Annotated in this window: 199 protein-coding genes and 1 pseudogene (2 of these 200 only partly in view); 112 read left to right on the top strand and 88 right to left on the bottom strand. The window is 67.7% G+C overall.

The features are described from left to right. The 9 genes and pseudogenes from atoS to ACWPN8_RS19570 form a co-directional block, all read left to right on the top strand. Positions 1–1,113 carry the 3' portion of a two-component system sensor histidine kinase AtoS gene (atoS, locus tag ACWPN8_RS19610; protein ID WP_492241941.1) on the top strand. It extends 738 nt beyond the left edge of the window, so only the last 1,113 of its 1,851 coding nucleotides appear in the window; its start codon lies beyond the left edge, outside the window; its stop codon occupies positions 1,111–1,113. Further along, positions 1,110–2,525 carry an acetoacetate metabolism transcriptional regulator AtoC gene (gene atoC, locus ACWPN8_RS19605; RefSeq protein WP_492241940.1) on the top strand — a complete coding sequence of 472 codons (1,416 nt, stop codon included), beginning with the start codon at positions 1,110–1,112 and terminating at the stop codon, positions 2,523–2,525. Before atoS ends, atoC begins: the two co-directional genes overlap by 4 nt. A gap of 388 nt (positions 2,526–2,913) precedes the next feature. Then, a complete protein-coding gene (locus tag ACWPN8_RS19600) occupies positions 2,914–3,576 on the top strand; it encodes a CoA transferase subunit A (RefSeq protein ID WP_492241939.1) in 663 nt (220 codons plus the stop codon). After that, positions 3,530–3,901: pseudogene (locus tag ACWPN8_RS19595) on the top strand (CoA-transferase); the annotation flags it as partial. The gene ACWPN8_RS19600 and the pseudogene ACWPN8_RS19595, both read left to right, overlap by 47 nt. Positions 3,902–3,992: 91 nt before the next feature. Continuing rightward, positions 3,993–4,226, top strand: a complete 234-nt coding sequence (locus ACWPN8_RS19590; RefSeq protein ID WP_492241938.1) for a hypothetical protein — start codon at positions 3,993–3,995, stop codon at positions 4,224–4,226. Positions 4,227–4,357: 131 nt separating this feature from the next. Further along, a complete protein-coding gene (locus ACWPN8_RS19585; protein WP_109447678.1) occupies positions 4,358–5,731 on the top strand; it encodes a TIGR00366 family protein in 1,374 nt (457 codons plus the stop codon). A gap of 85 nt (positions 5,732–5,816) precedes the next feature. Further along, positions 5,817–6,992, top strand: a complete 1,176-nt coding sequence (locus ACWPN8_RS19580) for an acetyl-CoA C-acetyltransferase (protein WP_492241937.1) — start codon at positions 5,817–5,819, stop codon at positions 6,990–6,992. 83 nt (positions 6,993–7,075) lie between these two features. Next, positions 7,076–7,291 (top strand): hypothetical protein, encoded by a 216-nt coding sequence (locus ACWPN8_RS19575; RefSeq protein ID WP_492241936.1) that lies wholly within the window; start codon positions 7,076–7,078, stop codon positions 7,289–7,291. Between the two features lie 84 nt (positions 7,292–7,375). Then, positions 7,376–9,067 carry a methyl-accepting chemotaxis protein gene (locus ACWPN8_RS19570; RefSeq protein WP_492241935.1) on the top strand — a complete coding sequence of 564 codons (1,692 nt, stop codon included), beginning with the start codon at positions 7,376–7,378 and terminating at the stop codon, positions 9,065–9,067. Positions 9,068–9,150: 83 nt separating this feature from the next. Here the strand turns inward: ACWPN8_RS19570 and ACWPN8_RS19565 are convergent, their stop codons facing one another. From ACWPN8_RS19565 to ACWPN8_RS19545, 5 genes are read right to left on the bottom strand one after another with little or no spacing between them, the layout of a single operon-like run. Beyond that, complete coding sequence (locus tag ACWPN8_RS19565) at positions 9,151–10,128, bottom strand: phosphatidate cytidylyltransferase (protein WP_492241934.1); 978 nt, start codon at positions 10,126–10,128, stop codon at positions 9,151–9,153. Further along, on the bottom strand, positions 10,125–10,811 hold the full coding sequence (locus ACWPN8_RS19560; protein ID WP_492241933.1) for a lysophospholipid acyltransferase family protein: 687 nt from the start codon (positions 10,809–10,811) through the stop codon (positions 10,125–10,127). Before ACWPN8_RS19560 ends, ACWPN8_RS19565 begins: the two co-directional genes overlap by 4 nt. Beyond that, entirely contained in the window at positions 10,808–11,497 is a 690-nt protein-coding gene (locus ACWPN8_RS19555) for a CDP-alcohol phosphatidyltransferase family protein (protein WP_492241932.1), read from the bottom strand. The genes ACWPN8_RS19560 and ACWPN8_RS19555 overlap by 4 nt, the downstream gene beginning before the upstream one ends. Beyond that, positions 11,494–14,907, bottom strand: coding sequence for an acyl-[ACP]--phospholipid O-acyltransferase (locus ACWPN8_RS19550; RefSeq protein ID WP_492241931.1), 3,414 nt, complete (start codon positions 14,905–14,907; stop codon positions 11,494–11,496). Before ACWPN8_RS19550 ends, ACWPN8_RS19555 begins: the two co-directional genes overlap by 4 nt. Next, entirely contained in the window at positions 14,904–15,476 is a 573-nt protein-coding gene (locus ACWPN8_RS19545) for a TetR/AcrR family transcriptional regulator (RefSeq protein WP_492241930.1), read from the bottom strand. Before ACWPN8_RS19545 ends, ACWPN8_RS19550 begins: the two co-directional genes overlap by 4 nt. Before the next feature lie 217 nt (positions 15,477–15,693). Between ACWPN8_RS19545 and ACWPN8_RS19540 the strand changes: the two genes are divergently transcribed. The 3 genes from ACWPN8_RS19540 to ACWPN8_RS19530 are packed head-to-tail and all read left to right on the top strand — an operon-like array spanning position 15,694 to position 17,924. After that, positions 15,694–16,107 (top strand): DUF350 domain-containing protein, encoded by a 414-nt coding sequence (locus ACWPN8_RS19540; RefSeq protein WP_109447691.1) that lies wholly within the window; start codon positions 15,694–15,696, stop codon positions 16,105–16,107. 19 nt (positions 16,108–16,126) lie between these two features. Next, on the top strand, positions 16,127–16,711 hold the full coding sequence (locus tag ACWPN8_RS19535; protein WP_492241929.1) for a DUF1190 domain-containing protein: 585 nt from the start codon (positions 16,127–16,129) through the stop codon (positions 16,709–16,711). A gap of 4 nt (positions 16,712–16,715) precedes the next feature. Beyond that, positions 16,716–17,924 carry a glutathionylspermidine synthase family protein gene (locus ACWPN8_RS19530; protein WP_492241928.1) on the top strand — a complete coding sequence of 403 codons (1,209 nt, stop codon included), beginning with the start codon at positions 16,716–16,718 and terminating at the stop codon, positions 17,922–17,924. A 12-nt stretch (positions 17,925–17,936) separates the two neighbouring features. Here ACWPN8_RS19530 and ACWPN8_RS19525 read toward each other — a convergent pair whose 3' ends face one another. From ACWPN8_RS19525 to ACWPN8_RS19470, 12 genes are all read right to left on the bottom strand, one after another. Beyond that, positions 17,937–18,701 carry an isochorismatase family protein gene (locus ACWPN8_RS19525; protein ID WP_492241927.1) on the bottom strand — a complete coding sequence of 255 codons (765 nt, stop codon included), beginning with the start codon at positions 18,699–18,701 and terminating at the stop codon, positions 17,937–17,939. Between the two features lie 17 nt (positions 18,702–18,718). Beyond that, positions 18,719–20,035: a nicotinate phosphoribosyltransferase gene (locus ACWPN8_RS19520; RefSeq protein ID WP_109447699.1), complete on the bottom strand. Its 1,317-nt coding sequence runs from the start codon at positions 20,033–20,035 to the stop codon at positions 18,719–18,721. Positions 20,036–20,065: 30 nt separating this feature from the next. Continuing rightward, on the bottom strand, positions 20,066–21,790 hold the full coding sequence (locus ACWPN8_RS19515) for an NAD+ synthase (protein WP_492241926.1): 1,725 nt from the start codon (positions 21,788–21,790) through the stop codon (positions 20,066–20,068). A gap of 97 nt (positions 21,791–21,887) precedes the next feature. Next, the gene (locus ACWPN8_RS19510; RefSeq protein WP_492241925.1) at positions 21,888–23,021 is read right to left on the bottom strand and encodes a bifunctional nicotinamide-nucleotide adenylyltransferase/Nudix hydroxylase; all 1,134 of its coding nucleotides are present in this window, start codon (positions 23,019–23,021) and stop codon (positions 21,888–21,890) included. Positions 23,022–23,163: 142 nt separating this feature from the next. Next, positions 23,164–23,505: a hypothetical protein gene (locus ACWPN8_RS19505; protein WP_492241924.1), complete on the bottom strand. Its 342-nt coding sequence runs from the start codon at positions 23,503–23,505 to the stop codon at positions 23,164–23,166. A gap of 56 nt (positions 23,506–23,561) precedes the next feature. After that, positions 23,562–24,737: an alpha-hydroxy acid oxidase gene (locus ACWPN8_RS19500; RefSeq protein WP_492241923.1), complete on the bottom strand. Its 1,176-nt coding sequence runs from the start codon at positions 24,735–24,737 to the stop codon at positions 23,562–23,564. A 33-nt stretch (positions 24,738–24,770) separates the two neighbouring features. Next, positions 24,771–25,685: an IclR family transcriptional regulator gene (locus ACWPN8_RS19495; RefSeq protein WP_492241922.1), complete on the bottom strand. Its 915-nt coding sequence runs from the start codon at positions 25,683–25,685 to the stop codon at positions 24,771–24,773. A 131-nt stretch (positions 25,686–25,816) separates the two neighbouring features. Continuing rightward, complete coding sequence (locus ACWPN8_RS19490; RefSeq protein WP_109452862.1) at positions 25,817–26,749, bottom strand: dihydrodipicolinate synthase family protein; 933 nt, start codon at positions 26,747–26,749, stop codon at positions 25,817–25,819. 49 nt (positions 26,750–26,798) lie between these two features. After that, complete coding sequence (locus ACWPN8_RS19485; RefSeq protein ID WP_247873058.1) at positions 26,799–28,571, bottom strand: ABC transporter permease subunit; 1,773 nt, start codon at positions 28,569–28,571, stop codon at positions 26,799–26,801. 16 nt (positions 28,572–28,587) lie between these two features. After that, complete coding sequence (locus ACWPN8_RS19480; RefSeq protein ID WP_492241921.1) at positions 28,588–29,703, bottom strand: ABC transporter ATP-binding protein; 1,116 nt, start codon at positions 29,701–29,703, stop codon at positions 28,588–28,590. Between the two features lie 94 nt (positions 29,704–29,797). Further along, positions 29,798–30,880: an ABC transporter substrate-binding protein gene (locus tag ACWPN8_RS19475; RefSeq protein WP_109447711.1), complete on the bottom strand. Its 1,083-nt coding sequence runs from the start codon at positions 30,878–30,880 to the stop codon at positions 29,798–29,800. Positions 30,881–30,933: 53 nt separating this feature from the next. Next, positions 30,934–32,355, bottom strand: a complete 1,422-nt coding sequence (locus tag ACWPN8_RS19470) for an FAD-binding oxidoreductase (protein WP_492241920.1) — start codon at positions 32,353–32,355, stop codon at positions 30,934–30,936. Between the two features lie 311 nt (positions 32,356–32,666). On the opposite strand from ACWPN8_RS19470, the gene ACWPN8_RS19465 reads away from it, so the two are divergent. Then, positions 32,667–33,584, top strand: coding sequence for an exonuclease domain-containing protein (locus tag ACWPN8_RS19465; RefSeq protein WP_492241919.1), 918 nt, complete (start codon positions 32,667–32,669; stop codon positions 33,582–33,584). A 255-nt stretch (positions 33,585–33,839) separates the two neighbouring features. On the opposite strand, the gene ACWPN8_RS19460 is transcribed toward ACWPN8_RS19465, so the two are convergent. From ACWPN8_RS19460 to ACWPN8_RS19450, 3 genes are all read right to left on the bottom strand, one after another. Continuing rightward, positions 33,840–34,706 (bottom strand): IS3 family transposase, encoded by an 867-nt coding sequence (locus ACWPN8_RS19460; RefSeq protein WP_174475372.1) that lies wholly within the window; start codon positions 34,704–34,706, stop codon positions 33,840–33,842. Then, entirely contained in the window at positions 34,703–35,131 is a 429-nt protein-coding gene (locus ACWPN8_RS19455; RefSeq protein WP_174475373.1) for a helix-turn-helix domain-containing protein, read from the bottom strand. The genes ACWPN8_RS19460 and ACWPN8_RS19455 overlap by 4 nt, the downstream gene beginning before the upstream one ends. Before the next feature lie 136 nt (positions 35,132–35,267). Beyond that, entirely contained in the window at positions 35,268–36,971 is a 1,704-nt protein-coding gene (locus ACWPN8_RS19450; protein WP_492241918.1) for a methyl-accepting chemotaxis protein, read from the bottom strand. A gap of 329 nt (positions 36,972–37,300) precedes the next feature. On the opposite strand from ACWPN8_RS19450, the gene ACWPN8_RS19445 reads away from it, so the two are divergent. Continuing rightward, positions 37,301–38,707, top strand: coding sequence for a sigma-54-dependent transcriptional regulator (locus tag ACWPN8_RS19445; protein WP_492241917.1), 1,407 nt, complete (start codon positions 37,301–37,303; stop codon positions 38,705–38,707). Beyond that, positions 38,695–40,794 (top strand): cache domain-containing protein, encoded by a 2,100-nt coding sequence (locus ACWPN8_RS19440; protein WP_492241916.1) that lies wholly within the window; start codon positions 38,695–38,697, stop codon positions 40,792–40,794. Before ACWPN8_RS19445 ends, ACWPN8_RS19440 begins: the two co-directional genes overlap by 13 nt. A gap of 9 nt (positions 40,795–40,803) precedes the next feature. Here ACWPN8_RS19440 and ACWPN8_RS19435 read toward each other — a convergent pair whose 3' ends face one another. Further along, positions 40,804–41,718, bottom strand: coding sequence for a formate dehydrogenase accessory protein FdhE (locus ACWPN8_RS19435; protein WP_492241915.1), 915 nt, complete (start codon positions 41,716–41,718; stop codon positions 40,804–40,806). Positions 41,719–41,971: 253 nt separating this feature from the next. Here ACWPN8_RS19435 and fdnG point away from each other — a divergent pair, with 253 nt between their 5' ends. Genes fdnG through fdhD (ACWPN8_RS19415) form a run of 4 tightly spaced genes read left to right on the top strand, consistent with a single transcriptional unit; the run spans position 41,972 to position 47,474 of the window. After that, positions 41,972–45,034, top strand: coding sequence for a formate dehydrogenase-N subunit alpha (fdnG, locus tag ACWPN8_RS19430; RefSeq protein ID WP_492241914.1), 3,063 nt, complete (start codon positions 41,972–41,974; stop codon positions 45,032–45,034). 4 nt (positions 45,035–45,038) lie between these two features. Further along, a complete protein-coding gene (gene fdxH, locus ACWPN8_RS19425; RefSeq protein ID WP_492241913.1) occupies positions 45,039–45,950 on the top strand; it encodes a formate dehydrogenase subunit beta in 912 nt (303 codons plus the stop codon). Then, positions 45,947–46,621 carry a formate dehydrogenase subunit gamma gene (locus ACWPN8_RS19420; protein WP_492241912.1) on the top strand — a complete coding sequence of 225 codons (675 nt, stop codon included), beginning with the start codon at positions 45,947–45,949 and terminating at the stop codon, positions 46,619–46,621. Before fdxH ends, ACWPN8_RS19420 begins: the two co-directional genes overlap by 4 nt. Positions 46,622–46,637: 16 nt before the next feature. Further along, positions 46,638–47,474, top strand: a complete 837-nt coding sequence (gene fdhD / locus ACWPN8_RS19415; RefSeq protein ID WP_492241911.1) for a formate dehydrogenase accessory sulfurtransferase FdhD — start codon at positions 46,638–46,640, stop codon at positions 47,472–47,474. Positions 47,475–47,594: 120 nt separating this feature from the next. Here fdhD (ACWPN8_RS19415) and ACWPN8_RS19410 read toward each other — a convergent pair whose 3' ends face one another. Genes ACWPN8_RS19410 through hypA form a run of 3 tightly spaced genes read right to left on the bottom strand, consistent with a single transcriptional unit; the run spans position 47,595 to position 48,861 of the window. After that, the gene (locus ACWPN8_RS19410; RefSeq protein ID WP_492241910.1) at positions 47,595–48,173 is read right to left on the bottom strand and encodes a HupE/UreJ family protein; all 579 of its coding nucleotides are present in this window, start codon (positions 48,171–48,173) and stop codon (positions 47,595–47,597) included. A 42-nt stretch (positions 48,174–48,215) separates the two neighbouring features. Next, positions 48,216–48,497, bottom strand: coding sequence for a HypC/HybG/HupF family hydrogenase formation chaperone (locus ACWPN8_RS19405; protein WP_492241909.1), 282 nt, complete (start codon positions 48,495–48,497; stop codon positions 48,216–48,218). A gap of 22 nt (positions 48,498–48,519) precedes the next feature. Next, the gene (gene hypA, locus ACWPN8_RS19400; RefSeq protein ID WP_492241908.1) at positions 48,520–48,861 is read right to left on the bottom strand and encodes a hydrogenase maturation nickel metallochaperone HypA; all 342 of its coding nucleotides are present in this window, start codon (positions 48,859–48,861) and stop codon (positions 48,520–48,522) included. Positions 48,862–49,351: 490 nt separating this feature from the next. Here hypA and fdhD (ACWPN8_RS19395) point away from each other — a divergent pair, with 490 nt between their 5' ends. Next, positions 49,352–50,125 carry a formate dehydrogenase accessory sulfurtransferase FdhD gene (gene fdhD, locus ACWPN8_RS19395; protein ID WP_247873060.1) on the top strand — a complete coding sequence of 258 codons (774 nt, stop codon included), beginning with the start codon at positions 49,352–49,354 and terminating at the stop codon, positions 50,123–50,125. A 72-nt stretch (positions 50,126–50,197) separates the two neighbouring features. Here the strand turns inward: fdhD (ACWPN8_RS19395) and ACWPN8_RS19390 are convergent, their stop codons facing one another. The 12 genes from ACWPN8_RS19390 to ACWPN8_RS19335 are packed head-to-tail and all read right to left on the bottom strand — an operon-like array spanning position 50,198 to position 62,564. Continuing rightward, positions 50,198–51,106 carry a formate/nitrite transporter family protein gene (locus ACWPN8_RS19390; RefSeq protein ID WP_109447738.1) on the bottom strand — a complete coding sequence of 303 codons (909 nt, stop codon included), beginning with the start codon at positions 51,104–51,106 and terminating at the stop codon, positions 50,198–50,200. 43 nt (positions 51,107–51,149) lie between these two features. After that, complete coding sequence (gene hycI, locus ACWPN8_RS19385; protein WP_109447740.1) at positions 51,150–51,608, bottom strand: hydrogenase maturation peptidase HycI; 459 nt, start codon at positions 51,606–51,608, stop codon at positions 51,150–51,152. Next, the gene (locus tag ACWPN8_RS19380) at positions 51,605–52,072 is read right to left on the bottom strand and encodes a formate hydrogenlyase maturation HycH family protein (protein ID WP_109447742.1); all 468 of its coding nucleotides are present in this window, start codon (positions 52,070–52,072) and stop codon (positions 51,605–51,607) included. Before ACWPN8_RS19380 ends, hycI begins: the two co-directional genes overlap by 4 nt. Further along, positions 52,069–52,848 carry an NADH-quinone oxidoreductase subunit B family protein gene (locus ACWPN8_RS19375; protein ID WP_492242101.1) on the bottom strand — a complete coding sequence of 260 codons (780 nt, stop codon included), beginning with the start codon at positions 52,846–52,848 and terminating at the stop codon, positions 52,069–52,071. Before ACWPN8_RS19375 ends, ACWPN8_RS19380 begins: the two co-directional genes overlap by 4 nt. A 35-nt stretch (positions 52,849–52,883) precedes the next feature. Next, positions 52,884–53,474, bottom strand: a complete 591-nt coding sequence (locus tag ACWPN8_RS19370) for a formate hydrogenlyase complex iron-sulfur subunit (RefSeq protein WP_492241907.1) — start codon at positions 53,472–53,474, stop codon at positions 52,884–52,886. Positions 53,475–53,486: 12 nt separating this feature from the next. Continuing rightward, positions 53,487–55,202 (bottom strand): hydrogenase large subunit, encoded by a 1,716-nt coding sequence (locus tag ACWPN8_RS19365; RefSeq protein WP_492241906.1) that lies wholly within the window; start codon positions 55,200–55,202, stop codon positions 53,487–53,489. Beyond that, a complete protein-coding gene (locus tag ACWPN8_RS19360) occupies positions 55,199–56,839 on the bottom strand; it encodes a hydrogenase 4 subunit F (RefSeq protein WP_492241905.1) in 1,641 nt (546 codons plus the stop codon). The genes ACWPN8_RS19365 and ACWPN8_RS19360 overlap by 4 nt, the downstream gene beginning before the upstream one ends. 5 nt (positions 56,840–56,844) lie before the next feature. After that, positions 56,845–57,498: a hydrogenase 4 membrane subunit gene (hyfE, locus tag ACWPN8_RS19355; protein WP_492241904.1), complete on the bottom strand. Its 654-nt coding sequence runs from the start codon at positions 57,496–57,498 to the stop codon at positions 56,845–56,847. Positions 57,499–57,512: 14 nt separating this feature from the next. Beyond that, positions 57,513–58,976, bottom strand: coding sequence for a hydrogenase 4 subunit D (locus tag ACWPN8_RS19350; RefSeq protein ID WP_492241903.1), 1,464 nt, complete (start codon positions 58,974–58,976; stop codon positions 57,513–57,515). 19 nt (positions 58,977–58,995) lie between these two features. Next, on the bottom strand, positions 58,996–59,934 hold the full coding sequence (locus tag ACWPN8_RS19345) for a respiratory chain complex I subunit 1 family protein (protein ID WP_492241902.1): 939 nt from the start codon (positions 59,932–59,934) through the stop codon (positions 58,996–58,998). 12 nt (positions 59,935–59,946) lie between these two features. Next, a complete protein-coding gene (hyfB, locus tag ACWPN8_RS19340; protein ID WP_492241901.1) occupies positions 59,947–61,974 on the bottom strand; it encodes a hydrogenase 4 subunit B in 2,028 nt (675 codons plus the stop codon). After that, on the bottom strand, positions 61,971–62,564 hold the full coding sequence (locus tag ACWPN8_RS19335) for a 4Fe-4S dicluster domain-containing protein (protein ID WP_492241900.1): 594 nt from the start codon (positions 62,562–62,564) through the stop codon (positions 61,971–61,973). The genes hyfB and ACWPN8_RS19335 overlap by 4 nt, the downstream gene beginning before the upstream one ends. A gap of 564 nt (positions 62,565–63,128) precedes the next feature. Here ACWPN8_RS19335 and ACWPN8_RS19330 point away from each other — a divergent pair. The 14 genes from ACWPN8_RS19330 (at position 63,129) to ACWPN8_RS19265 (ending at position 78,327) form a co-directional block, all read left to right on the top strand. Further along, positions 63,129–63,674, top strand: a complete 546-nt coding sequence (locus ACWPN8_RS19330; protein ID WP_492241899.1) for a 4Fe-4S dicluster domain-containing protein — start codon at positions 63,129–63,131, stop codon at positions 63,672–63,674. Between the two features lie 69 nt (positions 63,675–63,743). Next, positions 63,744–65,915 (top strand): formate dehydrogenase subunit alpha, encoded by a 2,172-nt coding sequence (gene fdhF, locus ACWPN8_RS19325; RefSeq protein ID WP_492241898.1) that lies wholly within the window; start codon positions 63,744–63,746, stop codon positions 65,913–65,915. 76 nt (positions 65,916–65,991) lie between these two features. Beyond that, the gene (locus ACWPN8_RS19320; RefSeq protein ID WP_109447759.1) at positions 65,992–66,234 is read left to right on the top strand and encodes a hydrogenase maturation nickel metallochaperone HypA/HybF; all 243 of its coding nucleotides are present in this window, start codon (positions 65,992–65,994) and stop codon (positions 66,232–66,234) included. 155 nt (positions 66,235–66,389) lie between these two features. Continuing rightward, a complete protein-coding gene (locus ACWPN8_RS19315; RefSeq protein WP_492241897.1) occupies positions 66,390–67,289 on the top strand; it encodes a LysR family transcriptional regulator in 900 nt (299 codons plus the stop codon). Between the two features lie 173 nt (positions 67,290–67,462). Continuing rightward, entirely contained in the window at positions 67,463–68,074 is a 612-nt protein-coding gene (locus ACWPN8_RS19310) for a glutathione S-transferase family protein (protein WP_492241896.1), read from the top strand. An 81-nt stretch (positions 68,075–68,155) separates the two neighbouring features. Then, positions 68,156–70,240 (top strand): 2Fe-2S iron-sulfur cluster-binding protein, encoded by a 2,085-nt coding sequence (locus ACWPN8_RS19305; protein ID WP_492241895.1) that lies wholly within the window; start codon positions 68,156–68,158, stop codon positions 70,238–70,240. 95 nt (positions 70,241–70,335) lie between these two features. Next, complete coding sequence (locus ACWPN8_RS19300) at positions 70,336–70,800, top strand: nuclear transport factor 2 family protein (protein WP_492241894.1); 465 nt, start codon at positions 70,336–70,338, stop codon at positions 70,798–70,800. A gap of 388 nt (positions 70,801–71,188) precedes the next feature. Further along, on the top strand, positions 71,189–73,120 hold the full coding sequence (locus ACWPN8_RS19295; RefSeq protein WP_492241893.1) for a bifunctional sugar phosphate isomerase/epimerase/4-hydroxyphenylpyruvate dioxygenase family protein: 1,932 nt from the start codon (positions 71,189–71,191) through the stop codon (positions 73,118–73,120). A 40-nt stretch (positions 73,121–73,160) separates the two neighbouring features. Then, positions 73,161–73,610: a type II 3-dehydroquinate dehydratase gene (aroQ, locus tag ACWPN8_RS19290; protein ID WP_109447771.1), complete on the top strand. Its 450-nt coding sequence runs from the start codon at positions 73,161–73,163 to the stop codon at positions 73,608–73,610. Next, positions 73,607–74,509 (top strand): shikimate dehydrogenase, encoded by a 903-nt coding sequence (locus ACWPN8_RS19285; RefSeq protein ID WP_109447773.1) that lies wholly within the window; start codon positions 73,607–73,609, stop codon positions 74,507–74,509. Before aroQ ends, ACWPN8_RS19285 begins: the two co-directional genes overlap by 4 nt. 55 nt (positions 74,510–74,564) lie before the next feature. Continuing rightward, positions 74,565–75,179 (top strand): TRAP transporter small permease, encoded by a 615-nt coding sequence (locus tag ACWPN8_RS19280; RefSeq protein ID WP_492241892.1) that lies wholly within the window; start codon positions 74,565–74,567, stop codon positions 75,177–75,179. Positions 75,180–75,191: 12 nt separating this feature from the next. Next, positions 75,192–76,472: a TRAP transporter large permease subunit gene (locus tag ACWPN8_RS19275; protein ID WP_109447777.1), complete on the top strand. Its 1,281-nt coding sequence runs from the start codon at positions 75,192–75,194 to the stop codon at positions 76,470–76,472. A 35-nt stretch (positions 76,473–76,507) separates the two neighbouring features. Beyond that, positions 76,508–77,527, top strand: a complete 1,020-nt coding sequence (locus tag ACWPN8_RS19270) for a TRAP transporter substrate-binding protein (protein ID WP_492241891.1) — start codon at positions 76,508–76,510, stop codon at positions 77,525–77,527. Positions 77,528–77,649: 122 nt separating this feature from the next. Next, the gene (locus ACWPN8_RS19265) at positions 77,650–78,327 is read left to right on the top strand and encodes a TetR/AcrR family transcriptional regulator (RefSeq protein WP_109452868.1); all 678 of its coding nucleotides are present in this window, start codon (positions 77,650–77,652) and stop codon (positions 78,325–78,327) included. Positions 78,328–78,358: 31 nt separating this feature from the next. Here the strand turns inward: ACWPN8_RS19265 and ACWPN8_RS19260 are convergent, their stop codons facing one another. Next, the gene (locus tag ACWPN8_RS19260; RefSeq protein ID WP_492241890.1) at positions 78,359–79,297 is read right to left on the bottom strand and encodes a LysR family transcriptional regulator; all 939 of its coding nucleotides are present in this window, start codon (positions 79,295–79,297) and stop codon (positions 78,359–78,361) included. 93 nt (positions 79,298–79,390) lie between these two features. Between ACWPN8_RS19260 and ACWPN8_RS19255 the strand changes: the two genes are divergently transcribed. The 6 genes from ACWPN8_RS19255 to ACWPN8_RS19230 all read left to right on the top strand — a co-directional run bounded on the left by ACWPN8_RS19255 (position 79,391) and on the right by ACWPN8_RS19230 (position 84,763). Then, positions 79,391–79,858: an ester cyclase gene (locus ACWPN8_RS19255; protein WP_492241889.1), complete on the top strand. Its 468-nt coding sequence runs from the start codon at positions 79,391–79,393 to the stop codon at positions 79,856–79,858. Positions 79,859–80,154: 296 nt separating this feature from the next. Then, a complete protein-coding gene (locus ACWPN8_RS19250; protein ID WP_109447785.1) occupies positions 80,155–81,351 on the top strand; it encodes an ABC transporter substrate-binding protein in 1,197 nt (398 codons plus the stop codon). 32 nt (positions 81,352–81,383) lie between these two features. Beyond that, positions 81,384–82,316: a branched-chain amino acid ABC transporter permease gene (locus tag ACWPN8_RS19245; protein WP_492241888.1), complete on the top strand. Its 933-nt coding sequence runs from the start codon at positions 81,384–81,386 to the stop codon at positions 82,314–82,316. Beyond that, positions 82,313–83,302, top strand: coding sequence for a branched-chain amino acid ABC transporter permease (locus tag ACWPN8_RS19240; protein ID WP_492241887.1), 990 nt, complete (start codon positions 82,313–82,315; stop codon positions 83,300–83,302). The genes ACWPN8_RS19245 and ACWPN8_RS19240 overlap by 4 nt, the downstream gene beginning before the upstream one ends. Then, complete coding sequence (locus tag ACWPN8_RS19235) at positions 83,295–84,050, top strand: ABC transporter ATP-binding protein (protein ID WP_492241886.1); 756 nt, start codon at positions 83,295–83,297, stop codon at positions 84,048–84,050. Before ACWPN8_RS19240 ends, ACWPN8_RS19235 begins: the two co-directional genes overlap by 8 nt. After that, positions 84,050–84,763, top strand: a complete 714-nt coding sequence (locus tag ACWPN8_RS19230) for an ABC transporter ATP-binding protein (protein ID WP_492242100.1) — start codon at positions 84,050–84,052, stop codon at positions 84,761–84,763. The genes ACWPN8_RS19235 and ACWPN8_RS19230 overlap by 1 nt, the downstream gene beginning before the upstream one ends. A gap of 69 nt (positions 84,764–84,832) precedes the next feature. Here the strand turns inward: ACWPN8_RS19230 and ACWPN8_RS19225 are convergent, their stop codons facing one another. Next, positions 84,833–85,561 (bottom strand): GntR family transcriptional regulator, encoded by a 729-nt coding sequence (locus ACWPN8_RS19225; protein ID WP_492241885.1) that lies wholly within the window; start codon positions 85,559–85,561, stop codon positions 84,833–84,835. Between the two features lie 125 nt (positions 85,562–85,686). Between ACWPN8_RS19225 and ACWPN8_RS19220 the strand changes: the two genes are divergently transcribed. Genes ACWPN8_RS19220 through ACWPN8_RS19190 form a run of 7 tightly spaced genes read left to right on the top strand, consistent with a single transcriptional unit; the run spans position 85,687 to position 94,370 of the window. Continuing rightward, positions 85,687–87,060 (top strand): M20 family metallopeptidase, encoded by a 1,374-nt coding sequence (locus ACWPN8_RS19220; protein ID WP_492241884.1) that lies wholly within the window; start codon positions 85,687–85,689, stop codon positions 87,058–87,060. Continuing rightward, positions 87,057–88,631, top strand: coding sequence for an ABC transporter substrate-binding protein (locus ACWPN8_RS19215; RefSeq protein WP_492241883.1), 1,575 nt, complete (start codon positions 87,057–87,059; stop codon positions 88,629–88,631). The genes ACWPN8_RS19220 and ACWPN8_RS19215 overlap by 4 nt, the downstream gene beginning before the upstream one ends. 4 nt (positions 88,632–88,635) lie before the next feature. Next, the gene (locus tag ACWPN8_RS19210; RefSeq protein WP_492241882.1) at positions 88,636–89,583 is read left to right on the top strand and encodes an ABC transporter permease; all 948 of its coding nucleotides are present in this window, start codon (positions 88,636–88,638) and stop codon (positions 89,581–89,583) included. Then, on the top strand, positions 89,576–90,406 hold the full coding sequence (locus tag ACWPN8_RS19205) for an ABC transporter permease (protein ID WP_492241881.1): 831 nt from the start codon (positions 89,576–89,578) through the stop codon (positions 90,404–90,406). The genes ACWPN8_RS19210 and ACWPN8_RS19205 overlap by 8 nt, the downstream gene beginning before the upstream one ends. Next, positions 90,403–91,989: an ATP-binding cassette domain-containing protein gene (locus ACWPN8_RS19200; protein WP_492241880.1), complete on the top strand. Its 1,587-nt coding sequence runs from the start codon at positions 90,403–90,405 to the stop codon at positions 91,987–91,989. The genes ACWPN8_RS19205 and ACWPN8_RS19200 overlap by 4 nt, the downstream gene beginning before the upstream one ends. Before the next feature lie 18 nt (positions 91,990–92,007). After that, positions 92,008–93,234, top strand: coding sequence for a M20 family metallopeptidase (locus ACWPN8_RS19195; protein WP_492241879.1), 1,227 nt, complete (start codon positions 92,008–92,010; stop codon positions 93,232–93,234). Then, positions 93,231–94,370, top strand: a complete 1,140-nt coding sequence (locus ACWPN8_RS19190; RefSeq protein WP_492241878.1) for a M24 family metallopeptidase — start codon at positions 93,231–93,233, stop codon at positions 94,368–94,370. Before ACWPN8_RS19195 ends, ACWPN8_RS19190 begins: the two co-directional genes overlap by 4 nt. Positions 94,371–94,444: 74 nt before the next feature. Here the strand turns inward: ACWPN8_RS19190 and ACWPN8_RS19185 are convergent, their stop codons facing one another. Both ACWPN8_RS19185 and ACWPN8_RS19180 read right to left on the bottom strand, forming a co-directional pair. Next, positions 94,445–95,938, bottom strand: a complete 1,494-nt coding sequence (locus ACWPN8_RS19185; RefSeq protein ID WP_199237617.1) for a M20/M25/M40 family metallo-hydrolase — start codon at positions 95,936–95,938, stop codon at positions 94,445–94,447. A gap of 214 nt (positions 95,939–96,152) precedes the next feature. Further along, positions 96,153–96,878, bottom strand: coding sequence for an SDR family oxidoreductase (locus tag ACWPN8_RS19180; RefSeq protein ID WP_109447813.1), 726 nt, complete (start codon positions 96,876–96,878; stop codon positions 96,153–96,155). Positions 96,879–97,025: 147 nt separating this feature from the next. Between ACWPN8_RS19180 and ACWPN8_RS19175 the strand changes: the two genes are divergently transcribed. After that, entirely contained in the window at positions 97,026–97,934 is a 909-nt protein-coding gene (locus ACWPN8_RS19175) for a LysR family transcriptional regulator (protein ID WP_492241877.1), read from the top strand. 8 nt (positions 97,935–97,942) lie between these two features. Here the strand turns inward: ACWPN8_RS19175 and ACWPN8_RS19170 are convergent, their stop codons facing one another. Beyond that, complete coding sequence (locus ACWPN8_RS19170; protein ID WP_492241876.1) at positions 97,943–98,848, bottom strand: LysR family transcriptional regulator; 906 nt, start codon at positions 98,846–98,848, stop codon at positions 97,943–97,945. A 105-nt stretch (positions 98,849–98,953) separates the two neighbouring features. Between ACWPN8_RS19170 and ACWPN8_RS19165 the strand changes: the two genes are divergently transcribed. Both ACWPN8_RS19165 and ACWPN8_RS19160 read left to right on the top strand, forming a co-directional pair. Next, on the top strand, positions 98,954–99,820 hold the full coding sequence (locus ACWPN8_RS19165) for an SDR family oxidoreductase (protein ID WP_492241875.1): 867 nt from the start codon (positions 98,954–98,956) through the stop codon (positions 99,818–99,820). A 67-nt stretch (positions 99,821–99,887) separates the two neighbouring features. Then, the gene (locus ACWPN8_RS19160) at positions 99,888–100,829 is read left to right on the top strand and encodes an HAD family hydrolase (protein ID WP_492241874.1); all 942 of its coding nucleotides are present in this window, start codon (positions 99,888–99,890) and stop codon (positions 100,827–100,829) included. A 72-nt stretch (positions 100,830–100,901) separates the two neighbouring features. Here ACWPN8_RS19160 and dctA read toward each other — a convergent pair whose 3' ends face one another. Together dctA and ACWPN8_RS19150 are read right to left on the bottom strand one after the other, a co-directional pair. Then, a complete protein-coding gene (gene dctA, locus ACWPN8_RS19155) occupies positions 100,902–102,281 on the bottom strand; it encodes a C4-dicarboxylate transporter DctA (protein WP_109447823.1) in 1,380 nt (459 codons plus the stop codon). A gap of 29 nt (positions 102,282–102,310) precedes the next feature. Next, positions 102,311–103,447 (bottom strand): 4-oxalomesaconate tautomerase, encoded by a 1,137-nt coding sequence (locus tag ACWPN8_RS19150; protein ID WP_492241873.1) that lies wholly within the window; start codon positions 103,445–103,447, stop codon positions 102,311–102,313. A gap of 142 nt (positions 103,448–103,589) precedes the next feature. On the opposite strand from ACWPN8_RS19150, the gene ACWPN8_RS19145 reads away from it, so the two are divergent. Continuing rightward, positions 103,590–104,480 (top strand): LysR family transcriptional regulator, encoded by an 891-nt coding sequence (locus tag ACWPN8_RS19145; RefSeq protein WP_109452870.1) that lies wholly within the window; start codon positions 103,590–103,592, stop codon positions 104,478–104,480. Positions 104,481–104,494: 14 nt separating this feature from the next. Here the strand turns inward: ACWPN8_RS19145 and ACWPN8_RS19140 are convergent, their stop codons facing one another. From ACWPN8_RS19140 to ACWPN8_RS19110, 7 genes are all read right to left on the bottom strand, one after another. Continuing rightward, positions 104,495–104,875, bottom strand: coding sequence for a ribbon-helix-helix domain-containing protein (locus tag ACWPN8_RS19140; protein ID WP_492241872.1), 381 nt, complete (start codon positions 104,873–104,875; stop codon positions 104,495–104,497). A 63-nt stretch (positions 104,876–104,938) separates the two neighbouring features. After that, positions 104,939–107,020, bottom strand: a complete 2,082-nt coding sequence (locus tag ACWPN8_RS19135) for a sigma-54-dependent Fis family transcriptional regulator (RefSeq protein ID WP_492241871.1) — start codon at positions 107,018–107,020, stop codon at positions 104,939–104,941. 227 nt (positions 107,021–107,247) lie between these two features. After that, complete coding sequence (locus ACWPN8_RS19130) at positions 107,248–108,888, bottom strand: molecular chaperone GroEL (RefSeq protein ID WP_492241870.1); 1,641 nt, start codon at positions 108,886–108,888, stop codon at positions 107,248–107,250. A gap of 88 nt (positions 108,889–108,976) precedes the next feature. Then, on the bottom strand, positions 108,977–109,333 hold the full coding sequence (locus ACWPN8_RS19125) for an MmoB/DmpM family protein (RefSeq protein ID WP_085086548.1): 357 nt from the start codon (positions 109,331–109,333) through the stop codon (positions 108,977–108,979). A 34-nt stretch (positions 109,334–109,367) separates the two neighbouring features. Beyond that, the gene (locus ACWPN8_RS19120) at positions 109,368–110,507 is read right to left on the bottom strand and encodes an aromatic/alkene monooxygenase hydroxylase subunit beta (protein WP_492241869.1); all 1,140 of its coding nucleotides are present in this window, start codon (positions 110,505–110,507) and stop codon (positions 109,368–109,370) included. A 46-nt stretch (positions 110,508–110,553) separates the two neighbouring features. Then, positions 110,554–111,612, bottom strand: coding sequence for an NADH:ubiquinone reductase (Na(+)-transporting) subunit F (locus ACWPN8_RS19115; RefSeq protein WP_492241868.1), 1,059 nt, complete (start codon positions 111,610–111,612; stop codon positions 110,554–110,556). Positions 111,613–111,729: 117 nt separating this feature from the next. Continuing rightward, entirely contained in the window at positions 111,730–113,394 is a 1,665-nt protein-coding gene (locus ACWPN8_RS19110) for an aromatic/alkene/methane monooxygenase hydroxylase/oxygenase subunit alpha (RefSeq protein ID WP_492241867.1), read from the bottom strand. Positions 113,395–113,903: 509 nt separating this feature from the next. On the opposite strand from ACWPN8_RS19110, the gene ACWPN8_RS19105 reads away from it, so the two are divergent. The 4 genes from ACWPN8_RS19105 to ACWPN8_RS19090 are packed head-to-tail and all read left to right on the top strand — an operon-like array spanning position 113,904 to position 116,956. Further along, a complete protein-coding gene (locus ACWPN8_RS19105) occupies positions 113,904–114,296 on the top strand; it encodes a c-type cytochrome (protein WP_492241866.1) in 393 nt (130 codons plus the stop codon). Positions 114,297–114,328: 32 nt separating this feature from the next. Continuing rightward, positions 114,329–114,724 carry a VOC family protein gene (locus ACWPN8_RS19100; RefSeq protein WP_492241865.1) on the top strand — a complete coding sequence of 132 codons (396 nt, stop codon included), beginning with the start codon at positions 114,329–114,331 and terminating at the stop codon, positions 114,722–114,724. A gap of 51 nt (positions 114,725–114,775) precedes the next feature. Beyond that, a complete protein-coding gene (locus ACWPN8_RS19095) occupies positions 114,776–115,330 on the top strand; it encodes a twin-arginine translocation signal domain-containing protein (protein ID WP_492241864.1) in 555 nt (184 codons plus the stop codon). Positions 115,331–115,384: 54 nt separating this feature from the next. Next, the gene (locus tag ACWPN8_RS19090; RefSeq protein WP_492241863.1) at positions 115,385–116,956 is read left to right on the top strand and encodes a GMC family oxidoreductase; all 1,572 of its coding nucleotides are present in this window, start codon (positions 115,385–115,387) and stop codon (positions 116,954–116,956) included. A gap of 72 nt (positions 116,957–117,028) precedes the next feature. On the opposite strand, the gene ACWPN8_RS19085 is transcribed toward ACWPN8_RS19090, so the two are convergent. Beyond that, on the bottom strand, positions 117,029–117,655 hold the full coding sequence (locus tag ACWPN8_RS19085) for an SH3 domain-containing protein (protein WP_109447847.1): 627 nt from the start codon (positions 117,653–117,655) through the stop codon (positions 117,029–117,031). A gap of 181 nt (positions 117,656–117,836) precedes the next feature. Here ACWPN8_RS19085 and ACWPN8_RS19080 point away from each other — a divergent pair, with 181 nt between their 5' ends. Together ACWPN8_RS19080 and ACWPN8_RS19075 are read left to right on the top strand one after the other, a co-directional pair. Further along, on the top strand, positions 117,837–118,817 hold the full coding sequence (locus ACWPN8_RS19080) for a PDR/VanB family oxidoreductase (RefSeq protein ID WP_492241862.1): 981 nt from the start codon (positions 117,837–117,839) through the stop codon (positions 118,815–118,817). Positions 118,818–118,851: 34 nt separating this feature from the next. Beyond that, positions 118,852–119,277, top strand: coding sequence for a PAS domain-containing protein (locus ACWPN8_RS19075; RefSeq protein WP_492241861.1), 426 nt, complete (start codon positions 118,852–118,854; stop codon positions 119,275–119,277). Between the two features lie 22 nt (positions 119,278–119,299). Here ACWPN8_RS19075 and ACWPN8_RS19070 read toward each other — a convergent pair whose 3' ends face one another. Together ACWPN8_RS19070 and ACWPN8_RS19065 are read right to left on the bottom strand one after the other, a co-directional pair. Next, positions 119,300–120,817: an AMP-binding protein gene (locus ACWPN8_RS19070; RefSeq protein ID WP_492241859.1), complete on the bottom strand. Its 1,518-nt coding sequence runs from the start codon at positions 120,815–120,817 to the stop codon at positions 119,300–119,302. A 25-nt stretch (positions 120,818–120,842) separates the two neighbouring features. Beyond that, positions 120,843–121,700 (bottom strand): helix-turn-helix transcriptional regulator, encoded by an 858-nt coding sequence (locus ACWPN8_RS19065; protein ID WP_492241857.1) that lies wholly within the window; start codon positions 121,698–121,700, stop codon positions 120,843–120,845. A gap of 103 nt (positions 121,701–121,803) precedes the next feature. Between ACWPN8_RS19065 and ACWPN8_RS19060 the strand changes: the two genes are divergently transcribed. Then, entirely contained in the window at positions 121,804–122,691 is an 888-nt protein-coding gene (locus tag ACWPN8_RS19060) for an SDR family oxidoreductase (protein ID WP_492241856.1), read from the top strand. A 12-nt stretch (positions 122,692–122,703) separates the two neighbouring features. On the opposite strand, the gene ACWPN8_RS19055 is transcribed toward ACWPN8_RS19060, so the two are convergent. After that, positions 122,704–123,480 carry an AraC family transcriptional regulator gene (locus tag ACWPN8_RS19055; RefSeq protein ID WP_492241854.1) on the bottom strand — a complete coding sequence of 259 codons (777 nt, stop codon included), beginning with the start codon at positions 123,478–123,480 and terminating at the stop codon, positions 122,704–122,706. Between the two features lie 154 nt (positions 123,481–123,634). Here ACWPN8_RS19055 and ACWPN8_RS19050 point away from each other — a divergent pair, with 154 nt between their 5' ends. Further along, positions 123,635–124,831 (top strand): MFS transporter, encoded by a 1,197-nt coding sequence (locus ACWPN8_RS19050; RefSeq protein WP_492241852.1) that lies wholly within the window; start codon positions 123,635–123,637, stop codon positions 124,829–124,831. A gap of 62 nt (positions 124,832–124,893) precedes the next feature. Here the strand turns inward: ACWPN8_RS19050 and ACWPN8_RS19045 are convergent, their stop codons facing one another. Next, the gene (locus ACWPN8_RS19045) at positions 124,894–125,775 is read right to left on the bottom strand and encodes an aldo/keto reductase family oxidoreductase (protein ID WP_492241850.1); all 882 of its coding nucleotides are present in this window, start codon (positions 125,773–125,775) and stop codon (positions 124,894–124,896) included. A gap of 92 nt (positions 125,776–125,867) precedes the next feature. On the opposite strand from ACWPN8_RS19045, the gene ACWPN8_RS19040 reads away from it, so the two are divergent. After that, the gene (locus ACWPN8_RS19040; protein WP_492241848.1) at positions 125,868–126,773 is read left to right on the top strand and encodes a LysR family transcriptional regulator; all 906 of its coding nucleotides are present in this window, start codon (positions 125,868–125,870) and stop codon (positions 126,771–126,773) included. A 7-nt stretch (positions 126,774–126,780) separates the two neighbouring features. On the opposite strand, the gene ACWPN8_RS19035 is transcribed toward ACWPN8_RS19040, so the two are convergent. The 6 genes from ACWPN8_RS19035 to ACWPN8_RS19010 form a co-directional block, all read right to left on the bottom strand. Beyond that, positions 126,781–128,412 (bottom strand): ATP-binding protein, encoded by a 1,632-nt coding sequence (locus tag ACWPN8_RS19035; RefSeq protein WP_492241847.1) that lies wholly within the window; start codon positions 128,410–128,412, stop codon positions 126,781–126,783. 9 nt (positions 128,413–128,421) lie between these two features. Next, positions 128,422–129,915 (bottom strand): ATPase domain-containing protein, encoded by a 1,494-nt coding sequence (locus ACWPN8_RS19030; protein WP_492241846.1) that lies wholly within the window; start codon positions 129,913–129,915, stop codon positions 128,422–128,424. A gap of 92 nt (positions 129,916–130,007) precedes the next feature. Continuing rightward, positions 130,008–132,650: a hybrid sensor histidine kinase/response regulator gene (locus tag ACWPN8_RS19025; protein WP_492241845.1), complete on the bottom strand. Its 2,643-nt coding sequence runs from the start codon at positions 132,648–132,650 to the stop codon at positions 130,008–130,010. A 138-nt stretch (positions 132,651–132,788) separates the two neighbouring features. Next, the gene (locus ACWPN8_RS19020) at positions 132,789–133,163 is read right to left on the bottom strand and encodes a response regulator transcription factor (protein WP_492241844.1); all 375 of its coding nucleotides are present in this window, start codon (positions 133,161–133,163) and stop codon (positions 132,789–132,791) included. A 171-nt stretch (positions 133,164–133,334) separates the two neighbouring features. Beyond that, positions 133,335–133,994, bottom strand: coding sequence for a response regulator transcription factor (locus ACWPN8_RS19015; RefSeq protein ID WP_492241843.1), 660 nt, complete (start codon positions 133,992–133,994; stop codon positions 133,335–133,337). A 5-nt stretch (positions 133,995–133,999) separates the two neighbouring features. After that, positions 134,000–135,655 (bottom strand): sensor histidine kinase, encoded by a 1,656-nt coding sequence (locus ACWPN8_RS19010; RefSeq protein ID WP_492241842.1) that lies wholly within the window; start codon positions 135,653–135,655, stop codon positions 134,000–134,002. A 214-nt stretch (positions 135,656–135,869) separates the two neighbouring features. On the opposite strand from ACWPN8_RS19010, the gene ACWPN8_RS19005 reads away from it, so the two are divergent. The 8 genes from ACWPN8_RS19005 to ACWPN8_RS18970 all read left to right on the top strand — a co-directional run bounded on the left by ACWPN8_RS19005 (position 135,870) and on the right by ACWPN8_RS18970 (position 145,217). Further along, positions 135,870–137,240 carry an FAD-containing oxidoreductase gene (locus tag ACWPN8_RS19005; protein ID WP_492241841.1) on the top strand — a complete coding sequence of 457 codons (1,371 nt, stop codon included), beginning with the start codon at positions 135,870–135,872 and terminating at the stop codon, positions 137,238–137,240. Between the two features lie 131 nt (positions 137,241–137,371). Continuing rightward, positions 137,372–138,661, top strand: coding sequence for a c-type cytochrome (locus ACWPN8_RS19000; protein ID WP_492241840.1), 1,290 nt, complete (start codon positions 137,372–137,374; stop codon positions 138,659–138,661). Beyond that, positions 138,658–139,149, top strand: a complete 492-nt coding sequence (locus ACWPN8_RS18995) for a (2Fe-2S)-binding protein (protein ID WP_109447881.1) — start codon at positions 138,658–138,660, stop codon at positions 139,147–139,149. Before ACWPN8_RS19000 ends, ACWPN8_RS18995 begins: the two co-directional genes overlap by 4 nt. Further along, a complete protein-coding gene (locus ACWPN8_RS18990; protein ID WP_492241839.1) occupies positions 139,146–141,416 on the top strand; it encodes a xanthine dehydrogenase family protein molybdopterin-binding subunit in 2,271 nt (756 codons plus the stop codon). Before ACWPN8_RS18995 ends, ACWPN8_RS18990 begins: the two co-directional genes overlap by 4 nt. 40 nt (positions 141,417–141,456) lie before the next feature. Next, positions 141,457–142,572: an FAD binding domain-containing protein gene (locus ACWPN8_RS18985; protein WP_109447883.1), complete on the top strand. Its 1,116-nt coding sequence runs from the start codon at positions 141,457–141,459 to the stop codon at positions 142,570–142,572. Positions 142,573–142,698: 126 nt separating this feature from the next. Next, positions 142,699–143,247 carry a helix-turn-helix domain-containing protein gene (locus ACWPN8_RS18980; RefSeq protein WP_492241838.1) on the top strand — a complete coding sequence of 183 codons (549 nt, stop codon included), beginning with the start codon at positions 142,699–142,701 and terminating at the stop codon, positions 143,245–143,247. A 43-nt stretch (positions 143,248–143,290) separates the two neighbouring features. Further along, the gene (locus tag ACWPN8_RS18975; RefSeq protein WP_492241837.1) at positions 143,291–143,893 is read left to right on the top strand and encodes a TetR/AcrR family transcriptional regulator; all 603 of its coding nucleotides are present in this window, start codon (positions 143,291–143,293) and stop codon (positions 143,891–143,893) included. Positions 143,894–143,978: 85 nt separating this feature from the next. After that, positions 143,979–145,217, top strand: a complete 1,239-nt coding sequence (locus ACWPN8_RS18970; protein WP_492241836.1) for a YbfB/YjiJ family MFS transporter — start codon at positions 143,979–143,981, stop codon at positions 145,215–145,217. Here the strand turns inward: ACWPN8_RS18970 and ACWPN8_RS18965 are convergent. Beyond that, the gene (locus ACWPN8_RS18965) at positions 145,181–146,116 is read right to left on the bottom strand and encodes a LysR family transcriptional regulator (RefSeq protein WP_492241835.1); all 936 of its coding nucleotides are present in this window, start codon (positions 146,114–146,116) and stop codon (positions 145,181–145,183) included. The genes ACWPN8_RS18970 and ACWPN8_RS18965 overlap by 37 nt on opposite strands. Positions 146,117–146,205: 89 nt before the next feature. On the opposite strand from ACWPN8_RS18965, the gene ACWPN8_RS18960 reads away from it, so the two are divergent. Continuing rightward, a complete protein-coding gene (locus ACWPN8_RS18960; protein ID WP_492241834.1) occupies positions 146,206–147,225 on the top strand; it encodes an NADP-dependent oxidoreductase in 1,020 nt (339 codons plus the stop codon). Positions 147,226–147,477: 252 nt separating this feature from the next. Next, positions 147,478–147,870 (top strand): GNAT family N-acetyltransferase, encoded by a 393-nt coding sequence (locus ACWPN8_RS18955; RefSeq protein ID WP_492241833.1) that lies wholly within the window; start codon positions 147,478–147,480, stop codon positions 147,868–147,870. Between the two features lie 13 nt (positions 147,871–147,883). Here ACWPN8_RS18955 and otnI read toward each other — a convergent pair whose 3' ends face one another. Then, positions 147,884–148,666, bottom strand: coding sequence for a 2-oxo-tetronate isomerase (gene otnI / locus ACWPN8_RS18950; RefSeq protein WP_492241832.1), 783 nt, complete (start codon positions 148,664–148,666; stop codon positions 147,884–147,886). A 231-nt stretch (positions 148,667–148,897) separates the two neighbouring features. Here otnI and ACWPN8_RS18945 point away from each other — a divergent pair, with 231 nt between their 5' ends. From ACWPN8_RS18945 to ACWPN8_RS18925, 5 genes are all read left to right on the top strand, one after another. Continuing rightward, complete coding sequence (locus ACWPN8_RS18945; RefSeq protein ID WP_492241831.1) at positions 148,898–149,587, top strand: MOSC domain-containing protein; 690 nt, start codon at positions 148,898–148,900, stop codon at positions 149,585–149,587. Positions 149,588–149,792: 205 nt separating this feature from the next. Next, on the top strand, positions 149,793–151,208 hold the full coding sequence (aspA, locus tag ACWPN8_RS18940; protein WP_492241830.1) for an aspartate ammonia-lyase: 1,416 nt from the start codon (positions 149,793–149,795) through the stop codon (positions 151,206–151,208). A 103-nt stretch (positions 151,209–151,311) separates the two neighbouring features. After that, positions 151,312–152,589, top strand: coding sequence for a dicarboxylate/amino acid:cation symporter (locus tag ACWPN8_RS18935; protein ID WP_492241829.1), 1,278 nt, complete (start codon positions 151,312–151,314; stop codon positions 152,587–152,589). A 111-nt stretch (positions 152,590–152,700) separates the two neighbouring features. Further along, positions 152,701–154,551: a sensor histidine kinase gene (locus ACWPN8_RS18930; protein ID WP_492241827.1), complete on the top strand. Its 1,851-nt coding sequence runs from the start codon at positions 152,701–152,703 to the stop codon at positions 154,549–154,551. Further along, entirely contained in the window at positions 154,524–155,864 is a 1,341-nt protein-coding gene (locus tag ACWPN8_RS18925) for a sigma-54-dependent transcriptional regulator (RefSeq protein ID WP_492241826.1), read from the top strand. The genes ACWPN8_RS18930 and ACWPN8_RS18925 overlap by 28 nt, the downstream gene beginning before the upstream one ends. Positions 155,865–155,907: 43 nt before the next feature. On the opposite strand, the gene ACWPN8_RS18920 is transcribed toward ACWPN8_RS18925, so the two are convergent. From ACWPN8_RS18920 to ACWPN8_RS18905, 4 genes are all read right to left on the bottom strand, one after another. Further along, positions 155,908–156,477, bottom strand: coding sequence for an ATPase (locus ACWPN8_RS18920; protein WP_492241824.1), 570 nt, complete (start codon positions 156,475–156,477; stop codon positions 155,908–155,910). Then, positions 156,474–156,716: a hypothetical protein gene (locus ACWPN8_RS18915; RefSeq protein ID WP_492241823.1), complete on the bottom strand. Its 243-nt coding sequence runs from the start codon at positions 156,714–156,716 to the stop codon at positions 156,474–156,476. The genes ACWPN8_RS18920 and ACWPN8_RS18915 overlap by 4 nt, the downstream gene beginning before the upstream one ends. A 120-nt stretch (positions 156,717–156,836) precedes the next feature. Continuing rightward, positions 156,837–157,781, bottom strand: a complete 945-nt coding sequence (locus ACWPN8_RS18910; protein ID WP_492241822.1) for a hypothetical protein — start codon at positions 157,779–157,781, stop codon at positions 156,837–156,839. Between the two features lie 367 nt (positions 157,782–158,148). After that, on the bottom strand, positions 158,149–159,540 hold the full coding sequence (locus ACWPN8_RS18905) for an amidase (protein WP_492241820.1): 1,392 nt from the start codon (positions 159,538–159,540) through the stop codon (positions 158,149–158,151). Positions 159,541–159,805: 265 nt separating this feature from the next. Between ACWPN8_RS18905 and ACWPN8_RS18900 the strand changes: the two genes are divergently transcribed. Continuing rightward, positions 159,806–161,353, top strand: a complete 1,548-nt coding sequence (locus ACWPN8_RS18900) for an FAD/NAD(P)-binding protein (RefSeq protein ID WP_492241819.1) — start codon at positions 159,806–159,808, stop codon at positions 161,351–161,353. A gap of 13 nt (positions 161,354–161,366) precedes the next feature. Here ACWPN8_RS18900 and ACWPN8_RS18895 read toward each other — a convergent pair whose 3' ends face one another. The 5 genes from ACWPN8_RS18895 to ACWPN8_RS18875 all read right to left on the bottom strand — a co-directional run bounded on the left by ACWPN8_RS18895 (position 161,367) and on the right by ACWPN8_RS18875 (position 166,409). After that, positions 161,367–162,071 (bottom strand): aspartate/glutamate racemase family protein, encoded by a 705-nt coding sequence (locus ACWPN8_RS18895; protein ID WP_492241817.1) that lies wholly within the window; start codon positions 162,069–162,071, stop codon positions 161,367–161,369. A gap of 13 nt (positions 162,072–162,084) precedes the next feature. Continuing rightward, positions 162,085–162,912 (bottom strand): ABC transporter permease, encoded by an 828-nt coding sequence (locus ACWPN8_RS18890; protein ID WP_492241815.1) that lies wholly within the window; start codon positions 162,910–162,912, stop codon positions 162,085–162,087. A gap of 3 nt (positions 162,913–162,915) precedes the next feature. After that, positions 162,916–163,833 (bottom strand): ABC transporter permease, encoded by a 918-nt coding sequence (locus ACWPN8_RS18885; protein WP_109447918.1) that lies wholly within the window; start codon positions 163,831–163,833, stop codon positions 162,916–162,918. 197 nt (positions 163,834–164,030) lie between these two features. Further along, positions 164,031–165,344, bottom strand: a complete 1,314-nt coding sequence (locus ACWPN8_RS18880; RefSeq protein ID WP_109447920.1) for an ABC transporter substrate-binding protein — start codon at positions 165,342–165,344, stop codon at positions 164,031–164,033. A 60-nt stretch (positions 165,345–165,404) separates the two neighbouring features. After that, entirely contained in the window at positions 165,405–166,409 is a 1,005-nt protein-coding gene (locus ACWPN8_RS18875; RefSeq protein ID WP_492241814.1) for an ABC transporter ATP-binding protein, read from the bottom strand. A 291-nt stretch (positions 166,410–166,700) separates the two neighbouring features. Here ACWPN8_RS18875 and ACWPN8_RS18870 point away from each other — a divergent pair, with 291 nt between their 5' ends. Next, positions 166,701–167,456 carry a GntR family transcriptional regulator gene (locus ACWPN8_RS18870; protein WP_109447924.1) on the top strand — a complete coding sequence of 252 codons (756 nt, stop codon included), beginning with the start codon at positions 166,701–166,703 and terminating at the stop codon, positions 167,454–167,456. Between the two features lie 93 nt (positions 167,457–167,549). Here the strand turns inward: ACWPN8_RS18870 and nagE are convergent, their stop codons facing one another. After that, complete coding sequence (nagE, locus tag ACWPN8_RS18865) at positions 167,550–169,025, bottom strand: N-acetylglucosamine-specific PTS transporter subunit IIBC (RefSeq protein ID WP_492241812.1); 1,476 nt, start codon at positions 169,023–169,025, stop codon at positions 167,550–167,552. Positions 169,026–169,083: 58 nt separating this feature from the next. Continuing rightward, positions 169,084–169,992, bottom strand: a complete 909-nt coding sequence (locus ACWPN8_RS18860) for an N-acetylmuramic acid 6-phosphate etherase (RefSeq protein WP_492241811.1) — start codon at positions 169,990–169,992, stop codon at positions 169,084–169,086. A gap of 207 nt (positions 169,993–170,199) precedes the next feature. On the opposite strand from ACWPN8_RS18860, the gene ACWPN8_RS18855 reads away from it, so the two are divergent. Both ACWPN8_RS18855 and ACWPN8_RS18850 read left to right on the top strand, forming a co-directional pair. Beyond that, positions 170,200–170,958 carry a GntR family transcriptional regulator gene (locus ACWPN8_RS18855; protein WP_492241809.1) on the top strand — a complete coding sequence of 253 codons (759 nt, stop codon included), beginning with the start codon at positions 170,200–170,202 and terminating at the stop codon, positions 170,956–170,958. A 50-nt stretch (positions 170,959–171,008) separates the two neighbouring features. Further along, a complete protein-coding gene (locus tag ACWPN8_RS18850; protein ID WP_492241808.1) occupies positions 171,009–171,677 on the top strand; it encodes an HAD-IA family hydrolase in 669 nt (222 codons plus the stop codon). 83 nt (positions 171,678–171,760) lie between these two features. On the opposite strand, the gene ACWPN8_RS18845 is transcribed toward ACWPN8_RS18850, so the two are convergent. The 4 genes from ACWPN8_RS18845 to ptsG all read right to left on the bottom strand — a co-directional run bounded on the left by ACWPN8_RS18845 (position 171,761) and on the right by ptsG (position 176,880). Beyond that, positions 171,761–172,641 (bottom strand): IS5 family transposase gene (locus ACWPN8_RS18845; RefSeq protein ID WP_492241211.1). Its coding sequence is split into 2 segments (ribosomal slippage): positions 171,761–172,264 and positions 172,267–172,641, totalling 879 coding nucleotides; the frame shifts between segments, so codons are not numbered across the junction. A gap of 53 nt (positions 172,642–172,694) precedes the next feature. Next, a complete protein-coding gene (gene nagA, locus ACWPN8_RS18840) occupies positions 172,695–173,855 on the bottom strand; it encodes an N-acetylglucosamine-6-phosphate deacetylase (protein WP_492241807.1) in 1,161 nt (386 codons plus the stop codon). Next, positions 173,855–174,916, bottom strand: a complete 1,062-nt coding sequence (locus ACWPN8_RS18835) for an SIS domain-containing protein (protein ID WP_492241804.1) — start codon at positions 174,914–174,916, stop codon at positions 173,855–173,857. Before ACWPN8_RS18835 ends, nagA begins: the two co-directional genes overlap by 1 nt. A 179-nt stretch (positions 174,917–175,095) precedes the next feature. After that, a complete protein-coding gene (gene ptsG, locus ACWPN8_RS18830; RefSeq protein WP_492241803.1) occupies positions 175,096–176,880 on the bottom strand; it encodes a PTS glucose transporter subunit IIBC in 1,785 nt (594 codons plus the stop codon). Positions 176,881–177,210: 330 nt separating this feature from the next. Between ptsG and ACWPN8_RS18825 the strand changes: the two genes are divergently transcribed. Then, entirely contained in the window at positions 177,211–178,122 is a 912-nt protein-coding gene (locus ACWPN8_RS18825) for a glucose PTS transporter subunit IIA (protein WP_492241801.1), read from the top strand. Further along, entirely contained in the window at positions 178,113–179,795 is a 1,683-nt protein-coding gene (gene ptsP / locus ACWPN8_RS18820; protein WP_492241799.1) for a phosphoenolpyruvate--protein phosphotransferase, read from the top strand. Before ACWPN8_RS18825 ends, ptsP begins: the two co-directional genes overlap by 10 nt. Positions 179,796–179,867: 72 nt before the next feature. Here the strand turns inward: ptsP and ACWPN8_RS18815 are convergent, their stop codons facing one another. Continuing rightward, positions 179,868–180,569 carry a hypothetical protein gene (locus ACWPN8_RS18815; RefSeq protein ID WP_492241798.1) on the bottom strand — a complete coding sequence of 234 codons (702 nt, stop codon included), beginning with the start codon at positions 180,567–180,569 and terminating at the stop codon, positions 179,868–179,870. 362 nt (positions 180,570–180,931) lie between these two features. On the opposite strand from ACWPN8_RS18815, the gene ACWPN8_RS18810 reads away from it, so the two are divergent. The 3 genes from ACWPN8_RS18810 to ACWPN8_RS18800 all read left to right on the top strand — a co-directional run bounded on the left by ACWPN8_RS18810 (position 180,932) and on the right by ACWPN8_RS18800 (position 185,710). Then, complete coding sequence (locus tag ACWPN8_RS18810) at positions 180,932–181,840, top strand: DUF6502 family protein (protein ID WP_492241796.1); 909 nt, start codon at positions 180,932–180,934, stop codon at positions 181,838–181,840. Beyond that, on the top strand, positions 181,837–183,228 hold the full coding sequence (locus ACWPN8_RS18805) for a DUF5666 domain-containing protein (RefSeq protein WP_492241794.1): 1,392 nt from the start codon (positions 181,837–181,839) through the stop codon (positions 183,226–183,228). The genes ACWPN8_RS18810 and ACWPN8_RS18805 overlap by 4 nt, the downstream gene beginning before the upstream one ends. A gap of 379 nt (positions 183,229–183,607) precedes the next feature. Next, the gene (locus tag ACWPN8_RS18800) at positions 183,608–185,710 is read left to right on the top strand and encodes a methyl-accepting chemotaxis protein (RefSeq protein WP_492241793.1); all 2,103 of its coding nucleotides are present in this window, start codon (positions 183,608–183,610) and stop codon (positions 185,708–185,710) included. On the opposite strand, the gene ACWPN8_RS18795 is transcribed toward ACWPN8_RS18800, so the two are convergent. Next, complete coding sequence (locus tag ACWPN8_RS18795) at positions 185,688–186,917, bottom strand: ROK family protein (RefSeq protein WP_109447941.1); 1,230 nt, start codon at positions 186,915–186,917, stop codon at positions 185,688–185,690. The two genes, ACWPN8_RS18800 and ACWPN8_RS18795, sit on opposite strands and share 23 nt — an antisense overlap. A 238-nt stretch (positions 186,918–187,155) precedes the next feature. Here ACWPN8_RS18795 and ACWPN8_RS18790 point away from each other — a divergent pair, with 238 nt between their 5' ends. The 11 genes from ACWPN8_RS18790 to ACWPN8_RS18740 all read left to right on the top strand — a co-directional run bounded on the left by ACWPN8_RS18790 (position 187,156) and on the right by ACWPN8_RS18740 (position 199,584). Beyond that, entirely contained in the window at positions 187,156–188,658 is a 1,503-nt protein-coding gene (locus ACWPN8_RS18790; RefSeq protein ID WP_492241791.1) for a sugar ABC transporter ATP-binding protein, read from the top strand. Further along, a complete protein-coding gene (locus ACWPN8_RS18785; protein WP_109447944.1) occupies positions 188,618–189,643 on the top strand; it encodes an ABC transporter permease in 1,026 nt (341 codons plus the stop codon). Before ACWPN8_RS18790 ends, ACWPN8_RS18785 begins: the two co-directional genes overlap by 41 nt. Positions 189,644–189,668: 25 nt before the next feature. Next, positions 189,669–190,661 carry a substrate-binding domain-containing protein gene (locus ACWPN8_RS18780; protein WP_109447946.1) on the top strand — a complete coding sequence of 331 codons (993 nt, stop codon included), beginning with the start codon at positions 189,669–189,671 and terminating at the stop codon, positions 190,659–190,661. Positions 190,662–190,762: 101 nt separating this feature from the next. Next, complete coding sequence (locus tag ACWPN8_RS18775) at positions 190,763–191,830, top strand: sugar phosphate isomerase/epimerase family protein (RefSeq protein ID WP_492241789.1); 1,068 nt, start codon at positions 190,763–190,765, stop codon at positions 191,828–191,830. After that, entirely contained in the window at positions 191,827–192,999 is a 1,173-nt protein-coding gene (locus ACWPN8_RS18770) for a Gfo/Idh/MocA family protein (RefSeq protein ID WP_492241787.1), read from the top strand. The genes ACWPN8_RS18775 and ACWPN8_RS18770 overlap by 4 nt, the downstream gene beginning before the upstream one ends. 209 nt (positions 193,000–193,208) lie before the next feature. Next, positions 193,209–194,204, top strand: a complete 996-nt coding sequence (locus ACWPN8_RS18765) for an alpha/beta fold hydrolase (RefSeq protein WP_492241785.1) — start codon at positions 193,209–193,211, stop codon at positions 194,202–194,204. 157 nt (positions 194,205–194,361) lie between these two features. After that, positions 194,362–195,048 (top strand): hydrolase, encoded by a 687-nt coding sequence (locus ACWPN8_RS18760; RefSeq protein ID WP_109447953.1) that lies wholly within the window; start codon positions 194,362–194,364, stop codon positions 195,046–195,048. 80 nt (positions 195,049–195,128) lie between these two features. Then, positions 195,129–195,395: a XapX domain-containing protein gene (locus ACWPN8_RS18755; RefSeq protein ID WP_109447955.1), complete on the top strand. Its 267-nt coding sequence runs from the start codon at positions 195,129–195,131 to the stop codon at positions 195,393–195,395. Next, a complete protein-coding gene (locus ACWPN8_RS18750; protein ID WP_492241784.1) occupies positions 195,392–197,401 on the top strand; it encodes an amidohydrolase in 2,010 nt (669 codons plus the stop codon). Before ACWPN8_RS18755 ends, ACWPN8_RS18750 begins: the two co-directional genes overlap by 4 nt. A gap of 75 nt (positions 197,402–197,476) precedes the next feature. Beyond that, complete coding sequence (locus tag ACWPN8_RS18745; RefSeq protein WP_492241783.1) at positions 197,477–197,923, top strand: DoxX family protein; 447 nt, start codon at positions 197,477–197,479, stop codon at positions 197,921–197,923. Positions 197,924–197,979: 56 nt separating this feature from the next. Then, positions 197,980–199,584, top strand: coding sequence for a Na+/H+ antiporter (locus ACWPN8_RS18740; RefSeq protein ID WP_492241782.1), 1,605 nt, complete (start codon positions 197,980–197,982; stop codon positions 199,582–199,584). Between the two features lie 7 nt (positions 199,585–199,591). On the opposite strand, the gene ocd is transcribed toward ACWPN8_RS18740, so the two are convergent. Then, positions 199,592–200,656 carry an ornithine cyclodeaminase gene (ocd, locus tag ACWPN8_RS18735; RefSeq protein WP_492241781.1) on the bottom strand — a complete coding sequence of 355 codons (1,065 nt, stop codon included), beginning with the start codon at positions 200,654–200,656 and terminating at the stop codon, positions 199,592–199,594. A gap of 19 nt (positions 200,657–200,675) precedes the next feature. Next, complete coding sequence (gene rocF, locus ACWPN8_RS18730; RefSeq protein ID WP_492241780.1) at positions 200,676–201,626, bottom strand: arginase; 951 nt, start codon at positions 201,624–201,626, stop codon at positions 200,676–200,678. 138 nt (positions 201,627–201,764) lie between these two features. Between rocF and ACWPN8_RS18725 the strand changes: the two genes are divergently transcribed. From ACWPN8_RS18725 to ACWPN8_RS18700, 6 genes are all read left to right on the top strand, one after another. Beyond that, positions 201,765–202,208, top strand: coding sequence for an Lrp/AsnC family transcriptional regulator (locus ACWPN8_RS18725; RefSeq protein WP_098736358.1), 444 nt, complete (start codon positions 201,765–201,767; stop codon positions 202,206–202,208). Between the two features lie 138 nt (positions 202,209–202,346). Further along, positions 202,347–203,204: an ABC transporter ATP-binding protein gene (locus tag ACWPN8_RS18720; protein WP_492241779.1), complete on the top strand. Its 858-nt coding sequence runs from the start codon at positions 202,347–202,349 to the stop codon at positions 203,202–203,204. Between the two features lie 169 nt (positions 203,205–203,373). Next, entirely contained in the window at positions 203,374–204,213 is an 840-nt protein-coding gene (locus tag ACWPN8_RS18715) for a transporter substrate-binding domain-containing protein (protein ID WP_492241778.1), read from the top strand. A gap of 5 nt (positions 204,214–204,218) precedes the next feature. After that, positions 204,219–204,923 (top strand): ABC transporter permease, encoded by a 705-nt coding sequence (locus tag ACWPN8_RS18710; RefSeq protein ID WP_492241777.1) that lies wholly within the window; start codon positions 204,219–204,221, stop codon positions 204,921–204,923. A 2-nt stretch (positions 204,924–204,925) separates the two neighbouring features. Further along, positions 204,926–205,615: an ABC transporter permease gene (locus tag ACWPN8_RS18705; RefSeq protein ID WP_492241776.1), complete on the top strand. Its 690-nt coding sequence runs from the start codon at positions 204,926–204,928 to the stop codon at positions 205,613–205,615. A 57-nt stretch (positions 205,616–205,672) separates the two neighbouring features. Then, the gene (locus ACWPN8_RS18700; RefSeq protein ID WP_492241775.1) at positions 205,673–206,455 is read left to right on the top strand and encodes an alpha/beta fold hydrolase; all 783 of its coding nucleotides are present in this window, start codon (positions 205,673–205,675) and stop codon (positions 206,453–206,455) included. Here the strand turns inward: ACWPN8_RS18700 and ACWPN8_RS18695 are convergent. The 4 genes from ACWPN8_RS18695 to ACWPN8_RS18680 all read right to left on the bottom strand — a co-directional run bounded on the left by ACWPN8_RS18695 (position 206,442) and on the right by ACWPN8_RS18680 (position 211,087). Continuing rightward, the gene (locus ACWPN8_RS18695) at positions 206,442–208,184 is read right to left on the bottom strand and encodes an ATP-binding protein (RefSeq protein WP_492241774.1); all 1,743 of its coding nucleotides are present in this window, start codon (positions 208,182–208,184) and stop codon (positions 206,442–206,444) included. The two genes, ACWPN8_RS18700 and ACWPN8_RS18695, sit on opposite strands and share 14 nt — an antisense overlap. A gap of 19 nt (positions 208,185–208,203) precedes the next feature. Further along, positions 208,204–208,734 carry a YfiR family protein gene (locus ACWPN8_RS18690; RefSeq protein ID WP_109447975.1) on the bottom strand — a complete coding sequence of 177 codons (531 nt, stop codon included), beginning with the start codon at positions 208,732–208,734 and terminating at the stop codon, positions 208,204–208,206. A gap of 2 nt (positions 208,735–208,736) precedes the next feature. Continuing rightward, positions 208,737–210,680, bottom strand: coding sequence for a TOL_0244 family TonB-dependent receptor (locus tag ACWPN8_RS18685; protein ID WP_492241773.1), 1,944 nt, complete (start codon positions 210,678–210,680; stop codon positions 208,737–208,739). A gap of 89 nt (positions 210,681–210,769) precedes the next feature. Then, positions 210,770–211,087, bottom strand: coding sequence for a DUF1289 domain-containing protein (locus ACWPN8_RS18680; RefSeq protein WP_109447979.1), 318 nt, complete (start codon positions 211,085–211,087; stop codon positions 210,770–210,772). Between the two features lie 359 nt (positions 211,088–211,446). On the opposite strand from ACWPN8_RS18680, the gene ccoG reads away from it, so the two are divergent. Both ccoG and ACWPN8_RS18670 read left to right on the top strand, forming a co-directional pair. Continuing rightward, on the top strand, positions 211,447–212,928 hold the full coding sequence (gene ccoG, locus ACWPN8_RS18675) for a cytochrome c oxidase accessory protein CcoG (RefSeq protein ID WP_492241772.1): 1,482 nt from the start codon (positions 211,447–211,449) through the stop codon (positions 212,926–212,928). 131 nt (positions 212,929–213,059) lie between these two features. Next, on the top strand, positions 213,060–214,556 hold the full coding sequence (locus tag ACWPN8_RS18670; protein WP_492241771.1) for an aminotransferase-like domain-containing protein: 1,497 nt from the start codon (positions 213,060–213,062) through the stop codon (positions 214,554–214,556). 4 nt (positions 214,557–214,560) lie between these two features. Here ACWPN8_RS18670 and ACWPN8_RS18665 read toward each other — a convergent pair whose 3' ends face one another. Continuing rightward, entirely contained in the window at positions 214,561–215,766 is a 1,206-nt protein-coding gene (locus ACWPN8_RS18665; RefSeq protein ID WP_492241770.1) for an ROK family transcriptional regulator, read from the bottom strand. 450 nt (positions 215,767–216,216) lie between these two features. Between ACWPN8_RS18665 and ACWPN8_RS18660 the strand changes: the two genes are divergently transcribed. The 7 genes from ACWPN8_RS18660 (at position 216,217) to ACWPN8_RS18630 (ending at position 223,738) form a co-directional block, all read left to right on the top strand. Then, positions 216,217–217,527, top strand: a complete 1,311-nt coding sequence (locus ACWPN8_RS18660; RefSeq protein ID WP_109447985.1) for an ABC transporter substrate-binding protein — start codon at positions 216,217–216,219, stop codon at positions 217,525–217,527. Between the two features lie 128 nt (positions 217,528–217,655). Beyond that, positions 217,656–218,528 (top strand): carbohydrate ABC transporter permease, encoded by an 873-nt coding sequence (locus ACWPN8_RS18655; protein WP_109447987.1) that lies wholly within the window; start codon positions 217,656–217,658, stop codon positions 218,526–218,528. 2 nt (positions 218,529–218,530) lie between these two features. Next, the gene (locus tag ACWPN8_RS18650) at positions 218,531–219,361 is read left to right on the top strand and encodes a carbohydrate ABC transporter permease (RefSeq protein WP_492241769.1); all 831 of its coding nucleotides are present in this window, start codon (positions 218,531–218,533) and stop codon (positions 219,359–219,361) included. Between the two features lie 107 nt (positions 219,362–219,468). Further along, a complete protein-coding gene (locus tag ACWPN8_RS18645; RefSeq protein WP_492241768.1) occupies positions 219,469–220,404 on the top strand; it encodes an ABC transporter ATP-binding protein in 936 nt (311 codons plus the stop codon). A gap of 14 nt (positions 220,405–220,418) precedes the next feature. Further along, entirely contained in the window at positions 220,419–221,192 is a 774-nt protein-coding gene (locus ACWPN8_RS18640) for an L-iditol 2-dehydrogenase (protein ID WP_492241767.1), read from the top strand. Between the two features lie 81 nt (positions 221,193–221,273). Then, positions 221,274–222,749, top strand: coding sequence for a mannitol dehydrogenase family protein (locus ACWPN8_RS18635; protein WP_492241766.1), 1,476 nt, complete (start codon positions 221,274–221,276; stop codon positions 222,747–222,749). Positions 222,750–222,763: 14 nt separating this feature from the next. Next, the gene (locus tag ACWPN8_RS18630; protein WP_492241765.1) at positions 222,764–223,738 is read left to right on the top strand and encodes a PfkB family carbohydrate kinase; all 975 of its coding nucleotides are present in this window, start codon (positions 222,764–222,766) and stop codon (positions 223,736–223,738) included. Between the two features lie 111 nt (positions 223,739–223,849). Here ACWPN8_RS18630 and rpoH read toward each other — a convergent pair whose 3' ends face one another. Next, complete coding sequence (gene rpoH / locus ACWPN8_RS18625) at positions 223,850–224,815, bottom strand: RNA polymerase sigma factor RpoH (RefSeq protein ID WP_109447995.1); 966 nt, start codon at positions 224,813–224,815, stop codon at positions 223,850–223,852. 721 nt (positions 224,816–225,536) lie between these two features. On the opposite strand from rpoH, the gene ACWPN8_RS18620 reads away from it, so the two are divergent. Together ACWPN8_RS18620 and ACWPN8_RS18615 are read left to right on the top strand one after the other, a co-directional pair. Beyond that, a complete protein-coding gene (locus ACWPN8_RS18620; protein ID WP_492241764.1) occupies positions 225,537–226,790 on the top strand; it encodes a polysaccharide pyruvyl transferase family protein in 1,254 nt (417 codons plus the stop codon). 8 nt (positions 226,791–226,798) lie between these two features. After that, positions 226,799–227,721, top strand: partial view of a hypothetical protein gene (locus tag ACWPN8_RS18615; protein ID WP_492241763.1) — the 5' portion only. It continues 223 nt past the right edge of the window; 923 of the gene's 1,146 nt are visible here — the first part of the coding sequence; its start codon is at positions 226,799–226,801; the stop codon falls past the right edge of the window.

Below are 227,721 nucleotides of genomic sequence, written 5' to 3'. Positions count from 1 at the left end.
CCGCCGCCGGGCGAGGTCGGCGCCATCGCGGTCGAGGTCAACGCCATGGCCCGCGCCCTGCTGGACGCCAAGTCCCTGACCGAAAACATCCTGCACAGCATTGCCGACGGCGTGATCGCCGTGGATCGGGCCGGGCAGGTGACGGCGCTCAACCCGGCCGCCGAGGCGATGATCGGGGTGAATGCGGCCGAAGTGATCGGCAGACCCTACGAGTCCCTGTTCAAGCCGGATGGCCGTTTCGCCAGCCCGCTGCTCGACACGCTGAAGACCGGCCGGCAGCATGTCGGCGTGGCGCTGGATTTTCCGGGGACCAGACAGACGCTTCATCTCACGGTATCGAGCAGCGTGCTGCGCGACAGCCATGGCGAGGCCATCGGCGCGGTGGTGGTGCTGAAGGATTTGACCGAGCAGCAGCGGCTGCGCACCCAGATCATGCGGGCCGACCGGCTGGCGGCGTTGGGCGAGCTGGTCGCCGGCCTCGCCCATGAGGTGCGCAACCCGCTGACCTCGATCCGCGGCTTCATGCAGTTCCTCGAAAGCTCCGACGATGTCGCCGAGTGGCAGCGCTATGCCCCCCTGATCGTCCGGCAGGTCGACAGCCTGAACCGCCTTGTCACCGAACTGCTGGAGTTCGGCCGGCCGCGCCCGCCGGCCTTCCTGCCGGTGCAGTTGAACGATCTGATCCGCGAGGTGTCTTTGCTGGCGGGGCGCAGGTCGAACGCCCGCATCGCCCTGCATCCCGCCCCCAACCTGCCCCTGGTCGAAGCCGATGGCGAGGCGTTGAAGCAGGTCATGCTCAACCTGATCATCAATGCGGTGCAGGCGACCTCGGAAACCGGAGGCATCGCCATCGCCACCGCCATGGCGGCGGATGGCCGCGAGGCCGTCATCACGGTGAGCGACGACGGCGAGGGAATCGCGCCGGAGAACCTCGACAAGGTGTTCGATCCCTTCTTTTCGACCAAGCCGCAGGGGACCGGGCTTGGCTTGGCGATGGCGCACCGGATCGTCGATGCGCATCATGGAACCATCGCCATCGCCAGCGTGCCGGGTGCCGGCACGACGGTGACCCTGCGGATTCCCATCCTTCACAACCGGACGGTTGACGCATGACGACCCAGTTCCCTGCCATGCAGACCATTTCGGCGCCGGCCGTCCTGGTGGTGGACGACGACGAGGCGATCCGCGAAATGCTCGCCGCGGTGCTGACGCGCGATGGGCTGGCGGTAACCACCGCCGCCGACGGGGTGGAGGCGGTCGCCGCCTTCGCCGCGCAGCGCCATGCCGTGGTGCTGATGGATGTCCGCATGCCGCGGATGACCGGGTTGCAGGCGTTGGCGGAAATCCGCAAGCTCGACCGCTCCACCGCGGTGATCCTGATGACCGCCTATGCCGAGGTCGGCGCGGCGGTCCAGGCGATCAAGGACGGCGCCTTCGACTATGTCATCAAGCCCTTCGACATCGCGGAGATCCTGCTGCAGGTCGGGCGGGCGTTGCAGATGCGCCGGATGCGCGACGACATCGCCACCCTGCACCGAGAACTGTCCAGCAGCTATCGCACCGACCGCATCCTGACCGCCAGCCCGCGCATGAGCGAGCTTCTCCAGACCATCGCCAAGGTCGCCAAGAGCAACGCGACCGTGCTGGTGACCGGCGAGAGTGGAACCGGCAAGGAGCTGGTGGCGGCGGCCATCCACTACAACAGCCCGCGCAATGCCGGCCCCTTCGTCAAGGTCAACTGCGCCGCGGTGCCGGAGGGGCTGCTGGAAAGCGAGTTCTTCGGCCATGAGAAGGGCGCCTTCACCGGAGCGCAGGCGCGCCGCCGCGGCCGTTTCGAGCAGGCCGAGCACGGCACCCTGTTCCTCGACGAGATCGGCGACATCTCCTCCAGCCTTCAGGTGAAGCTGCTGCGCGTGCTTCAGGAGCGCGAGTTCGAGCGGGTTGGCGGCACCGAGCTGGTGCGCACGGATGTGCGCGTCATCGTCGCCACCAACCGGAACCTGGAGGACATGGTCCGCCAGGGGTTGTTCCGGCAGGACCTCTATTTCCGGCTGAATGTCGTGACCCTCAGGACCGTGCCGCTGCGCGAGCGGCCGGAGGATGTCCGCCTGCTCGCCAGCCATTTCCTGCAACGCTTCGCCGCCGAGAACCGGATCGAGGTCAGCGGCATCGACGAGCAGGCGATGGAGCGCCTGCTGGCCTACCGCTGGCCGGGCAACATCCGCGAACTGTCCAACGCGATGGAGCGCGCGGTGGTGATGAGCACCGGTGCCATGATCGTCACCGAGGATCTGCCGGAGCAGATCGCCGGACAGGCCGGGGACAGCGAACCGGCAACCGATACCGACAGCACTGCCGCCCCGTCCGCCGCCGGCAGCCTGCGCGAGCAGGTCAGCCGCTTCGAGGCACGGGTGGTGGCCGAGGCCCTGGCCCGCAACGACGGCAACCGGATGAGGACGGCCCAGCAGTTGGGGATCAGCCGCCGCTCCCTGCTCTACAAACTTCAGGAATATGGCATTTCCTGAACGGCCGGTCTGAAGGGGCTGCTGCGCAAGAATTTGCGCAGCACGCACAAAGTTGCGCACCGGATCGGGCGGCCGGGCCGGCTTTCTCCCGGTTCCGACCGGCGGCGGGCGCCGAACTCCAAGGCGGATGCTGGATTTTTCCGCCATCCGGCCTGGAGCCGGCCGTTGGCACATCCATTGCTATTGTATGGATATATCGGCCGGCTCAGACGGTCCACGGCACTGGCCTGGATGTCGCGGGTCTCCCGATCGCAGCGCTATGAAACAAGAATGAGCGCGCGGTCCACCTTTCAAGGCTCCCGTCAGGGATCCCGGGGCGGGCTCCGCGCCCGCGGGGCTGCCGGCGGAAATCGATCCGCCGCACCCCGACGTCCAAGGGAGACGTCGAATGAGTAAAGTGCGAAAGCTGGAAGAGGCCGTCGCCATGATTCCCGATGGCGCGGTTTTGATGATCGGCGGGTTCATGGGGGTCGGAACGCCGCCCCACCTGATCGATGAACTGCTCCGCCAGGGCAAGCGCGACCTGACGGTCATCGCCAACGACACCGCCCGCCCCACCGTGGGGGTCGGCCGGCTGGTCACGGCGAAGGCGGTACGCAAGGTGATTGCCAGCCACATCGGCACCAATTCCGAAACCCAGCGCCAGATGATCGCCGGCGAGACGATGGTCGATCTGGTGCCGCAGGGCACGCTGGCCGAGCGGGTGCGCGCCGGCGGCTTTGGCCTCGGCGGCGTGCTGACCCCGACCGGCGTCGGCACGGTGGTCGAGGAGGGCAAGCAGCGCATCGAGCTGGACGGCACCGTCTATCTGCTGGAGACGGCGCTGAAGGCCGATTTCGCCCTGATCGCCGCCAAGCGGGCCGATTATCTGGGAAATCTCGAATACGCGCTGACGGCGCGCAACTTCAACCCGCTGATGGCGATGGCGGCCGAAACGGTGATCGTCGAGGCGGAGGACATCGTGCCGGTGGGCGTCATTCCGCCCGACAGCGTCGTCACCCCGAATGTGCTGGTCGACTGCCTGGTCGCCAAGGAGCGTCGCCATGGATGAGAAAACCCTGATCGCCAAGCGCGTCGCGCTGGAACTGCGGCCGGGCAACCTGGTGAATCTCGGCATCGGCCTGCCGACCATGGTCGCCGCCCATCTTCCGACCGGCGTCAACGTCTTCTTCCAGTCGGAGAACGGCATCGTCGGCATGGCCCCGGTGCCCGAACCGGGGGCGGAGAACGAGGATCTGAGCGATGCCGGCGGGAGTCCCATCGGTGCCGTTCCGGGGGCCGCGTCCTTCGACAGCGCGATGTCCTTCGGCCTGATCCGCGGCGGGCATCTCGACGTGACCGTGCTGGGCGGCCTCCAGATCGACGAGGAGGGCCGGCTCGCCAACTGGATGGTGCCCGGCAAGATGGTGCCCGGCATGGGCGGTGCGATGGATCTCGGTCTCCGGCGCCAAGCGGGTGATCGTCGCCATGCAGCACAGCGCCAAGGGCACGCCCAAGATCGTCAAGCGCTGCGAACTGCCGCTGACCTCGGTGCGGCGGGTCGACCTGATCGTCACGGAACTGGCGGTGATCGAGCCGACGGACAAGGGGCTGGTGCTGCGCGAGGTGGCACCCGGCGTCACGGTGGCCGACGTGCTGGCCCAGACCGGGGCCGAGTTGATCGTCCCGTCCGCGGTGCCGACCATGCCGGTCGGCGCCTGACCGCCGTTCCTCACGCATCGGCCCATTTTGATCGCGGTCCATTTTGATCGTTGGGGGGAACCGTCCTCCCCGCGCCGTCCGGCCGTGCAGCCGACGGCGCGGGAACGGCCCCCTCGTGCCGGAGACCCGCCATGAGCGTCACCACAGCCCCCCCGCCGGCGCCGGAGACCAGCGCCCGCTTCAACCCGATCACGCCGATTTCCCGTGCCCTGACCTGGCTGGTCAGCCGCTATCTGCCCGACCCGCTGATCTTCGCCATCATCCTGACCGTGCTGACCTTCGGCTTCGCCTGGTGGCTGACGCCGAGCGGGCCGGTCGATCTGGTGCGCATGTGGGGCAACGGCTTCTGGAACCTGCTGGCCTTCTCGATGCAGATGGCGCTGGTTCTGGTCACCGGCCATGCGCTCGCCAGTTCGGAGCCGGTGCGCAACGTCATGGGCCGGGTGGCCTCCATCGCCAGGACGCCGGCCCAGGGCGTCATGCTGGTCTGCTTCGCCGCCGCGGTGACCAACGTCGTCAACTGGGGCTTCGGCCTCGTCGTCGGCGCCATGTTCGCCCGCGAGGTGGCCCGCCGTGTGCCGAAATCGGACTACCGGCTGCTGATCGCGTCCGCCTATATCGGCTTCATGACGTGGCATGGCGGCTTCTCCGCCTCGGTTCCGCTGGTCGCCGCGACCAAGGGCAACCCGATGGAGAAGACCGTCGGTCTGATCCCGATCTCCGACACCATCTTCACCACCTACAATGTCGGCATCACGCTGGCGCTGATCGTCGTCCTGCCGCTGATCTGCTGGATGATGCACCCGAAGCCGCATGAGGTGGTCGCGGTCGATCCCGCCCTGCTGAAGCCGGAACCCTCGACCAAGCGCGTTCTCGGCCCCGATGCCAGCCCGGCCGAAAAGCTGGAGGAGAGCCGCGTCCTCGGCTTCGTCGTCGCCGCACTCGGCATCGGCTACCTGTTCCTGCACTTCCAGGCCAAGGGCTTCGACCTTAACATCAACACGGTCAACCTGATCATGCTGGTGGCCGGCCTGATCCTGCACGGCACGCCGATGGCCTATGCCCGCGCCGTCGCCAACGCCGCCCGCGGCACCGCCGGCATCATGGTGCAGTTCCCCTTCTACGCCGGCATCCAGATCATGATGGAGCATTCCGGCCTGGGCGGTCTGATCACCAACCTGTTCGTCGACATCGCCAACAAGGAGACCTTCCCGGTCCTCGCCTTCCTGTCGTCGGGCCTGATCAACTTCGCCGTCCCGTCGGGCGGCGGCCACTGGGTGGTCCAGGGTCCCTTCATCATGCCGGCCGCCCAGCAGCTCGGTGTCGATCTCGGCAAGGCGGCGATGGCCATCGCCTATGGCGAGGAGTGGATGAACATGGCGCAGCCCTTCTGGGCGCTGCCGGCGCTCGCCATCGCCGGGCTGGGGGTGCGCGACATCATGGGCTACTGCGCGACGGCGCTGGTCATAACGCTGCCCATCTTCCTGATCGGCCTCTACTTCTGACCGTTTGCAACCGACCGGCCGCCGCGCTCCACCGGATGGGCGCGGCGGCCTTCCTGCAAGACACACTGTTCCGGAGGAGTCCTCCATGACCGAGATCGTCATCGCCAGCGCGGTCCGCACCGCCATCGGCAGCTTCAACGGCGCGCTGGCGTCCGTCCCCGCCCATGAACTGGGCGCCGCCGCCATCCGCGAGGCGCTGTCGCGCGCCCACACCGACGCCGCCGAGGTGTCGGAGGTGGTGCTGGGCCAGGTGCTGACCGCCGGCCAGGGCCAGAACCCCGCCCGTCAGGCCGCGGTCAAGGCCGGCATCCCGGTCGAGAAGACCGCCTTCGGCATCAATCAGGTCTGCGGCTCCGGCCTGCGCGCGGTGGCGCTCGGCTGGCAGGCGATCCGCTGCGGCGACGCCGAGGTGATGGTGGTCGGCGGCCAGGAGAACATGAGCCTGTCGCCCCACCTCATGCATCTGCGCAACGGCACCAAGATGGGCACCGCCGAGATGCTCGACAGCATGATCCGCGACGGGCTGTGGGAGGCCTTCCACAACTACCACATGGGCACCACCGCCGAGAATGTCGCCCGCGCCTGGGACCTGAGCCGCGAACGGCAGGACCGGTTCGCGCTGGCCTCGCAGCAGAAGGCGGAGGCCGCGCAGAAGGCCGGCCACTTCCGGGACGAGATCGTGCCGGTCACCATCAAGGGCCGCAAGGGAGACACCATCGTCGACAGCGACGAGTATCCCAAGCACGGCACCACGCTGGAGGCGCTGGCCAAGCTGCGCCCGGCCTTTGCCAAGGACGGCACCGTGACCGCCGGCAACGCCTCCGGCCTCAATGACGGAGCCGCCGCGCTGGTGCTGATGACGGCGGAGAACGCCGCCCGGCGCGGGCTGACTCCGCTGGCCCGCATCGCCTCCTGGGCGACGGCCGGCGTCGATCCGGCGATCATGGGCACCGGGCCGATCCCGGCCTCGAAGCTGGCCTTGCAGAAGGCCGGCTGGTCGGTGGACGACCTCGACCTGATCGAGGCGAACGAGGCTTTTGCGGCGCAGGCGCTGGCAGTCAATGCCGGGATGGGCTGGGACGAGGCCAAGGTGAACGTCAACGGCGGCGCCATCGCGCTCGGTCATCCCATCGGCGCGTCGGGCGCCCGCATCCTGGTCAGCCTGCTGCATGAGATGGGCCGGCGCGATGCCCGCAAGGGCCTCGCCACCCTGTGCATCGGCGGCGGCATGGGCGTTGCCCTCTGCGTCGAGCGCGCTTGATCCCCTCACGAAACGCGGAGCCGCCGATACCGACACAGGGCGGCGGCTCCGCGACCATTTGTACCCTTTTGAAGGATGGTAGTATGGCAGAGATTATCGAGGTGTCCGTCACCCTCCACATCGCGGTCGCCGACGCCTCTGACGGGCGGGCCCTCGCCCTGCGGGCGGCGGAGCATTTCAGCCATGTCAGTCATGCCCAGATCGCCGCGTTCAACGAGGTGAACCGGGTCCATTCCGCAGACCATGGCACCGTCAAAGCGGTCACCAGCATCGTCGCCGGTGCGGGCCGCGGCTCGTAACGTCGGTCCGGCCACCGGGAACGGCCTCTGGGAACGGCCCCTGGGAGCGGACCGGGGGCAGGCCGGAAAGAGGGAAACAGAATCATGCGTTTGTCGGAGCTGCCGTTGCGGTGGCGAATCGGATTCCTCGCGTCGCTGTCGATCATCGCCGCCGGGCTGGTGGCGGCGGTCGGCGGCCATTTCGTCAACCGTGCGCTGGTCGAGCAGCGGATGAACAGCGTCCGCTTCATCGCCGAGAGCGGCGGCAGCATCGCCGCCCGCTTCCACAAGCTGGCGCAGGACGGCGCGATGAGCGAGGAGGATGCGAAGGATCGCGCCAAAACGGCCATCGGCGCGATGCGCTACGCCGACGGGGAGTATCTGTGGATCTGGACCTCGCAGATCGTCAACGTCATGCATGCCAACCCGGCGCTGATCGGCAAGAGCGGTGCCGAGATCCGCGACCGCAACGGCGTCTACGTCATCCGCGAGGCGGTGCGCGGCGCGTTGACGCCGGTGCCGGAGTTCGTGACCTACGAATGGCCACGCCCCAACGACCCCAAGGGGCCGACCTATGAGAAGCTGGCCTATTCGGTCCATTTCGAACCATGGGACTGGGTGATCGGCACCGGCGTCTACACCGACGACCTGCGCTCCGCCTTCGTCGGCATGATGACCGTGTTCGGGCTGGTGGTCGCCGGGCTGTCGGCACTCGCCCTTCTGCTGGGCTGGGCGGTCGCCCGCAGCGTGACGCGCCCGCTGTCGCGCGTGCATGGCGTCATGCTGCGGCTTGCCGACCATGATCTGGACGCCGAGGTGCCGGAGCGCGGGCGGCGGGACGAGATCGGCGGCATGGCGCGCACGCTGGAGGTCTTCAAGGAGAACATCCTGCGCAACCGCCAGATGGAGCAGGAGCGCCGCAGCGCCGCCGCACAGGCGGATGCCGAAAAGCGGGCGGCGGTGGTCGATCTGGCGAACCGGTTTGAAAGCCGGGTCGGCCGCATCGTCGAGCAGCTCGGTCAGTCCGCCAGCGGTTTCCAGCAGACCGCCTCGCACCTGTCCGGCGCGGTTCGCAAGGCCGAGCAGGACTGCACGTCGGTGGCCTCGGCGTCGGAGCAGGCGTCGGTCAATGTGCAGGCCGTCGCGTCCGCCGCCGAGGAAATGTCGACGGCAATCCGCGGCCTGTCGGGACGGGTGGTGCAGGCGGCCCAGCGGTCCAAGGTGACCGCCGAGCGGGCGGAGCAGGCGCGCGGCCATCTGGATGCGCTGTCCACCGCCATCGAGCAGGTCGATCAGGTCGTCGCCTCGATCAACGCCGTGGCTTCCCAGACCAATCTGCTGGCGCTGAACGCGACCATCGAGGCGGCCCGCGCCGGCGAGGCGGGCAAGGGCTTCGCCGTGGTCGCCAGCGAGGTCAAGAATCTGGCGAGCCAGACCCATGCGATGACCGAGCAGATCGGCCAGCAGATCGGCACCGTGAAGGCGGCGTCGGACCGGACCGTGGAGGCGATGCGCGGCATCATCGGCCAGGTGGAGCAGATCGACCAATCCGCCGCCGAGATGGCCGCCTCGGTCGAGCAGCAGAGTGCGGCGACCGACGAGATCAGCCGCAATGCCCAGCAGGCCGCCCTCGGCACCAACGAGGTCTCGCACAGCGTGGTCGACATCCAGAAGGCCGAGCGGGAGAGCGGGGTGGCCGCCGGTCAGGTCAAGCAGTCCGCCGACACGCTGGCGACCGACGCGGCCCTGCTGAAGCGGGAACTCGACACGTTCCTGGCGGAAATCCGCGCCGCCTGAAACCCATTGGGTCCGTGATTGCATGAACGCCCCGGTTCGCAGGAGCCGGGGCGTTCGTGCGTCTGGACTGCGGACGCAGCAGGTCAGGTGAACCAGTAGCGCGTGAGATGGAAGAACAGCGGCGCCGAGAACACGACGGAATCGAGACGGTCGAGGACGCCGCCATGCCCCTCGATCATCGTGCCCCAATCCTTGACGCCGAGGTCGCGCTTCATCGCCGACAGGACGAAGCCGCCGAAGAATCCGGCGGTGACGATGACCAGCGACATCCCCGCCGCCTGGAGCGGTGTGAAAGGCGTGATGACGTGGAGCCCGGTGCCGATGGCAACGGCGGTCAGCCCGCCGCCGACCAGCCCCTCCACCGTCTTGGACGGGCTGATGCCGGGCGACAGCCGCGTCTTGCCCCACAGCTTGCCGAAGACATATTGGAAGACGTCGCTCAGCTGCGCCACCGTCATCAGATACAGCAGCAGCAGGGCGGGGGGCAGGCTGTAGCCGGGGATGTCGAGCCACAGCAGGGCCGGCGCATGGCTGGTGCAATAGACCGCCAGCATCAGGCCCCATTGCGCCTTGGCGGTGCGGGTCAGGAAGTCGGTGGTGTCGGCGCCCAGAACCGACAGCGACGGCAGCGCCATGAACACATAGACCGGGATGAAGATCGAGAACAGCCCGTACCAACCGATCCCGACCAGCCAGTATTGCAGCGGCACCACCACGAAGAAGGACAGGAACAGCCCGGCATGGTCGCCGCGCCGGGTCGGTGTCAGCGTGATGAACTCGCGCAGCGCCAGATAGGAGAGCAGGGCGAACAGCACCAGCGTCACCACGCTGCCCAGCAGCATCGCCGCGGCGAACAGCGCCACCATCACCCACCAGGAGCGGATGCGGGCGTTCAGGTTGCGCACCGTGTCGCGCCCGGCCGGCGTCTTCACCCGATAGGCCAGGACGGCGCCGATCAGGGTGGCGACGGTCAGCAGGCCGAGGGTGGCGCCCGACAGCCAGAGGAACAGCGGCTCGGTGGTCGTGAAGACAGTCATCACTGAGTTGATCACGCTGCTCATCGGGTGGTCCGTTGGTCGGAAGATTGGGAAGCGGGCTGGGAGGTGGCTTGCGCGTTGGACTGGGAGGCGGGCCGGGACAGCGACACCAGCGCGTCGCGCGCGCGTCCCAGGAATGCCGCCTTGTCCTCGCCCTCGACCCCTTGCAGCGGCGCGCCGAAGCGCATGGTGCAGATCAGCGGCACCAGCAGCGGCATGCCTTTCGGCATCACGCGGTGCAGGTTCTCGATGAAGACGGGGACCAGCTCCGCCGTCGGCACCCGTTGGGAGAGGTGGTAAAGCCCGCTCTTGAACGGCGCTACGGTGCCGTCGCCGCGCGTGCCTTCGGGGAAGAGGATCAGCGACTGCCCGCTTTCCAGCACCGCCGCCATGGCGTCCATCACCTCCGCCGTCGCCTTGCCGGTGCGGTCGACCAGCAGCGCGTTCAGGCAGCCCACCGCCACCGCGCGCCGCAGGGCCGACCCCCCCCAATAGTCGAGTGCGGCCACCGGATGGGTACGCGCCCGCAAATTCGCCGGCAGGGCCGCCATGACGGCCAGCGTGTCGAGATGGCTGGTGTGGTTGGCGAAATAGATGCGCGGGACATCGGCGGGAGCGCTGCCTTCCCAGCTTGCGCGGGCGCCGACCAGCAGGCGGGTCAGCCCGAGCAGACCGTGGCGGAGCGCCGGTTGGAACAGGGGGATCATGACCGGACCTCCGGCTTGAGGGCTTCCAGATGCTGGGAATTCAGGCGGCGGGCGATGCCGAGCGTGCGCGTCGCGACGGTCAGCAGGCTGCCGGCCATGATGATCCAGGCCGCCGCGAGCAGGCTGTAGCGCGTGCCCCACAGCGCATGCTCGACCGCCTGTGCGATCAGGGCGACGGTGAGGGCGGCCATGCGGCGCTGCTTGGCCATCACCCCGCCGAAATCCTGCGCCAGCCCGAGCGCGCCGCCAAAGGTGCGGACATAGGCGGTCATCATCGCGGCCAGCGCGGCGGCCCAGCCAAGCCAGGGCAGGCCGGCGGCATAGCCCAGCGGCACCAGCAAGGCGGTGTCGGCGACGCGGTCGGGGATTTCGTTGTAGAGCGCGCCGACCGGCGATCCCTTGCCGCCCTCCACCGCGACCATGCCGTCGAGCAGATTGCAGACGAGGCGCAGTTGGACGCACAGCGCAGCGCCGACCCAGGCCAGCACGCCGCCCTGGAGCAGAAGGGCGCCGCCGATTGCCGCCCACACCGCCGACAGCAGCGAGATCTGGTTGGGTGTCACCGGCGTCGTGGTCAGCCACGCCGCCAGCCGTTGCGCCCAGCGGGCCGAACGGGTGGCGATGGGGCGGCGGTCTGCGGCCGGCTTGGCGGCGGCATTGGCGGCGGTTGCACTGTTCTCCATCATGCAGGCTCCTTGGCTGCGGCCTCCGCGGCGAACCGCGTCACGGCGGGATAATCGGTCTTGCCGGTACCCAGCAGCGGGACGGCGTCGATGTGCAGGATGTCGCGCGGAATGGCGATCTCGGGGGCTCCCCTGGTCCGTGCGGCGGCGACCAGCGCATCGCGGGTCAGCGCGGTGCCGGTGGTCGCCAGCACGATCCGCTCGCCGCGCTTGGCATCGGGCAGGGCGACGGCGGCATGGGTGGCGTCCGGATCGGCGAGGCCCGCCAACTCTTCGACGAGGCCGAGCGGGATCATCTCGCCCGCCACCTTGGCGAAGCGCTTGACCCGGCCGACGATGCGGATGAAGCCGTCGGCGTCGATCTCGACGATGTCGCCGGTGTCGTGCCAGCCATCGGCCGGCGGCTGGATCACGCCGGGACTGTCGGCGTGCAGGTAGCCCTTCATCACGTTCGGACCGCGCACCCGCAGCCGCCCGCCGGCATCGACGCCGGGCACCGGCACCAGGTCTGTCTCGATGCCGGGCAGGGCCTGTCCGACGCTGCCGGGACGGAAGCGGGCCGGGGTGTTGACGGCGATCACCGGTGCTGTTTCGGTGGTGCCGTAGCCCTCCAGCAGATGGACGCGCAGCCGCTCGGTGTAGACGCGCCGCGTCTCGTCCTGGAGCCGCTCTGCCCCGGCGAAGACGAGGCGCAGCGAGCGGTAGTCGTAGGGGTCGGCCGACCGCGCCCAGGCGTTCAGGAAAAAGTCGGTGCCGAACAGGACGGTGGCGTTGGTCTGGTAGACCAGTTCCGGGATCAGCCGGACATGGCGCGGATTGGGGTAGAGCACCGTCTTCACCCCGTTCAGGATCGGCAGCAGCATGCCGCCGGTCAGGCCGAAGGAGTGGAAGACGGGCAGGCAGTTGAACACCACGTCCTGCCGGTTGAAATCCACCACCGACGCCACCTGCGCCATGTTGGCGAGCAGATTGCCATGGCTGAGCGCCACGCCCTTCGGCGGTCCCTCCGACCCCGAGGTGAAGAGGATGGCGGCGATGTCGTCGCTGGTCCCCTGCGGCGGCAGCAGCCGTTCCGGTGCCAGCAGAGCCGCCAGGGCGCGCAGCTTGTCGCCCAGCCGCAGCCCGCGCTTGACCTCTTCCAGATGGATGATGGCGTGGTCGGCGGCCAGCGCCTCGACCAGCGCGCCGAGGCGGGCCTTCTCGATGAACTGGGCGGAGGTGACGATCCGGCGCACCCCGGCGGCGCGGCAGGCGGCCTTCACCGCATCCGGACCGGCGGTGAAATTCAGCATGGCGGCCGGCCGGCCATGGGCGGCGAGGCCGAAGAACACCGCCGCCGTCGGCGAGGCGGTCGGCAGCAGCACGCCCACCGGCTCGTCCGATTCCGTGCCGCGCGTCAGGATGCGGCCGAGCACCAGGGCGCGGGCCGCCAGCGCGCGGTAGGACAGGGTGGAGAAATCGCCGTCCTGCACGGCCTCTTCCCGCGCCCCGGCCTTGGCCCGGGCGTCGAGCAGGGCCAGCATCAGCGTTTCCTGCCGCGGGCGGGCGGCGAAGACGCTCTCCGTCATCACCCGCGACAGCCAGGATTTCAGGGCGGCGCGGCGCTTCTTGCCGACCAGACCACCCATATTGGGGGTCGTCACTGGCGGCAGCACGGTGATGGTGATGCGCGGGAACAGGCCGAGCCGCAGCCGACCCTTCATCCGCGACAGGACCGAGCGCTGGGCGCCCTCGATGCTGACCGGCACCACCGGGCAGCGCGCCTTGTCGGCCAGCATGCCGGGGCCGCCGTTGATCTTCATCAGCGACCCGGTGACGGTGATCCGCCCCTCCGGGAAGACGCAGACCTTGTCGCCGTCGGCAAGGGCGCGGGCCAGAATTCGGGTGCCGAGCGGGTTGGTCGGATCGATGGTGACATGGTCGGCGATTGCCAGGAACGGCTTGACCAGCGGGTGCTTTGCGATGTGGGTGTCGACCGCGAAGCGCATGCCCGGCAGGAAAGCCGCGAGCAGAGCCCCGTCCAGGAAGGACTGGTGGTTCGGCGTCACCACGGCGGCGCCGTCGAGACCGGTCAGATGCTCCGCCCCGCGAACCTCGACACGGAAGGCCAGCCGGAACAGGCCGCGGAAGACGGCGCGCATCAGCGCCTGCGCATCGACGGCGAGCGCCATCACGACGGCGACCGCCATGCTGGCGCCGCCCACCGACGCGACCGTCAGCGGCGAGGCGCCCAGCGCCAGCATCCCGGCGGCGACCGCCGAGCCGGCCACCATGTAGAGCGCGTTGATCACATAGGCGGCGGCGATGACGCGGGCACGGGCGCCCGGTGCCGCCCGGTGCTGGATCAGCGCATAGAGCGGAACGGCGAAGGCGCCCCCGGCGGCGGCGATGACGAAGAGGTCGGCCAGCAGCGGCAACGCCCAGGGCTGGGCCAGCAGGGCCAGCGGCGACAGCGGTTCCACAGCCGGGGCGGCCGGGGTCAGCAGAGGCAGGATGGCGCCGGCCAGGGCGGCGACCAGACCGGCCAGCGCGGCGCGGCCGGCATCGGCGGTGGACGGCGTGCGGTGGCTGAGGCCGGCGAACACCGAGCCGGCGGCCACGCCGATGGCGAACACCGCCAGCAGCAGGGTGGCGCCGCCGCTGTCGGTCCCCAGCGTCTCGCGGGCGATGGACGGGAACTGCGCCATCACCACTGCACCGACGCCCCAGAACACCGAGATGCCATGGATCGCCCGCATCGACGCCCGGTCGCCGGCGACCGAGCGCAGCACCCGCACCGTCACCGCCAGCGGATTGAGCCCGACCGGCACCGCCGGGTCGGCATTGCCGGCGCGCGGGATGAACAGCGACGCCGCCAGACCCAGCACCGCCGAGGCGCCGAGCATGCCCGGCACCGCCCAGGGATGGAGCAGGGCCAGCGAGCCGCCGGCGATGGTGCCCAGCAGGATGGCGACGAAGGTTCCGGCCTCGACCAGACCATTGGCGGCGGTCAGTTCCGACGGGTCGAGCAGGTCGGGCAGCAGGCCGTACTTGACCGGCCCGAACAGCGTCGAATGGGCGCCCATGCCGACCAGCGCGATGATCAGCACCGGCAGGTCGGCGGCGACGATGCCCAATGATGCCACCGCCATCAGCCCGATCTCCGCCAGCTTGACGATGCGGGCGATCAGCGTGCGGTCGTAACGGTCTGCCAGCTGGCCGGCGGTGGCGGACAGCAGCAGGAAGGGCAGGGTGAAGGCGCCCGCCGCCAGGGTGGAGATCATCGCGCCGCTGAGCGCGCCCTCGCCGGACACGCCATAGACCGCCAGCACCGCGATGGCGCCGCGCAGGACATTGTCGCCGAAGGCGCCGAGGAACTGGGCAAGGAACAGCGGCAGGAAGCGCCGCGATGCGAGAAGGGCGGAGGCGTTCATCGTCCGGCTCCAATCCTGGAAATTCCGTTGAGGATCGCGTCGGCGATCGGGTCGGCGAGGCTGGAGAGCGATGCCCTCTGCCGGCCGTAAACCTGCGACTGCACGTTCAGCACGATGGCACCGATGACGATGTGGGACAGCGCATCGCGGTCGGCCGGCACAATGCTGCCCTCGGCGATCCCGTCGGCGACGATGCCGCAGATCACGTCGACCGGCGTCTCCTGGCCCTGCGGCACCAGCGGCAGCGATTCATGCTGCGACAACAGAAGGAAGCGGGTGCGGTCGGGGGCCGCCTCGGCCAGATGGAAGGCGTGACGGATGACCCGCCGCAGCCGCTCCGGCGCCGGGCCCTGGCCCGCCGCCTCGCGCAGGCTCTGCGACATGGCCGTGTATTCCGCCGCGAACAGGTCTGCCGCCAGCTCCTCCTTGCTCGGCCAGTGGCGGTAGAGCGCTCCCTCCGATACCTCGGCGGACCGAGCGATGTCGCGGACCGTCGTCGCCTTCACCCCCTTCTGGGCGAACAGCGCGATGGCGGCATCGCGGACCTTGTGGCGAACGTCGGTGGACATGACGCCTCCATGTGAATGAATGTTCACTCACAAGGTGACGAGGCCACCTCACGGGCGCAACGGCAAAAAAGTATAGGGCGCGGCGGTCCCGGCTCAGCTCATGGATATACCACCTATGAGCTGCCATGGTTCGCCTCCCGCCATCCCGATCCGTCCTTGTCGAACGCCCACGAACGATGCAACGCTAGGGGGTAGCGATGCAACGTTGGATGATAGTATGACGCCGGTTCTCCAGTCTCTGACAACCCTTCCGTCATATTTGCTCTTCGCCGTCGTGATGCTGGGGTTCCTGCTGCTGTTCATCCTGGCCTACACCGCCGTCACCCCGTATCGCGATCTGGCACTGGTTCGTCAGGGGAACACGACCGCCGCCCTGACCCTGGGCGGTGCCATGATCGGCTTCGCCCTGCCGCTGATGAGCGTCGCCTCGCACACCACCAACATCGTCGATCTGGCGGTGTGGGGCGTGATCGCGCTGGTGTCGCAGCTGTTGGTCTATGTCATCGGCTCTCGCGTGCTGCTGCCGGATTTCCGCGCCGGTGTCGAAGCCGACCGCACCGCCTACGGCATCCTGCTCGCCAGCCTGTCCATAGCGGTCGGGCTGCTGAATTACGGCTCGCTGACCTATTGATCCGAGGAAAGGCTTTCCGATGAAGCGCTCGCGCACCGTCGCGGCCCTGTTGCTGGGCGGCATCAGCCCGCTCCTGTTCGCCTGTGGCGAGGACGGCCCCGAAGAGGCGACCGTCTATCCCTCCGTCGAAGCCTGCACCGCCGAGAAGCCGGCGAGCGACTGCGCCGAGGCCTTCACCGCCGCCCGCCAGGAGCATCTGGCCGGCGCCCCCCGTTTCGCCAGCCGGGAGGCCTGCGAGGCGGAGATGGGTGACGGCGCCTGCACTCCGGCCAATGAAGGCATGGGAAGCGGCACCGGGAACATCTTCGTTCCGGCGCTGGTCGGCTTCATGATCGGCCGCAGCCTGACCGGCGGCTACGCCCAGCCGGTCTATTTCGACCGCCAGGGCTATGCCCGTAGCGGCAACACCCGGATCGCCGAGACACCGCTGCCGCCGCAACGCCGGGACGAAATCCGTCAGGGCAGCGGGGGCGTGTCCTCCAGTTCCGGCTCCTACTACCGGCCGGGCTCGGGCAATTCGGGAAAGTCCTTCACGGTCACCACCAGCGGGCGCAGCGCCGGCTTCGGCTCGACCGGGTCGTCGCGCGGCTTCTCGGGGAGCTGAGGCGATGGAACGTGTCCGGACGGCCCCCCGCCCGCAGTGGCAGGCCAAGCTCGACGAGATCGGCTTCCCCTTCCATACCGACGCCGACGGCACGGCCTATTGGGACGAAAGCGCCCACTGGCGCTTCTCCCTTGCCGAAATCGAGACGCTGGAGGAAGCCGCCGAGGAGGTCTACCGCCTGTGCGAGGAGGCCGTCGGCCATGTCGTGACGCGCGGCCTGTACGAGGCGGTCGGACTTCCGCGCTGGGCGGCTCCCGCCATCGAGGCGAGCTGGAAAGAGCGCGACGGGCGGGACATGGCGCTCTACGCCCGTTTCGACTTCGCCTGGGACGGCAAGGGCGGGCCGCCGAAGGCGCTGGAGTTGAATGCGGAAACGCCGACCTCGCTCTACGAGACCGCCGTCGCCCAATGGTGCTGGCTTCAGGACGTCCATCCCGACGCCGACCAGTTCAACAGCCTGGAGGAGGCCCTGGTCGAGCGTTGGCAGGCGCGGATGCAGGCCTTCCCCGCGCTGGCATCGCAGGCCGAGGCGGTGCATTTCGCCTGCCTGATGCCGCATCCGGAGGACGAGGCGACCATCGCCTATCTCCAGACCCTGGCCCTGCGCGCCGGCATGACCACCAAGGCGATGCCGATCCAGGCGATCCGCTACGACGACGCCTCCGGCTGCTTCCTGGACGATGCCGGCCTGCCGATCCGGCAGCTGATGAAGCTCTATCCGTGGGACTGGATGATCCGGGAGGAGACCGGCCGCGAACTGGTGACCGCCGCCGCGCAAGGGCGGATCCGGATGATCGAGCCGGCCTGGAAGATGGTGATGGCGTCGAAGGGGCTGTTCGCCCTGCTGTGGGAGCTGAACCCCGGCCACCCCAACCTGTTGCAGACCTCGCTCGACCGCACCGGCTTTCCGGCGGGGGCTAAGGTGGTGGCGAAGCCGCTGCTCGGCCGCGAGGGCAGCAATGTCAGCATCGCCACCCTCGACGCCGCCGGCTTGCCCATCGGTCAGCCCATCGCCCAGACCGAAGGACCCTATGGCGAGGAAGGCTGGGTGTACCAGTCCTTCACGCCGCTGGCGGAGGCTGACGGCAACCATGCCGTCTTCGGCGTCTGGATGGCCGGTGGCAAGCCCTGCGGCCTGGGCATCCGCGAGGACCGCGCGCTGATCACCGGCAACACCAGCCGCTTCGTCCCGCACATGATCGCACCGCCCTGAGGACGTCTGAGGTCACGCGCCGCGGAAGACAAGCTCGTCGGCGATGATGGCACCGCTCGCCTGCATCAGGTACAGCCCGATGTGGTGGGTGACCGCCTGCGGGTGGGCCGCGGTGTCGGGCAGGCCGAGGCTGCGTGCGGTGTCGAGCGGCAAATCGTAGGTGGAGCAGCCCGGCTCATACACGACGATCTCGCGCAGCGGCCCGGTCATTCCGTGGTTGCGCGCCGACAACAGGGCCTGGACGGCCTGAAGCACACAGATGTCGGTGCAGATGCCGTCCACCACCAGCGTCTCGATGCCGTTGGCGGCGATCCAGTCGAACAGCCGGTTCTGGCCCGTCACGAGGTCGGTCGTGCCGACCACGCCGTTGATGCAGTCCTTGCGCATCAGCGTGACTCCGGGGGTGCCGTCCAGCCAGGACAGTTCCTCGACCAGATTCTCCTCGCCGGTGCCGGCCTCGCAATGGGGCGGGTAGGGGTATTCGGGCTTGCCCGGCTCATGGTTGTCGAGGAAGACCGCGATGGGATGGCCGGCCGACAGGAACAGCCGGTTCGTGCGGTCTATCTCGGCGATCATCCGGCTGACCTGGGCATTGGCGACCGGCGGCGCCAGATTGCCGCCGCCGATGGCGGCGAACCCGTTCACCGGATCGACGTCGAGCTTCCCAACCCGCTTGCCGGCCAGCGAGACGCTGGCGCTGCGCACCGGCAGGGCGGCGGCGACGGCTTCCAGAGCGGCGGCGGGGCCGATGGCGAAATTTGTGATGGTCTCGGTCATGGCGTCTCTCCTGCGGATCAGACCAGCACCGGGACGTTGGCGACGCCCTCGGTACCGAAGATGGCGCGGTAACGGGCAACCTCGGAAGCCGGCCCGGTGGCCTTCTCGTAATTGTCGCTGAGCTTGACCGCCCCCTTCCAGGCGCCGTCCACCTCGACCGCGGTCACCTTGCAGACCAGGCTCAGCGGGTCGAGCCCCTGGCCGTTGCGCGGGTGGCAGTTCCGGAAGTCGGAGGTCAGCAGCGTGCCCCAGCCATAGCCGTCACGGATGCGGCCGCCGAAGGTTTGGTGGAGGGTCACGATGTCCTCGACGTCCAGCCCGTCGCTGAACAGGACGCGCTTCTCGCGCGGATCGCGGCCGTGGCGTTCCAGCCACGCGATGTACTCCTCGCCCGCCGCCACCGGCTCTTTGCTGTCCACCCGCATGCCGGTCCAGTCCGCCACCCAGTCCGGCGCGTCCCGCAGGAACTGGGTCGAGCCGAAGGTGTCGGGCAGGAACACCAGCATCGAGCCGCCATAGGTCTCCTGCCACAGCCGCAGCACGTCATATTGCGCCACGCGCAGCTCGCCGTCGGTCCGCGCCAGTGCCGCGACCGTCGTCGGCAGCTCGTGCGCGTTGGTGCCGATGGCTTCCAGATCGTGCTTCATGGCGAGATGGGTGTTGGAGGTGCCGATGAAGCGCGGACCGAGTTCCGCTGCCATCGTCTCCACCACATACTCCTGCCAGAGGAAGCTGTGCCGCCGCCGCGTGCCGAAATCCGACAGGCTGAGATCCTCCAGCGGGCGCAGCCGCTCGATCTTGTCCCACAGGCGGACCTTGGCGCGGGCGTAGAGGATGTCGAGTTCGGTCTCGGTCATGCTGGCGAGTGCTGCCCGCGTCTTCAACTCGTTGATGACGCTGAGGGCGTAGATCTCCCACATCGTCGTCATCGCCCACGACCCTTCAAAGTCCAGGCGCCACTGGCCGTCCTCTTCCGACAGCCGGTAGTCGGGTAGCGCAAAATCCTCGGCGAGCCAGGCGACGAACTCCGGCCGGAAGATCCCGCGCTGGCCATAGAAGGTGTTGCCCTGGAGCCAGACCGCTTCCGAACGCTTCAGGCGCAGCGTGCGCACATTGTCCAGCTGGCGGCGCAGTTCGGCCTCGTCGATGATCCGGGCCAGCTTCACCGAGCGGGTGCGGTTGATCAGGCTGAAGCGGACCTTCACGTCGCGGAAATGCCGCCAGATGAATTGCAGCATCGCCAGCTTGTACCAGTCGGTGTCGAGCAGCGACCGGACGATGAAGTCGGTGGCGAAATTGTGATTGTGGGCGCGGCTGCTGAAATTGACGAGCATGGCTGAAACCTCCTGTTCTCGCTGACCGGGTCACAGCCCGTAATGGTTGGTGACCGGCAGGCGCCAGCCCGGCCCGTAGGTCCGTTCGGTGACGACGACGCCCGGAGGGCTCTGGTCGCGCTTGTACTGCGCCCGCGCCGTCATGCGGGCGATGCGCTCGGCATAGGCGGTGGAGATCGGCTGGCCGACGGCAGCACTCGCCAGTTCGGCGGCACGGTCCGCCCCGTTCAGCCCCTCGACCATGGTGGCGAGCACCGCGTCGAGATGTTCGTAGGCGCCCAGCGCCTGCTCGTCCGTCTGCCCCTCGCGCAGTTCGGCACTCGGCGGCTTGGCGATGATACGGTCCGGCATCACGGCCCCCTGCGGGCCGAGCAGCCCTTCGGGGCGGTGCGTGTTGCGCCAGCGCGCCAGCCTGAAGACCACCGTCTTGTAGACGTCCTTCAGCACCGAATAGCCGCCGCACATGTCGCCATAGAGGGTCGCATAGCCCACGCTCATCTCGCTCTTGTTGCCGGTGCTCAGCACCATCAGCCCGAGCCGGTTGGACAGGGCCATCAGGGTCATACCGCGCGCCCGCGCCTGGACATTCTCGAAGGTGGTGTCGTCCGCCGGCACCGGATGGCCCTCGAAGACCGGGGCGAGCATGCCGTCGAAGGCGTCCATCGCCGGCGCTATCGGCACGGTCAGCAGGCGGGTGCCGAGCAGGGCTGCGGCCCGTTCGGCATCCCCCATGCTCTCCGCCGAAGTGTAGGGCGACGGCATGCGGACCGGCAGCACGCGCCCGGCGCCCAGCGCGTCCACCGCGACCGCGGCCGACAGGGCGCTGTCGATGCCGCCCGACATGCCGAGCACCACGCCGGGAAAGCCGTTCTTGTCCACATAGTCGCGCAGGCCCAGCACCAGCGCCCGATACATCGCCTCGGTCTCGTCGGGATAGCCGTTCGGCAGCATGCCGAACACGTCACCGCGCCGCAGGTCGATGCCGCCGTCCTCGCCGCGCTCCAGCGTGATGTCGAACTCGCACTCCCGGAAACCGGCCTGGGCGATCACCAGCCCGGCCCGGTCCATCGCATAGCTTCCGCCGTCGAACACCAGGCTGTCCTGTCCCCCGACCTGATTGACGTAGAGGACCGGCAGGCCGGTGGTCTTGACCGTGCGCCGGCCGATGGCGAGCCGGACCGCCTGCTTTCCGGTCCTGAAATGCGAGCCGTTCGGCACGATCAGGATCTCGGCCCCTTCGGCCGCCAGCGCCTGGGCGACCTTGCCGTGCCAGAAATCCTCGCAGATGGCGATGCCCAGGCGGAAGCCGCGGAAATCGACGGGCGCGGGCAGCGGGCCGGGGGCGAAGACCCGCTTCTCGTCATAGACCTCGTCGTTCGGCAGCGTGTGCTTGAGCACGATCTTCATCGACCCGTCGGTCTCGATGAGAAAGGCGGCGTTGTAGGGCAGGGCGCCGCCGTCGAGCGGTCCGCCGACCAGCACCGCCGGCCCGCCGTCGCCCCGCATCTCACCGGCCAGCGCATCGAGCGCCGCGCGGAAATCGCGCTGGAAGCCGGGACGCAGCACCAGATCCTGAAGCGGATAGCCGCTGCCGAAGCACTCGCTGAACACCAGCAGGTCGGCCTTGCCGCGATACTGCGCGCGATGGCGGCGGACGATGTCGAAATTGCCCTGCAACGCGCCAACAGTGGGGTTGGCCTGGACGCAGACGATGCGCAAGGTGGAAGAGGTGTTGGTGGAAGAGGTGTTGGACATGGCAAAGCTCCTTTGCCGAATGCCGCCGGTCTGTCCGGCGGGCTTGATCGTCATGGTGTGATGCGACCCTGACCATGGGAGCGGACTCCGGTCCGGTTCAGCTGTTGGACTGGGCGATCAGGGTCTGGATGATGTGGTAGTGATCCTCGAACATCCGTTCGGGATCGATGTCGGCAATCGGCATCCAGCGGGCCGATCTGGCGTCGTCGCCGCCGCGCACCTTGGGGAATCCCTCGTCGGTCGGCTTGAGCTGGATGAGGAAGGCCTGCGTCACCGTGCGCCCGCGCGTCGAGCGGTAGGGGTGATCGAAGATCTGGCTGGCGCGGATGCCGCCCTCCAGGAAGCCCACCGGAATCTTGAGCTTCGTCTCCTCCCGCAACTCCCGGATCATGGCGTCCCTGATCCGCTCATGCTGCCCGACGAAGCCCCCGGGCAGCGCCAGCAGGCCGCGCCCCGGCAATCCGCGGCGTTCGACCAGCAGGACATGGCCCGACAGCACCACCACCGCATCGGCGGTCAGGAATGTGGGAGGGTGGGGGGCGTTGGCCCAGCCCGCCTTGTATTTGGCGATGTAGGCGCTTTCCTCGGCCAGCCGCTTGTAATCGTCGGTGCCCGCGAACTCGGCCAGGAAGGCGGCGACAGTGGCGGGCAGGGCCTCTTTCCACTCCTCCAGCGCCGCCGTCGGGTCGGCGAAATAGGCATCGCGGATCGGCGTCGCCGAAATCCCCCGGACATTCGCACACTCCACGGCGCCCCATTGCGGGAACATGCGCAGATAATAGCTGCTGTGGTCCTTCGCATGACCGATCAGCCCGATTTTTGGGGGTGAGCCGTCGGCAGGCCGGTGGTGTTGCACCGCGACGCCATGCACCGCGGCCTGGACGTCGCGGATCCATTCCAGGTCGTTGTAGCGGTCGATGAGGGGAAGCACCGTGATTCGCCCGCACTCTTCCGGCGAGAAGGCGCCCTCGATGCAGGCGCGTACCTCTTCGAAGCGGAAGGGATTGCGGTGGCTGCGCGCCTGACGCGACGATCCGACCAGAACGATCAGATGCCGCCCCAGCGACAGGGCCCGCTTCATGACGGTGAGATGGCCGATATGGAAGGGGCGGAAGCGGCCGACGAAGACCAGGAAGTCGAAGCCTGAGGCGCTCTGCGCGCCGGGGGCCGCGGTCTTCTGCGGCAAGGACAGGGTGCCGGACTCGCGTCCGGTCGGAGAGACGATGGTCATGCTCAGCAAGCTCCTTGCTGAAAGAGTGCCGCAGTCTATCTGCGGCACACAAACGATACGGGCTCGGCGGACATTTCTCAAGGCCCCCAGATATGCTCTTTGGGAGCAATACGGTTGGCCGAGCCGCATGGCTGCCCGAAATCTATCGCTCGCCTGTGCCGCCCACCTCGCGGAACCAGTCGGCATAGGGTGTCGTACGGACCATGTGCCGGTTCAGGTCCGGCGCACCATCGGACCACCAGACGGGTCCGCGCTCGCCGAGCGCGCGCTTGGCCTGATCGACGGCAGCATGCGCCGCCGCTTCTCCATCGCTGTCCCCGGCCCGTCTCGCGGTCGCCACGGCCCGGCGGGCCCGCATCAGATCGGCAACCAGGCCGGCGCGGGCCTCGTCCGACAAAGCCGGGTTGGCCGTGCGCCACAGACGTCCGCGCACGACGATGTAGCGGCCATCGGGGGTGGTGAGCGGGCTGGGCTTGGTGGACAATGGAACCTCCGACGCGTCTGCCACCTGAACGGCACAGGCGTCGAAACGGACCGCGCTCACACCGGTTCGGCAACCTTGCCGGCCGTCAGGCTTCGCAGGCCGGCGAGATCGGCCACGGTCCGGCAGCCGAGCAGGGCCATGGTCCGGTCGAGCTCGTCCCGCAGGATCGACAGCGCGTGCTCCGCCCCCGCCTGCCCGCCGGCGGCAAGACCGAACAGCGGCGCCCGGCCGAGCAGAACGGCGGCGGCCCCGGCGGCCAGCAGCTTTGCGGCGTCGCTGCCGCGCCGCACCCCGCTGTCGGCCAGAACCGTCAGCCGGTCGCCGACCGCGTCCACGATCCGCGGCAGAACGGTGAGCGGCGACGGCGCGCAATCGAGGTTGCGGCCGCCATGGTTGGACACCACGATGGCCTCGACCCCGGCCGCCGCGGCGCGCAGCGCATCCTCCGGCGCCAGCAGACCCTTCAGGATGATCCGGCCCTGCCAGCGGCGGCGCAGCTCCGCCACATCGTCCCAGTTGACCCGGTCGCACAGCCGGATCGGGTCGTGCGCCGCGGCGTCGGTGATGCGGGTGCGGAACTGCTCCGGATAATGGGCGTATCCGGGCCAGCCGCCGTTGGCCAGCAGGCGGAGCAGCACCCCGCCCGCCCAAGCCGGATGACGCGCCACGTCCAGGGCGCCGCGCAGCGACGGCTCGACCGGAACACTGAATCCGTTGTGTCGGTTATACTCGCGCTTGGGCGAAACCGCGGTGTCCACCGTCAGGATCAGCGTGTCCACCCCGCAGGCGGCGACGCGGTCGAGCAGGGCGTGGGTCAGGCTGCGGTCGCGCCAGACATAGAGCTGGAACCACAGCTCGGCCCCGGACTCCGCGATGGCCTCGATGCTGGTGATCGACTGGGTCGAGACGCCGAAGGGAATGCCGGCGGCGCGGGCGGCGCGGGCCAGCAGCACCTCGCCGTCATAGCGGACCAGACCGGCGGCGGCGGTGGGTGCCACGACGAAGGGCATCGGGCGGTCGCGGCCGAACAGCGTCACGCCGGTGTGGCGCGCACTGCAATCGACCAGCACCCGCGGCGTCAGTTCGGCCTGGGCGAAGCTGTCGCGCAGCCGGCGCAGGGAGGTCTCGTCCTCGGTGCCGCGGTCGATATATTCGAACAGGCCGCGCGGCAGGAACCGGCGGGCGCGCAGCCGCAACTCGTCGATGTTCAGGCATGCCTGATGGGCCGCCATGGGATCAACCGCCTCCCGCGGTGTTGAGGGCGGCTATCGGGAATAGCCGCCGAATTTGTGGACGGAAATGGAAGCCGCCGCCACCTGGACATGGCGGGCAAGCTCCTGCTCGACCTGCTCCGGCGTCCAGCGCGTGGCCGGGACCGAAATGCTGAGGCCGGCCACGGCGCGGCCATGCTCGTCGGTGATGGCGGCGCCGACCGAGATGTCGCCCATCACCGTTTCGTTGATCAGCAGGGCATAGCCCTTCTCCCCCGCTTCGCGCACGCGGGCGCGCAGCCGGTCGGGATCGCAGACGGTGTAGGGGGTCAGCGGGCGCAGATCGGTGCGGGCGAGGATCTCCTCCCGCTCCTCCTCCGACAGACGCGACAGGATGGCGGTGCCGGATGCGGTGTAATAGGCGGGCAGCCGGCTGCCGACCATGAATTCGATGTTGACCAGATGCTTGCCGGGGAAGCGGGCGACGAAGACAATCTCGGCGCCGTCCAGCTCCTGCAGGTTGGTGGTCTCGCCGACGCTGCGGCTGATGTCGAGAAGATAGGGGAAGGCCTTCTCGATCAGCTCGTTGGCGCGCAGGTAGTTGTAGGAGAACTGCAGCAGCTTCGGCGTCAGCGCATAGTTGCGCGTGCCGTGGACGCGGCGAAGATATCCCAGGACCTCCAGCGTGTAGACCAGCCGCTGCGCGGCGCTGCGGTCCAGGTTGGCGGCCCTGGCGATCTCCGACAGCGGCATTTGCCGGTGCGGCCCGTCGAAGGCGTGGAGGATCTGGAAGGTCTTCTCGGTCGAGCCGACGAACAGCGAGGAGTCGCGCGGATCGGCCTTCCTGGCCTCCGGTTCCACCATCATTCCGGCCGCCGTCATTCCGGCCGCCGTCATTCCAGCCGAAGTCCCGCCCGGCTCGGTCATGGCCTCTTCCGCCTTCGGCTTCCGTCCTGCTGTCCGCGTCATCGCCAATTCCCCAAGACAGTCTCCATCCCGCCGGACCCCGGCCCTGTGCTTTCGCGCCAGGGTCCGCCATCTCCACGCTAACGCATAGCATCCGGCGAACCGAATGCCACGCGCCGCGCGGTTGCCTCCCATCACACCGGCTGGGCGGCCGGCATTCCCTCGTAAGTGACCAGCAGGCGGGACAGCTCGCGCCGCAGCGACTGCTTCAGCGGCTCGCCGGGCTCGCGCAGCGGTGCCAGCATCGCCGGGGCGTTAACGCCGATCAGATCCATCACCGCCTTCATCGGGCCGGGGTTGGTCTCGGCGAAGGCGAGGTTCATCATCGGGATCAGGGTGCGGTGGATTTCCAGCGCCTTGTCCAGCTTGCCCGTCGAGGCGAGGTCATGGATCAGGCGCCACGCCCGCGGCAGCAGGTTGGCCGTCACCACGATGCCGCCACGGGCACCCGCCGCGACATGCAGCGGGAACAGCGTGTCCTCGCCGCTCAGCACCGCGAAGGAGGAGTCCACCCCCGCCACCGTGCGCAGGAAATGGTACATGTCGGTGTTGCAGGCCTTCATGCCGACGATCCGCTCGTGCCGCGACAGCTCGTGCAGGATCTCCGGATCGATGGCGATGCGGGTGCGGTAGGGGATCTCGTAGATCAGGATCGGCACCGGCGATTCGTCGGCGTAGCGCAGGAAATAGTCGCGGATGCCGGCCTGCGTCGGGTTGGTGTAGTAGGGGGTCAGCACCAGCAGACCGTCCACCCCGGCGGCGGCGAAATCGCGGCCGGCCGACAGCGCGTCGTAATAGCCGGTGTCGAGCACCCCGGCGATCACCGGCCCGCGCTTCTCGCCAGCACCCGCCATCGCCTCGACCGACAGCTCGGCGAAGCGGATGCGCTGGTCCTTCGCCAGGGCGCCATACTCGCCGGTGCCGCCGAGCGGGACCAGCCCGTCGATCCCCTGGCGGAACAGCCAGGAGAACAGCGCCTTGGAGGCGGCCACGTCGATGGTGCCGTCGGCAGTGACCGGCGTCGGGGTGGCGGGCAGGATGCCGCGAATCTTCGTGGCGTTGAGCATGTCTTGTCCTTGGAAGAAGCTGGTGGTGAAGGCGGTTGGGGAGCCGGCCTCAGCCGGCGAGGCTGCGGCGGCGCAGACGGTCCGCGACATAGATCAAGGCGGCGACGAACAGCAGCAGTCCGGTCGACACCGCCGCGATGACGGGGGAGACCTGCAGCGTCACCTCGTCCCAGAACTGCTTGGGCAGCGTGGCGCTCAGCCCGCCCGAGGAGAACAGGGAGATGGTCAGCTCGTCGAAGGAGGTGGCGAAGGCGAACAGGAAGGACGACAGCATGCCGGCCCCCAGGATCGGGAAGGTGACGTGCCGCAGCGCCGCCACCGGCCGGGCGCCCAGGCTCTGCGCCGCGAGGTCGAGCCGGGTGTCGTAGTTGCGCAGCACCGCCATCATGGTCATGACCACATAGGGCACGGCGACGACGGTGTGGCCGATGACCAGACCCAGGATCGTGCCGACCAGACCCATCTGGGCGAAGACATAGAACATGCCGACGGCGATGATCATGCGCGGCACGACGATGGGCGACAGGATGAAGGCCAGCATGGCGCCCTTGCCCCGCATCTGGCTGCGCACCATCAGGAAGGCGGCGGGAACGCCGATCGCCATCGACAGCAGGCCGGTGCCGAACGCCACCACGATGGAGCGCCACAGCGCCTGCATCCAGATCGGCGAGTCCAGCAGCTGTTGGTACCATTGCAGCGTGAAGCCCGACGGCGGCCAGGCGAGCCCGCCCTTGCCGAAGGACAGCGGGATCATCAGGAAGGCGGGCAGGCTGATCAGCACCAGCAGCAGCCAGACGAAGGCGGTCAGCGCCACCGGCCGCTCGGACCGGCCGCGGAGCGGATGGCGGCGCGGCACCAGGCCGATCAGCGCATCGCTGGCGGAGCCCAGCGCGGCCAGCACGCGTCCGCCCAGCCGCCGCATGGCGGTGTCGCGGTTGCGCACCGCGGCACTCTCGCCGGTCAGCGACGCGAAGCCGAAGACGCGGTCGTACAGCACGAACACCACCAGCACGACCGTCAGCAGCAGGACCGAGATGGCGCCGGCCAGACCCCAGTTCAGCGTCTGCTGAACCTGATCGATGATCAGCTGGGTGATCATCGTCTCCTTCCGGCCGCCCAGCAGGGCGGGCACGATGAAGAAGCCGATGGCCGACACGAAGACCATGATCGCCGCGGCGGCCACGCCCGGAAGCGACAGCGGGAAATAGACGGTCCAGAAGGCGGTGCCGGGCTTTGCTCCCAGCGTGCCGGCGGCGCGCGGCAGGGTGCGGTCGATGTTCTCCATCACCGCCAGCATGGTCATCACCGCCAGCGGCAGCATGGCGTGCACCATGCCGACCAGCACGGCGCCGAAGCCATAGAGCAGGTCGGCCGGGGTGTCGATGATGCCCAGCGACATCAGCGTGCTGTTGACGACGCCGTTGCGGCCGAGGATGACGACCCAGGCGAAGGCGCGCACCAGGAAGCTGGTCCAGAAGGACAGCAGGACCCAGAAGATCAGCCGGCTCTTCGCCGGCCCCTTGGCGATGGAGATCAGGTAGGCGACCGGATAGGCCGCGACCACCGCGACCACCGTCGTCGCCAGCGAGATCTTCAGCGTGATCCACAGGACGGTGATGTAGAGGCTGGAGGCGAACAGCTGGGCATAGGGCGCCAGCGTGAAGCCCTGCCCGTTGTAGACGCTGAGCGCCAGCAGCTGCCCGACCGGGAAGACCAGGAAGGCGACAAGCAGCAGCACGAGCGGGGCGCCCATCAGCACCGGCTTGCGCCAGGCGGGCGGGGGCGAGTGGCGTTTGGCGCCGGGGGCGTGGGTCATGGTCATGGACTGTCCGGCCATCTCACGCCGTCCCGGCCGCGCGGGCGCTGTCGGCGATCACCACGGCATCGCGGCCGCTCCAGGACAGCGTCAGCACGTCGTCGATGCGGACCGCGTCGTCCTCGTTGCGGGTGGGGAAGGCGGCGACCAGCGGCGGCAGCTTGCCGTCCAGCGGCTCCATATAGACCTTGGTCAGGCTGCCGGTGACCATCACCTCCGACACGCGGCCCTGAATCCCGTCGGGAACGCTCCCGCCCTTGCGGGCGACCGTCAGGTTCTGCGGACGCACCATGACGCGCACCTCGCTGCCCGGCGGCAGGTCGTTGCCGTTGGCGAGCGCCCGGCCGGACACGCCCTGCGTGCCGAGCCCGATCTCGACCTCGTCGCCGCTGCGGCTGCGGAGCGCCGCGGGCAGGATGTTGGATTCGCCCAGGAAATCGGCGACGAACAGCGAGCGCGGCCGGAAATACAGGTCGGCCGGCGTTCCCAGCTGCTCGATCCGCCCGGCATTCATCAGGCAGATGCGGTCGGACATCGTCATCGCCTCTTCCTGATCGTGGGTGACGTAGACGACCGTCGTTCCCAGCTCGCGGTGCAGGCGCTTGATCTCCAGCTGCATGTGCTCGCGCAGCTTCTTGTCGAGCGCGCCCAGCGGCTCGTCCATCAGGATGATCGACGGCTTGTAGACCATGCAGCGGGCGAGCGCGACGCGCTGCTGCTGGCCGCCCGACAGCTCGCGCGGATAGCGGCCTGCGATGTGCGGCAGATGCACCATCTCCAGCGCCTCGAGCGCGCGCCGCTTGGCCTCGGTCGCCCCGACCTTCCGCATCTTCAGCGGAAAGGCGATGTTCTCCTCGATGGTCATGTGCGGGAACAGCGCGTAGTTCTGGAACACCACGCCGATGTCGCGCTCATAGGGCGGGGCGTAGGTGACGTCCTGCGAGCCGATGCGCACGCTTCCCTCGTCGGGCGGCACCAGCCCGGCCAGAAGGCTGAGCAGCGTCGTCTTGCCGGAGCCCGACGGACCGAGCAGCGTCAGGAATTCGCCGTCGGCGACGACGAGATCCGTGGGAGCCAGCGCCACGAAGTCGCCGTAGCGCTTGGCAAGACCCTGGACGGAAAGGCTGGAAGAAGACATGCGCGCCTCCTCGCGAAGGGGTGGGGCCGAAGGGGAATGGGGGCGGAAAGGGCGGGCAGGGGACACCGCACCGGCATCCCCCGCCCGCGTTTCCTCAGCTCAGCAGCCAGGCGTTGTAGCGCTCGAGACCCTTCTGCTGGTTCTTCAGCCAGTAGTCGGCGTTGATCTGCACGCCGCGCTCGATGTTGGCCGGGAAGGTCGGGCAGTCGGGAGCGATCTTGGCGTCGATGTACTTGAAGGCGTCCGGCTGGGTCACGCCGGCCGGGAAATACTTCACCAGTTCGGCCTGCCGCTTGGGGTCGGAGGCGAACTTGATGAACTGGCGGCAGGCGTCGGCGTTCGGGGTGCCGGCCAGGATCGACCAGCTGTCGAGGCCCCAGATGTTCTGGTCCCAGACGATGCCGACCGGTGCGCCGGCGGCGATGGCGGCCTGCGGACGCGACACCCAGGTCGGCACCATGTCCACTTCACCCGACAGCAGCATCTGCTCGACCTGCGCGCCGCTGGTCCAGAACACCGAGATGTCCTTCTTGATGCGGTCCAGCGCCTTGAAGGCGCGGTCGAGGTCGCAGGGATAGACCTCGGCGGTCGGCACGCCGTCGGCCATCAGCGCCTGCTCGATGGTGTCGAACGGATGCTTGCGCAGGGCACGGCGGCCGGGGAAGTTGGCGACGTCGTAGAAGTCCTTCCACGAGGCCGGCGCCTTGCGGCCCTTGAAGGCTTCGGTGCGGTAGGCCAGAACCGTGGTGTAGACGTTGGTGCCGACGCCATATTCCGACATGTACTGCTTGGGGATCGAGGCGACCGCCGGGTCGGCCTCAAGCCCATGCTTCTCCAGCAGCGGCTTGTCGCCGCCGGTCAGCATCAGGATGGCCGGCTGGCTGATCTTCGCCATGTCCCAGGTGTAGGACTTGGCTTCCACCATCGAGCGGATCTGCGCGGTCGGCTCGGCATTGGCCTGGACGCCGACCACTTCGATGCCGGTCGCGGCGGTGAAGGGTTTATAGAAGATTTCGCCATAGGCCTTGGTGTAGATGCCGCCGTCGTCGCGCACGACGATCCGCTTGTTCTGCGCGCGGGCCGGGCTCCAGATCGCCGGCATGGCAAGCGCGGCCGTGCCGGCGGCGCCGGCTTTCAGCAGGGTGCGGCGGGACCAGCCGGATTGGCGGATGCTCATGTCGGAACTCCTCGTGGTGAGCCGGAACGGCGGAAGTGGGAACGGAAAGGGCCTCAGCCCGGCGGCAGCAGGCGGCCGGGATTGAAGAGATTCTGCGGATCCAGCGCCTGCTTCACCGCGCGCATCAGCGCCAGTTCGGCGGCAGGCTTGTAGCGCGCCATCTCGCCCAGCTGGACGCGGCCGACGCCGTGCTCGGCGCTGAAGGTGCCGTTCAGCCGGGCGGCCTCGTCGTTCACCGCATGGCGGATGGCGGCGGCCAGAGCCTCGCGGTCGGCAACCGCGTTCCAGGCATCGAAGGTGAAGAAGGGGATGAAGTGGACGTTGCCGTCGCCGAGATGGGCGACGACGATCGACGGCAGGCCCGGCACCAGCGCCCGCACCGCGGCATTGGCGGCGTCGATGAAGGCGGGCACCGCCGACAGCGGCACTGCGCAGTCGGTGGTCAGGCCGACGCCGGCCTTCTTGTTGGCCTCCGACACGCTGTGGCGCACCTCCCACATGGCGTGGCGCTGGGCGTCGCTGGCGGCCAGAGCCGCGTCGGTCAGCAGCCCGTCGCCGAAGGCGTCCTCCAGGATCAGCTGAAGCTCCATGTCCAGCGCGTCGCCGTCGCTGTTGTCCGACAGCTCGATCAGCACATGCCAGTCGGCCGAAGTCTCAAGCGGGCTGCGGCGGCCCGGAACCTGCTCCACCACCAGATCGAGCTGGAGGCGGTTGATCATCTCGAAGGCCGACAGCCGGGCGCCGCAGCGCTGCTGCACGCGGGTCAGCAGGGTCAGCGCATCGGCGGGATCGGCCATGCCCACCCAGGCGACGGCATGGCGCGTCGGCAGCGGATGCAGCTTCAGCGTCGCCGCCGTGACGATGCCCAGCGTGCCTTCCGACCCGATGAACAGATGCTTCAGGTCGTAGCCGGTGTTGTTCTTGCGCAGGCCGTACAGGCCCGACCAGATCGTGCCGTCGGCCAGCACCACCTCCAGCCCCAGCACATTGTCGCGCGTGTTGCCGTAGCGCAGGACCGAAGTGCCGCCGGCGTTGGTCGCGATGGTCCCGCCGATCTGGCAGGAGCCCTCGGCGCCCAGGCTGACCGGATAGAGCCGGCCCGCCGCCGCCGCCGCTTCCTGCACGGTGGCGAGCACGCAGCCGGCCTCGACCTCCATGGTGCTGTTGACCGGGTCGATGCTGCGCACCGCGCGCATGCGCGCCAGATTGAGGATGACCGGGGCAGGGCCGCTTTCCCACGGGGTGGCGCCGCCGCACAGGCTGGTGTTGCCGCCCTGCGGCAGCAGCGGAATCCCGTGCCGCGCGCAGCAGCGCACCACCGCTGCGACCTGTTCGGCATTCGCCGGCCTGACGAGGCAGAGGGCCGGCCCACGGTAGCGCCCGCGCCAGTCTTCCGTCGCCGCGTCCAGGTCGGATTTGGATGTCAGAACGGCGTCGGCGCCGATGAGGCCCGACAGCTCAGCGATCACGTCCACACGCGATCTCCTTGATCTGCATAGTGTTTGCTTGTAATCGCTATTCGATTACAACAACTGGAATATGATAGCGCGTGATTGGTGAGCCAACAATCCACTTTTTGCATAGAGACCGAATTTTTGGATAGACGACGAAATTTCCGGGATGGAAGCGAATGCCGGTTCGGCCCTGGCATCACCGGACCGTCGTCCGTGCGGCGGCGCGCACACTCGACCTGCGGTGGCGACCCTGCCATTATCCTGTGATTGCGTGGTGCAACGGGGCGGTCCAGCCCCCAGGGCGAGAGTTGATGAGCCTTTCAAGCGATACAATGCCTGTCAGTCCGTCGACGGGGGCGAAGCCCGGCCGGAGCCGGTCGTCCACCCGCCGTTTCGTCGTCATCGACTGCGAGACCACCGGACTGTCGACGGCCGGCGGCGACCGCATGGTCAGCTTCGCCGCCATCGAACTGGCGGATGCGGTTCCGACCGGCCGCAGCCTCAGCCTCATCTTCAATCCGGGTCGCAAGTCGAACCCGCATGCGCTGAGGGTGCACGGGCTGCCGGACCATCTGCTTCGCCACCAGGATCCGTTCCACAGCGTCGCCCGGGACATTCTCGGCTTCCTGCAAGGCGCGGTCCTGGTCGGCCACAATGTCGGCTTCGACATCGAGTTCCTGCGGCATGAGTTCCGGCTCTGCGGCATTCCCTGGATGGCTGGACAATCGGTCTGCACCATGCAGCATGCCAGGGCGCAGGTGGCCGGGCGTGCATCGCTCGATGCGGTGGCGACGCTGTTCGGCATCGATGTCGGGATACGGGCGCGCTTCCACGGTGCCTTCGTCGATGCCGAGATCACCAGCCGTCTGTTCCAGAAGATGATCCTCGGCAGTGCGGAGATGCTGGCAGTTCCCCATCTGGCGCCGACCAACCAGATCGATCCGCCGCCGCTGGTCCGGCAGCCCGCGGTTCCCATCACCCATGGCATCGCCGGCTATGCCTTCGCGGTCACCGGCGACCTGACCGGCCTGTCGCGCGAGGGGGTGATGGCCCGCATCCAGGCACTGGGCGGACACTGGCATCACAGCGTCCGCAAGGACACCGACTATCTCGTCGTCGGCCATGCCCCTGGCGCCACCAAGCTCGACACCGCCGCCGCCCGGCGCGCCAAGTACGGCAAGCCCGACACCATCGACGAGGCGCAGTTCTTCGCCATGGTCGCGGCGTCCGGCGCAGCCAAGCGCGCCTGACGCCCGCCCGGCGTTTTTTCATCCCGTGCTTAGCGTCGGCCGGCGAAGGTGATAGGACTGGGTGCACCCCAGTGTTTCAACCGCCGGAGGAACGGCATGGAGCGGTGGCTGCGGTCCACCCGATCCATTTCCGAAACAATCGAGTACGCGCGCCGCAACCGGCCCTGTAGCGGTCGCATAGGCGGGGGATGGAACAGTGGAACAGGGTGGACCGCCCCCCGAAGTTGAGACGCTTGTTAAATTGTTGCGGATTGGTCAGGCCACCAGGGCCGGGCGGCCGCCCGGCCCTGGTGGCGGGAAATTTTCCTCGAACTCGACCGGTGGGCTGTAGGCAAGGGCCGAGTGAAGGCGCTGGCGATTGTACACCTCGTCGATGAAGCGGTCGATGCAGGCCCTTGCCTGGGCGATGTCGGCATAACTGCGGCCATCAACCTCTTCGGTCTTGAGTGTTTTCATGAAGCTCTCCGCCATGGCATTGTCGTAAGGGCAGCCGACCCGGCTCATGCTTGGCTGGACGCCATGAGCCTCCAGGCGCCCGATGTAGGCCCGGCACGCATACTGGACGCCTCGGTCGGAGTGGTGAACCATCGGTCCTGCTCCACGTACGGCCAAGGCACCGTCGAGCGCCTCCAGCGCCAGTTCCGCCCGCAGATGATCGCCCAGTGCCCAGCCGATCACCCGGCGCGACCAAGCGTCCAGCACCACCGCCAAGTAGGCGAACGCCCCGCCCAACCGGACATAGGTGATGTCAGCCACCCACAGTTGGTTCGGTCCGCTCAACGCCAGGCGGCGCGCCACATTGGGCCAGACCGGAAAGTCATGACGGCTGTCCGTCGTCGCCGGGACGAACGATGCCCGACGCAGACACAGCAGGTTGTCCTCCCGCATCAGCCGCAGCACCCGCTTGTGGTTCACCAGCCGCCCCTCCCGGCGCAACAGCGCCGTGATCCGCCGGTAACCGTAATGCCGGTGTACCAGGGCAAGGCGCTGGACGGCGTCGCGCAGGTCCGTCTCCTCAGCCGACGGCGCCCGCTCCTGCCAATGCCGGTAAAAACCGGCCCGGCTCACCCCCGCCAACCGGCACATCCGGTCCACCGAAACTCTGCCTTGCCGCTGCGTCATCGCCTGGATGGCGGCATAGACGCCGTCTCGCCAGCCGCGCTCTTCGGCCGGCGTGATGCCTCGATACGCTGCAAGGCTTCGCTGAAAAAATCCAAATCAAGCTGCTGGCGCGCAACCGTCCGCTCAAGCTCCGATACCCACGCACGCACATCAGGCGCAAGCTGATCCAATGCTGCCTCCGCAGGCGCGCTCGGCGCCGGGCCCGCTGAAGGGCCTCCCTCTGCAGATCGAGACCGCCGATAGCCGCGTCGGCGGCCAGGACGACGCTCCAATCCAGCCTCACCCGCACGACCAAAAGCATCGCGCCAGCGGTAAATCTGCGCACGGAATACGCCAGCCTCTCGCTCAAGATCCGTTATCCGCTCGCCAGCTTCAAGCCGTCGAACCAGCGAAACCTTGAACTCCAAACTTCGCTTCTCTCCCATCGGTCCTCTCCATCAGAGAACCGGAACACTTTAACACTGTCTCAGTTTCAGGGGGCACTCCAGGGCACTCCAAGGGCCGGAAAACCGTTCCATGGCGTTCCATCCGTTCCATCCCCCTCCCATGAGGCTGGCCGTGTCACGCCGCGCGGACCTCTCCGATGAAGGCCTGGATCCGCTCGCGCAGCCGTTCGGAATCGTGCGACAGGCTGTCGGCGGCGCCCAGCACCTCGGAGGCCGCCTGTCCGACCTGCCCGGCGGAGCTGCTGACCTCGGCGATGTTGCCGGTCACCAGCTGGGTTCCCTGGGCCGCCTGCTGAATGTTGCGACCGATTTCCTGGGTGGCGGCGGTCTGCTGCTCCACCGCCGCGGCGATGGCGCCGGCGATGGAATCGACGTCGTTGATGGTGCGGCCGATGGTCTGGATCGCCGTCACCGTGCCGTCCGTCACCGTCTGGATCTCGGCGATCTGGCTGCCGATCTCCTCGGTCGCCTGGGCGGTCTGGGTGGCGAGCGCCTTCACCTCCTGCGCCACGACGGCAAAGCCCTTGCCGGCCTCTCCCGCCCGCGCCGCCTCGATGGTGGCGTTCAGCGCCAGCAGGTTGGTCTGGCTGGCGATGTTCTGGATCAGGCTGACGACATCGCCGATCCGCTGGGCGGCCTCGACCAGCCGGCTGACCAGCGCGTTGGTCCGCTCGCCTTCCTGCACGGCGTTGCGGGCGATGGCGGCGGCGGCGTTGACCTGCCGGCCGATCTCGCCGATGGAGCTTCCCAGCTGTTCCGACGCCGCGGCCACGGTGGCGACGTTGGCGGAGGACTGCGCCGTGGTGGCGGCGACGGTCGCCGCCTGTTCCGTCGTCTGCGAGGCGATGGCGGTCATGGTCTCGGCATTGCCGCGCAGATGGCGGGCGGCCGTCGCCACCGCCTGCACCACGTCCTGCACATCGGCGTCGAAGCGGTCGGCCAGCGCCCGCATGCCGGCCTGCCGGTCGCGTTCCGCCTGCAGCTTCTGCGCCTCGCGCTCCTCCTGCAGGCTGCGCATGGCAAGGCCGTTGCTCTTGAACACCAGCAGCGCGCGGGCGAGCAGCCCGACCTCGTCCTTGCGGCCGGCGCCCTGGATGTCGACGGCGAGATTGCCGTCGGCGATGGCCGTCATGTCGGCGACCAGCCGGTGCAGCGGCCGGACGACGAAGACCACGATGATGGAGCCGAACAGGCCGAAGGCGACCAGCAGCCCGACGCCGGTGACACCGTACAGCCGGGTCATGACGCTGGAGGACAGCGCCAGCGCCCGGTCCTCGGCGCGCTTGGTCTCCTCCAGGCTGTGCTCCACCCGCTCCGACAGCGCCAGGTTCAGCTTCTGCCGGACCGGGCGGCCGACGTCGATCGACACGCGGATCGCGCTGTCGGTGTCATAGGCCCGCGCCAGCTCGACCGCCTTCTGCGACACCCGCTCATATTCGCCGACGATGGATTTGATCCCGGAGATCGCCTCGCGGTCGGCCGGGGCGTCATAGGCTGCGGCCAGCCGGTCGATGGCGGTCAGCGCCTTGCCGATGTTGTCCTTGTAGGCCGCGAAGGCGGCATCGATGCGCTCGCGCGTGCCGGCGACCAGCGCGTTGGATTCCGCGTCCATCGCATCGCCCATGGCCGATTGGATCGCCAGCGCCGCCGACAGCCGCCCGGCGACCACATCGGTCACCCGGCTGGTCGAGGCGGTCAGGTCGACCAGTGCCGATCTGGCGGTCCAGACCACGCTGCCCATGACGGCAAGCAGCAGGACCGCCGGGATGAGCAGCTTGTGAACCAGTTTCCGATCGGAAAACCAGGCGTGCAGGGCCATGGGATGTCTCTTTCCAAGGGCTATGGAGTGGATCGGGGGCGTTCTGCCCAAGGCAACCGGTGGCAACGGGAGCAGGAAGACCCCAGCCCTAATAATTGCTATGCGATTGCATTGACTGAAATATGATAGACAATAGTTTGTGTCTAAACAAACGGTTTTTCTTGCCAACCGTGTGCCGCAGACAGGACTGCTGCAATCAAAGCGGTAGTGATTTGTTAACCCAACCGGGAGGCGGCAGCGGCAGATTGCCGCGTGTCACTGGAAACAGTGTGGGCATCCGTTATGATCGCGCGGCCATATCCCTGCCCGACTCCTCGCTGAAGCCCAGAATGCCAACCGACACACCGCTGTCCGACGACGCAGCCCTCCCGCCCGCGGTCGTGGCGGAGGAGCCGGCGACCGCGCCGTCCGTGCTGATCGTCGACGATGAGGAAGGCATCCGCAATTTCCTGTCGCGCAGCCTGGAGCGGCGCGGCTGGCGCGTCACCACGACGGGCAGCGCCGAGGACGCGGCGCTTCATCTGGAGCGGCACTGTATCGACCTGATCATCCTCGACATCGCCCTGCCGGGGCAGTCGGGCCTTGACTGGCTGAAGGAATTGCAGGCGGCCGGTTTCGGCGGCGACGTGATCCTGATCACTGCCTTCGCCGACATCGACACCGCCATCGAGGCGCTGCGGGCCGGGGCGGCCGATCTGATCCTGAAGCCGTTCCGGGTCGAACAGATCGTCAGCGCCATCGCCCGCTGCATGGAGCGCACCCGGCTCCAGCGCGAGAACTTCGTCCTGCGGCGTCAACTGGCCAAGCGGCGCGGCACCACCGACGAGATTGTCGGCCGCTCGGCCCCCATCCTGCGCCTGCGGGCGCTCATCGAACGGGTGGCCCCTTCGCCGTCCACCGTGCTGATCGAAGGGGAGTCCGGCGTCGGCAAGGAGCTGGTGGCGCGTGCCCTGCACACCCGCTCGCACCGGGCAGAGCGGCCCTTCGTGGCGCTGAACTGCGCCGCCGTGTCGGCCGATCTGGTGGAGGCGGAGCTGTTCGGCCATCTGCGCGGCGCCTTCACCGGGGCCAAGGAGGCGCGCAAAGGGCTGTTCTACTACGCCCATGGCGGCACGCTGTTCCTGGACGAGATCGGGGAGCTGCCGCTGGCGCTGCAATCGAAGCTGCTGCGCGTACTGGAGGAGCGCCGCATCCGTCCGGTCGGCGGCGAACAGGAGCTTCCGGTGGATGTCCGCGTGGTGGCCGCGACCAACCGCGATCTGAAGGCGGAGGTTGCCGCTGGCCGGTTCCGGGCGGACCTGTTCTATCGGCTTGCCGTGATGACCCTGCGCGTCCCGCCGCTGCGGGAGCGCGGCGACGATGTGGTCGAGCTGGCGCGCCGCTTCATGGGGGTGCTGTCGCTGCGCCTGGGGGTTCCACCGCTGGACATCGACCCGCCGCTCGAAGCGGCGCTGATCGCGCATGGCTGGCCGGGCAATGTGCGAGAACTGCGCAACCTCATGGAACGCGCCCTGCTGTTCGGCGAGTTTCCGCTGGAAGACCTGGGACTGTCGGTCTGTGTCGCCCAGGAGGGGGCCGGCGCCGATGCGGCCGGCGGGCAGACGCTGGCCGAGGTCGAAAAGCGCCACATCCTCGCCGTGCTGGCCGATTGCGGCGGGAACCGGGCGCGCGCCGCCGCCCTGTTGGGGGTGTCGCGCAAGACGCTCGACCGGAAGTGGACCGAATGGGGCGTCTGAGCAGCCTGCGCGCCGCGCTGGACGAGCGTCTCACTCCCCTCACCGGATCGGTCCGCCACAAGCTGCTGGCGCTGGTCCTGGCGCCGCTGCTGCTGGGCATGCCGGCCCTGCTGCTGATCGTCTGGTACTGGGGCACCCAGGGCTACAACCAGCTGCTGATCAACAAGGTCAGCGCCGATCTCGGCACCGCCCGGCAGGTGTTCGACCGCATGCAGGGCACGGTCGGCGACGGGCTGGCGGCGCTCGCCGCCTCCCACCGCTTGGCGCTTGCGCTCGACGGTCAGGACGGCGGCAGGCTGGAGGCGCTGCTGGACGAGACCGCGCACCGGCAAGGGCTGGACTTCCTGCTGCTGCTCGATCCGCAGGGCCGGGTGCGGGCCGGCGCCGGCTCGGAAGGCGCCGACCGGGCCGGCTGGACCGTGGTGCGCTCGGCCTTGCGGGGCGACGGCACCCATGGGCTCGACGTGCTGGAGCCGGAGCATCTGGCCGCCATCGACCCGTCCCTGGCGGCCCGCACCCTCATTCCGCTGGTGCCCACCCGCAACGCCGCCTCGACCGCCCGCAGCGTGGAGGACCGTGCGCTGACCATCCACGCCGCCGTGCCGATTTTCGGGCTCGACGGCGGGCTGCTCGGCGTGCTGGAGGGCGGCATGCTGCTCAACGGCAGCCAAGCCATCGTCGACCGCATCAACACCGTCGTCTATCAGGAGGCGTCGCTGCCGCTGGGCAGCCAGGGCACCGCCACCCTGTTCCTCGACGACACCCGCATCGCCACCAATGTACGCCTGTTCGAGGGGGAGCGTGCGCTCGGCACGCGGGCGTCGGCGGCGGTCTACCGCCGGGTGATGGGCGAGGGCAGGGTGTGGCTGGGCTCCGCCTTCGTGGTCGACGACACCTATGTCTCAGGCTACGAGCCGCTGCTCGACACCGGGGGTCGGCGCATCGGCATGCTTTATGTCGGCTTCCTGGAAGCGCCGTTGCAGGACGCGCTGTACCGTGCCATGACCGGGCTGGTGCTGGCGTTCCTGGCGGTTTCCGCGCTCGGAACCCTGGCCGACCTGCGCTTTGCCCAGGCGATTTTCCGGCCGCTCGAACGGATGAACCGGGTCATCGCCACCATCGAGGCAGGCGACGAGACGGCGCGCGCCGGGCCGAACCGCAGCCGGGACGAACTCGGGCGGCTGTCGCGGGCCTTCGACCAGCTTCTGGACTCGCTGGCGGCCCGCCGGCTGGAGTTGCAGCGGTCAGCCGAAGATCTCGACCGCAAGGTCGCCGAGCGCACTGCCGAGCTGGAAAGCGCCAATGCCACGCTCCGGCAGGCCAGCCGCCAGCTGGTGCTGAGCGAGAAGCTGGCCGCCATCGGCCAGTTGACCGCCGGGGTCGCCCACGAGATCAACAACCCCGTCGCAGTGATCCAGGGCAACCTCGACCTGCTGGGCGAGGTGCTGGGCGATGCCGCCGCACCGGTGAAGGACGAGATCCGCCTGATCGACGAGCAGACCAGGCGCATCCAGACCATCATCGCCAAGCTGCTCCAGTTCGCCCGGCCGGGCGACTATGCCGGACAGGCGGAACCGGTCGACGTCAATGCGGTGGTCCTCGACTGCCTGCTGCTGACCCGCCACACCATGGGGCGCCGCCGCATCGCGGTGGAAACCAGCCTGACGGCGACGGTCCCGGTCGAGATCAGCCGGGGCGAGTTGCAGCAGGTGCTGGTCAACCTGATGGTCAACGCCGTCCAGGCGATGCCGGACGGCGGCACGCTGACCATCGAGACCGCCGACACGCGTTTCCCGGAGGAGGGCGAAGCGGGCGTCGTCCTGTCGGTCCATGACACCGGGCACGGCATCGCGCCCGACTGCCTCGGGCGCGTCTTCGATCCCTTCTTCACCACAAAGAAGTCCGAGGGGACGGGACTGGGCCTGTCGATCAGCTTCGCCATCGTCCAGCGCCAGGGCGGCCACATCGCCGTGGAAAGCCAGCCCGGCCTCCGCACCACCTTCACCGTGGCCCTGCGCCGGAAGGCCCGCTTCCCCGGCCGGCCCGGCGAACCGGCATCCCCATCGGTCCTGTTCGGCGACGAGTGAACCGGTCGCTCATTCCCCCTGGGCAAGGAAGGGGTTGCCGCCGATCCGCTGGAATCCCTCGTCGCCGACCAGGATGTCGAGGGCGAAGGAGGCGAGGTCGTCCGCCACCGGGTCGAGGCCGGGTGCCTTCTCCATCAGGAACAGCTTCAGATAGCCGTTGCAGGACTCGCAGGTTTCGGCCCGCGCCGGATCGTTGGACCCGCTGCCGGACTCCTCCCCCGCCTCGATGAGCCGCAGGTCGATCCGGTTGCCTTCGCCGCAGGCGACGCAGGCGCTGCGGACATGGTGCCATGCCGTATGGCAGAGGCCGCAATGGAGATAGCGCAGCCCGCCGATCTCGCTCCCGGTGTGGATCACGCCGGCAACCGGTGCGCTTCCGCAAACCGGGCAATGGCCGGCCACCGCCGAGGCGGAGATCGCATTGGCCTCCAATCCGCCGGCGTGGCGGGTCCAGGCGACCTGAAGGGCGGCGACGATGAAGGGTGCGCCGCCGATGTCCTCCCGGTTCGCCCCGCCGGTCAGCAGCCGCGCGGCCGAGGCGTTCAACGCCTCCCCGTCGCCCCACGGCAGATCCTCCAGCGCGTTCTCCGCCGTCGCCGGAAGCGTGCCGCGCAGCAGGCTGCGCAGCTGTTCGAGGTCGGGAAGCCATCCTGTCTCCGGCGAGGCCGCGCTTGGGATCACGGCCAGCTCATGCTGGGCGTCGCTCAACTGCGCCATGAAGGCCAGCCAGGAGGACAGACGGTGACCGGGGGCGAGGCTGCGAAGACGCCCGGCCCGGCGTTGAAACAGTAGGGCGGCATTCGGCAGGCGCACGGGGGACGGCGACCGGCCGGGCTCCAGTCCGGCGGCGGCCATGGCTTCGGCCATCGCTCCGCTGACGGGAGTGGATCCTTCGGTAGCAGCGGCGTGGCGGTGCTGGGACATGGGGGGCCGTTTCTCAAAAGGTTGCGCCTGCCGTCCGCTGCAATTTCCGTACAAGTCGGTTGAGCCGCCTTTCCACAACGGAAAGCACCAATCGGCCCACCTCTTATGTGGACATTCTGTCCCTCCGATCCGGACAGAATGTCCATAAACCTGCTGAAGCCATGACGGAAAACCACAGGGATTGAGGGCTTTTCCGGACTGGCACGGAACCTGCCTTGGGCGCGCCCAGAACAGCGCCAATCCGGGAGGAACCATGCAGCTCAGTCGTCGGCAATTCATGAAGGGAACGGCGGGGGGAATTGCGGCCTCCAGCGTGGCCGCGCTGGGGTTCCTGCCGTCCACCGCGCTGGCCGAGGTGCGGCAGTTCAAGCTGACCCGCGCCAAGGAGATCCGCAACACCTGTCCCTACTGTTCGGTCGGCTGCGGCCTGCTGATGTACAGCCTGGGTGACGGCGCCAAGAACGCGAAGGCGGAGATCGTCCATATCGAGGGCGATCCCGACCATCCGGTCAGCCGCGGCTCGCTCTGTCCGAAGGGCGCCGGCCTGCTGGACTTCATCCACAGCCCGAACCGCCTCAAATACCCGGAGGTGCGCGAGGCCGGCAGCAGCGAGTGGAAGCGCATCTCCTGGCATGAGGCGATCGGGCGCATCGCCCGCCACATGAAAGACGACCGCGACGCCAACATCGTCGTCAGGAACGACCATGGCGTGACAGTGAACCGCTGGGTGTCGACGGCGATGCTCACGGCCTCAGCCTCGTCGAACGAGACCGGCATCCTGACGCAGAAGTTCATGCGCTCGCTCGGCATCGTTGGCACCGACGCGCAGGCCCGCGTCTGCCATGGCCCGACCGTGTCGGCACTGGCCTCCACCTTCGGGCGCGGGGCGATGACCAACACCTGGGTCGACATCTCCAACGCCGACTTCATCCTGGTGATGGGCGGCAACCCGGCCGAGGCGCACCCCGTCGGCTTCAAATGGGCCATCGAGGCGAAGAAGAGGGGCGCCCGGATCGTCGTGGTCGATCCGCGCTTCAACCGCTCCGCCGCCGTGGCCGACGAGTATGTCCCGATCCGCGCTGGCTCCGACATCGTGTTCCTGGGCGGCGTCATCAACTGGCTGATCGCCAACGACAAAATCCAGTGGGAATACGTGAAGGCGTTCACCAACGCCTCCTACATCGTCGACGAGGGCTTCGGCTTCGAGGACGGCCTGTTCTCCGGCTTCGATCCGGCCAAGGGCCAGTACGACCGCAAGAGCTGGAACTACGAGTTCGACGAGGCGGGCAACGCCCGCACCGACCCGACGCTCCAGCATCCGCGCTGCGTGTGGAACCTGATGAAGGCCCATTACGCGCGCTACACGCCCGAGGTCGTAGCCGACTTGACCGGCAGCCCGAAGGACGGCTTCCTGACGGTCTGCCGCTATCTGGGCGAAACCTCGGCGCGGAACAAGGTCGGCACGATCCTCTATGCGCTCGGCTGGACCCAGCACACGGTCGGCGCCCAGAACATCCGCACCATGGCGATGATCCAGCTGCTGCTGGGCAACATCGGCATGCCCGGCGGCGGCGTGAACGCGCTGCGCGGCCACTCCAACATCCAGGGCCTGTCCGACCTCGGCCTGCTGTCCACCAGCCTGCCCGGTTATCTGACGCTGCCGAACGAGAAGGCACACCCGACGCTCGCCGACTACCTCGCCAGGACGACGCCCAAGGCGCAGCAGCCCGGCCAGCTCAATTTCTGGAGCAACACGCCGAAATTCTTCGTCAGCCTGATGAAATGGTTCTGGGGCGACAACGCCACCCGGGACAATGACTGGGGCTACGACTGGATCCCCAAGTGGGACAAGATGTACGACGTGCTGCAGGTCATGGACCTGATGCACAACGGCAAGGTCAACGGGCTGATCGTCCAGGGCTTCAACCCGCTAACCTCCTTCCCCGACGCGCGCAAGACCGCCGCCTGCTTCTCGAAGCTGAAATACATGGTGGTGATAGACCCGATCGCCACGGAGACGGCGTCCTTCTGGCGCAATCACGGCGAGATCAACGACGTCGACACCGCGGCCATCAAGACCGAGGTGTTCCGCCTGCCGTCGACCTGCTTCGCCGAGGAGGACGGCGCCATCGTCAATTCGGCGCGCTGGCTGCAATGGCACTACAAGGGCGCCAACCCGCCGGGCGAGGCCAAGACCGACCAGGAGATCATCGCCGAACTGTTCGTCGCGCTGCGCGACCTCTACCGCCGGGATGGCGGCAAGGCGCCGGAACCGATCCTCAATCTCTCCTGGCCCTACCGGAACCCGCTGGAACCGACGCCGGAGGAGTTGGCAAAGGAACTGAACGGCCGGGCGCTGGCCGACATCCCCGACCCGAAGGATCCGACGAAGGTCCTGGCCCGCAAGGGCGAGCAACTTCCAGGCTTCGCGCTTATGCAGGATGACGGCTCGACGATGTCGGCCTGCTGGATCTTCGCCGGCTGCTGGACCCAGGCGGGCAACCAGATGGCGCGGCGCGACAACTCCGATTCCGGTCTCGGCAACACGCCGGGCTGGGCATGGGCTTGGCCGGCCAACCGCCGCATCATCTACAACCGCGCCTCCTGCGACCCGTCGGGCAAGCCCTGGGACCCGAAGCGCACGCTGATCGCCTGGACCGGCGAGCGCTGGGCTGGTGCCGACGTGCCGGACTTCAAGATCGACGCGGCACCCTCCAGCGGCATGAACCCCTTCATCATGAATCCGGAGGGCGTCGGCCGCCTGTTCGCCACCGACAAGCTGGTGGACGGCCCGTTCCCCGAGCATTACGAGCCGATGGAAAGCCCGCTCGGCACCAACCCGCTCCATCCGAAGGTGGTCACCAGCCCGGCGGTGCGCATCTTCCCCGCCGACAAGGCGCGGCTCGGCACCCATGACCAGTTCCCCTATGTCGGCACCACCTACCGCCTGACCGAGCATTTCCAGTTCTGGACCAAGAGCGTGGCGCTGAACGCCATCGCCCAGCCCGAACAGTTCGTCGAGATCGGCGAGACGCTGGCCGCCGAGAAGGGCATCCGCACCGGCGACACCGTGAAGGTCAGCTCCCGGCGCGGCTTCATCAAGGCGAAGGCGGTGGTGACCAAGCGCGTCAAGGCGCTGACGGTCAGCGGCAAGACGATCCATCAGGTCGGCATCCCGCTGCACTGGGGATGGGAGACGGTGGCGCGCAAGGGCTACCTGTCCAACACCCTGCCGCCTGCCGTCGGCGACTGCAACACCCAGACGCCGGAATACAAGGCGTTCCTCGTGAACGTCGAGAAGATCGTGGGAGCGTAACGCCATGACCTCGTCATCCCTGGACATCCAGCGCCGCTCGGCCAGCCCGACGGCGGCGGCCGAGGCCCGGAACCCGGCCGAGATCGCCCAGCTCATCGACGTGTCGGTCTGCATCGGCTGCAAGGCCTGTCAGGTCGCCTGTTCCGAATGGAACGAACTGCGCGCCGATGTCGGCACCTGCGTCGGCGTCTACGACAACCCGACCGACCTGTCGTCGCAGGCCTGGACCGTCATGCGCTTCGCCGAGGTGGAGGAGAACGGCAAGCTGGAATGGCTGATACGCAAGGACGGCTGCATGCATTGCGCCGAACCCGGCTGCCTCAAGGCCTGCCCGTCGCCGGGCGCCATCGTCCAGCACAAGAACGGCATCGTCGACTACAACCAGGATCACTGCATCGGCTGCGGCTATTGCGTGTCCGGCTGCCCGTTCAACGTGCCGCGCCTCAGCCCGAAGGACGGCAAGGCGTACAAGTGCAACATGTGCTCCGACCGCGTCGCGGTCGGGCTGGAGCCGGCCTGCGTCAAGACCTGTCCGACCGGCGCCATCCAGTTCGGCTCGAAGGAGGACATGAAGGAGGTCGCGGCCACCCGCATCGCCGATCTCCAGAGCCGCGGTTTCCAACATGCCGGCCTCTATGACCCGCCGGGCGTCGGCGGCACGCACACGATGTATGTGCTGCACCATGCCGACAAGCCGGAACAGTATTCCGGCCTGCCCAACGATCCGTCGATCAGCACGGCGGTCGGCCTGTGGAAGGGTGCCCTGAAACCGCTGGCGACGGTCGGCATCGCCGCCGCCGGCCTGTTCGGCTTCTTCCACTATATCACGGTCGGTCCCAACCGGGCCGATGACGACGCCCACCAGGACGCCAACGACGACGCGAAGGTAGACACCCGCGAGGAGGACCGGTCATGACGGAAAAGGCTGAAAATCTGGCCGCGCAAAATCCGGCGGCGCAAAATTCGGTGAAGGAAAAGCTGATCCAGCGCTACAGCGCCGCCGAGCGGATCAATCACTGGGTCGTCGCGGTCTGCTTCGTGCTGCTGGCGATCTCCGGTCTTGCCTTCTTCTACCCGGCCTTCTTCTGGCTGACCGGCGTGTTCGGCACGCCGGAACTGGCGCGCATCGTCCATCCCTTCGTCGGGGTGGTCATGTTCGTCGCCTTCGCCCGGCAGTTCTTCCGCTACTGGCACCACAACCTGCTGAACCGCGAGGACATCCGGTGGATGGTCGCGGTGAGGGAGGTCATGAAGGGCAACGAGGTCGGCGACATCGGCCGCTACAATGGCGGCCAGAAGGCGATGTTCTGGGTGATGGTCCTGTGCATGGCAGCATTGCTGGGTTCGGGCGTGATCGCGTGGCGGCCTTATTTCGCCGCCTCCTTCCCGATCCCGGTCATCCGCATCGCCCTGCTGGTCCATGCGACGAGTGCCGTGGTGCTGATCTCCTCGATCATCGTGCATGTCTATGCAGCGCTTTGGGTTCAGGGCACGATCCGCGCGATAGTCGAAGGCGTTGTTACCCATGGCTGGGCCAAGAAGCACCATCCGCGCTGGTATCGCGAGACCACCGGCAGGAAGGTCTGAGCCCGAGGAGACTGACATGCCGCTCGACATGCTGACCGATCCTTCGGACGGAGCCGCCTTTCCAACCGTCCACCGCACCGCCGTCCTGCGGCTGGAGCGGGGGCGGGCCGAGGCCTGCGACGACCTTGTGATCGAGGAGGTTCCGGTCGCGCTGGTCTATAACCGCATTTCCCATGCGGTGATGCTGGCCTCTCCGGAGAATCTGGACGATCTGGGGCTGGGCTTCAGCCTGTCGGAGGGCATTCTGGCCGGTCCGGACGAGCTGTTCGACATCGCCGTCAGGGAAGGCTGCGATGGGCTGGAGGTTCACATGGACATCCCGCTGGAACGCTTCATGGCCCTGAAGGACCGCCGCCGCAGCATGACCGCGCGCACCGGCTGCGGCCTGTGCGGGGTGGAGAAGCTGGAGGCGGTGGCAAGGGTCAAGGACAGGGTGGTTCGCGGCAAACCCGTGCCGGTCGTCGCGGTGAGCCGTGCGCTTGCCGACTTTGCCGAGCACCAGCGTCTGCACCGCCTGACTGGCGCGGTCCATGGCGTCGCCTGGGTTGATCGGGTGGGTACCATCACGGCGATCCGTGAGGACGTCGGCCGGCACAATGCGCTCGACAAGCTGATCGGCTGGATGGCCCGCACGGGAATCGATGCCACCGACGGCTTCATCCTGACCTCCAGCCGGGCCAGCTTCGAAATGGTCCAGAAGGCGGCGGTTGCCGGCATCGGCTGCCTCGTCGCCATCTCCGCTCCGACCGCGCTTGCGGTGCGGCTGGCGGAGGGGTGCGGTTTGACGTTGGCAGGCTTCGCGCGTGACGAGCGCATCGTGGTCTACAGCCATCCCGGCCATTTCATCGTTTGAAGGCCAGGGATCTCGATTGCCCGTTCTTGCAATCGGCAAAACCGAACGCCCCGGTTCGATGGAACCGGGGCGTTCGCATGTTCGGTTTGGTCAGAAAAAGCCGGGACGCGGCCGATGCCGTCAGCAGCGACCCGACGACGTCGGCGACTCCTGCTGCCGCAGCGTCCGCGATGTGAGCAGCCTGCGCGGGATATGGCGAGCCAGCCCAAGGGCGATGCCGGTGCCGTGCAGCGTCGCGGTGGACAGAACGAAGCCCAGTCCGTAGAGGAGCGGCTCTGCGGTCTGCGGCATCTCGGTGCCGTGGGCATGGCCATGCAGGACGGCGAAGGCGCCGACCAGGATCGCGGCGGCGGCGACCGGCACCCGCCTGTTCAGCAGCACCAGCAGCCCGAGCACCGCCACGGAAGCGGCGATCCCGGCCTCCACCGCCGGCAGTTCGATCCCGGCCATCCCGAGCGCGGCACCACCGGACAGCATGGCGATGAAGGCAGCCGGCAGCATCCAGATGGCTCGGCCACCGTTCTGCGCCGCCCAGATACCGACCGCCACCATGGTCAGCAGATGATCGATGCCGGTCAGCGGGTGGAGCACCCCCTGAAGGAACATCGCTTCGCCGGCATGGCCGGTGTGGGCAGCGGCCGGCAGAGCCAGCGTCGCCGCCAGAACGCCGGCGAGGCCGGCGGAAAGCAACCTGTTCATCGAACGATCTCCTAAGGGGTTCGGCCGGCCACGTCGCCCGTGTCAGGCGAGCAGGGAGGCCTTCAGGTGCCCTCTCCCGGCCTCTGCCTCGTCGACCTGGCGAAGCAGGTCGAGGGTGACCCGCGCGTCGGCTTCGTCGACGCGGGAAAGCGCGAAGCCGAGATGGACCAGGACCCATTGGCCGATCTGACCTGTCATGTCGTCGCCCGGTTCGGCGATGCAGGAGAGATTGACTTCCCGCTTTTCGCCCAGGATGTCGGCGACGGCGAGCATCCGTCCGGCATCCGCGATGGCGATGATTCTGGCCGGTACTCCCAGGCACATGGTCGGGCTCCTTCTCGTGCCGTCATGCCACTTCCAATTCGACCAGCGTCAGGTCGTCGCCGCCGCGGGGGGACAGGCGCAGGCCGCCGCAGATCGGGCAGGGGGAGAGACGCGTCGGAACCTCTCTCTCGCTGGAGCAGTCTTCACACCAGACCAAACCGGGCGGCTGTTGAATGTCCACCGTCGCTCCCTCGGCCAACGTATCGCGCCTGACCACATCGAAGGCGAAGCGAAGGGCCTCCGGATCGACGCAGGCGAACCGCCCCACCGCCAACCGGATCCGCGTGACCCGCTGGAAGGCGTGGCGCTGCGATTCCTCCCGCAGCAAGTCGATCAGGCGTTCGCACAATGAGAGTTCATGCATCGTCCTTCTCCACGATGGGAGCCGGAAGTCCCGAGCGGCAAAAAAGCATCGGTTCAAGAGACCTGCAAGGCATATCACCGACACTTGACCGCTGCAAATTATAAATAGGGAAAACACGAGTTTTCTTAAATCAAGACTGATCAATAACAAATTTCTATGGTGCGATAATCAATATTTATTCAAAGATGATCAGCGAATATTGACGGTGAGCCGGAATGCCGCATGTCGTTCTGCGGCGGCTTGGCGCAGAATCGGGCAGCGGGTGCTTGGCTGACCTCGCCGCCGGATTCGATGCTCCAGGACCGGCCGCGCCAATGGTAGACCGTAACGGACCGTCCAGCCGGTGCCCACACCCCATCTCCCACAAACTCGCCACAGCCAGGGTTCGGGCCATATCATGGAACATGCAACCGCCTGTAGCGCCCCGCAGCCCGCCGCACTTTCCCTGGCTCACCCGCTTTCCCATCGCGGAGTCCGGCATGTGCAGGCGATGATCCGCACGGAGTCCGGCTTCGACCGACGGGAAGAGAAGATCGTCGACGAGGTGCCGGTCGGGCTGGTCTATGCCGACGATCTCTTCGCCGTCATGCTGGCGACGCCCACCGACCTGGAGGATTTCGCCACCGGCTTTTCCCTCAGCGAGGGGATCGTCGGCAGCGCCGGCGAATTGGCCGTCACCGCCATCGATGAGCTGACGGACGGTGTCCGCATCCGCATGCAGTTGCCGGTGGAGCGGCTGGCTGCCCTGCTCAAACGCAAGCGCAACCTGATGGGTGGGTCCGGCTGCGGCCGTTGCGGCACCGACAGTTTCGCCGAAACCCTGAGACCGCTTGATCCGGTCCGCTCCGCCGCCCGCATCGAACCGGACGCGATCATCCGTGCCATGGCGGCATTGCCGTCGGGGCAGAGCCTGAACCGGGAGACTGGGGCCGTCCATGCCGCCGGCTTTGCCCGCCCCGATGGCGAGCTGGTGGCGGTGCGCGAGGATGTCGGCCGGCACAACGCGCTCGACAAGCTGATCGGCGCGCTCGCCCGCGCCCGGATCGACACGACCGGCGGCTTCATCGTGGTGTCGAGCCGCTGCTCCTTCGAGATGGTTCACAAGACCGCCGCCGCCGGCATTCCGCTGATCGCCGCCATCTCCGCCCCGACCTCGCTGTGCGTGGGCTTCGCCGAAACGGTTGGGGTGGGCGTCGTCGCCTTCGTGCGGCAAGGCCGCCTCACCGTCTACGCCGTCCCGTCACGGGTCGCGATGCCTGTCTGATCGGGGGGCGGAAAAGCCCGCGGGCCGGTTCATCGCCGGCCCGCGGGCTTTTCATTTGCATGCGCGGTCTTTTCAGCGTGTCGCCGCCGGCTGCCCCATCGACGGCAGCGGCTTTTGCGACGGCAGCGGGGTCAGGCCACCGAGGCCCTTGCGGTAGATCAGCCAATAAATGCCGCCGACGAACACCGATCCGCCGACGATGTTGCCCAGCGTAGCGAACAGCAGGTTGTGCAGGATGCCGCCCGCCGTGATCGCCGACATGTCCAGCCCGGCCGGCACATGGCCCGTCACCTTCAGCAGATAGGCCAGCGGCAGGAAATAGAGGTTGGCGATGCAGTGTTCGAACCCGGCGGCGACGAAGGCGGCGACCGGCAGGGTCAGCGCCACGATCTTGTCCGTCACCGTCCGGCCGGCATAGGCGAGCCAGACGGCGAGGCAGACCAGCAGGTTGCACAGGATGCCCTTGAAGAAGATCGTCACAGCGTCGGGCGCGATCTTGCCGATGGCGAGCTTCAGAACGGCGGCGCCGACCGCACCGTTGTTCATCTCGGTGTGGTGCGACAGATAGATCAGGAAGACGAGGCCCATCGCCCCGACCGCGTTGCCGATCCAGATGGTCGCCCAGTTGCGCAACACCTGCGCCGTGCTGATCTGGCCGTTGGCCCGCGCCATCACGATCAGGCAGTTGCCGGTGAACAGCTCCGCCCCGCCGACCATGACGATGGCGAGGCCGAGCGAGAAGACCAGCCCGCCCAATATCCGCTGGACGGCGAAGCTCAGCGCCGGATCGGCCAGCACGATGACGAAGAACATGCCGCCCAACCCGATGCCGCCGCCGGCGACGACCGCCAGCATGAAGCTGGGCAGGAAAGGCATCGTCGCCTTCTTCACCCCCAGCTTTTCGACCTTGTCCTGGATCTCGGCGGGCGAATAGGCGTCCATGCCGAGGACCGGCGTGTCTTTCGATGCAGGATCCGCCATGGCGAAATTCCTCCACTTGTCTTGAGTTGCCTTGAGGTCCGGATCAGCCCACCGTCTCGTAGCCCTCGAATCCCTCGCCGCGGACCAGCCGGTCGTGTACGGCCTCCACGGAATTGCGGATGGTGGGTGTGACAGGCGCGAAGAAGCTAGTGTCCTGCGGCTGGATGCCGAGGAACAGGATTTCCGGCACGGTTTCCCGCAGGCTGTCGATCAGGAAGTTCAGCGGGATGGCGTGGGTGGTGACCATGAACTGCTCAGCGACGCTGTCCTGCCCGATCAGGCGGACTTCGCCGGGCGGCAGTTCCATGTCGGCGGCATCGACGATCAGCACCCGCTGCGGCGCCAGCTTGCGGATGTGGTGGGTGTGGTTCTCCGGGACATCCTCGCCGTCCACCACGGTCCAGCCGGGGGCCGGCTGCTCGTCGAGCAACTGCGCCAGCAGCGGGCCGGCGCCGTCGTCGCCGCGCAGGACATTCCCAACCGTGAATACGACATCGGTCATGACAGCCGTCTCCCCATCAGATAGATCGCGGGCTCACGCCGGATGGCGTCCAGCGCGGTGCGCAGCCGGTCGAGCCAGGCCGCCACGTCGGGCGGGGCGGTGGGCAGCACCGCTTCGACGGCCGCCATCAGCAGCCGGACGTGGGTGCTGTCCACCGTGATCTCGCCAAAGCGCAGCAGGCCCGACAGCTTGCGGTGCGCCTCCTCATTGTCCTTCAGCGCGTCGAGAACGCGGTCGAACACCGCGGTGGTGCAGCGGAAGGCCGGCTTGAAGCAGTCGAACACGCCGATGTGATGCCCGATGGCCAGCGAATAATAGACCACCTGCCGGGCAGCCTCCGGGATGTCCTCCTTGCGTTCCAGCACCTTGGCGTTCAGTTGGTAGAAGACGACCTCCGGCGCCACGCCCCGGCCGGCGCGCAGGCCGGGAATGGAGCCGGGATCGGCTTGTGCGGGCGTGTTCATGGCGCTTCTCCCCGGGGCGCTTCTCCCCGAATGGCCCGCTGCACCACGTCGGCCAGCCGGGCGATGATCTCGGCGCGGCGCGGATCGCGTTCCTCGCCGATGGCCTCCAGCATCCGCTCGGACAGGCTGAAGGATCCCGGCGTGTGCGCGTGCCCCTCCAGCAGGGCCATGAACTCCTCGGCGATGTCGCGGCCCTGGCGGTAGCCGGCCATCCGCCGTGCCTCGCGTTCCAGCCGGACCCGCAAGGCATAGGGGATGTCGGGATGGGGCAGGGCGGCGGTCTCGCCGGCGGCCTCGACATGGGTCTCGGTCTTCAGCTTCTGCTCCAGCAGACCGAGCGCCACGGCAAAGCCGTGGATGGTGGCGGCCGGCGTCGGCGGACAGCCGGGGATGTAGACATCCACCGGCACGATGTTGTCGGTGCCGCCCCAGACGCAGTAGAGATCATGGAAGATGCCGCCGGTGCAGCCGCAGGCGCCGTAGGACACCACGATCTTCGGATCGGGCGCCGCCTCGTAGGCGCGCAGCGCCGGCATCCGCATGGAGCGGGTGACGGCGCCGGTGAACAGCAGGATGTCGGCATGGCGGGGCGAGGCCACCACCTTGATGCCGAAACGCTCGGCGTCGAACACCGGGGTGATGGACGAGAAGATCTCGATCTCGCAGCCATTGCAGCCGCCGCAATCGACGCGATAGACGTAAGCCGAGCGCTGGATGTTCTTCAGCAGCGCCTTCTTCATCGTGGCGATCTGCTCGCTGGTGGAGACCGGCGACATCTCCGCCACCAGGGTCTTGGGGTCTACGGGGACGTTCATGGCGTGGTCTCCAGTTCCTTGGCCGGCTTTCCGGTTTTCGAGAGGCCGGCTTCCATCTGGCGGGCGATTCCCATGCCGGCGATGTGGTGGACATCCTGGGCGCGCTTGCAGGCCGGGCAGGTCGCGGCGGTCAGGCGCAGCCGGTCCGCCTCCTCCGCACTGCGGGCCGACTGGCTCAGCAGGCGGGCGACGTAATCGACCTCCTTGGCCGGGGCGAAGGGCTTGCCGCAGCAGGCGCAGTCGGCCAGCGTGAAGACGGCCTTGCGCGTCAGGTCGGCCTTGCTGCCGACCGCCAGTTCGAAATCGTCGGACAGGCGGATGGCGCTGGTCGGGCAGGATTCCTCGCAGCGGCCGCAGAAGACGCAGCGCCCGTAATTGATCGACCAGGTGCGGCTGCCGGCGGCGGTGTCGGTCTCCATCTGGATGGCATTGGCCGGACAGGCGACGGTGCAGGCCGCGCAGGCGATGCAGTCCTCCGCCTTGTGTTCCGGCTTGCCGCGGAAGTCCTTGCAGACCGGCATCGGGGCGAAGGGGTATTTGACCGTCGCCTCGCCCGTGCGGAAGATTTCCTTGAGTAGCTTGAGCATATCCGCCCCCCGTCACTTCAGCGGTGAATCCGTGCGTTCGCGGCAGTAGCGCTCCATCTCCTTGTAGGCGATGGTCTTGGAGCGCTTCTTGCGCACGTCCACCACGGTCACGCGGTCGGTGCAGGAATAGCAGGGGTCGATGCTGCCCACGATCAGCGGGGCGTCCGACACCGTATTGCCGCGCAGCATGTAGCGCAGCACCGGCCAGTTGTTGTAGGTCGAGGCGCGGCAGCGCCAGCGGTAGAGCTTCTGGTTGTCGCCGGTCATCGACCAGTGGATGTCCTCGCCGCGCGGCGCCTCGGTGAAGCCCAGCGCGAACTTGTGCGGGACATAGGTGAAATCCTCATTCAGCACCGGGCCGGAGGGCGCCTTGTCCAGCAGCTGTTCAATGATCCACAGGCTGTCGAAGAACTCGGCCACCCGCACCAGCGTGCGGGACAGCACGTCGCAGCCCTGTTCGACATGGACCGGCATGTCGAGCAGCTTGTAGCCGGCGAAGGCATGGTCGGCGCGGGTGTCGCGGCGGTGGCCGCTGCCGCGCACCACCGGCCCGACCGGGCTGTAGTCGCGGGCGATCTGCGGGTCGAGCCGGCCGACGCCCTTGACGCGGCCGCTGACGTTGGCGGTGGACAGCAACACGTCGACCAGCCGGGTCACGTCGTCGCGCAGCTCGGCGACCAGTTCGCGGGTCTTTGCCTGCTGGTCGCCCAGGATGTCGCGGCGCACGCCGCCGATCAGGTTCAGAGCGTAGGTCTTGCGCGCGCCGGTCAGCAGTTCGGCCAGCGTCATCGCCTTCTCGCGCACGCGGAAGAACTGCATGAAGCCGGTGTCGAAGCCGATGAAATGGCAGACGAGGCCGAGGTTGAGCAGATGGCTGTGCATCCGCTCCGTCTCCAGCAGGATGGAGCGGATGGCCTGGGCCCGCGGCGGCACCTTGATGCCCAGCGCATTCTCCACCGAACTGGCATAGGCGACGCTGTGGGCGTAGCCGCAGATGCCGCAGACGCGGTCGGCCAGGAAGGTGACGTCATTGTAGCCCATCCGCGTCTCGGCCACCTTCTCCATGCCGCGGTGGACGTAGAACATGCGGTAATCGGCGTCGATGATGTCCTCGCCGTCGACGAACAGGCGGAAATGGCCGGGCTCGTCCGACGTGATGTGCAGCGGCCCCAGCGGGACGACGCGGGTCTCCTGCTTGGCCTCGTTGATGAACTGGTAGGTCTCGTCGTCGCTGGTCGGCGCCGGGCGCAGCCGGTAGTCCATCGAATCCTTGCGCAGCGGATACAGCTCGTCCGGCCAGTCGTCGGGCAGGACGAGGCGGCGTTCGTCCGGCAGCCCGACCGGGCGCAGGCCGAACATGTCGCGCACCTCGCGCTCGCCCCAGACGCAGGCGGGCACCCGCGGGGTGACGGACGGGTATTCCAGCGTGTCGGCCGGCACCTCGCAGCGCACCACCACATGGCACTTGTCGCCGCCCTCCATGGACAGGACATAGTAGACGGCGTAGCCGCCGTTCAGCGGCCGTTCGTCGTTGCCGACGACCACCGACAGCCAGCCATTGTGGTCGTAATAGAGGCTGGCGACGACGTCGGGCAGCGAGACGGGCTTGACCGTGATGGTGACCTGGGACTCGGTCTGCCAGGATTCATCGAGGATCGCATGGGGCAGGCTCTCGCGCAGGGAGGCGATATAGCCGCTCCCGACCCGTTCCGGAGTGAGGATGTTCATTTTGAGATCTCCGTCTGCGAGAGGCTGCCGGTCACCAGCTGTCCGCCGGCGCGGGCCGTGTCGTATGTCTGCCCGTCGTATTTTTGCCAGGGGGCGGCCACCACCGGGCGGCTGTCGCCGTTCATCACCACTGCGGTCGCCTGCTGCACCAGAGTGGACAGCGGCTGCGGCACGGCGAAGCCCAGCGTCAGCACCAGCACCGCCAGCACGCCCAACGGGGCGAGCGCCTTCCAGCCGACATCACCCTTGGCCATCGTCTCCGGGCTCTTGCCCAGCACGCTGTCGGCGACGATCTTCACCAGACCGGCGATGGTGATGCACAGGAACAGCGCGCACAGCGCCATGATCCAGCCATAGCCTTCGTTCAGCCCGGCCATGAAGACCATGAATTCGCTGACGAAGATGTTGAAGGGCGGGAAGCCGGCCAGTGCCAGGGCGCAGCCCATCATCAACAGGCCGGTGGCGGGCGCCACCCGCAGCACGCCCTTCACCGCCCGCAGGTCGCGGGTGCCGTATTTCATCAGGACGTTGCCGGCGCTGCAGAAGAACAGGGCCTTGGTGACGCTGTGGTTGATCGCGTGCAGCAGGGCGGCGGCGATGCCGAGCGGCCCGCCGACGCCGAGCGCCACCACGATCAGTCCGACATTCTCGATGCTGGAATAGGCCAGCTTGCGCTTCAGATCCTGCTGCACGAAGAACAGCAGCGACGACACACCGACCGACAGCAGGCCCAGCGTCAGCAGCAGCATCTGCGGGAAGCCGGTGCCGACCGTGCCGACGGTGATGACGTAGAAACGGATGACGATCAGCAGCGCGCATTTCAGCAGCACGCCCGACAGCAGGCCGGACACCGGACTCGGCGCCTCGGAGTGGGCGTCGGGCAGCCAGGCATGCATCGGGAAGATGCCGGCCTTGGTGCCGAAGCCGATCAGGGCGAAAACGAAGGCCAGCTTGACCAGCATCGGGTCCAGCTCGGCGGCATGGCCGACCAGGGCCGTCCACAGCACCGCCTGGTGCGGGTCGGCCAGCACGTCGGCGGCGTTGGAGAAGACCAGCACCGTGCCGTAGAGGCCGAAGGCGACGCCGACCGTGCAGATGATGACGTATTTCCAGGCGGCCTCCAGCGAGGATTTCTGCCCGTAGAGCCCAACCAGGAAGGCGGATCCAAGCGTCGTCGCCTCGATGGCCGCCCACATCATGATGATGTTGTTGGCGGTGACCGCCAGCAGCATGGTGAACAGGAACAGGCTGAAGAAGCCGTAGTAGATGCGGACCTTGCCGGCGCCGATGGCGCCGGACTCCAGATCGTGGCGGATGTAGGCGATCGAATAGAGGCCGGTCATCAGCCCGACCACGCCGATCAGCATCATGAAGACGGCGCCGAGCGCGTCGACGAACAGCCAGTCGCCGAAGGCGGAGATGGCGCCGCTCGACAGCACCTGGATCAGCGCCGCGATGCTCAGCAGGAAGACATAGCCGATGGAGCCCAGATGGATGCGCTCCAGCAGCGTCACGCTGCCCTTGTCGGTCGCGAAGGCTTCTGGCAGAGAGTCCCGGAACCAGGGCAGGGTCAGCAGGAACAGCGCCACCGCCAGCGGACCGATCAGCAGAAGTGGGGGAAGGATCGAGGGTACCATGGCGGTCATCCCTTCAGGCTCGTGAGCTGGCGCGCGTCGAGCGTGTGCAGCGTGTCGAAGATCCGCGATCCCAGCGCCGCCATCACCACCACCGCGAAGATGGCGTCGGTGGCGATGCCGATCTCCACCAGCTCCGGCGCGTTGGGGGCCAGCAGGGCCAGGGTCAGGTGCGACCCGTTCTCCATCAGGCAATAGCCGAACACCTGTTTCAGGATGTTCCGCTGCGCCACGATGCAGGCGAGGCCGATGAAGAACAGGGCGAGCGACACCGCCAGCGCCGGCTTGATGGCGTCGGCCGCCGGCAGCGTCACCTTGGACGCCACGACGAAGCAGAGGATGAGGGCGACCGCAGCGCCGACGATGGACAGCGCCGTCGGCATCACCGCACCGGTGCCGATGGCGGGATCGCTCAGCCGGCGGAAGGCGCGATACATGATGGCCGGGACCAGGATCACCTTGGTCAGCAGCGCGGTGAAGGACCAGAGATACAGCTCGCCTGATCCGGTGGCCCCCGCCAGCGCCACGAACAGCATCACCAGGATGAAGCTCTGCAGTGCGTAGAAGCGGGCGGAGTTGGCCGGATTGCTGGCGAGCGTGACCAGAAGGGAGCTGACGATCAGCAGGCCCGACAGGCCGTTGACGATGAGAAATCCGTTCATGACCGTTCCCTCCCTCAACCGAGCCACGAGGCGGCGATGGAGCTTGAGACCACCGTCATCGCCACCAGGGCCACCAGCACGAACTTCATGCCGGCCGGTAGCGGCGCCGCCGCGGCCATGGTGGTGGACGGCTTGCCGGGCACCGAATGGCCCAGCCATTTCAGGAACCAGGCAAAGGAGCCGACCGATTCCGCCAGTGCTATAACGACCAGCAGCATCAGCGCCCAGTGATGGGCCCCGACCTCGAACCCGCCGGCGAAGATGGCGAACTTGCTGAAGAAGCCGTTGAAGGGCGGCACGCCGGTGATCGCGAGCGCGGCGCAGACGAAGGCGACGCCCAGCAGCGGCGATTTGGTGACGATGCCGCGCAGCGACGGCAGCAGCCGGGTGCCGGCGGTGTAGCTCAGCGCGCCAGCGACCAGGAAGAACAGCGTCTTGGCGAAGGCGTGGTTGAAGATGTGGGCGATGGCGCCCTTGAAGGCGAGGTCGGAGCCGAAGACCGACAGAGACAGCGCCAGCAGGATGTAGGCCAGCTGCGTGATGGTCGAATAGGCCAGCAGGCGCTTCAGGTCGACCTGCGGCAGATACATGAAGAAGCCGTAGACCAGCGTCAGCACCGCCATGATCGAGCCGACCCAGCCGACGATCTCCGGCGCGCCGCCGGCCGACATCAGCCCGCGGGCGAAGATGTAGACGCCGACCTTCACCATCGAGGCCGCGTGCAGGTAGGCGCTGACCGGGGTCGGGGCCTCCATGGCGTCGGGCAGCCACATGTGGAAGGGCAGCTGGGCCGACTTGCCCCAGGCGGCGACCAGGATCGCCAGCAGCACGACCGCCTTCATTCCCGGCGACAGGTCGGTGATGGCGGTCAGCGAGAAGGTGCCGGTCGACAGGAACAGCAACGCCGCCGCGACATAGAGGCCGAGCGAGGCGACATGGGTGACCAGCAGCGCCTTCGCCGCCGAGCGCAACGCCTTGGGCAATTCGTAATAGCCGATCAATGCCCAGGAGCAGGCGCCGGTCAGCTCGAAGAAGGCGAGCTGGCCGACCACTGTGGAGCTGAACACCAACCCGGTCATGGCGCCGATGAACACCAGCAGGAAGGCGTAGAAGCGCCGCCGGCCGATGTCGGGATGCTCGCGGTTGCCGGCATTCAGATAGGCGGCGGAATAGATCGCCACCAGGAGGCCGATGGAGATCACCGCCAGCGCGATCAGCACGCTGACGCTGTCCACCACCAGCCCGAGGATCGAGACCGATCCGAAGGAGATCAGCTCGAAGGTGCCGCCGACCTTGCCGTCGCCGAGCAGCGACATCGCGAGGATGGCGATCACCGCGACGGTGGCCGCGGCGAAGCCCTGGCACAGCCATTTGGCCGATGCCCGTTCCGATGCCGCGATGGCCGCCGCACCGCCGAAGGGGACGAGGATGGCGGCCAGCGCCAACAGTCCGAGCGGTTCCGTGGGAAGTGTTATCATGATGCTGCCCCTCGCCGGCTCACAGGCCGACCAGATAGAAGACGAAGGCGAGCGAGGCGGCGCCGACCCCGACCCAACTGTGCTGGGGGGTCAGGCGGAAGCGGACGCGCGCGACGCTGTTCTCGACCACGCCGACGGCGGCGAAGATCAGGACCAGCTTGATGGCGAAGGCGACCAGCCCGAACAGCAGCCCGAAGACCGTCATTTCGGGCGCGCTGCCGAAGGGCAGGAAGACGCCGACGAACCAGGCGACGACGACCGTCTGCTTCAGCGCCATCGCCCATTTGATCAGTGCCAGCGAGGGGCCGGAATATTCGGTCAGCGGGCCTTCCTGAAGTTCCTGTTCGGCCTCCGCCATGTCGTAGGGCAGCTTGCCCAGTTCGATGTAGATGGCGTAGGCGAAGGACAGGGCGGCGATCACCGTCGCGGTCGCCGACCGCACATGGCCGTCGGCGATGGCACTGCCGATGGCGCCGAGGTTGGTCGAGCCGGCCAGCAGCGCCGCCACGAACAGCGACAGCAGCATCACCGGTTCCACCAGCACGCCCATGGTCAGCTCGCGGCTGCCGCCGATGCCGGAGAAGGAGCTGCCGCTGTCGATGCCGGACAGCGAGAAGAAGAAGCGGGCGAGCGCGAACAGATAGATGACCGTGATCAGGTCGCCGATTGGCGCCACCGGCGTGAAGCGGGTCAGCATCGGGATGCCCGTGGCGATGACCAGCACCGTTGTCAGCATCACCGCCGGCATCGATCGGAAGGCGAAGCCGCTGTTCGGCGGGGTCAAATCCTGGCGGGTCAGCAGCTTGGCGATGTCGCGATAGTCCTGCAGCAGGCCCGGCCCGTGTCGGGTGTGCAGTTTTGCCCGGACCATGCGCGACAGGCCGGAAAACAGCGGGGCCACGGCGAGCAGGAGGAGCGCCTGGAGCAGTCCCAGGATCAGGTGTGAGAAGGTCAGCATGGCGTCCTCCCGTCAGACGGCCAGCGCCAGCAGCGCGATCAGCGCCGCGACGATGTAGAGGCAGTAGATGCGGAAATCGCCGGCCTGGATGATCTGCAGCCACTTGCCGCTGGCATCGACCGCACCGGCGATCGGGGCGATGACGCTGCGGTCGGCCAGCGGTTCGGTGCGCCGCGCCAGCGTGACCACCCGCTCGAAGCCGTGGGCGACGCCGGTCCAGCGTCCGGCAATCGCTTGGCGCATGCTGTAGAGCGGGGCGAAGAACATGCGGATCGGCTGGGCGAAGCCGCCGGCGCTGGCGGACATGTGCTGGTCCGGCAGATAGCCGGCCGCCCAGGGGGCCGCCACCTTGCGGTCGCCGCCACGCTTGGCGGCGAAGGCCGCTTTCAGCGCGATGGGCAGGAAGGCCATGGCGATCAGCAGGATGGCGATCAGCGGGGTGGAGAGCGTCGCCTGCTGGGCATCGCCCGGCAGCAGGGTGGCGCCGACCGCCAGCGTGACCGGAGCGGTGCCGATGGTCGCCGCCGCGATGCGGCCCATCACCGGCGCCACCAGCGGAGCCAGCAGGCCGAGCGCGACGCAGGCGACGGCCAGAACCGCCATGCCGGCGACCATCGCGGCCGGCGCCTCGCGCGCCTCCTCGGCATGGTGGCTGCGCGGTGCGCCTGCGAACATGATGCCGTAGGCCTTGACGAAGCACATCACCGCCAGCGCGCCGGTCAGCGCCAGCATGACGGCGGCGATGGGGGCGGCGAACTTCACCAGCGGGGTGCCGTCCAGCGCCGCGGCGAACAGCGCCTGGTAGGTGTACCATTCAGACACGAAGCCGTTCAGCGGCGGGATCGCCGAGATGGCCAGCGCACCGACCAGGAAGGACAGGGCGGTCCAGGGCATGTTGCGGGCCAGCCCGCCCATCTCCTCCATGTCCTTGGTGTGCATGCGGAAGATGGTGGAGCCGGCGCCGAGGAACAGCAGGCCCTTGAACACCGCGTGGTTCAGCAGGTGATAGAGGCCGGCCATCAGGCCCAGCACCGCCAGCACCGGCTGGTGCAGCGCCATGCCGATCATGCCGGTGCCCACACCCAGCAGGATGATGCCGATATTCTCGACCGAGTGGTAGGCGAGCAGCTTCTTGATGTCGTGCTCGGCGAGCGCATAGACGACGCCCAGCACCGACGACACCGCGCCGAAGGCCAGCACCAGCAGACCCCAGCCCAGCATCGCCGGCCCGGCGCTGGCGCCCAGCAGGTCGATGCCGACCTTGACGATGCCGAAGACGCCGATCTTGATCATCACGCCCGACATCAGCGCCGAGGCGTGCGACGGGGCGGCCGGATGGGCGCGCGGCAGCCAGATGTGCAGCGGGATCATGCCGGCCTTGGCGCCGAAGCCGATGAAGGCCAGCAGGAAGACGACGCTGTCCAGCGGGGCCGGCAGCGGATGGGCGCGGAAGGCGGCGAAATCGAAGCTGCCGGCCTGGTTCGCGATCAGGAAGAAGGCGGCCATGATCAGCACCGAGCCGCCATGGGCGACCAGGAAATAGAGGAAGCCGGCGCCCACCGCCTCGTCGTCCTGGTCGAAGATGACCAGGAAATAGGAGGCCAGCGACATCATCTCGAAGAAGATGAGGAACCAGAAGCCGTTGTCGGCCGCCACCACCAGCATCATCGAGGCGATGAAGGCGTTCATGAAGAAGCCCATCGCCCCGACGCCGCGCCCGGCATATTCGCGCACATAGGCGAAGCCGTAGATCCAGGCGACCAGCGACAGCAGCGAGATGACCGCAATCATCAGCCCAGCCAGCGGGTCGAGCCGCAGGACGAAATGGGCGAAGGGGTAGGGGCCGGCGGCGTCGAGCACGGCCGGCTGGCCGGCACCGATGGCCGTCAGCCCGGCGCCGAGCCCGGCCAGTGCCGCGGCGATGCCGACGCCGCTGCCGCCAAGACGGATGTCCCCCTCCCGATGCTTCAGGAGGAGGCAGAGGATGGCGCCGCCGCAGGACAGCAGCAGCGACATGATGAGAAGGGAGAGTGGAATCATGGGTCCAGCCCCTCCAGTGAGGCGAGCGGCGTTTCAGGACTGACCGGTGCCGCCGCGGCCAGCGTGCGCTTGACGGCGGCAGCCTGGCGGGTGGTATCGGCGTCTGCCGCGTAAAGGGCGGCGGTCGGGCACACGCGCACGCAGGCCGGGCCATCGCCGGAGAAGGCGCAAAGGTCGCATTTCACCGCCACGCTGCGCACGCCGATGTCCCAGGCCAGCAGCGGATCGAGTGCCGCCGAGTGGCTGGGCGTCGCCACGGCGATGCCGGCGACCCCGGCGATCCCGGTGCCGCTGGGCGTGATGGCGCCGAACGGGCAGGCCAGCGCGCACATCTTGCAGCCGATGCAGGCCTGCTCATCCAGCAGGATGCTGTCGGCGGCATGGGTGATGGCGTTGACCGGACAGACGCGGGCACAGGGAGCGTCCTCGCACTGGTGGCAGAGGACGGGGCCAGTGTCGTCGCCGATCCGCATGACGGTCAGCCGGGGATGCGCCTGCAGCCCCTGTTTCTTGTGTGCCTCGGTGCAGGCCGCCATGCAGGTGTTGCACCCGATGCATTTTCTCGGTTCCGCGATAACGAAGCGATTCATGTCCAAACCTCCGGCTTCCCGGGCGGGTGCGTCGAATCGGTCGATCAGGAGTTCCTTGGCAAAGCCCGGCAACAGGGAAAGCCCGATAAGAAAAGCTGATCGCCCAATAAGAAGACAGTATTGGCTCGCGCACGCCCCCACGCCGCCTGTTGTCACGGACGGTGTGGCGGAAGGAGAGCCAGCTGTTGCGAATCTTTGTCAAAATGGAGACCGCTTGTGCGGTCACTGTTGACTTGCTCACGCTATTCCTGTGGCTGACGTGATGTCAACTAGACACATAAAAAAAGTGGGTATAAGGTGCGCGACACAAAGACCGGGGGTCTGTGGGTGTTTTGTTTGGCAAAAGACATCCGGTGAACTCTGATAAAAAAGACAGGATACTCGATAGGATCGGCTTATCGGCATCGATTACTTTTAAATATCGGGCGATAAGCGATTTCAATCGGACGTGAAGCCACCGGTGCCCGCAGCGGCCAACCGGCGCGTAACGCCAGGGAACAGTGTAGCGATGCCGGGGCGGCTCCGTCCGACGGCCCCCTCCGGCTGCCAACAAGGACGACGGGAATGAACAAATTCGTCACTGCCAACCCGAGCAAGTGCATCGGTTGCCGCACATGCGAGATCGCCTGCGCGCTTGCCCATTCCGAAGGAGCCGGCGTCGAAGGACTGGCGCCGGAAAGCTTCAAGCCGCGCATCCGCATGGTGAAGACGGCCGACGTCAGCACCGCGGTGATGTGCCACCATTGCGAGGACGCGCCCTGCGTCAACGCCTGCCCGAACAACGCCATCGTCTACCGCCAGCACAGCGTGCAGGTGGAGCAGGAGCGCTGCCTGGGCTGCAAGAACTGCGTGCTGGCCTGTCCGTTCGGCGTCATGGACGTGGTGACGGTGCCGGCGGTCCGGCAATTCGCCGGCATGACGCTCAGCCTGGGCGTCAAGGCGCAGGCGCACAAATGCGACCTTTGCATCGAGCGTGGCGACGCCGGACCGGCCTGCGTGTCGGTCTGCCCCACCAGCGCCCTAACCCTGATGGACCGGGAGGCGATGGACGAGACCCTGCGCCGCCGCCGCGAGCGTGCTGCGCTGGAAGCCGCCGAAGTCGCGGCCTGATCCACGGTCACCACCCCATCACTGCGGCCGGCACACAGCCGGCACAATCGAGCGAACACCGAGGTCGAAATGGAAAAGCATATGGCGGTCTGCCCCTACTGCGGTACGGGCTGCAAACTGAATCTGCTGGTCGAGGGCGGGAAGGTCGTCGGTGCCGAACCCCTCAACGGCGTCACCAACGAAGGGGAACTCTGCCTCAAGGGCTATTTCGGCTACGACTTCATCAACGACACCAAGCTGCTGACGCCGCGCCTGCGCAACCCGATGCTGCGCCGCTCGCGCGATGCCGCGTTTGAGGCGGTATCGTGGGACGAGGCGATCCAGTACGCTGCGAAGAAGCTGGGCGAGATCAAGGCCAAATACGGCCCCGATTCGATCATGACCACCGGCTCGTCGCGCGGCACCGGCAACGAGACCAACTATGTGATGCAGAAATTCACCCGCGCGGTCCTCGGCACCAACAATGTCGACAATTGCGCGCGCGTCTGCCACGGCCCGTCGGTCGCCGGATTGCAGGTGACGCTGGGCAACGGCGCCATGAGCAACTCGATCCCCGAGATCGAGCACACCAAATGCGTCCTGGTCTTCGGCTACAACGTTGCCGACAGCCATCCGGTGATCGCCAAGCGCATCATCAAGGCGAAGGAGCGCGGCGCCAAGATCATCGTCTGCGATCCGCGCAAGATCGAGACGGCGCGTCTGGCCGATCTGTGGCTGCCGCTGAACAACGGCTCGAACATGGCGCTGGTCAATGCCTTCGCCAATGTCCTGATCAATGAAGGGCTCTACAACAAGGAATATGTCGCCAGCCACACGGAAGGCTTCGACGAATACAAGAAGATCGTCGACAAATACACCCCCGAATATGCCGCGGCCATCACCGGCCTGCCGGCGGAGGACATCCGCGAGGCGATGCGCATCTACGCCGCCGCCCCCTCCGCCACCATCCTGTGGGGCATGGGCGTCACCCAGTGGGGCCAGGGCGTCGACGTGGTGAAGGGGCTGTCGGGGCTGGCGCTGCTTACCGGCAATCTCGGCCGTCCGAATGTCGGCGTCGGCCCGGTGCGCGGCCAGAACAACGTCCAGGGCAGCTGCGACATGGGCGTGCTGCCGACCGAGTTCCCCGGCTACCAGAAGGTTACCGACCCGGAGATCCGCGCCAAGTTCGCCAAGGCCTGGGGTGTCGACTCGCTGCCCGGCGAGATCGGCTACCGCCTGACCGACGTGCCGCATCTGGCGGAGACCGGCAAGCTGAAGGCGATGTATGTGATGGGCGAGGATCCGGCCCAGACCGAGCCGGACCTGACCCAGGTGCGCAAGGGCTTCGAGGCGATGGAGTTCGTCATCGTCCAGGACATCTTCATGACGAAGACGGCGATGTTCGCCGACCTGATCCTGCCGGCGACCTCCTGGGGCGAGCATGAGGGCGTGTTCAGCGCCGCCGACCGCAGCTTCCAGCGTTTCACCAAGGCGGTGGACGCCAAGGGCGACGTCAAGCACGACTGGGAGATCATCAGCCTGCTCGCCACCGCGATGGGCTATCCCATGCATTACAACAACACCAAGGAGATCTGGGACGAGCTGCGCGAGTTGTGCCCGATCTTCTATGGCGTCACCTACGAGAAGATGGAGGGGCTGGGGGCGGTTCCCTGGCCGTGCCGCGACCTCGACTCGGCCGGCTCAAAGTATCTCTATGAGGGCAACGTCTTCCAGCGGCCGGGCGGCAAGGGCCTGCTGTTCGCCACTGAATGGCGCCCGCCGCAGGACCAGTTGACCGAGGAGTTCCCGCTGATCCTCTGCACGGTGCGCGAGGTCGGCCATTACTCCTGCCGGTCGATGACTGGCAACTGCGCCGCCCTGCAGACGCTGGCCGACGAGCCGGGCTATGTCACCATCAACCCGAAGGACGCCAAGGCCCTGGGCATCCGTGACCAGGAGCTGGTCTGGGTGTCGTCGCGCCGCGGCAAGGTCATCACCCGCGCCAGCGTCACCGACCGCACCAACAAGGGGGCCGTCTACATGACCTACCAGTGGTGGATCGGCGCCTGCAACGAGCTGACCATCCACGCCGTCGATCCCATCGCCAAGACGCCGGAATACAAATACGCCGCCGTCCGGGTCGAGGCGATTGCCGATCAGATCTGGGCGGAGAATTACGTCCAGCAGGAATACGCGAAGCTGAAGGGCGGCCTCAGCAATGCGGTGACCGGTGCGGCGAAGAAGGCACCTGCCTACGCGTAAAGCTGGCGGGATTGCACACAACTCTCTTCTCCCCCAGGGGGAGGAGAGAGTTGTCCTGTTCTGAAGGACTCCTCCCATGCATGAGATCGCTCTGTGCCAATCGCTGCTTGAACAGGCGATGAGGGCGCGCGAGGCCAACCCCTTCGACCGGGTGGTGCGCGTCACCGTGTCGGTCGGTTGCGCCAGCCGGGTGCAGCCCGATGCCTTGCGCCATGCCTTCGACCTGCTCAGCCGCGACACCTTCCTGGAGGGGGCCGATCTGCGGATCGACCGTCCGCCGGGCGAGGCGTTCCGGCTCGTCGAGATGGAGGTGTCGTGAGGATAAAGCTTCGTGAGCCTACGATGCGTCGCATTGCCGCTGCGGCAGCCCGCGCGGAGACGCGGACACGTGATCGGTATCAATGATGTTGCTCGGGTCGTGATCGATACGTTCCCGATCCACGCTGCGCAAGACGTGGTGGGAGGAGACCCGGCATGCAGGAAAAACTCGAATTTCTGATCGCGCTGGCGACCGAAAAGCATTTCGGCCGCGCGGCACAGGTCTGCGGGGTGTCGCAGCCCAATCTGTCCGCCGCGATCAAGCAGCTGGAATCGACCATGGGCGTGCCGCTGGTCGACCGCGGCGCACGCTTCATCGGCTTCACCCCGGAAGGGGAACGGGTGCTGGAGTGGGCCCGGCGCATCGTCGGCGACTACAAGGCGATGCGCGCTGATGTCGAGACGATGAAGCAGGGGCTGACCGGCACGCTGCGGTTGGTGGTGGTGCCGACGGCGCTGCCGATGGTCCAGCGGCTGACCGCCACCGTCTGGTCGATGCATCCCGGCATCAAGATCACCATCGCTTCCCACAGCTCCACCGAGATCCTGTCCAGACTGGAAAATCTGGAGGCGGAAGCCGGGATCACCTATCTCGACAACGAACCGCTCGGCAATGTCGACGAGGTGCCACTCTATCACGAGCGCTACCATTTGATCACCTCGGCGGACAGCCGGTTCGGCACGCGCGACAGCGTGACCTGGGAAGAGGCGGCGACACTGCCCCTCTGCCTGTTGAACACCACCATGCAGAACCGGCGGATCATCGACCGCGCCTTCGCCGAGGCGGGAGTGCATGCCGAACCGATGCTCGAATCCAATTCCATCGTCGTGCTGACCAACCATCTCTGCACCGGCGTGTGGTCGACGATCATGCCGCGGATCATGGCGGATTCGCTGCTGCTTCCCCCATCGATCCGCGCCATCCCCATCGTGGCGCCGGAACTGTCGACCCTGATCGGCCTTGTGGTGTGCAGGCGCGATCCGCAGCCGCCGCTGACTGCGGCGCTGATCGCCGACGCACGCCGTCTCGCTCCCGAACTGGCGAATGCCGCCTGACGGCATCGCTCCGCCCGTGAAAGAACGCTCGCGGCAGCGGGTCGAGCCGGCGATTATTTCATTTCAGGCAAGAATGAACTGCGTAAGCCGGGCATTCTCTCAGCGGCGATGATCCAGCACTCTGGTGATGCGGAACGGGAATGCCCCCGTCCGGCAGATCACCGGAGCTGGACATGAAGCTGTATCATCATCCCCTGTCGGGCCACTCGCATCGCGCACGTCTGCTCGTCTCGCTTCTCGGCCTGCCGCATGAGCTGGTGGAGGTCGACCTCAAGGCCGGTGCGCACAAGAGCCCCGATTTCCTGACGCTCAACCCCTTCGGCCAGGTGCCGGTCCTGGACGATGCGGGCGTCATCGTCGCCGATTCAAATGCGATCCTGGTCTATCTCGCCAAGAAGGCAGGGCGGGGCGACTGGCTGCCGGAAGATGCCGCCGGTGCGGCGGCGGTTCAGCGCTGGCTTTCCGTAGCGGCCGGAGAGGTGGCCTACGGTCCGGCGGCGGCCCGGCTCATCACGGTGTTCGGGGCGACGTTCAACGCCGACGAGGTCATCGGCCGGGCGCATACCCTGCTGGGCCGGCTCGAAAGCCACCTGGGCGCGCAGGATTGGCTGGTCGGCGATCACCCGACGATTGCGGATGTCGCGATCTACAGCTACGTCGCCCGGGCGCCGGAAGGCAACGTCGATCTCTCCGGCTACCCCTCCGTCACGGCGTTCCTCGGCCGCATCGAGCAATTGCCGGGCTTCGTTCCCTTCGCACAGACGCCGGTCGGGTTGGCCGCCTGATCCATCGGGAGAGCCAGGAACACCAGGCCTATCCCGCTTCCGGACACATCGTCCGACCGCCCCCACCATGGGACACCGACCATGACCGCGACACTGAAGACACTGCCGCCCTGGCATGAGGGTGAGACGTTCATCCAGCGGAAGCTGGGGGTGGCCGAACGGATGGAGGCCGTCGGTCAGCGCGTGATCCGCGACCACATGCCCGACCAGCATCGCGACTTCTATGCCCAACTACCCTTCATCGTGCTGGGCAGCGTCGACCCGGCGGGCGATGCGTGGGCCACGCTTCTCGTCGGCAAGCCGGGCTTCCTGTCGTCGCCGACGCCGACGAGGCTCGACATCGCCGCCCATGCCGATCCCGGCGACCCGGCGGGGGAGGGCATGCGGGACGGCGATCCCGTCGGCCTTCTGGGCATCGAGATGCACACCCGGCGCCGCAACCGCATGAACGGATTCGTCACCGCCATCGGTTCCGGATTTCGGGTCGATGTCGACCAGAGTTTCGGGAACTGCCCGCGCTACATCCAGCTTCGCGATGTCGATTATGCACGGGATCCGGCGGAACCGTTCACCGGCGTGGTAGAGGTCCTGCCGCAGTTGGACGAACAGGCGCGGGCCATGATCGTGGAGGCCGATGCCTTTTTCGTCGCCACCTATGCGGACCGGGCCGAGCGCCGTCAGGTCGACGTGTCCCATCGCGGCGGCAAGGCGGGTTTCGTCCGTGCCGCGGAAGACGGCACCCTCACGGTGCCCGACTTCAACGGCAACCTCTTCTTCTCGACCCTCGGGAACATCGTTCTCAACGGCAAGGCCGGGCTCGTCTTCGTCGATTACGGCAGCGGCGACATGCTGCAAATGACCGGCGATGCCGAGGTGATCCTGGAATCGCCCGAGATTGCAGCCTTCCAGGGGGCCGAGCGGCTGTGGACCTTCAAGCCGCGCCGTATCCTACGCCGGGCCGGGGCACTAGCTCTGCGCTGGTCGTTCCGCAAGGAGGGCTGGTCGCCCAGTTCGCTGATGACGGGGGATTGGGTGCAGGCGGCGGCCCGCATGCAGGCCGGCGAGTTGGCGACACGCTGGCGCCCCTACCGGGTGACGAAGATCGTCGATGAAACCCCGGCGATCCGCTCTTTCCACCTGCAACCGGCCGACGGAGCCGGCCTTCTTCCCCATGCCGCCGGTCAGCATCTGCCGATCCGCGTGACGGTTCCAGGGTCGGACAAGCCGGTCATCCGCACCTACACCCTGTCAGCCGCACCGTCGGATGGCCTCTACCGGATCAGCGTCAAGCGGGAAGGGCTGGTGTCGCGCCACCTGCACGACCGCATCCGCGCCGGCGACCTCATCGAGGCGCGCGCACCCGACGGCGCCTTCACCATCGACCCTTACGGGACAAGGCCGGCGGTCCTGCTGGCCGGCGGCATCGGAATCACGCCGCTGCTGGCGATGCTGCGCCACATCGTCTACGAGGGGCTGCGCAAGCAGCGGATGCGGTCGACCATCCTCATCCAGGCTGCCCGTTCGATGTCCGAGCGTCCTTTCGAGCGGGAGATCGCCGAACTGGTGAACACGGCGCAGCTTGCGGCAGGGCAGGGTGCCGTCAGATGGATCCGCGTGCTCAGCGAGCCCGGCACGGCCAGGGAAGGCGTCGACTATGAGGCGGCCGGCCGCATCGACATGGCCCTGCTGACCCGCTTCCTGCCGTTCGACGACTATGATTTCTACCTGTGCGGCCCGCCGGCATTCACGCAGGCGCTCTACGACGGGTTGCGGAACCGAAACATCGCCGACGGGCGGATCCACGCTGAGGCATTCGGGCCGTCGTCCTTGCAACGCACGGCGGAAGTCGGAACCGCATCCCCGCCGGCCCGTCCCCTGCCGTCGAGCAAGCCGGTGCCTGTGGCCTTCATGACCTCGCTGAAGGAGGATCGCTGGATGCCGTCATCCGGCACGTTGCTGGAGTTGGCGGAAGCGCGCGGACTGGAGCCCGAATACAGTTGCCGGGAAGGCACCTGCGGAACCTGCCGGACCAAGCTGCTGAAGGGTGCCGTGACCTATATCCGCGAACCGGATGCCAGCGTCGCCCCCGACGAGGTCCTGATTTGCAGCGCCGTGCCTGCCGAAACCGGCCCCGATGAGGAAAACAGCATCCAACTCGCCCTGTGAGCCTGTCACCGGCCACGCCTGACACCGGTCGCGTCCCGCCGTTTTCTTCCTTCCACCTTTTCCCGTGTCGTTTCATCTTCAAGAAGGAGCATGCCATGTCCCGTCCGCCGCTTCCCCCCTTCACCGCTGTGTCCGCCGTCGAGAAGGTCCGGCTGGCCGAGGATGGCTGGAACAGCCGAGATCCGGCCAAGGTCACTCTCGCCTATAGCGAGGACAGCCGCTGGCGCAATCGCGCCGAATTCGCGACCGGTCACGCCGAGATCCAAGCCGTTCTCACGCGCAAATGGAACAAGGAGCTTGAATACCGGCTGATCAAGGAACTCTGGGCCTTCGCCGGAAACCGCATCGCGGTGCGTTACGCCTACGAATACCGCGACGACAGCGGCCAATGGTATCGCGCCTACGGCAACGAGAATTGGGAATTTGCCGAGGACGGGCTGATGCGCGCCCGGCATGCCAGCATCAACGAACATCCCATCGCCGAGGCCGACCGCAAGTTCCACTGGCCGCTCGGCCGCCGGCCCGACGACCATCCCGGTCTCAGCCACTTCGGCTTCTGACGCCGGGCTTTCCGACCCGGAAACCCGATAGGGAAAGGCAACTGCTCCCAGACGCGACGAGGCCGTTCACAGCGACGGCCTCGTCGCCATTTGTTATTGCCAGCGTTGCAAATCCGACGGAAGACTGACAGTTCTATGTTGCGAGGGACTGACAGTTTCACATTGCCCCTACAGAATCAAAACACATAAGTTCCCTTATGGAAATTGAATCGCCTTTCATGCGACGTCGCATGGCTACAGGCGGTGGATACCGGACTGTCGAGCAGGTACAAACCAGCGATGTTGTTCGATATGCCGATCATTGGCAATCAAAGCGTCTTGCGCCAAAATGTACGAACTGGTACGTTTGTTGATATCTACGAACCATGCCGCTGCCGAAGGGGCTCCCATGCCGTCCAGCGCCTTTACCTTCAAAAAGTCGATCGCCACCGTTTCGCTGAGCGGCACCCTGCCGGAAAAGCTCGAGGCGGCGGCGGCCATCGGATTTGACGGGGTCGAGATTTTCGAGAACGACCTGCTAACATTCGACGGGTCGCCGGCCGATGTCCGCCGCATTGCCGAAGGCTTGGGACTGGAAATCACCATCTTCCAACCATTCCGCGATTTCGAGGCGATGCCGGATCCGATCCGTGCCCGCAACCTCGACCGTGCGGAACGCAAGTTCGACGTGATGCAGGAGTTGGGCACCGACCTCGTGCTGGTCTGCTCCAACGTCCAGCCCGCCGCCATCGACGATCCGGCCCGCGCCGCCGCCGATCTCGCCGAAATGGCGGAGCGGGCGCAGCGCCGGGGCTTACGTGTCGGTTACGAGGCGCTGGCCTGGGGCCGGCATGTCAACCGCTGGCGCCAGGCCTGGGACATCGTGCAGCGCGCCGACCATCCGGCGCTGGGGCTGATCGTCGACAGCTTCCACACGCTGGCCCTGAACGACGACCCGTCCGGCATCGCCAACCTGCCGGGCGACCGCATCTTCTTCGTGCAGCTGGCCGACGCCCCGGCGCTGTCGATGGACGTGCTGTCCTGGAGCCGCCATTTCCGCAATTTCCCCGGTCAGGGCCAGTTGCCGGTCCGGCGCTTTCTCGATTCGGTGCTGGCATCGGGCTATCGCGGCCCGCTGTCGCTGGAGATCTTCAACGACGAGTTCCGCGCCGCCCCGGCCCGCCTGACCGCTCTCGACGGGCTGCGGTCGCTCATCCATGTGGAGGCCGAAGCCGGCTTCGGTCCCGGCCTGCCGGCGCCGCCGGTCTGCCATGGCGTGGAGTTCCTCGAATTCGCCGTCGATGCGGCGTCCCGCGACCGGCTGTCCGCCCTGCTCGGCAGCCTGGGGTTCCGGCATGCAGGACGCCACCGCTCCAAGGATGTCGACCTCTATCGCCAGGGCGGTGTCAATCTGGTGCTGAACAGCGAGGAGGACTCTGCGGCATCGGAGCATTTCCAGATGCATGGCCCATCGGTCTGCGCCATGGCCTTCACGGTGGATGACGCCGCTCGCACCATTGCCCGTGCCGAGGCGTTGCGCTGTGTGTTGTGGCGCGAGCGGGTCGGCGACGGCGAACGCAAGATCCCGGCGCTGCGGGCCCCCGACGGCACACTGATCTATCTGGTCGACGGCAAGGAAGCCCGCCGCAGCATCTGGGAGGACGACTTCCACCTGTTCGCGGAAGAGCCGGCTGGACAGGAGTCCAATCCACCGCGTCCATATGGCTCCCCCCTGCTCGGCATCGACCACATCGCGCAGGCCCTGCCCTTCGGGCGGATGGACAGCTTCGTCCTGTTCTACCGCACGGTCTTCGGCTTCGTGCCGGAAAGCCTATGGGAATTGCCCGATCCCTATGGCCTGATCCGCAGCCGGGCGCTGGTCAGCCTCGATGCCGAGCCCGGCCGGGGCGTGCGGCTGCCGCTGAACATTTCGGAAAGCCGGCGGACCGCCACCGGCCGCTTCGTCAGCGCCACGTCGGGCGCCGGTGTCCATCACATCGCCTTCGCCACCGCCGATGCCGAGGCGCTGGTGACGAACCGTCTTGCAGCCGGCGCCCCCTTCCTGCCGATCCCCGCCAACTATTACGACGATCTGGCGGTCAAGCACCCGCTGGACGATGCGACGCTGGCGACGCTGAAGGACCGCGAGCTGCTGTACGACCGCGACGAACAGGGCGAGTTCCTGCACGCCTACACCGACAGCTTCGATGATCGCTTCTTCTTCGAGGTGGTGGAACGGCGTGGCGGCTACCGGCAGTTCGGTGCGGTGAACGCCGCCGTGCGCATGGCGGTGCAGGCCCAACTGCGCGAAGGCGCCCGGCCCGAACTCTATCTCGACTGAAAATGAACGAAACAGTGCGTTTGTTTGGAGACGCCCAATCATGAGCCGCCCGATCCTCGTCCTCAACGGACCGAATCTCAATCTGCTGGGCAAGCGCGAGCCACACATCTATGGCCATGAGACATTGGCCGATGTCGAGGCCGACTGCCGCCGCACCGGTGAGGCGCTGGGCCTTGCCGTCGATTTCCGGCAATCCAACGCCGAACACGTGCTGATCGACTGGATCCACGACGCGCGGGAGACGATGGCCGGGCTGGTCATCAACCCGGCCGGCCTGAGCCACACCTCGGTGTCGCTGATGGATGCGCTGTCGGCCTGCGCCTTCCCCATCCTGGAAGTCCACATCTCCAACATCCACCGGCGCGAGGAATTCCGTCATTTCTCCTACGTGTCGCGCGTCGCCGCCGGGGTGATCTGCGGCTTCGGCACCCAGGGCTACACGCTGGCCCTCCAGCGCATGGCTCGGCTGCTGGAAAGTGCCGCGAAATGAACGCCTTGTCCCGGCCGGCCCCCGCCGTCGGCGATTCCGTCCTCGTCGGCCTGATCGGCGCCGGCATCCAGGCCTCACGCACCCCGGCGATGCACGAGCGGGAGGCCGACGCGCTCGGCCTGCGCTGCATCTACCGGCTGATCGACCTCGACCGCCTCGGCCTCAGACCCGATGCCCTGCCGGAACTGCTGTCGGGCGCCGAACGCATGGGCTACACCGGGCTGAACGTCACCTACCCGTGCAAGCAGGCGATCATTCCGCTGCTGGACGAGCTTTCGGACGATGCTCGCGCCATCGGGGCGGTCAACACTGTCGTGCTGAAGGACGGCCGGCGGGTCGGCCACAACACCGACTGTTCGGGCTTCGCCGAGGGCTTCCGCCGTGGGCTGGCTGGCGCGCCGATGGACCGGGTGGTGCTTCTCGGCGCCGGCGGGGCCGGAGCGGCGGTCGCCCACGCCGCCTTCCATCTCGGGACCGGCCGGCTGGACATCTTCGACGCCGACCCGGCGCGGGCGGCGGCGCTGGCCGACCAGATCGACGCGCGCTTCGGCGACGGACGGGCCATGGCGATCCCCGACCGGGAGAGCCTGCGCGCCGCCGTGGCGGCGGCGGACGGGCTGATCCATGCCACGCCCACCGGCATGGCGAAGTTCCCCGGCCTGCCGCTTCCGGCAGAGATGCTGCACCCGCGGCTTTGGGTGGCGGAGATCGTTTATTTCCCGCTGGAAACCGAGCTGCTGCGCGCCGCGCGGTCCATCGGCTGCCGGACTTTAGATGGCGGCGGCATGGCGGTGTTCCAGGCGGTGGACGCCTTCCGGCTGTTCACTGGGGTTTCCCCCGATGCCGAACGCATCCGCGCCCATTTCGCGTCGATGGACGCCGGCCGATCCGCCGCCTGATACTGGCCCCAATCGATACAATAAGCCGGCGGGGCGCCGGCACCGGGAGGACCGCATGAGACAGCTGGTCGAGGCCTATTTTACCCTCATCAAGATTCTGATGGCGCTGTGCATGGCCGGCATGGTGGTGCTGGTGTTCGGCAATGTCGTGCTGCGCTATGCCTTCAACAGCGGCATCACGGTGTCGGAAGAGATGTCGCGCCTGTTCTTCGTCTGGATGTGCTTCCTCGGCGCCATCCTGGGCCTGCGCGAGCGGGCGCATCTCGGTGTCGATACGCTGGTGGCCCGCCTGCCGCGGACCGGCAAGATGGTCTGCGCGGTGCTCAGCTGCGGCCTGATGCTGTGGGTCACTTGGCTGGTGCTTCAGGGAAGCTGGACCCAGACCCTCATCAATTGGAGCGCGCAGGCACCGGCCACCGGCCTGTCGATGGGGCTGCTCTACGGCATCGGCGTGGTGTTCGGACTGTCGACCGGCGCCATCCTGCTGCATGAGATGTACCTGCTGCTGACCGGAAAAATCTCCGACGACGATCTCGTGATGGTCTCCGAATCGGAGGATCTGCCGGAGGCCACCGCCCACGGAGCCCACACCGGCGGCCACCGGACGCACCAGAGCACCAACCGGGCGGAGGCATTGCCGCTGCCTCCCCGCACCGTCTCCAGCCGCTGAGGGCGCCGGACCATGACCATCACCATTTTCCTCGGCTCCCTGCTGGGCGCCATGGCCATCGGGATGCCCATCGCCTATGCGCTGCTGCTGTGCGGCGTGGCGCTGATGATCCACCTCGACCTGTTCGACGCGCAGATCGTGGCGCAGAACCTGATCAACGGCGCCGACAGCTTTCCCCTGATGGCCGTGCCCTTCTTCATGCTGGCCGGCGAGATCATGAACACCGGCGGTCTCGCCAAGCGCATCGTCAACCTCGCCATGGCGATGGTCGGCCACATCCGCGGCGGGCTCGGCTATGTCGCCATCCTGGCGGCGACGGTGATGGCCAGCCTGTCCGGCTCCGCGGTGGCCGATGCCGCGGCGCTGGCGACCCTGCTGGTGCCGATGATGGTGGCAGCCGGCCATGACCGCAACCAGTCCGCCGGCCTGGTCTCGGCCAGTGCCATCATCGCGCCGATCATCCCGCCCTCCATCGGCTTCGTCATCTACGGCGTGGCCGGCAACGTCTCGGTCACCAAGCTGTTCCTGGCTGGCATCTTCCCCGGCATCCTGCTGGCCATCGGCCTGTGCGGCGCCTGGTGGTACGTGTCGCGCAAGGAGAACCTGTCGCCGCCGCCGCGCCGCTCCATGCGCGAGGTGCTGGCGATCCTGCGCGAGGGCGTGTGGGCGCTGATGCTGCCGGTGATCATCATCGTCGGGCTGAAGTTCGGCGTCTTCACTCCGACCGAGGCCGCCGTGGTCGCCGCCGTCTATTCGCTGTTCGTCGCCGTCTGCGTCTATCGCGAGATGTCGATCGCCGACATCTACCCTGCCCTGCTGGGAGCGGCGAAGACGACCAGCGTCGTCATGTTCCTGGTCGCAGCGGCGCTGGTGTCGTCCTGGCTGATCACCGTCGCCAACCTGCCGGGGATGGTGACCGATCTGCTGGAGCCGCTGATGGACAACCAGACCCTGCTGCTGCTGGCGATGATGGCGCTGGTGGTGGCGATCGGCACCGCGATGGACATGACGCCGACCATCCTGATCCTGACGCCGATCCTGGTTCCGGTGTGCAAGCAGGCCGGCATCGATCCCGTCTATTTCGGCGTGCTGTTCATCATCAACAACGCCATCGGCTTGATCACCCCGCCCGTCGGCACCGTGCTGAACGTGGTCTGCGGCGTGTCGAAAGTCAGCATGGAGGGTGTCATCAAAGGCGTCTGGCCCTTCATGCTCGTCCAGTTGGTCGTCCTTTTCCTGCTGACCCTGTTCCCGTCGCTGGTGATGGTTCCGGCGGCATGGCTCAGCCACTGATCCCATTCCGTAAGAAAAAACCCGGAGGAAACCCAATGAAGACGCACATGAAATCCCTGCTCGCCGGCCTGCTGCTGCCCGGCCTGCTGTTCGCGGGTGCCGCCGCCGCCGCGGACTACAAGGACCGTTCGGTCAAATTCGCCTTCCAGAACGTCAAGGAGCATCCGCAGGGCCAGGGTGCGCAGAAATTCGCCGACATCGTCGAGGCGAAGAGCGGCGGCAAGATCAAGGTCAAGTTGTTCCCCGGCGGCACGCTCGGCGGCGACGTGCAGACCGTGTCGGCTTTGCAGGGCGGCATCGTCGAGATGTCGGTGATGAATGCCGGCATCCTGGTGTCCCAGGCCAAGGAATTCGCGCTGGTCGACCTGCCCTTCCTGTTCAACAGTGCGACCGAGGCCGACGCCCTGCTGGACGGTCCGGTGGGCGAGCAACTGATGGCGAAGCTGCCGGAAAAGGGCTTGGTCGGGCTCGGATTCTGGGACCTCGGATTCCGCAACCTGACCAACAACCGCCGGCCGGTGAAGACTGCCGCCGACATCGCCGGCCTGAAAATCCGCGTCATCCAGACGCCGATCTACATCGACATCTTCAAGGCGCTGGGCGCCAACCCGGTGCCGCTGGCCTTCCCCGAACTCTACAGCGCGCTTGAGACCGGCACCGTCGACGGACAGGAAAATCCGGCCAAGACCATCGAACTGACCAAGTTCAACGAAGTCCAGAAATACATGACGATCACGCGGCACATCTACAACCCGCAGTCGCTGATCATCTCCAAGAAGTTCTGGGACACGCTTAACTCCGATGAAAAGGCCCTGTTCCAGAGCGCTGCCGCCGAAGCCACCGTCTTCCAGCGCAAGCTGTCGCGCGAGCAGGAGGCCGATGCGCTGTCGTCGCTGAAGGCGAAGGGCATGACCATCGATGAACTGCCGGCCGACGAACTCGCCAAGATTCGCGAGAAGGTCAAGCCGGTGGTCGACAAGTACAAGGCCGAGATCGGTGATGCACTGGTCACCCAGGCCTATGCCACCATCGAAAAGAAGCGCGCCTCGAACTGACCGGAGAGTTCAAGGTGGAGCGTCTCCGCACGCTCCACCACTCCGCCATTGAGCTTTCTATCATGTTCGTCCATTACCTCCGTTGAAGGCGCTTTCTGCGCCGCATGAAAATGGAACAGGGCATGACGGCGGACGACGCGACCGGAACAACTCCAAAAGCCAAGCCGAGCCGCAAGAACGATCCGGAAGGCACCCGCCAGGACATCCTTGAGGTGGCAACGGAGGAGTTCGCCTCGCTCGGCTTCAGCGGCGGCCGGGTCGACGCCATCGCCGCACGCACCCGCACCACCAAGCGCATGATCTATTATTACTTCGGCGGCAAGGAGGAACTGTATCTTGCCGTGCTGGAGAAGGTCTATGGCGACATCCGCGCCATCGAGAACCGGCTGAACCTCCAGAATCTGGACCCGGAAGCGGCGATCCGCGCCTTGATCGATTTCACCTTCGACTATCAGGAGCAGCACGAGGACTTCATCCGGCTGGTCAGCATCGAGAACATCCACCGCGCCGAACACATGAAGAAGTCAAAGGCCATCGCCAATTTGAACATCACGGTCATCGACACGCTGGCCCGCATTCTGGAGCGCGGCCGGGCGGTGGGTGTGTTCAAGGCCGACATCCAGCCCATCGATCTGCATCTGATGATCAGCGCCTTCTGTTTCTTCCGGGTGTCGAACCGCCACACCTTCAACCTGATCTTCCATCAGAATCTCGCCGCCACCGACACGCGCACCCGGCACAAGCGCATGATCGCAGATGCCATCGTCAGCCTGCTCAAGACGGAAGCGGCAGGCTCCTGAACCGGCCTCGCCGAACAGGCTCACCGCCCGATCAGATAGCCGTCTCGGCAGGGGGACGAAGTCCGGCGCGGTGCGGAACCGACGCCAGCAGGTCGCGGAACCAGCGCTGTGCCGGGTGAACGTCGTTGCGGCGGTGCCAGGACAGGGCGAAGAGAATCGGCGGAAGGTCGAGCGGGGCCGGCATGATGCAAAGCCGCTCCGCATGTCCCGAGGCGGCGACCACGCCTTCCATCAGGGTGGCGATCAGGTCCGTTTGCGCCACCAGGGCCGGAGCGGCATAGAGTTGCGGCAGCGTCAGGGCCAGCCGGCGCTTCAATCCCTGCTTTGCCAGGGCTGCATCGACCACCCCGTAACTCTCATTCTCCGGCGACACCAGAAGGTGCGACTGCGCCAGGAAACCGTTCAGTTCGAGCGGCGGGCGTACAGTCGGGTGCCCCCTGCGGACGACGCAGACGAAACGCTCCTCGAACAGGATGCGGCTGAGAATCCTGCCGCTGGAGGTCGGCGGCACGCCGACCGTCAGATCGACCTCGCCGGCGTCCAGCATGCCGATGGCATCGTCCCGTGCGATGAAGTTGCGGATGCGCAGGGTGACGCCCGGCGCCTGTTCGCGCAGGATTTCCAGCAGGGCCGGCAGCAGGGCAAAGGTCGGGTGATCCGACAGGCCCAGGGTAAAGCTGGCGGTGGAGGTCGACGGGTCGAAGCTCTGCGTGAACGCCAGTGCCTGCTGGAGTTCGGTCAGGGCCCGGCCGATCGGTTGAGCCAGGTCGAGCGCCAGCGGGGTCGGTTGCAGCCCATGCGGCCCGCGGACGAACAACTCGTCCTTCAGCAGCCCACGCAGGCGGGCCAGCGCGGCGCTCATGGCCGGTTGGGTCCGGCCGATGCGGGCCCCGGCCCGTGTGACGCTGCGCTCCGCCATCAAAGCATCGAAGGCGACGAGCAGGTTCAGGTCGATGCCATGCAAATCCATGGTATGGATGTTTTCATATATTGAGGATCGATTTCAAGCATGTCGGGTCATCGGGTAGCGTCCCCTCATCGCATCCCCGAAAGGACAAGCCCCATGGCACCGCAGGACGACACCGTGACCGGAACCGGGCTCACGCCGCAGGAACTCCGCGCCGTCGAGACGCTCTACCGCGCCTTCAGCGACGGCAACCCGGACCTTCTCGACGAGGCGGTGACCGAGGATTGGCAGGACATTCCCCTCAATCCCGGCCAGCAGCCGGGCCGCGAGGGAATGAAGCCGCTGATTCGCGGATTTCTCGCAGCGTTCCCGGACGCCAAAATCGAGGTTCTGGACATCATCGGTGCACCCGGCCGTGCTGCCGTGCGGGCGGTGATGACCGGAACGCACAGCGGCGACTGGTTCGGGATTGCCCCGACCGGGCGGTCCTTCCGGGTTGCGATCCACGAATTCCACCGAATCGCCGACGGCAGGCTGACCCACACCTGGCATCTCGAGGACTGGTTCGGCTGGATGAACCAGATCGGAGCCCGCCCCGTTCTTGGGGAGGAGGCCGGACAATAGCCTTCTGAGCCGGCATCCCTTCTGCCGGCGACAGTTGGAACGGGTTTCTCCCGCGTTCTTTTCAGTGTCGGCATGACGGCGCGCTGGCCAGGGCGAAGCATTTGCCCCCCGTAACCGGGCCATCGCCGCCATCGGGCGTCCTTCCAGACAGTCCGGTCCGGTTCGGAAGAACCGGATTTCGGATCTGGACAGTTCGCTTCCCACCACGGACAACCGGCGCACCGCACAGACACGGATGCCAAAAGCCGGACTGCGAGGGTATGCTTCCGACACATCAGGAACAGGGAAATCCATCAATGAATCGTCGCAGCTTTCTCACCACGACCGCATCAGCCGCAACCGTCGCCGCCGCCGGGGGATTCGCGTTCGCACCGTCCATCGCGCGGGCGCAGAATCAGGCGGTGAAGGTGGCTTTCGTCGGCACGCTGTCCGGTCCGGGGGCGGCGCTGGGGACGCATCTGCGCGACGGCTGGCTGGCGGGGGTGACGCGGCTGAACAACCAGCTCGGCGGCCGGGCGGTCGAGACGCTGGTGATCGACGACGAGCTGAAACCCGACGTGGCGGTGTCCAAGGTCCGCGCCGCGCTGGAGCGCGACAAGGTCGATTTCGTCGTCGGAGTCGTGTTCAGCAACATGCTGCAGGCCATCGTCCGCCCGGTGACGGAGAGCAACACCTTCCTGATCACCGCCAACGCCGGTCCCTCCACCCTCGCCGGCAAGGGATGCAGCCCCTTCCTGTTCAGCAGCGCCTACCAGAACGACCAGCCGCACGCGACCATGGGGCAGGCGGCACAGGACCTGGGCTACAAGCGCGTGTTCATCCTGGTGCCGAACTATCAGGCCGGCAAGGACGCGGTGGCCGGCTTCCGCAGCCGCTACAAGGGCGAGGTGGTCGACGAGGTCTATGTGCCGCTGAGCCAGCTCGACTTCTCGACCGAGGTCACCAAGATCGCCGCCGCCAAGCCGGACGCCATCTTCACCTTCATGCCGGGCGCGCTGGGCGTCAATCTGGTGCGGCAGTACCGTCAGGCCGGGCTCGCCAACATCCCCTTCCTGTCCACCTTCACCGTCGACGAATCGACCCTGCCGGCCCAGGGCGAGTCGGCTCTCGATTTCTACACCGCCGCCACCTGGGCGCCCAACTTCGACAACCCGCACAGCCGCCGCTTCGTGCAGGAGTTCGAAGCGGCCTACGGCTATGTTCCGTCGAACTTCGCCGCCCACGCCTATGACGCCGCCCACATGCTGGACGCGGCGATCCGCCGGACCAAGGGCGACGTCGCCGACAAGGCGGCGCTGCGCACGGCGCTGGAGGCCGGCGACTTCCCGTCGGTGCGGGGCGCGCTGCGGCTGGGGCCCAACCATTTCCCGATCCAGGATTTCTGGCTGTGCAAGGTCGCCAAGCGCGCCGACGGCAAGTTCCAGACGGAAACCGTGCGCAAGGTGCTGAGCGCCGACGCCGACGGCTACGCCGCCTCCTGCAAGATGGGGTGATGGGCGGGACGGGCTGACGGGGGGCTTTCGCGATGTCCATGCTTCTGGTGCAGGCCCTCAACGGCCTGCAATTCGGGGTGCTATTGTTCCTGGTGGCGGCCGGGCTCAGTCTGGTGTTCGGCGTCATGGATCTGATCAATCTGGCCCATGGCGTCCAATACATGCTGGGTGCCTATGTCGCCGCCACGCTGGGGGTGTGGACCGGCAGCTTCTGGCTGGGGGCGCTGCTGGCTTTGCCGGTGGCGCTGCTGGTCGGGCTGGCGCTGGAATGGCTGGTGTTCCGCCATCTCTACCGCCGCGACCATCTCGCCCAAGTGCTCGCCACCTTCGGGGTGATCCTGACGGTGGAGGAGGCGACGCGGGCGCTGTGGGGCAGCGCGCCGCAGACGGTGCTGGAGCCGTCCGGGCTGACCGGCGGCCCGATGGGCGGGGTGGAGATCGTGCCCGGGCTGCTCTACCCAACCTACCGGCTGGTCATCATCGGCATCGGCATCGTGGTGCCGCTGCTGCTGTGGTTCCTGGTGGAGCGGACGCGCGCCGGCATGCTGGTGCGGGCGGGGGCGACCCACCCCGCCATGGTGTCGGCGCTGGGGGTGGACATCCGCCGCCTGTTCACCGTCGTCTTCGCCTTCGGGGCGATGCTGGCGGGCTTCGCCGGGGCGCTGGCCAGCCCAATCTTCCCGGTGGCGCCGGGCATGGGCGACACCGTGCTGATATTGTGCTTCGTGGTGATCGTCATCGGCGGCGTCGGTTCCATCCGCGGCGCCTTCATCGCCGCCTTGCTGGTCGGACTGCTCGACAGCATCGGACGGGCAATGCTGCCCGACCTGCTGCGGCTGCTGCTCGACCCGTCTGCGGCCCGGCAGACCGGGGCGGCGCTGGCCTCCATGCTGGTCTACATCGTCATGGCCGCCATCCTGTTCTTCCGTCCGGCCGGGCTTTTTCCGGGAGGACGCGCGGCATGACCGCCCCGTTCCGCAAAACCTTCCGCAAACATGGTCTGGCCCTGGTCACGCTGCTTGCCCTGGCGGCGGCCCCCTTTTTCGGCTTCGGCGACGGCTTTGCGCTCAGCCTGCTGGCACGCGCGATGATCCTGGGCATGGCGGCTGTCAGCCTGTCGCTGCTGGTCGGCGGCGCCGGGCTGGTCAGCCTGGGACATGCCGCGACGATGGGGATCGGCGCCTATGCCGTGGTCGCCTTCGATGCCGCCGGGGTCAGCGAGGGGCTGATCGTCTTCCCCACCGCCATCGCCGCGGCGGCCGTCTATGCGCTCGTGACGGGAGCGGTGTCGCTGCGCACCAGCGGCGTTCATTTCATCATGATCACGCTGGCCTTCGGCCAGATGGCCTTTTTCACCACCTCCTCCTTCTCCAGCCTGGGCGGCGACGACGGCTACACGCTCTATGCCCGCACCGAGTGGCTGGGAAGCCGGATCATGGACAGCCGGCTGACCTTCCATTTCCTGTGCCTGGGCCTGCTGGCCTTGGTGTGGGTAGGCGGCACCCTGCTGCTGGGCAGCCGGTTCGGCCGGGTGCTGCGGGCGGCGCGGGAGAATCCTCAGCGGGCGCTGGCGGTGGGTTTCCAGCCCTACCCCTACCGTCTGGTCGCTTATGTGATGGCAGGGGCGGTCGGCGGTCTGGCCGGCGCCCTGCTGGCCAACGCGACGGAGTTCGTGTCCCCTGCCCTGCTGTCCTGGACCCGGTCGGGGGAGTTGCTGTTCATGGTCATCCTCGGCGGTGTCGGCCAGCTCGGCGGCGCGATCCTGGGGGCGCTCGCCATCGTGCTACTGGAAGAAACGCTGTCGCACCTGCTGGTCTATTGGCGGCTGGTGTTCGGGCCGCTGCTGGTGCTGTCGGTGCTGTTCCTGCCGGACGGGCTGGTCGACGCGCCGCTGCGCCTGCGCGCCGCCTTCCGGTTCGCTTCGCCCAAGCGGAGGAGTGCCGATGCCTGATCCGTTGCTGGAACTGCACGGCCTGAGCAAGAATTTCGGCGCGCTGACCGTGACCTCCGACGTGTCGCTGACTGTCCTGCCGGGGGAAATCCATGCGATCATCGGCCCCAACGGGGCGGGCAAGACCACGCTGATCCACCAGATCAGCGGCACGCTGCGCCCGGACCGCGGAACCATCCGCTTCGCCGGCCAGGACGTGACCGCCCTGCCGTTCGAGCGCCGCGCCCGGCTGGGGCTGGCCCGCAGCTTCCAGATCACCAACATCGTGCCGGGCTTCACCGCGCTGGAGAACGTCGCGCTGGCGGTGCAGGCGCGCAGCGGCTCCTCCTTCCGCTTCCTGCGCCCGGTCGCGACCGAGAAGGCGCTGAACGAAGAGGCACGCGCGGCGCTGGACACAGTCGGGCTGGGACGGGTCGCCGACCGCACCGCCGCCGCCCTGTCGCATGGCGAGAAGCGGCAGCTCGAACTCGCCATCGCCATCGCGATGAACCCGCGCCTGCTGCTGCTCGACGAGCCGCTGGCCGGGGCGGGGCCGGAGGAGACCGAGCGGCTGATCGGTATCCTGCGCGAACTGCGCAGCCGCTACGGCATCCTGCTGGTCGAGCATGACATGCAGGCAGTGTTCGCCCTGGCCGACCGCATCTCCGTCCTGGTCTATGGCCGCGTCATCGTCACCGGCACAGTGGACGAGATCCGCGGCCACCCGGAAGTCCGCACCGCCTATCTTGGAGAGGACGCGCTGGCGTGATGCTGAAAATCGACAATCTCACGGCGGGCTACGGCCAGAGCCAAGTGCTGTTCGGCGTGTCGCTGTCCATCGAGGCCGGGCAGGTGCTGGCGCTGATGGGCCGCAACGGCATGGGCAAGACGACCACCATCTCCGCCGTGATGGGGCTGATCCCGCCCTGGGGCGGCACTGTCAGCTTCGACGGCCAGGGCATCGGCCGCATGCCGCCGCACCGGGTAGCGCGGCTTGGCGTCGGGCTGGTGCCGGAAGGCCGCCAGATCTTCCCGACCCTGACGGTGGAGGAGAACCTGGTCGCCACCGCCGCCGCCCGTGGGAATGGCCCAGGCGCCGGGGCTGCGCGCTGGACGCTGGAGGCGGTGTGGGAGCTGTTCCCCCGCCTGCGTGAGCGCCGCCGCAACCTGGGCAACCGGCTGTCGGGCGGCGAGCAGCAGATGCTGGCGATCGGCCGGGCGCTGATGACCAACCCGCGCCTGCTGATCCTGGACGAGGCCACCGAGGGGCTGGCACCGGTGATCCGCGCCGAAATCTGGGCGGTGCTGGAGACGCTGAAGCGCGAGGGCCAGTCGATCCTGCTGGTGGACAAGAATTTGTCGGCGGTTCTGCGCCTCGCCGACGCCTGCGCGGTGATCGAGAAGGGCCGCACGGTGTGGAGCGGCAGCAGCGCGGATCTGGGTCGGGCGGCCGACATTCAGGAAACATACCTGCACATCTGAAGCGTCGGACGCTCCCGCACCGCGGGATATCGGTCAACCGCTGTCGACGGTGCCATGCCCTCTCGTCCGTCAGCGCACTTCATTCACGTAGCGGTGCTCGTCCGTCAGCGTCCTGTGGTGGCTGATGATGGTCAGGGTTCCGGTCTGGTCGAACGCCTCCTCGTCGATGACCAGAAGCGGCGTCGGGTCGGGGACGCAGAGGTCGGCGCGATCCTCGGCCGTGGCGAGCCCGGCCGAGACCCGCTCGCGCACGGCGGAAATGCGGATGCCGTGGACGTCGAGCAGGTGGAGGTAGAGCCGCTGCGGCACCAGTGACGATTCCAGCGGGAAATCGGGCACCCGGCGGGCCACCAGCGCGATGTGCGAGCGCATCACCGCCCGCCCCTCCACCCGGCGCAGCCGCGCGATGCGGATCAGCGGTTCGCCCGGTGCCTCGCCCAGCAGGGCGGCCTCGTCTGCGGTGGCCGGGCTATGCCCGACCTCGGTCACCACCGCCTCGGACGACAGCAGTTGGCCGTCCCCGCCATGCAGGCGGTAATATTGGAAGAAGAAGCGCAGGCTGTGCTGCGGCGTGCGCCCGGTGACCACCGTCCCGGTCTTGCGCCTGCGCATCAGCATGCCATCCGCGGTCAGGTCGGCCAGCGCACGGCGCATCGTTCCCACCGCAACCCCATAATCGGCGGCCAGCGCGACCTCGCCCGGCAGCACCATGCCGGGCGGCCATTCGCCCAGCAGAATGGCTTCCGCCATGCGGCGCTTGACGTGCTCGTAGAGCGGGATCGGCAGGTCACCCGCCATGTTTGCCGTCTTTTTGTTCACGACCGCCTCGAAAATAGCCAGAAATTTCTCGAATCTTGACGATTGACAAAGATTTGTGCGCCGGTCACATTTCTTTATAGAATATAGAAAACAGCGAGCCTGTCATGGACAATCGGCACGGAAGCGGCCAGACCACCGGCGACGATGGCCTCGATGCAGCAATGGCCTGGATCGTGCGGTCGGCGGAACCCGCCGTGGCCGATCTCGCCCGTATGATCGCTGTCGACACGTCCTTTCCCCCCGGTGCCGGCTACGACGCCTTCGCCGACCTGATGGATGAGCTGATCGCCCCGCTGGGCTTCCGCTCCAGCCGGGTCGTCGTCCCCGACGCCCTTTGGCGGGTGCCCGGCGGGCCGGCGTCCGGCCGGCGCACCAATCTCATCGGCGAACGGGAAACGGGCAAGCCGGTTCTCGGGCTGTATTTCCATGTCGACACCGTGCCCGCCGCCGCCGGCTGGGACAAGGACCCGCTTCGCCTGACCCGCGAGGGCGACCGGCTGTACGGGCTGGGCGCCGCCGACATGAAGGGCACCATCGCCGCCGTGCTGCTGGCGTTGCGCGCCGCCAAGGCCTGCGGCCTGCCGCTCGCCTACGACCCGATGCTGCTGTTCTGCACCGACGAGGAGGGCGGGCTCTATCCCGGCGTGCGCTACCTTGCCGAACAAGGACTGCTGAAGGGCCATGTCCTGAATTTCAACGGCAGCGCGGCACCGCGCATCTGGTCGGGCTGCTTCGGCCTGTTCAATTTGCAGATCCGGCTCCACGGCCACACCGTCCATGCCGGCGAGGGCAACAAGTCCGGCTGCGGCGCCAACGCCATCGAGGCGGCGTTGCCGCTACTCCAGGCGCTGACCGACCTCAAGCCGGTGGTGGCACAGCGGACCTCGGCCCTGCCGCCGCCTCCGACCGCCTCCGGTCCGCTGGCCGCCCGGCTCGACATCGCCGCCGCCCATGGCGGTATCTGCGGCGGGCAGGTCCCTTCCCTGTTCGAGATCCTGGTCTGCCGCCGCTATGCGCCGGAAGAGGATTACGAGGAGGCGCGGGCGGAGATCGAAACGGCCGTCGCCCGTGCGATGGCAGCGAGCCCCGGCATCGCGGTGGACATCCAGCTGGTCGGCCATCTCGCCCCGACCGGCGATCCGACCGGCCCGCACTGGTCGCGCTGGCAGGCGGCGCTGTCGGCCGGCTTCGGCTACCGCCCGGACGAGTTCCGCGCCTGGGGGGCCGCCAGCTGCTCCGACTTCGGCTGGGTCCAGCGCACCGGCATGCGGGAGGTGCTGCTGACCGGGCTGGGCCGGCCCGAGAGCAACGTCCATTCCCCCGACGAACACACCACCGTCGCCGACATCGTGGCCTTGGCGCAGAGCGTGCTGGCCTATCTGGCCGCCGGCTTCGCTCCCGACCTGATCCCCGAAACGACTGATCCGAACGCCGTGCCGACCCCAGGCCGCGGCCCGCAGAAGGAGTCCGACCGATGAGTTCCGTGACCCGCCGCCTCTTCCTCTCCGGAACCGCCGCCAGCCTCGGCGCCCTGCCCGCCTTCAGCCTGTCAGGTGCTTCACCGGCATTCGCGCAGCAGAGCGCCGCGCGCCGCGGCGGCGTGCTGCGCATTTCGGTCGATCAGGCCGCCAGCGTCATCCACCCGCTGCGCACCCGCGTGAATCCGGAATATCTGGTGGCCGAGCTGCTCTATTCCGGCCTGACGCGGCTCGCCGCCGGCATGAAGGTGGAGCCGGACCTCGCCGAATCCTGGTCGCCGGATCAAACGCTGACCGAATGGACCTTCGTCCTGCGGCCGGGCCTGACCTTCCATGACGGCTCGCCCTGCACCGCCGCCGACGTGGTCGCCACCTTCACCGCCATCCTCGATCCCAAGACCGCCTCGCCGGGCCGCACCAATGTCGGCCCGATCAAGGAGGTGACGGCCAAGGACGAGCGGACGGTGCTGTTCCGCCTGACCTCGCCCTATGCCGACCTGCCGGTTGCGCTGGCCTACACCAACGCCCGCATCGTCCCGGCCAAGGTGATCGAGACCGACCTCGACAGCCTGTCACGCAGCGCCGTCGGAACCGGCCCGTTCAAGCTGGTCTCCTTCGAACCCGACCGCAAGATCGTGGTGGAGCGCAACCCGGCCTATTACGACCCGGCGCGCCCCTATCTCGACCGGGTCGAGGTGCTGGTCTATCCCGACCGCACCGCTGAAGCCTCGGCGCTGATCTCCGGCGACATCGATCTGATGCTGGGCACCGCCCCCGGCGAATACCAGCGGCTGGAGAAGGCCTCCGGCGTCAAGGCGCTGCGGGTGCCGTCAGGCCAGTTCCTGAACGTCAACATGGGCTGCGACCAGAAGCCCTTCTCCGACCCGCGCATCCGCAAAGCGCTTGCGCTCGCCATTGACCGCGAGGCGATGGTCGGCTTCGTTGCCGGCGGCTACGGCACGCCCGGCAACGACACGCCGATCAGCCCGGCCTACCGCTTCTATCGTGAGCAGCCGCTGCGCAAGGCCGACCTCGCCCAGGCGAAGAAGCTGCTGGCCGAGGCCGGCTATCCCAACGGCGTCGACCTGACAATGATCGCGTCGGACAAGCCGGGCACCCGCACCGAACTGGCGGTCGCCATCCGCGAGATGGCGAAGCCCGCCGGCTTCCGCATCCAGGTACAGACCATGCCGCACGCCACCTACCTGGATCAGGTGTGGAAGAAGGGCAATTTCTACGTCGGCTTCTACAACATGCAGGCGACCGCCGACGCTGTCTTCTCGCTGCTCTACACGTCCGACGCCGCCTGGAACGAGACGCGCTGGAACAACAAGGCGTTCGACGCCCTGGTCGCCGAGGCGCGGACCAAGACCGACGAGGCCGAGCGCGCCGCCCTCTACGCCAAGGCGCAGCAGCTGATGCATGACGAGGTGCCGTCGGTCATCCCGGTCTTCTTCGACCTGCTGGCGGCGCGGCGCGATTATGTCGAGGGCTACGACCTCCACCCGCGCGGCTCGGTGTTCCGCCTCGACTTCGTCTCGCTCGGGGCGGCTGCGCCCAAGCGGAGTTGAGGCCGTGAGCGCATCCTGGCTCCTGCGGCGGCTGGCGCTGATCCTCTACACGGTGTTCATTGTGTCGGTGCTGGTCTTCGGCATCACCCAGGCGTTGCCGGCCGACGCCGCCGTCACCCTGCTGGGCGAGAACGCCACCGCCGAGGCGCTGAACGCGATCCGCGAGCGCCTCGGCCTCGGCGACCCGATCTGGTGGCAGTATCTGCGCTGGGTCGGCCATGCCGCGACCGGCGATTTCGGCCTGTCGATGCGCACCGGCCAGCCGGTGGGGCCGGAGATGCTGACGGCGCTCGGCCGCTCGCTTCTGCTGGCCGTCGCCGCCATCCTGGTCATGCTGGTGATCGCCTTGCCGCTGGGCATGCTGGCGGCGGTGCGCCAGGGCAAGGCGGCCGACATGGCGACCGGGCTGATCTCCTATCTCGGGGTCTCCTTCCCGGAGTTCGTCACCGCGACGCTGCTCGCCATGCTGCTGGCCGACACCCTGCAATGGTTGCCGGCCACCGGCTACGTCTCCCCGCTGGAGGATTTCAGCGGGGCGGTCCGGCATCTGGCCCTGCCGGTGCTGACCGCCTCGCTGATCCTCGTGGCGCATGTCGCCCGCATGGTGCGGTCGGAAACGCTCGACGTGCTGCACAGCGATTATATCCGCGCCGCCCGGCTGAAAGGGCTGCCGGAACGCACGGTGCTGGTCCGCCACGCCTTGCGCAACGCGCTGCTGCCGGTGGTCACCATCGTGGCGCTGGATGTCGGCTATCTGCTGGGCGGCATCATCGTCATCGAGGAGATCTTCGCCATTCCCGGCATCGGCCGGCAGCTGATGGTGGCGGTCACCGCCCGCGACCTGCCGTCGATCCAGGCCGGCGCCCTCATCATGTCGGCGACCTACGCCGTCGCCAATACGCTGGCCGACGTCGCCTACGCCGTCCTCGACAAGAGGATCCGCTATGACTGACCTGCTGCGCCGCCTGATGCGCACGCCGCAAGGCGCCATCGGCCTGATTTTGCTGGCGGTGCTGGCCGCCGCCTGCCTGTTCGGCCCCTGGCTGGCCCCCCACGACCCGGAGAAGATGGACTTCCTCGGCCGCTTCCGTCCGCTCGGCGCCCAGAACTGGTTCGGCGCCGACCAGTTCGGCCGCGACGTGCTGAGCCGCCTGCTGGTCGGCGCCCGCTCCACCCTGCCGATGGCGCTGGCCGCCACCCTGCTCGGCACCGTCGCAGGCGCCGTGGTCGGCACCGCGTCCGCCTATCTCGGCGGGCGCTGGGACGAGGCGATCATGCGCACCATCGACGCGGTGATGGCGGTGCCCGGCCTGCTGCTCGCCCTGCTGCTGGTCAGCACGCTCGGCAACGGCGCCGGCAACGCGATGATCGCCATCGCCGTCACCTTCGCCCCCGGCATGGCCCGCGTCACCCGCGCGGTGGCGCTGACCGTGCGCGGCCAGGACTATGTCAAGTCGGCCACCGTGCGCGGCGAAAGCGCGTTCTGGATCATCTTCCGCGAGATGCTGCCCAACGTGATGGCCCCGGTGGTGATCGAGGCGACGATCCGCGTCTCCTTCGCGGTGATGCTGTTCGCCACCCTCAGTTTCCTCGGCCTCGGCGCCCAGCCGCCGGCTTCCGAATGGGGCCTGATGGTGGCGGAGGCGCGCCAGTACGTTCATCAGGCGCCCTGGATCCTCATAGCGCCGTCGCTGGCCATCGCGATGACCGCCATCGCCTTCAACCTGCTCGGCGACGGGCTGCGCGACGCCATGAACCCGCGGGACGAACGATGACCGCAGTCCTCTCATTGCGCGACTACACGCTGGATTATCTCACCGGCAGCCGTCCCTTGCGGGTCCTGCAGGACATCAGCCTCGACATCGCACCCGGCGAGGTGCTGGGGCTGGTCGGTGAATCCGGTTCGGGCAAAAGCACACTGGCCTGGGCGATCATGCGGCACCTGCCGAAGAACGCCCGCGAGCTGTCGGGCAGCATCCGGCTCGGCGACACCGACCTGCGCGGTCTGCCGCCGCGCGAGCTGACCCGCATCCGCGGCCGGCGCATCGGCATGGTGTTCCAGGATCCGTCGACCGCGCTGAACCCGACGCTGACCGTCGGCCGGCAGGTGACGGAGACGCTGGTCAACAACCGCGGCCTGACCCGGCGCGCCGCCTGGGATTTGGCGCTGGAACTGCTGGGCCATGTCGAGCTGCGCGACCCCGAGGCGCTGATGCGGCGCTATCCGCACGAGATTTCGGGCGGCGAGAAGCAGCGCATCCTCATCGCCACCGCCTTCGGCTGCCGGCCGGAGCTGATCGTCTTCGACGAGCCGACCACGGCGCTCGACGTCATCACCGGCGCCCGCATCCTCGACCTCTTCGCCCGGCTGCGCGCCGAGACGGGGGTCGCGGCGCTCTACATTTCGCACGACCTCGCGCTGGTCTCGCGTGTCGCCGACCGGGTGGCGGTGATGAAGAAGGGCCGGCTGGTGGAAGAGGCGCCGGCCGCCTCGATTTTCGCCCGCCCCGCCCACGAGGAAACCCGCAAGCTGGTGGCGGCGGTGCCGCGCCCGGAGAACCGGCTGGTCCACGACCGGCCGGGGGAGCGCGTCCTGCTCGCCGCCGAGGCGGTCTCGGTCCGCTATGCCCGGCCGCGCCTGTTCCGTCCGCCCCCGCCACCGGCGACCCAAGCGGTCGGCTTCGACATCAAGGCCGGCGAGATCCTGGGCATCGTCGGCGAATCCGGGTCCGGCAAATCCTCCATCGCACGGGCGCTGACCGGGCTGGCCGACTTCTCCGGCGGCATCCGCTTCGACGGCCGGCCGATCGGCTCGGCCCGCGACATGGACGGCGCCTATCGCCGCGCGGTGCAGATCGTTTTCCAACATCCCGACGGCTCGCTGAACCCGCGCCAGACGGTGGGCGAGATCCTGTCGCGGCCGTTGAAGCTGTTCGGCAGCCGCTCGACCGACCTGAATGCGGAGATCGGCCGGCTGCTGGAACAGGTGCGGCTGCCGGCCGCCTACGCCGCGCGCTGGCCGCACCAGCTCTCCGGCGGCGAGAAGCAGCGCGTCGCCATCGCCCGCGCCTTCGCGGCCAAGCCCTCGCTGGTCATCTGCGACGAGATCACCGCCCCGCTCGACGTGTCGGTCCAGGCCTCGATCATCGAGCTGCTGCTGGCGCTGCGGGCCGAGACCGGGGCCGCGTATCTCTTCATCACCCACGACATCAACCTGATCCGCCAGATCGCCCACCGCATCGCCGTGATGCGCCGGGGCGAGTTGATCGACCTGCTGCCCATCGACACGGTCGACGCCGACCATGTCCACCCCTACACGCGCGACCTGATGGCCGCCTCGCCGACCCCCGTCGGCTGACCCTTTAGGATCCCTCCCATGGACACCGCAGAGATTCTCGCCCGCCTGGACACCGATGCCGCCCTCGCCTTCCTGGCCCGAATGGTCCAGCACAAGAGCTACAGCCAGACCGAGGGCGAGCGCGAACTGGCCCGCTTCATGGCCGCCTCCATGTCGGGCCTGGGGCTGGAGGCGGAACTGACGCCGGTGCCCGGCGGGCGGGTCAACGCCGTCGGCCGCTGGCGCGGTACCGGCGGCGGCAAGAGCCTGCTGTTCAACGGCCACATCGACACCAACCCGGTGACCGAGGGCTGGACCGTCGATCCCTGGGGCGGAAAGATCGACGACAAGTTCATCTACGGCATCGGCTGCTCCAACATGAAGGCGGGCGACGCCGCCTATTTCTGCGCGGTGAAGACCCTGATGGACGCCGGGGTGAAGCTGCGCGGCGACGTCATCCTGACCTATGTGGTGGGCGAGCTTCAGGGCGGCGTCGGCACGCTCGCGCTGATGGAGCAGGGGCTGCGCGCCGACTGCTTCATCAACAGCGAGCCGACCGACCTTCAGGCGATGACGATGCACGCGGCGGCGCTGAGCTTCGTCATCGAACTGGTCGGCGACACCCGCCACCTGTCCAAGCGCGAGGAGGCGGTCGACGCCGTCGTCGCCGCCTGCGACCTGATCCCGCGGCTGAACGCCCTGGCCCTGTCCGGCGCCAAGTCGCCGGAGCACGCGACGATCAACCGTGTCCATGTCGGCGTCGTCCACGGCGCGCTGGGCAAGGAACTGCACGAGTGGCGCTCGCCCCAGGTTGCCGACTTCGTGCGGATCAAGGGCTCGGCCCGCTACGCCACCGGCCAGAGCGAGGACGGGGCGCTGGCCGACCTGCGGCGCGAACTGGACGCGCTGGAGGCGCGCTTCCCCGGCCTGAAGGCCAGCGTCTTCTCCGAGGACCGCGGCGGCACCCCGACCATGCCAACCTTCGAGGTGGCGAAGGACAGCGCCATCGTCCAGGCGGTGAACCGCGCCTATCGTGCGGTGCGCGGCACCGACCAGCCGACCGGCGCCATCACCCCGCCCGGCTTCTACGGCACCGACGCCGGCCATCTCCAGCATTCCGGCGGCATGGAGGGCGTCGTCTGCGGTCCCGGCGGCCGCTACAACACCATGCCGGACGAGCGCGTCGACATCGACGACTATCTCGACATGATCCGCGTCTACATGCTGACCATCCTGGAGATCTGCGGCGTGGAGGATTGCGGATGAGCGGCGCAGCGGCCGAGCGCTTTGCGCCGCGGATGGCCCGGCTGCGCGAGGCCATGGCGGCCGGGGGCTGCGACGCCTTCCTGGCCGACCATGCCGAGCTGATCGCCTGGATCTGCGGCTACACCGTGTCGGAAACGCTCTACCGCGCCGTCATCGTGCCGATGGAGGGCGCCCCCTGCTTCGTCCTGCGCTCCATCGATGCCGGCCCCTGCCGGTCCGGGGTGTGGTTCGACAAGGTGGCGACCTTCGACGACCACGAGGATCCGCATGGCGCGGTGGCGAAAGCGCTCGCGGCGCGCGGCTTCTCCGGCGCGAGGATCGGCGTCGATCCGGTCTCCTACGGCCACACCGCCGCCACTGCGCAACGCCTTGCCGGGTTGCTCCCCGATGCCCGGTTCGTTCCGCTGCCCGGAGTGAGCGACCGTGTGCGCGCCTGCAAGTTCGTCGACGAGATCGACGCCATCGCAGCGGCGGCGGCCATCGCCGACCAATGCATGCTGGGGTTGGAAGGCCATGTCCCTCCCGGCCAGACGGTGCGGGAAGTGGCGGCCGCGGCTGCGGCGGCACAGCTCCGGCTCGGCGCCGACGACGGCGGACCGGGGCCGATTCTGGTGTCGGGCGGCCATGGAACCGGCGGCCACGTCGATTTCCTGCACGGCAGCGGCCTCGACCGGACGCTGATGCCAGGCGACATCCTGCATGTCGAACTGACGCCGCGGGTCGGCAACTACGGCGCCCGGCTGATGCGGCCGGTCTTCGTCGGCGACCCGCCGGCCGGGGCGCGGGAGACCTTCCAACAACTGGCGGAGATTCAGGACCGGCAGATCGCCGCCATGCGTCCGGGAGCGGCGGCCCGCGATGTCGATTCCCTGCTGCGGACGGCGGTGCTGGATGCCGGGCTGCGAAGCGACTACGGCAACGTGACCGGCTACGCCATGGGCCTCTATGCCCGCACGCCGCGGCCGAGCGACTTCTCGCAGTCCTTCCACCCCGGAGCCGACTTCCGTCTGGAGCCGGGGCAGGTGTTCCACATGTATGCGTCGGCGCAGGGCGTTGCCCTGAGCGAGACCGTTCTCGTGACCGACGCCGGGCCACGCCTGCTGACGACATGCCCGCGTCGGCCCATGAAAGGCTGAGCCCGCCACAGTGTCGAGCACATTCGGTCAGGCGGTGCGCCGCGCCAGGGAGCCCGGACGCACCGCTTCGGGGATCAGAACGGCTGCTGGAGCAGTCCGATCAGGCCCTTCACGCCCGATACGAAATTCCCGACGCGCAGGTTTTCGTCGTAGCTGTGCTGGTTGTTGTCGGCATTCACCAGCGGGACGATGACGAAGGGCACCTTCAGCGCCTCGACCGCCGCGCCGGTGGGCACGGTGCCGCCCATCATGCGGATGCGCACCGGCTCTTCGCCATAGGTCGCCTTGAAGGAGCGGTACAGCCAGTCGCCGACCGGAGCCTGCATGTCGGTCCGCGCCGCAGAACTGGAGGCCGATACCTCCTCCGAAGCCAGGGAGGCCAGCTTGTCGTACTTGGCCCGGTCCTCGTCCGTCGGATTGCCCTGGACCAGATGATAGCCCTGCGCCTCGATATGCGTCTTCAGCATGCCGATCAGCTGTTCAGGCGGCGTTTCCGGAACCGTGCGCAGGTCGAGTTCGGCGACGGCGCTTTCCGGAATGATCGTCCGCGCCTTGGCGCCGACATCGCCCGCCGCCATGCCGCGGACGTTGAGCGACGGGTATTGCAGCGCCTCCTGATAGTTCTTGCCGACCTTCTCCGCCTGCGCGATGCCCAACCGCTTGCGCAGCGCCGCTTCGTCATCGGGGACGGCGGCCATGATCTTTTCCGCCGCCGCATCGATCTTCACGGAGTCGTAATAGCCGGGAATGGTGACCCGGCCGGTCTCGTCCTTCATGGATGCCAGCAACTGCGCCAGCCGCATCGCCGGGTTGGCGGAATAATTGCCGAAATGGCCGCTGTGCAGGCCCTGCTTGGCGCCGAAGACCGTCAGCGTCGCCTGGGCGACGCCGCGGTTTCCGAACACCAGCGTCGGCTTGTTGGTCTGGTGCATCGGGCCGTCCAGCACCAGCAGCGCGTCATTCTTCAGCAGCTCGGCGTTCTGCCGGATGACCTCGCCCAGCGACGGCGACCCCTTCTCCTCTTCGGAATCGAGGATGATCTTGACGTTGACGCTGGGTTTCTGGCCGGCTTCCTTCAGCGCGTCGAACGCCGTCAGCAGCATCATGATCGGACCCTTGTCGTCCGACGACGACCGCGCGAACAGCCGCCAGTCCGGATCGACCTGATCGCCGTACAGCTTCTCCAGCGGGATCGTCTCCCACTCGCCCTTGTCGGTCTTCTGCTTCAGCGTGGCGTCCCAGGGGCTGTTCTGCTTCCACTGCTGCGGAGTGACCGACTGGCCGTCCAGATGGGCATAGAACAGGATGGTCTTCTTGGCAGGGTCGGCGCCGGGCAGTTCGGCAAACAGCATCGGCTTGCCGTTGTTCTCCAGCGCACGCGCCTGGAAGCCGCGCTTCCGGAAGGCCTGCTCCAGCCATGCGACGTTCTTCTGAATGTCAGCCGGAACAACTGCATCGTTGGGAATGGCGAGAAGCTCGACAAATTCCTTGTAATTCGCAGATGCATGCTTCGCGGCGAGCGTATCCGTGGATGGCGACGCGGCGCTCGCCTGCATCGGCAAGAACATGCACGCGCCGATGAGAAGCGCTTTTTTAAGAGAAAATTTCTCTCTGCCCGACATTTATTCCCCCTTGCGTGTTCATGACGCAATTTTTACGAAGGATTTGCGGGCATCGTCAAGTTTATCTACCGTTTACACAGGGCTGCCCTGTGCATGACGCGCGGCAGGCGGCCGGGGCGAACAGCCCCGGCAACTCCCGACGGATCGGCGAGTTCTGCCCTCAACCGCGGGCGACGGGGCGGACGGTGATCTCGTTGACACCGACATCCCGCGGCTGCTCGATGGCGAAGAGGACGGCGCGGCCGATGGCGTCCGGTTCGATTGCGTTTCGGCGGTATTCGACCATCGCGCGGGCAGCCGTCTCGTCGGTGATGGTGTCGGCGAGTTCGGAGCGCGTCACACCGGGATAGATGCAGGTCGTGCGGATCGTCTCGCTTTCCTGCCGCAATCCGTCGGTGATGGCCCGTACCGCGAATTTGGTCGCGCTATAGACGGCGGAGGTCGGCACCACCTCGAAACTGCCGACCGAACCGATGTTGACGACATGCCCGCCACCCTGCGCCTCCATGACCGGGAGGACGGCGGCGATGCCATGGAGGACGCCACGGATGTTGACATCGATCATCCGGTCCCATTCCTCAACCTTCAGGGAGGCGAGCGGGGAAAGCGGCATCACGCCGGCATTGTTGACGAGGACGTCGATCCGGCCGAAGCGGTCCCTGGCTTCGGCAACGAAGCCTTCCATGCTGGCTCGGTCGGCCACGTCGAGGGCGCGGGCGGCGGCCTTGCCGCCCTTCGCCTGAATTTCCCGGACAAGCGCGTCGAGACGCCCGGTCCGCCGCGCCCCCAGCATCAGGGTGGCACCGGCCCCGGCGAGAATGCGCGCGGTGGCCTCGCCGATGCCGCTGGACGCACCGGTGACGAGAACGACTTGGTCGATGGTCATGACGATTTCCTGTGTCTCGGTGGTTGCGACGGCTGCCAGCGGCGGTCATTACGCCGTTCAGTCGCCGTCCGTGACCAGAAGTTGGCATTGTACCGCTGTCGAGATAACTTGCCTGTTGCTGGACGCTGCGGTTAGAACAGCTAACCAATGCAGATCGACCTGAATCTCCTGACCCTGTTCGCCGCGGTGGCGGAGACCGGCAATTTCCGCGCGGCGGCCGACCGCCTCGGGGTGACGCGCTCGGCCGTGAGCCAGGGCGTCCAGCGCCTGGAGGCGGCGCTGGGACAGGCGCTGTTCCTGCGCACCACCCGCAGCGTGCGGCTGACCGAAGCCGGGGAACGCTTCCTGGCGCAGATCTCAACCCCGCTGGCCGAAATCGCGAGCGCCATCGATGCGGCGTCTGGCTCGGCGTCGGAACCCCGCGGTCTGCTGCGGATCGCCGCCACCTCGATTGCCGAGCGCTTCCTGTCCGGGCCGCTGATCGCCTCCTTCAGCGAGGCCTATCCTGGCATCTCCCTCGACGTGACGGTGACCGATCTGGAGTTCGATATCGTCGCTGCCGGCTTCGATGCGGGTGTGCGTCTCGGCGAGGTCATCGAGCGCGACATGATCGCGGTGCCGCTGACGGGCGACCAGCGCCAGATCGCGGTGGCGACACCGGGCTATCTCGCCCGTCATGGGACGCCGGAGCACCCACGCGACCTCGTCAGCCACCGCTGCATCGGTTGGCGACCGCAGCCGGACACGGCCCCCTACCGGTGGGAGTTCGAGAAGGACGGACACGCGTTCGACGTGTCGGTCGAGCCGCAGATCACCACCAACGACATGCTGCTGATGCTTCGCACGGCGCTCGCCGGCGCCGGCATCACCTTCGGGATCGAGGAGACGTTCCAGCCCTATCTCGAACGCGGTGAGCTGGTCACGATCCTCGACGACTGGCTGCCGCCCTTCGCCGGCTTCTTCCTGTATTTTCCAAGCCGGCGGACGGTGACGCCCAAGCTCCGCGCCCTGATCGATCATGTGCGCCGCCACCGCGAGGGAGCGCAGTCCGGGTAACCGTCCCGTCACCCCTCGACATAGGCCGCAAGTTCTTCCGGGGTTCCCTGCGGAAACGCCGACTTCAGATGCTCCAGGAAGGCTGAGACGCGCGCGTTGAGCAGCCGCCGCGTCGGGTAGAGCACCCACAACTCCGTCTCGGAGCCGACCACATCGCCCCATTTCACCAGCCTGCCGGCGGCCAGATCGGGAGCGGCGAGCGACAGCGGCAGACGGGCGGCCCCTACGCCCATGCGAACCGCATCGCGGACCATGATGAAGGACGATAGGCTGAGCATCGGCTCGACCGCGATGGTCGACGGACCGTCCGGTGTCGCAATCTCCCACAATGCGGGCCTTCCTCCGACTTGTCCCGGCGATCCACGGGTGACGACGGGAACGGTGTCGTTGCCGGCGGGGAACGACAGGTCCGGGCTTGCCACCACGACGAGGCGATCCCGCAGGAAAACGCGTCCGACAAGGCCCGCGTCCGGGTCCGGATTGACACGGATGACCAGATCATAGGCTTCCTCGACCATGTCGACAGCCCGGTCTTCCGTGACGATCTCAAGCCGAACCTCCGGGTACTTGCGCAGGAATCCGGCCGCCAGCTTGCCGATGGCGGTCTGCGAGAACAGCAGCGGCGCGCTGATCCGCAACCGTCCGCGGGGGCTGTGGCCGCCGGATGCAATCGCCTTCGCCGTCTCGTCGAGTTCGGTCAGCAATGCGCCGGTCCGCTCGAACAGCGCTTGGCCCTCCGCCGTCAGCTTGAGTGTCCGGGAACCGCGCTCGAACAGGCGAAGGTCCAGGCTCGCTTCCAACTCCGCGACGCGCCGCGACAAGGTCGCCTTTGGCCGGCCGGCCGCGCGCGCCGCCTTGCCGAACCCGCCGTGGCGGGCGACCAGATTGAAATCGGCCAAAGCAAGCAGGTCCATCCGTTCCACCAGTGAGACGATCTGTCCAAATTCGCCGCCTATCGGACCCTGCATGGATCGGTAAAGTCAAGGGCGTCAACCGAACCCCAAAGCGGAGTGAACCCCATGACCATCCTCGTTACCGGAGCCACCGGCCGTGTCGGCCGCCATGTCGTCGACCAGCTGGTCAAGCGCGGCGCCGAGGTGCGCGTGCTGACCCGCGACCCGTCGAAGGCCGCTTTCCCCGCCGGCGTGAAAATCGCCCAGGGCGACATGCTGGACATCGATGCGCTGCGCGCCGCCTTCCGCGGCGTCCGCACCCTGTTCCTGTTGAACGCCGTCACCGGCGACGAGTTCACCCAGGCGATCGTCACCTTGAACATCGCGCGGGAGGCCGGCGTCGAACGGGTCGTCTATCAGTCGGTGTTCGAGGCCGACCGTGCGGTGAACGTGCCGCATTTCGCCGTGAAGTTCGGCGCCGAGCGCATGCTCGACCAAATGGGCTTCAGCGCCACCATCCTGCGCCCGTCCTACTTCATCGACAACGAGCTGATGATCAAGGACGTGATCACCAACCACGACGTCTACCCGATGCCGATCGGCAGCAAGGGCGTGGCGATGGTCGACGCACGGGACATTGCCGAGGTTGCGGCCATCGAACTGATCCGTCGTGACCGGGCGCCGGGGAAACTGCCGGTGGACATCATCAACCTCGTCGGCCCCGACACGCTGACGGGTCCGCAGGTCGCCGCGATCTGGTCCGATCTGCTGGGCCGCACCGTGGTCTATGGCGGCGACGATCCCAGCGGGTTCGAGCAGACCATGGCCTCCTTCATGCCGAAATGGACCGCCTATGAGATGCGCCTGATGGCCGAGCGCTATGTCAGCGACGGCATGATCCCCGAAGCCGGCGACGTCGAACGGCTGACCGGGCTGCTGGGCCGCCCGCTGCACAGCTACCGCAGCTTCGCCGCCGCGCTCGTCGCGGCCTGAAACCTCACGATCCTTGGGTTGGTTGCAAAGTTCGACGGAGGTGCCTGCGGCAGCGGAGGCTTTTTACGTGTCTCCGTTTGCCGTCGAGGTTCGCAACGAAGCGGCACAAATGGCGCCTCACCCTGGACTTGCCGGTAAATTGACAGGCTTTGCCATAGCTCCCATAGTGCCAGCCGATCGAGATCAGGAGCCATCCATGGCGACGGTTGACCTCGCATCGTCGAGCGAAATGATGCGCAAGATCGCTGCCGGCCTGTTGGCGATGGCGCAAGGTGCGCCCGATCCTTGTCCGGCTTCCCATGACCGGCATCGCTTCTCAACAATCGAGATCAGGAGACAGTACGGTATGGACGGCAGGCTGCAGGAACGGTGGGACGCGATCATCTTCGATTTCGACGGCGTGCTGTGCGATTCCAACGACCTGAAGGGCGAGACCTTCGCCACACTGTATGCCCATGAGGGCCCGGAGGTTCAGGACGCCATCCGCGCCTATCACCGGGACAACGGTGGCATGCCGCGGCGGGAAAAGCTGGCGCGCTTCGAGCGCGACATCCTCGGCCGCGCCGTGGACGAGGAGCGGTTGGACCGGATGGTCGCCGGTTTTGCCGCAGCGGTGGAGGAGGCGGTGATCGCCTGCGCCGAAATTCCCGGCGCGACGGACTTCCTGGCCACCCATGCCGGCCGGCCCGCCCTTTTCATCATTTCCGCGACGCCGCATGAGGAAATGCTGCGCATCGCCGAGCGACGGGGCATGACCGACCGGTTCGTGTCCGTCCATGGCAGCCCGCCAAGCAAGGCGGAAACGGCAGCCATGCTGATCGCCCGCCACGGCCTGCGTCCCGACCGCGTTGCCTTCGTCGGCGATGCCGTTCAGGACTATGCGGCGGCAACGGCCCTCAACCTGCATTTCGTCGGGGTGCGCGATGCCGACGGCCGCCACCCCTTCCCCTACGGAACGCTGACCATAGCCGATCTGCGTGAATTGCCCACGGCCCTTGCTCGGCTTTGAAACCGCTCGATGGGTGCGGAGGGCCGGTCTGGACCGGTCCTCCGCACCCATCGTCAGGCCACTGTCGAGCGTTCAGTGAGACGGATGGGCGGGGGCGCGGGCGGCCAGCGGCATGACCGGGATGTCGCCCATCCCCTCCAGGACGCGCTCGGTGCCGGCACCGCTCTGGTTCAGTTCGCGGTGCAGAACCTCACGGTCGCAGGCGTCCTCCCAGATCGAGACCACGATGCTGACGACGCAGTTGCTGATGATGCTGGTCAGGGCGCGGGCTTCGGACATGAAGCGGTCGATGCCGACCAGCAGCGCGACACCGGCAACCGGCAGGTCCGGCATCACCGTCAGCGTGGCGACCAGGGCGACGAAGCCGCTGCCGGTGACGCCGGCGGCACCCTTCGAGGTCAGCAGCATGACGCCGAGCATGGCGACGATCTGGCCGGCCGACAGGTGGATGTCGCAGGCCTGGGCGATGAACAGCGAGGCGAGGGTCAGGTAGATCGCCGTGCCGTCGAGGTTGAAGGAATAGCCCATCGGCAGAACCAGGCCGGAAACACCCTTCTTGCAGCCCAGCGCTTCAAGCTTCTGCAAGACCCGCGGCAGGACCGGCTCGGAGGACGAGGTGCCGAGAACGATCAGCAGCTCCTCGCGGAAGTAGCGCAGGACCTTCCACAGGCTGAAACCATGCAGCCGGGCCAGCGTGCCGATGATCGCCACCAGGAAGACGCCGCAGGCGACATAGAAGGTCAGGATCAGCAGGCCGAGCGAGCCGATGCTGTCGATGCCGTATTTGCCCACGGTGAAGGCCATCGCGCCGAACGCACCGATGGGGGCCAGCTTCATTATGAAGCCGAAGGCGGCGAACAGCACGTGGGAGAAGGATTCGATGCCCTGCACCACCGGTTCGCCGGCCTTGCCGACCCGCGTCAGGCCGAAACCGACCAGCACGGAGATGAGCAGCACCGGCAGCACCTCGCCCTCGGCGAAGGCGCCGAAGAAGGAATGCGGGATGATGTGCAGCAGGAAGTCGGTGAAGCCGACCGGGGCGGCCTGCTTGGCGTAGCGTGCGGCCACCGCGGGGTCGAGCGACGACGGCGACACATGCATGCCGACGCCGGGCTCGATGATCATGACCGCGGCCAGCCCGATGAGCAGCGCCGCCGCCGTCAGCGCGTAGAACAGCGCCATCGACTTGACCAGCGTCTTGCCGATCTCGCGGGTGTCGTTCAGGCTGGTGATGCCGCTGACGATGGTGCAGAAGACCACCGGCGCGATCATCATCTTGACCAGCTTGACGAACCCGTCGCCCAGCGGCTTCAAGCCCGCCCCGAAATCGGGCCAGAAGTGGCCGGCCAGGATGCCCAGGGTCAGGCCGACGACGACCTGGAAATAGAGCGCCTTGTAGATGGCCTTGGGCTTGCTCGGCGTCAGGGTATCGGTCCCCGTTTGTGGACGCATGGCGTTTCCTCCTCTCTGATGCTGTGGCGTCAGGCCGCCAGGGCGGTCCGCGACGGGGTCGAAGGGCGGGCGAACACGGTTCCCTCGAACAGGCGCCGCGCGGTGCGCAGGATGCTGGCGGTCGGTGCGGATTGGCCGTCACCGGTCTCAAGGCGGCCCGCCTCGAGACGGCCCACCTCAAGACGGACAGTCAGCCGGCCTGCCGGATGTTCGAAGGTGATGTCGCCGGGCATGATGAACCGTCCCACCAAAGCGGCGGCCACGGTTTCCGGAATGGTGCAGGCGGTGGCGGTGGCGACGGCGCCGGTGATGGCCATCGCCCGATGGCAATCATGCGGCATGAAATACCGGACGGTCAGCGTGCCGCCGCGGGTCGGTGGGGCCAGCAGGACCGGCTTAGGGATCACCATGCCGGCCGCGTTGGGAAAACCCATGCGGCGGCCGGCCTCGACGCGCAGCGCCTCCAGCCGGGACATGAACTCCCGGTCGGACCGGAAGCTGTCCACCGGCTCGTACCCCGTCTTGCCGAGGTCGGCGGCGCGGATCAGCATCACCGGGATGGCGGCATCGACGCAGGACACCGGGATGCCGTCGATCAGGTCGACCGGCGATCCGGTGGGCAGCAGCCGGCCGGTGTTGGCGCCTGCGGCGTCGAGAAAAGCGAGATGGATGGGGGCCGCGGTGCCGGGCACGCCGTCGATGACGGCCTCGCCCTCATAGGCCACTTGGCCGCCGGGGGTCTGGATGCGGGCCTCGATCAGCTTGCCGGTGTTGACGTTGTGGATGCGCACCACCGTGACGCCGTTCGCCGCCGGGACAAGCCCGGACTCGATGGCGAAGGGGCCGACCGCGGCCAGCATGTTGCCGCAGTTGGGCGAGGTGTCGACCACCCCCTCCTGCACCCGCACCTGAGCGAACAGGTAATCCACATCCGCTCCGGCCCTGGTGGCTGGACCGACGATGGCGACCTTGCTGGTCAGCGGATTGCCGCCGCCGATGCCGTCGATCCCCAGATCGTTCCCCGCCCCCATCACCGAGAGCAGGAGGGCATCGCGCTCCGCCGGAAGGGCAGGAAGGTCGGACGCCAGAAAGAAGGGGCCGCGAGAGGTCCCGCCGCGCATCATCACGCAGGGAATGCCGATCTGGCGGTTCATCGTATTTGTCATGGCGCTTGGTTTCTCTTGGGTTCGCCGGTGGGCGAAGAAAGCCGATGCGCCGATATTCTGACTGCGAACGATATTTGTGAAATGCATTGATTCGCACTATTATTCCATTTCACGCATCAATGCGATGCCGATGGAGCCGGGCATGAATTTTGAGCTGGTCGATCTGAAGGCGTTCGTGGCGGTGGCGGAACTGGGAAGCTTCAACCGCGCCGCCGAGCTTCTGAACCTGTCGCAGCCGGCACTCAGCCGCCGCATCCAGAAGCTGGAGGACACGCTGGGCGTGGCGTTGTTCGAGCGCTCGACCCGCCATGTCGCGCTGACGATGGTGGGGCGCGATTTCATGCCCAAGGTCCGCCGCTTCCTCGATGAATTCGAGACGTCGTTGCTGGGGATCAGCGATCTCGGCGCACGGAGCGGCGGCCAGATCACCATCGCCTCCGTCCCGACGGCGGTGTTCTATTTCCTCCCCAACGCGATCAGCCGCTTCAGCATCGCGTTCCCGCGGATCCGCATCCGCATCCTTGATCTCGGCGCCAACGAAGGGCTGGAGGCGGTGGCGCGCGGCGAGGCCGATTTCGGCATCAACTTCATCGGCACCTCGCACCCTGACATCGAATTCACGCCACTGGCCGAGGACCCCTTCGTCGTCGCCTGCCGGCACGATCATCCGCTGGCGGCCCATACGGTGGTGAACTGGGACGAGCTGGCCGCCCACCGCGTCATCACCGTGGGCCGGACCAGCGGCAACCGGGCGCTGATCGACAATGCCCTGGCGCAGCACGGCCTGAAGCTCAACTGGTCCTACGAGATCACGCATCTCGCAAGTTCGCTCGGCCTGGTGGAGGCCGGGCTCGGCGTCGCCGTGCTGCCAAAGCTCGCCACGCCGTCCTCCGGCCATCCCATCATCCTGACTCTCCCTTTGGGCCATCCGAAGATCTCCCGGACGATCGGCGTGGTCCGGCGGCATGGCGCCATCCTCTCACCGATGGCGGCACGCTTTCTCGAAGTCCTGCTCGGCTCCTGGCGGCTGTGACCGGCAGTCCGCCGTCACGCCCTGTCCTGCTGCCGCCCGTCCCGCCGCAGCGAAACCACCGACGCGCCGTCGGCGGCGGACGAGGTCTCCGCAACCTCCAGCAGGCTGCCGGACTGTCCGGGCAGCCGCATCTGCGGCTTCATGGTCAGGTAGCGCACGCAGCTGACCCGCAGGAAGGAGGCGAGGTTCTGAACGGCCCCGTGGGCCTCCAGAACCTCATCGTACAGCGACAGGATCAGCCTGTTCGTCGTCGTCCCCTGCTCCGCGGCGATGTCGGCAAGGACGTTCCAGAACAGGTTCTCCAACCGGATGCTGGTGACCATGCCATGGATGCGCACCGACCGTGACCGTGCCTCGTACAGGATCGGATCGGCGTTGACGAAGATCTGGCACATGCGCCCATCCTTCCTTGAATGCGGTATCAAACCCGGCTGCGGTTACTTTTGACGGAGCGGCTTTTACGCCTTGCCGGCGGATATGCGCCGAATGCCGTGCTGGCTCATTTTCCGATACAGCGTGCTGCGCGAGATGCCGAGGACTGCCGCCGCATCGGACAGGTTCCCGCCGGTTGCCGCAATCACATCCTTGATTGTCCTCTGTTCGGTCTCCGTCAGCGCCATTGCCGTTGGAGGCGACACGACGGCGGCAGGCGCCACGATGGGCGGGGTCGGAGAGCCCAGCAATGGCCAACCGTCGGCAACCATGCAACCGCAGGCATCGCGCAGTTCGTCCGGCAGGTCGTCGATGCCGATGCTGCCGCTGGTGGACAGCAGGACAGCCCGTTCAACCGCATTGCGCAGCTCCCGGACATTGCCCGGCCAGTCGTAGCGTTGCAGGAGATCCAGCGCCGCCGCGGTGAAGCGGACGGGTGCCCGGCCATGCCGCTCCGCCAGCAAGCCGTTGAAGTGGGAGATCAGGCGGGGAACATCGCCATGGCGGTCGCGCAGGGGCGGCACGCGCAGGGCGGTCACGGCGAGGCGATGGTACAGGTCGCGGCGGAAGCGGCCGGCGGCGACTTCCTGCCGGAGGTTCCGGTTAGTCATGGCGAGCAGCCGCACCGACACCCGGCGCGGCACGTTGTCGCCGATGCGGTACAGCACGCCCTCCTCCAGAACCCGCAACAGGTAAGGCTGAAGGTCGAGCGGCAATTCGCCGATCTCGTCGAGGCACAGCGTGCCGCCGTCGGCCAGTTCAAAGCGGCCGATGCGCCCCTCCGCCGCCGCACCGGTGAAGGCGCCGCGCACATAGCCGAACAGCTCGCTGCCCAGCATCTCGCGCGAGACGGCACCGCAGTTGAACGGCACGAAGGGACCGCCGGCCGCAGCGCTGTGGCCGTGGATGGCGCGGGCGAACAGTTCCTTGCCGACGCCGGTCTCGCCCTCGATCAGGATGGGGACCGGCAGCGGCGCCAGACGCTCCCCCTGCCCGATCACCATGCGCAGGCTGCCGCTGTCACCGACGATGTCGGCGAAGCGCGACCGGCTGTGGTCGGATTCGTCCGGCACCGCACGGCGTCCGGCGGACGGTCGGCCCGATACCGCAGTGGGGATGACCAGCAGCGTTCCCCGCCGCTCCCCATCCAGAATCAGCGGCCGGACCCAGTCGGCCGGAACCGGCAACCGCTCCCCTGCCCCACCCCCGGGTCCACCTCCGACCCCAGCTATCGGCAGCTTCGTCCCTCGGTTCAACTGCGGCAGTTCCGACCCGAAACTGGCCTTCAACAGATGCGCCGCCTTGCGGCTGGCATAGAGCAGGCGCCCACGGGCATCGAGTGCGATCAGCCCTTCGCCAACATATTTCTGGCTGTCCTCCAGGCAGGCCTCCAGCAGTCGCACATGTTCGGCCTCCGTCTGGCGGGCGAGATTCCATTCCACCTGCCGGGCAGCGACCACGGCCAAGGCAAGCGCCTGCCCGCTGAAGCTCTGCTTCAGGCCGGAGATGTCGAGCAGGCCGACGACCGATCCGTCGACCGGATCGTGGATCGGCGCCCCGGCACAGCTCCATCCCTTGATGCCGGCGCAATAATGCTCCGCAGCCTGGACCAGCACCGGCTGCTTGGACGCCAATGCCGTGCCAATGCCGTTGGTGCCGGCACAGGTCTCGCCCCACTGGCCCCCGCAGGCCAGACTGATGTCGCGCGCCACGCTCAAGGTGGCACGGTCGCCGGCCGCCTCCAGCACGACGCCGTTGGCATCTGTGATCAGCAGAACGGTACGGGTGCCGGCCAGCAGATCAGACGCCTCCGCCAGGGTCGAGGCCGCTGCCTGGAGCAGATCGCGGTTGTCGCGTCGCAGAGCCTCGATATGATCGCGACCAATCACCGGGGCGGCATCCGCCCGCGCATCGACCAGGAAGCTTTGACATCGTGCCCAGGATCGGATGACCACGTCGCGCACCGGCAGATTGTCCCGGCGCGAGCCGGAAACGAAATCCTCCCATGCCTTCATCGTGGCCGTTTCGCCATCCACCAGAGCGTGAAGCGCTGGTGCCGGCAAGGCGGCGGCCAGACGGCCGGCACCGGCCTGTTCGTTGGCCAACATAGTCCCCTCCCTGCTTCCCGGCGTCTTTTGCGGATGGTTTCCGATGCGCCGATTGTCTTTGGACAAGGGATGCGGAGGCTCGCCCGGATATGCTCCGCATCAAGAATTGTTTGTATGAGAAACCATAAGCCGAACCGAAGCGGGAGCGGTAGTAGTGGATTACTCTATTGCTTTTTTCCTGCCTTTCTCTCCGAAGGGGGAGGTGGGGTGCTACGGCCGAAAAAGGATCAGGTTCGCCCGTACCGTTCCATTCCGCCGCCGCGGGCCGGTCCGGCGGTGGGATCGACATCGTCGGGGATGTCGGCGATCAGCGTGTGGGTGGTCAGCACCAGCTTGGCGACCGACACCGCGTTCAGCAATGCAAGCGTGGTGACCTTGACCGGATCGATGATCCCCGCGGCGAACAGGTCGCCGAACCGGCCGCTGCGGGCATCGAAGCCGGACCCGTCGGGAAGCGCGGCGACGCGCGCGGCAACGCCGTCCCCGTCCAACCCGCCATTCTCCGCGATGCAGATCAAAGGTTGCAGCATCGCCCGCCGCACCAGCCGCACCCCGGCCCTCTCGCCCTCCCCCACATCCTCGGCCAGCCGGTCGAGCAGCGGGGCGACGCGGGCGAGCGCGGTGCCGCCGCCGGGCACCACCCCTTCGGCCAGTGCTGCGCGGGCGGCAGCCAGCGAATCCTCCAGAAGCTGGGCGGTGCGCTTCTGCTCCACCGGGGTGGCCCCGCCGACCTCTATCAGGGCGGTGCCGTGCGTCAGCTTCGCCAGCCGCTGGGACAGCTTGTCCCGCTCGATGTTGGGCGGCGCCTCCTCCCACTGGCGCTGCACCAGGGCGCGGCGGGCGGCCAGCGCATCGGGATTGCCATGGCCGCGCAGGATGGTTGTCCGGCCGGCCGACACCTCGATGCGGTCGGCGCCCCCCAGATCCTCCGCCGCCACGCTGTCGAGGCGTCCGCCCAGGTCGCGGGCGATCACCCGCCCGCCGGTCAGGATCGCGATGTCCTCCATCGTCGCCTGACGCCAGTGGCCGAATTCCGGGGGATTGATCGCCACCACCGTGGCGCGCCCGTCGCGGCGCAGCGCCATCAGCGCCGCCACCACCTCCGGCGCCACGCTGTCGGCCATGACCAGCAGCGGGCGGTGCCCGGCGGCGATGCGGTCGACCAGACGCAGGATCGGTTCCGGATCGATGATCTTGTGGTCGGTCATCAGGATGTAGGGCCGTTCCAGCACCGCGCTCTGGCCGGTCGGTTCGGTCGCCATGTGGTGGGACAGGAACCCGCGGTCCAGCACCATGCCTTCCAGCACATGCAACGCCGTCGGCGCGCCCGGCTGGCCGTATTCGATGTCGATCACTCCCTCCGCCCCGACCCGGCGCAGCGCGTCCGCCACCAGACGGCCGAGTGCCGGATCGGTCGCCGCAACCGTCGCCACCTGCTCCAACTGGGCATGGCTTTCCAGCGGCCGGGCGATGTGGCGGAGCCGGTCGACGACGAAGCCGCAGGCGCGCTCCATCCCCTCCACCAACTCCACCGACCCATGGCCGTCAGCAAGCACGGCGACACCGTCCTGGATCAGCGCATCGGCCAGCACGGTGGCTGTGGTGGTGCCGTCGCCGGCCACGTCGTTGGTTTGTTTCGAGACCTCCCGCACCACCTGGGCGCCCATATTCTCGAAGCGGCAGGGCAGCTCGATCTCGGCGGCGATGCTGACACCGTCGCGCGAAATCATCGGCGTGCCGATGGGGCGGTCGATGATCGCGTTCGTCCCCTTCGGCCCCAGCGTGCCGCGCACCGCCAGCGCCAGCTTGCCCACCCCACGGGCAAGCGCGGCCCGCGCCTCGGCACGGTGCAGCATCATCTTCGGCATGGCGACTTTCCCTCCCATTATTGATTTTGCGGATTTGAAAAAAGAGGCGGAGCCCGCCGGACCTGAAGCAGGCCCCGCCTTCCCGAGATCACTCGTAAGCCAGCGCGTCGTCCATGTTGCCGAAGAGGACGACGGTGTCCTCGTCGATCATGACCATGCGGCCATAGTGGGTGGAGGTGGAGATCTCGAAGATGTGCGGGGTCATCTCGCGGCCCAGCGCCTCGCCGATCTCGCTCATCTTGAACTCGATCTTGCCTTCGCCGTCGATGCGGATCATCGCCGGCAGATAGGTGACGGTGATGCCGGGCTTGCTCTCCATCACCTCGGCGATGCAGCGCGCCTCGACGCTGTCGTTCATCGTCACGCCGCACTGGTGCGAGATGGTGCCGTCCTGGGTGATGTCCTTCAGCGGCTTGAAAAGCTGCTGCACGGTGGTGACACTCATGGTTTTCGTCCTTTTGGCGGAGATGCGGGAAGGGTCACTCGGCAGCAGCGCCGTTGACCGCGGCGGTGACCGCCGCCGAAGCGGCGGCCTGCCCAACCTCGACCGGCGGCAGAGCCGGCAGGTCTGCGTCGATGCCGATCTCCCGCCCGATGGCGGCGACGCGCCCGCGCGCCCGTTCGAACGCTTCCACGAAGTTGGCAGCCTTGACCCGCGGCAGCGACCACAGCGGCTGCAACTGCAGGGCCGCCTTCACCGCCAGTCCGCCATGGTGGCTGAACCAGCTTTGCAGCATGGTCCGGTTGTCCTCGCCATGGACCGGATCGCGCAGCAGCAGGGCGAACAGTTCCACCGCGTTGGCGAGGTTCCGTTCATAGTCGGCCTCGGCCGCCGAAATGACCGACGGAGTGGAGAAGTCGTTCTGGGCTGCGGCCACCTGCATGACGAAGCCGCTGCGGAACAGCTCGCCGACCAGCGGTTCGAAGACGAGGTTGACGGCGAAATACTGCTCCAGGAAGTCGGTGGCGGCGCGGATATGCTCCACCGCCTCGCGGCAGGGCTGCCAGATCGGATCGTCCAGCCAGTGCGCCTTGCCGGCATCAAGGTCGAAATTCCCGATGTCGCTGCCGACCTCGGCCAGATAGAGCGTCAGATCCTGGGCGAAGCGCAGCTTGTAGGAGGCGTTGGTCAGGATGGCGTTGTTGACCATCTGGGTGTAGCCGTAGCGCTGCGCCCGCATCAGCGCGGTGCCCAGGCCATATTCGGCATGCTTGAAGGCGCCGACATGGTTCTGGAGCACGGCGACCCAAGCCTTGTCGAAGCGCTGGGGCGCCCCGGCGCGGCGCGCATTCTCCACCACATTCTGGATCATGCCGACGATGGTCGACTGGCGCTGGTAATGGGTGCGTTCCCATTCCTGGTCGGGCGCACGGTAACCGTGCCAGTCCGTGCATTTCAGCGCGGTCCAGTCCTTGGAATAGGTGGGCGTGCCGTCGCCGAAGGAGATGATCCAGTTCTGGAGAAGATAGCGCTCCGGATCGGGCTGGACGTCGACCGTCACGTCCTCGTAATGGGTGGCCTTGCGGCCCTTCGGCTCGAAGTAGTTGTAGCGGCGACTGTCGGAGCCCGGAAAGACCTTGGCCCCGGCGGCTGCGGATGTGGTTTCCTGCATGGTCATCGTCGTTCCTCCCGTGTTTGCATAAGCCCCCCCTCAGCGGCCCGCCTCAGCGGGTCGCGGGAGTGAATTTGTCGAAATAGACGCGCGCGGAATCGACGCCGGCGATCTGCAGGACCGGCAGCACCGCGTCGATCATCGGCGGCGGCCCGCAGGAGAAGACGTCGGCCTCCTCCACCTCATCCATCCCAGACAGATGCCGGCGCAGCACCTCGTGGATGAAGCCGGTCTCGCCGGTCCAGCCGTCGCCCTCCTCGGCATGCGACAGGGCGGGGATGAAGGCGAAGTCCGGCAGGCTGCGGGCGAACTCCTCGAACAGGTCGAGGTGGAACAGGTCCTTGCGGCTGCGGGCGCCGTAGAAGAGCCGCACCGGCCGTGTCTCGCCGCTGGCGGCCTGATCGCGCAGGATCGACAGCAGCGGCGCCATGCCCGACCCGCCGCCGACCAGGATCATCGGCCCCTCCCGCCCCTCACGGCGGAAGCAGCTGCCATAGGGACCGCGGACGCTCACCCGGTCGCCGACCGACAGGCCGCCGTCCAACTGCCGGGAGAAGGCGCCGTCCGGGTATTTCTTGATGATGAACTCCAGCCGGTTGCCGTCTGCCGGCGGATTGCCCATCGAGAAGGATCGGGTCAGGCCGATGCCGGGCAGCGTGATGTCGACATACTGGCCGGCCCAGAACTTCATCGGCTGGTCGAGGTCCAACGCGATGGCGACGATGTCGTGGGTCAGCGGCTCCACCGCGGCCAGCCGGGCGTTGAAGTCCTTCACCGGGATGGAGCGGGACAGCAGATCCTCGTCATAGTTCAGCAGTTCCACCGCCACGTCGCTGTAGGCCAGCGAGCGGCAGAGCAGGATGTGGTTGCTCTCGCGCTCCGGATCGGAGAGCGCGAAGGTGGAGTATTTCAGCATCTCGACGTCGCCGTCGATCAGCAGGCATTTGCAGGCGGAGCATTGCCCCTCCTTGCAGCCATGCATCAGCGAGACGCCCTGGCGGAAGGCAGCGTCGAGGATGGTTTCCCCTTCCGCCACCTCCATTTCGATGCCGACCGGCTCCAACCGGACGGTGTGGACGGCCGGGCTGTTCTTTAGCGCTTGTGCGGTCATGGTCTGTCGATCTCCGCGGCGATGTCCGCCTGTAAAGTCCGCAGGGGATCCCGTTCCCCCTCTCCAGCCGGAAAGGGGGCCGGAAAGGGGGGCGGGCCCAAGTGAAGGGGCGGGAGATCAGACCCGGCGGATCTTGAAGCCCTTGCGGTATTCCTCGACATGCGCCTGACGCTGTTGCGGCGTCATTTCGCGGAGCGCCAGCAGCGGGCTGCGGATGGTGTGGCCACGCACATGGTCCAGCGTCCACATGTCCTTCTCCTCGAAGGACAGATGCGGCTGGGCGACCAGCGTCTTCCCGTCGGGACGGACGAAGCCCATGTCCTGGATGGCGTCGGCGAGGTCCCAGCCGTCATAGACCTCCTCCCACTGGCGCCGGCCGGAGAAGCGGCCCATCGCCGGTGTCGGGCGGCCCTGGTATTCGGCGGCGAAGGCTTCCTTGTGGGTCCAGCGGTCGACCTCGGAGGCGTAGGTGAACAGCTCGCCGTCGACCTCGTCGATCGTGAAGTCCTCGCGGATCACGCAGGGCACCAGGCTCGACCAGCAGCGGTGCGGATAGACATAGCCGGTGTCGGCAAAGGTGATCGGCACGCTGCCGGGCTTGCTCAGCTTGGCGTAGTTTTCCCACCAGACGCCGAACTCGTCGTACCAGCCCGGATACTTGCTCTCGAACCATTCGAAGTCGCGCTCGGTCATCGCCTCGATGCGCCAGAAATTGGCCCACCAGCCGGCAGAGAAGAACTGGGCGATCTTGTGGACGTAGTTTTTCTTGACGATGCTGTCGAAGGCTTCGTGAACGTCGTCATGGTGGATCTTAATGCCGTACTTCTCCAGCGGCAGCAGGTAGGTGCGGTAATAGTCCTCGAAGATCCAGCGGTGCCACAGCTCGGCGTAGGATTCCTTGTTCTTGTCCCGATGCTTGGTGCCGTATTCGATGATCGTGCCGATGGCGGCGTCGACGATCATGTGGTTCTGCCAGAAGGAATAGCGGATGTCGCGTTCCAGCAGCAGGTGGTTGTCCGGCTCCTTCAGCACCGACATCAGCATGGAATGGCCGTTGCCGATGTGGCGGGACTCATCGCTCTGCACCGACAGGAAGACGGTGGGCAGGGCATAGTCGCCGTTGCGCGCCGCCTCCGACGGCATGGCGACGAACAGAGTGTTGGTGAAGGCGGTCTCCGCCACGACCTGGAGGTAGATGTTCGACGCGGTGATGGCGTCGCCGGTCAGGAAGGCCTCACCGAATTGCCGGCCGATGGTGGTGGCGTAGCATTTGCCGAACGCCTTCTCGGTGATGTCGAACCCGGCCGGGTCGATGTAGTTCTCCATGTACCATTTCTTGAGGTTCATCTGGATCGTCGAGTGCCGGAACTCGTCGATCATCTGCATGGTGAAGCCGGTGCGCAGATCGTCGCCCGGCGCCAGCTGGCCCAGCGTCGCCATCGACCGCGCCGCCGAGATTTCCGGGAAGGGGATGATCGCCAGGAACAGCTTCATCCACTCGATCCAGCGCGGCTCGACATTGCGGAACATGTCGCCGCGCAGCGCCGCGTCGAGCGCGCCATAGACGCGGTTGTCCTTCTCCTCCTGCATCGGGAAGTAGGAGCGCAGAACCTGCTTCATCGGGTCGCGCGGTGCCTTGGAGATCTTGTAGTCGGTCGGGAAGCTCATCGCCTCCTTGACGTAGGACGGCGTCCAGCCGAGATCGGCGACGCGGCGGGCCGCCTCGGTGATGCCGATGCCTTTCTGGCTGGTGATCTTGTTCAGCGTCAATCCATCCGGCATGTCGTCTCTCCCCATGATTTTGATGATGTTGATCCGGGCCTGAAGGATCGCGTCGGCCGCTTATGCCGGATGACGGGACACCGGCAGTTCAAGGGCGGGATCGGCCGGACCGGGACCGCACAACGGCGCGGCGAAGATGGTCCGCAGCTTCAGGCTTTTTGCGACCGCCGAAGCGGGGCGGCTGCAACGCCACCCCCTAAAAGCAATCGACGTGCCAAAATGCCGGAGCCAGTCGGATGAGTGATTTTAAAGAATGTTCGTGTAGCACACCGTCTCATAATGGGACGATATGTCGCACCGCCGGTGTCCCAAAATGAAACAGTTGGGACAGCCATCCCCCACGACACCGCACAAAACCTGCCCTTCCCCTTATCGAATGCGGCTTTGCGTAGGGTGGCACGCCCCTTGCTGAATTCACATCCACGGTGCCGCGCCGGCTGGACCGACGTGACGGCGCCCAAAGGCTCAAGCCGGAATTTCGGGAGGATTTTCAGACGATGAGGCATGCGATGCACGCGAGGATGTCGCCGCACCGCTGGGTGATGTTGCTGCTCCTTCTGTCCATACCCTTCTCGCCCTTCACGCGGAAATCCGCGGCGGCGGATGGCGAAACGCTGTTCCGCCAGCAATGCGGAACCTGCCATTCGGTGAAGAAGGACGACGGGCCCCGCGCCGGGCCGCCGCTGTACGGCGTCATCGGCCGCAAGGCCGGCAGCGTGACCGGCTTCGACTATTCCGATGCGCTGCGCGGTGCCGGCTTCGCCTGGGACGCCGGCCATCTGGAGAACTGGCTGGCCAACTCCAACCAGTTCGTTCCCGGCAGCTACATGAACTACCACCAGGACGACGACGCCATTCGCAAGAGCATCGTCCAGTTCCTGGAAACCAACGCCAAACGGTAACGCCCTCCCTCAACGACCTCATGGGAAGCACCATGGCCAAGATCATCCACATGATGGTGCGCGTCCTCGACGAACAGCGGTCGCTGGACTTCTACGCCAAGGCTTTCGGGCTGGAACCGGCCGAACGGCTGGGCTTCGACGGTTTCACGCTGATCTACCTGCGCAACGCCGAAAACGACATGGAACTGGAGCTGACCGTCAACCATGACCGGACGGCGCCCTACACCCACGGCGACGGCTACGGCCACATGGCGGTGGTGGTGGACGATCTGGAGCGCGAGCACGCCCGGATGACGGCCCTGGGCTTCCCGGTGACCCCGGTGAAGGAGTTCGCCCCCGGCGGCACCCTGCTGGCCCGCTTCTTCTTCGTCACCGATCCGGATGGCTACAAGACCGAGGTGCTGCAACGCCACGGCCGCTACCGGTAAGTCCAAACCTCGACCCAACAATAACCGAACCATGGGAAGGAGACGTCGATCATGCGCGTTCTCGACAAACGGACACGGTTCAACCGACGGAATTTTCTGAAGACCTCCGCCGCGTCGGTGGCGGCGGCCGGTGCGGTTTCCGGCGGCATGGTGTCGATCACGGCGATGCCGGCCTGGGCCGAAGGGCTGACCGCCATCAAGCCCGACGCCGCCAAGACCCTGCTGGTGATGGTGCGCGACCTCTATCCGCACGACCGTCTGGGCGACGCCTATTACGAGACGGCGCTGGCCTCGATGGACCAGGCGGCGGCGAAGGACGCCACCCTGGCAGGCCAGCTCAACGAAGGGGCAGTGGCGCTGGATGCCGCCGCGCGCAAGCTGCGCAACGCTCCCTACGCCGCGATCAAGGCCGAGGCGGACCGCGTCGCGGTGCTGAAATCGATCGAGACCACGCCCTTCTTCCGCAAGGTGCGCGGCGACATGGTGGTCGCCCTCTACAACCAGCCGGAGGTGTGGGCGAAGCTCGGCTACGAAGGGGCGTCGGCCGAGTATGGCGGCTACATCCATCGCGGCTTCGACGATTTGGACTGGATCAAGGACGCCTGACGGCGCCGTCCGTCTGCCGCACCGAATGCCCGAAAAAATGGGGAGGACCGAGACATGGTTGCGAAATTCGCGATGGATGACGACAGCGTCGTGGTGGTGATCGGATCGGGGGCCGGCGGCGGCACCCTGGCAAACGAGCTGGCCCAGAAGGGCGTCAAGGTCGTCTGCCTGGAGGCTGGTGCCCGCCACGAAATCCAGGATTTCGTGAACGACGAATGGAAAAGCTTCTCGCAGATCTCCTGGCTGGACAAGCGCACCACCTCGGGAAGCTGGCGGGTGGCGAAAGACTTCCCCAACCTGCCGGCCTGGATCGTCAAGGCAGTCGGCGGCTCCACCGTCCATTGGGCCGGCGCCTCGCTCCGCTTCCAGGAGCACGAGTTCAAGACGCGCACGACCTACGGCGCGGTGGAGGGCGCCAACCTGCTCGACTGGCCGGTGACGCTGGCGGAGATGGAGCCCTATTACGACAAGGCCGAGTTCAAGATGGGGACGACCGGCACCAACGGCATCCCGCGCCTGCCCGGCAACAACAATTACAAGGTGCTGGCGGCCGGCGCCAAGAAGCTGGGCTACAGCGAATTCCACACCGGCAACATGTCGATCAACAGCAAGCCGCGCGACGGCCGCGGCGCCTGCCAGCAGATCGGCTTCTGTTTCCAGGGCTGCAAGTCGGGGGCGAAATGGTCGACCCTCTATACCGAGATCCCCAAGGGCGAGGCCACCGGCAATCTGGAGGTCCGGCCGAACGCCCAGGTGCTGAAGATCGAGCATGACGCGAAGGGCAAGGTCAACGCCGTGCTCTATGCCGATGCCGCCGGCGCCATGCACCGCCAGAAGGCCCGCATCGTCGCGGTCGCCGGCAACTCGATCGAAAGCCCGCGCCTGCTGTTGAACTCGGCGTCGACGATGTTTCCGGACGGGCTGGCGAACTCGTCGGGTCAGGTCGGGCGCAACTACATGCGTCACATGACCGGGTCGGTCTATGGGTTGTTCGACCGGCCGGTGCACATGTACCGCGGTACCACCATGGCCGGCATCATCCGCGACGAATCCCGCTTCGACCCGCGGCGCGGCTTCGTCGGCGGCTACGAGATGGAAACGCTGTCGCTCGGCGTGCCCTTCATGGCGGCCTTCCTCGATCCGGGGGCCTGGGGCCGCGACTTCAGCTCGGCGCTGGACGCCTACGACCATATCGCCGGCATGTGGCTGGTGGGCGAGGACATGCCGCGCGAGACCAACCGCGTCACCCTGCACGCGACGGAGAAGGACAAGTTCGGCCTGCCGATTCCCAACGTCAATTTCGACGACCATCCCAACGACATCGCCATGCGCACCCATGCCTATGGCCGCGGGTCGGCCGTCTATGACGCGGTGGGCGCGGTCAGGACCATCCACACCCCGCCCTACCCGTCCACCCACAATCTCGGCACCAACCGGATGAGCGCCAATGCCCGCGACGGCGTCGTCAACAAATGGGGACAGGCGCACGACGTGAAGAACCTGTTCGTGTCGGACGGCAGCCAGTTCACCAGCGGCGCCTCGGAGAACCCGACCCTGACCATCGTCGCGCTGGCGATCCGGCAGGCCGATTACATCGCCGACCAGATGAGCAAGCGGGAAATCTGACGATCCGCAAGGACCGCAAGGCCCCGGTGTGAACGCGCGTGAACGCGCCGGGGGCTTGCGGTCCTTCTCCTATCAGCGCGCCGGATTGAAGGCCGGTCCGGTAAGTTCCGGCCCCTTCGCAGCGTCGGCGATGGTGATGGCGGCCGGTCCCTGCGCGCCCAGCGTGACGGTCACCGGCTTGCCGTTGTTGTAGTTCTTCCACATCTGGTAGAGCGCCAGCGCTGCGAACATTTTGGCGTCACGGCCGGTGTTGTACAGCCATTCCTGGGTCGGCACGACCCGCAGCGTGCCATTGGCGCCCTGTTCCACCTTGTCGGCGAAGCGGTAGCCGAGTTGCTCGCCGATGCCGGCGACCAGACCGTCGAAGCCGGGCGAAAGCTTGCCGAACCCGGCCTGCGCCGGAGCACTTTCGCCGCTGCCCAGCGAGCTGGCGCTCTGCCGCTTGACGAGGTCGGAGAACAGCCAGCCCTCCTCCCCGGTGCGCAGCACGCGGACACCCATCCAGTTGCCCTCCCGCCGCAGTTCGACCACGTCCTCGCCGCGCATGATCGTAGAGCGCACCGCCGCGTCGTCGGACGGACCGGCACGCAGATTGACCTTCTCGCCCGTCACCGCATGGATGTCGCCCGACGCCGCCAGCGCAGGCGTTCCTGCCAATCCAAGCGCTGCAACCAGGACCATGATCGTCGACCGTGACATGACAGTTCCTCCCGTTGGGGGTGCCCGCGCACCGTTTCGCGAACAACGCATGGCGACCGCCGGATGATCCGCCGAACCGGGATTCCACATTTTCCCTTGACCTGAAGTTAGCTTGAGGTTTTAGGCTGCCTGCATTGGATCTGGCATACCAGACTCACCGATGACACTCGCAGGCAGGATTATGAGCAGCACGCAGCCTGAAACGCCGCAGCCCTCAGCCAAGGCACCCTGGACGTTGCGCGTGCACCGCCTCGAGCGGATCGCACCGCAGGTCCGGCTGGTCGAACTGCGCGATCCGGATGGGCGGGGGCTGCCGCCGGCTGAGCCCGGCGCCCATATCGACCTCCATCTGCCGGACGGGGCGGTGCGCTCCTATTCGCTGTGCGGCGATCCGGCGGACCGCCAAGCCTACCGCATCGCCGTCCTGAACGTGCCGGGCGGGCGGGGATCGGGCTTCGTGCATGGCGAACTGGCTCTTGGAGCCGATCTGGCCATCTCCCCGCCCCGCAACAATTTCCGCTTCGACGACGCAGCGCGCTACCTGTTCATCGCCGGCGGCATCGGCATCACACCGCTGTTGCCGATGATCCGCAGGGCGGCGGAGCGGGGCGCCGATTGGGTCCTGCACTATTGCGTGCGCAGTGCCGCGGCGGCGCCCTTCCTCGAAGATCTCCGCGCCCTGCCGCATGGCCGCGTCGACCTGCATGCCGCCGACGACGGCCGACGGCTTGCGGTCGACGCATTGATGGCGTCCACCCCTGTCGATGTCCCGGTCTATTGCTGCGGTCCGCAGCGGTTGATGGAAGCGGTGGCAGCCGCCGCCCGGCCGGACCAGGATGTCCGCTTGGAATGGTTCACGCCGCGTCCGGAGCCGGCCCGTCAGGACATGGTGGACGCCAGCTTCGACGTGGTCTGCGCGCGGTCCGGCGTCACCGTCACGGTTCCGGCGGGAACCAGCATCCTGGATGCGCTCTACGCCGCCGGGGTCGAGGTCGACTCCTCCTGCGAACAGGGCATCTGCGGCACCTGCGAGACGACGGTGCTGGAGGGCGAGCCCGACCATCGCGACAGCGTCCTGTCCGATGCGGAACGCGCTGCCGGCAAGACGATGATGCTGTGCGTCTCCCGGGCCCGGAGCGCAAAATTGGTTCTGGATGTCTGACGCTTCATTATGAAACGACCATTGGGAGAGTTCGATGACCGAGGAAGAGCTGCGCCAACTTGGGCTTGCGCTTTTGAACAGCCCGGCGGAGGCCATCGTCTATTCCGACCGGGAGGGTCTCATCCGGTTCTGGAATGCGGGGGCGGAACGCGTGTTCGGCTTCACCGCCGAAGAGGCGCTGGGCCAGTCGCTGGACATCATCATCCCCGAACGGCAGCGCCAGCGCCATTGGGAAGGCTATGACGAGGTGATGAAGACGGGGGTGAGCCGCTATGGCAGCGGCGACCTGCTGTCGGTTCCGGCATTGCGCAAGGACGGCGGCCGCATCTCCGTTGAGTTCACCATCGTGCCCTTGAAGGACGCGGACGGCGCCATGCTCGGGATGGCCTCCGTCATGCGCGACGTGTCCGCCCGCTTCGAGGAGTTGAAGACCCTTCGCCGTCAGGCGGCGGGACGCTGATACCTCCCTTTCCCGTCTGGCCCTACCCACCGGCCAGACGGGCGCGCAGTTCGCGCTTCACTACCTTACCATAGTTGTTCTTCGGCAGCTCGTCGACCAACAGGTAACGCTTGGGCCGCTTGAACCGGGCGATGCTGGCGTTGCAATGCTCATCGAGGCCGCCGGGGGAGATTTCGCGCCCCGGCTCGGCGACGATGAAGGCGACGACGATCTCGCCCCATTCCGGATCGGGCTGCCCGGTGACACAGACCTCGGCGACGTCGGGGTGGCGCAGCAGCACCTCCTCCACCTCGCGCGGATAGATGTTGCTGCCGCCGCTGATGATGACGTCCTTCGACCGGTCGCGCAGCGTCAGATAGCCGTGCCCGTCGAAGGACCCCATGTCGCCGGTGAACAGCCAGCCGTCGCGCAATGCCTCGGCCGTCGCCTTGGCATTGTTCCAGTATCCGGCCATCACCACGTCGCCGCGGCAGACGATCTCTCCCACCTCGCCGATGGGCAGCGGCCGGCCGTCGCCGTCCACCACCGCAACCTCGACGCCGCTGCGGGCGAAACCGACCGAACCCAGCACCGCATCGTCGTCGCTTGCATGGTCGCGACGCCGCAGCGACGCGATGGTCATCGGCGCCTCGCCCTGGCCGTAGATCTGGACGAAGACCGGCCCGAAAACCGCCAGCGAGCGGCGCAGTTCCTCCACATACATCGGACCGCCGCCATAGACGATGGAGCGCAGGTTGGCCGGCCGCCGGCCGTCGCGTTCCGCCTCCAGACGCAGCCTCTGCACCATCGTCGGGGCTAGGAAGGCGCCGCAGCCGGGGTGACGGTCGCAGAGTTCGAGGAATTCCGCCGGTTCGAAGGCGGAGGAGGCCGGGACCACCTGTCGGGCACCGCGGGCGACATAGGCCGCCATATAGAGGCCGGAGCCGTGCGACATCGGCGCCGCATGCAGCAGGCTGCTATCCTCGTCCACCGCCTCGACGTCCGCCAGATGGGCGACGGTCATGGCCAGCAGATTGCGGTGGGACAGCATCGCCCCCTTCGACCGCCCGGTGGTGCCGCTGGTGTAGAACAGCCAGCCCAGCGCCTGCGGATCGGGATCGACCGGCCCGGCCCATTCGTCCCCTGCCGTCAGCGCCGCATAGCCCTCGCCGCCGATGACGATCCGGCGGCAGGACGCCGCAGGCGACCCGTCCAGCGCCTGCTCCAGCCCGCCGGCCAGCTTGGGCGAGACGAAGACGATGGACGCGCCGGAATCCTCCAGGATCTGCACCAGTTCGCGTGGATGCAGCTTGGCGTTCACCGGCGTCGCCGCCATGCCGGCTGCCCAGATGGCGAAGAACAGCTCGACATACTCGGGCACATTTTCCGTCGCGATGGCGATGCGGTCGCCCGGCCGACCGGACGCGCGCAGGCCGGCGGCGATGCGCAGTGAGCGGGAGCGGAGTTCGGCAAAGCTGTGAAGCTGCTCGGTGCCGCGGAACACCGCTCCATGGCCGGGGAAACGGGCCGCCGCCTGATCGAGAAGGGAAAAGAGATTCACCGCTGCCGTTCCTTCCTGCCACCGCTCATCCGCCAGACGCCACCGCGGTCCTTCGACCGGCCAGGGCGCGGATGCGTTCTTTAACCTGTTCGTCCAGCGGATTGTAGACCAGAAGACCGAGATCGGGGCGTCCATCGACGGCGAAGGCCGAATATTCCATCTCGACGCTGCCGAGCTCCGGGTGCTGGAGCCGTTTAACCCCCTCGCTCGGCGCGTAGACGTCATTCTCATTCCAGAATCGGGCGAAGTCGGCGCTCGTCCGGCACAGCTCGTCGACGAAATCGGCGATCTCCTTGACTGCCCCGGCCCGTGCCGCATCGACGCGGAAGGCGCCGACCAGATGCCGCGCCATACCCTCCCAGTCCTTCTGCTTGGCCCGGATCGCCGGATTGCCGAACACCAGCCGCAGGATGTTCCGCTGATCGGGCGGAAGCGTTCCGTAATCGGTCAACACCACCGCGGCGGCACGATTCCAGGCCAGCACGTCCCAGGTCGCGGTCTTGATGAAGGCCGGACAGGCGTCGAAGGACTCCAGCAGCCGTTGCAGGCGCGGACTGACGCCCTGCGCCGGCCTGTAGCGCATCTCCGGCGGCCGGCCGAGCGCCAGGATGAACAGATGCTCCCGCTCCAGGTCGGTCAGCATCAGGCTGCCGGCGATCCGGTCCAGCACGTCGGCCGACGGCGCCCCGCCCCGCCCCTGCTCCAGCCACGTGTACCAAGTCGGGCTGATGTTGGCGCGCTGCGCCACCTCCTCCCGGCGCAGGCCCGGCGTGCGGCGGCGTCCCGAGAATCCGAAGGCCGCCGGGTCCAGCCGTGTCCGGCGGTCGCGCAGGAAGGCGGCGAGCGTGGCGGCCGGACTGGTCTGTCTGGTGTCGGTCTGCATTGGCTGATCCTGGTAGCCGCTATACTAGGAAAACGTCACTACTTTAACAGGATATCATGTCGGGACAGAGTGGAGGCGACGGAATTGGAAAGGTGATTGTCCCATGCGTATTTTCCTCACCGGCGCCACCGGTTTCATCGGTCGGGCCGTGCTGTCCGACCTGCTCCAGGCCGGACACCAAGTCATCGGCATGACCCGATCCGGGGACGGCGCCCGCGCGCTGGAGTCCGCCGGTGCCGAGCCGCACCTGGGCACGCTGGAGGATCTGGCGAGCATCCGCGGCGGTGCCGAGAAGGCCGACGCCGTGATCCACACCGCCTTCGACCATGACTTCTCGCGCTTCGCCGAGAATTGCGCAAAGGACGGCCGGGTGATCGGTGCCTTGGGCGCGGCGCTGAAGGGCTCGAACCGCCCGCTGCTGATCACCTCAGGGGTCGGCATGGGGGGTGCCGGCCATGGCCGGCTTGCCCGCGAAGATGTCTTCGACGACGCCCACCCCAACCCGCGCATCGCGTCGGAGCGGGCCGGAAACGAGCTGCTGGACGCCGGCGTCAACGTCGCGGTAATGCGGCTGCCGCAGGTCCACAACACGGAGAAGCAGGGGCTGATCACCCCGCTGATCGAAATCTTCCGCGCGAAGGGCGTCGCCGCCTATATCGGCGAGGGGCAGAACCGCTGGTCCGCCGGTCATCTGGGCGATGTCGCCCGCCTCTATCGTCTGGCCATCGAGAAGGCGGAAGCCGGCGCCCGCTACCATGCGGTCGGTGAGGAGGGCGTCGCGACCCGCAAGATTGTCGAAACGCTGGCCCGTGGCCTGAAGATTCCGGCGGTTTCCATCCCACAGGACAAGGCCGCCGAGCATTTCGGCTGGATGGCGATCTTCGCGGGCATCGACATGGCGGCGTCCAGCGCCCTGACCCAGGCGGCGCTCGGCTGGCGTCCGGCAGGTCCCGATCTCATCGCCGATCTGGAGGCAATGCGCTATTCCTGACCGGACAGGAGATCATTCGGCACCCTTCAGATATGCGCGCGGCGAAGAGCCGAGCACGCGCTTGAACATCGCGGTGAAGGCGGCGGGGTTGTCATAGCCGAGGTCGATGGCGACCGCGGTGACGGCTTCGCCCGCCACCAGCCGCGGCAGGGCGGCGGCGAGGCAGGCCTGCTGGCGCCACTCCAGAAAGCTCAGCCCGGTCTCGCGCCGGAACAGCCGTGTGAAGGCGCGCCGGCTGACACCCAGCTCGTCGCACCAATGCTCGATCGTCTCATGCACCGCCGGCTGTCGGAGAAACCGTCGGCAGCGCTCGGCCAACGCCGGACTGGTCGGAAACGGGACGGTCAGCGGCTGGGCCGGCAGATGCAGCATCTCGTAGCGGATCAGCGCCATCACCGCGCCGTCGTGGCTGTCCGGATCGTAAACGGCCGGCACATCCACGGCGCGGGCGATCAGGCTGCGGATGAAGGGGGACAGCCCGACGACCTGACAGCGGTCCGGCATTCCACCGGTCAGGTCCGGGTCCAGATAGAGGCTTTGGGTGGTCACCGCCCCGATCATGCGCACCTCATGCAGGACGCCGGGCGGAATCCACAGGCCGAAATCGGGCGGCACCACCCAGCGGCCCTGCGGCGTCGACATGATCAGCACCCCGGTGATACCGGAGATCAGCTGTCCTCGCCGGTGACAGTGCAGCGGCAGAGTACCGCCGTCCGGATAGTCGTGGGTGGTGGCGAGCAGCGGCCGCTCGACGGCATCGATCTCGTCGACACGGACATTTCTCACCATGGCCCAGACTCGTAAAAAACTGGCCTGACCGCGGTGGCGGGCCTTCTCGACCGACCGTAGGCTTACGGTGCAGTCAACGCAACAGTGCCGGGCCAACCGAACCGCCGATACGCGGTCCGGACGCCCCAAGGCAGAGAGAAGAGGGCATGCCCCCGTGACCGACACCACCATGAGCCGGCCCAGCGCCGGTTCGACGGCCTTTTCCATCCTGGCCGCGATCAGCGCCTGCCATCTGCTCAACGACATGATCCAGTCGCTGCTGCCGGCGGTCTATCCGATCCTGAAGGACGAGTTCGGCCTCAGCTTCGCCCAGCTCGGCCTGCTGACCTTCGTCTATCAGCTGACGGCATCGCTCCTTCAGCCGCTGGTCGGACTTTTCACCGACCGCAAGCCGATGCCCTATTCGCTGGTCTTCGGCATGGGCTCCACGCTGCTCGGGCTTCTCATCCTGGCCTGGGCGCCAAGCTTTCCGGCCCTGCTGGCCGGCGGGATGTTGCTCGGTTTCGGCTCGTCCGTCTTCCATCCGGAGGCGTCGCGCATCGCCCGTCAGGCGTCCGGCGGCGCCCATGGGCTGGCCCAGTCGCTGTTCCAGGTCGGCGGCAACCTCGGTTCGGCACTCGGCCCGTTGCTGGCGGCCTTCATCATCCTGCCCCACGGTCAGGGCAGCCTCAGCTGGTTCGCCTTCGCCGCCCTGGCCGGCATGGTGGTGATGGTGCGGCTGGGAAGCTGGCAGCGCCGGAACGCCAAACCGCGCAAGGCCGGCGGCCCGGCGGCTGCGCGCCATGCCGATCTGCCGGCGGGTCAGGTCGCCCGCGCGGTCGCCATCCTGATCGCGCTGATCGTGTCGAAATACGTCTATCTCGCCAGCATCACCAGCTATTACATCTTTTACCTGATCGACCGTTTCGGCCTGTCCACCGGCGACGCGCAGCTCTGCCTGTTCGTCTTCCTGGCCGCGGTCGCGGCGGGCACGGTGATCGGCGGCCCGGTGGGCGACCGCATCGGCCGCAAGACGGTGATCTGGGTCTCGATCCTCGGCATCCTGCCCTTCACCCTGGCCCTGCCCTATGTCGGGCTGACGACGACGGTGGTTCTCAGCGCCGTGATCGGATTGGCCCTGGCTTCGGCCTTCCCGGCCATCGTGGTCTATGCGCAGGAGCTGCTGCCCGGCCGGGTCGGCATGGTGTCGGGCCTGTTCTTCGGGCTGGCCTTCGGCGTCGCCGGCATCGGCGCGGCCGGGTTGGGCGTCGTCGCGGACTGGAAGGGCATCGGCTTCGTCTACACCGCCTGCTCCTTCCTGCCGCTGCTGGGCCTGCTGACAATCTTCCTGCCGAATGTGGAACGCCGTTAACCGGCACCGGGAGGCGGCACCGGGACGAGGGGAGCGCGAGCTCCCCTTTTCTGTCTCGACCCTCAGGCGTCTTTCCCCAGTTGATCCAGCGCCTCCAGGGTATCGGCGGACAGCACCAGGTTCGCCGCCGCCAGATTCTCCTGCAGATGCTTGACCGACGAGGTTCCCGGGATCGGCAGGATGTTTGGCGCCCGGTTCAGCAGCCAGGCGAGCGCCACCTGCATCGGCGTCGCCCCGAGCCGGTTGGCGACATCGGACAACAGGCCGGACTGGATCGGCGAGAAGCCGCCGAGCGGAAAGAACGGCACATAGGCGATCCCCTTGGCGGCGAGATCGTCGATCAGCGCATCATCCGCCCGATGCACCAGATTGTAGTGGTTCTGCACGCAGACGATCTCGCAGACGCGGCGACCTTCCTCGACCTGCCGCGCCGTGGCGTTGCTGAGCCCGATGTGGCGGATCAGCCCCCGCTGCTGGAGGTCTGCAAGGACGCTCAGCTCCCGCTCGACCGATCCTTCCGCCGGGGCATGACCATGGTCGCCCCACAGCCGCATGTTGACGACGTCGAGCACGTCAAGGCCGAGATTGCGTAGATTGTCGTGCACCGCCTGCCTCAGCTCTTCCGGCGAGGATGCCTGAAGCCAGGAGGCATCCTCGCCGCGCCGGGCGCCGACTTTGGTCACGATCAGCAGATCGTACGGATAAGGCGCCAACGCCTCACGGATCAGCTGGTTGGTGACATGCGGACCGTAGAAGTCGCTGGTGTCGATGTGAGTGACGCCGGCCTCGACGGCATGGCGTAGCACGGCGATGGCCGCGTCACGGTCCTTCGGCGGACCGAAGACGCCGGGACCGGCCAACTGCATCGCGCCATAGCCGAGCCGGCGGACGGTCTTGCCGCCCAGGGTGAAGTTGCCGGATTCGGTCTGATTGGTATCGGACATGAGGATCTCCTTGATGGCTTCAGCAATCTAGCCCCCATCCGCAAGTCCGATTAGTCTGCACAATCGGGACAACCCGTGCGGAATTCCGAACAATGCAGCATGATCTTGGGGACCTGAACGCCTTCGTCGCGGTGGCCCGCGCCCGGGGTTTCCGCGAAGCGGCGAAGGCGGGCAACGTCAGCGCCTCGTCCCTCAGCGAAGCTGTGCGGCGGCTTGAAGGGCAGCTCGGCGTCAGGCTGTTCAACCGGACCACCCGCAGCGTGGTCCCGACGGAAGCCGGCGAACGACTGCTGGCCCGGCTGGAGCCCGCCCTGCGCGAGGTCGATGCAGCCCTCGACGTGGTGAACGGCTTCCGCGACCGGGTGGCGGGCACCCTCAGGCTCAATGTGCCGGTCAGCGCGGCAAGGCTGGTCCTGCCGTCGATCCTGCCGGCCTTCCATGCCGCCTATCCCGAGATCCGGGTGGAGGTGATGGGCGAGGACAGCTTCGTCGATGTCCTGGCTGCCGGATGCGACGCCGGCATCCGCTACGACGAGCGGCTGGAACAGGATATGATTGCCGTCCCCATCGGTCCCCGCCGGCAGCGCTTCGCGACCGCTGCCTCCCCCGCCTACCTCGATGCACGCGGACGGCCGGAGCATCCGCGCGACCTGATGACCCACAGCTGCGTGCGCGGACGCTTTGCCAGCGGAGCCATGCCGCTTTGGGAGTTCGAACGCGACGGCGAAACGATCCGCCTCGATCCGACCGGACCGCTGGTGGTGGGGTCGGGCGGCATCATGGACCTCGCCATCGATGCGGCCGTCGCGGGTGTCGGGGTCTTTCAACTGTTCGAGCAGTGGCTGCGGCCGCATCTAGACAGCGGCGCGCTTGAACCCGTCCTGGAATCCTGGTGGCCGTCCTTTTCCGGACCGTTCCTCTATTACCCCGGCCGGCGTCTGGTGCCGGCCCCGCTTCGGGCCTTCCTGGATTTCATCAGGACCGTCCCAATCGCCTGACAAGCCGTCATTCCGCCAGCATGGCCGCCAGTTGCTCGGCGATCTGGTTCGGCGAGAAGGGCTTGCGCAGCAGGCGTACGGCCTCGCCCAAATCCGGCGTGTCCGCATAGCCGGTGACGATCAGCGCAGGCAATCCGGGGCGCAGGGTTCGCACAGTGCGCACCACCTCGGCCCCGTTCATGCCGGGCATGGCAAAGTCGGTGATCAGCGCATCGACCTCTGCACCGTCATGCAGCAGGGCCAGGGCAGTTTCCCCGCTGTCCGCCTCAATGACCTGATGGCCCTGGCTTTCCAGCAGCGCCATCGTCCCCATCCGCACGATGGCGTCGTCCTCCACCAGCAGGACGGTGCGGCCTTGACCGCGTTCGACTTCGACAGCCAGGCGCGCCGGCCGGTCGGCGACGGCCGCCACGCTTGGCAGGTAAAGGGTGATCGCGGTTCCGCTGCCGGGGGTGCTGTCGATGTGGACGCCGCCGCCGGATTGGGTCGCCATGCCCTGGACCATCGACAGTCCCAGCCCCGATCCCTTGTCGAGCGGCTTGGTGGTGAAGAAGGGTTCGAAGACATGGGGCAACACCGACGGGTCGATGCCGGTGCCGGTATCCGTGACCCGGATCGCCACGTAGGTTCCGGGCCGCAACTCCACCGAACCGGCCAAGGGGGTGTCCGTATCTCCATCGCCGACCCTAACGACGAACGCGGTCAGCGACAGCCGCCCGCCGCCCGGCATGGCGTCACGGGCGTTGATCGCAAGATTCAGGATGGCGGATTCAAGCTGTGCCCGGTCGATCAGCGCCGCCGGAAGTCCGGGCGGCACCTGGATCGTGACGCTGATCTGTCCGCCCAGGGAGCGTTCCAGAAGGGAACTCATCCCGGTGAGCAGCTCTCCCAGATCAGTGGGTTCCGGCATCAGCGTCTGGCGCCGTGCGAAGGACAGCAGCGACTGAGTCAGCCGCGCGCCGCGCTCGATGGAGCGGTTGGCCGCCTCAAACAGCTCGCGCGGGGTGCCGTCGGGCACCGTGGGAGCCAGGACGGCAAGGCAGCTGACGATGCCCTGGAGCAGATTGTTGAAGTCATGCGCCACGCCGCCGGTCAGCTGCCCGAGCGCCTCCATCTTCTGCGCCTGATGAAGCTGGTTCTCAGCCCGCCTGCGGTCGGCCATTTCAGCCTGCAAAGCCTCTGTCCGCTCGGCAACCCGCTCCTCCAATCGGCTGGATGCCTGGGTGATCTCCCGAAGGTGGCTGCGGGTCCGGTACTGGCGTTCCCTGCTGCGCAGCGCCGCCTGGGCCGCGCTCTGCAACGCCTCGCGGTGCAGCGGCCGGTCCAGCAGCGTAACGTTGCCGAGCGACTGGAAGAATGCCTGCCTTCCCCGCCCGGCCTGCCGGCTGCGCCGCGAGGTCAGGATCACGATGGGCAGGTCCGACCAGCGCGGCTGTGCCTCCAACCAAGCGGTCAGCGGTTCGATGTCGGTCAGCACCCCCTCGGAGAGCATCAGCGCTCCAACATCGTCGCCAAGGCTGCGGCAAAGCTCCGGCAAATCGGCAAAGGGATGCGTCGCCAGACCGATCTCCGCCAGGACCGAACCGATCACTTCGGCATCCCGCCCTTCAGGGGCCAGGACAAGGATGGACCCGCGCATCGGCATCGATCACCCGGCTTCGCCCTGACCACTGAGGAGTGTCTCCACCGAACCGTCATATTCCGGTACGCCCGTCAGCACGCCCCGGAAGTCCATCAGCTGCGGCCCGACCTGCATCCCGTCCGGGAACAGCCGGAATTCGCGGATCGACAGCTCGTGGACGCCGGTGCGCTTCTTCACCACCGAAATCGCCTTGCGCACTTCACCCTCGGCCTCGAAGAAGCGGAGAAGAACCACCGTGTCGCTCATGAAGGACAGATCGACCGGATTCTGCACATCGCCGATGATGCCCTGCTGAGCCAGGATCAGGATGGTGACCACACCCTTGTTGCTCAGGTAGGTCAGCAGCTCGTGCATCTGAAGCGTCAGCGCCTTCTCCTCCGGCATGGTGCTGAGGTAGGAATTCAGGCTGTCGATCACCACGATGCGGGCGTTGCGGTCTTCGACCTCGCGGCGGACCTGCCAGACGAACTGGCCGGGCGACAGGCGGGACGGGTTGGCGCGCTGCCAGCCGACGCGCTCCTGCTGCACCGCTTCTTTGATGTCGATGCCCAGAGCGATGCTGCGCAGCCCCAGGGTCTTGAAATTCTCATCGAATGAGAAGTAAGCGGCATGTTCGCCGCGCTTGACCGCGGCGGCGACGTATTGCAGCGCAATGGACGATTTGCCGACCCCCGATGGTCCCACCAGCATCGTGGTGGTGCCGAGCGTCAGGCCGCCCCCCATCAGCTCGTCCAGGGCCGGCAGGCCGCTCTCCATGGTGGTCTGCTCGAAGTCGCTGCTGTGCTCTTCGGCGATCAGGCTGGGGAAGACCAGGACATTGGTCTTCGTGATGGCGAAGTCATGCCATCCGCTCTGATAGTCCGCCCCCCGCATCTTGGCGATGCGCAGCCGCCGCCGAGCCGCGCCATAGGTGCGTTCGCTCTGCTCCAGCACGATCACGCTGTGAACCAGGCTGTGCAGATCGCTTGCGCCGTCCTGATGGGTCAGGTCATCGAGGATCAGGGTGGTGCAGCGGCGTCCTTGCAGAAATTGCTTCAGAGCCAGAATCTGCCGGCGGTAGCCGAGCTGGTCCTGGGCGAGCAGCCGCAGTTCCGACACCGTGTCGATCACCAGCACTTCCGGATTTTCCCGCTCGATCCGCTCGATGATCAGACGCACGGTCTCGCCAAGCTCCACCTCCGACGGGTAGAGCACGCTCTGCTGGCGATCCAGCTGCGCTTCGATGGGCACAATGTCGAAGACCGCAAAGCCGTCGAGCGACCAGCCATGGCTGGCGGCAGTCGCTTCCAGCTCCTTGACGCTCTCCGATAAAGTGATGTACAGCCCCTTCTTGCCGTCGTCGCGCGTCTGGATCAGAAGCTGCAGGGCAATGGTGGTCTTGCCTGTGCCGGGTGCACCCTCCAGAAGATGTATTCGACCGCGCGGCAGCCCGCCGCGCAAAACCAAATCGAATTCGGGAATTCCGGTCTGCACTTTCTCGATCGGGAGGGGCTTGGGCACCAACAGCTCCTTAAGGTCCATGTCATCAGACAAACACGGTGCAGCGGAAATGTTCCGCCGGAGCTTGGGCGCGGCTTAAAAATTGGTGTGGATCACAGGGTGGCCGAAGGCGGCCCGGCGGTATCGGCGGTATCGGCGACCGGGATGCGGGCTTCCCCTTCCACCATTGCCAGACGGCGGCCGAGTGCCGCGGCGAGGCTGCGGGGGGTGACCGGCTTGTGCAGCAGGTCGAAGCCGTGGGTGAGCGCGTCGTTCTGCGGCTCCGTGCCGATCTCCCCGGTGACGATCAGGCCGGGGATGTCCGCATCGTGCATGTCCCAGATGCGGAGGATCGCCTCCGTTCCGATGCGCTTGTCGCGCAGGCGGTAATCGACGACGAGGATGTCGGGCCGGCGCCCATCCAGCGTCAGGCGTTCCACTGCGACGTCGGTCGAATCCGCGGTGATCACGTCGAATTTCCAGGCGCGCAGCAGGCTTTCCATCCCGGCCAGCACGATGGGGTCGTCGTCCACCACCACCGCCAGCCGCCGCTCCTCCCGCTCCGGCGGTGCCGGCGCCATTTCCACAGGGGCCGCCTCCCCGGATGGCGCAACGGAGGCGCAAGCCTCCGCCGCCAGCGGCACCGCAATGCTGAACAGCGAGCCCTGGCCCGGATGCGAGAGTACCGTGACGGGATGGTCCAGCAGGTCGGACAGGCGGCGGACGATGGCGAGCCCAAGACCGAGGCCCTGGTTGCGGTCGCGCTCGGGGTTGTCGACCTGATAAAGTTCCTCGAACACCCGGTCGATCTGGTCGGCCGGGATGCCGCGGCCGGTGTCGTGGACACCGATCAGCAGACGGTCGGCCGCCACGCTGCAGTCTACCGAAATCCCGCCGCTGTCGGTGTAGCGGATCGCGTTCTCCACCAGATTGCGCAGCATGCGGCCGAGCAGGACCCGGTCGCTGCGGATGGCGGCATGGCAGGGGTGAACCCGCCAGTCCAGGCCCTTTTCCTGCGCGACCGGGGCATAGGCGTCGTCCAGGCTCCTCAGCAGGTCCGAGACAGGGAATTCCTCCAACTGCGGCGCCACGATGCCGGCGTCGAGGCGGGAGATGTCGAGCAGACCGTCCAGCAGACCTTTGAGGATCTCCAGCCCGTGCTGGAGCCGCCCGAGTGCATCGAGACCGGGGCCCTCGCCCAGATGCGGGCGGAGCACCTCGGCGAACAGCAGGATCGACTGCATCGGCTGGCGCAGATCGTGGCTGGCGGCGGCCAGGAAGCGGCTTTTGGACCGTCCGGCCTCTTCCGCCGTTTCGCGGGCGCGATGGATGTCGTGGATGTCGACGGCCCCGCCGAACCACGCGACGATCCGTCCGCCATGGTGGATCGGGTGGGTCCGGCTGAGGTGCCATCTGTAGGCTCCGTCTGCCCGGCGCAGGCGCAGTTCATACGCGTGCGCCGCACCGGCGGGGATGGCCGCTCTCCGGACCGCCTGGATACGCTCGACGTCTTCCGGATGCAGATCCCCCATCCGGTTCTCTTCATTCGTCATTCGGCCGGTGTAGGCCCGGAACGCCGCATTGACGTATTCCAACGTGCCGTTGGGCCGGTTCACCCACATCATGTGCGGGGCGTTCTCCACCAGCGCGCGCGACCGCTCCTCGCTGGCCCGCAGCGCGGCGGATGCCTCCTCCTTGGCCCGCATCTGCCGGTCGAGATCCTCGACCAGCCCATCGAAGGCCAGCCCCAGCCGGCTCATCTCCGGACCATCCACCGCTCCCACGTGGGCGGAGCGGTCGCCGGCACGCCAGCGCTCGGTCGCCGAGATCAGTGCCGCGACCGGCCGATAGATGTGCCGCCTGGCGATCAGGAACGCCGTCAGGAGGCCGAGCAGCAGCGTGGCGGCGATCCACACCAGCGACCGCGTCAGCGCGGCGTCGATACCGCTCATCGCGGCGTCATGGTCGATGCCGACCGCGACGAAGATGTGCCTGACCCCGGCGGACAGCGGAACATAGGCAAACACCCGCTCCACCCCGTCGATCCCCATCAGCTGGGCAGTCCCGACCGCATCGGCGTCGAGCAGAGGCTGGAAGCGCGGCGGGAGCGCGGTGCCGACGGCCCCCGGCCTCGTAGGGGCATGGGCCAGCACGATGCCATTGCCGTCGGCGATCATCAGCGCGGCATTATCGGGAAGCGGGTGTTCGGAGAGGTAACGTTCGAGCCAGCCGAGATCGATCAGCGCCGTGACAACACCGATGGTCCGCCCGTCGCCGCCGGTGCGGCGGATCGGCAGGCCGAACGGCATCGCCGGCTTGCCATCGTACCGCTGCCGGATGAACTCGCCGACGGTGAAGCCGCCGCTTTCCAGGGCGGAGCGCACATGCATCCGGTCGGCGATGGTCCGCCCGCGCAGCAGCAGGTTGGTGGAGCAGAGAATGACCCCGTCCTCGCCGGCAAGATTGACCGTCAGGTAATCCGGGATCCGCGTGGCGGTGCGCGTCAGCAGCGCCTGGCATCCGGTCGCATCGAGGGTCTGCGCCGACGTGGTTTCCGCCAGCAGTTCCAGCATCTGCCGCACGCCTTCGACCAGCCGCTGCTGCTCGCCGCCCAGCAAGCTGAGAAGCTGCTGCGCATGCTCGTGGATCTCATCGGAGCGCTGGCGGCGCAGATCGATCTGGTTCCAGACCTCCAGCGCGCAGATCGGCACCAGGGCCAGCGTCACGAGCAGCAACAGGCGGGTCAGGAAGCTCATGGCATCCTCGTCCCGATTGCGGCCCACATCCTGAGCCCGACCACACTTCTGTGGGATGCGACCGCCATGCCCCATCTCCCGACCGGCCCTGCTGCATACATAACCGTTCGGGAGGACGATTGCTGCCGCTCTCTGGCGTTACCCTGCGGCAATGGCGCGGTTCAGGGAAGCGATCAGGACATGGGCGTCGACCGGCTTGCCGAGCACGTCGCGGGCGCCGCCGCCCAGCGCACGCAGCCGGGTGGTCTCGTCGGCATAGGAGGTCATGAACAGGATCGGCGGATGTCCGCCGCCCTCTTTGTTCAGCCGCTCCTGCAATTCCAGCCCGGACAGGCCGGGCATGCACACGTCCAGGATGATGCAGGCGATCCCGGTCCGGTCGGCCAGCGCCAGGAAATCCTCGGCGGAGACGAAGGACCGGCAGCGGAAGCCGACCGACCGCAGCAGGTCGTCCAGCGCCTCGCGGATCGCCTCGTCGTCATCGACCACCGCTATCAGGGGTGCGTTGGACACGTCGTGATGCCTTGACCGGATCGGGGACCGAATGGAAGCGCCGGTTTCCGGCGCCACACGCATCCTATCCGGATGGGGCAGGCGGCAGATACCACACCTAGGTCTAGAGGCGGACGGTGGGGCCGGACGCAGGACCGAGGCGCCCGGACCGAGACGCCCGAAGCGTAGCCGTCACCCCTCGTGGTCGAGCACCTCCACCTTGCGGACGAGGTCGGCGACGGAGCGCACCTGCATCTTCCGCATCACCTTGCCGCGGTGGAGCTTGACCGTCACCTCGCTGATGCCGAGATCGCCGGCGATCTGCTTGTTCAGCCGGCCCTTGACCACCTCCGCCATCACCTCGCGCTCGCGCGGGGTCAGCGTCGCGGCCAGCAATTCCACCGTCATCGTGGCGGCCCGCTGGCTCCGCCGCGACCGGTCGCGGGCAAGCGCGGCATCGACCGCGTCAAGCATGTCCTGGTCGCGGAAGGGCTTGATGAGGAAATCGGTCGCCCCGGCCTTCATCGCCCGGACCGACATCGGCACGTCGGCGAAGCCGGTCATGAAGACGATGGGCAGTGCGATGCCCAGGCCGTCCAGCCTCGTCTGGAACTCCAGCCCGCCCAGGCCGGGAAGCCGCACGTCGAGGATCAGGCAGCCCGGCCGGTCGGGAACCGCCGCAGCCAGCAGTTCCGCCGTGCTGCCGAAGGCACGGCCTTCGATGCCGACCGATTGCAGAAGGTCGACCACCGCCTCCCGCATGCCGGCGTCGTCATCGACGATCAGGACCAGTGGGTCGTCCTTTGCAGAGGCGGGCGCAGGGTCGGGCGACAAGGTGCCTTTCTGGGCCATGGCGGTCAGTCCTCTCGTGCCGCAGCCAGCGGGACGGCTGGCGGCTCGACCAGTGATCTGGTGGACGGCGGGGGTGCCGACGGTACGGTGAACTCGAACACCGCCCCGCCGTCCGTATGGTTGTGGGCGGTCAGCGTACCGCCGCAGGACTCGATGATGGAGCGGCAGATGGCGAGGCCCATCCCCATCCCCTCGGGCCGGGTGGTGAAGAAGGGATCGAACAGGCGGGCATGGCTGGCCTCGTCGATGCCCCTGCCGCGGTCGCGCACGGCAACCCTGACCTGCTCCCCGCCTTCCAGGCTGCCGATGGCGACGGTCAGTTCGCGCCGGGGGCTGTCCGCTTCCGCCATGGCGTGCAAACCGTTGGTCACGAGGTTGACCAGCACCTGCTGCATGCCGACCCGGCTGCCCCGCACCGGCGGGGCAGGGGCAAAGTCGGTGACCAGAATGGCTCCGGCGCCCGACAGCTCGCGCTCCAGCAGCAGCGCCACCTCGGTCACCAGTTGAGCCAGGTCGATGGTCTCGTCGCAGTGGGTGTCCTTGACCAGCATGCCGCGTGTCCGCTGCACGATGTCGGCGGCGCGACGCCCGTCGCGGACGATGCGGTCGGCCGCCTTCGCGGCGGTTTCGATATCGGGCTGTTCGCGGCGCAGCCAGCGCAGGCAGGCCTGCGCGTTCAGCACGATGGCGCCCAGCGGCTGGTTCAGCTCATGGGCGATGGAGGCGGACAGCGCGCCCAGCGTGGCGGCGCGTGCGGCGCGCGCAAGTTCCGCCTGGGCGGCCAGCAGCGCCTCCTGCGTGCGTTCGCGCTGGGTGATGTCGACGACGCCGGCCACCACCTGATCGAAGCCGACGCAGTCGTCGGGAAAGCTGATGCCCAGCAGCACCGTCAGGGTGCGCCCGTCCGCCGCGATCAGCTGCGCCCGCCCTTCAAAGCGGTCGCGCTTTTCCCAAAGCGCCTGCAGGACCTGCAGCATCGCCGGATCCTCGGCCGGCAGGTAACGGTCGAGCGGCCCCAGCACCGCCGGCCGGCCGGCCGCACCCAGCAGCTCCACGGTGGCGTCGTTGACGTTGGTGGTGCGGATCAGCGCGCTCATCCCGCGCGCCCAGCCGGGATCGGCCTGCTCATGGGCCGCGAGGTCCGTCACCCCGGCGGCCCGGAGGGCGTCGAGCGCCGCCGTCACCGCGGTGAAGTCCTGCTCCCACAAGGAGATCCGCGCCTGCTCGAACATGCTGCGGTAGCGCTTTTCGCTGCGCGCCAGCGCACCGTTGGCCCGCAACAACAGCGCGCGCGAGTCATGGTCGCGCATCAGCAGCGCGCCGGTGATCAGGATGGCCGCCAGCGACACGCCGCAGCGCAGGACCGAAGACAGGTCCATGTCCTGCCAGTGCGACAGGAAGAAGGACAGCACCGCCAGCAGCGCACAGCCGGCTGCCACCCGCAGGATGCCCCGCCGCGACAGGGCGGTTGCGGCCAGCAGAAGCACCAGCACATAGAGGACGGCGATGGCGCTTTCGATGTCGGTGAAGGTGTCGACGAAGAACACCGCCAGGGCGAGCGGAATCGACAGAAGGCCGAGACGGCGCTCCATCGGCCGCCCGCTGGCCGGCGAACCGCCCCATGCCGCGTCGCCCTTCGCACCGCCTTCCGCACCAACCATACGCCAGTCTCCAACCCCGCGCCGTACCGCTCCGGTTCCGGCAGCTTGCCTGCGGGCGCCGTCCGGTTCTTGAACGATCTGACGATCACGTGAACGATCGGCACGGCTTGCCGCCAGTCATACCTTGGTTTGCTTGGAAGACGCCCGGCACCGGCGCTACCATCCTGCCCCACGCCATGTCCCCAAAGAACGCAACTGGCCGCAGGAGCCTGCCATGGTCGACGCCATCATCATCGGAGCCGGCCAAGCCGGGCCGCCGCTCGCCGAACGTCTGACCGCCGCCGGCATGAGCGTTGCGGTGGTCGAGCGCAAGCTGTTCGGCGGCACCTGCGTCAACACCGGCTGCACCCCGACCAAGACGCTGATCGCCAGCGCCCGCGTCGCCCAAATGGCCCGGCGCGCCGCCGAATATGGCGTGGTGCTCGACGGGCCGGTGCGCATCGACATGGCCCGGGTCAAGGCGCGCAAGGACGAGGTTTCCGGCCGTTCGCGCCAGAATGTCGAACGCTGGCTGCGCAGCATGCCCAACTGCCGGGTTTTGCAGGGCCATGCCCGCTTCGAATCGCCGGGCAGTGTGCGCATCGGCGACGAGTTGCTGACGGCCGAGCGCATCTTCCTGAATGTCGGTGCCCGTGCCGCGATCCCGGATATGCCGGGGGTGCGCGATGTCGATTTCCTGACCAGCGGCACGATCCTGGACCTCGACCATGTGCCCCGCCATCTGGTGGTGGTCGGCGGCAGCTACATCGGCCTCGAATTCGCCCAGATGTACCGCCGCTTCGGCGCGGAGGTGACGGTTGTGGAGAAGGGGGAACGACTGATCGGCCGCGAGGACCCCGACGTGTCGGACGCAATCAGGGAGTTGCTGGAGAAGGAGGGGGTGACCGTCCGGCTGTCGGCCAACTGCATCCGCTTCGCCCGCCATGCCGACGGGGTGGAGGTCGGGGTGAATTGCACGTCCGGCACCCCGTCGGTGGTGGGGAGCCATGTGCTGCTGGCCGTCGGCCGCACGCCCAACACCGACGATCTCTGCCTCGACCGCGCCGGCGTGGTGACGGATTCCCGCGGCTTCATCACGGTGGACGACACGCTGCGCACCAATGTGCCGGGCATCTGGGCGATGGGCGACTGCAACGGGCGGGGCGCGTTCACCCACACCGCCTACAATGATTTCGAGATCGTCGCGGCCAACCTGCTGGACGGCGACCCGCGCAGCGTGGACGACCGCATCCAGGCCTACGCGCTATACACCGATCCGCCGCTGGCGCGCGTCGGCATGACCGACGAGGCGGTTCGCCGTTCCGGCCGGCGGGCGCTGGTGGGCCAGCGGGCGATGACCCGCGTCGGCCGTGCGGTGGAAAAGGGCGAGGCCCAGGGCTTCATGCGCATCGTCGTCGATGCCGACAGCCAGGAGATTCTGGGCGCCGCCATCATCGGCCCCGGCGGCGACGAGGCGATCCACGGCGTGCTCGACATGATGTACGCCAAGGCGCCCTATTCCACCCTGCAACGCGCCGTTCACATTCACCCCACGGTCGCCGAACTGCTGCCGACCCTGCTGGGCGAACTGAAGCCGCTGGAATAGGAAGAGCCGAAAGCGGGTTTTGTACAAAAAATCCCGCTTTCAATCTTCAATAGCGAGGCCGGGATTTCCGGCACCCTCCCTGGACTGTCCGCCCGCCCTCGGTTCCCGCGGCGGACCACAGGAGGTGCAGCATGAAACGAATCCGATGGACGGGGTGGCTGACCGGAGGCGCCCTGGTCTGCTTCGTCGGCGTCGGCGCATTCCTTGGCATCGCCCACCGCAGCAGCCTGCCGGCCATAACTTCCCCCAAAGCCGCCGACTTTCCCGCGGAGATCCTGTCGCGCGGTGCGGCGCTGGCCGCCATCGGCGACTGCATCGTCTGCCACACCGCCGACGGGGGCGTGGCCTATGCCGGCGGCCGGGCATTGGCGACGCCGTTCGGCACGCTCTATTCGACCAACATCACGCCCGATCCGGAAACCGGGATCGGCAACTGGTCGAAGGAGGCGTTCAAGCGCGCCATGCGCGACGGGGTATCGCGGGACGGCCGCCATCTCTACCCGGCGCTGCCCTACGACCACTACCGTCAGGTGCATGACGGAGATCTCGACGCGATCTACGCCTTCCTGATGACCCGGCCGGCAGCGTCCGCGCCGGCCAGGGCGAACGAGCTGATCTTCCCGCTGGGCTTCCGCCCGCTGCTGGCCGGCTGGAAGCTGCTGTTCCTGCATCAGGAGGAGTTCACGCCGCGGCCGGACCGCGATGCGGAGTGGAACCGCGGCGCCTATCTGGCCGAAGGGCTCGGCCATTGCAGCGGCTGCCACAGCCCGCGCAACATCGCCGGGGCCGAGAAGACGGGCTCCGACGCCTATTCCGGCGGCATGGCGGAGGGCTGGGCAGCGCCGGCGCTGAATGGGTCCAGCCCGTCGGCGGTGCCCTGGACGGCCGACAGCCTGTTCACCTACCTGCGCACCGGCGTCGATGGCCGTCATGGCGCCGCCGCCGGGCCGATGGGGCCGGTGGTGCATGGGCTGTCCCGCGCGCCGGAGTCCGATGTCCGCGCCATCGCCACCTACATCGCCTCGTTGTCGGCGGATCGGGTGCCGAAAGCACCGGGCGCGGCCGACCGAGTGGCGGAGGCCGCAAGGACCAATCCGGCCGGCGCCTCACTCTTCGCCGGGGCCTGCGCCGGCTGCCACGAGGGCGGCGCACCGATGATGACGCAGGGGCGTCCCGGCCTGTCCACCGTCACTGCCCTGCAACTCGACCGGCCCGACAACGCGATCCGCGCCATCCTGCAAGGCATCCATGCCCCCACCGCCCCGGCCGGACCGGCGATGCCGCCCTTCGCCGCCAGCCTGACCGACGCGCAGGTCGCCGACCTCGCCGCCTATCTGAGGTCCCGCTTCAGCGCGCGGCCGGCCTGGACCGCGCTTGAAACCGCTGCCGCCACCGTCCGCAAGGAGGAGTCCCAGCCATGACCGTCACCATCACCGTCAACGGCGCCGACCATGCGCTTGACGTCGACCCGGCCACGCCACTGCTCTATGTGCTGCGCGACGATCTGGAGCTGAACGGGGCAAAGTACGGCTGCGGGCTCGGCCAGTGCGGCGCCTGCACCGTTCACATCGACGGCAAGCCGGCCTTCTCCTGCCTGACGCCGGTCGGTGCGGTCGCCGGACGCCGCATCCGCACGGTGGAAGGGCTGGGCAGCACGCAGGCTCCCGGCCTGCTGCAACAGGCCTTCGAGACAGAACAGGCCGCCCAGTGCGGCTACTGCATCGCCGGAATGCTGATGCGGGCCCAGGCCCTGCTCGACCGCAACCCCGACCCGGACGAGGCGCAGATCCGCGCCCACATGCAGACCAATCTCTGCCGTTGCGGCACCCACATGCGCATCCTGCGCGCCATCCGCCGTGCCGTCGCCATGCACAAGGGCATCCAGGCGGCTCAGGAGGTGCGGCCATGACCCCCGCCATGTCACCCCTGTCCCGCCGCGGCTTCCTGACCGGCGGCACCCTGACGGTCTCTTTCGCCCTTGCGCCCAAGGCCTTCGCCCAGCTTGCCGGCGGCGGCGAAGGCGGTGCCGGACCTGCCGTGGTGGCTCCCGACCTGAAGGGAAGCCTGAAATCGTCGCCCTGGCTCGACGCCTGGATCCGCATCGACGCCGATGGCCGGGCCACCGTCTTCACCGGCAAGGTGGAGCTGGGCCAGGGCATCCGCACTGCGCTGCTCCAGGTCGCGGCCGAGGAGCTGGACATTCCGCCCGCCACCGTCACCCTGGTCACCGCCGACACCGAACGCACACCGGACGAGGGGCTGACCGCCGGCAGCCATTCCATGCAGGACAGCGGCACCGCGATCCAGAACGCCGCCGCCAACGTGCGCATGCTGCTGGCCGCCGAAGCGGCGCGCGGCTGGGGCATTCCGGCTGAACAAGTGACCACTGGGGGCGACGGCAGGCTGCGCGCACCGGATGGCCGGACCCTGTCCTATGGCGAGGTGGCGGCGCGGCTGTCGCTGCATGTGCAGGCGGTGCCGGACGCGCCTTTGCGCAGGCCGGCGGACTACCGCACGCTGGGCCGCGCGCTGCCGCGGGTGGACATCCCGGCAAAGCTGACCGGCGGTGCCGCCTATCTGCACGACATGCGCCTGCCCGGCATGCTGCACGCCCGCGTCGTCCGCGGCCCCAGCGCCGGCACAGGTTTGCAATCGCCCGATCTGGACACCGTCGCCCGCATGCCGGGCGTGGTGAAGATCGTCCGGCAGGGTGGTTTCCTGGCCGTGGTGGCGGAGCGGCAATGGACGGCGATCCAGGCCCTGCGCCATCTGCAACGGGCAACCTACGCCCGCACCACGCTGCCGCCCCTGCCGGCCGACGGCAGCGGAGACGCCGTGGCGGCGACGCTGAAGGCGCTGCCGACCCGCGACATCCCGATCATGGACACCAGCGATCCGGCGGGACCGGCGGTCCACAGCGTCAAGGCGCGCTACACCCGGCCCTGGATCAGCCATGGCTCCATCGGCCCCTCCTGCGCCATCGCGCAATACGTGGACGGCACGATGACGGTGTGGACCCACAGCCAGGGCACCTTCGACGTCCGCCGCGTCGTCGCCGAATTGGTCGGCCTGCCGCCGGAGAAGGTCCATGCCATCCATGCCGAAGGCGCCGGCTGCTATGGCCAGAACGGCGCCGACGACGTGGCGGCCGATGCGGCGGTGATCGCCAAGGCCCTGCCCGGCCGGCCGATCCGCCTGCAATGGATGCGCGAGCAGGAGTTCGGCTGGGAGCCGCTCGGCCCCGGCATGATGACGGAACTGGAGGCGGAACTGGGCGCCGACAACCGCATCGTCTCCTGGCGCCATGCGGTCTGGAGCAACCCGCACAACAACCGCCCGGTCGGGGCCGGCGGCGTTCTTGCCGGCAACGAGGCCGATCCGCCCTTCCCCGCCCCCGAAGGCAAGCCGATCCCGATGCCGGAGGGCGACGGCAGCCGCAACTCCAATCCGCTCTACAGCTTCGCCAACACCCATGTCGTCTATCATTTCCTGAAGGACATGCCGGCGCGCGTCTCCGCCCTGCGGTCGCTGGGCGCGCATTTGAACGTGTTTTCCATCGAAAGCATGCTGGACGAGCTGGCCGCCGCGGCCGGCATCGACCCGCTGGCGATCCGGCTCGACCATATGCGGGACGAGCGGGCGCGCGAGGTCATGCAGGCGGCGGCCGACCGCTTCGGCTGGCCGACGCGCGTCAAGGGCGACGGCCGGCGCGGCTGCGGCATGGCCTTCGCCCGCTACAAGAATCTCGGCGCCTACTGCGCGGTGGCAATGGAGGTTGAGATCGACCGCGAGACGGGTCGGACGATGGTCCGCCGGGCGGTCGCCGCGGTGGATTGCGGCCAGCCGGCCAACCCCGACGGTGTGCGCAACCAGATCGAAGGCGCGCTGGTGCAGTCGCTGAGTTGGACCGGACATGAAGCGGTGCGTTTCGCCGCCGACCGCCGCGCCAGCTTCGACTGGAGCAGCTATCCGATCCTGCGCTTCGACGATGTGCCGGGGTCCGTAGAGGTGGTGGTGATGGACCGCCCCGGCGCCCCCTTCCTCGGCACCGCAGAGGCTGCGCAGGGACCGTCCGCCGCGGCACTGGCGAACGCCATCGCCGACGCCACCGGCGTCCGCCTGCGCGACATGCCGCTCAGCCCGGACCGGCTCAAGGCCGCGCTTGGTCCCGTCTGAGTTGGCCCTGTTCGAGTTCCCTCTTTTTGAAGGAAAAGCCATGAAGACCCTGCGTGTGAGGATCGTCGGCGGGTCGGTCGGCGGCCTGTTCGCCGCCGCCCTGCTGCGGCAGGAGGGGCACGATGTCCGCCTGTACGAGCGCTCCGGCGGCGGGCTGGCCGGCCGCGGCGCCGGGCTGGTCGGTCAGCGCGACCTGTTCGCCCTGCTGCGGGCGGTGGGCTGCGAGCATGTGGCGCAGGTCGGCGTCGTCGCCCATGAGCGCATCTTCCTCGACCGCGCCGGAGAAATCCGGCAACGGCAGGCGACGCCGCAGATGCAGATCTCCTGGGACCATCTGTACGCCACGATGCGCAGCAAGGTGCCCGACGACAGCTATGTCCTGGGCCGGGCCGTCCTGGCGGTGGAGCAGGATGGCACCACGGCGACCCTGCAATTCGACGATGGCAGCCGGGAGGAGGCCGATCTGGTGATCGGTGCCGACGGGCTGGGGTCCATCGTCCGCTGCGCGGTGGTGGGCAGGCACGCCGCCAACGAGTATGCCGGCTATGTCGCCTGGCGCGGGCTGGTTCCGGAACGCGAGCTGCCGGCGGAATCCGCCATCCTGCTGGACCGCTTCGCCTTCTTCGACATGCCGCAGTCGCACACGCTCGGCTATCTGGTCACCGGGCCTGCGGCGGAAACGGCGGTCGGGCAGCGGCGCTACAACTGGGTCTGGTACAGGCGGGTGGCGGCGGCCGAACTGCCGGCGCTGCTGACCGACGCCAAGGGACGCCACCACCCCCACTCGCTGGCGCCGGGGCAGGTGCCGGAGACGGTGGCGGCACGGCTACGGCAGGACGCGGCGGACCGGCTGCCGCCGCCCTTCGCCGCGGCCATCGCGGCGGAGCCCCGCCCGTTCCTCCAGGCCATCTTCGATTACGAGGTGCCGGCGATGACGCGCGGCCGGGTCGCTCTGCTGGGCGATGCCGCCTTCGTGGTCCGTCCGCACACGGCGATGGGCGTCGCCAAGGCGGCAGGAGATGCGATGGCGCTCGTCCGGCAGCTGTCGAACCATCGGGATGTCGAGACCGCCCTCCAGGCCTACAACGAGGAACGCCACCCCGCCGGGGCCGCCATCGCCGCCTACGGACGCCGGCTGGGCGCGATGCTGGAGTGAGCATCATACCAAGGGATAGCAACCGTAAAGCCATGGGGCGATGCGGGCGACCCCAGCGTGCGATTCCACCATGCGACCCAGGCAAGCGAAACTTCCTGCATGCCAAGCCACGCAGGGAGCCTTCAGATGCTTCAGCCCGCAACCGTCGACGACAGGATGGTCGCCACGCTGGTGACCCACGCCCTTGCGGTGCTGGACCATGACCCCGACGGTGCGCGGCGCTGCCTCGACCGGCTCGCCTCCCTGTTCGCCGGCCGGCGGGAAGAGCCGGAGGCCGTCGCCGCACCGCCGCCGTCCAAGGGGGGCCTGAGTTCCTGGCAGCTCCGCAGGGTAACCGGGCATATCGAGGCCAACATCGCCCGACCGATCAGGGTGGAGACGCTGGCCGCCCTGGTCGGGCTCAGCAGCGGGCATTTCACCGCCGCCTTCAAGGCCAGCACCGGCGAAACACCCCATTCCTACGTCATCGGGCGCCGCGTGCAACTGGCCCAGCGCCTGATGCTGGAAACCGACGAGCCGCTCTGCCAGATCGCCTTCGCCTGCGGTTTTGCCGATCAGGCCCACCTGACGCGCCTGTTCGGGTCCAGGGTCGGGCAGACGCCACTGCGCTGGCGCAAGGCAGGGCAGCGTTTGCGCGGCACCGAAACCCCTTGCCCCCGGACCGTCCCACCCTGATTTTAGATCAGACGATCTAAAATGAATTCGGGAGGCGGAAGCGATGGCTCGGCCGCGGAAGTTCGACGAGACGGCGGTTCTGGACGCGGCGGTGGACCGCTTCTGGACCCAGGGCTTCGAGGCGACCTCCACCAGGGAACTGGCGGAGAGCATGCAGATGACGCTCGCCAGCGTCCACAACGCCTTCGGCGACAAACGGGCGCTGTTCCGCCGCTCGTTGGAGCATTATCTGGACGGCTCCCTGCGCGCCCGCATCGCCCGGCACGAGGCGGCACCCTCCCCGGCCGCGGCCATCGCCGGCTTCCTGCGGGAAAGCATCGAGCGCTCGCTCGGCGACGGCTGCCGGCGCGGCTGCCTGCTGGTCAACTCCGCGCTGGAGGTCACGCCGGCCGATCCGGAGATGCGCGATTACCTGAACGCCGAACTGGCGACCATCGAGGACTTCTTCCGCCGCTGCATCGTCAAGGGACGGCAAGGCGGCGAGATCCCCGCCGGCATCGGTGCCGACGATGCGGCCCGCCTGCTCTTCTCCTGCCTGCTGGGCATCCGGGTGCTGGCCCGCGTCCGCCCCGAACGCAGCCTGCTGGAGGGGGCGGCCCGTGCCGCCCTCGCCAGCCTCGGCCTGCCGCCGATGCCGGACATCTGATCCCACCCTCCGACCTACATTCCCGAGATTTCCCGATCAACCGGGCGGGCCGCAGCCGCGGCGCCGTCAACAGGGACGCACGCCCATGAGCACGACCTCCGCCGGTGCCAAGGATCACCTCGACAGTTCCGCCTGGATGGCGACGTTCGCCGGCATGGCAGGCAGCCTCGTCGCCATCGGCCTGGCACGCTTCGCCTATTCGCCGCTGGTCCCGTCGCTGATCGAGGCGCACTGGTTTTCCGCCGGTGACGCCGTGACGCTGGGGGCGGCGAATTTCGCCGGCTATCTGGCGGGCGCCCTGCTCGGCCGGCCGCTGGCCGGGCTGCTGCCGAACCGGGCGCTGCTGCGGCTGCTGATGCTGGCGACATCCCTCGCCTTCATCGCCTGCGCCTATCCGCTGTCGCTGGCCTGGTTCTTCGGATGGCGCTTCGTCTCCGGCCTTGCCGGTGGCGCCATCATGGTGCTGGTCGCGACCAGCATTTTGCCTCACATCCCCGCCTCTCGGCGCGGCTTCGTCAGTGGAATGATCTTCCTCGGCATCGGGCTTGGCATCGCCGCGTCGGGCACCGCCGTGCCGGCGCTGATGCGGCTCGGCCTGCAAGAGACGTGGCTCGGGCTTGGCGGGCTGTCGCTGCTGCTGACCGCCCTGTCCTGGTTCGGCTGGCCGGCCTCGGCACCGCCGCAAGGAATTGCCGCCCCGGCGGTGGAACACGCCCCAAAGCATGAAGGGGGTGTCCTGCGCACCCTCTACGGCGAATATGCGCTGAACGCCCTTGGGCTGGTGCCGGTGATGCTGCTACTGGTCGATTACGTCGCCCGCGGGCTGGGCCATGGCGCGGACACTGGTGCTTTCTATTGGGTCCTGTATGGCGTGGCGTCAGTGGCCGGGCCCGTCGCCGTCGGATCGCTGGCCGACCGGGTCGGCTATGCCGCGGCCTACCGCATCGCCCTGCTGCTTCAGGCCGTGGCCGTCGCCACCCTGGCGGTCAGCGGTAATCCGTTGGTGGTCGGCGCTGCTACGGTGATCATCGGCGCCCTGACGCCGGGCGTGGTTCCCCTGGTGCTGGGCCGCATCCACGAACTGCTGCCGCACAGCCAGACCGAACAGCGCGCGGCCTGGAGCCGGGCCACCACCGCCTTCGCCCTGTTCCAGGCGCTGGGCGGCTACGGATACTCCTATCTCTTCACCCACAGCGGGCAGAGCTATGCCGCCGTCTTCCTGTGCGGCGCCGTCGCCCTGACGGTTGCGCTGGGCGCCGACATCCTGGTCAACGCCCGCCGCCGCCATCATCCGGGGAAGCGGGCGGCCGCCATCCGGTCCTGAAACTCCTTCTGCAAGTGGTCCAGGAAGGCGCGCACCGCCGGGTTGGTACGGCGGCTTTCCGGCCACAGCGCGGTGATGGTGTGCCGCTCGACGGCGAAGTCGGACAACACCGGGATCAGCCCGCCACGCGCCACATAGGGGGCGGCGATGAAGGTGGCGGCGATGCCGATGCCGCCGCCGGCCGCCAGTGCGGCGACCAGCGCGTCGCTGACATCGACGACGATGCCGGACGGCGGTACGACCTCGACCAGACGCTCGCCGATCCGGAAGGGCCAACGCAGCGTCTGTCCCGTGCTCTGGAAACGCAGGCTGACGGTGTCGTGACCATCCAGCCCGTCCGGGTGCACCGGCGTGCCGCGAGCCGCCAGATAGGCGGGCGAGGCGAAGCAGCAGAGCCGATGCGACGCCAGCCGACGCGACAGCAGCCGTAAATCCGCAAGCTCGCCGATCCGCACCGCAACGTCGATCCCCTCCTCGATGAGATCGACCATCCGGTCGTTCAGGCGCAGATCGACCGACACCTTGGGATGGAGCCGCCGGAAGCCCGGCAGCGCCGGCGCGATGACATGGACGCCGATCGGCAGCGACGCCGCGACCCGCAGCGTGCCCGACGGTTCCGAGCGGGCCGCCTTCGCCGCCTGCTCGATCTCCTCCGCGTCGCGCAGCAGCCTCAGCGCACGCTCGTGCAGATCCCTGCCCTCCGCCGTCAGCGTCAGCGAACGCGTTGTCCGGGTGAACAGCGACACCCCGAGCCGCTGCTCCAGCCGCTGCACGCTCTTGCTGACGGCCGAGGGCGAGACCGACAGCGAACGGGCGGCGGCGGTGAAGCTGCCCAACGTCCCGGCACGGGCGAAAGCAATCAGGCCGGTCAGGCTTTCCAGAATGATTTGTTCCTTCATGGCATGAGTGAAGCGATACCGAGACCGATTATCAATCCGAAAGCTGCCGGCCATATGGTCTTCCGGTTCTGAAGCTTGGAAAGGGGACCATGATGAACGAGACGATGAAAGCAGTCCGGTTGCATGCCTTCGGCGGTCCGGAGGTGCTGGTTTACGAAGATGCGCCGAAGCCCGTGCCGAAGCCGGGCGAGGTCCTGATCCGCGTCCATGCGGTCGGCATCAATCCTCCCGACTGGTACCTGCGCGACGGCTATCGGATGCTTCCTCCCGAATGGCAGCCGAAGGTCTCCTTCCCCGTCATCGTCGGAACGGACGTTTCCGGCGTCGTCGAGGCCGTCGCCGACGATGTGCGCACACTGGCGCCCGGCGACGAGGTCTACGCGATGATCCGTTTTCCTGCCGGCCTCGCCGGGGACAGTCGGGCCTATGCGGAGTATGCCACCGCACCGGCAACGGATGTCGGCCGCAAGCCGGCCGGGATCGACCATGTGCAGGCTGCCGCGGCCCCGATGTCGCTGCTGACCGCATGGCAGTTCCTGATCGATCTGGGCCACGACGAAGCGAACCCGCTCCAGCCGCACCAGCACCGGCCGGTGCCGCTCGACGGCAGGACCGTGCTGGTGAACGGGGCCGCCGGCGGTGTCGGACACCTTGCGCTTCAGCTTGCGAAATGGCGGGGCGCACAGGTCATCGCCGTCGCCTCCACCCGGCATGAGGTGCTTCTGCGCGACCTCGGCGCCGACGATGTCATCGATTACACCAAGGTCAAGGCCGAGGAGGTGGTGCGCGGAGTCGACCTTGTCGTCGATGCGGTCGGCGGTCCATCCTCCGCCCGGTTCCTGAAGACGCTGAAGCGCGGCGGCGCCCTGTTTCCGATTTTCCCGCTGGGCCTCGACGCCGCGACCGAGGCGGCCGAGCGGGGCGTCACGGTTTCGGCGACGCAGGTCCGCTCCAACGGCGCGCAACTGACGGAAATCGCCGGACTCCTTGACGACGGCACCATCCGCGTCGTCATCGACAGCGTCTTCCCTCTCGCAGACGCCCGCCTGGCCCATGAGCGTGCCGCAAAGGGCCATGTGCAGGGCAAGATCGTGCTCACCGCCGTCTGAGTGGGCGGTCCGGTCACGCATGACCCGCCAGCGGCCTCGTTCCAGCGGCGGCCCAGCCGGATGCATTCAAAGATTGTATCCGGAAGCCACGATCACCCGGCAGATCGAAGCCCAAGCTCAAGCCCAGGCTTGCAACCTGCTTCACGCACGCACCATTCTGTGACCGCAGCCGGTATGAGAAAACCGACACCGAGAGGACACGACGTGCAGTCAGAGATTGTTGAGATTTCCGAAGGACAGACTGAAGCGGCCGTGCCGGCCCTGCAGGTGCTGTGGCCGAAATATGAGGCGGCGGAGATGACCCGCATCATCGACACGGAGTTGCGGCCGAACGGCTACCGCCTCGCCGGCATTTTCCGCGAGCAGGAAGGCCCGGCGGCCTGTGTCGTGGGCTTCCGCCTGCAACATTCGCTGTGGCTGGGGAAGTCCCTCTACATCGTCGACATGGCGACGCTGCCGGACTATCGCGGCCGCGGCTATGCCGCCCTCATCCTCGACTGGGTGAAGGCGGAGGCGGAACGGTTGGAATGCAAGGCGCTGCATCTCGACTCCGCTGTCGGTCCGGAGCGCAGCAGCGCCCACCGCGTCTATATGGGCAAGCGCTACCAGATCGCCTGCCACCACTTCGTGCACAAGCTGGGCTAGCCCCGCGGGATCGTCACTGGGCCGCTGCGCGATACGGGGCGAACCAGCCGAGCCCGTCCAGCGTGGCGGCGCGCGGCCGGTATTCGCAGCCGACAAAACCGCAATAGCCGAGCCGGTCCAGCTCGGCAAACAGGAAGGGCCAGTTCAGCTCCTCGCCGTCCGGTTCGTTGCGCGACGGGACGGAGGCGATCTGAACATGCCCGACCAGCGGCATCAGCCGGCGCAGTGCCACGGTCACGTCGCCATGCAGGATCTGCCGGTGGTAGAGGTCGAACTGGAGCCGGACGTTGGGCAGCCCGGCCTCGGCGATCAGCCGTTCGGCAAGGTCGAAATCGTTCAGGAAATAACCGGGTATGTCGCGCCCGTTGATCGGCTCCAGCAACAGCTCGATCCCACGGTCAGCCAGCGCCTCTCCGGCATGGCGGACGGCCCGCCGGTAGGCGTCGAGCGCCACCGGATCGGTGGAATCGGCCAGCCCTGCCATCATGTGGAGACGCCGGCAGCCGGTCGCGCCGGCATAATCGAGCGCCTTGGCGACCGTGGCGCGGAACTCGTCGAAGCGGTCCGGCAGGGCGGCAAGCCCGCGTTCCCCGGCGGCCCAGTCGCCGGGCGGCATGTTGAACAGCGCCTGGGTCAGGCCGTTGCGCTCCAGCCGCTGCGCCACCGCGTCCGGTGCATGCTCGTAGGGAAAGAGATATTCGACCGCCCGGAACCCGGCATCGGCGGCGACAGCGAAGCGGTCCAGGAACGGCCACTCCGTGAACATCATCGTCAGATTCGCGGCAAAGGCGGGCATGGCGGCGGTAAGCTCCTACAGGCTGCTGACTGTGTCTGGAGACTGCCTCATCCGATAGCTTCCGGACAACCGCCGGCTTCCCGTCGAACAGCCTGTCCGTCGTCTTGCGCGTGCGCGCCGCAATGCTGACCTGCCAAGGCTGCGCCTTGGCTGGCGTCGGGCGGGCGGCGATAAGGAAACGCACGCCTGAAGCCGAAGCCATTCGGCAGTCACCAAAGCGGAGAACGGCCGATGACCAAGTCCACCATGCTGAACGCAGTCCTGACCGGCAAGGCGGTCCCGTTCGGCCGGCCGGACACGCTCAGCGCCATCGGCAAGCATCCGGTCGATGCCGCCATTGCCATCGGTCCGGCAGGCCTGAAGGGCGACGAACAGGCCGACCGCCGCAACCATGGCGGGCCGGACAAGGCGATCCACCATTATCCCTTCGACCATTACGCGGCCTGGCGCGGCGACCTGCCCGCCCCCTGCCCGCTGCTGGAATCCGTCGGTGCCTTCGGCGAGAATTTCTCGACGCTCGGCCTGACGGAGGAGACGGTCTGCGTCGGCGACATCTTCCGCATCGGCACGGCGACGGTGCAGGTCAGCCAGGGGCGCCAGCCCTGCTGGAAGCTGAACCACCGCTTCGGCGTGACGGACATGGCGCGGCGGGTGCAATCCACCGGCCGGACCGGCTGGTATTACCGCGTGCTGGAACCGGGCACCGTCGCCACCGGCGACGGGATCGCTCTGGTCGAGCGTCCGCTGCCCGACTGGCCGCTCTCCCGCATCCTGCGTGCCTTCTACCACGACACCGGCGACCTCCCCACGCTCGCCGGCATTGCGGAACTGGAGCCGCTTGCCACCGGCTGGCGCACGCTCGCCCGGCGCCGGGTGGAGAGCGGCAGGGTGGAGGACTGGTCCAACCGCCTCGGCGAATAGTCCGGCCCGTTCGGATTTCCGAACGCCCGAGCGCGGGGCTCATTCGGAAATCCGAACATCAGCGGCTCTGACCAGCAATCCTATCCAAAAAGATCAATGGCTTAGGCCGCGACGTCCTGTCAGCCCGCGCTGGCATGGCGGTTGCTCCTGATTGGGTGCGTCCCGCGCAGACGGGACGGTCTCAATCAAGGGAGCGAAACGTCCAATGCCTGCCACAACGCGCACCGAACACGACCTGCTGGGCGACCGCGAAGTCCCGGCCGATGCCTATTACGGCGTCCACACCCTGCGCGCTGTCGAGAATTTCCCGATCACCGGCACGCCGATCTCCCACTACCCCGATCTGGTCCGGGCACTCGCCGAGATCAAGATGGCAGCCGCCCGCGCCAACCATGAACTCGGGCTGCTGAATGCCGAGCGGGCCGACGCCATAGCCGCCGCCTGCCGCGAAATCCGCGCCGGCAAGCTGCACGACCAGTTCGTCGTCGACGTGATCCAGGGCGGCGCCGGCACCTCGACCAACATGAACGCCAACGAGGTGATCGCCAATCTGGCGCTGGAGATCCTGGGGCATCGCCGGGGCGATTACGCCCACCTGCACCCCAACGAGCATGTCAACATGAGCCAGTCGACCAACGACGTCTATCCGACGGCGCTGAAGCTGGCGACCTACACCGGCATTTTCCGGCTGGTGGAGGCGATGGGCCATCTGCGCGCCGCCTTCCAGCGCAAGGCCGACGAATTCCGCGATATCCTGAAGATGGGCCGCACCCAGTTGCAGGACGCCGTGCCGATGACGCTGGGCCAGGAGTTTTCCACCTACGCCGTCATGCTGGCCGAGGATGAGGAGCGGCTGAAGGAGGCTGCCCTGCTGATCCGCGAGATCAACCTGGGCGCCACCGCCATCGGCACCGGCATCAATGCCCATCCCCAATACGCGGCCCTGGTCTGCCGCCGTCTGGCCGAGATCAGCGGCGTGCCCGTGGTCACCGCCCCCAATCTGGTGGAGGCAACGCAGGATTGCGGCAGCTTCGTCCAGCTGTCGGGCGTGCTGAAGCGGGTGGCGGTGAAGCTGTCCAAGACCTGCAACGACCTGCGCCTGCTGTCCAGCGGCCCGCGCGCCGGCTTCGGCGAGATCAACCTGCCGGCGCGGCAGGCCGGCTCGTCGATCATGCCGGGCAAGGTCAACCCGGTGATCCCGGAGGTGGTCAACCAGATCGCTTTCGAGGTGATCGGCAACGACATGACCGTCACCTTCGCCGCCGAGGCCGGCCAGCTCCAGTTGAACGCCTTCGAGCCGATCATCGCCCACAGCCTGTTCAAGAGCATCACCCACCTGCGCCAGGGCTGCCTAGTGCTGGCCGACCGCTGCGTCGACGGCATCACCGCCAACCGCGACCATCTGGAAGCGGGCGTGCGCAACTCCATCGGCATCGTCACCGCGCTGAACCCCTACATCGGCTACGCCAACGCCAGCGAGGTTGCCGCCGAGGCCCACCGCACCGGCAAGGGCGTCGCCGAGCTTGTGGAGGCGCGCGGCTTGATGACCGCCGCCGCACTGGCCGAGGTTCTGCGGCCGGAGGTGCTGACCCAGCCGCGGCTGCTGGCGACCGCCGGCTGACCCGTTCCGCCAACCCGGCTCCGACCCGCTCGGGGCCGGCTCCCATCGACCGCAACCCGGCCGGCGCGTAGAGGCGGGCGGGACAAGGTGAGGTAACAGGACCATGAACAAACAGACGACGCTGATCATCGTCGCCATGCTGCTGGGCATCGTCACCGGCTATGTCTGCAACAGCCTGTTCGACGCGGCCACCGCCAAGGAGATCGCGGGCTATTTCGCGATGGTGACGGACATCTTCCTGCGGCTGATCAAGATGATCATCGCGCCCCTGATCTTCGCCACCCTGGTCGCCGGCATGGCCGGCATGGGCGACGCCCGCACCGTCGGCCGCATCGGCGGCAAGGCGGTGGGCTGGTTCCTGATGGCATCCTTCGTGTCGCTGTTCATCGGGCTGATCTTCGCCAACCTGCTGCATCCGGGCGCCAATGTCGGCGTGCCGCTGCCCGACGTGGCGGCCAGCGCCGGCCTGAAGACCTCTGCCCTGAACCTGAAGGATTTCCTGACCCACGTCTTCCCGCGCAACTTCTTCGAGGCGATGGCGAACAACGAGATCCTGCAGATCCTGATCTTCTCGGTCTTCGTCGGTCTCGCCATCGGCCAGCTGCGCGACACCAAGGCCGGCCTGCTCGCCCGCTCGATCGAAGAGGTCGTGCCGGTGATGCTGAAGGTCACCGACTATGTCATGCGCTTCGCCCCCATCGGCGTCTTCGCCGCCGTCGCCAACGTGGTGACCACCCAGGGGCTGGGCGTGCTGCTGGTCTATGGCAAATTCATGGGCAGCTTCTACGTGGCGCTGGCCGTGCTGTGGGCGGTGCTGGTCTTCGCCGGCTTCGTCGTCCTGAAGGGTGACGTGTTCCGCGTGGTCAAGGCGATGCGCCAGCCGATGCTGCTGGGCTTCTCCACCGCGTCCAGCGAATCCGCCTATCCCCGCGTGATGGAGGAGCTGAAGACGCTCGGCGTGCGCGAGCGGGTGATCGGCTTCGTGCTGCCGCTCGGCTATTCGTTCAACCTCGACGGCTCGATGATCTACACGGCCTTCGCGTCGCTGTTCATCGCCCAGGCCTATGGCATCCCGCTGACGCTGGAACAGCAGATCGTCATGCTGCTGGTGCTGATGGTGTCGAGCAAGGGCATCGCCGGCGTTCCGCGCTCCTCGCTGGTGGTGGTGGCCGCGGTGCTGCCGATGTTCCACCTGCCGGAGGCCGGCGTGCTGCTGATCATGGGCATCGACCACTTCCTCGACATGGGCCGCACCGCCACCAACGTGCTGGGCAACGGCATCGCCACCACGGTGGTCGCCAAGTGGGAAAACGCCATCGGCACCGAAGAGACCGAGGAAGAGGTCGGCACCGCCCTCCCCTCCCCGGCCGCTGCCGAGTAACGGACCGATACTCTGGCCGATATCGTGATTGGCCGGTCCGGAAGACAGGCGGGCAATGGAACGGGGGCTTCTGCTATGATGCGGGGGCCCCTGTCCCTGCCCGCCTTTTTCATGCCCGCCGCCAGACGCCTCCGCACCATCGGCCTTCTCCTACCGGCGCTTGCCGGTCTGGCCCTGCTTGCCGGCGTCGTCGGCTTCCGCATCAGCGAGGGGATGGGCCTCGCCGCGTTGCAGGAGACCGGGCACCACCGGCTCGACCTCTATGCCGAGAGCCTTGAGCGCGAGATCGACAAATACGCCTATTTCCCGGCGACGCTGGGGCTGGAGCGCGACGTCCTCGACCTCGTCACCGGCCGGGCGCCGCTGGCCTGGGGGCTGAACCGCTATCTGGAGCGGCTGAACGAGCGGGCCGGCACCCTGTCGATCTATGTGCTGAACCGCCAGGGCCGGGTGCTGGCCGCCAGCAACTGGAACCGCCCCGACAGTTTCATTAGCGAGGATCTGTCCTACCGCCCCTATTTCATCGAGGCCGCCGCCGGCCGCCAGGGCCGTTTCTTCGGGGTCGGCACCACGCGGGGGGAGGCCGGCTACTACCTGTCCTCGCCGCTGACGGAGGATGGCGCCATCGTCGGCGTGGCGGTGGTGAAGGTCAGCCTGGAACAGTTGGAGCAATCCTGGTCGACGGTCGAGGCACCGGTGCTGGTCGCCGACGAGAACGGCGTGGTGATCCTCGCCTCCGTCCCCTCCTGGAAATTCACCACCCTGCGGCCGATGGACGAGCCGACCCGCCGCCATTTCGACCAGACCCTGCAATACAACGCCCGCCCGCTGTCGCCGCTGGGGCTGATGCGGCAGGAGCGCATCGCCGCCGACGCTGAACTGGTGCGCCTCTCCCGCCCGGCCGACAGACAGTTGGAGGAGACCGTCTTCCCGGTGTCCGGCGGGTTCCTGGCCCAGACGGCCCCCCTGCAAGGCACCGGCTGGACGATGACGGTGCTGTCGCCGGTCGATCAGGTGACCGGCATGGCCTGGACCCGCGCCGCCCTCGCCGCGATGGGCAGCGCCGTCCCCGGCATCCTGCTGCTGATGTGGGTGCAGCGCCGCCGCCACCTGCATGAGCTTGAACGCAAGGTGGAGGAGCGCACCCGCAACCTGCGCGCCGCCCAGGACGAGCTGGTCCATGCCGGCAAGCTGGCGGTGATCGGACAGCTCTCCGCCGGGCTGGCCCATGAGCTGAACCAGCCGCTGGCGGCACTCCGCACCCTGTCGGGCAACACGGTCAAGTTCCTCCAGCGCGGCAATCTGGAGGCCGCCCAGGGCAACTTGGAGCGCATCGCCCATTTGGTGGACAGCATGGGTGCCTTGACCAGCCAGCTGAAATCCTTCGCCCGCAAATCCTCCGGCGCCCCCCGCCCCATCGTGGTGCGCCGGCCCATCGACAATGCGCTGTTCCTGCTGGAGCAGCGGCTGCGACGGTCGGGTGTCGCCGTGCAGGTCGATGCGCCGGAGGATGTCGCAGCACTCTGCGATCCCAACAGGCTGGAGCAGGTGCTGGTCAATCTGCTCGCCAATGGCCTGGATGCGCTGGCCGGCCGGACGGGCGGCAGGCTGACCTTGACTGCCCGGACGGAGGGCGACCGGGTGCGCATCGAGGTCGCCGACAACGGCCCCGGCCTGCCCGCCGAGGTGCTGCCCCGCCTGTTCGAGCCCTTCTTCACCACCAAGGAGGCGGTGAAGGATGGGACGAAGGAGGGGAGTGGCGGGCTCGGCTTGGGGCTTGCCATCTCGGCCGGGATCGTGCGTGACTTCGGCGGCGCCCTGACCGGGGCGAACGGTCCGGAGGGCGGGGCGGTCTTCACCATCGATCTTCCCGCCGCCACCCTGCCCACCGACCCGGCCTCAATCCTTGCCGCCGCCCAGGCCGGAGAATACGTATGTCCGACCCTGCCGCCCCCGCCCTGAAGGTCCTCATCGTCGAGGATGACCCGAACGTCAGCCTCGGCTGCCAGCAGGCGTTGGAGTTGGAGGATATCCCGACCGAGGCGGTGGACAGCGCGGAGAAGGCCCGCCGGCTGGTGGCCGAGGGCTTTCCCGGCATCGTCGTCACCGACATCCGCCTGCCGGGCATGGATGGGATGGCTCTGCTGGCCGAGCTGCTGGCAAGCGATCCGGACCTGCCGGTGGTGCTGATGACAGGCCATGGCGACGTGGCGATGGCGGTGCAGGCGATGAAGATGGGCGCCCATGACTTCATCGAGAAGCCCTTCTCCCCCGACTATCTGGTCGAGGTGGTGCGCCGCGCCTTGGACAAGCGCCGCCTGACGCTGGAGGTGCGCGACCTGCGCGCCCGCCTGCAGAACCGCGACAGCATCGAGGCGCGGCTGGTCGGCGGATCGCCGCAGATGACGCGGGTGCGCCGGCTGATCGGCGAGCTTGCCAGTTCGGCGGCCGACATTCTGATCCATGGCGAAACCGGCTCCGGCAAGGAACTGGCTGCCCGCTGCCTGCACGACGCCAGCCCGCGGCGCGGCGGCAACTTCGTCGCGATCAATTGCGGCGGCCTGCCGGAAAGCCTGATCGACAGCGAGATCTTCGGCCACGAAGCCGGCGCCTTCACCGGAGCCGGCAAACGGCGGATCGGCAAGGTGGAACATGCCAGCGGCGGCACCCTGTTCCTCGACGAGATCGAGAGCATGCCGATGCCGGTGCAGATCAAGTTCCTGCGTGTGCTTCAGGAGCGCACGCTGGAGCGGCTGGGCTCTAACACGCCGGTCCACGTCGATTGCCGGGTGATCGCTGCGACAAAGGTGGACTTGCGCGAGCTTGCCGACCGCGGGAAGTTCCGCGCCGACCTCTATTACCGCCTGAATGTCGCCAATCTGCCGCTGCCGCCTTTGCGTGACCGGCGCGAGGACATCCCGCTGCTGTTCGAGCAGTTCACGCTTCAGGCCGCCGCCCGCCACGGCCGCCCGGTCCCGCCGCCGGATGCCGAGCGCATGCGCCGTCTGATGGCCTATGACTGGCCGGGCAACGTGCGCGAGCTGCACAATGTCGCCGACCGTTGCGTTCTCGGCATCGAACAGGGCTTTCCCCCCTTCGCGACCGCCCATCCCGCCGCCAACCGCCCGCTTGCCCAGACGGTGGAGGCCTTCGAGCGCGCCCTGATCGCCGATACCCTGCGACGCACCGACCACAGCCTCGCCCGCGCCGCGGAGGAGTTGCAGGTCGCCAAAACCACGCTGCACGACAAGATCAGGAAATACGACCTATCTTAAGCGGGTGCGGAGGAAAACCTTACTTCTGAGATGTTCTGAAGGCTTATGGAATGGCTTCGGTGGCCCAGGCCGGAAGAACCGGAGACAGCTTGATTATCCGTTCCATTTCGAGCTTCAACAACAGGCGACGCTGTCCACCGGAATTGTCGAACACCCAGCTTCTGTGCGCTATCGCAACAGCGTCAGCCAAGGCTGCCATGCTGCGACCATATCGGCGCAGAATAGCCTCCTTCGGAACGTCATGACCGCCGAGGAGAACACGCGTCCGAACGCGCGCAGCGGAAATCGCGACGTTGCCAATGCCGACGAAAATGAGGTTGACCTTATAGTCGGCATCTCGGGCGCGCCGCATCAACGCCAGCTCGCTCTTGCCCGTGAGCGTCGTTTCCATGGCGAAGGTTTCGCTGCGGTTGAGGTAGCCGTCGCGAAGCTCCAAAGCGATGCGGCCGGCCCGCATGTGGGCCGAAATGCTGTTCACGTCGTTCGGATCGAGATCGCGCGCAATGTCATCGGCATTGACGAAAGGAATTCGTCCGATGAAGAAACGGCGTGCGATGGTCGACTTGCCGGCACCATTCGGACCGGCGAGCACCCAGATCTGTGGCCGGATCATTCTGCGAACGATGAAACCAGGCGTTCGTCGCCTGTCGAGAAATCGATCAGTTCCGTCCGACCGTCCGGATATTCCTTGATCACGCACCCCGGCAGCGTGTCGTCCTTTGTGTAATAGACCGGCACGCCGGCGCGAAGCACACGACGCATTTCTGCCCCGTCATCCTGCTCCAATTGAGATTCGAACAGACGCTCCTGTTCCGGGGTCATCCTGTCCAGCATGCCGGGTGTCAGGTCCATCGCTCGGTATCCCCCGCAGTTCCTTGATCGCAATGAACAGTAGGACTCTGCTGAAGGAGGACAAAGCATATTGTGAAAAGGGCTTGCGCCCTCCCATCGGCCGGGAGGGCGCAGGACCGGTCAGGCGGCGGTGTCGAGATGGACGCCGTCGGCGCCATGCCCATGCACCTGACCGTTCATCTGGCCATAGCCGGGGTCGAGGTGCAGAGACTGGACGGTGTCGACGAACTCGTCGACAGCCGCCACCACGGCGGCGTTGCCGGTGACCGCACTGTCGCCGGACGCATAGTGGTTCAGAAAATGCTGCCAGATTGCGCTGCCACCATCGGCAGCGGCCTGACCGGTACCGGCATCGGTCGAGCCGTCATGCTGTGCGACCAGACGGTCGTGCCAATGCGGCGCGTCCCCGGTGCCGGTTTTGGTGTCGCCGTTCGCCGTCGTGGAGGAAGTGCTCCCGGTGGACGTTTCGGTCGATGTTCCAGTGGACGTTTCGGTGGACGTACCGGTGTCGGTCGTCGTTTCGGCCGTTCCGGTGTGGCTGGTGGCGCCGGTCAGGTGTTCCTGGTGCAGCACGGCTCGGACCTGCTGCAACACACCCTGGACCGTGGCGGTGCTTTCGCCGGTGGCATCGGCCAGGACCTTCACCAGCGGATCGGCCGGCGGCTGATGCGTGGTGGCGTCGGAGGTTTTGCCGGTGGCGGCCTTGTCCGTCGCCGACGCATCGCTCGTCGAGGTATCGTTTGCCGTGCTGTCGGTGGTCGCCGTATCCGTCGCCATGCTGCCGCTCCTGGCGTCGGCGATGGCCTTTTCGACCGCGACGTAGGCGGTCTTCAATTCGGCGACGGCACTGTCCGACAGCGTCGGAGCGCTGTGCCCGACGGTGGTGTCGGCCGTCGTGTTCCCATTCGTGCCATCGGTGGCGGCATCGCCCTGGGTGTGCTGGTGCTGAAGCTGGTGGTCCCGGAACTCGGCGACTGCGCTGTCGGTGGTCGTGACGGATGAGGTCGGCGCAGTGGCCTTGGACGTCACGGACTTGAGCGTATCAGTAGCGAAGTTGGTAGCCATAGGAAGTCTCCAAGCAATTCAGCCGATCGCCACCCGGCATTCTCGCGCCAATATTCCCGGCGCCAGCGGATGGCATCCGACCATCACGCATGATGATCGTCGGCTCTCGTCTGCAGTCGTCATCCGACCGCCGACAGACAATAAATGCGCTTTTTCCGCAAATTGAACCGGATTCTGTCTGCCTCCACTCTTTGACACTGCTTGTGACGATGAACGGTCATTTGGGAGTCAGGAATCGGTTATTTATGAACACTCACTTCTACTCTTTGGACATGGCGCACGTCCACATCGGTGATACGCATGGGGCCGAGATTCCTGCGCGGAAAATTCACGGCCCCATCATGGTCACAGCTCCCTTGGCGCAGGTTTACCTCAGCAGTGCCGCTTCGATCCCGGCGGCGATGCCCAGCAGGCTGCGGTCGCTGCCACGCCGGCCCATCGCCATCAGGCCGACCGGCAATCCATCAGCGGGGATCGGCAGCGAGATCGCCGGCAGGTCGAACAGGTTGGCGACACGGGTGTTTCGCAGCAGCGCCAGATTGACGCGGTGGAAGGCCGCATCGTCCAGCACCTCGGCGATGGCGGGCGCCGTCATCGGCACCGTCGGCAGCAGCAGGACGGGATGGCGGGTCAGCCGCTCGTCCATCAGGCGGATCAAGGCGGCACGGCGGTTCTGCATGCGGACATAATCGGCGGCGGGCGCCTTGCCGCCGGCCTCGATCCGCGCGCGGGTCTTCGGATCGATGCCGTCGAGCGCAGTGATGCCGAGATCGGCCAGGGTCGCCGCCAGTTCGATGGCGGTGAAGACGCCGATGCGGTCCAGTTCCGCCAGCGCGTCGAGTTCCGCCTCGATGGATCCGTCGACGACCTGCGCCCCGGCCGCCCGCAGCCGGTCGAGCACCGCCTCGAAGGCGGCGGCGACGGCTGGCTCGGTCCCGTCGAACAGCCGCCCGCGCGCCACCAGGAAGGATTGCCCAGCAAGGGACAGCGGGGCCAAATCGCCATTGGACAAGTCGCCATCGGAAAGGATGCTGTCCAAGAGTGCCGCGTCACCGACAGTGGCGGCAATCGGCCCGATCACATCCAGCGTCGGCGAGAGCGGAAAGGCTCCTTCCGACGGCAGGCGCCCGGCGGACGGCTTGAAGCCGACCGCACCCGACAGCGCCGCCGGAATGCGCAGCGACCCGCCGGTGTCGCTGCCCAGCGCGATCTCGGCCATGCCGTCGACCACCGAGATCGCCGCCCCGGACGAGGAGCCGCCCGGCACCCGCGAGCGGTCCTGCGGATTTCCGGGGTTGCCGCAATGGGGATTAATGCCGACCGCGGAAAAGGCGAATTCGGTCATGTGGGTCCGGCCGACGATGACCGCCCCCGCGGCGCGCAGCCGGGCCACCGCCCTGGCATCGCGCCCGGCAGCCGGACGGCCGCGTAGGATGGCGGAGCCGGCCGCCGTGGCATCGCCCGCCACGTCGAACAGCGCCTTCACCGAAACGATCCGCCCATCGAGCGGCCCCAGCGAGCGTCCCGCCGCCGCCCGGCGGTCGCTGGCGGCCGCCGCGGAGCGCGCCTCCTCCGCATAGAGATCGGTGAACACCAAAGCACCCTGCCGCGCCGGATCGGCAATCCGGAAAAGCGCCGCTTCCAGCCGGTCGCAAGCGGAAGCGTGGGGGGCGGACTGGACGGACGGCTTGGACATAGGGGCGTGCTCCTGATCGGTCTTGCGGCACGGCTGCGCGGTGGCGGCGGTGACCGAACGCATGTGCCATATCGGCGCGGACTTGGCGACAGCGATGATGCTGGTGAAACTGCGTAAAAAATCGGCAAATCCCTACTTTTGGAATAGTGTTTGCCATTCGGCCGATGGCGCGTGTCCCCGGCGCTGTGATATTCAGGGCAGAACGAAGCGGACCGAGCAGACACACGGCCGACGCGAGTCCCCTCTTTCAGCAATAGCCTGACGGGTTCGGGGAACAGACGCCAACGGCCGGCCTTTTCCGGAATGACTCACGGAAGGACGGACTTCGATGCCTGCAACGCCTCACTTCCCTCCCGCTGGCGGCACCCCGCCCAATGCTTTCCACCAACCCCGCCAGATCGCCATCGTCGGCGCCGGCTTCACCGGCAGCCTGCTGGCCGCCCACCTGCTGCGCGGTGCCCAGGCGCCGCTGGTGGTGCATCTGATCGAATATGGGCACCGGCCGGGCACCGGTGTCGCCTATTCCACACCGAACGGCACGCATGTGCTGAACGTCCGCGCCTACAACATGAGCGCCTATCCCGACGATCCGCGCCATTTCCTGCGCTGGCTGTGGAGCCGCGCGGACGGGCCGACGCCGGACGAGCCGATGCCGCCCAGCGGCCATGCCTTCGCCTCCCGCGCGCTCTACGGCGCCTATATCCAGGACGTCCTGGCGGAGGCCCAGGCCGAGGCGCCCGCCCATGCCCGGCTGAACCTGATCCGGGCCGAAGCGGTGGATGTCCGCACCGAAACCCCGTCGGGAAGCCGGCCGGGGGTGCATGTGCGGCTCGGCGACGGCCGGGTGGTCAGCGCCGACACCGCCGCCCTCTGCATCGGCAATTTTCCGCCCTCTCCGCCCTGTCTGGCATCCCCGACCGCCGACGAGGCCTTCGCATCGGACTGCTTCATCGGCGACCCGTGGGATGCCGCCGCCATCGGCACCATCGACCGGGACGCTCCCGTCGCCATCCTCGGCACCGGGCTGACCATGGTGGACACGGTGCTGTCGCTGCTCGACCAGGGGCATCGCGGGCCGGTCACCGCCGTGTCGCGCCGCGGCCTGCTGCCGCTGCGCCATGAGGAGACGCGGCCCTACACCTCCTTCCTCCATCCCGACGTGCTGCCCAGCACGGTTCTCGACGTGCTGATCGCGCTCAAGGCCGATGCCCGGCGGGCGACCGCGGCCGGCTATGACTGGCGGTCGGCTTTCGACGCGCTGCGGCCGCACCATCACCGCATCTGGGCGCATCTGCCGATGGAGGAACGCCGCCGCTTCCTGCGCCACGCCCGTCCCTTCTGGGAGGTGCATCGCCACCGCATGGCCCCACAGGTGGCAGACCGCATCGCCGCCGCCCGCGACAGCGGCCAGCTGAGTATCCTGCCCGGCCGCCTGAAGGACGCCGCGCTGACCGCGCGCGGCCTGGAACTGACCGTCGCCGAGCGCGGCGGCGGAGCGGAGCGGCGGCTGGCGGCCGGCGCGCTGATCAACGCCACCGGCACCAACTGCGACTACACCCGCATCCGCCACCCGCTGGTCCGCTCGCTGCTCGACCGCGGCCTCGCCCGTCCTGACGAACTGCGGCTGGGGCTGGACGTGACGGAAGGCGGAGCGGTGATCGCCGCGGACGGCACGCCGTCGCCGCGCCTGCTCGCCTTCGGACCGGTCGCCAAGGCGCCCTTCTGGGAAATGACGGCGGTGCCGGAGCTGCGCAGCCAATGCGCCGAAGCCGCCCGCCGCATCCTTGGCGGCGGACTGGCGGGCGGAACGCTCTCGGCTCAGACAGGGTTGCCCGGCATCGCGGCAACGGACTTCCCGGAACCGCTGCCATTGTAAGACGGCGGAGGGGTCACCGAGCCTTGGGTAACGGCGGCGCGTAGCCGCCGACCTTGCTTGTCCGCAGCCCCAGCGAGGCCAGCCCCTCCACCAGCTTCACGGCGGCGGTGACCCCGTCCACCACCGGCAGGCCCATCTCCTCGCTCAGGGAGCGGGCGAGGTCGGCCATGCCGGCACAGCCCAGCACGATGGTCTCGGCGCCATCCTGCTCCACCGCCCGGCGGATTTCCGCCCGCACCCGCTCGACCGCACCCGACGCCGGATCCTCCAGCGCCAGCACCGGCACGCCGGCCGCCCGGATGGTGCAGCGTCCGGCCATGCCGTAACGCTGGGCAAGCCGCTCCAGCGCCGGCACGGAACGGGCCAGCGTCGTCACCACGCTGAACCGGCCGCCCAGCAACCCGGCGGTCTGCATCGCCGCCTCGCAGATGCCGACCACCGGTGCGGTGGCGAGGCTGCGCGCGGCGTCCAGACCGACATCGTCGAAGCAGGCGATCACCGTGCCGGCAAGGACGCCGTCGCGCTGGTGACTCTCGATCTCCGCCAGCATGCCGGGAACCGCCAACGCCTCGTCGTAATAGCCCTCGATGCTGGCCGGGCCGCCCGGCGGGTTGGTGGCGAGGATCTCGGTGCCGGGGGCCACGACGGTGCGGGCGGCGGCCCCGATCCGCGCGGTCATCGAGGCGGTGCTGTTCGGGTTGACGACCAGAATGCGCATGTCTTGGAAATCCTCAGTGGCCGCTTCGGCGCAGGCGACGGCGGCGCAGCAGGATCAGGCCCAGGAAGAACAGGCCGATCACGGTGAAGGAGAAGACCGTCGTCAGCGACCCCAGCGCATAGAGCACCGGCGTGGTGACGTTGGTGGTCATGCCGTAGATCTCCAGCGGCAGCGTGTTGAAGCTGCCGGCGGTCATCAGCGTGCGGGCGAACTCGTCGTAGGACAGGGTGAAGCCGAACAGCCCGACGCCGATCAGGCTGGGCAGCAGGATCGGCAGCACCACATGGCGCACCGTCTGCCACGGCGTGGCGCCCAGGTCGCGCGCCGCCTCCTCATAGGCCGGGTTGAAGCGGTTGAAGATGGCGAAGACGATCAGCAGCCCGAAGGGCAGCGTCCAGGTCAGATGCGCGCCCAGCGCCGAGCTGTACCAGGACGGCTCCAGCCCCAGGATGTTGAAGAACAGGCCGATGCCCAGGCTGACCAAGATCGACGGCACGATCAGGCTGGCGACGGCGAGATAGAAAATCGCCCCGCTGCCGAGAAACCGGCGGCGGAAGGCGAAGCCGGCCAGCACCGAGAACAGCACGGTCAGCACCATCACCATCAGCCCCAGCGCGATGGAGCGGCGGAAGGAGCCGCCGAAATCGCCCACCGCCTGCTGTTCGAACAGGTTGCGGAACCAGTGCAGCGAGACGCCGTCCATCGGGAAGGTCAGCCCGCCTTCCGGCCCCTGGAAGGACAGGATCAGGATGGTCGCGGTCGGGCCGTAGAGGAACAGCACGAACAGCGTGAAAAAGGCCCCCAGCAGATAGAAGGACAGGCCGCGGCGGGAGGTGTTCATCTCTCACAGCTCCTTGCGGATGTCGACGATGCGCAGCATCGCCACCACCATGATCAGGACGACGGCCAGCAGGACCACGGCGTTGGCGGCGGCGGCCGGGTATTGCAGCAGCGAGATCTCGTTGGCGATCATCAGCCCGATGGAGGCGCTCTGCCCGCCGCTCATCAGCCGCACGGTGATGAAGTCGCCCATCACCAGCGTGACGACGAAGATGGAGCCGATGGCGATGCCGGGCTTGGTCAGCGGCAAGATGACGTTCCACAACGTCTGCGCCGCACTGGCGCCGCCGTCGCGCGCCGCCTCGATCAGGGCGCGGTCGATGCGCATCATCGAGTTGAAGATCGGCACCACCATGAACAGCGCGTAGAGGTGGACGAAGGCCAGCACGACCGAGAAGTCGGAGAACAGCAGGAACTCCAGCGGCTGGTCGATGATCCCGGCGGAGATCAGGCCGGAATTGAGCAGCCCGTTGCGCCCCAAAAACGGGATCCAGGAGATCATGCGGATGATGTTGGAGGTCCAGAACGGGATGGTGCAGACCAGGAACAGCACCATCTGCCAGGTGGTGGAGCGCACATGGAAGGCCAGGAAATAGGCCACCGTGAAGCCGATCCCCAGCGTGATCGCCCAGGTCAGCGCGGCATATTTCAGCGTGTTCAGGTAGGTCTTCCAGGTGACCGGCGAGGTCAGCAGTTCGGTGTAGTTGGTCAGCACGAAGTCCGGGTAAAAGCGGACGCTGTCGTAATCCCAGAAACTGACGACGACGATGGTCAGGATCGGCACCAGCAGGAACAGCAGCAGCATGACGGTCAGCGGCGCCGCCTGGAGATAGGGCGCCACGCGCGGCAGCAGGCGGCGACGCCGCACCCTGCCGGCGGCGGCCGTGACGGACGGTCGGGACGTTTCGGCGGTCAGGGTCATGGGCGGGGTCCTGCGGGTTGGTGGATGTTGACGAGAATCCCCCTCTCCCCCGGGGAGAGGGTCGGGGTGAGGGGGATGCATTGCGAGGGCTTGATAGGGAGCGGAGAGTGCGCGACGCTTGAAGATCCTCGCCGCGCGTCCCCCTCACCCTAACCCTCTCCCCAAGGAGGAGAGGGGATGGCCGGCAACAGCAAACATCACGCCGCGATGAACTCGTTCCACTTGCGGACCATGTAGCGGTCCTCGTCCATCACCGCGTTCCAACAGGCGACGCGGCCCATGCGGTCCTGGAACGAGCCGCCGTCGCGCACCGCGCCGGCCTTTTCCATCACCTTGCCTTCGGGGCTGAGGATGTCCGCCTTGGCCGGCTGACCCTCCATCCAGAAGGCCCATTCTTCCGGCGACATGTGCTGCTTGGCGGTGTCGAGCACGGCCGAGTAATAACCCTGGCGGTTCAGATAGGCACCGACCCAACCCGACAGATACCAGTTGATGTATTCATAGGCCGCGTCCAGCTCCAGCCCGCTCAGATGCTTGGCAATGCCGAGACCGCCGCCCCAGGCGCGATAGCCCTCCTTCAGCGGCTGGTAGACGCACTGGATGCCCTTGGAGCGAACGGCGGCGACGGCCGGCGACCACATCGACTGGATGATGACCTCGCCCGACGACATCAGGTTGACGCTCTCGTCAAAGGTCTTCCAGAAGGCGCGGAACTGGCCGGCCTTCTTGGCGTCGGTCATGATCTTGAGGGTCTTGTCGATCTCCTCCTTGGTCATGTTGCCCTTGTCGCCATATTTGACCTCGCCCATCGCCTCGCAGACCATGGCGGCGTCCATGATGCCGATGGACGGGATGTTCAGCAGCGACGCCTTGCCCTTGAAGGCCGGGTCCAGAAGATCCTTCCAGCTGGAGATCGGCCGGCCGACCAGATCGGGGCGGATGCCCAGCGTGTCGGCGTTGTAGATGGTCGGGATCAGCGTCATCCACTCGGTCGGCGCCTTGGCGAACTTGGTGCTGTCCTTGCCCTCGACGAAGCCGACGGTGTGCGGGGCGGTGCCCTGGGCGATGGCGCTTTCAGGGGTCAGCTTGCCGGTGATGAAGATCGGGACGATCTTGTCGAAGTTCTTGATCTTCTTCACGTCCATCGGCTGCATGACGCCGGCCGGGAACACCTTCTTGCCGATCCAGTATTCGATGTCGGCGATGTCGTAGGATTTAGGCTGCGTCACCGCACGCTGCGTCACCGCGTCTGAATCCAGCGCGGTCATCTGCAGGGTGAAGCCCAGATCCTCCTTCACCTTGTCGGCCACGGCGTTCAGGTTCGACACACCGGTGCCGAACTGGCGCAGCGTCACGTTCTTGATGTTCTGCGCCCAGATGGTCGGAAAGCCGGTGATGGCGCCCGAGCCGACGGCGGCGCCGGCCACGGCGGCGGTACCCTTCAGCAGGGTGCGGCGGCTGACGCCGGTCGACAACGTTGCGGACGTCGAAGGAGTACGGGTGTCGGTCATCGCTGAGCCTCCAGTCTGTTCGTCGTGTTGTTTTTTGATGAACGGTTTTTGAAAAAGGGGTCAGGCCACCAGCGGGTGGATGTCGCGGCGGCTCCAGCCGGCACGGACACGGTCGCCCACGCCGACCGGCGCATCGAAATAGCGGGCCTCGTCCAGCACGACGGCGAACTCGTCGGCACCGGCGACATCGAGACTGAGATGCACCGAGGCACCGTGATACTCCAGCGCGCGCACCGTGCCCTCCACTTGGATTTCGCTCAGCATATCGGTCCCGCCGAGCTGGATGCGGTCGGCCCGGACGGCGCAGCGGCCGGCGTCGCCCACCACACCGCCCTCAATGACGTTGTGGCCGCCGATGAAGCGGGCGACGAAGGCGGTGCGAGGCTGGTTGAACAGTTCGCGCGGCGGCCCGGCCTGTTCGATCCGGCCCTGGTTCATCACCACGGCAAGGTCGGCCAGCGCCATCGCCTCGGTCTGGCTGTGGGTGACGTGGATGAAGGTGATGCCGATGTCGCGGTGCAGGCGCTTCAGCTCCTCCCGCATGCGCACCCGCAGGAACGGGTCGAGCGCCGAGAGCGGCTCGTCCAGCAGAAGCACGCCCGGCCGGGTGATCAGCGCGCGGGCCAGCGCCACGCGCTGCTGCTGTCCGCCCGACAGCTGAGCCGGCAGGCGGCCGGCATATTTGCCCATGTCGACCAGATCGAGCATCTCGGCCGCCCGCCGCCTCCGTTCCTCTTTCGCGACACCCTTCATCTTCAGGCTGAAGGCGACGTTGTCCGTGCAGTCCAGATGCGGGAACAGGGCGTAGCTCTGGAACATCATTGCGGTGCCGCGCTTGGCCGGGGGGTCGTCATTGACCACCGCATCGCCGATCAGCAGGTCGCCGTCGGTGATGTCCTCGTGCCCGGCGATCATCCGCAGGGTGGATGTCTTGCCGCAGCCGCTCGGCCCCAGCAGGCAGCAATAGGACCCGGCAGCGATCCGGAGATCGATGCCGTCCACCGCCACGGTCGCTCCATAGGCCTTGCGCAGCTTCACCAGCTCGACCGTCGAACCTGCCGTCATCGAAGCGCCTCCGGAATTGTGCACAATCTGCGCGGTCGTTTGTGACCGTTCCGCCATCTGCATCCCGCGTGCCAACGGCCGAATGGCGGAAACTCACCGATCCCATCGCCGCTCATTGCGCAAAGAGGCGGCATTTGTGCAGCAGTTCGGCGCAGTGGCGCGATTTTGTGCACTTCTGGTCAGAGCGATCACCAGCATCCTGCTCAAGCGATTGCGGTTCCTTCGCTGGCCCACTTTGTGCACAATCTTCGGTACGTTTCCCGTACACCGGTTAAAGCACCTCCCCCACCCATGACCACCGCCGCCCCTGCCAAGCCAGCCCGCCGCACTCCCCTCGCCCGCACCGGCGCGCCGCGCGGCAGCGCGGAATCCCGCATCGTCCGCAGCATCGGGGAGGCCATCGCCGACCGCCGCCTGCCGCCCGGCACCAAGCTGACCGAGGAAAGCCTGGCCGAAGCCTTCGGCGTCAGCCGCGAACGGGTGCGGAAGGTGCTGCTTCTGCTGGCGCAGCGCCGGGTGGTGACGCTGATCCCCAACCGTGGCGCCTTCGTCGCCAAGCCGTCGCCGAAAGAGGCGCGCGAGGTGTTCGAGGCACGCCGGGTGATCGAACGTGCGATCATGGAACGGCTGGAGCGGCTGCCCCGCCCGCTGTCCGACGACATGCTGGAGAAGCTGCGCGGCCATGGCGCGCTGGAGGATGCGGCGGAACTTGCCGCCGACCGCAAGGCGATGATCCGCCTGTCCGGCCAGTTCCACCTGCTGCTGGCCGAGTTCGCCGGAAACGCGACGTTGGCCGGCATCCTGACCGACCTGATCGACCGCTCCAGCCTTGCCATCGCGGCGTTCGAGCGGCGGTCGTCGCACACCTGCTCCGCCGACGATCACCGCCGCCTGATCGCCGCACTGATCGGCAACCGCCCCGGCGAGGCGACCGCCCTGATGATCGAGCATCTCGACGAGGTCGAACGCCAATTGGATCTCGAGGCGAAGACTGACACCCGCATCGACCTGAAGGCGATCTTCGCCGACGAGCCGGAAACCGCCTGACGGCACGGCTTCGATAAGGGGCGCTTGAAACAGAAAAACCCCGGCTTCCATCGGAAGCCGGGGTTTTTCAAACAGGTTTTGGCAAGCTGCCGATCAGACCCGCAGGCCAGCCGATGCGTTCAGCGAGTCCTGGATCTCGCCCGCCAGCTGGTCGGCAATCGGACCGACGATCACCTGGACCGAATTGGCCGACGGCTTCACCACGCCGCGGGCGCCGATGCGCTTCAACTCCACCTCGTTCACCCGGCTGGCATCGGCGACGTTCAGGCGCAGGCGCGTGGTGCACGCCTCCACGGACCGCAGATTGCCGGCCCCACCCAGTGCCGCGACATAGGCGCCGGCTCGGTCGCTGACCGCCGGGGCCGACGCGGCCGATACGGCGGCGGGCCGGATTCCGGCGACGGCCGGCGCCTGACCGGCGGGGATGGCGATGTCGTCGCGGCCCAGCGTCTTCAGGTCGAAGCGCTGGATGACGAAACGGAACAGCCCGTAATAGACGACGAAATAGACCGCACCCACCGGCAGGAGCAGGATCGGGTTGGTCGCCTTGCCGTAGTTCAGCACATAGTCGAACAGCCCCGCCGAGAAGCCGAAGCCCAGCTTCACGTTCAGCACGTCCATCAGCACCATCGACAGGCCGGTCAGCACGGCATGGACGGCGAACAGCGCGGGCGCCAGGAAGATGAAGGCGAATTCCACCGGTTCCGTCACGCCGGTCAGGAAGGCGGTCAGCGCCATCGACAGCAGCACGCCGCCGACCGCCGCGCGGTTCTCCGGCTTGGCGGTGTGGTACATGGCGAGGCAGGCAGCCGGCAGGCCGAACATCATCACCGGGAAGAAGCCGGCCATGAAGGCGCCGGCGGTAGGGTCGCCCTTGAAGAAGCGGTTCAGGTCGCCGGTCACGCCCTGGTAATCGCCCAGCAGGAACCAGGCGATGTTGTTGATGATGTGGTGCAGGCCGGTGATGATCAGGATACGGTTGAGCACGCCGTAGAGGAACAGGCCGATCTTGCCGAGCCCCAGCACGCCGGTGGTCAGCGCGGTCAGTCCGGAATCGACGACGGGCCAGCCATAGCCGAAGACCAGCGCGATTCCCAGCGCCGCCAGACCGGTGACGATGGGCACGAAGCGCCGCCCGCCGAAGAAGGCGAGATAGTCCGGCAGCTTGATGTCCTTGTATTTGTTATAGAGCTGACCGGCGATGATGCCGATCAGGATGCCGACCGGGATGCTGATGCGGCTGGACATCTTCGCCACCAGCTCGGGCGCGACACCGCTCAGCACCACCGCACCCTTCACCGCCACGAAATAGCCGACGGCGCCGGCCAACCCGGCGGCACCGTGGTTCTCACGGGCAAAACCGATGGCGATGCCGACGGCGAACAGGACCCCCAGGTTGGAGAAGACGGCGTCGCCCGCCGCGGCAATGAAGGCGATGTTCAGCAGGTCGGGCTGGCCGATGCGCAGCAGCAGCCCGGCGATGGGCAGCACGGCGATCGGCAGCATCAGCGCCCGACCAAGCCTCTGGACGCCCGAAAAACGGTCGCCCGACAAACGATCAGCAGACATTCGGACGTCTCCCAGTGCAACGGGCTCCGGCCACACGGGGCCGGGCCTCACAGTTTGGTCATTCTTGCGTGTTGGACCCCGACCGGGCCTGTTCCATGGCACGGCGCAGGTTGCCGCCGGTCCCGATCAGCAGCCGGTCGATCTCGGGTGCTTCCAGCCCGGCCAGCCCCAGCACGGCGCGGCGCACGTCGCCATGCCGTTCCAGCGCCGCACCGGCCGCATCCTCGTCCACCCTGGCGATGCGGGCGACCATGGCGGTGCAGCGGCGGCGGAGCTTGGCGTTCTCCGGCCGGACATTGATCATCAGGTTGTCGTAGACATTGCCGAGCGCCGTCATGACGCCGGTGGAAAACAGGTTCAGCACCACCTTCTGCGCGGTGCCGGCACCGAGCCGGGTCGATCCGGCGATCACTTCGGCCCCCGTCGCGGTCAGCACCGGATGCTCCACCGCGTCAAGCAGGGGGGAACCGGCGCTGCTGGCGATGCCCATGGTCAGGGCCCCCACCTCCCGCGCCGCGCGCAGGACGCCGACGGTGTATGCGCTGGCACCGCTGGCGGACAGGCCGACCACCACGTCGTCGGCGCAAATCCCCGCCCGTCCAGCATCGGCCCGCCCTGCCCCCTCGTCATCCTCCGCCGCCCCGGCCAGCCCGCGCGACAGGTCGAGCCCGCCGGCGATCAGCAGCACCAGCCGCTCCGCCGGCCAGTCGAAGGTCGGCCCCAGATCCAGCCCGTCGAGGGCCGCGACCATCGCCGACGAACCGGCCCCGGCATAGACCAGCCTCCCGCGTCCAGCCGCCAGACGATCCGCGGCTGCCTCCACGGCGGCGGCAACCAGCGGCAAGGCAGGAGCGCAGGCGGCGAGTGCGCGCGTCTGCCCCTCCCACAGGGCCGTCATCAGCTCGGCGGCCGGCCACACGTCCAGCCGGCTGTATCGGTTCGCCGCATCTTCCGTGCCGCCCGCCATCGTTCCGGCTCCGCTGTCGCCCCAGCATTAGGTCCGGGGGTTGGTGGTATTAGATTGGACTGTATGCGCAGAATACCAAAATCCGGACATTCCGCAATCTGAAACTGGTTGTAATTGTGCTTGCACCTCTGCATCCCGTCCGCCGCCTGTTGCCCAAAGGCCTTTCAGTGGTATCATGCCGGTCCCGGAGCACTGGAGTGGTTGCCGATGTCCACTGCCGCCGCCGCGGCCCCGTTCGACCCGACCGCCCTGTCGGACGCCCTGCCCCTGCCGCTGTACCTGCAACTGGCGCGGCATCTGCGGACGCTGATCGTCGAGGGCAGGCTGACCGACCAGGACGCCCTTCCCGGCGAGCGGGAGCTGGCGGAAACCTTCGGTGTGTCGCGCGTCACCGTGCGCAAGGCCCTGCGCGAACTGATCGCGGAGGGGCTGCTGCACCAGCGCCAGGGGGCCGGCACCTTCATCAACCGCAGCCCTCATGTGGAACAGCGGCTGTCCGCCCTGACCAGCTTCACCGAGGACATCGGCGGGCGCGGGCTGAAGCCGGATTCGCGCTGGCTCAGCCGCTCGGTCGCCACCGGGACCCCGGAGGAGGCGATGGCGCTGGGCCTGCGTCCGGGGGCGGAGGTCGTGCGGCTGCACCGGCTGCGGCTGGCCGACGGCACCCCGCTCGCCATCGAACTCAGCGCCTTGCCGACCAGCGTCCTGCCCGATCCCGATCTGGTGCAGGGTTCCCTGTACGAGACCCTGCGCGGGCGCGGCCATCCACCCTTCCGCGCCCTGCAACGCTTGTCTGCCATTCGCCTGCCGGCGGATCAGGCGACGCTTCTGGGGGTTCCCGACGGCGCCCCCGCCCTCTACATTGAGCGCCGCACCTTCCTGGAGAACGGAACCCCGCTGGAGTTCGTCCGTTCCCACTACCGCGGCGACGCCTATGACTTCGTCGTGGAGCTGTCGCTGGTCTGATCCCCCCGGACCATTCCGTCCCACACAGACGTTTCCAACGAGAGCGAGCGATGAAGCCTGCCCTTGATACCCCGTTCCGCGTCCGCGCCATCCTGTTCGACATGGACGGCACCCTGATCGACACGAAGGGTCCGGTTGAACGCTCCTGGCGCGCCTGGGCCGCCCGGCACGGTCTCGATCCCGAGGCGATCCTGGCGGTCTGCCACGGCGTCCGCAGCATCGAGACCGTCCGCCGCTTCGCCCCCGCCGGTGCCGACATCGACGAGGAGGTGCGTCTGGTGGAGGAGTGCTACACCAGCGATACCGAAGGTGTGCGCGCCGTCCCCGGCGCGCTTGAGATTCTGCGGTCACTGCCGCGCCACCGCTGGGCGGTGGTCACCTCCGCCCCGCACGACATGGCGAGAAAGCGTATCGCCCAGGCCGGCCTGCCCCTGCCCGACCTGCTGATCGGCGCCGACAATGTCACCCAGGGCAAGCCCCACCCGGAAGGCTACCGCACCGCCGCCGAGAAGCTGGGCTTCGACCCGCGCGACACCGTGGTGTTCGAGGATGCCCCGGCGGGACTGGCCGCCGGCAACGCGGCTGGCGCCTGGGTGATCGGACTGACCACAACGCTGCCGGCCAATGAGCTGGACGGCAACCTGTCCCTGCCCGACCTGACCGCGCTGCGGGTGCGCGTCGACGAGGATGGGCTGGAGATCGTGGCGGTGGGTGAGTAGGATTTCCGAAGTCAGCCCCCACTGACCTCCCCTGTTAAACGGGGGCGGTCAGGTGGGGCATCGGTAGCAGTTACCTGCCCACCCTAGGTCCTGTCTGACGGCCTACTGACGCGCAGGCATCGCTGGATCATGGCGAGCCTGATGAAGGTCATGTAGTTGACGGCAAGCTTGTCATGTCGCGTGGCAACGGATCGGCATCCTTTGAGCCATCCGATGCCACGCTCGACGACGTTTCGTCGCCGGTATGCCTCCCGATCGAACCGAGGCGGCCTGCCGCGGTGGGTTCGCCTGCGTTCGTCCTTGCGCATGGCAATGACCGGTTCGATGTGGCGGCGTCGCAGGTACTGACGAAAGCGATTGGCGCTGTAGCCCTTGTCGCCAGCCAGCTTTCGAGGCTTGGTGCGTCGGCGCCCTCGGCGGGTGGGCAAGCTGACCGCCTCCAAGGCGGCGACGGCGAAGGAGATTTCCTGAAGCTGACCTGCGCTCAGCACGGCGGCCAGCGGCAGGCCGTTGCCATCGGTCACCAAATGGATTTTGGTCCCGAAGCCCCCGCGGGAGCGGCCGAGTGCGTGGTCGGCCGGCTCGTCCGAGCCCCCCTTTTTCCGCCCCCAGCCGCCGAGCGACTGGCCCGGATGCTGGTGCCGTCGATGCACCAGAGGTCCACATCGATCCGACCATCCGCATCAAGCTGCAAGCGCAGCCGGTCGAGGATCCGCTCGAACAGCCCGTCGCAACGCCATCGCACAAAGCGTTCGTAGATCGTCTGCCAGGGGCCGTAGCGTTCGGGAATGTCCCGCCATTGGGCGCCGGTGTTCAGCTTCCACATCAGCCCATCAACCACTTGACGGTGATCCCGCCACACACCGCCACCTCGCGGATTCGACCGCGGCATCAAATCCGCGATCCGATCCCACTGCGCATCGCTCAGTTCGTAGCGTCGCAGCCCTGTCGCATCGTAAGCCATCAAACTGACCTTGGGCTCTAAACCACAACGTCAATAGGCTCGTCAGACAGGACCTAAGCCCCCCGCCACTCCCCCTCGACCCAAGTCCCCTTTACCGTCAGGTCCGGCCGCAGCAGCACCAGATCGGCCCGCCAGCCCGGTGCGACTCGACCGCGCTCGCCGTCCATCCCCAGGAACTCCGCCGGATAGAGCGACGCCATGCGCAGCGACTCTTCCAGCGGCAGGCCGATCAGCGTCCCGGCATTGCGCACCGCCGTCGCCATGTCGAGGTCGGCCCCCGCCAGAGTGCCGTCGGCCAGCACCAGCCGCCCGTCACGCCGGTAGATCGTCCGCCCGTTCAGCTCGAAGCGATCCACGTCGGTGCCCGTCGTCGGCATCGCATCCGTCACCAGCATCATCCGCCCGCGCGGCCGGGCGGCCAGCGCCGCGCGCATCATCAGTGGATGGACATGGTGCCCGTCGGCGATCAGCCCGCACCAGGGCCGCCCGTCGCCCAGCGCCGCCCCGGCCGGGCCGGGCTGGCGGTTGGCGATGCCGGGCATGGCGTTGTAGAGGTGCGTCACCCCGCGCACGCCGAGATCGAAGGCCTCGACCACCCGCTCGGCGCTCGCCATCGTGTGGCCGACCGACAGGATCACCCCCGCCGCCATCAGCCGGGACAGGGCCGCATCCTCCACGCATTCCGGCGCCAGGGTCAGCAGCACCCGGCCGCATGGCATCCGCGCCGGCAGCCCGCCGATGAAGTCGAGATCGCCCTCGTCCGGTGCGCGGACGAAGCGCGGGTCGTGAGCGCCGACCCGCTGCGGGCTGATGAAGGGTCCTTCGAAATGGATACCCAGCACACCGCTGCCCGGCTGTGCCACCGCCGTCACCGCGGCCTCGGCGGCGGCGCGGTGGCAGTCGGGGGTGTCGGTGATGATGGTCGGCAGCAGCCCGGTGGTGCCGAAGCGCCGGTGCGCCGCGGCGATGGCGAGCGTCGCTTCCACAATCGGCCGCTCGTTGAACAGCACGCCGCCGCCGCCATTGACCTGGATGTCGAGGAAGCCGGGCGCCAGCAGGTCGCCGGCCTCCAGCGCCACCGTCCGCTCGACGTCCGGCAGGGTGCGGCCAGGCGCCAGGATGTCGAGGATGCGGCCATCGGCGACCAGCAGGCTGCGGCCGTCGAGGATGGTCTCGCCCGTGAAGATCCGGGCACCGGTCAGGAGCTGTCGCATCAGACGGTCTTCGTCACTTTGGCAAGGTTGGGCGGGCTGTCGGGGTCGATGCCGCGGGCCAGCGCCAGTTCATAGACCGCGCCATAGAAGCTCTGCAATGCCGCCAGCGGTGCCGCCTCCGGTGAAATCCGCGGCAGGCTCGGCAGCAGCGTGGTTCCTGTAAGCCCCGCTTCGGTGGTAGCGACGTTGGCCCCCAGCCCGACGATGCGCTCCACCACCGCGCGGGTGTGCGGCTCCGCCGCATCGGGCTGGGTCAGGGCCAGCACCGGGAAGCCGGGGCCGACCAGCGCCAGCGGGCCATGAACCACCTCCGCCGCGCTGAAGGCCTCGGCGTGCAGTCGGCAGGTTTCCTTGAACTTCAGCGCCATCTCCAGCGCAGCACCGAAACCGACTCCGCGCCCCAGCACATAGAGGTTCCGCGCGGTGGCGAGCGGCATCAGCGCCGGCCTCCAGTCCAGCCCCTTCGCCGCCTCCAGTGTGTCGGGCAGGCCCGCCAGCGTCGCCTTCAGCGCCGGATCGTCCTGCCAGTGCGCCACCAGCTGCAGATAGGCGGCCAGCGAGGCGATGCAGGATTTCGTCGCGGCGACGCTGCGTTCCGGCCCAGCCGCCAGCGGCAGGAAATGGTCGCACATCTCCGCCAGCGGCAAGTCCTCGGCATTGACGAAGCCGACCACCCGCGCACCGCCGGCCTTCGCCGCCTCCACCAGCCGCAGCAGGTCCGGGCTCCGCCCCGACTGCGAAACGGCGATGAACAGAGCCCCTTCCAGGCTGAGATGCCCGCCATAGACAGAGGCGATGGACGGCCCGATGGAGGCCACCGCCCGTCCGATCCGCGTCTCGATCAGATATTTGCCATAGGCAGACGCGTGGTCGGAGCTGCCGCGGGCGCAGGTGACGACGAAGCGCGGCGGCTCGCGTCGCAGGCGTTCGCCCAGTTCGGCGAAGCCGGCGCCACAGCGCTCGATCTGCCGGGCCACCGCGGCAGGCGCCTCCGCTGCCTCCACCGCCATCAGGGGAGTGGAGCGGGAGGGGGTGAAATCTGGAATGCCCTGATCGGTCATGGCGGCGCTCGCGATTGACTGGTATAGATACCAATGTAAGACCTTCTTGCCTCGGAGGCCAGCGTCCATTGGTGGGATCGCACCACAATCTCCGCCGCGATGCGGAAAAGAAAAGCGGCGCGACCCGGGAAAGGTCGCGCCGCGCGATAAAACCACTCAAATACCAGACAGGATGCCGGCTATTCGGCGGCGCGCCGTCCGCCCGTCAGCATGCCGGTCATCGCACCCGCCAGCGCGTCGGCGTCGTTGCCGACGATCAGGTCCAGGCCGTTGGCGCCCAGCCCCATCACCGCGCGCACGCCGGCCCGCTTCAGCGCCTCGGCATTCGCCTTGCCGGCGTCGCTCAGCTCAACTCGCAGACGGGTGGTGGCGAATCCGGCCACGTCCTTGATGTTGCCGGCGCCGCCCAGCGCCTCGGCGATGCGGGCGGCGCGGTCGGCCGGGACAGCCGCCGCGGCCGGAGCGGATACGGGCTTCGCCGTCACCGGTGCCGTCACCGCGGCGGGACCGTCGGCTTCCGCACCGGCGCTGTGCAGATACTCCTGCATCTCCGTCTTCAGATTCTCCGACAGGGTGCCGAACACCGCCTGCACGCTGTCGCGCACCCGCAGCACGCCGGACGCGCCCATGCCGCGCAGCTTGCCGTCATCGACGCGGGCCGGATCCTTCACCACCACGCGCAGGCGGGTGATGCAGGCGTCCAGATTGCTGATGTTGCCCCGTCCGCCGAATGCCAGGACGAGATCGCGCGCCCGCTCGCTGCCGGTCGCCGTGCTGACGCTGTCCTCCGTCGCGTCCTCGCGGCCGGGGGTCTTCAGGTTCAACGCCAGGATGGTGTAACGGAACACGACATAATAGATCGCCGCATAGACCGGCCCCAGGATCAGCACCAGCCACCATTTCTGCGACAGCGGGCTCAGCGCGTTGAACAGAACGAAGTCGATGCCGCCCTGCGAGAAGGTGAAGCCCATATGGGCGCCCAGCGAGTTCATGATGAACTGCGAGGTCGCCGCCAGAACCGCATGGATCAGGTACAGCACCGGCGCCAGGAACAGGAAGCTGAACTCGATGGGTTCGGTGATGCCGGTCAGGAAGGAGGTCAGCGCGGCGGACACCATGATGCCGCCGACGCGCACGCGATTCTCCGGCTTGGCGGTGTGCCACATGGCGATTGCCGCGGCCGGCAGGCCGAACATCTTGAACAGGAAGGCGCCGGACAGGATGCCGGCGGTCGGGTCGCCGGCGAAATAGCGGGCGATATCGCCATGGACCACCTGCCCGGCGGCATTCTGGAAGGACCCGATTTCGAAGAAGAAGGGCACGTTCCAGATGTGGTGCAGGCCGAAGGGGATCAGCAGGCGTTCGACGAAGCCGTAGATGGTCGCGGCCAGACGCGGATCGTTCACCGCCGCCCAGCGCGAGAAGCTGTTGATGCCCTCCTGCACCGGCGGCCAGACTACCGACAGCACGATGCCCAGCACGATGGCGGCCAGCGCGGTTACGATCGGCACGAACCGCTTGCCGGCGAAGAAGCCGAGATAGGCCGGAAGCGCGATCTTGTAGAAGCGGTTGAACATCGCCGCCGCCAGCCCGCCGGCCAGGATGCCGCCGAACACGCCGGTTTCCATCGACTTGATGCCCATGATGGTCTTCGGCTCCATGCCCCAGACCCCGGTCATCACGCCCAGCGTGGCGAGCATCACAATATAGCCGATGGTGGCCGCGATGGCCGACACGCCGTCATTCTCGGTGTAGCCCAACGCCACGCCGATGGCGAAGATCAGCGGCAGGTTGCCGAAGATCACATCGCCGGAATTCTTCATCAGCATCGACAGCAGCGGCGGCATCCATTCGAAGTTCGCCGCACCGATACCGAGCAGCAAGCCGGCGACGGGAAGGACCGCCACCGGCAACATCAGCGACTTGCCGATTTTCTGTAGAAACGCAAAGGGGTTCATTGCCATGGCGGCTCTCCCGCAAATTGTCCGGCGGCGGCGACATCCTGAGTTCCGGATGGGTCGGCCCTGGGTGGAACTACAACCTGACCCATGCTCGGGTTTCACGACATAGGCGACATAGCGCGCCGGGCAAGCTTGCGGCTTATCCCCGATGCGCCATGCGGGGCGCGGATTGGCCGCAGGCTTCCGCCTTTCCCGGACGGGATCTTTCGATAACATATGACGAGAATTGCGCTTGGGCTATGCGGCGTCTGCGCACAGACGGCGTCGGACCGGAGGCACCCGCCAGGGGATGCCCGCTGCGGTCGAAGCGATAAGAAAAGAGGACCGAACCACATGACCGCGATCACGCTTGCAGCCCCGCTGGCCGGATGGGCCATGCCGCTGTCCGAGGTGCCCGATCCCGCTTTCGCCCAGGGGCTGGTCGGAACCGGCATGGCCATCGACCCCACGGTGAACGAGTTGCGCAGCCCTTGCGACGGCACCGTGCTGTCGATCCACCGGGCGCGTCATGCCTGCACCGTCCGCACCGCCAGCGGGGCGGAGGTCCTGCTGCATCTGGGGGTCGACACCGTCGGGCTGAACGGCGAGGGCTTCACCGCCCATGTCCGGGACGGGCAATCGGTGAAGACCGGAGACCGCCTGATCAGCTTCGACATGGATCTGGTGGGAAGCCGGGCACAGAGCCTGGTCAGCATGATGGTCGTGGTGAATGACGGCTACACCGTCGACGGCCAGTCGGTGGATCGCGAGATCGCCGCCGGCGACGCGGCGATGACCGTCCATGGCGGCAGCGGCGCCGATGCCGGGCTCCCCGCCGCCGGCCCTGACTCGGAAGAGGAAGGAGAGGGAGAAACCGGCGAGCGGAGCGTCGTACTGCCCATCGCCAACGGGCTGCATGCCCGCCCGGCGGCGGCCCTGGTCGCCGCGACCAAGGCCTATCCCGGCACCGTCACCCTCCACTGCCGCGACCGCCGTGCCAACGCCAAGAGCGTGGTCGCTTTGATGGGGCTCGGCACCGTACTCGGCGACCGGCTGACGGTGCACGCTGCCGGCCCCGGCGCCCAGGACATGGCGGAAAGCATCGCCGTACTGATCGAGGGCGGGCTGGGCGATCCGGTCGTCTCCACCGCGGGTACAGGTTCACAGGCCGCGCCGGCTGTCCCCCCGCCGCCGCCACACTGGCACAGCCGGCTGCCGAGGAAGAGGTCGGCCCGCCCTTTGCCCCCGGCGAGGAGGTGCTGCTGAAGGGCACCATCGCCGTGCCGGGCCAAGCGGTCGGCACCGTCGTCCGCCGGTTCCGCAGCAGTGTGCGCGTGGTCGAACAGGGCGCCGGCTCGGAGATCGAGGAGCCGCGCCTGCGCCGGGCGCTGGAGCAGGTCGTCGCCGGCCTGGCCCACTCCGCGCAGCGGATGCCCGAACACGCCGCCATCTTCCAGGCCCACCGGGAACTGCTGGACGATCCGGAACTGCTGGACGGCGCGCTCGCCGACATCCGGGCCGGCAAGAGCGCCGAATGGTCCTGGCAGCGCACGGCGCGCCTCCAGGCCGACGCCCTGGCCGCCCTCGCCGATCCCCGCATGGCCGAACGCGCCGCCGACCTGCGCGACCTCGAACAGCAGGTGCTGGCCGCCCTGTCCGGCAAAGTCCCCGACGTCGGGCTGGCCGAATTGCCGGCCGGCAGCATCGTCCTGGCCGACGAGATCCTGCCCTCCGACCTCGCCGGGGTTCCGGCCGGGCGGCTGGCCGGCATCGGCATGGCGCATGGCGGCCCGACCTCCCACGCCGTCATCCTGGCGGCGGCACTGGGCGTGCCGACCGTGGTGGCGCTGGGCCGGCAGGCGGAGCGGGTACCGGACGGCGCACCAGTGGTGATCGACGGCAACCGCGGCGAGCTGCTGGTCTTCCCGCCGGAGGACACGCTGGCGGCGACCCGGACCGCCGTCGCCGCCCGCACGGCGCGCCGCGAGGAGAACCGCCGGTCCTCCCGCGAGGAGTGCCGCATGGCCGACGGCACGCGGATCGAGGTGTTCGCCAATCTGGGCCGGGTCAGCGACGCCCCCGGCGCGGTGGTGGAGGGTGCCGAGGGCTGCGGTCTGCTGCGCACGGAGTTCCTGTTCCTGGAACGCCAGTCCGCCCCGACCGAGGATGAGCAGTACCAGCAGTACCAGCAGATCGCCGACGCGCTGGAAGGCCGGCCGCTGGTGATCCGCACGCTGGATGTCGGCGGCGACAAGCCGTTGTCCTACCTGCCCCTGCCGAAGGAAGAGAACCCGGTGCTCGGCCTGCGCGGCGTCCGCGTGGGCTTGCGCGAGCCGGAGCTTCTGCGCGCGCAGATCCGCGCCATCCTGCGGGTGAAGCCAGCCGGAGTCTGCCGCATCATGGTGCCGATGATCGCCTCGCCCTCCGAACTCCAGGCGGTGCGGGCGATGGTGGATGAGGAGCGGGCAAAACTCGGCCGGGCCGAACCCATCGAACTGGGGGCGATGATCGAGGTGCCGGCCGCCGCCCTGATCGCCGACCGCATCGGCGCGGTGGCGGATTTCCTGTCCATCGGCACCAACGACCTAACCCAGTATGTGCTGGCGATGGACCGCGGCAACCCGCATGTGGCGGCCCAGCTCGACGCGCTGCATCCGGGCGTGCTGCGGCTGATCCGCCTTGCGGTGATGGGGGCGAAGACCCACGACCGGGTGGTCGCGGTATGCGGCGGCTCCGCCTCCGACCCGATGGCGGCGCCGCTGCTAATCGGGCTGGGCGTCACCGAACTGTCGGCCACCCCGGCGGTGATCGCCGACCTGAAGGCGTTCATCCGCACCCTGCGCATGGAGGATTGCCGCCGCGTCGCCGAAGCCGCCCTCGGCACCGACAGCGCCGACGAGGTCCGCCGGCTGGTCGCGGAGACCTGGCCGGCGCTTTGAAGTCCTGAAACGGAAAAAGCCGGCCGCCCATCGCTGGACGCGCCGGCTTTTCAATGCGTTATCGACTACCCGTCACACCCGCCCGGCCATCAGCAGCACCGCCGCCGCCTGCCGGCCGCCATGCCAGCGGGCGGCGCTCCGCGCGGCGGCCCGCATCGCGGCGATACCGATCAACGATGCGGCGACGAACAGGCCCGGCGTCAGGTCGCCGCGCGTCAGCAGCGCCGCACCCAGCCCGACGATCAGCACCCGATAGACCGTTTCGCAGAAGCCCAGCCCGGCGAGGAAGCCGTCGGTGCAACCGAAGCTGTCGGCACCGGCCAGCCGGGCGAGCTGCGACTGCCCGCCCACGGCATTCGCCGGCCCGGTCGCCCCCACCGCGATCATCGCCGCCAGCGCCGCGACTCCGGCCAGCGCCATGCCCCCCATCAGCGGACTGACCAGCGCCAGCACCGCCAGATGGACCGGCGCCCATGCCGCTTCCAGCACCCACAGACGCTGCAGCCACCCGATGGCGGCGCCCGACGGCACCAGCCGCGCCAGTTCCCGCGATTGCGCGAACTCCAGCATCGCATGCAGGGCGAACAGGCTCAGCGCCACGGCCACCAGCAGAAGAAGGCTGCCGTTTTCTCCCCCCACCCACAGGGCGTCCTGCAACGGCTTGGCATACAGGGCGCTGCCGGCCACCAGCAGGTTCGCCGCCACCCCGAACAGGCAACTGCGGATCAGAGCGGACCGGTTGGTGACCGCGTGACGGGCGATGGACGACGCCATGTCGGACGCTCGCGTTCGGAAGGGAAGGACCGGCGGCAGGGCCTGCGCCCCGCGCGCCATGGCGGGGGGCGGACAGTCCCGGTCGGCGGGTGGGTGGGCGGGCTGGTGATCGAACGATGACAGGCTCATGCGGGCTACGGCCGGGCGGCCGCTCCTTAAACCTTGGCGGACCTCGGCGGTCCTAATGACACTGCGCAGCCACGGCGACCGTCGCATATCCGGCATGATGCGTGGGAAAATTTCCCACATCAAGCGAAAAGGTGATTTCCTTTCCATTCCGCCGCGCTATTGTCACATCGGTCATCACATCGGCCCGCCCCTCGATCCACGACTCAGCCCCCAACCGCCGGAGTGTCAGGCGCGTGCCGATCCGCAGCCCCGAACCAGACCGCTCGACAGTGGCCGGCAGCACCGGGGCGGCACCGCCGCCGGCGCTGCTGACGGCGGTGCGCCGGCTGCTGGTCCCGCTGGTGCGGACGCTGATCGGCTTCGGCATCTCCTGGCCGATGCTGGCGAACCTTCTGAAGTCGGTGTATGTCGAGGTGGCGGAGCGTGGCTTCGCGCTGCCCGGAAAGCCGATGACCGACAGCCGCATCACCCTGCTGACCGGCGTCCACCGCAAGGACGTCAGCCAGATCCGCAGCGCGCCGCCGGTCGCGGAGGCCGCCGCCGCTGCCGCCCCGTCGCTGGGCGCCCAGGTGCTGAGCCGCTGGCTGACCGAAGCCGCATTCCTCGACGCCGACGGCCGCCCCCGCCCCCTGCCCCGCGTTTCCGACGGCGAAGCCGGCTTCGAAACGCTGGTGACCGGCATCAGCAAGGATATCCGCCCGCGCGCCCTGCTGGACGAGCTTCTGCATGCCGGACTGGTGACGGAGCGACCGGACGGGCTGCTCGACCTCGCCGAGGCGGCGCATGTGCCGCGCGGCGACCTGGACAAGCTCGCCTACTATTACGGCCGCAACCTTGCCGACCATCTGGCGGCGTCCGGCCACAATCTGGCGGGCGGAACGCCGCCGTTCCTGGAGCGGGCGCTCGCCTATGACCGGCTCAGTCCCGACTCGGTCGCCGTCCTGCGCCGGGAGGCCGACCGGCTGGGAATGGCGATGCTGGTCGAGCTGAACCGCATGGCGGCCGATCTCGCCGATGGCGACGCCGGCCGTGACGACGCCGACCGCCGTTTCACCGCCGGCCTCTACCTCTATGACGCGGAGGAAGCGGCCGATCCTGCGCGGCACGAGGCCGGGTCCGGCGGGGGAGCGGCGGCATCTTGATCCGCAAGCCCCTCGCCCGCACGCTGCTGCTGACGCTGATGCTGGTTGCCGCCGGCTGCGGCCCCACCCCGAACCGGGATGGCGGAGTAGCAGACCGGGGCATCGGCGGCACCGGCGTTTCCGTTGCCGACCGCGGAATTGGAGGTACCGGCATCGTCGGAACCGTCACCGCCTTCGGCAGCGTCTGGGTCAACGGACTGCGGGTCGATCTGCCGCAGACGACCCGGGTGCGGATCGAAGGCCGACCGGCCCAGCCCGGCGACGTGCGGGTCGGCCAGACGGTCGCCATGACTGCCGCCCCGGGCGGACCGACCGGCCTGACGGCACAGACGCTGGAGGTGCGCTTCGCCGTCGCCGGTCCGGTGGAGCGGACGACGGCCGGCGGCGCCCCCGGCGCCGTGGTGTTGGGACAGCGCATCGACCTCGCCGAGGCGGAAGGCACCACGGCGCTCACCCCCGGACGCTGGGTCGCGATCTCGGGCCTGCGCCGGCCGGACGGCGTGATCGACGCCAGCCGCATCGATCCCTGGGAACCGGCGCGCGGCTGGGTCCTGCGCGGACGGCTGGAGTCCGTGACACCGAAGACGCTCACCGTCGCCGGGCTGACGCTGTCCCGCGGGCGGAGCGTGACCGGCCCCCTTCCGGCGGTGGGCAGCATCGTGCGCGTCGCCGGCAAACCCGATCCCGCCGCAGCGCTCGCGGTGGAGGCCGATCCCTTCAATCCCTTCGGCAGCACGGTCAGCGCGCTGTCGATCGAAACCTATGTCGATGCCTCCGGGCAGACGACGAGTCCGGGCGGCCCGCGCATCGGCCGGCCCGACGGCGGAGCCGCGCCCGCGCGGGTGGTGATCGACAGCGTGGTGACGTCCGGCGGCGGAATCGACCGCAGCCGGTCCTTCGGCGCCCAACGCCTGGGTGGCCGCTCGCTCGACGGCACCGATCCCGCCGCCCGCGCCGCAGGGTTGTCTCGGGCGGGCGTGCGTCCCGACGGCCCGCAGGGGCAGGACGCACCGGGCATGGAGGGGCCGGAAGGACCGCTCGACGGCGTGCGCGCCCATCCGGGATGGGGCGCGCCACCAGGCCCCTTCGGCGGTCCCTATGGCGGCCCGGCCGCCGGTCAGCGTCCTGCTGCCGGCCCCAGTTCCAGCCCTGACGGCAGTTCCGCCTCCGGTGCCGCCCGTGCGGCCAGCCCGCCCTCTTCCACGGGCACCTCGCCGGACTCCACCGCCGCCCCGACCGGCGGCGGGTTCGGGGGAGGATTTGGCGGTCCCGGCCGGGGACGGGGCTCCATGCCGGGGGATGGCGGTTCGCCCCACGGCGGCCCGAGAGGAGGATTTGGCGGAGGTCTCGGTGGTGGGCCGGATGGGAGCCGCGGCGGGCATTTTTGATCAAGCACAGCGACCGATGCGTGCAAATAGCGTCTCGCCTTGGACTTAGGTATTTATTTTAAAAACTGGGAAGACGTTTTTGTCCCCGCCCACAAGGCGCTGCGGCATTTTGATCCACACTTGGATTTTGCCTGCATTCCCGAACCTATCCGCATTAGCATATTAATATATCAACATCGGAGGAAAGCCGTCGGGTCCGGCCGGTGCCATTGTCAATCAGGGCTGAACCGAAACCACAAAGTCGGTTTCCATTATCGTCTTCGGTTTAGGCCCTGACCGGTTTCCATGACCCGCCCGCTCAGCCGGCCCGCCCTGGCGGGTGGAGCGGTGTCGCGCCGTCCGCAACGGCTCCAACTCTTCGCACAGACAGGACCAGACCATGATCTCGCTCCTTTCGCGGCTGTCGATCCGCGCCACCCTTGGACTCGTCGTCGCCGCGTTGGGGCTGCTGCTGATCGCCACCAGCACCGTCACGCTGATCGACGTCGTCGACCGCACCCGCAACGCCCAGCGCGTCGCCACCCTCAGCGAGACCAGCCGCGATCTGCTGCGCACGCTGCTGGCGATCCGGCTGGAGCGCGGTCTGGTCGGCCCGGCGCTGGGGGCGGAGGAACCGGCCGGCGACGCCGAACTGCGCGACATCGCCGCCAACCGCGCGGTGGCGGAAAGCGGTTATGCGGCCATCGCCGCCAAGCTGGACACGCTCGACCTGCCCGGCCTGCCCGCGGCCGCCGCGACATTGCGCACCGCACACGATACGCTGACGGCCTTGCGCCAGAAGGCGGACTCCGCGCTTCGCCAGCGGAAACCCGCCCGCGATCCGGCGGTGGCGGAGGCCTGGGCAACCGTCCCGGTCGCCTATCTCGATGCGTTGACCGCCGCGACCGACCTTCTGGACGGCTCCCTGAAACTGGCTGATCCGATGATCGACCATCTGCTCGGCATCAAGCGCGCCGCCTGGAACACCCGGCTGAATGCCGGCGGCATGGCGCTCCGCATCCAGACCGCGGTCGCCACCGGCCAGGCCTGGACTCCAGCCGACGCGCAGGCGGTGGCAGAGGCCATCGGCCGCACCGGTCAGGCCTGGGCCCTGGTCCGGGAATCGGCCTCCCGTCCCGATACGCCCGACCAGATCCGCGAGGCGGTCGAAAAGGCCAAGGTGAATTTTGAAGGCCTGCTGGTCGAACAGCGCAAGGCGGTGCTCGCTGCCCTGGCCGAAGGCCGCAAATCTCCGGTCGAGATCGGCACACTGCGTCAGCAGGACACCGCCAGCCAGGGCTACATCGTCGATGCCGCCATGGCGGCGGTGGACCGCATGGTCGTCCGTTCCGATGCGCAGGCCGCGCGTGCGACGCAGGATGCCGTCATCGCCGGCCTGCTGGTGGTGGCCGCCGTGCTGCTGACCGTTGCCGGCATGATCGTTGCCAAGCGGCGGGTCAGCGATCCGATCCGCTCGATGACCGAGGCGATGCGGCGTCTGGCCGACCGCGACATGGCCGTGACCATCCCCGGCCTGGGCCGCGCGGACGAGATCGGCGGCATGGCGGCGACCGTCACCGTCTTCCGCGACAGCATGCTGACCGCCGACCGTCTGGCGGCGGAGCAGGCCCGCGAACAGGCCGCAAAGGAGGCGCGGGCCGCCCGGCTGGAAGCACTGATGCGCGATTTCGACGCCAAGGCGATGCACATCGTCGAGACGGTGGCGTCGGCCGCGACAGAGATGCAGGGCACCGCCGGCGCCATGTCGAGCACCGCCTCGCAGGCCAGCGCGCAGGCGACCGCCGTCGCCGCGGCCTCCGAACAGGCGTCGGTCAACGTCCAGACCGTGGCGTCGGCAACGGAGGAACTGTCGGCTTCCATCCTGGAGATCGGCCGGCAGGTCGCCGCCTCCACCCGCATCTCCGGCGAGGCGGTGACCCAGGCCGAACGGACCAACGCCACCATGCGCACGCTGGTGGAGGCGGCCGACCAGATCGGCCATGTGGTGGAGATGATCAACACCATCGCCGCCCAAACCAACCTGCTGGCGCTCAACGCCACAATCGAGGCGGCCCGCGCCGGGGAGGCCGGCAAGGGCTTCGCCGTCGTCGCCGGCGAGGTGAAGGCGCTGGCCAGCCAGACCGCACGCGCCACCGACGAGATTCAGGCCAAGGTGAAAGAGATCCAGCAGGCCACCGGCGGCGCCCAGGACGCCATCCACGGCATCGGCCAGACCATCGGCCGCATCAGCGAGATCACCACCACCATCGCCGCCGCCATCGAGGAGCAGGGTGCCGCCACCCGCGACATCGCCGGCAACGTGACGGAGGCCGCGCGCGGCACCACGGAGGTGTCCTCCACCATCGTCGGCGTCAACCATGCGGTGCTGGAGACCGGCTCCGCCGCCACCGAGGTGCTGGACGCCGCCAGCAGCCTTGCCCGCGAGGCCGAAACCCTGCGCGGCGAGGTGACCTCCTTCATCACCGCCGTGCGGGCGGCGTGACTCCGGTTCCCGTCGTCGGTCCGGCCAGCATGGTTTCCTGCACCGCCATCACCGCGGCGCCGATCACCCCGGCACTCTCAACCTCTGGCACATACTGGATGTCGAGATGCCGGGTGGAGAGGGCAAGCGAGCGCTGGTAGACGCTCTGCCGGATCGAGGCCAGCAGCAGCGGCCCGATCCGCGCCACGCCGCCGCCGATGAAGATGTGCGACGGATTGAAGAAGTTCACTACGGCGGCCAGCATCCGCCCGATATGGCCGCCGGCCTGCTGGACGATGGCGGTGGCCGCAGCGTCGCCCGCCCGGCTGGCGTTGCCGAGATCGACCGTCGTCAGCGCGCCATTGCGCTCCAGCAGCTCCATCAGCCGCGGGCTTTCGCCGCCCCGCGCCGCTTCCTCCGCCATGCGCGCGATGGCCGGCCCGGCCGCCATCGCCTCGACGCAGCCGGCATTGCCGCAATGGCAGACCGGCCCCTGCGGATCGACGCAGATATGGCCGACGTCGCCCGCCGACCCGTCCCGCCCGCGATAGACCAGGCCGTGGCAGATGATGCCGCAGCCGATGCCGGTGCCGACCTTGATCACCAGGAAATTCTGAAGCTGGCCGCGCAGGCGCCAGTGCGTGCCCAGCGCCAGGATGTTCACGTCGTTGTCGACGAAGACCGGCGCGGCATACTCCTCCGCCAGGAATTCGCGGATCGAGAAGGTCTCCCACCCCGGCAGCAGCGGCGGGTTGACCAGCATGCCGCTGTCGAAGGCGACCGGTCCCGGCACGCCGACGCCGATGCCCAGCACCCGCCCCGGCCCGATTCCCATCCGCTCGCGCGCCTCGCGCAGCAAATCCCGCACCCGCCCGAATACCACCGCCGGCCCATCACGCACGTCCGCAGATTCCGACCGGTGGTCCAGCACAGTCATGTCGGGGGCGAGCAGCGCCACGTCGATGCTGGTGGCGCCGATGTCGATTCCCGCCAACACCCCCATCCGGTGGCTCAGCCGCAGCACCTCCGGCCGCCGCCCGCCCGAGGAGGGCTGCACCCCGCCCTCCTCGATCAACTCGCGGCCGATCAGGCTTGAGATCGCGAGGTTGGCCTTGCTCTTGGAAAAATCGACCGACGCCGCCAGTTCGCCGCGCGACAGACCGCCCGCCCAGAACAGCCGCTCCAGCAGGGCGCGCTCGCCGTCCGACAGACGTTGCCAGTCAACCATCGACGAGTGCCTTTCCGAACGACGCGTGTCTCCTTCCCTATCACACCTTACCCACTTTTGCCAAATTATGTTCGAAGTCGGCCATTGTCTGTCCAAAGCGGCGAGCTTACCATCAGCCCAACGAACGAAGCGGCGTCTTGCCGGACGATACGCCTCGCAGTGGGAGAAACGTCATGGACGGTACCCGCCCGACCGCAGGCTTGCGGTTGGTGGAAAGGCCGTCAGGGGGTGCGGAGCCATGAGCCTGCATGTCGCCTTCGACGGCATCACCAAGGAATTCGGACCCGTGCGGGTGTTGCACGGCGTCAGCTTCGACCTGCATCCCGGCCGGGTGCATGGACTGCTGGGCGAGAATGGCGCCGGCAAATCGACGCTGATGAAGATCCTCGCCGGTTATCACGCCCCGACCACCGGCACGCTCCGCATCGACGGCGAGGCGGTGAGGTTCCGGAACTCCCGCGACGCCGAACAGCGCGGCATCGTGCTGATCCATCAGGAACTCAGCCTCGCCGACGACCTGACCGTCGCCCAGAACATGTTCCTCGGCCACGAGATCAAGCGCGGCTGGCTGCTCGACGACCGCGCGATGCGCGACCAAGCGGCCCAGGCCCTGCGGCAGGTCGGCTTCGACCGCGACCCCGACACCAAGGTCCGCGACCTGATCGTCGCCGAGAAGCAGCTGGTGGAAATCGCCAAGGCGCAGCTGCGCAACGCCCGCCTGCTGATCATGGACGAGCCGACGGCCAGCCTGACGCCGTCGGAATGCGACCGGCTGTTCGGGCTGATCGACCGGCTGCGGCGGGATGGCGTCACCATCGTCTACATCTCCCACAAGCTTGACGAGGTGGAGCGCATCACCGACGAGGTGATCGTGATGCGCGACGGCCGTTTCGTCGCCCGTGCCCCCACCGCCGAGACGCCGCGCCAGCGCATGGCGACGCTGATGGTCGGGCGCGAGCTGACCGACATGTTCCCCGCCAAGCATAATCCCGCCATCGGCAAGCCGCTGATGGCGGTGCGCGGCCTGACCGTTCCCGGCTGGGCGGAGGAGGTGAGCTTCGACCTCCATCCCGGCGAGATCCTGGGCTTCGCCGGTCTGGTCGGCGCCGGCCGCACCGAACTGTTCGAAGGCATCCTGGGCCTGCGTCCGCGCAGCGGCGGAACGGTCGAGATCGAAGGCCGCCCGGTGTCCTTGCGCAACCCGCGCGAGGCGATGCGCAACGGCTTGACCTATCTCAGCGAGGACCGCAAGGGCAAGGGCCTGCACGTCAACATGGGGCTGCGCGACAACCTGACCCTGATGACGCTGCGCCACCATGCCCAGCCGCTGCTGTCCCCGGCGTCGGAGGATCGGGCGCTGGAGCATGCCGTCACGAATTTCGGCATCCGGGGCAACCCGCAGGGCACGGCATCGTCGCTGTCCGGCGGCAACCAGCAGAAGCTGGCAATCGCCAAGTTCCTGGAGCCCGACCCGCGCGTCTTCGTGCTGGACGAGCCGACCCGCGGCGTCGATGTCGGCGCCAAGCGGGACATCTATTTCCTGATCGCGCGGCTGGCCGCCGAAGGGCGCGGCGTGATCGTCATTTCATCGGAACTGATCGAACTGATCGGGCTCTGCCACCGGGTGATCGTGATGCGCGGCCGCCGGGTCGCCGCGACCGTGCCCGCCGACCGGCTCAGCGAAGAGGAGTTGATTGCCCATGCCATCGGGACCAACGTCGGCACCCACGCCGGCCACTGAGGCCGGCGCCGTGTCCGCCCGCAAGGCGGGCCGCCGCTTCGACCCGCACCGCTTCGGTCCGGTCGTCGGGCTGGTGCTGCTGCTGATCGTCGGCACGGCGCTGAACCCGGACTTCGCGACCTGGGACAACATGATGAACGTGCTGACCCGCACGGCCTTCATCGGCATCATTTCCATCGGCATGTGCTTCGTCATCATCTCCGGCGGCATCGACCTGTCGGTCGGGTCGATGGCGGCGCTGATCGCCGGCGGCATGATCCTGCTGATGAATGCGCTGGCCGGGTCGGTCGGCTCGCCGGTCGTCGTCGTGGCGCTCGGCATGTTGTTCGCCCTGCTGCTGGGCGGCGGTTTCGGGCTGGCGCACGGCTATCTCATCACCCGCGGACGGATCGAGCCCTTCATCGTCACGCTGGGCACGCTCGGCATCTTCCGCGCCGTGCTGACCTGGCTGGCCGACGGCGGCGCCATCACGCTGGACAACGACCTGTCGGACGCCTACGGCCCCGTCTATTACGGCAGCCTGCTCGGCATCCCGGTGCCGGTCTGGGTCTTCCTGGCGGTATCGGTCGCCGGGGCAGTCCTGCTGAACCGGACCGCCTTCGGCCGCTATGTCCAGGCCATCGGCTCAAACGAGCAGGTCGCCCGCTTCGCCGCGGTGGATGTCGACCGGGTGAAGCTGCTGACCTACGGGCTGCTCGGCGTCTGCGTCGGCATCGCCACGGTGCTGTATGTGCCGCGCCTGGGCTCCGCTTCCCCCACCACCGGCCTGCTGTGGGAGCTGGAGGCCATCGCCGCGGTGATCGTCGGCGGCACCTCCTTCAAGGGGGGCGAGGGGCGGATCGCCGGCACGGTGATCGGTGCGGTTCTACTGTCGGTCATCAGCAACATCCTGAACCTGACCAGCATCATCAGCGTCTACCTGAACGCGGCGGTGCAGGGCTGCGTCATCATCGCCGTCGCCTTTTTGCAGCGTCGGCGCCCGTAAAAACAACATAAGGAGGAGAAACGTCATGTCGGAAGTTGCGCGTTACACCCGTCGCATGGTGCTGGGCACGGGCTTGGCGATGGCGGCGACGGTCGCCCTCGGCGCCGGTCTTGGCGGCGTCGCCTTCGCGGCGGACACGGTGAAGCTGGGCGTCAGCATCCCGGCCGCCACCCACGGCTTCACCGGCGGCATCGTCTGGTGGGCGAACCAGGCGAAGGCGGAGCTTGAGAAGGCCCATCCCAACCTGAAGATCACCGTCAAGACCGCCAGCGGCGCGCCGGAACAGGCGAACCAGCTCCAGGATCTGGTGACGGTGACCAAGATCGACTCGCTGGTCATCTTCCCCTTCGAATCCGCCGCCCTGACCCAGCCGGTGCTTCAGGCGAAGAAGAAGAACGTCTACGTCACCGTCGTCGACCGCGGCCTGACCGACCCGAGCGCGCAGGACGCCTACATCGCCGGCGACAACACCGCCTTCGGCCGCATCCCGGCCGAATACATCGCCAAGAAATACAACGGCAAGGCCAACATCGTGGCGCTCCGCGGCATCCCGACCACGCTCGACAACGAGCGCTGGGAGGCCTTCACCGGCGTGCTGAAGCAGTATCCGGACATCAAGATCCTCGACGGCAAATACGCCAACTGGAACCGTGACGACGCCTTCAAGGTGACGCAGGACTTCCTGACCCGCTTCAAGGACATCGATGTCGTCTGGGCCGCCGACGACGACATGGCCTTCGGCGTGCTGAAGGCAATCGAGCAGGCCAAGCGCACCGACATCAAGGAGGTGTTCGGCGGTGCCGGGTCCAAGACGATGGTGAAGACCATCCTCGACGGCTCCAACCCGTTGATCCACGCCGACGTGTCCTATTCGCCGAAATTCATCTACGACGCCATCAAGATGACCGCCGAAGCCCGCCTGAAGGGCGACAAGCTGCCGGCGACCTACATCATCCCGTCGTCGCTGATCACCAAGGAGAACGCCAAGGAGTTCTACTTCCCGGATTCGCCGTACTGATTCCTGGTTCGTCAGTCCCCCTGACTCTCCCCCTCCCAGCGGGGGAGGGTTAAGGGGAGCAGCCGCCAGCCGACACCTCCCCCCATCAGGGAGCCAGACCCATGAAGACCATCAAAGGCCCGGCGATCTTTCTCGCCCAGTTCGCGGGCGACGCAGCCCCCTTCAACTCGCTGGACGGCATCGCCCGCTGGGCCGCCGGCCTCGGCTTCAAGGGCGTGCAGATCCCAAGCTGGGACCGCCGCCTGTTCGATCTGCGCAAGGCGGCGACCAGCCTCACCTATTGCGACGAGATCAAGGGCACGCTGGCCGATGCCGGCGTCGAACTGACCGAGCTGTCCACCCACCTCCAGGGCCAGCTCGTCGCCGTTCACCCCGCCTACGACGCTCTTTACGACGGCTTCGCCCCGCCGGAGGTCCATGGCCGTCCCGACGCCCGGCAGGCCTGGGCGGTGGAACAACTGCACCTCGCCGCCAAGGCATCCGCGAACCTCGGTCTGACCGCCCACGCCACCTTCTCCGGCGCGCTGGCCTGGCCCTATCTCTATCCGTGGCCGCAGCGTCCGCCCGGCCTGATCGAGACCGCCTTCGACGAGCTGGCGAAGCGCTGGCGCCCGATCCTCGACGCCTTCGACGAAGCGGGCTGCGATCTCTGCTACGAGATCCACCCCGGCGAGGATCTGTTCGACGGAACCACCTTCCAGATGTTCCTCGACCGGGTCGGCGGGCATGAGCGCTGCAACATCCTGTTCGACCCCAGCCACTTCGTCCTCCAGCAGCTGGACTATCTCGGCTACATCGACGTGTTCCGCGACCGCATCCGCATGTTCCACGTCAAGGATGCGGAGTTCAATCCGACCCCCTGGCAGGGCGTCTATTCCGGCTATGCGCCGTGGAAGGACCGCGCCGGGCGCTTCCGCTCGCTGGGCGACGGGCAGGTCGATTTCAGCGGCATCTTCTCCAAGCTGACCCAGTACGGCTTCGACGGCTGGGCGGTGCTGGAATGGGAGTGCTGCATCAAGCATCCGGAACAAGGGGCCGCCGAAGGCGCCCGCTTCATCCAGGATCACATCATCCGCGTCACCGACCGCGCCTTCGACGATTTCGCCGATGCCGGCACCGACGAGGCGGCCAACCGCCGGATCCTCGGTCTGGGGAAAGGGGCATCATGAGCCCGGATCAAGCACCCGCGTCGTCGAGACGCTTAAGGCTCGGCATGGTCGGCGGCGGTCAGGGCGCCTTCATCGGCGCCGTCCATCGCATCGCCGCCCGCATCGACGACCGGTACGAACTGGTGGCCGGCGCCCTGTCCTCCAACCCTGAGCGGGCGCGGGCCAGCGGGGCGGAGCTGTTCCTGGCGCCCGACCGCTGCTACGACGATTTCCAGAAGATGGCGGCGTCCGAGGCCGCCCGCCCCGACGGCATCGACGCGGTCGCCATCGTCACGCCGAACCACCTGCATTACCCGGCGGCAAAAGCCTTCCTCGAGGCCGGCATCCACGTCATCTGCGACAAGCCGCTGGTCCATACGTTGGAGGAGGCGGAGGAGTTGGCCGCACTGGTGCGCAGCCGCGGCCTCGTCTTTGTCCTGACCCACAATTACAGCGGCTATCCGATGATCCGGCAGGCCCGTGCCATGGTGGCCTCGGGCATGCTGGGCCGGATCAGGGTGGTTCAGGCCGAATATGCCCAGGACTGGCTGGCGACCGACCTGGAGACCAGCGGCAATAAGCAGGCGTCCTGGCGCACCGACCCGGCGCAGAGCGGCATTGCCGGCTGCATCGGCGACATCGGCACCCACGCCTTCCATCTGGCGGAGTTCGTGACCGGGCTGCGCTGCACCGATCTCGCCGCCGACCTGTCCGCCTTCGTGCCCGGCCGGCGGCTGGACGACAATGCCCACATCATGATGCGCTTCGACGGCGGCGCCCGCGGCATGCTGTGGGCCAGCCAGGTTTGCCCCGGCACCACCAACGGCCTGCGCCTGCGCGTCTTCGGCGAGGCCGGCGGGCTGGAGTGGCAGCAGGAGCAGCCCAACGAACTGCGCTTCACCCCGCTGGGCGAGCCGACCCGCACCCTGCTGCGCGCCGGTGCCGGCAGCCTGCCCGCGGCAAGTGGCATCTCGCGCACCCCCGCCGGCCATCCGGAGGGCTATCTGGAAGGCTTCGCCCAGATCTACCGCGACGCCGCCGACCGCATCGCCGCCAGCATCGACGGCCGCCCGGCCCCGGCGGACATGCCGCTGCCGACGGTGGAGGACGGGGTGCGCGGCGTGCGTTTCATCCATGGCGCCGTCGAGTCCAGCCACCGCGACGCCGCTTGGGTGTCCTTGGCCGGATAAGCAGCGCAAACGCCTTTTCCCTCCGCGCGCACCATGAAAAGCCGGTCTCCGTATAGGAGAACCGGCTTTTTCACGTTTACGGTGCGCGATGCGCAGAACCGGCAAAAGCCGTTCCGATAAGGCAATCACCCTCCTGGCGCATTCCCTAACATCCGTTCACCAAGACAGCCGGCGCCGGTCCTGCCGGCCCGGTCCCGAACGGACTTCGCATGACCACCCAGGATTTCCATCCGTCCCGCCGGACGGTTCTGTCCGGCAGTGCCGCCCTCGCCGTTGCGGGCGGCGGTCTTCTGCCTGCGTTCGCCGGCACCGCCGTCGCCGCCGAAAAGACGGCCACCCGCCCAGACCAGACCAAAGGAACGAAACCCATGCTTCAGGGCAGCTACGTCACCACCAAGGACGGCGTCCAGATCTACGTCAAGCAGTGGGGTCCGCAGACCGGCCAACCGGTGGTCTTCAGCCATGGCTGGCCGCTGACCGGCGACGCCTTCGAAGACCAGATGATGTTCCTGGCCCAGCACGGCTACCGCACCATCGCCCATGACCGCCGCGGCCATGGCCGGTCGTCGCAGCCGGGCTTCGGCAACGATCTCGACCATTACGCCGACGATCTGGCGGCAGTGACCGAGGCGCTGGACCTGAAGAACGCCGTCCATGTTGGCCACTCCACCGGCGGCGGCGAGGTCGCCCGCTACATCGGCCGTCACGGCGTATCGCGCGTCGCCAAGGCGGTGCTGATCGGCGCCATCACGCCGATCATGGTGAAGACCGACTGGAACCCGGACGGCGTTCCGCTGGAGGTCTTCGACGGCATCCGCGCCAGCGTGAAAGCCGACCGGTCGCAGTTCTTCAAGGACCTGACCATCCCCTTCTACGGCTTCAACCGGCCGGGCGCCAAGGTTTCGCAGGGCGTCATAGACAGCTTCTGGCTTCAGGGCATGATGGGCGGTCTTCAGGCCGAGTACGAGTGCATCAAGGCCTTCTCCGAGACCGACCAGCGCGACGATCTGAAAAAGATGATCGTCCCGACGCTGGTCCTGCACGGCGACGACGATCAGGTCGTCCCGCTCGCCACCACCGGCAAGGCCGCCGCGGCGCTGCTGCCGAAGGGCACTCTCAAGGTCGTCCCCGGCGGTTCGCACGGCATGTGCACCACGCAGAAGGATCTCGTGAACGAGGAACTGCTGGCCTTCATCCGCGCGTAACCGGGTGGCGGGACACTGTCCTTTTATCAGCAACAATTATGTTCTGTTTTGCCAGATTGTCCCGAAACGCCACCCCATGCCATTGTCCCTTCAGACGGCGGCGCCGACGAAAACGGCGGCCAACCCCTTAAAAATCCATACGGAACAGGAAACGATCATGACCTTCAACGCCAAGTCGCTCATCAACGCCGACGACACCGTCTTCATCTTCATCGATCACCAGCCGCAGATGTCCTTCGGCGTGGTCAACATCGACCGCCAGCAGCTGAAGAACAACACCATCGCGCTCGCCAAGACCGCCAAGCTGTTCGGCGCCTCGACCATCGTGACCGCCGTGGAGACCGAGAGCTTCTCCGGCTACATCTGGCCGGAACTGATGGACGTCCTGAAGCAGGACCCCATCGAGCGCACCTCGATGAACAGCTGGGACTCCGAGGAGCTGGTGGCCGCCGTCAAGGCGACCGGCAAGAAGAAGCTGGTCATCGCCGCGCTGTGGACCGAGGCCTGCCTGCTGTACCCGACGCTGTGCGCCATCGAGGAAGGCTTTGAGGTCTACATCGTCACCGATTGCTCGGGCGGCACCTCCAAGGAGGCCCATGACGCCGCGGTCCGCCGCATGGAGCAGGCCGGCGCCCATTCCATCACCGCGATCAACGTGCTGCTGGAAATCCAGCGCGACTGGGCCAAGCGCGAGAGCTACGACGGCGTGATGAACATCGTCCGCGAGCATTTTGGTGCCTACGGCATGGGCGTCGATTACGCCTACACCATGGTCCACAAGGCCCCGCAGCGCGGCGAATTCCCGCACAAGGTGGTCGGCGGCCTCAAGCACGAGCACGCCTGATCCCTGCCTGCATGCCCTTGCCGGCGCCCGGTTCCGACCGGGCGCCGGCCCCCATTCCAGAAAGCGGGAGAGCGGATCCCATGATGCCCTATCTTCTTTCGGGCGGCGCCGGCATTCTGGTCGGCGTGATCTATGCGCTGCTTGGGGTCCGTTCCCCGGCGCCGCCGACCATCGCCCTGATCGGTTTGCTCGGCATGCTGGTCGGTGAACAGGTGGTGCCCGTCGTCAAGCGGCTGGTGGCCGGGGAGCCGGTGCTCGCCTTCATCCAGACCGATTGCGCGCGCCATGTGCTGGGGCCGCATGCCGGGACGGAAACGCCACCGGCTGCCAAGGAAGACAAGGCGTGACGCCTCCCCCCATCGACCGTCGCCCCATCGACCGTCGCAAGGCGATGGCGGGAACCGCCGCCGCTTCTCTGCTAGCATCGCCGCTGCTGTCCACCCTCGCGTCCAGACCCGGGAATGCCGCCATGCCGAATTCCGCCACCCCGAATCAAGCCGCCGGCGATCTGATCCTCGTCAACGCCAAGGTCACCACGCTCGACCGCGCCAACCCGCAGGCCAGCGCGATCGCCATCCGCGACGGCCGCTTCCTTGCCGTCGGTACTGAGGCCGAAGTGCGCGCCGCGGCTCCCCAGGCGACGGTAATCGACGCCAAGGGCCGGCGGGTGATCCCCGGGCTGATCGACAGCCACATGCACATCATCCGCGGTGGCCTCAACTACAACATGGAGCTGCGCTGGGACGGCGTGCCGAGCCTCGCCGACGCCATGGCGATGCTGAAGCAGCAGGCGGCCATCACCCCGGCGCCGCAATGGGTGCGCGTCGTCGGCGGCTTCACCGAGCACCAGTTCGCCGAGAAGCGCCTGCCGACCATCGAGGAGCTGAACGCCGCCGCTCCCGACACGCCGGTCTTCATCCTGCACCTCTACGACCGCGCCCTGCTAAACGCCGCGGCCCTGCGTGCCGTCGGCTATACCAAGGACACGCCCAACCCGCCGGGTGGCGAGATCGTGCGCGACGCCGCCGGCAACCCGACCGGCCTGCTGCTGGCCCAGCCCAACGCGACGATCCTCTATTCGACACTGGCCAAGGGTCCGAAGCTGCCGCCGGACTACCAGCTGAACTCCACCCGCCATTTCATGCGCGAGATGAACCGGCTGGGCGTGACCGGGGTGATCGACGCCGGCGGCGGCTTCCAGAACTATCCCGACGATTACGCCATCGTCGAGAAGCTGCATGCGGACGGCGAGCTGACGCTGCGCATCAGCTACAACCTGTTCACCCAGAAGCCGAAGGAGGAACTGGCCGACTTCGCCGGCTGGGCGAAGAAGGTGAAGCCCGGCGACGGCGACGACAGCTATCGCCACAACGGCGCCGGCGAGATGCTGGTCTATTCCGCCGCCGATTTCGAGGATTTCCGCGTCGCCCGCCCGGACATGCCACCCAACATGGAAGGCGACCTTGAGCCGGTGATCCGCCTCTTGGCCGAGAACCGCTGGCCCTGGCGCCTGCACGCGACCTACGACCAGACCATCAGCCGCGCGCTCGACGTGTTCGAGAAGGTCAACCGCGACATCCCCTTCGACGGGCTGCACTGGTTCTTCGACCACGCCGAGACGATCAGCGACCGCAACATCGACCGCATCGCCGCACTCGGCGGCGGCATCGCCGTCCAGCACCGCATGGCCTACCAGGGCGAATATTTCGTCGAACGCTATGGCGCCAAGGCGGCGGAGCGGACACCGCCGATTGCAAAGATGATGGCGGCCGGCCTGCCGGTCGGCGGCGGCACCGACGCCACCCGCGTCGCCAGCTACAACCCGTGGGTCTCGCTGTCCTGGCTGGTGACCGGCCGGACGGTGGGCGGCCTCAGCCTCTATCCGCGTGCCAATCTGCTGGACCGCGAGACGGCGCTGCGCCTGTGGACGGAGGCCAACACCTGGTTCTCCAACGAGCAGGGCAAGAAGGGCCAGATCAAGGCCGGCCAGCTCGCCGACCTCGCCGTGCTGTCCGATGACTTCTTCTCGGTGCCGGAGGACCGCATCGTCCACCTGACCTCAGTGCTGACCATGCTCGGCGGCGCGGTGGTGCATGGCGAGGGCGATTTCGGCCCGCTGGCGCCGCAACTGCCCAAGCCGATGCCGGACTGGTCGCCGGTGCGCACCTTCGGCGGCTATTATAAGTCGGCCGACGCCGGCGACCAGCGTCAGGCGCTGGCCTCGGCCTGCGGCTGCGCCAACGGCTGCGGTGTTCACGGCCACGACCACGCCGCTGCCTACGCCGCCGACGTGCCGGCCGCCGATGTGCAGTCCTTTTGGGGTGCGCTCGGCTGCGGCTGCTGGGCGGTATAACCACCTCTCCCCTGGAAATGGATCCCCTCTCCCCCCGGGGAGAGGGGGATTCCCCCCAATCGGAACATCACCGCCATGACCCTCCGCTCCTTCGAACGCCCGGCGGAACGCCTCGTCGACCGCATCCTCGACTGGGACGGCACATGGATGCTGGCCCGTCTCGCGCTGGTCGGGGCCTATCTCCTCGGCGGTTTGGTGAAGCTTTTCGACTGGCCCGGCGCCGTCGCCGAGCAGGCGCATTTCGGCCTCACCCCGCCCGCGCTCTGGGCGGCGCTGACCATCCTGGTCGAGCTGGCAGGCCCGCTGCTGATCCTGCTGGACCGGGCACTGTGGCTGGGGGCCGGCGCGCTCGGCGTCTTCACCGTTCTCGCCGCCTTGATCGCCAATGATTTCTGGACGATGGCCGGACCGGAGCGCTTCATGGCGACCAACGCCTTCTTCGAACATATCGGGCTGGTCGGCGGCTTCGCGCTCGCCGCGATCGTCTCGCGGATGCGCCGCCGCTTGGGTATAAACCGCTAAGCGAGGGAAAGCGCCCCCTCATCGCCACCCACGATAACAGCACAGCGGATCCCAGCATGTCGCCATCCGGTCAGTTCGAACTCGTCCTCGGCCTGATTGCGGCGATCATCGTGCTGGAACTTGCGGCCAAGCGGCTGCGCATGCCGCCATCGGCCGTGCTGGTGCTGGGCGGCATCGCACTCGCCCTGATCCCCGGCCTGCCTGAGATCACGCCCGATCCCGACCTGACCCTGCTGCTGTTCCTGCCGCCGCTGCTGTTCGCCAGCGCCTATTTCACGGTGTGGAGCGACTTCCGCGCCAACCTGCGCATCATCCTCCAGCTTGCGGTCGGGGCGGTCGCCTTCACCACGCTGGCGGTCGGGGTGGCCGCCCATCTGGTGATGCCGTCGCTGCCTTGGGCCGCCTGCTTCACGCTCGGTGCCATCCTGTCACCGCCCGACGCGGTCGCCGCCAAGGCGGCGCTGAAGGGCCTGCCGCTGCCGCCCCGCATCGTCACCCTGCTGGAAGGCGAAAGCCTGGTGAACGACGCCACCGGGCTGGTGCTGTTCCGCATCGCCATCGCCGCCGGCATGACCGGCACCTTCGAGGCCGGCCATGCCTCGCTGGAGTTTCTGTGGCTGGCCATCGGCGGTGTGGTGGCCGGCGTGGTCTTCGGCCACATCGCGGCACTGCTGCTGGGGCGCCTGCGCGACGTGCCGCTCAGCATCGTCGGCGGCTTCCTCGCCGCCTGGGGCAGCTATCTGGGCGGCGAGGCGCTGGAGGTGTCGGGCGTGCTCGCCACCGTCGGCTGCGGTCTGGTGATGGGCCGCCGCCAGCACGACCTGTTCACCGCACAGCTGCGCACCCACGCCAATGCGGTGTGGGCGGTGGCGGTGTTCCTCATGGAATCGATGGTCTTCATCATCATCGGCCTGTCGCTGCGCGGCGTGCTGGGCCGGCTGGAGGCCGCCGGCACCGGCCTGACCGACCTCTTGCCGATGATCGTCGCCGTCACCCTGGCGATGATCCTGTCGCGCTTCGCCTGGCTCTTCCCCTCGACCTACCTGCCCCGCTTCCTGTTCCCGAGCTTGCGGCGGCGCGATCCCTACCCGTCGGTGGCGGTGCCGGTGATCATGGGCTGGGCGGCGATCCGCGGCGTGGTCAGCCTTGCCGTCGCCCTGTCGGTTCCGGTGGAGTTTCCCGGCCGCGACATCATCCTGGCGACCACCTGGGCGGTGATCCTGGTGTCGATCCTGGGACAGGCGACCACGCTCGCTCCACTGATCCGCAGGATGCGGCTGGGCGGCTTCACCCTGGAGCGCCGCCCGACCCTGTCGGAATCCGAAGCCCGCATCCGCATGGCGCAGGCAGCGCTGGAAGCGGTGCGTGAGCGCTCCGACACACCGGACGGACGCCAACGCCATCCGCGCCTGCTTGAACAGTACGGCCACCGGGCGACGATGGCCGAACGTTTTCACGAGAGCGAAGGCATGCTGGCGGAGGACCGGCGCGAGCATTTCGCCGCCGTCCTCGCCGCCAACCGCGCCGCCCGCACGGAGATCCTCGGCCTGCACCGCGGCGGCCGCATCCACGACACGGTGCTGCACCGGCTGGAGGCGGAGCTGGACCTTGAGGAACTCGGCGCCGAGCAGGCGCTGGCGGAGGGGGAAGCTGCGGGGTGAGTCTTCCCTACGCCGCCTCGCCCACCGGGGCCGGCTTCGCCGCGCGCAGGATCATGCCGAACAGGTCGCGCGGCTCGTCGGGATCGGCCAGCATATCCAGATTCTCGTAGAATCCGGTCCCTGCCACCTTGTCGCGGACATAGCGCAGGGCGGAAAAGTCCTCCGTCGCGAAGCCCACCGAATCGAACAGGGTGATCTGCCGCGCGTCGCGCCGCCCCACCGCCTGACCGGTCATCACCGTCCACAGCTCCGTCACCGGATGGTCGGGGGCAAGCTGCTGGATTTCGCCCTCGATCCGCGTCTGCGGCGGATATTCGACGAAGATGTCCGAGCGCAGCAGGATGTCGCGGTGCAGCTCCGTCTTGCCAGGGCAGTCGCCGCCGACCGCGTTGATGTGCACCCCGGCCCCGACCATGTTGTCGGTCAGGATGGTGGCATACTGCTTGTCGGCGGTGACGGTGGTGATGATCTGCGCGCCCTCCACCGCCTCCTCGGTCGACGTGCAGGCGGTGATCTCGAAGCCCTGGTCGCGCAGGTTGCGCACGCATTTCTGCGTCGCGACGGGATCGATGTCATAGAGCCGCAGTTTCCGGATCCCCAGCAGCGCCTTGAAGGCCAACGCCTGGAACTCCGCCTGCGCCCCGTTGCCGATGATCGCCATACAGTTGGCATCCTTCGGCGCCAGATGCTTTGCCGCCACGGCGGAGGTCGCGGCGGTGCGCAACGCCGTCAGGATGGTCATCTCCGTCATCAGCACCGGATAGCCGTTGCCGACATCGGCCAGCACGCCGAAGGCGGTCACGGTCTGCCGCCCCTCCCGCGTGTTCTTGGGATGGCCGTTGACATACTTGAAGCCATAGGTGCGGCCATCGCTGGTCGGCATCAGTTCGATCACGCCTTCCGCGCTGTGCGAAGCCACCCGCGGCGTCTTGTCGAAGCTCTCCCAGCGGCGGAAATCCTCCTCCACATAGGCCGACAGCTCGGTCAGGAAGCGCTCCACGCCGATGTGCAGCACCAGCTTCATCATGTGGTCGACGCTGACGAAGGGAACGAGGTTCAGGTTCGGGATCATGGTCAAACGCTCCATTCGCTCAGAAGCTGCGGGTGGGGTAGTCGAGAACGCGGCGCCCCATCAGGCTCGCCAGCAGCTCCACCATCAGGGTCGCGGTGCGACCGCGCTCGTCCAGGAAGGGGTTCAGCTCGACCAGATCGACGCTGCTGACCAGACCGGTGTCGTGCAGCATCTCCATGATCAGGTGCGCCTCGCGGAAGGTGGCGCCGCCGGGAACCGTGGTGCCGACGCCGGGTGCGATGCCGGGATCGAGGAAATCGACATCCAGGCTGACATGCAGCAGCCCGTCGGCCTCAACCACCCGCTCCAGGAACGGGCGCAGCAGGGCGACGATGCCGTGCTCGTCGATCTTGCGCATGTCGTGGACGGTGATGCCCGAGGTCTCCAGCGCCCGCCGTTCGGCCGGATCGACGCTGCGGATGCCCATCATGCAGACATTGTGCGGGTCGAGCCGCGCTGGCGGCGGCGGGAAATACCCGTCGAAGCCGGCCAACCCGGTGGCGTAGGCCATCGGCACGCCATGCAGGTTGCCGCTCTCCGTCGTCTCCAGCGTGTGGAAATCCGGGTGCGCGTCCAGCCACAGCACGAACAGCGGGCGTCGCATCTCGGCGGCGCGCTGCGCCAGCCCGGTCAGGGTGCCAGCGGCAAGGCTGTGGTCGCCGCCCAGGAAGATCGGCATGGCGTCCTGCCCGGCGCTCGCCTCGTACGCAACCTGGGTCAGCGCCGCGGTCCAGCCGGCCACTTCCGGCAGGAATTTCAGCGCGGCGTTGCCATGGGCCAGCGGCCGCTGCGGCAGCGGCGCCACGTTGCCCAGGTCGGTCACGCTGTGGCCCAGGTCCGACAGCGCCTTGGCGATGCCGGCGGTGCGGTAGGCGCTGGGTCCCATTTCGCAGCCAAGCCGGCCCGCCCCATCCTGCACCGGCACGCCGACCAGCCGGCACTGCTTCGTTTTGGTCTTGTGGTAGGACATTGTTTGGTCTCTTGCCTGTTCCTCTCACCAGCAAACCACAGGCTTCCGGCGGAACGGACAGGGCAATTTGACAATTGTCGCCAATCCGCCTACCAAACTGGACAGCCAAGCTTGCCAGAATGTCGGAGTGGCTCAACCATGACGCTCGACCAGCTCGACGAGAAGCTCATCACCCTGCTGCGCCATGACGGCCGCCGCAGCATTTCCGACCTCGCCATCGAACTCGGCGTCTCGCGGGCGACGGTGCGCTCGCGGATGGAGCGGCTGGAAAGCTCCGGCATCATCACCGGCTACACCGTGATCCTGCGCGCCGACACGGTGGAGGCGCCGGTGCGCGGCATCATGCTGATCGAGGTGGAGGGGCAGGCCACCGACCGGGTCGTCCGCACGCTCAGCGGCTTCCCCGAGATCATGGAGATCCACAGCACCAACGGGCGCTGGGACCTGATCGTCGAGCTGTCGGCCGGCAGCCTGCCGGAATTCGACGGGGTGCTGCGCCGCATTCGGCTCATCCCCGGCATCACCACCAGCGAAACCAACCTTCTGCTGAACACCCCGCGCAGCACCCGCGCCCGGCTGTAGGCCACCCGCAACTTGCCAATCCGCGCAGTCCAAGCTTCCATTCTGGCAGGTTTGGCCGAGTCTTCTGTCACTTTTTCCTCTTCCCGCTGCCGTCCGCTTCGCTGATGCTCCGCGTCACCAACGAAACCAGGACGCCGCATGGACCAGCATCGCATCGCCATCGATCCTATCGCCAGCGTCGACCGGGACGGTCCGGCACACCGCCACCCTCCCTCCAACCCCGCCGCCACGGTCGCCGTCCAGGCGGACGGCATCCACAAGCGGTTCGGATCGTTGGAGGTCTTGAAGGGCGTGTCGCTTACCGCCCGCGAAGGCGATGTCGTCACGCTGATCGGCTCCTCTGGGTCCGGCAAGAGCACGCTGTTGCGCTGCATCAACATGCTGGAAGTCCCCGATGAAGGGCGCGTCACCATCTGCGGCGAGACCATCGCCATGAAGACGGCGCGCGGGCGGACCCTGCCGGCCAATTCCCGTCAGGTCGACCGCATCCGCACCAGCCTCGGCATGGTGTTCCAGAGCTTCAACCTCTGGAGCCACATGACCATTCTGGAAAACGTGATCGAGGCACCGGTCCATGTGTTGGGTGTGCCGAAGGGCGAGGCGATCGACCTCGCACGCAGCCTGCTGGACAAGGTCGGCATCCTGGGCAAGGCCGATTGCTATCCGATCCAGCTGTCGGGCGGCCAGCAGCAGCGCGCCGCCATCGCCCGCGCCCTCGCCATGCAGCCCAAGGTGATGCTGTTCGACGAGCCGACCTCGGCGCTCGATCCCGAACTGGTCGGCGAGGTGCTGCGCGTCATCCGCCAGCTGGCGGATGAAGGCCGCACCATGATCCTGGTGACGCACGAGATGGACTTCGCCCGCGAGGTCTCGTCCAAGGTCGTCTTCCTCCACCAGGGCCGGATCGAGGAGGAAGGGGCGCCCGACAGGGTGCTGACCAGCCCCGAATCCGACCGCGGGCGCCAGTTCCTCTCCCGCCGCCTCTCCGCCGCCTGAGCGGCCTCGCATCTCCCTCCCAAGGGGGGTGCGCCACACAAGCGCAGGCTTGCCGGCTTTCGCGACGATGACGGCCGACGGACGCCTGTGCCAAAGTCCGCCGTTCCGCGGCCGGCACGGATCGCAAGAGCCGGACCCGAGCGGACAAACGAACACAGGATACCAACCAATGAAGAAGATCCTTTTGGCCCTGGTGCTGGGCGCCCTGGCCGCCGGCAGCGCCGTTCCGGCGATGGCGAAGGATGCAAAGAAGATCCGCATCGCGTCCGAAGGCGCCTTCGCGCCGTGGAACGGCATGGATTCGTCGGGCAAGCTGGTCGGCTTCGAGATCGACCTCGCCTGGGACCTGTGCAAGCGCATCGAAGCCGATTGCGAGCTGGTCGCCATGGATTGGGACGGCATGATCCCGTCGCTGCAGCAGGGCAAGATCGACGCCATCATGGCCGGCATGACCATCACCGACGAGCGCAAGAAGGTCATCGCCTTCGCCGGCCCCTACGGCACCGAGCAATCCACCTTCGCCACCCTGAAATCCTCCAAGCTGGCCGGGGCCGGCGTCGGCGCAGAGCGTGTCGACCTCGCCGACGAGGCGGCTGCCAAGCCGGCGGTCGCCAAGCTGACGGAGCTGCTGAAGGGCAAGACGGTCGGCGTCCAGACTTCCACCATCCAGGTCGATTTCCTGGAGAAGTATCTGCCGGACGTGACCGTGCGCAATTACGACAAGATCGACAACGCCGCCATCGATCTGACCGCCGGCCGCGTCGATGCGATCTTCGGCGACCGCTCGCCGGTCGAGGCGCTGATGCGCGCCGCGGGCACCGACACGATGACGCTGTTCGGACCGGCGATGACGCGCGGCGTGCTGGGCGAAGGCATGGGTGTCGGCCTGCGCAAGGCAGATGCCGAGCTTAAGGGCCGTCTCGACAAGGCCATCGCCGATGCCAACAAGGACGGCACCATCGCGACCCTGAGCCAGAAGCATTTCGGCTACGACGTTTCGGTGCGGTGACCGCAATGCTGGACCTCATCACCTCCGGGCTGCACGGCTGGGGGCCGCAGCTCCTGTCCGGGACGGCGATGACCATCGCGGTCGCGCTGTCGTCTTTCCTGCTGGGTCTCGCCTTCGGGGCCGCCGGCGCCGCCGCCAAGCTCAGCGACAGCCTGGTGTTGAGGGGTCTGGCGGAGCTTTACACCACCGCCGTGCGCGGCGTGCCCGAACTGCTGGTGATCTACCTGCTGTTCTTCGGCGGTTCGGGCATGATCATGGCGGTGGCCGGAATCTTCGGCTATGGTGGCCTCATCGAGCTGAACGCCTTTTCCATCGGCGTCGCCGCCGTCGGCCTGATCTCCGGCGCCTATTCGACCGAGGTCATCCGCGGCGCCGTCAAATCGGTGCCCTACGGCCAGATCGAGGCGGCGCGGGCTTGCGGCATGGGGCGCTGGCGCATCCTGCGACGGGTTCTGGTGCCGCAGACCCTGCGCTTCGCCCTGCCCGGCCTGGGCAATGTCTGGCAGCTGACGCTGAAGGACACCGCCCTCATCTCCGTCACCGCCCTGGCCGAGATCATGCGCGTCGCCCACACCGCCGCCGGCTCCACCCGGCAATCCTTCCTGTTCTACAGCGTCGCCGCGCTGCTGTACCTTGCGCTGACCACCGTCTCGACGACGGCGTTCCAGCAGGCCGAGCGCTATGCCAGCCGCGGCGTGCGGAGGGCCTGACGATGAACTGGACCTTGATGTGGGACAGCCTGCCGCGCCTTCTGGCGGCCCTGCCCCTGACCTTGCAGCTGGTGGCGATGGCGCTCGCCTTCGGGGCCGTTCTGGCATTCGCCACCGCGCTCCTGCGCCTGTCCGGCAACCGGGTGGCGGTGGCGCTGACCTCGGCCTACACCTTCATTTTCCGCGGCACGCCGCTGCTGGTGCAGATCTTCCTGATCTATTACGGCCTCAGCCAGATCGACCTCATCCGCGACAGTTTCCTCTGGCCCGTCCTCAGCCAGCCGATGTGGTGCGCCATCCTGGCGCTGGCGCTCAACACCGGGGCCTACACCAGTGAAATCTTGCGCGGCGCCATCGAGACGGTGCCGCAGGGGCAGGTGGAAGCGGCACGAGCCTGCGGCATGTCGCGGGTGCGGCTGTTCCGCCGCATCGTCCTGCCGGTGGCGATCCGCCAGATGTTGCCGGCCTATGGCAACGAGGTGATTTTGATGGTGAAGGCCAGCTCGCTCGCCAGCACCATCACCATGATGGAGATCACCGGCGTCGCGCGGCGGATGATCGCCCAGACCTTCGCGGTCTTCGAGATCTTCATCGTGGCCGGCATCCTCTACCTGCTGATCAACTTCGTCGCCACCCGCCTGATCAAGCACGCGGAATGGCGCATGACACCCTATCTGCGGGCACGGGCCTGACGCGTGCCATTCATGCTATCCTGCCGTCCGATCCCACTGCGCCAGCAACCGGACACCATGACCAGCGCCGTCGACGAGCAGGACCGCCTGATACCCACAGACCTTGGCCGCCTCTACGTGAAGGGCTGGACGCCCGCCGTGGCCGGCGGGCTGCCGCCGATCCTGCTGTTCCACGATTCGCTCGGCTGCGTCGATCTCTGGCGCAGCTTCCCGCCCCGCCTTGCCGCCGCGACCGCAAGGCGGGTGATCGCCTATGACCGTCTCGGCTTCGGCCGCTCCGATCCCCATCCCGGCACCCTGCCCCGCGATTTCGTCGCCGCGGAGGCGCGGGACACCGTTCCCCTCCTGCTCGACCGTTTCGGCATCGGCGATTTCGTCGTCTGCGGCCACAGCGTCGGCGGCGGCATGGCGGTGGAGACGGCGGCGCGCTTCCCCTCCCGCTGCCGCGCCCTGGTGACCATCGCAGCCCAGGCCTTCGTCGAGGAGCGCACGCTGGACGGCATCCGCGAGGCGAAGCAGGGCTTCCAGGACCCGGCCCAGCTGGCCCGGCTGACGAGATACCAGGGCGACAAGGCGCGCTGGACGGTCGATGCCTGGACCGAAAGCTGGCTGTCCCCCGCCTTCGCCGACTGGACCCTGGACGCCGCCCTGGCCAAGGTCCGCTGCCCGGTTCTGGCCCTGCATGGCGACCGCGACGAATACGGATCGGCCGAACATCCGGCCCGCATCGCCGCGGATCGCGGAACCGTCCGCCTGCTGCGCGACACCGGCCACGTCCCGCACCGCGAATGCGAAGAGGAGGTGGTCGAGGCGATCCGGTCCTTCCTCAGCGAACCCTGACGCCCGCTCCCAGCGCTGACTCCAGCAGCTCCGCAAGCTCCCCGACCCGGTAGGGTTTCGGCAGCACCCGTACCCCTTCGGTCCGGGCGATGTCCTCGCTGTAGCCGGTGGTCAGCACCACCGGCAGGCCGGGGCGCAGGCGCCGGGCGGTGTGGGCCAGATCGATGCCGTTCATCGCCCCCGGCATCACCACGTCGCTGAACAGGATGTCGATCAGCAGGGCCCGGTCGCTCAACAGCACCAGCGCCTCCTCGGCATTGCCGGCGCGCAGAACGGCATAGCCCATCTCGTCGAGTGCCGCCGCCACCATGCTGCCGACGATGGGGTCGTCCTCCACCAGCAGCAGGCGCCGGCCGGCCCCGCGCGCGGTGTCCAGCGACCGCTCCTTCGCGGGTGCCGCCACCGGCTTGACCGTCCGCGGCAGGAACAGCGAGACGGCAGTGCCCTGGCCGGGCGCGCTGTCGATCTCCACCCGGCCCGACGACTGGCGGGTGAAGCCATACACCTGCGCCAGCCCGAGCCCGGAGCCCTTGCCGACCTCCTTGGTGGTGAAGAAGGGTTCGAAGACACGGGCCTTCACCTCCGCCTCCATCCCGGTGCCGGTATCGCTGACCGTCACCTGCACCAGGTCGCCGCCGGCTCCGTCGGCTGGCCGGTTGCGGGCGGTGACACGCAGCCGCCCGCCTTCGGGCATGGCATCGCGCGCATTGACGGCGAGATTCAGGATTGCCAGCTCGAACTGGGTCGGATCGACCTCCACCGGCCAAAGCCCCGGCTCCACCTGCGTCTCCAGCGTGATGTCGGCGCGGATGGCGCGGGTCAGCAGGTCGGCCATGCCCAGCAGCCGGTCGCGGACATCCATCGGCTCCGGCCGCAGGGTCTGGCGACGGGCGAAGGCCATCAGCTGCTGCACCAGCTTGGCGCCGCGGTCGATGGCCTGCTGGCCGGTTTCCAGCAGCGGCTGGATCGATGGCTCCTTCGCCCGCCGCCCGACCAGCTGGAGGCAGCTGGACAGCGCCTGGAGCAGGTTGTTGAAGTCATGGGCGATGCCGCCGGTCAGCTGGCCCATCGCCTCCATCTTCTGGCTCTGGCGCAGGGCGGCCTCAACCCTCTCGCGCTCGGCGATTTCGGCGTTCAGCGCCCTGTTGGCGGCGGACAGGTCGCGCGCCCGTTCCGCCAGGTCATGGTTCGCCCGCGTCAGCGCCGCCTGGGCCGCACCCAGCACCAGCACGATCAACAGGGTCATCGCCAGCAGCAGTGCCATGCCGACATAGCGTTCGGCCCGACGGGCGAAGGGCTCCAGTTCCGTGCGCAGGGACACGCTGCCGATGCGGTGCCCGTCCTGCATCACCGGCACGTTGACCGTCAGGGTGTCGTCGTCGAAATGATGGCCCGGCGGTTCGGCCATCGGGGGCACCGGCTTCATTCCAGGCGCGGTGTAGGCGGCGAACAGGGTGCCGCCGGCGTCATAGATACCGGCGGCCTCGAACTCGGGGCTGGCCGACAAGGCCGTCAGATACTCACCGGCGGTCGGCCTGTCGTTGAAGCTCAGCGCCGCGGTGGTGGTGATGGCCAGGATGCGGGTCTGCACCTCGACGTCGCCGACCTTCTCTTCGCGATAGGCGGTTTCGCTGGCGACCGCCATGAGACCGCCGGCGATCAGCAGCACGGCCATGGCCAGCAGAGTCAGACGCGGCGTGTGCCGCCAGAATCCGGCCAGATCGGTCACGTTCCGCTCTCCTGCTTCCTCATGGCCGCACCGAAAGGCTCATCAGCTTGGAACTGATCGCCAGCCGGTTGCCCTGGGCCGCCGCCGCGTCGATGGCGAAACGGACCCGGTCCTCCTGCAGCACGAAGGTGATAACCGCCCCGGCGGCCGATCCGCCCGGCGCATCGGCATCGCTGACCGTCAGAACAGGCTCGCCGCGCAGCCGGTCCATCGCCAGTGTCCCATACAGCAGATGGCAGCCCGACCCTTTTTCGAACTGCGGCCGGCGCATCAGTTGGATCGGCCGTCCGCCGGCGCTCTGTCCGGCGACAGCCCGGTCCAGCAAGTCGCCGAACGGGTCCGGCCCTTCCACGCAGAGGCGGAACGGGCTGTCCGCCGTGGCGAAGGCGCCCGGCGGCCAGGCGACGAAGGCGATGAATTTGTAGAGGAAGGTCGCCTTCACCGCCGCCTCCAGCGGCTCTGCCGATGCGATCGACACCGGCGCGCCTGCAAGCACCATCACCAGGCTCAGCGCCAGCGGACTGCACCAGCGGAGGGTCCGTTCCTCCATGCTCAAAACCCCGCCCGCATGCGCGCATAGACGCTCCGCCCGATGGCGCGCGGCGTGGTGCTGGACGGGTCGTAGGCCTCCAGATGCCGGGCATGCAGCAGATTCTGGCCGAACAGCGACAGCTCCAGCGACGGGGTGACGTGCCAGCCCAGATGCAGGTCGGCCTCGGTATAGGCCGGGACGTTCGACACCGCGACCCGTCCGACCCGGCGCAGGGTGGCGTCGAACTCCACCTCCGGCGTCAGGTTCATCTGCGACCGCAATTGAAGCTGATAGGCCGGATCCTGGCCGGCGGCCTGGAAGTTGGACAGGTCGCTCGCCCCCGGCTTCAGCCGCAGGTTCTTGTGCAGCCAGTTGGCCCCGGCATGCAGGGTCCACCAGCTGGTCAGGCCATAGCTGCCCCAGCCTTCGATGCCGTAGGTGTTTCCCTCCATATCGTTGCGCAGCATGATCGGCAGGCCGCCGTCAGTCAGGCTGGTGGTGCGCAGGTCGTCATAGACGTTGTAGAAGGCGGACAGCGCCACCCGGCTGTTCGCCACGGGCCGGCCGCGATAGCCGACCTCATAGGCCACCAGCCGCTCCGACTGGAAATCGGGCGAGGGCGCCAGGATGCCCGCCCCCGACAGCTCGCGGTCGACGCGCGACGGCGTGCGCACCGACCGGCTGACCGCCGTCCACAGCATGTGGTCGTCCGACAGCCGCCAGGCGAGCCGCAGATTGGGCAGGATGTCGAAGCCGGAATAGCTGTTGTATTCCGCCTTCATCCCGACCGTCAGCTTCAGCTTCGGCGCCAGCGTGACCTCGTCCTGGGCGAACAGGCTTCCCAGCGAGATCGTCGCGTCATCCTCCGGAAAACCGAGGGACACCCGTGAGCGGAAGGCCGACTGCCACACACGGTACTGCGCCCCCCAGACCAGCTGGTGCCGGCTGCCTAGCGCCAGATTGTGCTGGGCCTGGACATCGACGGTCTCCAACCGGTCGGTCGCAACCGCATAATCGCGGGTCTGCTGGTCGTAATAGGCCTGCAGCTGCACCGACGACCCGTCGTCCAGCCTGTGCGTCCAGCGCCCGAGCAGGTTCCCGCCATGCAGCGAGGTGTCGAGCCACTCCGTATGGTTGTGGAACAGATCGCCTTGCAGGGTGTAGGAAGCAGCACCCCCAGCCGCGACCCCATCCAGCCGGAACCCGGCCTGCGAGCCGTCGAAGGCATCGGTGGTCAAGTCGCCCGGCACCGCCGCGAAGCTGCTGCGCCGGTCGAAGCCGGTCAGATAGCCGCGCAACGCCAGTCCGCCATCCGCGGCCTTGACGCCGTAGCGCAGGGTGCCGTTCCGCTCGCCGGAGCCGGCGCCGATCTCGGCGAAACCGCCCTGGCTGTCCGCGGCGGGCCGGGTGATGACGTTGACGACGCCGTTGACCGCGTTGGCGCCCCACAGCGTGCCGCCGGGACCGCTGACCACCTCGATCCGCTCGATCTCCGACAGCGGGACGTTGATCGCTTCCCAGAAGACGGTGGAGGCGACCGGCGAATAGACGCTGCGGCCGTCGACCATCACCTGAAGCTTGTTGGCGGCTTCCGGCGAGTTGAAACCGCGCGCGCTGACGCTGTAGCCGGCGGTGTTCAGCCGGGCGACCTCCAGATTAGGGGCCAGCCGCAGCGCTTCGGGCAGGCTGGTGGCGCCGGAGCGCCGGATGTCCTCCGCCGTGATGACATAGACCGCCGCCGCCGCGTCGCTCAACCGCTCCGGACGCTTGGAAATGGAGGTGACCTTGATCGTCCCCAGTTCCTCGAGCGACAGGGTCGACGAATCCTCGACCGTCTGGGCCGGTGCCGCATGCGGGGCCAGGGCCAGCGACGCCGTCAGGAGGGCGCCCAGCCTGCGGGCGGGACCGCCGGTTCCCCCGGTCCTTTCGCACCGGCTTTTACGACGGAGGGCTGGCCATGGCATCGACGCTTGGGTGCTCTGTTCAGTGTCTTCACGAACGAGCTTTATAGCAGTCTTGAGCGTGGCATCCCGCTAGGCGGAACGGCCGAATTCTACCTAGAGCTTTCGGGCGTCTGACCAGGGCGGTCGACCAGCTGGCCGCGCTCCTCCCGCAACAGGGCGAGTTTCGCCTCCAGCTTGCCGATCTTCCTGTCGAGCTTGCGCAGCCGCTTGCGCGGCACCTTTTCCTCGGCCGGTCCGGCTTCGATGCCCCGCCGGGAGTTGGCCGCGATCCTGGCATTGATCGCCGCCTTGGCCGCGTTGCCCAGCCGCTTCCACCCCTTCACCTCCGCCTTGGTGCGATGGCAGCCCAGGCAGTTGCCGTCGCCGCCGAAGCGGCAGAGGCCGATGCACGGGTTTCCGCTGTCCATTTTCGCTGTCCTGTCGTTCTGCTTTCCGCTCAAGAGGGCCTGCCACATGGTCGTCTCCGGTCGACGACAATGTGCGGTGTTATTTCCATCCGGCAATGGCGGCCGGTGGAAAGCTGGCATGCCGGGACTCCGGATGCGCTTCGTGCAAGTCGCCAGAATGTATGGATACCTCGGAAAGAAATCCATACAAAGATGCGACACACCGCCGCACAACGGCTTCAAGGGCCTAGTCCGCCCTACAATCGCCTTGCCGTATCCGTACAAGTGATCCATACAAACACCATCGCCGGATGGCCGCTTCTCCATACGCCTTAGAGCATGGACGGGCGCCCGGACGGCTTCTTCGTGCCAGGTGATCCATGCCCAGCGATGCGCCCATCATCACCCGCCGCCCCGACCATGCGGCGGACACTCCGGACCCGCCGTCTGCCTATGCCTCCCACCGCAAGATCCATCCCAAGGCGGTGCGCGGGCGATACCGGCGGCTGAAGACATGGCTGGGCGTGGTCCTGCTGGCGCTGTTCGCCATCCTGCCCTGGCTGCGCTGGGACCGCGGGCCGGGGTTGCCCGATCAGGCGGTGCTGTTCGATCTGGGCAGCCAGCGCTTCTACATCTTCGCCCTGCAGCTTTGGCCGCAGCATGTCTATTACATCACCGGCGTGATGATCATCGCATCCATCGGCCTGTTCCTGGCGACGGCGCTGGGCGGCCGGGTCTGGTGCGGCTTCACCTGCCCGCAGACGGTGTGGACCGACCTGTTCGTCTGGGTCGAACGGCGGGTGGAAGGCGACCGCGGCGACCGAATCCGGCTGGACAAGCACCCCTGGACCGCCGGCTGGCTGGCGAAGAAGACGGTCAAGCATGCGGGCTGGCTGGCGATCTCGCTGGTTACCGGCTTCCTCGGCATCGCCTACCTGACCGACGCGCCATCCCTGGCGGCCGATCTGCTGCGCTTCGACGCCTCGGCGCTCGCCGCCGGCTCCGTCCTGTTCATCGCCGCCTGCACCTATGCCATGGCCGGCTTCATGCGTGAACAGATGTGCTTCTACGTCTGCCCCTGGCCGCGCATCCAGGCCGCCATGCTGGACGAGGAAAGCCAGGTCGTCACCTATCAGGACTGGCGCGGCGAAGGCCGGGCGCCACTGCGCAAGAGCGAGGGCTGGGACACCCGCACCCACAAGGGGTTCGGCGACTGCATCGACTGCGGCCAATGCGTCCATGTCTGCCCGACCGGCATCGACATCCGCGACGGCATCCAGATGGAATGCATCGGCTGCGGCCTGTGCGTCGATGCCTGCAACGACGTGATGGCGCGCATCGGCCGGCCCGGCGACCTGATCCGATTCGACACCCTGACGGCACAGGCGGCGAAGGCGGCCGGCACCCCGCCGGCCCGCTACCGGCTGATCCGGCCGCGCACCATCGTCTACGGCCTGATGCTGGTCGTGGTCGGCGGGGTGATGGCGATTGCGCTGGCGATGAAGTCCAGCAACGATGTCTCCGTCCTGCGCGACCGGGCGCCGCTGTTCGTCACGCTCAGCGACGGCCGCATCCAGAACGCCTACACCATCAAGATCGCCAACATGTCGCTGACGGATCGCCACTACCGCCTCAGCCTGTCCGGCCTTCCGCAGGCGCGCCTCAGCCTGTCCGGCGACGGCAGCGAGACCGGCGAGCTGTCGCTGTCGGCCCGCGCCAACGCGGTGGAAACCTATCGCATCCAGGTCCGCGTGCCGCACTCCGCCCTGCCGGACTCCTCGACCCCGGTGACCGTCGTCCTGACGCCCGACAGCGGCGCCGGCCAGCCGGCCCGGCACGACAGCGTCTTCCTGGCACCATGATCCTCCCCCCGGAGGACTTCCCCTCTCCCGTCGGGGAGAGGGGCATTGGACGCTTGCAGCACCATGATCGGAGCGCGCATATGATGCCGACGGTGCCGCCGCAATCAGGCAAGGGAACGGCCAGGACATCCATGCAATCCGACACCCCGGAACACACCGGCCCGGCCGATCCGTCGGACACCGCCGTCTGGCAGCCCGACCTGACCAACCGCGCCAAGCCGGTCTATCTCGCCATCGCCGATGCCCTGGCCGACGACATCGCCGCCGGCCGGCTGGCGGCCGGGCAGCGGCTGCCGCCGCAGCGCCTGCTCGCCGACCGGCTGGGCGTGGATCTGACCACGGTCAGCCGCGCCTACAGCGAGGCCCGGCGCCGCGGCCTGCTCGACGCCCGCGTCGGCCAGGGCACCTTCGTCAGCGCGCAGGAGGTTGCGCCGGACCGCCCTCTTCCCGAAACCGCCCGGCCCCGGCGCGAGGCCGCCGCGCCGCCCGCGGTCATCGACATGACCATGAACCAGCCTCCGCTGCCCGACGCGCCGGAGCTGCTGGACCGGGTGCGCCGCAGCCTGTCGCAGGCGATGCTGCGGCTCGACCCGCAAACGCTGCTGCGCTACCCGGAAGCCGGCGCCGGCTTCCGCGCTGTGGAAGAGGATTGTGCCGCCGGAGCCCGCTGGCTCGCCAAGCGCCTGCCCGATCTGGACGCGTCCCCGCTCGGCGATCACGGCCGCATCGTCGTCTGCCCCGGTACACAGAGCGCCCTCCTGGCCCTGCTGTGCATGCTGACCAGCCCCGGCGATACCGTCTGTACGGAGGAGCTGACCTATCCCGGCTTCAAGGCCATCGCCCGGCAGCTCGGCCTGCGGGTGGTCGGGGTGGCGATGGACAAAGACGGCCTCGACCCCGACGCCCTGCGCGCCGCGGTTCAGGCTCATTCCCCAAAGGCGCTTTACTGCACCCCCACCCTGCACAACCCGACCACGGCGACCCTTCCGGCCGACCGCCGCGCCGCCATCGCGGCCATCGCCCGCCAGCACGGCTTCCCGATCGTCGAGGACGACATCTACGGCGTGCTGCCGCAGGACGCCCCGCCGCCCATCGCAGCATTGGCGCCCGACGTGACCTTCCATGTCGTCGGCCTCGCCAAGTGCGTGGCGCCCGGCCTGCGCATCACCTATGTCGCCGCCCCCGACGCCCGCCAGGCCATGCGGCTGGCCGCCGCCCAGCGCGCCACCATCCTCGGCACGCCGCCGGTCCCGGCCGCTGTCGCCACCCAATGGATCACCGACGGCACCGCCGATGCGCTGCTGACCGCCATCCGTGCCGAGGCGTCGGCCCGCCAGCGCATCGCCCGCGACCTGCTTCCTGCCGCCGCGCAGACCGCCCACCCGGAGGGGTTCCATCTGTGGCTGACCCTGCCACCGGCCTGGACCCGTGGGGAGTTCGCGTCCCATCTGCGCAGCCACGGCATCGCCGCCGCGGTCAGCGACACCTTCCTGACCGGCGGCGCGGTGCCGGAGGCGCTGCGAATCTGCCTCGGCGCGCCGGTGACCCGCGCCGACTGCCGCCGCATGCTGGAGGTGCTCGCCGACGCCCTCGACCAGAGCCCCGCCCTGGCCGGCATCGTGATCTGAACCTTCAGACCAGATCCCGCGCCATGCCCGACCGGACCAGCAGGTCGGTGTCGGGCGAGAAGCGCGCCTTCAGCGGCAGCATCGCCGCCCCCAGCACGCGGGCCATCGGACCGATGGAGCCCGCCATCACCGGTGCGGACTTCAGCCCCGACCGGTTGAAGCGCTCCACCGCCGCCGTCAGCCTCTGGGTGAAGCGGTCGCGCCAGGACGGCGGCAGGAAGCCGTCGACCACCACCTCCTGAAAATCGATGACGCTGAGCGCCGACACGACCGCGCGCGACAGCTCCGCGCACGCCGCTTCGGCCCAGGAATCGAAGATGGCGTCCGCCCGCTCGCCGCTGCCGTCGGCCAGCGCCGCCGACAGCGCCGCGGTCGGGTCGATGCCGGCGGCCTCCAGCTCGCGCTCCAGCAGGAAGATCGAGGCGGCGTGGATCAACTGCCCCGGCGGCGTGCCCGGCACGGCCGGGCGGGTCGGCATCGAGCCGATGGCCCCGGCATTGCCCTGCTCTCCGCGATAGAGCCGGCCGTCGATCACCACCCCGCCACCGATGAAGGTGCCGAGATAGATGTAGAGCGCGCTGCGGCTGGTGATGGCATGGCCGGCGATCATCTCGGCCGCGCAGGCCGCCGCGGCGTCGTTGTAGAGCGTCACCGGCAGCCCGGTTTCGCGCGCGAAGGCGCCGGCGATGTCGGCATCGCGCCAGCCGTCCAGCGCCCCCGGCGCCAGCCCAAGCTCCGCCGACCAGGCATGAATTTCGTCCGGCATGGCGACCCCCAGCCCGACCACCCGCGCGCGCGCCGCCGGCGACAGATGCGCCAGCAGCCCGGCCGCCTGGGCGATGGCGGTGGAGATCGTCGGCTCCGGCAGCGGCGCGTCGTAGCGCACCCGGCTCGCCCCCAGCTCCTCCCCCAGCAGGTTGATCAGGATGGCCTCGACGCTGCGCCGGCCGATCTTCACCCCCAGCGCATAGGCGCCGTCCGGATTTGGCGCGATCGGGGTGGACGGCTGCCCGACCTGCCCGCGCACCTTGTCCAGCTTGACCAGCAGCCCGTCCTCCAGCAGCCGGTTGACGATCACCGACGCCGCCTGACCGCTGAGACCGGTCTCGCGCGCGATTTCCGCCTTGGACAGCATGCCGGCCTGCAACAGCGCATGCATGACCAGCCGCTCGTTGTAGGCGCGCAGCCCGGTGGTATCGCCGCCCCGCATCCTTCCGCCGCCTCCCCGCCCTTGACCTCGACAACAGTCCGTATAGCAACCAATCATAACAAAATCAAAGTGATTTATTTAATCCGACTCGGACACGGTTATGGCTGTTGGATCGATCAACTTTGGAACTTCGCCACCGTAGCAAGCGACTCACCAAAGGAGCAAGGCCGGCGGCAAATCCGGCTTAATCCTTAACTCCGCACTGCCGTCGGCCCCACTGTCCGAGCCACCTCCCCGCCTGCCCCGCAGAAAGTCCGGGCCATACGCTGCCGAATATCAAAATCAATGTGATTTATCTATTGCAGCCCCGAACCGCCTGCGCCATAGTGTTGGTGTGCCCTACAAACCGAATGCCGCAATTGCATCCGGGTGTCGGGCGACCAGTCGCAAAGGGCCGGCGGGACGAAAGCCAGGGCGCGGCCGGACAGGATTTTGGGGAGGAAAACAGGAATGAAGCGTGCGCTTTCCTTGATCGGCGCGGCCGTCGCCGCGTTTCTCGGCAGCTCCGCCCAGGCGGAAACGCTGTCCATCGCCACGGTGAACAACGGCGACATGATCCGCATGCAGAAGCTGTCGGAGCATTTCACCAAGGCGCATCCCGACATCACGCTGAACTGGGTGACGCTGGAAGAGAATGTGCTGCGCCAGCGCGTCACCACCGACATCGCCGCCAAGGGCGGCCAGTACGACATCCTGACCATCGGCACCTACGAGGTTCCGATCTGGACCAAGCAGAAGTGGCTGATGCCGCTGACCAAGCTCGGCGCCAACTATGACGTCGAGGATCTGCTGCCCTCGATCCGCAGCGGCCTGACCACCGACGGCACGCTCTATGCCGCGCCCTTCTACGGCGAAAGCTCGATGGTCATGTACCGCAAGGACCTGTTCGAAAAGGCCGGCCTGACCATGCCGGAGGCGCCGACCTGGGCCTTCGTCTCCGACGCCGCGCGCAAGCTGACCGACAAGAAGGCCGAAATCTACGGCATCTGCCTGCGCGGCAAGGCCGGTTGGGGCGAGAACATGGCCTTCCTCAGCGCCATGGCGAACTCCTTCGGCGCCAGCTGGTTCGACATGAACTGGAAGCCGCAGTTCAACACCGACCCGTGGAAGCAGACGCTGACCACATATCTCGGGCTGATGAAGGACGCCGGTCCGCCGGGCGCCTCCTCCAACGGCTTCAACGAGAATCTGGCGCTGTTCCAGTCCGGCAAATGCGCGATGTGGATCGATGCCACCGTCGCCGCCTCCTTCGTCTCCAACCCGGCGCAGAGCAAGGTGGCGGACAAGGTCGGCTACGCCCTGGCCCCCGACACCGGTCTCGGCAAGCGCTCCAACTGGCTGTGGGCCTGGAACCTCGCGATCCCCGCCAGCAGCAAGAAGGGCGACGCCGCCCAGGCCTTCATCTCCTGGGCGACTTCCAAGGAGTATCTCGACCTCGTCGCCAAGGAAGAGGGCTGGGCCAACGTGCCGCCGGGCACCCGCACGTCGCTCTACGCCAATCCGGAATACCGCAAGACGGCCCCCTTCGCCGACTTGACGCTGAAGTCGATCCAGGCCGCCGATCCGCAGCACCCGACGGTCCAGCCGGTTCCCTACACCGGCGTGCAGTTCGTCGCCATTCCCGAGTTCCAGGGCATCGGCACGGCGGTCGGACAGACCTTCTCGGCGGCGCTCGCCGGCCAGACGACCGCCGACCAGGCGCTGCAGACCGCCCAGACCCTCGCCACCCGCGAGATGACCAAGGCCGGCTACATCAAGTAAGCGGTCACGCCTGACCTTCCGTTCTGTCAGATCACGGCAAAACCTCTTTCCACCGTCATCCCCGCCTTCGCCGGGATGACGGTGGCAGGAGGCCGTGCTCCACAACGCCGTTACCCAAGGGTCGAGCCATGGCCACCGCCCACTCGCGTGCCGCCGCGCGCCTGACGATGTCTCCGGCCGTCATCCTGCTGCTCGGCTGGATGCTGATCCCGCTCGTGATGACGCTCTACTTCTCCTTCCTGCGCTACAATCTGCTGATGCCGGGGACGGAGGAGTTCATCGGCACGCTGAACTACCAGTATTTCCTCACCGATCCGGCCTTCTTCGCCGCACTCGGCAACACGCTGGCTCTGGTCGGCGGGGTGCTGGTGCTGACCATCGCCGGCGGGATCGGGTTGGCCCTGCTGCTCGACCAGCCCTTTTGGGGGCGCGGCATCGTCCGCCTTCTGGTCATCGCGCCCTTCTTCGTCATGCCCACCGTCTCGGCGCTGGTGTGGAAGAACATGCTGATGAACCCGGTGAACGGCCTATTCGCCGCCATCGCCAAGGCGCTGGGCCTCCAGCCCTTCGATTTCCTGGCCGAGGCGCCGCTGTCCTCGATCATCATGATCGTGACATGGCAGTGGCTACCTTTCGCCACGCTGATCCTGCTGACCGCCCTCCAGTCGCTCGACCGTGAAAGACTGGAGGCGGCGGAGATGGACGGCGCCGGTGCGCTCGACCGCTTCATCCACATCATCCTGCCCCATCTGGCGCGTGCGATGACGGTTGTGACGCTGATCCAAACCATCTTCCTGCTGTCGGTCTTCGCCGAGATCCTGGTGACGACCAACGGCGGCCCCGGCACCGCCACCACCAACATCACCTACCTCGTCTATGCCCAGTCGCTGCTGCAGTTCGATGTCGGCGGCGGCTCCGCGGGCGGCATCGTCGCCGTCGTCCTCGCCAACATCGTCGCCGTCTTCCTGATGAGGATGATCGGCCGCAACCTGGACATCTGACCATGGCGCGCGCCGCAACCAACCGCCACAAGCTGGTCGTGACCCTGATCGCCTGGACCGTCGGGATCGTGATCTTCTTCCCCATCCTGTGGACCGTCCTGACCAGCTTCAAGACCGAGGCAGAGGCGGTGGCGACCCCGCCGACCTTCCTCGCCTTCCACTGGACGCTGGAGAACTACGCCGAGGTCCAGCAGCGCTCCGACTATTTCCTCCATTTCTGGAACTCGGTCGTCATCTCCGTCGGCTCGACACTGCTCGGCCTGCTGGTCGCCGTCCCCGCCGCTTGGTCGATGGCCTTCGTCCCCGGCAAGCGCACCCGCGACGTGCTGATGTGGATGCTGTCGACCAAGATGCTGCCGCCGGTCGGCGTGCTGATCCCGATCTATCTGCTGTTCCGCGATTTCGGGCTGCTCGACAGCCGCATCGGTCTGGTCATCGTGCTGACGCTGATCAACCTGCCGATCATCGTCTGGATGCTGTTCACCTACTTCCGTGAAATTCCGGGCGAGATCCTGGAAGCGTCGCGGATGGACGGCGCCGGCCTGCGCGACGAAATCCTGTTCGTGCTGCTGCCGATGGCGGTGCCCGGCATCGCCTCCACCCTGCTGCTGAACATCATCCTGGCATGGAACGAGGCCTTCTGGACTCTCAACCTGTCCGCCTCGCAGTCGGCGCCGCTGACCGCCTTCATTGCCAGCTACTCCAGCCCGGAAGGGTTGTTCTACGCGAAACTGTCGGCCGCCTCGACCATGGCGGTCGCGCCGATCCTGGTTCTCGGCTGGTTCAGCCAGAAGCAGCTTGTGCGCGGCCTGACCTTCGGCGCCGTGAAGTAGGGGGGAACCCGTTATGGGTCAGATCACGCTCGACCGCGTCACCAAAAGCTTCGGCGACATCGACGTCATCCCGCCGCTGGATCTCCTCCATCGGCAACGGCGAGTTCGTGGTGTTCGTCGGCCCGTCCGGCTGCGGCAAGTCCACGCTGCTGCGCCTGATCGCCGGGCTGGAGGATGTGTCGTCCGGCACCATCCGCATCGACGGCAAGGACGCCACCGCCCTGCCGCCCGCCCAGCGCGGGCTGGCGATGGTGTTCCAGTCCTACGCGCTCTATCCGCACATGACCGTGCGCAACAACATCGCCTTCCCGCTGAAAATGGCCCGGCTCGACAAGTCAGCCATCGACCGCAAGGTTGAGGCGGCGGCCAAGGTGCTGAACCTCACCAACTATCTCGACCGCCGCCCCGGCCAGCTCTCCGGCGGCCAGCGCCAGCGCGTCGCCATCGGCCGCGCCATCGTCCGCGAACCGACCGCCTTCCTGTTCGACGAGCCGCTGTCGAACCTGGATGCCGCGCTGCGCGTCAATATGCGGCTGGAAATCTCCGAGCTGCACGCCAGCCTCGGCACCACCATGATCTACGTGACCCACGATCAGGTGGAGGCCATGACCATGGCCGACAAGATCGTCGTGCTGAACGCCGGCCGGATCGAGCAGGTGGGATCTCCCATCGACCTCTACAGCCGTCCGCGCAACCGCTTCGTCGCCGGCTTCATCGGCTCTCCCCGCATGAACTTCATCGAGGGCGAGATCGCGCGCGGTGCCGGCGCCGACTGTATCGGCATCCGTCCCGAGCATCTGGCGCTGTCGACCGATTCCGGCCTGTGGTCCGGCACCGTCACCGTGTCCGAACATCTGGGATCCGACACCTTCGTCTATGTGCAGGTGGACGGCATCGGCACGATGCTGGCACGGGCCGGCGGCGAGTTCCCGGTGCATCACGGCGACCGCGTCTGGCTGACGCCTCAAACCGAAAAGCTCCACCGCTTCGACGCCCAGGGCAATGCGCTGTCTTCCGTCGCCGCCGGTGCGAAAGTGGCATGAAAGGCTTCACCACCATGAAACGTCTCGACGGCAAATCGGCCATCGTCACCGGCGCCGCCCGCGGCATCGGCCGCGCCTTCGCCGCCGCCTATGTCGCGGAGGGCGCCAACGTCGCCATCGCCGACATCAACCTCGCGGCGGCGGAGAAGGCGGCGGAGGAGATCGGCCCCGGCGCCTATGCCGTGGCGCTCGACGTGACCAGCCAATCCTCCATCGACGCCGCCATTGCGACGGTGGTGGAGCGGGCCGGCGGCATCGACATCCTGATCAACAACGCCGCGCTGTTCGACCTCGCCCCCATCGTCGAGATCACACGGGACAGCTATGACCGCCTGTTCTCGATCAACGTCGCTGGCACCCTGTTCACGCTGCAGGCGGTGGCGAAGCGGATGATCGCGCAGGGCCGCGGCGGCAAGATCATCAACATGGCATCCCAGGCCGGGCGGCGCGGCGAAGCACTGGTCGGCGTCTATTGCGCCACCAAGGCGGCGGTCATCAGCCTGACCCAGTCGGCCGGCCTCGATCTCATCAAGCACGGCATCAACGTCAACGCCATCGCTCCCGGCGTGGTCGACGGCGAGCATTGGGACGGCGTCGACGCCCTGTTCGCCAAGCATGAAGGCCTCCAGCCTGGCGAGAAGAAGCGCATGGTCGGCGAAGCCGTCCCCTTCGGCCGCATGGGCCGGGCGGAGGATCTGACCGGCATGGCGATCTTCCTGGCAAGCCGGGAGGCCGACTACATCGTCGCCCAGACCTACAACGTCGACGGCGGCAACTGGATGAGTTGAGAAAGCCTCCTTCTCCCGCCCCGAGATCCCCTCTCCCCCGGGGAGAGGGAGGATCCCCCGATCCCCCGCAGGACCCCGACCATGACCATCGCCCTTTCCGCCGCCATTCTCCCGGACATCGCCGCGCGGGCATCGGTGCCGGCTTATGACCGTTCCGCCCTGTCCGCCGGGATCCTGCATTTCGGCGTCGGCAACTTCCACCGCGCCCATCAGGCGGTCTATCTCGACAGCCTGTTCGCCCAGGGCCGCGACCATGACTGGGCAATCCTCGGCGCCGGCGTGATGCCGTCGGACCAACGCATGCGCGACGCCCTGGAACCCCAGGACTGGCTGACCACCGTCGTCGAGCAATCCGGCGCGCAGAGCCTCGCCCGCGTCACCGGCGCGATGATCGGCATGCTGCCGGTCGGCGACAGCGACGCCATCATCGCCAAGCTGGCCGATCCGGCGATCCGCATCGTCTCGCTGACGGTGACGGAGGGCGGCTACTACATCGACGCCGCCGGCAAGTTCGACTCCGGCCATCCGGCGATCCGCGCCGACATCGCCCTGCCCTCCCGGCCCACCACCGTCTTCGGGCTGATCGTCGCCGGTCTGGCCCGCCGCCGCGGCGACGGCACGGTGCCCTTCACCGTCATGTCCTGCGACAACATCCCCCACAACGGCGTCGTCACCCGCAACGCCGTGCTGGGCATCGCCAGGGAGATCGACGTCGATCTCGCCGCCTGGATCGAAAATTCCGTCGCCTTCCCCAACGGCATGGTCGACCGCATCACCCCGGCCACCGGCGAGCAGGAGCGCGAGACCCTCGACCGCGATTTCGGCATCGCCGACAACTGGCCGGTCTTCTGCGAAGACTTCACCCAGTGGGTGCTGGAGGACCGCTTCTCCGCCGGCCGTCCGGCGCTGGAGGCGGTGGGCGTGCAGTTCGTTCCCGACGTGACGCCCTTCGAGACGATGAAGATCCGCATCCTGAACGGCGGCCATGCGGTGATCGCCTATCCGGCCGGCCTGCTCGGCATCACCTACGCCCATGAGGCGATGGAAACCCCGCTGATCCGCAGCTTCCTGCAAAAGATCGAGCGGGAGGAGATCATCCCGACCGTGCCGCCGGTGCCCGGCACCGACCTGCACTCCTATTTCGGCATCATCGAGCGCCGTTTCGCCAATCCGAAGATTAAGGACACCATCCGCCGGCTCTGCCTGGACGGCTCCAACCGCCAGCCGAAATTCATCGTCCCGTCCATTGCCGACCGGCTGAAGGCCGGTGCCGGCATCGAGGGTCTGGCTCTGGAAACGGCGCTGTGGTGCCGCTACTGCTTCGGCACGACCGACGACGGCCAGCCGATCGAGCCGAACGATCCCAACTGGGACCGCCTGACCCAGGTCGCCGCCAAGGCGCGCACCGAGCCGACCGCTTGGCTCGACATGGAAGACGTCTATGGCGAGGTCGGCCGGTCGCAGCCCTTCCGCGACGCCTTCGCCGCCGCGCTGCGCGCCCTGTGGACAGATGGCACCCGCGCCGTGCTCACCCGCTATGCCGGCGGATCCAACTGAAGGACATGCCCGCCATGACCGCTTTGCCGCAGGGTGATGCCGCCACTGCCGAGGTGCTGTGCCTGGGAGAGGTGCTGATCGACTTCATGCCCACCGGCCCGGCAAAGCCGGGGGTGATCGGCGCCTTCGATCCGGCGCCGGGTGGGGCGCCGGCCAATGTCGCGGTCGGTCTGGCCCGGCTGGGGGTGCGCAGCGCCTTCATGGGCCGGACCGCGGCGGACGGCTTCGGTCGCTTCCTGGCGCGGGCGCTGACCGATGCCGGGGTCGACGTGTCCCACCTGCGCCGGGTGCCCGACGCCCGGACGCCCGTCGCCTTCGTCTCCCTCGACGAGGATGGGGAACGGGAGTTCCTGTTCTATGGCGAGCCGATGGCCGGCTTCTCTGCCGCCGACCTCGACCGCGATGCCGTCGCGGCGGCCCGCCTGCTGCATTCCGGCTCGATCGGCCTGATCGACCCGGCCGCCCGCGAGGCGAGCCTGCTGGCGGTGGAGACGGCGCACCGCCACGGCCGGCTGGTGTCCTTCGACGCCAACCTGCGCCTCGCCCTGTGGCCCGACCGCGACATGGCGGAACGCCTGATCCGCCAGGGCATCGCCACCGCCTCCATCGTCAAGCTGAGCGACGAGGAGCTGGAGTTCCTGACCGGCAGCGCCGACCCGGACACCGCCGGCCGCAGCCTGTGGCATGAGGGCCTGCGCCTGCTGGTGGTGACGCATGGCCGCAACGGCTGCACCTTCCTGACCGCCGATGCGTCCGGCCATGTGCCCGGGATGACCGTCACCGCCGTCGACACCACCGGCGCCGGCGACGCCTTCGTCGCCGCACTGCTGGCCGGCATCCTGGAAGAGGTGGGGACTGCCTTCGCCCCCGACCGGTTGCACGAAATCTGCCGGTTCGCCAACGCCGCCGGGGCGCTGACCACCACCGCTCCCGGCGCCATCCCCTCCCTGCCAGACCGCGCCGCGGTCAACCGGCTGTTGGATCGCTGAAAACGGACGAATTCTGAAGCTTCCGTTTTTGAAGCGTTCTGAAGTCCGCGCCCCGGCCTGGAGCAAAGCAAGCCCCGACCCGTCCACCGAGCCGGGGCAACTCCAGTCCGATCAGGCAACCGTCAGCAGGCGGTTCTTCTCCATCGTCAGCTGCTCCGTCTTTGCGGTGGCGATCACCGCCTTCTGGAGCTTCTCGAAGGCACGCACCTCCAGCTGGCGCACGCGCTCGCGCGAGACGTGGAAGGTCTGGCTCAATTCCTCCAGCGTCAGCGGCTCGTCGCGCAGGCGGCGGGCAATCAGGATCTTGCGCTCACGGTCGTCCAGCACGCCCAGCCCGAGCTTCAGGAACTGCTGACGCCGGCGGCGCTCCTCGGAATCGGCCAGGGTCGTCTCCTGGTCCGGACGGTCGTCGGCCAGCAGGTCCTGCCACTCGGCATCGCCATCCTCCGACAGGCCGACGTTCAGCGAGCGGTCGTTGCCCAGGCGGCGGTTCATCTCCACCACCTCGGTCTTCGACACGTTCAGTTCGGTGGCGATGCTCTCCACCGCTTCCGGCGACAGGTCGCCGCTCTCCAGCTCCTGCATCCGTGCCTTCAGGCGGCGCAGGCTGAAGAACAGCTTCTTCTGCCCGGCGGTGGTGCCGATCTTCACCAGCGACCAGTTGTGCAGGACATACTCCTGGATAGCGGCGCGCACCCACCACGAGGCATAGGTGGCGAAGCGGAATCCCTTGCCGGGATCGAACTTCTGCGCCGCCTGCATCACGCCGACATTGCCCTCCGCCACCAGATCGGCCAGCGGCAGGCCATAGCCGAGATAGCCGCGCGCCATCTTAACGACGAGCCGCAGATGGCTGCCGACCAGCATGTCGAGCGCCGTCGGATCCTGCCGGTCGTGCCAGCGGACCGCCAAGTCATGTTCTTGTTCAGGCGTCAGATACTGATACTTGCGGGCATCCTGCAGATAAAGTTGCATCGGCTCGGCGGAGCGGGGTTCGGCAGCGCGGGTTTGGGTGGTGGGTTGGGCAGTGGCTTTGGCAGTGGCTTGGGTCGTGCGGGTTTCAGCGTTTCGCTGCATGGTGTCTCTTTTTCTCCCATCCGACGGGAGCGGCGCCGCGGGCAAAGGCCCCGGCGTTGTTCGGGTCGGTCCTGTTGAAAGGTCGATTTTTGGTTCGTTGCGTTACCGGCATTCGACGCTGCCGGACGGCGTGCACCGTGCTCGGTGCTGGAACGGTCGGAGAGGGGGTCCTCTCCAGCCCCGCGGGCAGCGCCGCGACCGGGGAAGGAGGTCGCAGCAGCCGGCACACCACAGGGCCGGAGAGGAGCGGCCGGGCCACGCGATCAGCGCGACCGAACCGGGGGAAACTTAAGGATCATCGGGGCGAAAGCCATTCTGTCGGAGCCGGCGCCATCAGCGGCGCAACAGACTCTATATAGGAATTTTCACAACGCATAAAAGGGGCGCCCAGGCGAATTTTCCTGGCACCCCAACCGAAGCTCGGTTCCCGCGTCTGTCTTGGCGGAACGTTTTCGGAAATAGGACACGCCATGGCCGCTTTCAACCCCCCGCCGCAAAATCGATGATCTTTCGAATTTCGATGGACCTTCATAAGACGATCAACCGATCGTCAGTCAAATCACGAAAGACAAAATCAAGGATTAGATTTTATTAGAAAGTCTAAACACTGCACCCCAACGATCATGTCGTGTTATTTTTAGGTTGTCACTTGCAGTCATACCTCTTCTGCGCTTACCGTCGGCCTGTTTCCAGCATCCACCGACCCGAGGCTAGAGCCGACATGCTTGAAGACATCGTGATCGACACCCCTGTCGACCGGCCACACAACTCCGGCCAGGCGTCTGAACGGATTTCCGGCCATGCGCCGTCCCAGCCTCTGCGCGTCGCGGTGCTGTGGAAAACGCCGAATCTCGGCCTCTACTCGAACGCCCCCTTCGACGACCTGTACAACGGGATCGGACACAACAACGGCAACCTTGCCTTCGTGCATTCGATCTGCAGCCACATCACCAACCCGGTGAAGCATTTCAGCTGGGGCTCGTCGGCGGAGACGCTGCGGAACAACGCCGACATCATCGTCATCCCCTGCGCCAACCAGCTGGGCCGCCACACCGATTACGGCCAGATGGCGGAGAATCTGGAGAAATCCGGGCTTCCCGTCGTCGCCATCGGCCTTGGCGCCCAGGCGAACAGCTACGAGCACGACATCGAACTCAGCCCCGGCACGCTGCGCTGGGCGCAGGTGATCGCGGCCTCGAACCCATCCTCCGCGACCTCGCCCAACATCTACACCCGCGGCGCCTACACCACGGCGCAGTTGGACAAGCTGGGCATCGCCGGTTCGCTGCCCGGCGGCTGTCCGTCGCATTTCCTCAACCAGGCGCCGGGCCTGGGCCGGAAGATCCACGCGACCTGGTCGGCGCTCGACCTGCCGCGCTCGATCACCGTGGCCGGCGGCCATCAGGCCTGGGTGAAGACGCGGGAAATCGAACACCAGCTGATCGCCCTGATGATGGACCCCATCGCGCCCGGCCAGTACATCGTCCAGTCCATGGGCGAGATGATCCGTGCCTCGCGCGGTCTGTTCGACAGCATCGACCCGCATGCGCTGAAGGAAATCCACCGCCACATCGTGCCGCATTACTCCTTCGAGGAGTTCAAGGCCTGGTGCCGGAACTATATGCGCTCCTATTATGACGTGCCGGCCTGGATGGACACGCTGCGCCAGCAGGATCTGACCATCGGTTGCCGCTATCACGGCGTCGCCCTGGCGATCCAGGCGGAACGGATGGGCCTGACGGTCACCATCGATTCCCGCACGCGCGAGCTTTGCGAGAACACCGGCGTCCCCTATGCCGACGCCGCCGACCTGACGATGCCGCTGACCCGCAGCCGACTGAAATCGCTGATCAATTTCGACCCGGACGCCTACGACCGCCACCGTGCCGAGTCGGCGGCCCGTTACCTGGACTTCCTGCTTGCCAACCGGTTGCAACCGGCGCCCTTCCTGAAGTCCATCGCGAACGGCAAGTGAGGGCCGCCATGCTCCGCCGGACCGCAGCGCTGGCGATCACGCTGAGCATGGTCGCCGCACAAGCACACGCATTGACGATCAGGAAGGCGGGAGAACCGGAAACGGTCACCTCCTGGCAACGCGACGCCTGCGCCGAAAGCGACGCGCCGGACACCCCGGCGCGCGCCTTCCGGGATGCCGGCGGCACGGTGCATCTGATCGCCTCCCATTCCACCGCGCGGGCGCTGACCGGCCCGTCGCTGGATGCCGTGCGGCCCAACTGCGCGGTGATCTTCCAGGGCCACGGGCAGGACGATCCGCGCCTGCATGACGACCGCAGCTGGATCTCGTCCTTCTACACGCCGGACGGCAGCACGGTCTTCGCCCTGGTCAGCAACGAATTCCATGCGCAGAAGCGGCGGGCGCTCTGCCCGTCCGGCGAGTACATGCGCTGCTGGCGCAACAGCATAACCGCGGCGGTTTCCAGCGACGGCGGGGCCAGCTTCCGGCTGAGCGCCACCCCGCCCAACCACACCGTCGCGACGCTGCCCTACCCCTACAGCGGAGATGCCGGCCAGCGCACCGGCTATTTCGCACCCAGCAACATCGTCCGCAACGGCGACCACTGGTACGCCTTCCTGTGGGCCGAGCGGTTCGGCGCGCAACAGCGCGGGGCCTGCCTGATGCGCACCGACAACCTCGCCGATCCGCAGAGCTGGCGCGGGTGGGACGGCCACTCCTATTCCGTCCGCTTCGTGCGCGACGGCCAGAGCGCTGACGCACCGGAGAACCATGTCTGCGCCCCGGTCGCCCCCGGCGTGTTGCAGGGTACCGTGCGCAGCATCGTCCGCCACCGCGCCAGCGGCCTGTTCATTGCCACCGTGGCGATGACCCGTGATGGCCGCACCGGCGTCTGGACCACCACCTCCGCCGATCTGGTCGAGTGGTCGAA

The organism is Azospirillum sp. UENF 112521 (assembly GCF_058780665.1).
The sequence above is the reverse complement of the archived record's forward strand: the minus strand, read 5'-3'. Positions and strand labels throughout refer to the sequence as shown.

Bases quoted from the DNA above. Each gene is read 5' to 3' on its own strand.
- atoC (WP_492241940.1), top strand. From the start codon at position 1,110: ATGACGACCCAGTTCCCTGCCATGCAGACCATTTCGGCGCCGGCCGTC.
- ACWPN8_RS19600 (WP_492241939.1), top strand. From the start codon at position 2,914: ATGAGTAAAGTGCGAAAGCTGGAAGAGGCCGTCGCCATGATTCCCGAT.
- ACWPN8_RS19590 (WP_492241938.1), top strand. From the start codon at position 3,993: ATGCAGCACAGCGCCAAGGGCACGCCCAAGATCGTCAAGCGCTGCGAA.
- ACWPN8_RS19585 (WP_109447678.1), top strand. From the start codon at position 4,358: ATGAGCGTCACCACAGCCCCCCCGCCGGCGCCGGAGACCAGCGCCCGC.
- ACWPN8_RS19580 (WP_492241937.1), top strand. From the start codon at position 5,817: ATGACCGAGATCGTCATCGCCAGCGCGGTCCGCACCGCCATCGGCAGC.
- ACWPN8_RS19575 (WP_492241936.1), top strand. From the start codon at position 7,076: ATGGCAGAGATTATCGAGGTGTCCGTCACCCTCCACATCGCGGTCGCC.
- ACWPN8_RS19570 (WP_492241935.1), top strand. From the start codon at position 7,376: ATGCGTTTGTCGGAGCTGCCGTTGCGGTGGCGAATCGGATTCCTCGCG.
- ACWPN8_RS19565 (WP_492241934.1), bottom strand. From the start codon at position 10,128: ATGAGCAGCGTGATCAACTCAGTGATGACTGTCTTCACGACCACCGAG.
- ACWPN8_RS19560 (WP_492241933.1), bottom strand. From the start codon at position 10,811: ATGATCCCCCTGTTCCAACCGGCGCTCCGCCACGGTCTGCTCGGGCTG.
- ACWPN8_RS19555 (WP_492241932.1), bottom strand. From the start codon at position 11,497: ATGATGGAGAACAGTGCAACCGCCGCCAATGCCGCCGCCAAGCCGGCC.
- ACWPN8_RS19550 (WP_492241931.1), bottom strand. From the start codon at position 14,907: ATGAACGCCTCCGCCCTTCTCGCATCGCGGCGCTTCCTGCCGCTGTTC.
- ACWPN8_RS19545 (WP_492241930.1), bottom strand. From the start codon at position 15,476: ATGTCCACCGACGTTCGCCACAAGGTCCGCGATGCCGCCATCGCGCTG.
- ACWPN8_RS19540 (WP_109447691.1), top strand. From the start codon at position 15,694: ATGACGCCGGTTCTCCAGTCTCTGACAACCCTTCCGTCATATTTGCTC.
- ACWPN8_RS19535 (WP_492241929.1), top strand. From the start codon at position 16,127: ATGAAGCGCTCGCGCACCGTCGCGGCCCTGTTGCTGGGCGGCATCAGC.
- ACWPN8_RS19530 (WP_492241928.1), top strand. From the start codon at position 16,716: ATGGAACGTGTCCGGACGGCCCCCCGCCCGCAGTGGCAGGCCAAGCTC.
- ACWPN8_RS19525 (WP_492241927.1), bottom strand. From the start codon at position 18,701: ATGACCGAGACCATCACAAATTTCGCCATCGGCCCCGCCGCCGCTCTG.
- ACWPN8_RS19520 (WP_109447699.1), bottom strand. From the start codon at position 20,035: ATGCTCGTCAATTTCAGCAGCCGCGCCCACAATCACAATTTCGCCACC.
- ACWPN8_RS19515 (WP_492241926.1), bottom strand. From the start codon at position 21,790: ATGTCCAACACCTCTTCCACCAACACCTCTTCCACCTTGCGCATCGTC.
- ACWPN8_RS19510 (WP_492241925.1), bottom strand. From the start codon at position 23,021: ATGACCATCGTCTCTCCGACCGGACGCGAGTCCGGCACCCTGTCCTTG.
- ACWPN8_RS19500 (WP_492241923.1), bottom strand. From the start codon at position 24,737: ATGGCGGCCCATCAGGCATGCCTGAACATCGACGAGTTGCGGCTGCGC.
- ACWPN8_RS19495 (WP_492241922.1), bottom strand. From the start codon at position 25,685: ATGACGCGGACAGCAGGACGGAAGCCGAAGGCGGAAGAGGCCATGACC.
- ACWPN8_RS19490 (WP_109452862.1), bottom strand. From the start codon at position 26,749: ATGCTCAACGCCACGAAGATTCGCGGCATCCTGCCCGCCACCCCGACG.
- ACWPN8_RS19485 (WP_247873058.1), bottom strand. From the start codon at position 28,571: ATGACCATGACCCACGCCCCCGGCGCCAAACGCCACTCGCCCCCGCCC.
- ACWPN8_RS19480 (WP_492241921.1), bottom strand. From the start codon at position 29,703: ATGTCTTCTTCCAGCCTTTCCGTCCAGGGTCTTGCCAAGCGCTACGGC.
- ACWPN8_RS19475 (WP_109447711.1), bottom strand. From the start codon at position 30,880: ATGAGCATCCGCCAATCCGGCTGGTCCCGCCGCACCCTGCTGAAAGCC.
- ACWPN8_RS19465 (WP_492241919.1), top strand. From the start codon at position 32,667: ATGCCTGTCAGTCCGTCGACGGGGGCGAAGCCCGGCCGGAGCCGGTCG.
- ACWPN8_RS19460 (WP_174475372.1), bottom strand. From the start codon at position 34,706: ATGACGCAGCGGCAAGGCAGAGTTTCGGTGGACCGGATGTGCCGGTTG.
- ACWPN8_RS19455 (WP_174475373.1), bottom strand. From the start codon at position 35,131: ATGGGAGAGAAGCGAAGTTTGGAGTTCAAGGTTTCGCTGGTTCGACGG.
- ACWPN8_RS19450 (WP_492241918.1), bottom strand. From the start codon at position 36,971: ATGGCCCTGCACGCCTGGTTTTCCGATCGGAAACTGGTTCACAAGCTG.
- ACWPN8_RS19445 (WP_492241917.1), top strand. From the start codon at position 37,301: ATGCCAACCGACACACCGCTGTCCGACGACGCAGCCCTCCCGCCCGCG.
- ACWPN8_RS19440 (WP_492241916.1), top strand. From the start codon at position 38,695: ATGGGGCGTCTGAGCAGCCTGCGCGCCGCGCTGGACGAGCGTCTCACT.
- ACWPN8_RS19435 (WP_492241915.1), bottom strand. From the start codon at position 41,718: ATGTCCCAGCACCGCCACGCCGCTGCTACCGAAGGATCCACTCCCGTC.
- fdnG (WP_492241914.1), top strand. From the start codon at position 41,972: ATGCAGCTCAGTCGTCGGCAATTCATGAAGGGAACGGCGGGGGGAATT.
- fdxH (WP_492241913.1), top strand. From the start codon at position 45,039: ATGACCTCGTCATCCCTGGACATCCAGCGCCGCTCGGCCAGCCCGACG.
- ACWPN8_RS19420 (WP_492241912.1), top strand. From the start codon at position 45,947: ATGACGGAAAAGGCTGAAAATCTGGCCGCGCAAAATCCGGCGGCGCAA.
- fdhD (WP_492241911.1), top strand. From the start codon at position 46,638: ATGCCGCTCGACATGCTGACCGATCCTTCGGACGGAGCCGCCTTTCCA.
- ACWPN8_RS19410 (WP_492241910.1), bottom strand. From the start codon at position 48,173: ATGAACAGGTTGCTTTCCGCCGGCCTCGCCGGCGTTCTGGCGGCGACG.
- ACWPN8_RS19405 (WP_492241909.1), bottom strand. From the start codon at position 48,497: ATGTGCCTGGGAGTACCGGCCAGAATCATCGCCATCGCGGATGCCGGA.
- hypA (WP_492241908.1), bottom strand. From the start codon at position 48,861: ATGCATGAACTCTCATTGTGCGAACGCCTGATCGACTTGCTGCGGGAG.
- fdhD (WP_247873060.1), top strand. From the start codon at position 49,352: ATGATCCGCACGGAGTCCGGCTTCGACCGACGGGAAGAGAAGATCGTC.
- ACWPN8_RS19390 (WP_109447738.1), bottom strand. From the start codon at position 51,106: ATGGCGGATCCTGCATCGAAAGACACGCCGGTCCTCGGCATGGACGCC.
- hycI (WP_109447740.1), bottom strand. From the start codon at position 51,608: ATGACCGATGTCGTATTCACGGTTGGGAATGTCCTGCGCGGCGACGAC.
- ACWPN8_RS19380 (WP_109447742.1), bottom strand. From the start codon at position 52,072: ATGAACACGCCCGCACAAGCCGATCCCGGCTCCATTCCCGGCCTGCGC.
- ACWPN8_RS19375 (WP_492242101.1), bottom strand. From the start codon at position 52,848: ATGTCGCCGGTCTCCACCAGCGAGCAGATCGCCACGATGAAGAAGGCG.
- ACWPN8_RS19370 (WP_492241907.1), bottom strand. From the start codon at position 53,474: ATGCTCAAGCTACTCAAGGAAATCTTCCGCACGGGCGAGGCGACGGTC.
- ACWPN8_RS19365 (WP_492241906.1), bottom strand. From the start codon at position 55,202: ATGAACATCCTCACTCCGGAACGGGTCGGGAGCGGCTATATCGCCTCC.
- ACWPN8_RS19360 (WP_492241905.1), bottom strand. From the start codon at position 56,839: ATGGTACCCTCGATCCTTCCCCCACTTCTGCTGATCGGTCCGCTGGCG.
- hyfE (WP_492241904.1), bottom strand. From the start codon at position 57,498: ATGAACGGATTTCTCATCGTCAACGGCCTGTCGGGCCTGCTGATCGTC.
- ACWPN8_RS19350 (WP_492241903.1), bottom strand. From the start codon at position 58,976: ATGATAACACTTCCCACGGAACCGCTCGGACTGTTGGCGCTGGCCGCC.
- ACWPN8_RS19345 (WP_492241902.1), bottom strand. From the start codon at position 59,934: ATGCTGACCTTCTCACACCTGATCCTGGGACTGCTCCAGGCGCTCCTC.
- hyfB (WP_492241901.1), bottom strand. From the start codon at position 61,974: ATGATTCCACTCTCCCTTCTCATCATGTCGCTGCTGCTGTCCTGCGGC.
- ACWPN8_RS19335 (WP_492241900.1), bottom strand. From the start codon at position 62,564: ATGAATCGCTTCGTTATCGCGGAACCGAGAAAATGCATCGGGTGCAAC.
- ACWPN8_RS19330 (WP_492241899.1), top strand. From the start codon at position 63,129: ATGAACAAATTCGTCACTGCCAACCCGAGCAAGTGCATCGGTTGCCGC.
- fdhF (WP_492241898.1), top strand. From the start codon at position 63,744: ATGGAAAAGCATATGGCGGTCTGCCCCTACTGCGGTACGGGCTGCAAA.
- ACWPN8_RS19320 (WP_109447759.1), top strand. From the start codon at position 65,992: ATGCATGAGATCGCTCTGTGCCAATCGCTGCTTGAACAGGCGATGAGG.
- ACWPN8_RS19315 (WP_492241897.1), top strand. From the start codon at position 66,390: ATGCAGGAAAAACTCGAATTTCTGATCGCGCTGGCGACCGAAAAGCAT.
- ACWPN8_RS19310 (WP_492241896.1), top strand. From the start codon at position 67,463: ATGAAGCTGTATCATCATCCCCTGTCGGGCCACTCGCATCGCGCACGT.
- ACWPN8_RS19305 (WP_492241895.1), top strand. From the start codon at position 68,156: ATGACCGCGACACTGAAGACACTGCCGCCCTGGCATGAGGGTGAGACG.
- ACWPN8_RS19300 (WP_492241894.1), top strand. From the start codon at position 70,336: ATGTCCCGTCCGCCGCTTCCCCCCTTCACCGCTGTGTCCGCCGTCGAG.
- ACWPN8_RS19295 (WP_492241893.1), top strand. From the start codon at position 71,189: ATGCCGTCCAGCGCCTTTACCTTCAAAAAGTCGATCGCCACCGTTTCG.
- aroQ (WP_109447771.1), top strand. From the start codon at position 73,161: ATGAGCCGCCCGATCCTCGTCCTCAACGGACCGAATCTCAATCTGCTG.
- ACWPN8_RS19285 (WP_109447773.1), top strand. From the start codon at position 73,607: ATGAACGCCTTGTCCCGGCCGGCCCCCGCCGTCGGCGATTCCGTCCTC.
- ACWPN8_RS19280 (WP_492241892.1), top strand. From the start codon at position 74,565: ATGAGACAGCTGGTCGAGGCCTATTTTACCCTCATCAAGATTCTGATG.
- ACWPN8_RS19275 (WP_109447777.1), top strand. From the start codon at position 75,192: ATGACCATCACCATTTTCCTCGGCTCCCTGCTGGGCGCCATGGCCATC.
- ACWPN8_RS19270 (WP_492241891.1), top strand. From the start codon at position 76,508: ATGAAGACGCACATGAAATCCCTGCTCGCCGGCCTGCTGCTGCCCGGC.
- ACWPN8_RS19265 (WP_109452868.1), top strand. From the start codon at position 77,650: ATGACGGCGGACGACGCGACCGGAACAACTCCAAAAGCCAAGCCGAGC.
- ACWPN8_RS19260 (WP_492241890.1), bottom strand. From the start codon at position 79,297: ATGGATTTGCATGGCATCGACCTGAACCTGCTCGTCGCCTTCGATGCT.
- ACWPN8_RS19255 (WP_492241889.1), top strand. From the start codon at position 79,391: ATGGCACCGCAGGACGACACCGTGACCGGAACCGGGCTCACGCCGCAG.
- ACWPN8_RS19250 (WP_109447785.1), top strand. From the start codon at position 80,155: ATGAATCGTCGCAGCTTTCTCACCACGACCGCATCAGCCGCAACCGTC.
- ACWPN8_RS19245 (WP_492241888.1), top strand. From the start codon at position 81,384: ATGTCCATGCTTCTGGTGCAGGCCCTCAACGGCCTGCAATTCGGGGTG.
- ACWPN8_RS19240 (WP_492241887.1), top strand. From the start codon at position 82,313: ATGACCGCCCCGTTCCGCAAAACCTTCCGCAAACATGGTCTGGCCCTG.
- ACWPN8_RS19235 (WP_492241886.1), top strand. From the start codon at position 83,295: ATGCCTGATCCGTTGCTGGAACTGCACGGCCTGAGCAAGAATTTCGGC.
- ACWPN8_RS19230 (WP_492242100.1), top strand. From the start codon at position 84,050: ATGCTGAAAATCGACAATCTCACGGCGGGCTACGGCCAGAGCCAAGTG.
- ACWPN8_RS19225 (WP_492241885.1), bottom strand. From the start codon at position 85,561: ATGGCGGGTGACCTGCCGATCCCGCTCTACGAGCACGTCAAGCGCCGC.
- ACWPN8_RS19220 (WP_492241884.1), top strand. From the start codon at position 85,687: ATGGACAATCGGCACGGAAGCGGCCAGACCACCGGCGACGATGGCCTC.
- ACWPN8_RS19215 (WP_492241883.1), top strand. From the start codon at position 87,057: ATGAGTTCCGTGACCCGCCGCCTCTTCCTCTCCGGAACCGCCGCCAGC.
- ACWPN8_RS19205 (WP_492241881.1), top strand. From the start codon at position 89,576: ATGACTGACCTGCTGCGCCGCCTGATGCGCACGCCGCAAGGCGCCATC.
- ACWPN8_RS19200 (WP_492241880.1), top strand. From the start codon at position 90,403: ATGACCGCAGTCCTCTCATTGCGCGACTACACGCTGGATTATCTCACC.
- ACWPN8_RS19195 (WP_492241879.1), top strand. From the start codon at position 92,008: ATGGACACCGCAGAGATTCTCGCCCGCCTGGACACCGATGCCGCCCTC.
- ACWPN8_RS19190 (WP_492241878.1), top strand. From the start codon at position 93,231: ATGAGCGGCGCAGCGGCCGAGCGCTTTGCGCCGCGGATGGCCCGGCTG.
- ACWPN8_RS19185 (WP_199237617.1), bottom strand. From the start codon at position 95,938: ATGTTCTTGCCGATGCAGGCGAGCGCCGCGTCGCCATCCACGGATACG.
- ACWPN8_RS19180 (WP_109447813.1), bottom strand. From the start codon at position 96,878: ATGACCATCGACCAAGTCGTTCTCGTCACCGGTGCGTCCAGCGGCATC.
- ACWPN8_RS19175 (WP_492241877.1), top strand. From the start codon at position 97,026: ATGCAGATCGACCTGAATCTCCTGACCCTGTTCGCCGCGGTGGCGGAG.
- ACWPN8_RS19170 (WP_492241876.1), bottom strand. From the start codon at position 98,848: ATGGACCTGCTTGCTTTGGCCGATTTCAATCTGGTCGCCCGCCACGGC.
- ACWPN8_RS19165 (WP_492241875.1), top strand. From the start codon at position 98,954: ATGACCATCCTCGTTACCGGAGCCACCGGCCGTGTCGGCCGCCATGTC.
- dctA (WP_109447823.1), bottom strand. From the start codon at position 102,281: ATGCGTCCACAAACGGGGACCGATACCCTGACGCCGAGCAAGCCCAAG.
- ACWPN8_RS19150 (WP_492241873.1), bottom strand. From the start codon at position 103,447: ATGACAAATACGATGAACCGCCAGATCGGCATTCCCTGCGTGATGATG.
- ACWPN8_RS19145 (WP_109452870.1), top strand. From the start codon at position 103,590: ATGAATTTTGAGCTGGTCGATCTGAAGGCGTTCGTGGCGGTGGCGGAA.
- ACWPN8_RS19140 (WP_492241872.1), bottom strand. From the start codon at position 104,875: ATGTGCCAGATCTTCGTCAACGCCGATCCGATCCTGTACGAGGCACGG.
- ACWPN8_RS19135 (WP_492241871.1), bottom strand. From the start codon at position 107,020: ATGTTGGCCAACGAACAGGCCGGTGCCGGCCGTCTGGCCGCCGCCTTG.
- ACWPN8_RS19130 (WP_492241870.1), bottom strand. From the start codon at position 108,888: ATGCCGAAGATGATGCTGCACCGTGCCGAGGCGCGGGCCGCGCTTGCC.
- ACWPN8_RS19125 (WP_085086548.1), bottom strand. From the start codon at position 109,333: ATGAGTGTCACCACCGTGCAGCAGCTTTTCAAGCCGCTGAAGGACATC.
- ACWPN8_RS19120 (WP_492241869.1), bottom strand. From the start codon at position 110,507: ATGACCATGCAGGAAACCACATCCGCAGCCGCCGGGGCCAAGGTCTTT.
- ACWPN8_RS19115 (WP_492241868.1), bottom strand. From the start codon at position 111,612: ATGACCGCACAAGCGCTAAAGAACAGCCCGGCCGTCCACACCGTCCGG.
- ACWPN8_RS19110 (WP_492241867.1), bottom strand. From the start codon at position 113,394: ATGCCGGATGGATTGACGCTGAACAAGATCACCAGCCAGAAAGGCATC.
- ACWPN8_RS19105 (WP_492241866.1), top strand. From the start codon at position 113,904: ATGCACGCGAGGATGTCGCCGCACCGCTGGGTGATGTTGCTGCTCCTT.
- ACWPN8_RS19100 (WP_492241865.1), top strand. From the start codon at position 114,329: ATGGCCAAGATCATCCACATGATGGTGCGCGTCCTCGACGAACAGCGG.
- ACWPN8_RS19095 (WP_492241864.1), top strand. From the start codon at position 114,776: ATGCGCGTTCTCGACAAACGGACACGGTTCAACCGACGGAATTTTCTG.
- ACWPN8_RS19090 (WP_492241863.1), top strand. From the start codon at position 115,385: ATGGTTGCGAAATTCGCGATGGATGACGACAGCGTCGTGGTGGTGATC.
- ACWPN8_RS19085 (WP_109447847.1), bottom strand. From the start codon at position 117,655: ATGTCACGGTCGACGATCATGGTCCTGGTTGCAGCGCTTGGATTGGCA.
- ACWPN8_RS19080 (WP_492241862.1), top strand. From the start codon at position 117,837: ATGAGCAGCACGCAGCCTGAAACGCCGCAGCCCTCAGCCAAGGCACCC.
- ACWPN8_RS19075 (WP_492241861.1), top strand. From the start codon at position 118,852: ATGACCGAGGAAGAGCTGCGCCAACTTGGGCTTGCGCTTTTGAACAGC.
- ACWPN8_RS19065 (WP_492241857.1), bottom strand. From the start codon at position 121,700: ATGCAGACCGACACCAGACAGACCAGTCCGGCCGCCACGCTCGCCGCC.
- ACWPN8_RS19060 (WP_492241856.1), top strand. From the start codon at position 121,804: ATGCGTATTTTCCTCACCGGCGCCACCGGTTTCATCGGTCGGGCCGTG.
- ACWPN8_RS19055 (WP_492241854.1), bottom strand. From the start codon at position 123,480: ATGGTGAGAAATGTCCGTGTCGACGAGATCGATGCCGTCGAGCGGCCG.
- ACWPN8_RS19045 (WP_492241850.1), bottom strand. From the start codon at position 125,775: ATGTCCGATACCAATCAGACCGAATCCGGCAACTTCACCCTGGGCGGC.
- ACWPN8_RS19040 (WP_492241848.1), top strand. From the start codon at position 125,868: ATGCAGCATGATCTTGGGGACCTGAACGCCTTCGTCGCGGTGGCCCGC.
- ACWPN8_RS19035 (WP_492241847.1), bottom strand. From the start codon at position 128,412: ATGCGCGGGTCCATCCTTGTCCTGGCCCCTGAAGGGCGGGATGCCGAA.
- ACWPN8_RS19025 (WP_492241845.1), bottom strand. From the start codon at position 132,650: ATGAGCTTCCTGACCCGCCTGTTGCTGCTCGTGACGCTGGCCCTGGTG.
- ACWPN8_RS19015 (WP_492241843.1), bottom strand. From the start codon at position 133,994: ATGGCCCAGAAAGGCACCTTGTCGCCCGACCCTGCGCCCGCCTCTGCA.
- ACWPN8_RS19010 (WP_492241842.1), bottom strand. From the start codon at position 135,655: ATGGTTGGTGCGGAAGGCGGTGCGAAGGGCGACGCGGCATGGGGCGGT.
- ACWPN8_RS19005 (WP_492241841.1), top strand. From the start codon at position 135,870: ATGGTCGACGCCATCATCATCGGAGCCGGCCAAGCCGGGCCGCCGCTC.
- ACWPN8_RS19000 (WP_492241840.1), top strand. From the start codon at position 137,372: ATGAAACGAATCCGATGGACGGGGTGGCTGACCGGAGGCGCCCTGGTC.
- ACWPN8_RS18995 (WP_109447881.1), top strand. From the start codon at position 138,658: ATGACCGTCACCATCACCGTCAACGGCGCCGACCATGCGCTTGACGTC.
- ACWPN8_RS18990 (WP_492241839.1), top strand. From the start codon at position 139,146: ATGACCCCCGCCATGTCACCCCTGTCCCGCCGCGGCTTCCTGACCGGC.
- ACWPN8_RS18985 (WP_109447883.1), top strand. From the start codon at position 141,457: ATGAAGACCCTGCGTGTGAGGATCGTCGGCGGGTCGGTCGGCGGCCTG.
- ACWPN8_RS18980 (WP_492241838.1), top strand. From the start codon at position 142,699: ATGCTTCAGCCCGCAACCGTCGACGACAGGATGGTCGCCACGCTGGTG.
- ACWPN8_RS18975 (WP_492241837.1), top strand. From the start codon at position 143,291: ATGGCTCGGCCGCGGAAGTTCGACGAGACGGCGGTTCTGGACGCGGCG.
- ACWPN8_RS18970 (WP_492241836.1), top strand. From the start codon at position 143,979: ATGAGCACGACCTCCGCCGGTGCCAAGGATCACCTCGACAGTTCCGCC.
- ACWPN8_RS18965 (WP_492241835.1), bottom strand. From the start codon at position 146,116: ATGAAGGAACAAATCATTCTGGAAAGCCTGACCGGCCTGATTGCTTTC.
- ACWPN8_RS18960 (WP_492241834.1), top strand. From the start codon at position 146,206: ATGATGAACGAGACGATGAAAGCAGTCCGGTTGCATGCCTTCGGCGGT.
- otnI (WP_492241832.1), bottom strand. From the start codon at position 148,666: ATGCCCGCCTTTGCCGCGAATCTGACGATGATGTTCACGGAGTGGCCG.
- ACWPN8_RS18945 (WP_492241831.1), top strand. From the start codon at position 148,898: ATGACCAAGTCCACCATGCTGAACGCAGTCCTGACCGGCAAGGCGGTC.
- aspA (WP_492241830.1), top strand. From the start codon at position 149,793: ATGCCTGCCACAACGCGCACCGAACACGACCTGCTGGGCGACCGCGAA.
- ACWPN8_RS18935 (WP_492241829.1), top strand. From the start codon at position 151,312: ATGAACAAACAGACGACGCTGATCATCGTCGCCATGCTGCTGGGCATC.
- ACWPN8_RS18930 (WP_492241827.1), top strand. From the start codon at position 152,701: ATGCCCGCCGCCAGACGCCTCCGCACCATCGGCCTTCTCCTACCGGCG.
- ACWPN8_RS18925 (WP_492241826.1), top strand. From the start codon at position 154,524: ATGTCCGACCCTGCCGCCCCCGCCCTGAAGGTCCTCATCGTCGAGGAT.
- ACWPN8_RS18920 (WP_492241824.1), bottom strand. From the start codon at position 156,477: ATGATCCGGCCACAGATCTGGGTGCTCGCCGGTCCGAATGGTGCCGGC.
- ACWPN8_RS18915 (WP_492241823.1), bottom strand. From the start codon at position 156,716: ATGGACCTGACACCCGGCATGCTGGACAGGATGACCCCGGAACAGGAG.
- ACWPN8_RS18910 (WP_492241822.1), bottom strand. From the start codon at position 157,781: ATGGCTACCAACTTCGCTACTGATACGCTCAAGTCCGTGACGTCCAAG.
- ACWPN8_RS18905 (WP_492241820.1), bottom strand. From the start codon at position 159,540: ATGCGTTCGGTCACCGCCGCCACCGCGCAGCCGTGCCGCAAGACCGAT.
- ACWPN8_RS18900 (WP_492241819.1), top strand. From the start codon at position 159,806: ATGCCTGCAACGCCTCACTTCCCTCCCGCTGGCGGCACCCCGCCCAAT.
- ACWPN8_RS18895 (WP_492241817.1), bottom strand. From the start codon at position 162,071: ATGCGCATTCTGGTCGTCAACCCGAACAGCACCGCCTCGATGACCGCG.
- ACWPN8_RS18890 (WP_492241815.1), bottom strand. From the start codon at position 162,912: ATGAACACCTCCCGCCGCGGCCTGTCCTTCTATCTGCTGGGGGCCTTT.
- ACWPN8_RS18885 (WP_109447918.1), bottom strand. From the start codon at position 163,833: ATGACCCTGACCGCCGAAACGTCCCGACCGTCCGTCACGGCCGCCGCC.
- ACWPN8_RS18880 (WP_109447920.1), bottom strand. From the start codon at position 165,344: ATGACCGACACCCGTACTCCTTCGACGTCCGCAACGTTGTCGACCGGC.
- ACWPN8_RS18875 (WP_492241814.1), bottom strand. From the start codon at position 166,409: ATGACGGCAGGTTCGACGGTCGAGCTGGTGAAGCTGCGCAAGGCCTAT.
- ACWPN8_RS18870 (WP_109447924.1), top strand. From the start codon at position 166,701: ATGACCACCGCCGCCCCTGCCAAGCCAGCCCGCCGCACTCCCCTCGCC.
- nagE (WP_492241812.1), bottom strand. From the start codon at position 169,025: ATGTCTGCTGATCGTTTGTCGGGCGACCGTTTTTCGGGCGTCCAGAGG.
- ACWPN8_RS18860 (WP_492241811.1), bottom strand. From the start codon at position 169,992: ATGGCGGGCGGCACGGAAGATGCGGCGAACCGATACAGCCGGCTGGAC.
- ACWPN8_RS18855 (WP_492241809.1), top strand. From the start codon at position 170,200: ATGTCCACTGCCGCCGCCGCGGCCCCGTTCGACCCGACCGCCCTGTCG.
- ACWPN8_RS18850 (WP_492241808.1), top strand. From the start codon at position 171,009: ATGAAGCCTGCCCTTGATACCCCGTTCCGCGTCCGCGCCATCCTGTTC.
- nagA (WP_492241807.1), bottom strand. From the start codon at position 173,855: ATGCGACAGCTCCTGACCGGTGCCCGGATCTTCACGGGCGAGACCATC.
- ACWPN8_RS18835 (WP_492241804.1), bottom strand. From the start codon at position 174,916: ATGACCGATCAGGGCATTCCAGATTTCACCCCCTCCCGCTCCACTCCC.
- ptsG (WP_492241803.1), bottom strand. From the start codon at position 176,880: ATGGCAATGAACCCCTTTGCGTTTCTACAGAAAATCGGCAAGTCGCTG.
- ACWPN8_RS18825 (WP_492241801.1), top strand. From the start codon at position 177,211: ATGACCGCGATCACGCTTGCAGCCCCGCTGGCCGGATGGGCCATGCCG.
- ACWPN8_RS18815 (WP_492241798.1), bottom strand. From the start codon at position 180,569: ATGGCGTCGTCCATCGCCCGTCACGCGGTCACCAACCGGTCCGCTCTG.
- ACWPN8_RS18800 (WP_492241793.1), top strand. From the start codon at position 183,608: ATGATCTCGCTCCTTTCGCGGCTGTCGATCCGCGCCACCCTTGGACTC.
- ACWPN8_RS18795 (WP_109447941.1), bottom strand. From the start codon at position 186,917: ATGGTTGACTGGCAACGTCTGTCGGACGGCGAGCGCGCCCTGCTGGAG.
- ACWPN8_RS18790 (WP_492241791.1), top strand. From the start codon at position 187,156: ATGAGCCTGCATGTCGCCTTCGACGGCATCACCAAGGAATTCGGACCC.
- ACWPN8_RS18785 (WP_109447944.1), top strand. From the start codon at position 188,618: ATGCCATCGGGACCAACGTCGGCACCCACGCCGGCCACTGAGGCCGGC.
- ACWPN8_RS18780 (WP_109447946.1), top strand. From the start codon at position 189,669: ATGTCGGAAGTTGCGCGTTACACCCGTCGCATGGTGCTGGGCACGGGC.
- ACWPN8_RS18775 (WP_492241789.1), top strand. From the start codon at position 190,763: ATGAAGACCATCAAAGGCCCGGCGATCTTTCTCGCCCAGTTCGCGGGC.
- ACWPN8_RS18770 (WP_492241787.1), top strand. From the start codon at position 191,827: ATGAGCCCGGATCAAGCACCCGCGTCGTCGAGACGCTTAAGGCTCGGC.
- ACWPN8_RS18765 (WP_492241785.1), top strand. From the start codon at position 193,209: ATGACCACCCAGGATTTCCATCCGTCCCGCCGGACGGTTCTGTCCGGC.
- ACWPN8_RS18760 (WP_109447953.1), top strand. From the start codon at position 194,362: ATGACCTTCAACGCCAAGTCGCTCATCAACGCCGACGACACCGTCTTC.
- ACWPN8_RS18755 (WP_109447955.1), top strand. From the start codon at position 195,129: ATGATGCCCTATCTTCTTTCGGGCGGCGCCGGCATTCTGGTCGGCGTG.
- ACWPN8_RS18745 (WP_492241783.1), top strand. From the start codon at position 197,477: ATGACCCTCCGCTCCTTCGAACGCCCGGCGGAACGCCTCGTCGACCGC.
- ACWPN8_RS18740 (WP_492241782.1), top strand. From the start codon at position 197,980: ATGTCGCCATCCGGTCAGTTCGAACTCGTCCTCGGCCTGATTGCGGCG.
- ocd (WP_492241781.1), bottom strand. From the start codon at position 200,656: ATGATCCCGAACCTGAACCTCGTTCCCTTCGTCAGCGTCGACCACATG.
- rocF (WP_492241780.1), bottom strand. From the start codon at position 201,626: ATGTCCTACCACAAGACCAAAACGAAGCAGTGCCGGCTGGTCGGCGTG.
- ACWPN8_RS18725 (WP_098736358.1), top strand. From the start codon at position 201,765: ATGACGCTCGACCAGCTCGACGAGAAGCTCATCACCCTGCTGCGCCAT.
- ACWPN8_RS18720 (WP_492241779.1), top strand. From the start codon at position 202,347: ATGGACCAGCATCGCATCGCCATCGATCCTATCGCCAGCGTCGACCGG.
- ACWPN8_RS18715 (WP_492241778.1), top strand. From the start codon at position 203,374: ATGAAGAAGATCCTTTTGGCCCTGGTGCTGGGCGCCCTGGCCGCCGGC.
- ACWPN8_RS18710 (WP_492241777.1), top strand. From the start codon at position 204,219: ATGCTGGACCTCATCACCTCCGGGCTGCACGGCTGGGGGCCGCAGCTC.
- ACWPN8_RS18705 (WP_492241776.1), top strand. From the start codon at position 204,926: ATGAACTGGACCTTGATGTGGGACAGCCTGCCGCGCCTTCTGGCGGCC.
- ACWPN8_RS18700 (WP_492241775.1), top strand. From the start codon at position 205,673: ATGACCAGCGCCGTCGACGAGCAGGACCGCCTGATACCCACAGACCTT.
- ACWPN8_RS18690 (WP_109447975.1), bottom strand. From the start codon at position 208,734: ATGGAGGAACGGACCCTCCGCTGGTGCAGTCCGCTGGCGCTGAGCCTG.
- ACWPN8_RS18685 (WP_492241773.1), bottom strand. From the start codon at position 210,680: ATGCCATGGCCAGCCCTCCGTCGTAAAAGCCGGTGCGAAAGGACCGGG.
- ACWPN8_RS18680 (WP_109447979.1), bottom strand. From the start codon at position 211,087: ATGGACAGCGGAAACCCGTGCATCGGCCTCTGCCGCTTCGGCGGCGAC.
- ccoG (WP_492241772.1), top strand. From the start codon at position 211,447: ATGCCCAGCGATGCGCCCATCATCACCCGCCGCCCCGACCATGCGGCG.
- ACWPN8_RS18670 (WP_492241771.1), top strand. From the start codon at position 213,060: ATGCAATCCGACACCCCGGAACACACCGGCCCGGCCGATCCGTCGGAC.
- ACWPN8_RS18665 (WP_492241770.1), bottom strand. From the start codon at position 215,766: ATGCGGGGCGGCGATACCACCGGGCTGCGCGCCTACAACGAGCGGCTG.
- ACWPN8_RS18660 (WP_109447985.1), top strand. From the start codon at position 216,217: ATGAAGCGTGCGCTTTCCTTGATCGGCGCGGCCGTCGCCGCGTTTCTC.
- ACWPN8_RS18655 (WP_109447987.1), top strand. From the start codon at position 217,656: ATGGCCACCGCCCACTCGCGTGCCGCCGCGCGCCTGACGATGTCTCCG.
- ACWPN8_RS18650 (WP_492241769.1), top strand. From the start codon at position 218,531: ATGGCGCGCGCCGCAACCAACCGCCACAAGCTGGTCGTGACCCTGATC.
- ACWPN8_RS18640 (WP_492241767.1), top strand. From the start codon at position 220,419: ATGAAACGTCTCGACGGCAAATCGGCCATCGTCACCGGCGCCGCCCGC.
- ACWPN8_RS18635 (WP_492241766.1), top strand. From the start codon at position 221,274: ATGACCATCGCCCTTTCCGCCGCCATTCTCCCGGACATCGCCGCGCGG.
- ACWPN8_RS18630 (WP_492241765.1), top strand. From the start codon at position 222,764: ATGACCGCTTTGCCGCAGGGTGATGCCGCCACTGCCGAGGTGCTGTGC.
- rpoH (WP_109447995.1), bottom strand. From the start codon at position 224,815: ATGCAGCGAAACGCTGAAACCCGCACGACCCAAGCCACTGCCAAAGCC.
- ACWPN8_RS18620 (WP_492241764.1), top strand. From the start codon at position 225,537: ATGCTTGAAGACATCGTGATCGACACCCCTGTCGACCGGCCACACAAC.